The 227,760-nt window shown below is 60.9% G+C and carries 216 protein-coding genes, 1 tRNA gene, 1 pseudogene and 1 riboswitch (2 of these 219 running past the window's edge); of the genes and pseudogenes, 95 read left to right on the forward strand and 123 right to left on the reverse strand.

Features of this window, described 5'->3' with window-relative positions:
• Window positions 1–926, reverse strand: the 5' portion of a protein-coding gene (locus tag CCGE531_RS14055; RefSeq protein ID WP_120664716.1) for a PLP-dependent aminotransferase family protein. The gene continues 502 nt to the left of window position 1, outside the view; 926 of the gene's 1,428 nt are visible here — the first part of the coding sequence; its start codon is at window positions 924–926; its stop codon lies off the left edge, out of view.
• Window positions 927–1,020: 94 nt separating this feature from the next.
• Between CCGE531_RS14055 and CCGE531_RS14060 the strand changes: the two genes are divergently transcribed.
• Window positions 1,021–1,704 carry a pyridoxamine 5'-phosphate oxidase family protein gene (locus CCGE531_RS14060; protein WP_120664717.1) on the forward strand — a complete coding sequence of 228 codons (684 nt, stop codon included), beginning with the start codon at window positions 1,021–1,023 and terminating at the stop codon, window positions 1,702–1,704.
• 81 nt (window positions 1,705–1,785) lie between these two features.
• A complete protein-coding gene (locus CCGE531_RS14065; protein WP_120664718.1) occupies window positions 1,786–2,448 on the forward strand; it encodes a GNAT family protein in 663 nt (220 codons plus the stop codon).
• A gap of 26 nt (window positions 2,449–2,474) precedes the next feature.
• Here CCGE531_RS14065 and aac(6') read toward each other — a convergent pair whose 3' ends face one another.
• On the reverse strand, window positions 2,475–2,915 hold the full coding sequence (gene aac(6'), locus CCGE531_RS14070; RefSeq protein WP_120666836.1) for an aminoglycoside 6'-N-acetyltransferase: 441 nt from the start codon (window positions 2,913–2,915) through the stop codon (window positions 2,475–2,477).
• Between the two features lie 133 nt (window positions 2,916–3,048).
• Between aac(6') and CCGE531_RS14075 the strand changes: the two genes are divergently transcribed.
• Window positions 3,049–4,044 carry a sterol desaturase family protein gene (locus CCGE531_RS14075; RefSeq protein ID WP_120664719.1) on the forward strand — a complete coding sequence of 332 codons (996 nt, stop codon included), beginning with the start codon at window positions 3,049–3,051 and terminating at the stop codon, window positions 4,042–4,044.
• A 217-nt stretch (window positions 4,045–4,261) separates the two neighbouring features.
• Window positions 4,262–7,585 carry a thiamine pyrophosphate-dependent enzyme gene (locus tag CCGE531_RS14080; RefSeq protein WP_120664720.1) on the forward strand — a complete coding sequence of 1,108 codons (3,324 nt, stop codon included), beginning with the start codon at window positions 4,262–4,264 and terminating at the stop codon, window positions 7,583–7,585.
• A gap of 230 nt (window positions 7,586–7,815) precedes the next feature.
• Here CCGE531_RS14080 and CCGE531_RS14085 read toward each other — a convergent pair whose 3' ends face one another.
• The 14 genes from CCGE531_RS14085 to CCGE531_RS14150 form a co-directional block, all read right to left on the reverse strand.
• The gene (locus CCGE531_RS14085; RefSeq protein WP_120664721.1) at window positions 7,816–8,661 is read right to left on the reverse strand and encodes an aspartyl/asparaginyl beta-hydroxylase domain-containing protein; all 846 of its coding nucleotides are present in this window, start codon (window positions 8,659–8,661) and stop codon (window positions 7,816–7,818) included.
• A 292-nt stretch (window positions 8,662–8,953) separates the two neighbouring features.
• Window positions 8,954–9,346 (reverse strand): fluoride efflux transporter CrcB, encoded by a 393-nt coding sequence (gene crcB, locus CCGE531_RS14090; protein ID WP_120666838.1) that lies wholly within the window; start codon window positions 9,344–9,346, stop codon window positions 8,954–8,956.
• Window positions 9,347–9,396: 50 nt separating this feature from the next.
• Window positions 9,397–10,740, reverse strand: a complete 1,344-nt coding sequence (locus CCGE531_RS14095; RefSeq protein ID WP_120664722.1) for a voltage-gated chloride channel family protein — start codon at window positions 10,738–10,740, stop codon at window positions 9,397–9,399.
• Between the two features lie 115 nt (window positions 10,741–10,855).
• A riboswitch (Fluoride riboswitch) is annotated at window positions 10,856–10,944 on the reverse strand.
• A gap of 64 nt (window positions 10,945–11,008) precedes the next feature.
• Complete coding sequence (locus tag CCGE531_RS14100) at window positions 11,009–11,836, reverse strand: methyltransferase domain-containing protein (protein WP_120664723.1); 828 nt, start codon at window positions 11,834–11,836, stop codon at window positions 11,009–11,011.
• 41 nt (window positions 11,837–11,877) lie between these two features.
• Window positions 11,878–12,921: a Gfo/Idh/MocA family oxidoreductase gene (locus tag CCGE531_RS14105; RefSeq protein WP_120664724.1), complete on the reverse strand. Its 1,044-nt coding sequence runs from the start codon at window positions 12,919–12,921 to the stop codon at window positions 11,878–11,880.
• Window positions 12,922–12,929: 8 nt separating this feature from the next.
• Window positions 12,930–13,715, reverse strand: coding sequence for a ThuA domain-containing protein (locus CCGE531_RS14110; RefSeq protein WP_120664725.1), 786 nt, complete (start codon window positions 13,713–13,715; stop codon window positions 12,930–12,932).
• Window positions 13,716–13,880: 165 nt separating this feature from the next.
• The gene (locus CCGE531_RS14115; RefSeq protein ID WP_120664726.1) at window positions 13,881–14,222 is read right to left on the reverse strand and encodes an SMR family transporter; all 342 of its coding nucleotides are present in this window, start codon (window positions 14,220–14,222) and stop codon (window positions 13,881–13,883) included.
• 19 nt (window positions 14,223–14,241) lie between these two features.
• Window positions 14,242–14,805, reverse strand: a complete 564-nt coding sequence (locus CCGE531_RS14120; RefSeq protein WP_120664727.1) for a TetR/AcrR family transcriptional regulator — start codon at window positions 14,803–14,805, stop codon at window positions 14,242–14,244.
• 95 nt (window positions 14,806–14,900) lie between these two features.
• Window positions 14,901–15,989, reverse strand: a complete 1,089-nt coding sequence (ugpC, locus tag CCGE531_RS14125) for a sn-glycerol-3-phosphate ABC transporter ATP-binding protein UgpC (RefSeq protein ID WP_120664728.1) — start codon at window positions 15,987–15,989, stop codon at window positions 14,901–14,903.
• A gap of 89 nt (window positions 15,990–16,078) precedes the next feature.
• Entirely contained in the window at window positions 16,079–16,954 is an 876-nt protein-coding gene (locus CCGE531_RS14130) for a carbohydrate ABC transporter permease (protein WP_120664729.1), read from the reverse strand.
• 1 nt (window position 16,955) lies between these two features.
• Window positions 16,956–17,861 carry a sugar ABC transporter permease gene (locus CCGE531_RS14135; protein WP_120664730.1) on the reverse strand — a complete coding sequence of 302 codons (906 nt, stop codon included), beginning with the start codon at window positions 17,859–17,861 and terminating at the stop codon, window positions 16,956–16,958.
• A 71-nt stretch (window positions 17,862–17,932) separates the two neighbouring features.
• The gene (locus CCGE531_RS14140) at window positions 17,933–19,201 is read right to left on the reverse strand and encodes an extracellular solute-binding protein (RefSeq protein WP_120664731.1); all 1,269 of its coding nucleotides are present in this window, start codon (window positions 19,199–19,201) and stop codon (window positions 17,933–17,935) included.
• A 233-nt stretch (window positions 19,202–19,434) separates the two neighbouring features.
• Complete coding sequence (locus tag CCGE531_RS14145; protein ID WP_120664732.1) at window positions 19,435–20,328, reverse strand: sugar phosphate isomerase/epimerase; 894 nt, start codon at window positions 20,326–20,328, stop codon at window positions 19,435–19,437.
• 4 nt (window positions 20,329–20,332) lie between these two features.
• Window positions 20,333–21,376 (reverse strand): Gfo/Idh/MocA family oxidoreductase, encoded by a 1,044-nt coding sequence (locus CCGE531_RS14150; protein WP_120664733.1) that lies wholly within the window; start codon window positions 21,374–21,376, stop codon window positions 20,333–20,335.
• Window positions 21,377–21,512: 136 nt separating this feature from the next.
• On the opposite strand from CCGE531_RS14150, the gene CCGE531_RS14155 reads away from it, so the two are divergent.
• From CCGE531_RS14155 to CCGE531_RS14165, 3 genes are all read left to right on the forward strand, one after another.
• Entirely contained in the window at window positions 21,513–22,556 is a 1,044-nt protein-coding gene (locus CCGE531_RS14155) for a substrate-binding domain-containing protein (RefSeq protein WP_120664734.1), read from the forward strand.
• 90 nt (window positions 22,557–22,646) lie between these two features.
• Window positions 22,647–23,036, forward strand: coding sequence for a group II truncated hemoglobin (locus CCGE531_RS14160; RefSeq protein ID WP_120664735.1), 390 nt, complete (start codon window positions 22,647–22,649; stop codon window positions 23,034–23,036).
• A gap of 7 nt (window positions 23,037–23,043) precedes the next feature.
• The gene (locus tag CCGE531_RS14165) at window positions 23,044–23,421 is read left to right on the forward strand and encodes a DUF423 domain-containing protein (protein WP_120664736.1); all 378 of its coding nucleotides are present in this window, start codon (window positions 23,044–23,046) and stop codon (window positions 23,419–23,421) included.
• A gap of 35 nt (window positions 23,422–23,456) precedes the next feature.
• Here the strand turns inward: CCGE531_RS14165 and CCGE531_RS14170 are convergent, their stop codons facing one another.
• The 5 genes from CCGE531_RS14170 to CCGE531_RS14190 form a co-directional block, all read right to left on the reverse strand.
• Window positions 23,457–23,771 carry an antibiotic biosynthesis monooxygenase gene (locus CCGE531_RS14170; protein ID WP_120664737.1) on the reverse strand — a complete coding sequence of 105 codons (315 nt, stop codon included), beginning with the start codon at window positions 23,769–23,771 and terminating at the stop codon, window positions 23,457–23,459.
• A gap of 18 nt (window positions 23,772–23,789) precedes the next feature.
• Window positions 23,790–24,068 carry a hypothetical protein gene (locus tag CCGE531_RS14175; RefSeq protein ID WP_120664738.1) on the reverse strand — a complete coding sequence of 93 codons (279 nt, stop codon included), beginning with the start codon at window positions 24,066–24,068 and terminating at the stop codon, window positions 23,790–23,792.
• Window positions 24,065–24,463 carry a DUF2325 domain-containing protein gene (locus CCGE531_RS14180; RefSeq protein ID WP_120664739.1) on the reverse strand — a complete coding sequence of 133 codons (399 nt, stop codon included), beginning with the start codon at window positions 24,461–24,463 and terminating at the stop codon, window positions 24,065–24,067. The genes CCGE531_RS14175 and CCGE531_RS14180 overlap by 4 nt, the downstream gene beginning before the upstream one ends.
• Before the next feature lie 135 nt (window positions 24,464–24,598).
• Complete coding sequence (locus tag CCGE531_RS14185; RefSeq protein ID WP_120664740.1) at window positions 24,599–25,855, reverse strand: TonB family protein; 1,257 nt, start codon at window positions 25,853–25,855, stop codon at window positions 24,599–24,601.
• 4 nt (window positions 25,856–25,859) lie between these two features.
• Window positions 25,860–26,318, reverse strand: coding sequence for a hypothetical protein (locus CCGE531_RS14190; protein ID WP_120666839.1), 459 nt, complete (start codon window positions 26,316–26,318; stop codon window positions 25,860–25,862).
• Between the two features lie 192 nt (window positions 26,319–26,510).
• Between CCGE531_RS14190 and CCGE531_RS14195 the strand changes: the two genes are divergently transcribed.
• The 7 genes from CCGE531_RS14195 to CCGE531_RS14225 all read left to right on the forward strand — a co-directional run bounded on the left by CCGE531_RS14195 (window position 26,511) and on the right by CCGE531_RS14225 (window position 31,538).
• A complete protein-coding gene (locus CCGE531_RS14195; protein WP_120664741.1) occupies window positions 26,511–26,684 on the forward strand; it encodes a hemin uptake protein HemP in 174 nt (57 codons plus the stop codon).
• A gap of 9 nt (window positions 26,685–26,693) precedes the next feature.
• Window positions 26,694–27,749 carry a ChuX/HutX family heme-like substrate-binding protein gene (locus CCGE531_RS14200; RefSeq protein WP_120664742.1) on the forward strand — a complete coding sequence of 352 codons (1,056 nt, stop codon included), beginning with the start codon at window positions 26,694–26,696 and terminating at the stop codon, window positions 27,747–27,749.
• A gap of 10 nt (window positions 27,750–27,759) precedes the next feature.
• Window positions 27,760–28,692 (forward strand): hemin ABC transporter substrate-binding protein, encoded by a 933-nt coding sequence (locus CCGE531_RS14205; protein ID WP_120664743.1) that lies wholly within the window; start codon window positions 27,760–27,762, stop codon window positions 28,690–28,692.
• Between the two features lie 37 nt (window positions 28,693–28,729).
• Window positions 28,730–29,803, forward strand: coding sequence for an iron ABC transporter permease (locus CCGE531_RS14210; RefSeq protein ID WP_205586499.1), 1,074 nt, complete (start codon window positions 28,730–28,732; stop codon window positions 29,801–29,803).
• A 7-nt stretch (window positions 29,804–29,810) separates the two neighbouring features.
• Window positions 29,811–30,602, forward strand: coding sequence for a heme ABC transporter ATP-binding protein (locus CCGE531_RS14215; RefSeq protein WP_120664745.1), 792 nt, complete (start codon window positions 29,811–29,813; stop codon window positions 30,600–30,602).
• Between the two features lie 171 nt (window positions 30,603–30,773).
• The gene (locus CCGE531_RS14220; RefSeq protein ID WP_120666841.1) at window positions 30,774–31,124 is read left to right on the forward strand and encodes a DUF883 family protein; all 351 of its coding nucleotides are present in this window, start codon (window positions 30,774–30,776) and stop codon (window positions 31,122–31,124) included.
• Between the two features lie 9 nt (window positions 31,125–31,133).
• Complete coding sequence (locus CCGE531_RS14225; RefSeq protein WP_120664746.1) at window positions 31,134–31,538, forward strand: hypothetical protein; 405 nt, start codon at window positions 31,134–31,136, stop codon at window positions 31,536–31,538.
• A gap of 137 nt (window positions 31,539–31,675) precedes the next feature.
• Here the strand turns inward: CCGE531_RS14225 and CCGE531_RS14230 are convergent, their stop codons facing one another.
• Together CCGE531_RS14230 and CCGE531_RS14235 are read right to left on the reverse strand one after the other, a co-directional pair.
• Window positions 31,676–32,227, reverse strand: coding sequence for an RNA polymerase sigma factor (locus CCGE531_RS14230; protein ID WP_120664747.1), 552 nt, complete (start codon window positions 32,225–32,227; stop codon window positions 31,676–31,678).
• A 12-nt stretch (window positions 32,228–32,239) separates the two neighbouring features.
• The gene (locus tag CCGE531_RS14235; RefSeq protein ID WP_120664748.1) at window positions 32,240–32,446 is read right to left on the reverse strand and encodes a NepR family anti-sigma factor; all 207 of its coding nucleotides are present in this window, start codon (window positions 32,444–32,446) and stop codon (window positions 32,240–32,242) included.
• Between the two features lie 259 nt (window positions 32,447–32,705).
• Here CCGE531_RS14235 and CCGE531_RS14240 point away from each other — a divergent pair, with 259 nt between their 5' ends.
• The 4 genes from CCGE531_RS14240 (at window position 32,706) to preA (ending at window position 37,906) form a co-directional block, all read left to right on the forward strand.
• Window positions 32,706–33,500, forward strand: a complete 795-nt coding sequence (locus CCGE531_RS14240) for a response regulator (protein WP_120664749.1) — start codon at window positions 32,706–32,708, stop codon at window positions 33,498–33,500.
• Window positions 33,501–33,647: 147 nt separating this feature from the next.
• Window positions 33,648–34,679, forward strand: a complete 1,032-nt coding sequence (locus tag CCGE531_RS14245; protein ID WP_120664750.1) for a sensor histidine kinase — start codon at window positions 33,648–33,650, stop codon at window positions 34,677–34,679.
• A gap of 541 nt (window positions 34,680–35,220) precedes the next feature.
• Complete coding sequence (locus CCGE531_RS14250; RefSeq protein WP_120664751.1) at window positions 35,221–36,579, forward strand: NAD(P)-dependent oxidoreductase; 1,359 nt, start codon at window positions 35,221–35,223, stop codon at window positions 36,577–36,579.
• 13 nt (window positions 36,580–36,592) lie between these two features.
• Window positions 36,593–37,906 (forward strand): NAD-dependent dihydropyrimidine dehydrogenase subunit PreA, encoded by a 1,314-nt coding sequence (gene preA / locus CCGE531_RS14255; RefSeq protein ID WP_120664752.1) that lies wholly within the window; start codon window positions 36,593–36,595, stop codon window positions 37,904–37,906.
• A gap of 94 nt (window positions 37,907–38,000) precedes the next feature.
• Here preA and CCGE531_RS14260 read toward each other — a convergent pair whose 3' ends face one another.
• Window positions 38,001–38,645, reverse strand: a complete 645-nt coding sequence (locus CCGE531_RS14260) for a TetR family transcriptional regulator C-terminal domain-containing protein (RefSeq protein ID WP_120664753.1) — start codon at window positions 38,643–38,645, stop codon at window positions 38,001–38,003.
• Between the two features lie 298 nt (window positions 38,646–38,943).
• Here CCGE531_RS14260 and CCGE531_RS14265 point away from each other — a divergent pair, with 298 nt between their 5' ends.
• Both CCGE531_RS14265 and hydA read left to right on the forward strand, forming a co-directional pair.
• On the forward strand, window positions 38,944–40,197 hold the full coding sequence (locus CCGE531_RS14265; RefSeq protein WP_120664754.1) for a Zn-dependent hydrolase: 1,254 nt from the start codon (window positions 38,944–38,946) through the stop codon (window positions 40,195–40,197).
• 48 nt (window positions 40,198–40,245) lie between these two features.
• A complete protein-coding gene (gene hydA, locus CCGE531_RS14270) occupies window positions 40,246–41,700 on the forward strand; it encodes a dihydropyrimidinase (RefSeq protein WP_120664755.1) in 1,455 nt (484 codons plus the stop codon).
• A 33-nt stretch (window positions 41,701–41,733) separates the two neighbouring features.
• Here hydA and CCGE531_RS14275 read toward each other — a convergent pair whose 3' ends face one another.
• A complete protein-coding gene (locus CCGE531_RS14275) occupies window positions 41,734–42,147 on the reverse strand; it encodes a cupin domain-containing protein (protein ID WP_120664756.1) in 414 nt (137 codons plus the stop codon).
• Between the two features lie 124 nt (window positions 42,148–42,271).
• Between CCGE531_RS14275 and CCGE531_RS14280 the strand changes: the two genes are divergently transcribed.
• The 7 genes from CCGE531_RS14280 to CCGE531_RS14310 all read left to right on the forward strand — a co-directional run bounded on the left by CCGE531_RS14280 (window position 42,272) and on the right by CCGE531_RS14310 (window position 51,762).
• Complete coding sequence (locus CCGE531_RS14280) at window positions 42,272–43,063, forward strand: ABC transporter ATP-binding protein (RefSeq protein WP_120664757.1); 792 nt, start codon at window positions 42,272–42,274, stop codon at window positions 43,061–43,063.
• A 294-nt stretch (window positions 43,064–43,357) separates the two neighbouring features.
• Window positions 43,358–43,693 carry a hypothetical protein gene (locus CCGE531_RS14285; RefSeq protein WP_120664758.1) on the forward strand — a complete coding sequence of 112 codons (336 nt, stop codon included), beginning with the start codon at window positions 43,358–43,360 and terminating at the stop codon, window positions 43,691–43,693.
• 2 nt (window positions 43,694–43,695) lie between these two features.
• The gene (locus CCGE531_RS14290; protein ID WP_120664759.1) at window positions 43,696–44,583 is read left to right on the forward strand and encodes an ABC transporter permease; all 888 of its coding nucleotides are present in this window, start codon (window positions 43,696–43,698) and stop codon (window positions 44,581–44,583) included.
• A complete protein-coding gene (locus tag CCGE531_RS14295) occupies window positions 44,580–45,713 on the forward strand; it encodes an ABC transporter permease (protein WP_120664760.1) in 1,134 nt (377 codons plus the stop codon). Before CCGE531_RS14290 ends, CCGE531_RS14295 begins: the two co-directional genes overlap by 4 nt.
• A gap of 56 nt (window positions 45,714–45,769) precedes the next feature.
• Window positions 45,770–46,738, forward strand: a complete 969-nt coding sequence (locus CCGE531_RS14300; protein ID WP_120664761.1) for an ABC transporter substrate-binding protein — start codon at window positions 45,770–45,772, stop codon at window positions 46,736–46,738.
• Between the two features lie 495 nt (window positions 46,739–47,233).
• Window positions 47,234–48,424 carry an efflux RND transporter periplasmic adaptor subunit gene (locus CCGE531_RS14305; RefSeq protein WP_120666843.1) on the forward strand — a complete coding sequence of 397 codons (1,191 nt, stop codon included), beginning with the start codon at window positions 47,234–47,236 and terminating at the stop codon, window positions 48,422–48,424.
• Window positions 48,425–48,438: 14 nt separating this feature from the next.
• Entirely contained in the window at window positions 48,439–51,762 is a 3,324-nt protein-coding gene (locus CCGE531_RS14310; RefSeq protein WP_120664762.1) for an efflux RND transporter permease subunit, read from the forward strand.
• A gap of 43 nt (window positions 51,763–51,805) precedes the next feature.
• Here the strand turns inward: CCGE531_RS14310 and ureG are convergent, their stop codons facing one another.
• The 16 genes and pseudogenes from ureG to urtA all read right to left on the reverse strand — a co-directional run bounded on the left by ureG (window position 51,806) and on the right by urtA (window position 65,507).
• Window positions 51,806–52,417 (reverse strand): urease accessory protein UreG, encoded by a 612-nt coding sequence (ureG, locus tag CCGE531_RS14315; RefSeq protein ID WP_120664763.1) that lies wholly within the window; start codon window positions 52,415–52,417, stop codon window positions 51,806–51,808.
• 209 nt (window positions 52,418–52,626) lie between these two features.
• Window positions 52,627–53,313, reverse strand: a complete 687-nt coding sequence (locus CCGE531_RS14320) for an urease accessory protein UreF (protein ID WP_120664764.1) — start codon at window positions 53,311–53,313, stop codon at window positions 52,627–52,629.
• 6 nt (window positions 53,314–53,319) lie between these two features.
• The gene (gene ureE, locus CCGE531_RS14325) at window positions 53,320–53,802 is read right to left on the reverse strand and encodes an urease accessory protein UreE (protein WP_120664765.1); all 483 of its coding nucleotides are present in this window, start codon (window positions 53,800–53,802) and stop codon (window positions 53,320–53,322) included.
• 78 nt (window positions 53,803–53,880) lie between these two features.
• The gene (locus CCGE531_RS14330; protein WP_120664766.1) at window positions 53,881–54,741 is read right to left on the reverse strand and encodes a GGDEF domain-containing protein; all 861 of its coding nucleotides are present in this window, start codon (window positions 54,739–54,741) and stop codon (window positions 53,881–53,883) included.
• 275 nt (window positions 54,742–55,016) lie between these two features.
• On the reverse strand, window positions 55,017–56,729 hold the full coding sequence (gene ureC, locus CCGE531_RS14335; RefSeq protein ID WP_120664767.1) for an urease subunit alpha: 1,713 nt from the start codon (window positions 56,727–56,729) through the stop codon (window positions 55,017–55,019).
• A gap of 3 nt (window positions 56,730–56,732) precedes the next feature.
• Window positions 56,733–57,356: a Urease operon accessory protein gene (locus tag CCGE531_RS14340; RefSeq protein ID WP_120664768.1), complete on the reverse strand. Its 624-nt coding sequence runs from the start codon at window positions 57,354–57,356 to the stop codon at window positions 56,733–56,735.
• 17 nt (window positions 57,357–57,373) lie between these two features.
• Complete coding sequence (locus tag CCGE531_RS14345) at window positions 57,374–57,805, reverse strand: lysozyme inhibitor LprI family protein (RefSeq protein ID WP_162943954.1); 432 nt, start codon at window positions 57,803–57,805, stop codon at window positions 57,374–57,376.
• A 23-nt stretch (window positions 57,806–57,828) separates the two neighbouring features.
• On the reverse strand, window positions 57,829–58,134 hold the full coding sequence (locus CCGE531_RS14350; RefSeq protein ID WP_120664770.1) for an urease subunit beta: 306 nt from the start codon (window positions 58,132–58,134) through the stop codon (window positions 57,829–57,831).
• Window positions 58,135–58,144: 10 nt separating this feature from the next.
• The gene (locus CCGE531_RS14355) at window positions 58,145–58,399 is read right to left on the reverse strand and encodes a DUF1272 domain-containing protein (RefSeq protein ID WP_120664771.1); all 255 of its coding nucleotides are present in this window, start codon (window positions 58,397–58,399) and stop codon (window positions 58,145–58,147) included.
• Window positions 58,400–58,406: 7 nt separating this feature from the next.
• Window positions 58,407–58,709 (reverse strand): urease subunit gamma, encoded by a 303-nt coding sequence (locus CCGE531_RS14360; protein ID WP_120664772.1) that lies wholly within the window; start codon window positions 58,707–58,709, stop codon window positions 58,407–58,409.
• A gap of 32 nt (window positions 58,710–58,741) precedes the next feature.
• Window positions 58,742–59,563: an urease accessory protein UreD gene (locus CCGE531_RS14365; protein WP_120664773.1), complete on the reverse strand. Its 822-nt coding sequence runs from the start codon at window positions 59,561–59,563 to the stop codon at window positions 58,742–58,744.
• A 158-nt stretch (window positions 59,564–59,721) separates the two neighbouring features.
• Window positions 59,722–60,417, reverse strand: a complete 696-nt coding sequence (gene urtE, locus CCGE531_RS14370) for an urea ABC transporter ATP-binding subunit UrtE (protein ID WP_120664774.1) — start codon at window positions 60,415–60,417, stop codon at window positions 59,722–59,724.
• Window positions 60,418–60,601: 184 nt separating this feature from the next.
• Window positions 60,602–61,357 (reverse strand): urea ABC transporter ATP-binding protein UrtD, encoded by a 756-nt coding sequence (urtD, locus tag CCGE531_RS14375; RefSeq protein WP_120664775.1) that lies wholly within the window; start codon window positions 61,355–61,357, stop codon window positions 60,602–60,604.
• A 76-nt stretch (window positions 61,358–61,433) separates the two neighbouring features.
• Window positions 61,434–62,522, reverse strand: a pseudogene (gene urtC / locus CCGE531_RS14380) (urea ABC transporter permease subunit UrtC); the annotation flags it as partial.
• Window positions 62,519–64,144, reverse strand: coding sequence for an urea ABC transporter permease subunit UrtB (gene urtB / locus CCGE531_RS14385; protein WP_120664777.1), 1,626 nt, complete (start codon window positions 64,142–64,144; stop codon window positions 62,519–62,521). The gene urtB and the pseudogene urtC, both read right to left, overlap by 4 nt.
• Window positions 64,145–64,217: 73 nt before the next feature.
• Window positions 64,218–65,507 (reverse strand): urea ABC transporter substrate-binding protein, encoded by a 1,290-nt coding sequence (gene urtA, locus CCGE531_RS14390; protein ID WP_120664778.1) that lies wholly within the window; start codon window positions 65,505–65,507, stop codon window positions 64,218–64,220.
• 230 nt (window positions 65,508–65,737) lie between these two features.
• On the opposite strand from urtA, the gene CCGE531_RS14395 reads away from it, so the two are divergent.
• Together CCGE531_RS14395 and CCGE531_RS14400 are read left to right on the forward strand one after the other, a co-directional pair.
• Window positions 65,738–69,127: an ATP-binding protein gene (locus tag CCGE531_RS14395; protein WP_120664779.1), complete on the forward strand. Its 3,390-nt coding sequence runs from the start codon at window positions 65,738–65,740 to the stop codon at window positions 69,125–69,127.
• The gene (locus tag CCGE531_RS14400) at window positions 69,120–70,043 is read left to right on the forward strand and encodes a response regulator (RefSeq protein WP_120664780.1); all 924 of its coding nucleotides are present in this window, start codon (window positions 69,120–69,122) and stop codon (window positions 70,041–70,043) included. Before CCGE531_RS14395 ends, CCGE531_RS14400 begins: the two co-directional genes overlap by 8 nt.
• 42 nt (window positions 70,044–70,085) lie before the next feature.
• Here the strand turns inward: CCGE531_RS14400 and CCGE531_RS14405 are convergent, their stop codons facing one another.
• The 13 genes from CCGE531_RS14405 to CCGE531_RS14460 all read right to left on the reverse strand — a co-directional run bounded on the left by CCGE531_RS14405 (window position 70,086) and on the right by CCGE531_RS14460 (window position 84,850).
• Complete coding sequence (locus CCGE531_RS14405; protein WP_120664781.1) at window positions 70,086–71,057, reverse strand: D-glycerate dehydrogenase; 972 nt, start codon at window positions 71,055–71,057, stop codon at window positions 70,086–70,088.
• Window positions 71,058–71,216: 159 nt separating this feature from the next.
• Window positions 71,217–72,338 (reverse strand): branched-chain amino acid ABC transporter substrate-binding protein, encoded by a 1,122-nt coding sequence (locus CCGE531_RS14410; protein WP_120664782.1) that lies wholly within the window; start codon window positions 72,336–72,338, stop codon window positions 71,217–71,219.
• Between the two features lie 188 nt (window positions 72,339–72,526).
• Window positions 72,527–72,880: a DUF6867 family protein gene (locus CCGE531_RS14415; RefSeq protein ID WP_120664783.1), complete on the reverse strand. Its 354-nt coding sequence runs from the start codon at window positions 72,878–72,880 to the stop codon at window positions 72,527–72,529.
• Between the two features lie 24 nt (window positions 72,881–72,904).
• The gene (locus CCGE531_RS14420; protein WP_120664784.1) at window positions 72,905–73,633 is read right to left on the reverse strand and encodes an ABC transporter ATP-binding protein; all 729 of its coding nucleotides are present in this window, start codon (window positions 73,631–73,633) and stop codon (window positions 72,905–72,907) included.
• The gene (locus CCGE531_RS14425; protein WP_120664785.1) at window positions 73,633–74,505 is read right to left on the reverse strand and encodes an ABC transporter ATP-binding protein; all 873 of its coding nucleotides are present in this window, start codon (window positions 74,503–74,505) and stop codon (window positions 73,633–73,635) included. Before CCGE531_RS14425 ends, CCGE531_RS14420 begins: the two co-directional genes overlap by 1 nt.
• Window positions 74,505–75,929, reverse strand: coding sequence for a high-affinity branched-chain amino acid ABC transporter permease LivM (livM, locus tag CCGE531_RS14430; RefSeq protein WP_120664786.1), 1,425 nt, complete (start codon window positions 75,927–75,929; stop codon window positions 74,505–74,507). The genes CCGE531_RS14425 and livM overlap by 1 nt, the downstream gene beginning before the upstream one ends.
• A 4-nt stretch (window positions 75,930–75,933) precedes the next feature.
• Window positions 75,934–76,836 (reverse strand): branched-chain amino acid ABC transporter permease, encoded by a 903-nt coding sequence (locus tag CCGE531_RS14435; protein ID WP_120664787.1) that lies wholly within the window; start codon window positions 76,834–76,836, stop codon window positions 75,934–75,936.
• A gap of 52 nt (window positions 76,837–76,888) precedes the next feature.
• Window positions 76,889–77,134, reverse strand: coding sequence for a hypothetical protein (locus CCGE531_RS34265; RefSeq protein ID WP_162943906.1), 246 nt, complete (start codon window positions 77,132–77,134; stop codon window positions 76,889–76,891).
• Window positions 77,135–77,145: 11 nt separating this feature from the next.
• Window positions 77,146–79,572 carry an FAD-dependent oxidoreductase gene (locus CCGE531_RS14440; protein ID WP_120664788.1) on the reverse strand — a complete coding sequence of 809 codons (2,427 nt, stop codon included), beginning with the start codon at window positions 79,570–79,572 and terminating at the stop codon, window positions 77,146–77,148.
• 219 nt (window positions 79,573–79,791) lie between these two features.
• The gene (locus tag CCGE531_RS14445; protein WP_120664789.1) at window positions 79,792–80,346 is read right to left on the reverse strand and encodes a sarcosine oxidase subunit gamma family protein; all 555 of its coding nucleotides are present in this window, start codon (window positions 80,344–80,346) and stop codon (window positions 79,792–79,794) included.
• A gap of 7 nt (window positions 80,347–80,353) precedes the next feature.
• A complete protein-coding gene (locus CCGE531_RS14450) occupies window positions 80,354–83,311 on the reverse strand; it encodes a sarcosine oxidase subunit alpha family protein (protein WP_120664790.1) in 2,958 nt (985 codons plus the stop codon).
• Window positions 83,308–83,586 (reverse strand): sarcosine oxidase subunit delta, encoded by a 279-nt coding sequence (locus CCGE531_RS14455; protein WP_120664791.1) that lies wholly within the window; start codon window positions 83,584–83,586, stop codon window positions 83,308–83,310. The genes CCGE531_RS14450 and CCGE531_RS14455 overlap by 4 nt, the downstream gene beginning before the upstream one ends.
• A gap of 13 nt (window positions 83,587–83,599) precedes the next feature.
• Window positions 83,600–84,850, reverse strand: coding sequence for a sarcosine oxidase subunit beta family protein (locus CCGE531_RS14460; protein WP_120664792.1), 1,251 nt, complete (start codon window positions 84,848–84,850; stop codon window positions 83,600–83,602).
• A 316-nt stretch (window positions 84,851–85,166) separates the two neighbouring features.
• Between CCGE531_RS14460 and cysQ the strand changes: the two genes are divergently transcribed.
• From cysQ to CCGE531_RS14475, 3 genes are all read left to right on the forward strand, one after another.
• A complete protein-coding gene (cysQ, locus tag CCGE531_RS14465; protein WP_120664793.1) occupies window positions 85,167–85,961 on the forward strand; it encodes a 3'(2'),5'-bisphosphate nucleotidase CysQ in 795 nt (264 codons plus the stop codon).
• A 302-nt stretch (window positions 85,962–86,263) separates the two neighbouring features.
• Window positions 86,264–86,539 (forward strand): DUF1153 domain-containing protein, encoded by a 276-nt coding sequence (locus CCGE531_RS14470; RefSeq protein WP_120664794.1) that lies wholly within the window; start codon window positions 86,264–86,266, stop codon window positions 86,537–86,539.
• A 232-nt stretch (window positions 86,540–86,771) separates the two neighbouring features.
• On the forward strand, window positions 86,772–87,053 hold the full coding sequence (locus CCGE531_RS14475; RefSeq protein ID WP_120664795.1) for a GNAT family N-acetyltransferase: 282 nt from the start codon (window positions 86,772–86,774) through the stop codon (window positions 87,051–87,053).
• A gap of 337 nt (window positions 87,054–87,390) precedes the next feature.
• Here CCGE531_RS14475 and CCGE531_RS14480 read toward each other — a convergent pair whose 3' ends face one another.
• On the reverse strand, window positions 87,391–87,747 hold the full coding sequence (locus tag CCGE531_RS14480; protein WP_120664796.1) for a flagellar export protein FliJ: 357 nt from the start codon (window positions 87,745–87,747) through the stop codon (window positions 87,391–87,393).
• A 441-nt stretch (window positions 87,748–88,188) separates the two neighbouring features.
• Here CCGE531_RS14480 and ctrA point away from each other — a divergent pair, with 441 nt between their 5' ends.
• Window positions 88,189–88,890 carry a cell cycle two-component system response regulator CtrA gene (gene ctrA, locus CCGE531_RS14485; protein ID WP_069611718.1) on the forward strand — a complete coding sequence of 234 codons (702 nt, stop codon included), beginning with the start codon at window positions 88,189–88,191 and terminating at the stop codon, window positions 88,888–88,890.
• Between the two features lie 137 nt (window positions 88,891–89,027).
• Here the strand turns inward: ctrA and CCGE531_RS14490 are convergent, their stop codons facing one another.
• Together CCGE531_RS14490 and CCGE531_RS14495 are read right to left on the reverse strand one after the other, a co-directional pair.
• Window positions 89,028–89,390, reverse strand: coding sequence for a response regulator (locus CCGE531_RS14490; protein ID WP_120664797.1), 363 nt, complete (start codon window positions 89,388–89,390; stop codon window positions 89,028–89,030).
• Window positions 89,391–89,594: 204 nt separating this feature from the next.
• A complete protein-coding gene (locus CCGE531_RS14495; RefSeq protein WP_120664798.1) occupies window positions 89,595–90,242 on the reverse strand; it encodes a histidine phosphotransferase family protein in 648 nt (215 codons plus the stop codon).
• A 303-nt stretch (window positions 90,243–90,545) separates the two neighbouring features.
• On the opposite strand from CCGE531_RS14495, the gene CCGE531_RS14500 reads away from it, so the two are divergent.
• A complete protein-coding gene (locus tag CCGE531_RS14500) occupies window positions 90,546–91,157 on the forward strand; it encodes an EipA family protein (protein ID WP_120664799.1) in 612 nt (203 codons plus the stop codon).
• A gap of 185 nt (window positions 91,158–91,342) precedes the next feature.
• Complete coding sequence (locus CCGE531_RS14505; RefSeq protein ID WP_120664800.1) at window positions 91,343–92,551, forward strand: hypothetical protein; 1,209 nt, start codon at window positions 91,343–91,345, stop codon at window positions 92,549–92,551.
• A 9-nt stretch (window positions 92,552–92,560) separates the two neighbouring features.
• Here the strand turns inward: CCGE531_RS14505 and CCGE531_RS14510 are convergent, their stop codons facing one another.
• A complete protein-coding gene (locus CCGE531_RS14510) occupies window positions 92,561–93,391 on the reverse strand; it encodes an RNA methyltransferase (protein ID WP_120666845.1) in 831 nt (276 codons plus the stop codon).
• Between the two features lie 10 nt (window positions 93,392–93,401).
• Complete coding sequence (locus tag CCGE531_RS14515) at window positions 93,402–93,779, reverse strand: hypothetical protein (protein ID WP_120664801.1); 378 nt, start codon at window positions 93,777–93,779, stop codon at window positions 93,402–93,404.
• Between the two features lie 49 nt (window positions 93,780–93,828).
• On the opposite strand from CCGE531_RS14515, the gene CCGE531_RS14520 reads away from it, so the two are divergent.
• On the forward strand, window positions 93,829–94,854 hold the full coding sequence (locus tag CCGE531_RS14520) for an RluA family pseudouridine synthase (RefSeq protein ID WP_120664802.1): 1,026 nt from the start codon (window positions 93,829–93,831) through the stop codon (window positions 94,852–94,854).
• 371 nt (window positions 94,855–95,225) lie between these two features.
• On the forward strand, window positions 95,226–96,134 hold the full coding sequence (rpoH, locus tag CCGE531_RS14525) for an RNA polymerase sigma factor RpoH (RefSeq protein ID WP_120664803.1): 909 nt from the start codon (window positions 95,226–95,228) through the stop codon (window positions 96,132–96,134).
• A gap of 87 nt (window positions 96,135–96,221) precedes the next feature.
• Here rpoH and CCGE531_RS14530 read toward each other — a convergent pair whose 3' ends face one another.
• The 3 genes from CCGE531_RS14530 to CCGE531_RS14540 all read right to left on the reverse strand — a co-directional run bounded on the left by CCGE531_RS14530 (window position 96,222) and on the right by CCGE531_RS14540 (window position 101,175).
• A complete protein-coding gene (locus CCGE531_RS14530) occupies window positions 96,222–98,612 on the reverse strand; it encodes a hypothetical protein (RefSeq protein WP_120664804.1) in 2,391 nt (796 codons plus the stop codon).
• 61 nt (window positions 98,613–98,673) lie between these two features.
• Window positions 98,674–99,969: an adenylosuccinate synthase gene (locus CCGE531_RS14535; protein WP_120664805.1), complete on the reverse strand. Its 1,296-nt coding sequence runs from the start codon at window positions 99,967–99,969 to the stop codon at window positions 98,674–98,676.
• A gap of 348 nt (window positions 99,970–100,317) precedes the next feature.
• Window positions 100,318–101,175, reverse strand: a complete 858-nt coding sequence (locus tag CCGE531_RS14540; RefSeq protein ID WP_120664806.1) for a GNAT family N-acetyltransferase — start codon at window positions 101,173–101,175, stop codon at window positions 100,318–100,320.
• A gap of 327 nt (window positions 101,176–101,502) precedes the next feature.
• Here CCGE531_RS14540 and CCGE531_RS14545 point away from each other — a divergent pair, with 327 nt between their 5' ends.
• The 3 genes from CCGE531_RS14545 to CCGE531_RS14555 all read left to right on the forward strand — a co-directional run bounded on the left by CCGE531_RS14545 (window position 101,503) and on the right by CCGE531_RS14555 (window position 104,680).
• Window positions 101,503–102,825, forward strand: a complete 1,323-nt coding sequence (locus CCGE531_RS14545; protein WP_120664807.1) for a UDP-glucose/GDP-mannose dehydrogenase family protein — start codon at window positions 101,503–101,505, stop codon at window positions 102,823–102,825.
• Window positions 102,826–102,896: 71 nt separating this feature from the next.
• On the forward strand, window positions 102,897–103,901 hold the full coding sequence (locus CCGE531_RS14550) for an NAD-dependent epimerase (RefSeq protein ID WP_120664808.1): 1,005 nt from the start codon (window positions 102,897–102,899) through the stop codon (window positions 103,899–103,901).
• Window positions 103,902–103,906: 5 nt separating this feature from the next.
• Window positions 103,907–104,680, forward strand: coding sequence for an alpha/beta hydrolase (locus tag CCGE531_RS14555; RefSeq protein ID WP_162943955.1), 774 nt, complete (start codon window positions 103,907–103,909; stop codon window positions 104,678–104,680).
• A gap of 19 nt (window positions 104,681–104,699) precedes the next feature.
• Here CCGE531_RS14555 and rutF read toward each other — a convergent pair whose 3' ends face one another.
• From rutF to CCGE531_RS14575, 4 genes are all read right to left on the reverse strand, one after another.
• Entirely contained in the window at window positions 104,700–105,239 is a 540-nt protein-coding gene (gene rutF, locus CCGE531_RS14560) for an NADH-dependent FMN reductase RutF (RefSeq protein ID WP_120664810.1), read from the reverse strand.
• 180 nt (window positions 105,240–105,419) lie between these two features.
• Window positions 105,420–106,148, reverse strand: a complete 729-nt coding sequence (locus tag CCGE531_RS14565) for a class I SAM-dependent methyltransferase (protein WP_120666847.1) — start codon at window positions 106,146–106,148, stop codon at window positions 105,420–105,422.
• Between the two features lie 69 nt (window positions 106,149–106,217).
• A complete protein-coding gene (locus tag CCGE531_RS14570) occupies window positions 106,218–106,607 on the reverse strand; it encodes a RidA family protein (protein WP_120664811.1) in 390 nt (129 codons plus the stop codon).
• 61 nt (window positions 106,608–106,668) lie between these two features.
• The gene (locus tag CCGE531_RS14575) at window positions 106,669–107,565 is read right to left on the reverse strand and encodes a DMT family transporter (RefSeq protein WP_120666849.1); all 897 of its coding nucleotides are present in this window, start codon (window positions 107,563–107,565) and stop codon (window positions 106,669–106,671) included.
• 349 nt (window positions 107,566–107,914) lie between these two features.
• Here CCGE531_RS14575 and CCGE531_RS14580 point away from each other — a divergent pair, with 349 nt between their 5' ends.
• Window positions 107,915–108,340 carry a hypothetical protein gene (locus CCGE531_RS14580; protein ID WP_120666850.1) on the forward strand — a complete coding sequence of 142 codons (426 nt, stop codon included), beginning with the start codon at window positions 107,915–107,917 and terminating at the stop codon, window positions 108,338–108,340.
• A 40-nt stretch (window positions 108,341–108,380) separates the two neighbouring features.
• Here the strand turns inward: CCGE531_RS14580 and CCGE531_RS14585 are convergent, their stop codons facing one another.
• Together CCGE531_RS14585 and CCGE531_RS14590 are read right to left on the reverse strand one after the other, a co-directional pair.
• Window positions 108,381–108,992, reverse strand: a complete 612-nt coding sequence (locus CCGE531_RS14585; RefSeq protein ID WP_120664812.1) for an alpha/beta hydrolase — start codon at window positions 108,990–108,992, stop codon at window positions 108,381–108,383.
• Window positions 108,993–109,007: 15 nt separating this feature from the next.
• A complete protein-coding gene (locus CCGE531_RS14590) occupies window positions 109,008–109,940 on the reverse strand; it encodes a VOC family protein (RefSeq protein WP_120664813.1) in 933 nt (310 codons plus the stop codon).
• Between the two features lie 222 nt (window positions 109,941–110,162).
• On the opposite strand from CCGE531_RS14590, the gene CCGE531_RS14595 reads away from it, so the two are divergent.
• Entirely contained in the window at window positions 110,163–110,417 is a 255-nt protein-coding gene (locus tag CCGE531_RS14595) for a type II toxin-antitoxin system Phd/YefM family antitoxin (RefSeq protein WP_120664814.1), read from the forward strand.
• Window positions 110,417–110,827 (forward strand): type II toxin-antitoxin system VapC family toxin, encoded by a 411-nt coding sequence (locus CCGE531_RS14600; RefSeq protein WP_120664815.1) that lies wholly within the window; start codon window positions 110,417–110,419, stop codon window positions 110,825–110,827. The genes CCGE531_RS14595 and CCGE531_RS14600 overlap by 1 nt, the downstream gene beginning before the upstream one ends.
• Before the next feature lie 100 nt (window positions 110,828–110,927).
• On the opposite strand, the gene ung is transcribed toward CCGE531_RS14600, so the two are convergent.
• The 4 genes from ung to CCGE531_RS14620 form a co-directional block, all read right to left on the reverse strand.
• Window positions 110,928–111,626, reverse strand: coding sequence for a uracil-DNA glycosylase (ung, locus tag CCGE531_RS14605; protein WP_120664816.1), 699 nt, complete (start codon window positions 111,624–111,626; stop codon window positions 110,928–110,930).
• A gap of 271 nt (window positions 111,627–111,897) precedes the next feature.
• On the reverse strand, window positions 111,898–113,586 hold the full coding sequence (locus CCGE531_RS14610) for an AIPR family protein (protein ID WP_120664817.1): 1,689 nt from the start codon (window positions 113,584–113,586) through the stop codon (window positions 111,898–111,900).
• A 324-nt stretch (window positions 113,587–113,910) separates the two neighbouring features.
• Entirely contained in the window at window positions 113,911–116,358 is a 2,448-nt protein-coding gene (locus CCGE531_RS14615) for an FAD-dependent oxidoreductase (protein WP_120664818.1), read from the reverse strand.
• A gap of 9 nt (window positions 116,359–116,367) precedes the next feature.
• Window positions 116,368–117,246, reverse strand: a complete 879-nt coding sequence (locus tag CCGE531_RS14620) for a choline/ethanolamine kinase family protein (protein WP_120664819.1) — start codon at window positions 117,244–117,246, stop codon at window positions 116,368–116,370.
• A gap of 312 nt (window positions 117,247–117,558) precedes the next feature.
• On the opposite strand from CCGE531_RS14620, the gene CCGE531_RS14625 reads away from it, so the two are divergent.
• Window positions 117,559–118,368, forward strand: coding sequence for a DeoR/GlpR family DNA-binding transcription regulator (locus CCGE531_RS14625; RefSeq protein ID WP_120664820.1), 810 nt, complete (start codon window positions 117,559–117,561; stop codon window positions 118,366–118,368).
• Window positions 118,369–118,428: 60 nt separating this feature from the next.
• Here CCGE531_RS14625 and CCGE531_RS14630 read toward each other — a convergent pair whose 3' ends face one another.
• Window positions 118,429–119,310 (reverse strand): LysR substrate-binding domain-containing protein, encoded by an 882-nt coding sequence (locus CCGE531_RS14630; RefSeq protein WP_120664821.1) that lies wholly within the window; start codon window positions 119,308–119,310, stop codon window positions 118,429–118,431.
• 116 nt (window positions 119,311–119,426) lie between these two features.
• Here CCGE531_RS14630 and CCGE531_RS14635 point away from each other — a divergent pair, with 116 nt between their 5' ends.
• On the forward strand, window positions 119,427–120,449 hold the full coding sequence (locus tag CCGE531_RS14635) for a YeiH family protein (protein WP_120664822.1): 1,023 nt from the start codon (window positions 119,427–119,429) through the stop codon (window positions 120,447–120,449).
• Here CCGE531_RS14635 and CCGE531_RS14640 read toward each other — a convergent pair.
• The 6 genes from CCGE531_RS14640 to CCGE531_RS14665 all read right to left on the reverse strand — a co-directional run bounded on the left by CCGE531_RS14640 (window position 120,412) and on the right by CCGE531_RS14665 (window position 131,097).
• Window positions 120,412–122,238: an EAL domain-containing protein gene (locus CCGE531_RS14640; protein ID WP_120664823.1), complete on the reverse strand. Its 1,827-nt coding sequence runs from the start codon at window positions 122,236–122,238 to the stop codon at window positions 120,412–120,414. The genes CCGE531_RS14635 and CCGE531_RS14640 overlap by 38 nt on opposite strands.
• A gap of 243 nt (window positions 122,239–122,481) precedes the next feature.
• The gene (locus CCGE531_RS14645; RefSeq protein WP_120666852.1) at window positions 122,482–124,266 is read right to left on the reverse strand and encodes an IlvD/Edd family dehydratase; all 1,785 of its coding nucleotides are present in this window, start codon (window positions 124,264–124,266) and stop codon (window positions 122,482–122,484) included.
• Window positions 124,267–124,273: 7 nt separating this feature from the next.
• Window positions 124,274–125,158, reverse strand: coding sequence for an NAD(P)-dependent oxidoreductase (locus tag CCGE531_RS14650; protein ID WP_120664824.1), 885 nt, complete (start codon window positions 125,156–125,158; stop codon window positions 124,274–124,276).
• A gap of 441 nt (window positions 125,159–125,599) precedes the next feature.
• Window positions 125,600–128,797 (reverse strand): efflux RND transporter permease subunit, encoded by a 3,198-nt coding sequence (locus tag CCGE531_RS14655; protein WP_120664825.1) that lies wholly within the window; start codon window positions 128,795–128,797, stop codon window positions 125,600–125,602.
• A 128-nt stretch (window positions 128,798–128,925) separates the two neighbouring features.
• The gene (locus CCGE531_RS14660) at window positions 128,926–130,113 is read right to left on the reverse strand and encodes an efflux RND transporter periplasmic adaptor subunit (protein WP_120664826.1); all 1,188 of its coding nucleotides are present in this window, start codon (window positions 130,111–130,113) and stop codon (window positions 128,926–128,928) included.
• Window positions 130,114–130,284: 171 nt separating this feature from the next.
• Window positions 130,285–131,097 carry an alpha/beta hydrolase gene (locus tag CCGE531_RS14665; protein WP_120664827.1) on the reverse strand — a complete coding sequence of 271 codons (813 nt, stop codon included), beginning with the start codon at window positions 131,095–131,097 and terminating at the stop codon, window positions 130,285–130,287.
• A gap of 233 nt (window positions 131,098–131,330) precedes the next feature.
• Between CCGE531_RS14665 and CCGE531_RS14670 the strand changes: the two genes are divergently transcribed.
• Entirely contained in the window at window positions 131,331–132,242 is a 912-nt protein-coding gene (locus tag CCGE531_RS14670; RefSeq protein WP_120664828.1) for a LysR family transcriptional regulator, read from the forward strand.
• Window positions 132,243–132,301: 59 nt separating this feature from the next.
• Here the strand turns inward: CCGE531_RS14670 and CCGE531_RS14675 are convergent, their stop codons facing one another.
• Window positions 132,302–132,760, reverse strand: coding sequence for a carboxymuconolactone decarboxylase family protein (locus CCGE531_RS14675; protein ID WP_120664829.1), 459 nt, complete (start codon window positions 132,758–132,760; stop codon window positions 132,302–132,304).
• 134 nt (window positions 132,761–132,894) lie between these two features.
• Between CCGE531_RS14675 and CCGE531_RS14680 the strand changes: the two genes are divergently transcribed.
• Entirely contained in the window at window positions 132,895–133,779 is an 885-nt protein-coding gene (locus CCGE531_RS14680; protein WP_120664830.1) for a sigma-70 family RNA polymerase sigma factor, read from the forward strand.
• 106 nt (window positions 133,780–133,885) lie between these two features.
• Here CCGE531_RS14680 and CCGE531_RS14685 read toward each other — a convergent pair whose 3' ends face one another.
• Window positions 133,886–134,647 (reverse strand): helix-turn-helix transcriptional regulator, encoded by a 762-nt coding sequence (locus CCGE531_RS14685; RefSeq protein WP_120664831.1) that lies wholly within the window; start codon window positions 134,645–134,647, stop codon window positions 133,886–133,888.
• Between the two features lie 138 nt (window positions 134,648–134,785).
• Between CCGE531_RS14685 and CCGE531_RS14690 the strand changes: the two genes are divergently transcribed.
• From CCGE531_RS14690 to CCGE531_RS14720, 7 genes are all read left to right on the forward strand, one after another.
• Window positions 134,786–135,733, forward strand: coding sequence for a DMT family transporter (locus CCGE531_RS14690; protein ID WP_120664832.1), 948 nt, complete (start codon window positions 134,786–134,788; stop codon window positions 135,731–135,733).
• A gap of 82 nt (window positions 135,734–135,815) precedes the next feature.
• Window positions 135,816–136,538 carry a GntR family transcriptional regulator gene (locus tag CCGE531_RS14695; RefSeq protein WP_120664833.1) on the forward strand — a complete coding sequence of 241 codons (723 nt, stop codon included), beginning with the start codon at window positions 135,816–135,818 and terminating at the stop codon, window positions 136,536–136,538.
• A 101-nt stretch (window positions 136,539–136,639) separates the two neighbouring features.
• On the forward strand, window positions 136,640–137,920 hold the full coding sequence (locus CCGE531_RS14700; RefSeq protein WP_120664834.1) for a cysteine desulfurase-like protein: 1,281 nt from the start codon (window positions 136,640–136,642) through the stop codon (window positions 137,918–137,920).
• A 173-nt stretch (window positions 137,921–138,093) separates the two neighbouring features.
• Window positions 138,094–138,876 (forward strand): aldolase/citrate lyase family protein, encoded by a 783-nt coding sequence (locus CCGE531_RS14705; RefSeq protein ID WP_120664835.1) that lies wholly within the window; start codon window positions 138,094–138,096, stop codon window positions 138,874–138,876.
• A 187-nt stretch (window positions 138,877–139,063) separates the two neighbouring features.
• On the forward strand, window positions 139,064–140,269 hold the full coding sequence (locus CCGE531_RS14710) for a pyridoxal phosphate-dependent aminotransferase (RefSeq protein WP_245458863.1): 1,206 nt from the start codon (window positions 139,064–139,066) through the stop codon (window positions 140,267–140,269).
• Window positions 140,270–140,349: 80 nt separating this feature from the next.
• Window positions 140,350–141,147, forward strand: coding sequence for an ABC transporter substrate-binding protein (locus CCGE531_RS14715; protein WP_120664836.1), 798 nt, complete (start codon window positions 140,350–140,352; stop codon window positions 141,145–141,147).
• A 92-nt stretch (window positions 141,148–141,239) separates the two neighbouring features.
• Entirely contained in the window at window positions 141,240–141,914 is a 675-nt protein-coding gene (locus CCGE531_RS14720; protein ID WP_120664837.1) for an amino acid ABC transporter permease, read from the forward strand.
• A gap of 9 nt (window positions 141,915–141,923) precedes the next feature.
• Here the strand turns inward: CCGE531_RS14720 and CCGE531_RS14725 are convergent, their stop codons facing one another.
• Together CCGE531_RS14725 and CCGE531_RS14730 are read right to left on the reverse strand one after the other, a co-directional pair.
• Complete coding sequence (locus CCGE531_RS14725) at window positions 141,924–142,439, reverse strand: MarR family transcriptional regulator (protein ID WP_120664838.1); 516 nt, start codon at window positions 142,437–142,439, stop codon at window positions 141,924–141,926.
• 97 nt (window positions 142,440–142,536) lie between these two features.
• Window positions 142,537–144,105 (reverse strand): NAD(P)/FAD-dependent oxidoreductase, encoded by a 1,569-nt coding sequence (locus CCGE531_RS14730; protein ID WP_120664839.1) that lies wholly within the window; start codon window positions 144,103–144,105, stop codon window positions 142,537–142,539.
• A gap of 397 nt (window positions 144,106–144,502) precedes the next feature.
• On the opposite strand from CCGE531_RS14730, the gene CCGE531_RS14735 reads away from it, so the two are divergent.
• The 3 genes from CCGE531_RS14735 to CCGE531_RS14745 all read left to right on the forward strand — a co-directional run bounded on the left by CCGE531_RS14735 (window position 144,503) and on the right by CCGE531_RS14745 (window position 147,479).
• Window positions 144,503–145,285, forward strand: coding sequence for a cyclase family protein (locus CCGE531_RS14735; RefSeq protein WP_120664840.1), 783 nt, complete (start codon window positions 144,503–144,505; stop codon window positions 145,283–145,285).
• A gap of 73 nt (window positions 145,286–145,358) precedes the next feature.
• Window positions 145,359–146,948, forward strand: coding sequence for an NAD(P)/FAD-dependent oxidoreductase (locus CCGE531_RS14740; protein ID WP_120664841.1), 1,590 nt, complete (start codon window positions 145,359–145,361; stop codon window positions 146,946–146,948).
• A gap of 24 nt (window positions 146,949–146,972) precedes the next feature.
• Window positions 146,973–147,479: a MarR family transcriptional regulator gene (locus CCGE531_RS14745; RefSeq protein ID WP_120664842.1), complete on the forward strand. Its 507-nt coding sequence runs from the start codon at window positions 146,973–146,975 to the stop codon at window positions 147,477–147,479.
• A 183-nt stretch (window positions 147,480–147,662) separates the two neighbouring features.
• Here the strand turns inward: CCGE531_RS14745 and CCGE531_RS14750 are convergent, their stop codons facing one another.
• Both CCGE531_RS14750 and CCGE531_RS14755 read right to left on the reverse strand, forming a co-directional pair.
• Window positions 147,663–149,222 (reverse strand): indolepyruvate oxidoreductase subunit beta family protein, encoded by a 1,560-nt coding sequence (locus CCGE531_RS14750; RefSeq protein WP_120664843.1) that lies wholly within the window; start codon window positions 149,220–149,222, stop codon window positions 147,663–147,665.
• Window positions 149,223–149,231: 9 nt separating this feature from the next.
• Window positions 149,232–151,385: an indolepyruvate ferredoxin oxidoreductase subunit alpha gene (locus CCGE531_RS14755; RefSeq protein ID WP_120664844.1), complete on the reverse strand. Its 2,154-nt coding sequence runs from the start codon at window positions 151,383–151,385 to the stop codon at window positions 149,232–149,234.
• A 378-nt stretch (window positions 151,386–151,763) separates the two neighbouring features.
• Between CCGE531_RS14755 and CCGE531_RS14760 the strand changes: the two genes are divergently transcribed.
• The 6 genes from CCGE531_RS14760 (at window position 151,764) to CCGE531_RS14785 (ending at window position 157,822) form a co-directional block, all read left to right on the forward strand.
• Window positions 151,764–153,299: an ABC transporter substrate-binding protein gene (locus CCGE531_RS14760; RefSeq protein ID WP_120664845.1), complete on the forward strand. Its 1,536-nt coding sequence runs from the start codon at window positions 151,764–151,766 to the stop codon at window positions 153,297–153,299.
• Window positions 153,300–153,560: 261 nt separating this feature from the next.
• Window positions 153,561–154,568, forward strand: coding sequence for an ABC transporter permease (locus CCGE531_RS14765; RefSeq protein ID WP_120664846.1), 1,008 nt, complete (start codon window positions 153,561–153,563; stop codon window positions 154,566–154,568).
• Window positions 154,561–155,454: an ABC transporter permease gene (locus tag CCGE531_RS14770; protein WP_120664847.1), complete on the forward strand. Its 894-nt coding sequence runs from the start codon at window positions 154,561–154,563 to the stop codon at window positions 155,452–155,454. The genes CCGE531_RS14765 and CCGE531_RS14770 overlap by 8 nt, the downstream gene beginning before the upstream one ends.
• Window positions 155,451–156,323, forward strand: coding sequence for an ABC transporter ATP-binding protein (locus CCGE531_RS14775; protein WP_120664848.1), 873 nt, complete (start codon window positions 155,451–155,453; stop codon window positions 156,321–156,323). Before CCGE531_RS14770 ends, CCGE531_RS14775 begins: the two co-directional genes overlap by 4 nt.
• Window positions 156,320–157,174 carry an ATP-binding cassette domain-containing protein gene (locus tag CCGE531_RS14780; protein WP_120664849.1) on the forward strand — a complete coding sequence of 285 codons (855 nt, stop codon included), beginning with the start codon at window positions 156,320–156,322 and terminating at the stop codon, window positions 157,172–157,174. Before CCGE531_RS14775 ends, CCGE531_RS14780 begins: the two co-directional genes overlap by 4 nt.
• An 84-nt stretch (window positions 157,175–157,258) precedes the next feature.
• Entirely contained in the window at window positions 157,259–157,822 is a 564-nt protein-coding gene (locus tag CCGE531_RS14785) for a VOC family protein (RefSeq protein ID WP_120664850.1), read from the forward strand.
• Between the two features lie 25 nt (window positions 157,823–157,847).
• Here CCGE531_RS14785 and CCGE531_RS14790 read toward each other — a convergent pair whose 3' ends face one another.
• A complete protein-coding gene (locus tag CCGE531_RS14790; RefSeq protein WP_120666856.1) occupies window positions 157,848–159,470 on the reverse strand; it encodes an AMP-binding protein in 1,623 nt (540 codons plus the stop codon).
• A 299-nt stretch (window positions 159,471–159,769) separates the two neighbouring features.
• On the opposite strand from CCGE531_RS14790, the gene CCGE531_RS14795 reads away from it, so the two are divergent.
• The 8 genes from CCGE531_RS14795 to CCGE531_RS14830 all read left to right on the forward strand — a co-directional run bounded on the left by CCGE531_RS14795 (window position 159,770) and on the right by CCGE531_RS14830 (window position 169,026).
• Window positions 159,770–162,088, forward strand: a complete 2,319-nt coding sequence (locus CCGE531_RS14795) for a bifunctional salicylyl-CoA 5-hydroxylase/oxidoreductase (protein ID WP_120664851.1) — start codon at window positions 159,770–159,772, stop codon at window positions 162,086–162,088.
• Window positions 162,089–162,095: 7 nt separating this feature from the next.
• A complete protein-coding gene (locus CCGE531_RS14800) occupies window positions 162,096–162,875 on the forward strand; it encodes an SDR family NAD(P)-dependent oxidoreductase (protein WP_120664852.1) in 780 nt (259 codons plus the stop codon).
• Between the two features lie 5 nt (window positions 162,876–162,880).
• A complete protein-coding gene (locus CCGE531_RS14805; protein WP_120664853.1) occupies window positions 162,881–163,732 on the forward strand; it encodes an enoyl-CoA hydratase family protein in 852 nt (283 codons plus the stop codon).
• Window positions 163,733–163,736: 4 nt separating this feature from the next.
• Entirely contained in the window at window positions 163,737–164,915 is a 1,179-nt protein-coding gene (locus tag CCGE531_RS14810; protein WP_120664854.1) for an acyl-CoA dehydrogenase family protein, read from the forward strand.
• A 115-nt stretch (window positions 164,916–165,030) separates the two neighbouring features.
• The gene (locus CCGE531_RS14815; RefSeq protein WP_120664855.1) at window positions 165,031–166,212 is read left to right on the forward strand and encodes an acyl-CoA dehydrogenase; all 1,182 of its coding nucleotides are present in this window, start codon (window positions 165,031–165,033) and stop codon (window positions 166,210–166,212) included.
• A gap of 8 nt (window positions 166,213–166,220) precedes the next feature.
• Window positions 166,221–166,652 carry a thioesterase family protein gene (locus CCGE531_RS14820; protein ID WP_120664856.1) on the forward strand — a complete coding sequence of 144 codons (432 nt, stop codon included), beginning with the start codon at window positions 166,221–166,223 and terminating at the stop codon, window positions 166,650–166,652.
• Window positions 166,630–167,025, forward strand: a complete 396-nt coding sequence (locus CCGE531_RS14825; protein WP_120664857.1) for a RidA family protein — start codon at window positions 166,630–166,632, stop codon at window positions 167,023–167,025. Before CCGE531_RS14820 ends, CCGE531_RS14825 begins: the two co-directional genes overlap by 23 nt.
• A 21-nt stretch (window positions 167,026–167,046) precedes the next feature.
• The gene (locus CCGE531_RS14830; RefSeq protein ID WP_120664858.1) at window positions 167,047–169,026 is read left to right on the forward strand and encodes a 3-hydroxyacyl-CoA dehydrogenase NAD-binding domain-containing protein; all 1,980 of its coding nucleotides are present in this window, start codon (window positions 167,047–167,049) and stop codon (window positions 169,024–169,026) included.
• Between the two features lie 83 nt (window positions 169,027–169,109).
• On the opposite strand, the gene CCGE531_RS14835 is transcribed toward CCGE531_RS14830, so the two are convergent.
• From CCGE531_RS14835 to CCGE531_RS14845, 3 genes are all read right to left on the reverse strand, one after another.
• Window positions 169,110–170,321, reverse strand: a complete 1,212-nt coding sequence (locus CCGE531_RS14835; RefSeq protein WP_120664859.1) for an adenylate/guanylate cyclase domain-containing protein — start codon at window positions 170,319–170,321, stop codon at window positions 169,110–169,112.
• 156 nt (window positions 170,322–170,477) lie between these two features.
• The gene (locus CCGE531_RS14840; RefSeq protein ID WP_120664860.1) at window positions 170,478–171,380 is read right to left on the reverse strand and encodes an SDR family oxidoreductase; all 903 of its coding nucleotides are present in this window, start codon (window positions 171,378–171,380) and stop codon (window positions 170,478–170,480) included.
• Window positions 171,381–171,468: 88 nt separating this feature from the next.
• Entirely contained in the window at window positions 171,469–172,209 is a 741-nt protein-coding gene (locus tag CCGE531_RS14845; protein ID WP_120666857.1) for an SDR family oxidoreductase, read from the reverse strand.
• 122 nt (window positions 172,210–172,331) lie between these two features.
• Between CCGE531_RS14845 and CCGE531_RS14850 the strand changes: the two genes are divergently transcribed.
• The 3 genes from CCGE531_RS14850 to CCGE531_RS14860 all read left to right on the forward strand — a co-directional run bounded on the left by CCGE531_RS14850 (window position 172,332) and on the right by CCGE531_RS14860 (window position 175,282).
• On the forward strand, window positions 172,332–173,231 hold the full coding sequence (locus CCGE531_RS14850) for a LysR family transcriptional regulator (RefSeq protein ID WP_120664861.1): 900 nt from the start codon (window positions 172,332–172,334) through the stop codon (window positions 173,229–173,231).
• A gap of 137 nt (window positions 173,232–173,368) precedes the next feature.
• Complete coding sequence (locus CCGE531_RS14855) at window positions 173,369–174,715, forward strand: LLM class flavin-dependent oxidoreductase (protein ID WP_120664862.1); 1,347 nt, start codon at window positions 173,369–173,371, stop codon at window positions 174,713–174,715.
• A gap of 24 nt (window positions 174,716–174,739) precedes the next feature.
• Window positions 174,740–175,282, forward strand: a complete 543-nt coding sequence (locus tag CCGE531_RS14860; RefSeq protein ID WP_120664863.1) for a hypothetical protein — start codon at window positions 174,740–174,742, stop codon at window positions 175,280–175,282.
• 278 nt (window positions 175,283–175,560) lie between these two features.
• On the opposite strand, the gene CCGE531_RS14865 is transcribed toward CCGE531_RS14860, so the two are convergent.
• On the reverse strand, window positions 175,561–175,989 hold the full coding sequence (locus tag CCGE531_RS14865) for an OsmC family protein (RefSeq protein WP_120664864.1): 429 nt from the start codon (window positions 175,987–175,989) through the stop codon (window positions 175,561–175,563).
• Between the two features lie 152 nt (window positions 175,990–176,141).
• On the opposite strand from CCGE531_RS14865, the gene CCGE531_RS14870 reads away from it, so the two are divergent.
• The 4 genes from CCGE531_RS14870 to CCGE531_RS14890 all read left to right on the forward strand — a co-directional run bounded on the left by CCGE531_RS14870 (window position 176,142) and on the right by CCGE531_RS14890 (window position 181,519).
• A complete protein-coding gene (locus CCGE531_RS14870) occupies window positions 176,142–177,407 on the forward strand; it encodes a glycerate kinase (protein ID WP_120664865.1) in 1,266 nt (421 codons plus the stop codon).
• Between the two features lie 98 nt (window positions 177,408–177,505).
• Complete coding sequence (locus CCGE531_RS34270; RefSeq protein WP_162943908.1) at window positions 177,506–177,871, forward strand: hypothetical protein; 366 nt, start codon at window positions 177,506–177,508, stop codon at window positions 177,869–177,871.
• A gap of 82 nt (window positions 177,872–177,953) precedes the next feature.
• Window positions 177,954–179,696, forward strand: coding sequence for a gamma-glutamyltransferase (ggt, locus tag CCGE531_RS14885; RefSeq protein ID WP_120664867.1), 1,743 nt, complete (start codon window positions 177,954–177,956; stop codon window positions 179,694–179,696).
• Window positions 179,697–180,064: 368 nt separating this feature from the next.
• Window positions 180,065–181,519 carry an MFS transporter gene (locus tag CCGE531_RS14890; RefSeq protein ID WP_120664868.1) on the forward strand — a complete coding sequence of 485 codons (1,455 nt, stop codon included), beginning with the start codon at window positions 180,065–180,067 and terminating at the stop codon, window positions 181,517–181,519.
• A 324-nt stretch (window positions 181,520–181,843) separates the two neighbouring features.
• Here CCGE531_RS14890 and CCGE531_RS14895 read toward each other — a convergent pair whose 3' ends face one another.
• A complete protein-coding gene (locus tag CCGE531_RS14895) occupies window positions 181,844–182,053 on the reverse strand; it encodes a cold-shock protein (protein WP_034503699.1) in 210 nt (69 codons plus the stop codon).
• Between the two features lie 812 nt (window positions 182,054–182,865).
• On the opposite strand from CCGE531_RS14895, the gene CCGE531_RS14905 reads away from it, so the two are divergent.
• Together CCGE531_RS14905 and CCGE531_RS14910 are read left to right on the forward strand one after the other, a co-directional pair.
• The gene (locus CCGE531_RS14905) at window positions 182,866–184,419 is read left to right on the forward strand and encodes a VOC family protein (RefSeq protein WP_120664870.1); all 1,554 of its coding nucleotides are present in this window, start codon (window positions 182,866–182,868) and stop codon (window positions 184,417–184,419) included.
• 283 nt (window positions 184,420–184,702) lie between these two features.
• Window positions 184,703–185,977 (forward strand): IS4 family transposase, encoded by a 1,275-nt coding sequence (locus CCGE531_RS14910; protein ID WP_245458850.1) that lies wholly within the window; start codon window positions 184,703–184,705, stop codon window positions 185,975–185,977.
• A 38-nt stretch (window positions 185,978–186,015) separates the two neighbouring features.
• On the opposite strand, the gene CCGE531_RS14915 is transcribed toward CCGE531_RS14910, so the two are convergent.
• Complete coding sequence (locus tag CCGE531_RS14915; protein ID WP_120664871.1) at window positions 186,016–187,293, reverse strand: L-fuconate dehydratase; 1,278 nt, start codon at window positions 187,291–187,293, stop codon at window positions 186,016–186,018.
• 42 nt (window positions 187,294–187,335) lie between these two features.
• Complete coding sequence (locus CCGE531_RS14920) at window positions 187,336–188,496, reverse strand: CaiB/BaiF CoA-transferase family protein (RefSeq protein WP_120664872.1); 1,161 nt, start codon at window positions 188,494–188,496, stop codon at window positions 187,336–187,338.
• Between the two features lie 232 nt (window positions 188,497–188,728).
• On the opposite strand from CCGE531_RS14920, the gene CCGE531_RS14925 reads away from it, so the two are divergent.
• Complete coding sequence (locus tag CCGE531_RS14925; protein WP_120664873.1) at window positions 188,729–189,142, forward strand: carboxymuconolactone decarboxylase family protein; 414 nt, start codon at window positions 188,729–188,731, stop codon at window positions 189,140–189,142.
• A 59-nt stretch (window positions 189,143–189,201) separates the two neighbouring features.
• On the opposite strand, the gene CCGE531_RS14930 is transcribed toward CCGE531_RS14925, so the two are convergent.
• Complete coding sequence (locus CCGE531_RS14930) at window positions 189,202–189,591, reverse strand: hypothetical protein (RefSeq protein WP_120664874.1); 390 nt, start codon at window positions 189,589–189,591, stop codon at window positions 189,202–189,204.
• Window positions 189,592–189,921: 330 nt separating this feature from the next.
• On the opposite strand from CCGE531_RS14930, the gene CCGE531_RS14935 reads away from it, so the two are divergent.
• The 4 genes from CCGE531_RS14935 (at window position 189,922) to CCGE531_RS14950 (ending at window position 193,590) form a co-directional block, all read left to right on the forward strand.
• Window positions 189,922–190,425 (forward strand): cupin domain-containing protein, encoded by a 504-nt coding sequence (locus tag CCGE531_RS14935; RefSeq protein ID WP_120664875.1) that lies wholly within the window; start codon window positions 189,922–189,924, stop codon window positions 190,423–190,425.
• A gap of 213 nt (window positions 190,426–190,638) precedes the next feature.
• Window positions 190,639–191,487 (forward strand): MetQ/NlpA family lipoprotein, encoded by an 849-nt coding sequence (locus CCGE531_RS14940; protein ID WP_120664876.1) that lies wholly within the window; start codon window positions 190,639–190,641, stop codon window positions 191,485–191,487.
• Between the two features lie 371 nt (window positions 191,488–191,858).
• Complete coding sequence (locus CCGE531_RS14945) at window positions 191,859–192,944, forward strand: methionine ABC transporter ATP-binding protein (protein WP_120664877.1); 1,086 nt, start codon at window positions 191,859–191,861, stop codon at window positions 192,942–192,944.
• Window positions 192,934–193,590, forward strand: a complete 657-nt coding sequence (locus CCGE531_RS14950) for a methionine ABC transporter permease (protein ID WP_120664878.1) — start codon at window positions 192,934–192,936, stop codon at window positions 193,588–193,590. The genes CCGE531_RS14945 and CCGE531_RS14950 overlap by 11 nt, the downstream gene beginning before the upstream one ends.
• Window positions 193,591–193,653: 63 nt before the next feature.
• Here the strand turns inward: CCGE531_RS14950 and CCGE531_RS14955 are convergent, their stop codons facing one another.
• Window positions 193,654–194,685, reverse strand: a complete 1,032-nt coding sequence (locus CCGE531_RS14955) for a hydroxyacid dehydrogenase (protein ID WP_120664879.1) — start codon at window positions 194,683–194,685, stop codon at window positions 193,654–193,656.
• A 51-nt stretch (window positions 194,686–194,736) separates the two neighbouring features.
• On the reverse strand, window positions 194,737–195,435 hold the full coding sequence (locus tag CCGE531_RS14960; RefSeq protein WP_120664880.1) for a DNA-3-methyladenine glycosylase I: 699 nt from the start codon (window positions 195,433–195,435) through the stop codon (window positions 194,737–194,739).
• Between the two features lie 258 nt (window positions 195,436–195,693).
• On the opposite strand from CCGE531_RS14960, the gene CCGE531_RS14965 reads away from it, so the two are divergent.
• On the forward strand, window positions 195,694–195,954 hold the full coding sequence (locus CCGE531_RS14965; protein WP_120664881.1) for a DUF982 domain-containing protein: 261 nt from the start codon (window positions 195,694–195,696) through the stop codon (window positions 195,952–195,954).
• Between the two features lie 2 nt (window positions 195,955–195,956).
• Here the strand turns inward: CCGE531_RS14965 and CCGE531_RS34785 are convergent, their stop codons facing one another.
• Window positions 195,957–196,631 (reverse strand): hypothetical protein, encoded by a 675-nt coding sequence (locus tag CCGE531_RS34785; protein ID WP_245458865.1) that lies wholly within the window; start codon window positions 196,629–196,631, stop codon window positions 195,957–195,959.
• Between the two features lie 117 nt (window positions 196,632–196,748).
• Here CCGE531_RS34785 and CCGE531_RS14975 point away from each other — a divergent pair, with 117 nt between their 5' ends.
• Both CCGE531_RS14975 and CCGE531_RS14980 read left to right on the forward strand, forming a co-directional pair.
• On the forward strand, window positions 196,749–197,003 hold the full coding sequence (locus CCGE531_RS14975; protein ID WP_120664883.1) for a DUF982 domain-containing protein: 255 nt from the start codon (window positions 196,749–196,751) through the stop codon (window positions 197,001–197,003).
• Window positions 197,004–197,124: 121 nt separating this feature from the next.
• Window positions 197,125–197,376: a DUF6074 family protein gene (locus CCGE531_RS14980; protein ID WP_120664884.1), complete on the forward strand. Its 252-nt coding sequence runs from the start codon at window positions 197,125–197,127 to the stop codon at window positions 197,374–197,376.
• 5 nt (window positions 197,377–197,381) lie between these two features.
• On the opposite strand, the gene CCGE531_RS14985 is transcribed toward CCGE531_RS14980, so the two are convergent.
• Complete coding sequence (locus tag CCGE531_RS14985) at window positions 197,382–197,819, reverse strand: hypothetical protein (protein ID WP_245458867.1); 438 nt, start codon at window positions 197,817–197,819, stop codon at window positions 197,382–197,384.
• 206 nt (window positions 197,820–198,025) lie between these two features.
• Here CCGE531_RS14985 and CCGE531_RS35195 point away from each other — a divergent pair, with 206 nt between their 5' ends.
• Together CCGE531_RS35195 and CCGE531_RS14995 are read left to right on the forward strand one after the other, a co-directional pair.
• The gene (locus CCGE531_RS35195; protein ID WP_120664886.1) at window positions 198,026–198,280 is read left to right on the forward strand and encodes a PilZ domain-containing protein; all 255 of its coding nucleotides are present in this window, start codon (window positions 198,026–198,028) and stop codon (window positions 198,278–198,280) included.
• A 466-nt stretch (window positions 198,281–198,746) separates the two neighbouring features.
• Window positions 198,747–198,950 carry a hypothetical protein gene (locus CCGE531_RS14995; protein ID WP_120664887.1) on the forward strand — a complete coding sequence of 68 codons (204 nt, stop codon included), beginning with the start codon at window positions 198,747–198,749 and terminating at the stop codon, window positions 198,948–198,950.
• A gap of 73 nt (window positions 198,951–199,023) precedes the next feature.
• Here CCGE531_RS14995 and CCGE531_RS15000 read toward each other — a convergent pair.
• The 8 genes from CCGE531_RS15000 to CCGE531_RS15035 all read right to left on the reverse strand — a co-directional run bounded on the left by CCGE531_RS15000 (window position 199,024) and on the right by CCGE531_RS15035 (window position 206,533).
• Window positions 199,024–199,100 (reverse strand) — tRNA-Met (locus CCGE531_RS15000).
• A 163-nt stretch (window positions 199,101–199,263) separates the two neighbouring features.
• The gene (gene mnmA, locus CCGE531_RS15005; protein ID WP_120664888.1) at window positions 199,264–200,463 is read right to left on the reverse strand and encodes a tRNA 2-thiouridine(34) synthase MnmA; all 1,200 of its coding nucleotides are present in this window, start codon (window positions 200,461–200,463) and stop codon (window positions 199,264–199,266) included.
• Window positions 200,464–200,735: 272 nt separating this feature from the next.
• Window positions 200,736–201,404 carry a CDP-alcohol phosphatidyltransferase family protein gene (locus tag CCGE531_RS15010; RefSeq protein WP_120664889.1) on the reverse strand — a complete coding sequence of 223 codons (669 nt, stop codon included), beginning with the start codon at window positions 201,402–201,404 and terminating at the stop codon, window positions 200,736–200,738.
• 6 nt (window positions 201,405–201,410) lie between these two features.
• Window positions 201,411–201,812: a hypothetical protein gene (locus CCGE531_RS15015; protein WP_120664890.1), complete on the reverse strand. Its 402-nt coding sequence runs from the start codon at window positions 201,810–201,812 to the stop codon at window positions 201,411–201,413.
• A complete protein-coding gene (locus tag CCGE531_RS15020) occupies window positions 201,809–202,759 on the reverse strand; it encodes a phosphatidate cytidylyltransferase (RefSeq protein ID WP_120664891.1) in 951 nt (316 codons plus the stop codon). The genes CCGE531_RS15015 and CCGE531_RS15020 overlap by 4 nt, the downstream gene beginning before the upstream one ends.
• A gap of 2 nt (window positions 202,760–202,761) precedes the next feature.
• Window positions 202,762–203,409, reverse strand: a complete 648-nt coding sequence (locus CCGE531_RS15025) for a lysophospholipid acyltransferase family protein (protein ID WP_120664892.1) — start codon at window positions 203,407–203,409, stop codon at window positions 202,762–202,764.
• Between the two features lie 205 nt (window positions 203,410–203,614).
• Complete coding sequence (gene serA / locus CCGE531_RS15030) at window positions 203,615–205,210, reverse strand: phosphoglycerate dehydrogenase (protein WP_120664893.1); 1,596 nt, start codon at window positions 205,208–205,210, stop codon at window positions 203,615–203,617.
• A gap of 144 nt (window positions 205,211–205,354) precedes the next feature.
• A complete protein-coding gene (locus CCGE531_RS15035; RefSeq protein WP_120664894.1) occupies window positions 205,355–206,533 on the reverse strand; it encodes a phosphoserine transaminase in 1,179 nt (392 codons plus the stop codon).
• A gap of 265 nt (window positions 206,534–206,798) precedes the next feature.
• Here CCGE531_RS15035 and CCGE531_RS15040 point away from each other — a divergent pair, with 265 nt between their 5' ends.
• Window positions 206,799–207,584, forward strand: a complete 786-nt coding sequence (locus CCGE531_RS15040) for a glycosyltransferase family 25 protein (RefSeq protein ID WP_245458870.1) — start codon at window positions 206,799–206,801, stop codon at window positions 207,582–207,584.
• Window positions 207,585–207,695: 111 nt separating this feature from the next.
• Here CCGE531_RS15040 and CCGE531_RS15045 read toward each other — a convergent pair whose 3' ends face one another.
• Both CCGE531_RS15045 and CCGE531_RS15050 read right to left on the reverse strand, forming a co-directional pair.
• On the reverse strand, window positions 207,696–208,526 hold the full coding sequence (locus CCGE531_RS15045) for an outer membrane beta-barrel protein (RefSeq protein WP_120664896.1): 831 nt from the start codon (window positions 208,524–208,526) through the stop codon (window positions 207,696–207,698).
• Between the two features lie 242 nt (window positions 208,527–208,768).
• On the reverse strand, window positions 208,769–209,617 hold the full coding sequence (locus CCGE531_RS15050; protein ID WP_120664897.1) for an outer membrane protein: 849 nt from the start codon (window positions 209,615–209,617) through the stop codon (window positions 208,769–208,771).
• A gap of 318 nt (window positions 209,618–209,935) precedes the next feature.
• Between CCGE531_RS15050 and CCGE531_RS15055 the strand changes: the two genes are divergently transcribed.
• The gene (locus CCGE531_RS15055; protein ID WP_120664898.1) at window positions 209,936–210,490 is read left to right on the forward strand and encodes an SH3 domain-containing protein; all 555 of its coding nucleotides are present in this window, start codon (window positions 209,936–209,938) and stop codon (window positions 210,488–210,490) included.
• Between the two features lie 83 nt (window positions 210,491–210,573).
• On the opposite strand, the gene glmM is transcribed toward CCGE531_RS15055, so the two are convergent.
• The 12 genes from glmM to ybgC all read right to left on the reverse strand — a co-directional run bounded on the left by glmM (window position 210,574) and on the right by ybgC (window position 223,029).
• Complete coding sequence (glmM, locus tag CCGE531_RS15060; protein WP_120664899.1) at window positions 210,574–211,926, reverse strand: phosphoglucosamine mutase; 1,353 nt, start codon at window positions 211,924–211,926, stop codon at window positions 210,574–210,576.
• A 295-nt stretch (window positions 211,927–212,221) separates the two neighbouring features.
• Window positions 212,222–212,446 carry a GDCCVxC domain-containing (seleno)protein gene (locus tag CCGE531_RS15065; RefSeq protein WP_120664900.1) on the reverse strand — a complete coding sequence of 75 codons (225 nt, stop codon included), beginning with the start codon at window positions 212,444–212,446 and terminating at the stop codon, window positions 212,222–212,224.
• A gap of 218 nt (window positions 212,447–212,664) precedes the next feature.
• On the reverse strand, window positions 212,665–214,608 hold the full coding sequence (gene ftsH / locus CCGE531_RS15070) for an ATP-dependent zinc metalloprotease FtsH (RefSeq protein ID WP_120664901.1): 1,944 nt from the start codon (window positions 214,606–214,608) through the stop codon (window positions 212,665–212,667).
• A 116-nt stretch (window positions 214,609–214,724) separates the two neighbouring features.
• Window positions 214,725–216,056, reverse strand: coding sequence for a tRNA lysidine(34) synthetase TilS (tilS, locus tag CCGE531_RS15075; protein ID WP_120664902.1), 1,332 nt, complete (start codon window positions 216,054–216,056; stop codon window positions 214,725–214,727).
• A 5-nt stretch (window positions 216,057–216,061) separates the two neighbouring features.
• Window positions 216,062–217,075, reverse strand: coding sequence for a tol-pal system protein YbgF (gene ybgF / locus CCGE531_RS15080; protein WP_120664903.1), 1,014 nt, complete (start codon window positions 217,073–217,075; stop codon window positions 216,062–216,064).
• 158 nt (window positions 217,076–217,233) lie between these two features.
• Complete coding sequence (pal, locus tag CCGE531_RS15085) at window positions 217,234–217,767, reverse strand: peptidoglycan-associated lipoprotein Pal (RefSeq protein ID WP_120664904.1); 534 nt, start codon at window positions 217,765–217,767, stop codon at window positions 217,234–217,236.
• 152 nt (window positions 217,768–217,919) lie between these two features.
• Window positions 217,920–219,230, reverse strand: coding sequence for a Tol-Pal system beta propeller repeat protein TolB (tolB, locus tag CCGE531_RS15090; protein WP_205586502.1), 1,311 nt, complete (start codon window positions 219,228–219,230; stop codon window positions 217,920–217,922).
• Window positions 219,231–219,244: 14 nt separating this feature from the next.
• Window positions 219,245–219,685 carry a hypothetical protein gene (locus tag CCGE531_RS15095; protein WP_120664906.1) on the reverse strand — a complete coding sequence of 147 codons (441 nt, stop codon included), beginning with the start codon at window positions 219,683–219,685 and terminating at the stop codon, window positions 219,245–219,247.
• Window positions 219,685–220,938 (reverse strand): hypothetical protein, encoded by a 1,254-nt coding sequence (locus tag CCGE531_RS15100; protein ID WP_120664907.1) that lies wholly within the window; start codon window positions 220,936–220,938, stop codon window positions 219,685–219,687. The genes CCGE531_RS15095 and CCGE531_RS15100 overlap by 1 nt, the downstream gene beginning before the upstream one ends.
• 9 nt (window positions 220,939–220,947) lie before the next feature.
• Window positions 220,948–221,406 (reverse strand): protein TolR, encoded by a 459-nt coding sequence (tolR, locus tag CCGE531_RS15105; protein WP_120664908.1) that lies wholly within the window; start codon window positions 221,404–221,406, stop codon window positions 220,948–220,950.
• Between the two features lie 27 nt (window positions 221,407–221,433).
• A complete protein-coding gene (gene tolQ, locus CCGE531_RS15110) occupies window positions 221,434–222,156 on the reverse strand; it encodes a protein TolQ (protein ID WP_120664909.1) in 723 nt (240 codons plus the stop codon).
• A gap of 417 nt (window positions 222,157–222,573) precedes the next feature.
• Complete coding sequence (gene ybgC, locus CCGE531_RS15115) at window positions 222,574–223,029, reverse strand: tol-pal system-associated acyl-CoA thioesterase (protein ID WP_120666861.1); 456 nt, start codon at window positions 223,027–223,029, stop codon at window positions 222,574–222,576.
• 136 nt (window positions 223,030–223,165) lie between these two features.
• On the opposite strand from ybgC, the gene CCGE531_RS15120 reads away from it, so the two are divergent.
• From CCGE531_RS15120 to CCGE531_RS15130, 3 genes are read left to right on the forward strand one after another with little or no spacing between them, the layout of a single operon-like run.
• Window positions 223,166–224,386 carry an NAD-dependent epimerase/dehydratase family protein gene (locus tag CCGE531_RS15120; RefSeq protein ID WP_120664910.1) on the forward strand — a complete coding sequence of 407 codons (1,221 nt, stop codon included), beginning with the start codon at window positions 223,166–223,168 and terminating at the stop codon, window positions 224,384–224,386.
• Entirely contained in the window at window positions 224,386–225,249 is an 864-nt protein-coding gene (locus CCGE531_RS15125) for a glycosyltransferase (protein ID WP_245459157.1), read from the forward strand. Before CCGE531_RS15120 ends, CCGE531_RS15125 begins: the two co-directional genes overlap by 1 nt.
• Window positions 225,246–226,196: an NAD(P)-dependent oxidoreductase gene (locus tag CCGE531_RS15130; protein WP_120664911.1), complete on the forward strand. Its 951-nt coding sequence runs from the start codon at window positions 225,246–225,248 to the stop codon at window positions 226,194–226,196. The genes CCGE531_RS15125 and CCGE531_RS15130 overlap by 4 nt, the downstream gene beginning before the upstream one ends.
• On the opposite strand, the gene CCGE531_RS15135 is transcribed toward CCGE531_RS15130, so the two are convergent.
• The 3 genes in view from CCGE531_RS15135 to CCGE531_RS15145 are tightly spaced (at most 9 nt apart) and all read right to left on the reverse strand, a layout consistent with a single transcriptional unit that may run on beyond the window.
• Complete coding sequence (locus tag CCGE531_RS15135; RefSeq protein WP_120664912.1) at window positions 226,141–226,704, reverse strand: DinB family protein; 564 nt, start codon at window positions 226,702–226,704, stop codon at window positions 226,141–226,143. The two genes, CCGE531_RS15130 and CCGE531_RS15135, sit on opposite strands and share 56 nt — an antisense overlap.
• A 9-nt stretch (window positions 226,705–226,713) precedes the next feature.
• Complete coding sequence (locus CCGE531_RS15140) at window positions 226,714–227,223, reverse strand: NUDIX hydrolase (RefSeq protein WP_205586445.1); 510 nt, start codon at window positions 227,221–227,223, stop codon at window positions 226,714–226,716.
• Between the two features lie 6 nt (window positions 227,224–227,229).
• Window positions 227,230–227,760, reverse strand: partial view of a metallophosphoesterase gene (locus tag CCGE531_RS15145; RefSeq protein ID WP_120664913.1) — the 3' portion only. It continues 372 nt past the right edge of the window; only the last 531 of its 903 coding nucleotides appear in the window; the start codon falls outside the window, past its right edge; its stop codon occupies window positions 227,230–227,232.

Genomic DNA, 227,760 nt, shown 5'->3' on the forward strand with positions numbered 1-227,760 from the left:
TAGGCAACCACCTCGCCGCGGTCGATGCCCTGCAAGGCGGCAATCGGGCGCGAGGCATACTGGAACTCGCTGTCGTAATCGTCTTCCAGCACGATCGCGCCATTGGCCCGGGCAAATTCGAGCAAGGCGAGACGGCGCGGCAGGCTCATGGTGACGCCGGTCGGATACTGGTGCGAAGGCGTGACATAGATCAGCCGCCGCGACAGCCCGGTACCACGCGCGATATCGATGCCCTCTGCATCGCAAGGCACCGGCACGAGGTTGGCTCCGGCCATCCGCAGGATCGCCTGCGCAGTGGCATAACCGGGATCCTCCATCCAGACCACATCACCGCCCGGATCTCCGGCACGGATCAGCACGCTCGCAAGCAGCCCGATCGCAGCGCCCGTCGACGGCACGATCAGGACCTGTTCGGGACGGGCGACCACGCCGCGCGTCGCGGCGATATGATCGAGGATGGCTTCGCGCAACTCGCGGACACCGCCATGATCGCGGTAGCCGAGATCATGCACCCGCAAAGAACGGCCACGGGCACCCAGACAACGCGCCCAGGCAGCATGAGGAAAGGCTGACACATCCGGCACGCCCGGTTCGAACAATCCTCCGGTTTTGAATTCAGTAACCCGCGGCTGGTTCGGTAGTGGCGCAGCGGCCTGCCCGGACAAGGGCGCCGACGGGAAGGCAGCGACGCGCGTTGCGGCACCGGTCGCCGATTGCAGATAGCCCTCCGCCTTCAGGCGATCATAGGCATTGACGACGGTCGAACGCGCGACGCCGAGCGAAAGGGCCATCGTCCGTGTCGACGGCACGCGCTGCCCCGCCGGCATCTGTCCGTGAAGGATGCGGTCGCGCATCAGGCGATAGACTTGCCCCTCCAGATCACCCGAAGTCCGGTCGAGTGCCGGCCACTGCGCCGCAGATATCATGAAACCTCAACTGGTCTGCTTAAAATCAAAAAACTGGCAGTTTATAGCCTACCTCTTTGCTGACAGAGATCAACGCTCAATCGACGAGGACGACATGGCCGATCTCTACCCGCCCGACACCAAGGACTATCCGACCACCGAGCGCACCCGCATCCGGCGCAGCCCGAAGCGCGGCAGCCACGCCCATGCCGATGTTCACGCCATTCTGGATGCCGCCCCACTCTGTCACGTCGGCTATGTCATCAACGGCGCGCCCTATGTCACGCCGACCCTGCATTGGCGGGAGGACGATTACGTCTATTGGCACGGCTCCGCCGCCAGCCGCTTCCTGCGCGCTGCCGAAGACATGCCGGCCTGCCTGACCTGCAGCATCATGGATGGTTATGTGCTTGCCCGCTCCGCCTTCAATCACTCCGTCAACTATCGTTCGGCCATGGTCTTCGGCACGGCCCGGCTGGTCGATGATCTCGACGAGAAGACCGATGCGCTGCGCCGTTTCGTCGAAGACCTGTTTCCCGGCCGCTGGGACAGTTTAAGACCGATGACCACGCAGGAAGTGAAGGCGACCTCGGTGATGCGAATGAAGATCGACGAGGCCTCCGCCAAGATCCGCAATGGGCCGCCGGGTGATATGGACGAGGCAGATCATCCCGTCTGGGCCGGCGTCCTGCCCATCGAAAGCAGTTTGCTGCCGCCACAGCCCGCCCCCGGCTTGCCCGACGGGATGGAGCTGCCGCAATCCCTTACAGACCTGATACAATCGGGCCGATTACGCTAGAACGCAATTCCGGACGGAAAACCGCTGCGCACTTTTCCTGGAATTGCTCTAAGCTGCATTTGATGACCAAAGGACTTTGACATGGATCTTGCAAACTGGAAGGGCGTGGCTCGCCCGGAACGGATTACCCTGGAAGGCCGCTACGCTCGAATCGAGCCGCTTGACGCGACCCGTCATGGCGAGGATCTCTTTGCCTCCGCCCGGGCACCCGGCGCGGAAGATCGCTTCCGCTATCTCTTCGAGGATGCGCCGGCCGATCATGCCGCCTTTTCTCCCTGGCTCGAGAAAGCCGCATCCAGCGCCGATCCGCTGTTCTTCGCGACCATCGACAAGCGCACGGGACGCGCCGAAGGCAGGCAGGCATTGATGCGCATCGATAATGCGCATGGCGTCATCGAGATCGGCAGCATCCTGTGGGGACCCGCGATCGCCCGCAGCCGCGTGACCACCGAAACGCTTTATTTGTTCGCATCCTATGTCTTCGATAGGCTCGGCTATCGCCGCTTCGAATGGAAGTGCAACAATCTCAATGAACCATCGAAGCAGGCGGCCGAACGCTTCGGTTTCGTCTTCGAAGGCATCTTCCGCCAGCATATGGTCGCCAAGGGCCAGAACCGCGATACCGCCTGGTTTGCCATGACCGACGCCGATTGGCCGCGACTGAAGGCCGGTTACGAACGCTGGCTCGCCCCGGAGAATTTCGACGCGGCCGGACAGCAGAAGACCAAGCTGACATTCGCTTGAGTACAATTGCTCCCCGCGGCTCCGGACTATAGCAGCTTGCGGAAATAGACCACGCGCCGGGTTTCGACGAAGCCGAGCGCCGCATGGAAAGCATGGCTCGCGAGATTGTCGATCAGCGCATCCGAGGCAAATTCCACGCAGCCGGCATTTCGCCCCCAGGCGGCGATAGCCTGGCAAAGCGCCTGCCCAATTCCTTCACGCCGATTTTCCGGGCGCACATAGATGCCTTCGAGGAACAGGACCGGAGATGTCTCGCAGCCGTTGACGTAATCGTGCCGCAATGTCGCTTCGGCAAAACCGACAATATGACCAGCAGCATCGATCGCCACGAAGGCAATACCGTTTTCATTGGAGCGAAACTGCGCAAGTTCCGCGCGGTGATGTTCAAGCGAATCGTCGGGCCAAAGCTCCGCGCGCAGGCCCACCCAACCCTCCAGATGCTCGTGTCCGGCCTTCTCTATCCGCATGTTTCGGCCTCCCTTCCAACTGCCCGTCGCCACCGACCGGAAAAATTTCGCTTTCGACTCCACAATCATCACGCTACATATCGCGCATATTCACGCGCACATTTTTCGCTGATCAGAATCTGAGGATGATGGAATGAGATTTCAAAGCAGTTCGCGTCTTTACGCTGCTGTTTCGTCCCTTTTGTGGCCCGCCATCTTCTGCGCGGGATTGACCGGCGCCTATCTCGCCTTCCAGTCGGACATGCATCTCCTCTGGTTCAACGTCGTCTATCTGTCGATGGTGGTGCTGATTGCCCTGTTCGAAAGGCTCATGCCCTATGAGCGGACCTGGCTGCAGCGCGATGGCGAAACCTTCAACGATGTTGCCCACACGCTGCTGACCAAGGGTGGCGTGCAGATCGCCGCCGCGATCGGAACCTCCTTCCCGATGGCGGTTGCGACCGTCGCGCAGCCGGCGTTGAGCTATCATTCACATTTCTGGCCGGATCAGTGGCCGATGATATTCCAGGTGGCGCTCGGTCTGGTCATCGCCGAATTCGGCCTCTATATGGCCCATCGTCTCGCGCATGAGCATCTGTCGCTATGGCGCTTCCATGCGCTGCATCACAGCGTCGAGCGCCTTTGGGTCATCAACACGGGCCGTTTCCACGTCATCGACACGCTGTTCAAGATCGCGCTCGGCCAGATCCCGCTTTACCTGCTGGGTGCGCCGTTACCGGTCTTCCTCTGGATCGGCGCGGTCACGGCCTTCATCGGTCTGCTCACCCATTGCAACGTCGACATGCGCACCGGCCCGCTCGACCTCATATTCTCGACTCCGCGCCTGCATCGCTGGCATCATTCCAAGGTGCTCGCCGAAGGCAATACGAATTATGGGGAAAACCTCGTGATCTGGGATCAGCTACTCGGCACCTTCCATAATCCGCCCCGCGCCTCCTCCACGGACATCGGCATCACCGGCAAGGTCGCCAGGGGCTTCCTCGCCCAGCTCGCACAACCCTTCTCCAGAAAGGGTCGGAAAGAGATCATCGGCAAGAAGCCGAAAGAGCTGATCCTCAAGGAAGAACAGGCCGCAAGGGCCACTGCCGCAAGGCCGCGCGACAACGCCTCGATCCGCAAATCAGGCTGACGCGCTTTCGACAAAACACCGGCTCGGCATCCGCGCGTTGTTTTGTCGTCCGCGCCTGTGGATAGAAACATCCCGAAAAACTCCAGCCCGGCAATCCACGTATTTCGATTTCAAACTGAAAAGATATTGTCATTTAACGTGTATTGAAAAAGGCGGCGCGGGGGTCTACCTAGGTCCCTTCAGTTGATTTAGGCGAAAGATTAGGAAAATCATTGAGATGGAAGGGAGGTTTACAACAGAATACCTCAAGCAACTTCATAGAATATTTTTCGTTTCCAGAGAAATAGACCGTCTTGAGCGAGAATTCATCAAGCAGGGCATAGCACATTTCCATGTGTCCGGCGCCGGACATGAGTCTACGGCGCTGCTCAACGAGTTTCTTCAGGACGACGACTGGCTGCATCTCCATTATCGCGACAAGGCATTGATGCTGGCGCGCGGCATGCCCATTCGTGAGTTCTTCTCCAGCCTGCTCGCCACAGCCAGCTCCCACTCCGCCGGTCGGCAGATGAGCGCGCATCTTTCCTCCCGCGCTCTCAACATCACCTCCATCGTCGGCCCCGTCGGCAACAATGCGCTGCACGCCGCCGGCGTTGCCGCGTCCTTGAAGCACAGGCCCGGCATGCCGATTGCCATCTGTTGCGTCGGCGACGGCACCACCCAGCAGGGCGAGTTCGTCGAAGCGGTCGCCGAGGCCGTGCGCGGCCAGTATCCCGTCGTCTTCGTCATCGAGGATAACAGTTTCTCGATTTCGACAAGGACGAGCAAGCAGACCTTCTTCGACCTTCCCGGCGGCCCGGCCCCCAGCTTCTACGGCGTCGAGATCATCCGCACCGATGGCGACGACCTGCGGGCGTCGCGCGAGGCCTTTCACAAGGCGGTCCGCCACAGCCGCAACAATCGCACGCCGAGCATCGTGCTCCTCAATGTCGAGCGGCTGTCCGACCACACCAACGCCGATGATCAGAAGACCTATCGCACCCTGCTCGAAATCGAGGCCGGCTCCTCGCGCGACCCGCTGCCGAACTTGCGGGCGATGCTGCAGAAGGCAGGCATCGACGCCGACGCGCTCCTGAAGATCGAGCAGGAGCTGACGGCCGAGGTCCAGGCGGAAGCCGCCCTCGCGCGCAAGGAAGATGCGCCTACCGTCGAGCCCGACGCGAAGGCCCCCTATCCCGCTTCCTTCGACGAAAAAACGGAATATCGCGGCAATGAAAAAGCATCGACGCTGACGATGCGCGAGGCGCTGAATGCCGTCCTCGACAAGCAGCTTGCCGCTAACGCCGATGTCGTTCTGTTCGGCCAGGATATCGAAGATCCGAAGGGCGATGTCTTCGGCGTCACCCGTGGCCTCAGCACGAAATATCCCGATCGCGTGCGCAACGCCGCTCTCAGCGAATCCACCATCGTCGGCACCGCCGTCGGTCGTGCGCTGGCCGGGCAGCGCCCCGTCGCCTTCCTGCAGTTCGCCGATTTCCTGCCGCTTGCCTACAACCAGATCGTCTCGGAAATGGGCAGCATGTTCTGGCGCACCGGCGGCGCGTGGGAAGCACCCGTGATCCTGATGGTGAGCTGCGGCGGCTATAAGCCGGGCCTCGGTCCATTCCATGCCCAGAGCTTCGAGGGGATGCTGGCGCATACGCCCGGCATCGACGTCGTCATGCCTTCCAGCGCCGGCGACGCCGCCGGGCTTCTCAACGCCGCCTTCGAGTCGCGACGCCCCACGGTCTTCCTCTATCCCAAGGCAGTCCTCAATAATTCCGACGGCCGCACCTCCGAGGATCTCGACAAGCATTTCGTCCATCCCGGACTGTCGCGCCATGTCGCCCGCGGCCGTGACATCACGCTCGTCAGCTATGGCAATACGGTTTCGCTCTGCGCCAATGCCGCAAGCGCTTTCGAGGCCCAGGGCTTTTCCGTCGAGGTGATCGATCTCCGCTCGATCTCGCCTTGGGACGAGAAGGAAGTGCTGGCGAGCGCAAGACGCACCCGCCGCCTGATCGTCGTCCATGAGGACAATCGCACCGTCGGCATGGGCGCGGAAATCATCGCCACCGTTACCGAAAAGACCGATGTGCCCGTTGTCGTGCGCAGGCTCGCGCGCTCGGACGCCCATATCCCGTTCAACTTCCGCAATCAGCTCGAGACCCTGCCCTCTTACCGCAAGCTGGTCGACCTGATGGCCGAAGTCCTCGAATGCGAGGTGACCTGGCACGAAGAGGACGACAGTGGTCCGACGGCGGCCATCAAGGCGATCGGCTCCGGCCCTGCCGACGAAAACGTCCTGGTGACGGATCTGTTCGTCAAGCCCGGCGACAAGATCGAGGTCGGCCAGCTCGTGGCCGTCGTCGAGGCGACGAAAGCCTCGGTCGAGATCTGCGCCAACATCGGCGGCGTCGTGCAGGAGGTCTTCGCCAAGGTCGGCGACCAGATCGCCACCGACAGTCCGCTTCTGACCGTCGACGCCAATCGCGATCTGAGCGAGCAGAATTTCGCGCTCGCCTCCGAAATCCAGAACAAATTCGTGCTGCGCCGCCTGAAGTCGCACGTCATTCCGGCGCTGCGTCGTCATTCCAGCAATTTCTCGGAAGTCGTCATCAACGGCATCGGTTTCGCGACAGGTGCCCGCCGTGTCACCAATGAAGAGATCATCCATAATTGGCCGAACCGCCGCGCTGACGAGATTCTCGCGCTGACCGGCATCAAGAGCCGCTTCTGGGTCGGCCCCGAGGAAGGCACGCTGAGCCTCGCCACGAAGGCAGCGCGCGATCTCCTGCGGCAGAACAAGATGTCGATCCACGATATCGATCTCGTGATTGCCGCCACCGGAACGCCCGACATCGCCACGCCGTCGCTGGCAAGCCGCGTTGCGGTTGCCGTCGCCGAAGATGGCGTGCGGCCTTCGCTTGCCGCCTATGATATGGGGGCCGCCTGCTCCGGCTATCTCTACGCGCTGCAGCAGGCCTATGATTTCATCGCGCAGCAGAGCGACGCCAAGGTGCTCATCATCACCTCGGAAGTCTTGTCGCCGCTGCTCGACATGAACGATTTCTCCACGGCGATCCTCTTCGGCGATGCCGCCACGGCCAGCCTCGTGACCAGCCGCGACATGGCGCGCAATCCGCTCTTTACCGCGAGCCGCCCGATCGTCAGCGGCCGGCCGGAGCCGGGCGACCTGCTCTACGTTCCGCTGCCTGATGATGGCGTCATCGCGATGAACGGCCGCTCGGTCTTCACCGAAGCCGTGCACTCGATGACCCGCTCGATCGAAAACGCCTGCGTCGATGCAGGCATCGAGCTTGCCAATCTCGATCTGCTGGTGCCGCACCAGGCGAACCAGCGCATCATTGACACCATTGCCAAGCGCAGCGGCCGCCCGGCATTGAGCGTCATCGAGACCTATGGCAACACCAGCTCGTCAAGCATTCCGCTTGCCATGCTGCATGTCGCCAGCGAGCGCTCCGAGCCCATGAACCTTGGCCTGGTTGCCTTCGGCGGCGGCATGACGGCGGGCGCGGCAATCGTGCGGACGGTGAAGTAGCCAAGGCGCCATTCCAGGCGGTCTTAATCGTCATTCAAATGCGGCGCGGCCGATTGGCCGCGCGCGTTGCATATGGCTTTCCCTACCTATGCGGTCAGCCGGCCGATGACGATAACGACGACACCGAAGAGACGGATAAGCCTGCTTAACGCCTGCCTCCGGTCAACCAAAATAAAACCCGGAATCCGTTAGGGTTCCGGGGTTTTCGTCAAATTCGCCAGCCGATGAGATCAGGCCTTCGGGCGATTTCTGAATGCCTCAGCCTCGGCGTAGAACTTCTTTTCCCATTCCTTGTGATTGTCGAGGCCTTCCTTGATGAAGGGCGTGAAGATCGCCAGGTTCATCAGGGCCCAGTTGACGATGCGGGCCGGGAATTTCAGCGGCTTGACGAAATCGACGAAGAGCACGACGCGGGTCTTGTCGGAATGGTTCCAGGCTTCATGCTCATAGGCGTCGTCGAAAATCAGCGCCTTGCCTTCCTGCCAATGGCAAACCTGCTTGTCGACACGGATGGCGAGCTTCTCGTTCGGCTCCGGCACGATGAGGCCGAGATGCAGGCGAAGCACGCCATTATAGGGGCCGCGATGCGCCGGAAGATGCTTGCCCGGTTCGAAGATCGAGAACATCGCCGTCGTCAGGCCCGGTATCTTCTGCACGGCCGCCCAGGTATTCGGGCACGCTTTGACGTTCTGCTCGGACTTCACGCCGAAACCGAGGAGGAAGAAGGTCTTCCAGCGGGTATCGGTCGAGATGGTCTTCACATCGGTGGAGATATCCTGGAAGGTCGGCAGCTCGCTCTGGCGCAGCAGCACCTTTTCAAGCTCGGCGCGGATCGCCGGATAATCCTTCTCGATCTCGGCCGCCCAGGGGAAGGTCGCGGTGTCATAGACCGGCGGATTGCCGAGCTTGGCATATTTCAGATTGAGGCTTTCGGCCCAGGCGACGATGCCCATGAAAAAGCGGGTCATGGCGCTCGCGCGATCCATCGGCGCGATGCCGGCCGTGCCGAAGGTCTGTTCCGGAGTAGGAGATTGGTTGGAAGTGGGAGCAGGTGCGCTCAAGGGACTCTCCGTCATGTCTGTCTTTTGGGGGCGGTCCGGGAGGAAGGTTGGCCCGGGGAATCTGCATCCGAATCCCGGAATGAGAACCGGCTCGACACTAATAATGCTCGCCGTTCTTCTCGGATTGACGCCCGACTCCTTTGTTATGCGGTGATCATGATAGGCGATTATATGAGTTGATCAGTCGAATTTCGCAAGAGAGTCCGTTCGCAACGAGTGGTGGTTTGCGTGGAATGAATCTCCGCGATTCTCGAGAGGGATTCACCTCAGAATCGGCAAAAATGCGGCGAAATCTGCCGATCTCCAATCACGAAACAGTTTGAGCCTGAATTATTAGCCGGACAATTGCAAGCCCCGCCATCAGAGCCCCGATCGACAGGAAAACAGACAAGGCGACATAGGCGGCGGACGGTATCCATTGGCCGCGCTCCCACAGCATGACGCTTTCCAGCGCAAAGGTCGAAAACGTCGTGAAGCCGCCCAGAACGCCTGTTGTCAGAAACAATCGCCCCTCCTGCGACACACCGCCGCGCAAGGCGAAATATTCCGTCAGCAACCCCATGACGAATGGCCCAACGACATTGATGATGAGTGTGCCGAACGGAAATTCGGCCCCGAGCAGGCGAGCAACGATCTCGTTGATACCGAGGCGGAACGCGCCACCCAATCCGGCACCGAGAAACACGACAAGATAGAGCACGACAACCTCCAGCCGTCCTTGCGTCAAACCTTTCCGACCTTATGGGCATTTTATCGCCGCGTCTTCAGGTCGCGCTCGCCAATATGGCGAAGCGGCGTATCGGCGGGGATATTACCGGAAGCAGCACTCTTGGCGATGCCGAGCCGCTGCGACAGATAGATGCTGGTATGGCCGCTACAGATATAGGCAAGGAAGCAGGCGACGGCGAGATAGACGGTATGCGTCGCGCCGAAGAGCTCGATGCCCATGATCATGCAGGCAAGCGGCGTATTGGTCGCGCCGGCAAAGACGGCGACGAAACCCAACCCAGCAAAGAGATCGGCCGGCGCGCCGAGAATGGCGGCAAGCGCGTTACCAAGAGCGGCACCAATGAAGAACAAAGGTGTCACCTCCCCGCCCTTGAAGCCGGCACTCAGTGTCACGATCGTGAAGACGGCCTTCCAGAACCAGCTCCAGTAATCGACATGGGCCGGATCGAAGAAACCGAGGATCGTCGCATCGCCAGGATTGGGCGACCAGACGCCAAGCCCGAGATATTGCCGCGTGCCGAGCAGATAGACGAGACCGATCAATATCGCACTGGCGATGACAGGCCTGAGCGGCGCATAGGCGCAGAAGCGCTTGAATGCCGCCGACGCCCGATGCGAGACCTCGCTGAATGAGCGCGCCATCAGGCCGAAGATCACGCCGGCAATACCGACCTTGGCAAGCAGCGGCGCATCGAGATGGAAGGTACCGGCCGGTGTGCCGGCGAGGTAGCCGATCCGGTACTGGATGTGTTCGATGCCCCAGGCATGGCAGGTCCAATCGGCCGCGATCGCTGCCGCCAGGCTCGGGATCAGCGCTTCATATTGCATGCGCCCGATCGTTAGAACTTCGAGAGCGAAGACGGCACCTGCGATCGGTGTGCCGAAGACCGCGCCGAAACCCGCGGCGATCCCCGCCATGAGGAGAATGCGGATCTCGGCATGGCTAAGCCGGAAAATTCTGGCGAATGCGCTGGCAACGCTGCCGCCGAGCTGCACCGCCGTTCCCTCGCGTCCCGCCGAACCGCCGACCAGATGCGTCAAGACCGTCGAAACCAGGATGAAGGGCGCCATGCGCAACGGCACGCCGCCGCCGGGCTCGTGAATCTGGTCGACGATCAGATTGTTGCCGCCTTCCGATCCTCGGCCGAAGTGCTGATAGACCAGCACCATCAGGAAACCGGCAACCGGCATGAGGAAGATCAGCCAGGGATGGTCGAACCGATCAGCCGTCGCCTTGTCCAAGCTCCAAAGAAACAGCGCGCAGAGTGAGCCGACGACAACCGCCATCGGTACGACCAGGACTATCCATTTGAACAGGCTGCGAAACTGCTGAAAGCGATGATGAAAATAGGCGGAGGCGGACATCAGTTTGCCCCTCCCGCAAAGCCGAGGGATGGTCCTGCGGGGACAGTGGATAAGAGACATGAGCGGGATAACGGCAGGAAAACAGGCACGACTCTACTCCTTCGCCTTTCAGGCGCGTTGAGTAGGAGTCATCAGCTTCCCTGGAAAAATCAGAGCAGCGGTTCGGCCACCATGGCCCGGCAGAAATCCATTACCGTTGGAATTTCCATACAGAAACAGCCCCACCGCTGTCAATGTACCGTGGCAGACCGCATCTGGCGCAATGGCCTCAAATGGCTTTGGCGATCATCTCGATCGGCGCGAGCAGGCCGCCCTCGACCGACAGGTTGACGTTGCTCATGCGCTCGCCAGCTCGCGGGCCCATCAGCGTACGGACACCCTGGTCTCGCGCCTCGCCCGCCGCAGCCTTGGCGCGCGCTTCATGTGCCAGCCGGATTGCAAGAGCACTGCGATCCTGCTCCAGCTCCACCTTGAAGCCGGCTTCGTCAAGCAGATGACGATAGACGTCGGGGCTGCAGACGAAACTTGTCTCCGGCTCCATCGCCCACGGCATCGGATAGGGCAGCGCTCCCTCCCGCATCTGCATGATCTCATAAAGCCCGAAACGGCCGCCCGGCTTGAGAATGCGTCTGATCTCGGAAAACAGCCTCGCCTTGTCCTCGATGTTCATTCCAACATGGATGAGCGTCGTCCGGTCGACGCTGCCGCTCTCGAAAGGAAGCGCCAAAGCGCTGCCCTGCCGGAAGGAAACCAGATCCCCAAGGCCGCAGCGGGCCGTCAGCGAATTGGCGACCTGAACGAATTCTTCGGTGAGATCGATGCCCGACACGATGCATCCATAGGCATCGGCAAAATGGCGGGCGGGCCCGCCGAGCCCCGATCCGATATCGGCAAGCCGCAGGCCGGCGGCAAGATCGAGATCCCTTGCGAAATCCACCGTCGCCGCATGCCGCCCCAGGTGGAATTCATCGACATCGGCCAGATCGCGAATGCGCAGGTTTTCAATGTCCTTGCCGTCAGCCGCAAGGGTTTGCAGGATCGCCGTTTCCAGCGATCCGTGCGTGTAGTGGCTGGCAACTTTTTCCTCGGTAGACATCTTTGCACTCCCAAGGCCTTGCCTGAAGGTTGCTTATGATATCAGACCTTCAGTTCGCGCCGCTCGACTTCGGTCACCATGGCAAGATCCAGAACGCGCTGCAAGTTGGCCGCGTGGCGGAAGCTAGGGTCCTGGCTGCTGCCGGTCATGACAGCTTCGGCGAAGCGTTGGTAGTTAGTCAAGACCGGCGGCACCTCGAGTACCCTCCACGTCGCCGTTTCGGTGTCATCGCCAAGGCAGCCGCGCAGTTCGGAACCGTTCGGGCTGTGGGACACTTCGAGGCCGCCACGTTCGCCGTAGATGCGCAGCTTCAGCTCGTTCAGATGTCCCGTCGCCCAGCGGCTCGCATGCACGACACCGAGAGCGCCATTGGCGAAATCGACCGACATCGAGAAACTGTCGTTCGCGTCCAGGGTATATTCGCCGATACGTTCCCCGGGCGCCTTTTCGAAGGTCTTCAGGCGCGCGAAGACGTGGTCGATATCCGTTGCGGCGCCATAGGCGGCGAAATCGAGGATATGAATGCCGATATCGCCGAGAACGCCGTTCGAACCGTGTCCGGTCGACAGGCGCCAAAGCCATTTGGATTCGCTGCGCCAGTCGCCCCAGGCCTTGGAGACGAGCCAGCTCTGCAGATAGGACGCCTCGACATGCTTGACGGTGCCGATCTCGCCCGAGATCACCATCTCGCGCGCCTTCTGCAGCTGCGCGACATTGCGATAGGTCAGGTTGACCATGTTGACGACCCCCGCCCTTTCGGCGGCTTCCGTCATTTCGAGTGCCTTTTCATAATTCTCCGCGAGCGGCTTCTCGCAGAGAACATGCTTGCCGGCGGCAAGCAGCGGCAGGGTCGTCGGATGGTGGGCCTTGTCCGGCGTCACATTGGTCACCGCATCGAACTCACCCCAGGCAAGCGCCTCGTCGAGCGACGAGAAGCGATTCTTGATATCGAACACATCGCAAAAGGCGGTGAGCCTTGTCGCATCCGTATCGACGGCGCCGACGACTTCGACGCCGGGAATGCGGGCGAAATGCTCCACATGGTTTTTCGCCATGCCGCCCGTGCCAACTACTATGAGACGCATGTGATACCTCAGCGATAACCGGCTTCGCCGGTCTGGTGCAATTTCGGGCCGCGCTCGACGATCGGCTCCAATGCCTTTTCGACCGGCACGTTCGGCGCGTCATGGATGCTGGCCTGGGTGCCGAGCGGATTGTGGGCCCATTTCACGGAATTGATCAGAACCTTCTGAACGGTGCCGTTGTGATAGGTCGGATAGGTTTCATGGCCCGGGCGGAAATAGAAGATGTTGCCGGCACCACGGCGCCAGGTCATGCCCGAACGGAAGACTTCGCCGCCCTGGAACCAGGAGATGAATACGGTTTCCAGCGGCTCCGGAACGGAGAACTGTTCGCCGTACATTTCCTCGTTCTCAAGCTCGAAATGCTCGCCAAGGCCGGCCGCGATCGGATGGCGCGGATTAATGACCCAGAGACGCTCCCGTTCACCGGCTTCGCGCCATTTCAGCGCGCAGGGCGTACCCATGAGGCGCTTGAAGACTTTCGAGAAATGGCCGGAATGCAGGACGATCAGGCCCATGCCTTCCCATACGCGCTTGGCGACACGCTCGACGACCTCGTCCTTGACGGCGCCATGATCCTTGTGGCCCCACCACAACAGGACGTCGGTATCCTTCAGACGGGCTTCGCTGAGACCATGCTCCGGCTCCTGCAAAGTTGCAGTGGTCGCTTCGATACCGGCATCCACATTCAGCGCCTTGGCGATGGTGTTGTGCATGCCCTCCGGATAGATCTCGGCGACGACCTTGTTTGTCTGCTCATGAATGTTCTCGCCCCAAACGACGGCACGAATAGTCATTACGGCACTCCTCTTATACCATTGAAATTGAATAGGCTTATGCAATCCAAAGCGCTTTGGGAAAACGCCGAACATCAGGCCTCCATCAGCCTACTCGGGGCAAGAGATAAAACGTCCCCGCGAATTTGACAAAGACAAAACCAACCATAGACAACACCTGTGTTTTCAGTGCGACACGGATTTTGAAAAGAGATTGACGACGAGCACGCCGGCAATGATCAACCCCAGGCCAATGATGGCGGCAAGGTCGAGTTTCTGGCGGAAAAGCACCAGTCCCACCACGGAGATCAGCACGATGCCGAGCGCGCTCCAGATGGCGTAGGCGATGCCTACCGGAATGACCCGCAACGTTATCGAAAGGCAATAGAAGGCTGCGACATAGCAGACCACCAGAACCACCGTCGGGCCGAGGCGGGTAAACTGCTGCGACAGCTGCAACGCCGTCGTGCCGATCACCTCCAGCACGATCGCAACCAGCAGCATTGCATAGACCGATGCGTTCGCCATTCCATTTTCTCCGATAAGATTAGAGCTGCGTCAGCTCGATCAAGCGGTCGACCAGCCTTAGCCGGGCGCTTTCGTCCATGTCGTGGCTGCCGAGCAGGTCGGCAAGCCAGATCCCATCGGTCGCCAGCCTGACGATTGCCGCGTCCACCGAGGAGTCCGTGCCGACATATTCCTCGCTGCGCTCGCGCACCCATGCGTACCACCGCTGCCGCAATTGCGGCTCGGTAAGCAGCACCATCGTCACCTGCGCCCAGTCCTTCGTACCCTCGGGCTGATCGCGCAGCGCCAGGCAGGCATGCAGGTAACCGCGGGTAAAGCGGCCATGCGGCAGCGGATCGGCGCGCATCGCTTCCTCGATTGCCGCGTCCAGCCGTTCCAGCAGGCTCTCGAACAACGCTTCCAGAAGCATGTTCTTGCTGGGAAAATGATGCAGCAAACCGCCCTTGCTGACGCCGGACGCGCCGGAAACGGCATCCAGCGTCACCGCCGTCATCCCCTTTTCGGAAGCAAGCCGCGCCGCCACGTCCAGCAATTGCTGGCGGACGAACAAAGGCTGCTTCTTCCTATGATGCGCAGTGGACATGGCGACATAACATACCAGTTGGACGGTTTCGTCAACGACCTAATTGATTGCCTCTGAGCTTATCGGTTGTGGCTGCTCTTCGTGTTGCTCCCTCCTCAGTTTACGGAATGATGGGCCGCATCCTTCTCGTCGAAGATGCTCACCTTTGCTGCATCGATGGTGAAGGCGATCGGCGAGCCGGTCGCGATGGTCGTCATGCCGGGATCGGTGCCGATGATCTTCGAACCGTCCTTAAGCCTGACGTGAACGAGGGAACGGTCGCCCAGACGCTCCACGGTCTCGACCTGCCCGCCGATATCGCCCTTTTCCGCCGCCGTGACGACCAGATGCTCCGGACGGATGCCGAGCGTCAGCCCGGAATTCGAGAGGCCGTTGAGCGCTATCGCCGTCTTGATGACCGATCCATCAGGCAGCGTTGCCGTCGCCAGCCCGCCCGCCTCGCCGACATCGGCTATGTTGATGAAGTTCATGCCCGGCGACCCGACGAACTGAGCGACGTAGCGCGTCGCGGGGCGCGTATAGATCTCGACGGGTGAGGCCACCTGCTCGATCTTCTTGTTGTTGAGCAGGACGATACGGTCGGCGAGCGTCATCGCCTCTACCTGGTCGTGGGTGACGAACACCATCGTCGCACCCAGCCGCTCATGCAGCTGCGCCAGTTCGACGCGCGTGCGCGTGCGCAGGCCGGCATCGAGATTGGAAAGCGGCTCGTCGAACAGGAAGACATCGGGCTCGCGCACGATGGCGCGCCCGATCGCGACACGCTGGCGCTGGCCGCCTGATAGTGCCGAGGGCTTGCGATCCAGAAGATGCGGCATTTCAAGGATCTTCGCAGCCTCTTCGATGCGCCTGTTGATCTCGGCCTTCGGCGTTTTGATGTTGCGCAGGCCGAAGGACATGTTGTCGCGAACGGTCATGTGAGGATAGAGCGCATAGGATTGGAAGACCATCGATACGCCGCGCTCGCCCGGCGGCAGCTGGTCGACGCGCCGCCCGGCGATCCAGATTTCGCCGCCGGTGATCGACTCCAGTCCCGCGATCATGCGCAGCAATGTCGACTTTCCGCAGCCCGAGCCGCCGAGGAAGACGACGAACTCGCCTCGCTCGATCGTCAGATCGATGTCGTTGAGAACCTGCACGGCACCGAAATGCTTGGTGAGGGACTTGATGTTGATTCCTGCCACTTTACGCCTCCCGCGGAAAATCGAATTCGTCGGACTTGCCATTCATCGCGCTCCGCCCGACGACAGTCGGAACGGGGCTTCCGCATTGGTTATTTGACGGCACCTACCGCGACGCCGCGCGTGAGGGTCCGCTGGAAAATAAGGAAGAAGATCACCGTCGGCATGACGCCGAGCAGCGAGGCCGCCGCAATCGCCGTCGGCTCCTGCGTATTGGCTCCCGACAGCACGCCCATGGCGACGGAAACCGTCTGGTTATTGTTGGAAACCAGGAACACCAACGGGATCAGGAACTCGTTCCAGGTCCAGATGAAGAAGAAGGTTGCGAGAACCGCAAGCGTCGGCCGCAGGACCGGCACAATCACCATCCAGAGGATCTGCCAGCGGCTCGCATTGTCGATCTGCGCCGCCTCGATGATCTCGCGCGGAAATGTCGACATTACCGAGGAGAGCAGATAGGTGCCGAAAGCGGTATGCAAGACGCCGATGATCAGGATCACCGAAAGCATCGAGTCGAACAGGCCCACCTGCTTGGCCATGTAGTAGAGCGGATAGACCAGCGCCTCTTGCGGCGCCATGATCGCAATCAGCAGCACCACGAGCAGCGCCTGCCCACCACGCACCCGGCCGATACCGATGGCATAGGCGTTGAGCAGGCTGAGCACGACGGCCAGAATGGCCGTGCATCCGCTGATGAGAATACTGTTGAAGAGCTTGCGCGGGAAATCGACGGTCGCCCAGAAGTTCTTGAGCGCCGTCAGATCAAAGCTCTGCGGAAAGGCGAGCGGACCGTTGGCGGCATAATCGGAAGGCGTCTTGATGGCATTGACTGCGGCCAGGAAGAACGGAAAGAGCGTACCTGCAAGGAAAACCAGCAGGATGGCCAGGACGACCCATCGGCCTATCCCTTTCTTGTGGCCATGGTGCACCGAAACAGCCTGGGCGGAAAGCGAAGACGTGGCCGTCATATCAATGACCTCCCTCGGTTTGCTTCGATTGCATGCGCAGGAAAACGACGCCGAGTATGATGGTCACGGCCGTCTGCAATGTCGCGATTGCCGCGGCGTAGCCGACGCGGTTCGTCGTGAAGAAGTGATAGTAGGACAGATAGGACGGAACCGTCGTCGCATTGTCCGGCCCGCCTGAGGTCAGGACGTAGATCGGCGCAAAGACCTTGAGCGCCGCGATCAGCGTCGTGAGCGCAACCACGAAGATTTCGGGCATGAGCATCGGGATCGTTATGGAACGGAAGCGCCCGAACCAGCTTGCATTGTCGAGCTCGGCAGCCTCATAGAGCGAGGGGTCCACGCGCGCCAGCCCGGACATGAAGACCACAAGGCAGTAGCCGACCTGTACCCAGACGATGACGGCTGAAACCGCCCAAAGCGCATAGCTTGCATCCCCCAGCCAGTTCTTGGCGAGGAAATCGAGCCCGATCGCTTTCAGCACCGCATTGATGATGCCGATCGGATTGAGGATCCATGCCCAGAGAACGCCGGCGGCGGTCAGCGGCAGGATCTGCGGCAGATAGAAGCCCGCGCGAAAGAAGCTCGACCATCTCTCGCTGAATTGCGCGCTGATATAGTCGAAAAGCACCGCCGCAAGCAGCAATCCCAGCAGAATGGGCACGATGGTCATCGAAATGATGAACAGCAACGTATGCTGGATCGAACCCCAAAAGAGGGTATCCTGAAGCAATCTTTGATAGTTTTCCAGGCCGACATAGCGCGGCGGAATGACGCCGCCCTTCCATGTCGTGAAGCTGATTGCGAAATTGGCGATCAGCGGAATGAGCACGATGAGAACAAAGCCCAGCATTCCGGGGATCATATAGAGATAATACCCCGCCTTGCCGGCGTTCTTCGACTTATCCATCGAAATCCTCCAGTCCGATACGGCGAGGCGACATTGGAGCCGTCTCGCCGTTGTGATTGTCGCCGATGGTGTTACTGCGCTGCCTGCACGTCGTCGTAGGCCTTCTTCAGGCGTACCACGAACTGGTCAGGCGTGGTCGAACCGTTCACCAGGCCTGTCGTCGCCTGGATCAGCAGCTCGTAGTAGCCCGGCACCGGCCAATCCGGATAGAAGCCGAGGCCGCCCTTGCCGGAAATCTGGTTGAAGAGCTCGACATTGCGCTTGCCGACCTCGTCGGTGATCACGGCCGGATCGGCGGCGATGGCGACGCCGCCGAGATTGGCGTCCAGATTCTGGTTCTCCTTGTTCAGCACCAGATCGATGAATTCGTAGGCGAGATCCTTGTTCTTGGCGCTCTTCGGCACCATGAACAGGTTGCCGGTCGAACCGGTGCTGTATTTCGACGTCGGGAAGACGAACTGGCTCCATTTGAAGTTCTTGATCGAGCCGGCGAAATTGCCATTGTTCCAGGTGCCGCTGACAAACATCGGAGACGTGCCGGACGAGAAGAGGTTATCGGCACCGCCCGTGCCCTTAAGGCCGGTCGAATCCTTGGAGATGTAGCCCTTGCTCACCCAGTCGACGATCTTCTGAGCAGCAAACAGGAAGGGCTTGGTGTCGAGCGGCGCCTTGAGGCCCTGATAGTTCTTGACCCAGGTGTCGTCGGCCTGCGTCAGGGCCAGCGTGTAAAGCAGGTGCTGCGCGTTGGAATCCACCGTGCCATAGGCAAGCGGCGTAATGCCCTTCTTCTTGAAGGTGTCGAGAGCGGCTTCGAATTCCTCCAGCGTGGTCGGCACTTTCACGCCGTTGGCCTTGAACATGTCTATATTGTAGAAGACCGAGACGAATTCGGCATAGGTCGGAATACCGATCATCTGGCCCGAACCATAAATGCCGTTGGCGTCGTATTTGCTGAGCTGAGTGTTGGTTTCGTTGAGGATCTTGTCCCAGCCGCGCGACTTGAATTGGTCGTCAAGCGGCGTCAACAGGCCCTGAGAAGCGACCAGGCCGGCCGTAGCATTGCCCTTGTTGTATTCGAGAAGGTCCGGAGCCTGATCCGAGTTGAGGATAAGGCTGCCTGCCTTCTGCAATTGTTCGAAGGTCTTCTGTTCGAAATTGATGGTGATATCCGGATGCTTGGCCTTGAGCGTTTCAAGAGCCTTGGTCCAGGCCTTGGCCTGAGGCGTGTCGGGCAACTCGAACCACCAGACGTTAAATGTCTTGCTCTGGGCTTGCGCCACACCGGCAGCCAACAGAAGCGACATGCCGGCTGTGATCGCCAGCTTCGAAAAAATATTCATATATGCTCCTCCACCATGCGAACCGTGACGGTATCTCCCCGACGACATGGCCCGCGCTGCCATCGGCGTTTTCTCTTCGCTGCACCAAGCGCTCGCCTGTCACATGGGACAGGAGGCGGACGCTCGGCGGTTCCTCCGTTAGGCACCCGTCCTGCCCGAAGCGTCTGCCGCTCCGGGCATCTCATTAACGCACAACTTGCCCCCTAAATCGATGCAGTTCTGCAAATCATGCGTTACTCGACGAATTCGCCTCCCCGGCTTCTCTTGAGATAGTTCAGGCCGTGAACCTGGCCAGTCATTTCGAGCGCGTCGCGATAGACCGGATCATGCCAGCCTTCGATGTCGATGGAACCGGACCAGCCGGCAAGGCGCAGCTCGGAGATGATGTCGGTCCAGTTGCTGTCGCCGAAGCCCGGCGTGCGCATGAAGACGAACTTCTCCTTGCCGAAAATGCCGTGTTCCTTGATGACGTCCCAGCGGATCGTTGCATCCTTGCCGTGAACGTGGAAGATCTTGCTCGCCCATTTGCGGATCTGCGGCAGCGGCTCGATCAGATAGACCATCTGATGGCACGGCTCCCATTCCAAGCCGACATTGTCGTCCGGGGTCTCGTTGAACATCAGCTCCCAGGCATCCGGGTTATGCGCGATGTTCCAGTCGCCGGTCGCCCAGTTGCCATCCATGGCGCAATTTTCGAAGGCGATCTTGATGCCCTTGTCGGCGGCACGCTTGGCAAGCTCGCTCCAGACCTGCTTGTAGCGCGGCAGGCTGTCGGTGAGCGGCTTGTCGCGGATACGGCCGGTGAAGCCGGCAACGCAGGTCGCGCCGAAATGATGGGCATTGTCGATGCAGTCCTTCCAGCCCTGCAGCGTCTGCAGGTCCATCTCGCGCTCTTCGAGCGGATTGCCGAACATGCCGACGGTCGAGATCGCGATGTCGCGGTCGCCGATGGCATCGCGGCAGCGCTTGCCGAGATCGGCAAGGTTCTGGCCGTTGGTGGTCTGCCAGAAAAACGGCTCGAAGCTTTCGAAGCCCAGATCGGCGATCTTGGCGATGCCCTTGGCGGCATCCTCGTTCGTCGCCTTGATCATCGTGCCGATGCGGATGGCCTTTGCCGGATTTGTCATGATGTCACTGTCCTTGTGATGAAATATCGACGCGCCGGCCCGTCTTGGCGCTCTCGATAGCGCCGAGAACCATGGCGAGGCTGCGAATGTTGTCACCGCTTGCGGTCTCGGGCGGCTTGCCGGTTTTGATCGCTTCGATGAAGGAGGCAATGACGCTGGCATGGCCGTGCGTCTCTTCCTCGTGCTTCGGTCCGGGAACCTCGATCGGGGTGAAGCCATGCAGCAGGCCCGGCTCGTCGCCGGCAACGCCTGCCTCGAAATTCTCCTCGCCGTCCCAGGTCAGCATGCCTTTGCTGCCGGTGAGCCGCCATTGGCTTTCCCAGCTCGTGCGCCGGCCCTCGGCGCACCAGGAGCCGCGATAGCTGAAAACGACGTCGTCGGAAAAATCGAACAGCGCATGCGCCGATGCGCCATGCTTGTACCAGGACCCAACAGGGTTCTTTTCGACGCAGTAGACCGAGAGCGGCACCTTGCCGGATACGAAACGGGCGGCATCAAAGGTGTGGATCGCCATGTCGAGCAGCAACACGTTGTCCATCTCCTCGCGGAAGCCGCCGAAATGCGGACCGAGGAAGAAATCGCAATGAACGCCCGTGAGCTCGCCGATCGCCCCCTCTTCCACCAAGCGTCGCATACGACGGATGCCGGAGATGAAACGGCGGTTCTGGATGATGGCATGGACCTTGCCGGCCTCGGCGGCCAGGTCGACAAGCGCGGCACCTTCGGCCAGCGACGTCGCCATCGGCTTTTCGCTCAAGACATGGCAGCCGGCCTTCAGTGCCGTCGAAACCACGCCGAAACGGGCGGCCGGGATGACGACGTCGAAGACCAGATCCGCCTTGGTCGCCGCGATGACTTCGGCGAGATCCGAACCGATGACGGCACGGTCGAGAGAAAATTCTTTTGCAAGGCTTTCAGCTGTGGCGCGATTGAGATCGACCAGACCGACGATCTGAATGGATTCGGCAAGCGCCGGCGTCGAGGCGATGGCCCTGAGCCAGCCTTTGGACATAGCTCCGCACCCGCACAAAATGGCATTAAATTTCACGATGTCCTCCAGCGGGCGGTGCGGAAACTCCTCATGACACGCGCTCCGTAAACGTTTACGATACTATGCGAAAAGATTTTCCTGTGTCAATAGAGGAGGACAATGGAAAATGGCGCATGGGGGAAAACCGCGGCCGATGAAGGGAATTCGTCAGCTTGCCGAGCATCTCGATATCTCGATCGGCACAGTATCACGCGCGTTGAACGGCAAGCCTGATGTCAACGAGGAGACCCGCAAGCGCGTTCTCGCCGCTGCCGAGCAGCTGGGTTACGTGGCCAATCAATCAGGACGCAGCCTGCGGCAAGGCACGACGAACGTCATCGGCCTGATGATCCAGTCCAGTCGGGAAACGGTTGAAAACAGCGACAATTTCTTTCTGACGGTGACCGGGGGGCTGCAGAGCGTATTCTCGCGCCACAAGCTCGATCTGATCATGCTGCCCTGCCCGCATGACGAAGATCCGTATGAATATCTGAAGCGCATGGTCGCAAGACGCGTCGTCGACGCCCTCATCATTTCGGAGACGCAGCGCGTCGACAAGCGCTTCGACCTGCTCGCCAAGGCGAAGATCCCGTTTGCAGCGCTCGGCCGCAGCCTTTCGGGCGCGCAGCATCCCTGGGCCGACCTCGATTTCGACGGCGTCGTCAATTGCGCCGTCGACCGGCTCGTGGCGCATGGGCATCGCCGCATCGCCATCAGCGCCCCCTCCAGCGACATCAATCTCGGCTTCGTCTTCGTGGAGGGCTATCGCCGGGCGCTGGAGCGGCACGGCATCGCCTATGATCCGGCCGTGGTCATTCGCGCCAAATCCAGCGAACAGGGCGGCTATCAGGTCGCCGACGAGCTGTTGCACCTCGAAGACAGGCCGACGGCCGTGATCCTGATCTACGAATTGATGGCGATCGGCTTCTATCGACGCGTGATGGAAGCCGGTATCATCCCGGGGCGTGACATTGCCGTCGTCAGCTTCCGCGAGGCGCCCCGCGCCAAGTTCCTGCAACCGGCGTTGACCTGTTTTCGGACGTCAGTGCACGACCTCGGCGTCGAGCTGGCGGAGATCCTGCTTTCCAGCATGCCCGCCTACAGCCAGGAATACCCCAGGAAGACGCGCCAGACTGTCTGGCCGCTCGAGCTCATTCCCGGGGAAAGCGATGCTTTCCAGCTGACGACGACAAAATAGGCAGCGCCGAAACGCCGCACCGGTCGCTTCGACGGTTGCGGCCGCGCCCGTCAATTGCCATGTAGGACATCGCAAACAGGGGCCTGGCGCTTGAGCGAAGAAATCATCACACTTTACGACGCGATCGGTGGCGACCGCACGGTGCGGGCACTGACTTCGCGCTTCTACGAATTGATGGATACGCTGCCCGAGGCAGCCAATTGCCGCGCCGTGCATCCGCCGAGCCTCGCAGGCTCGCAGGAGAAATTCTACGAATACCTGACCGGCTATCTCGGCGGTCCGCAGCTCTATATCGAGAAGCGTGGCCATCCCCGCCTGCGCAGCCGGCATTTTGTCGCCGCCATCGGCCCGAAAGAACGCGACGAATGGCTGCTGTGCTTCCGCCGCGCCATGGATGAAACCATCGAAAACGAAAAGCTGCGGGCCGTTATCTGGGAGCCGGTCGAGCGTCTGGCCTTCCACATGCAGAACAGGGAATGAGGAAAACATGAGCATTGGCGCCGTAATCCGTCCGGCCACCCTGTTTGTCGCCGGTCTCCTCGGCGGTGGCGGCGTCGCGCTTGCCGCAGCCGCCACTCATGGCGGCGACACGCATTTCCTCGGCGCCGCCTCGACCATGAGCCTCGCCCACGCCCCTGCCCTCCTGGCGCTCTATGCGGGATATGATCGCATCCGCACAGCGCCGGCCGCCGCTATTCTGCTGGGATTGGGAACACTGATCTTCGCCGGCGATCTCGTCATCAGGCATTTCGGCGGCGGCTCGCTCTTTCCGATGGCCGCTCCGACGGGCGGGATGGGCATGATCGCCGGCTGGGCGGCGGTAGCAATCGGCGCCTTTTTCAGAACCGGTGCGACCAAGGCCTGAGAGAAAGCTGCCTTACGGGGACAGGCGGCTCTGCCTCAAATCCCCGGAACGACAGCGAAGCCCTCGAATTGCGGCGGGCCCCAATAGAGGCGCTTGTTATCGCCAGCGCTACGATGCGCCGTGCGAAAATGTTCGGATTTCGTCCAGTTGATGAAATCTTCTTCGCTATGCCAGATGGTGTGCGAGGAAAACAGCGTATAGCCCTCTTCGATATCCGCCTTGCCGCGCAGGAGACGGAACTCAAGAAAACCGGGCACTTCCGATAGCCGGGAATCGCGCCCTCTCCACACCTCTTCGAATTCGCCCTCCAAACCGATGACGACCTTGAAGCGGTTCATGGCAATATACATGGCAACCTCGTTCGACGATCAGACCTTCTTGCGACGGGCGACAGTCTTATCCACGTCAGGTGCAAAGGCAACGACATTCGCGCCGTTACGGCTCGTCTCGTCCAGCGGCTGATCCGGCGCCTCTCCCGGCCGCCGCGCCTTCGAGGACGGGAAGGAGGCAATATTGGCGGCACGCTGCTGCTCTTCGGCGCGGCGCATCAGCAATTCATAGAGTTCGGGCACAAGCCCGTCGCCATTCCGTGCGGCCAGCTTGTGCAAGCCGATCAGCACAAACCGGTCAGGGCCATTATCGATCATCGGGAAGCATCTCGTTCGTTCATGGTATGCAGCGCCCGCTCGAGGCTGGACTTGCTGCCATTGCGCAAGGGAATGAACGCCTTGCCGAATTTCTTGCAGCCTGTCTTTACCCGCAGGCAGGCATCATGGCTGATGCAATCGATCGGGCAGAAGACACAGTCAACCGACGGCAGCACGGTATCGATGCGGGATACCGCCTCGCGCAGGCCGCCATCATGATGGATCAGCTCCGCGCCGAAGCTGCTGGCGATCTGGCGCAGATGCGCCACCTGGCAATCGCGACCGCCCACATAGAGGAAGCTGCGCCCATCAAGAGTGGATTTTCCGGAAGCCTGCGCCGTCGTCTGCGTCTCACGGCTCTCGCGGCCAGAATCCCTCTTCCCCTTACGCGCCATGCATCACCCGTTTGCTGGTTGCTCTTACGCGCTCGATTCCATTGAGCGCGAGGCGACCATATTAAACTTGATTTTTGCAGTAAAGTATAAAGTTGATAATTTTCATCATATTTTATTGCGCCACTGGCCCGAGGACTAGCGTCCCCCGACCTGAACCGCCTGCATGAACGGCCAGGTCGGCCTACCCCACTCCGAAGGCAGCGGCGGAAATGGCGCCGCATTCCGGATCTGCTCCATCACGGCTTGATCCAACGCGGAGTCTCCGGAGCTGCGTGTCAGGGAAAGGGACCGGAGCTCGCCACCGGAACCAATCAACAAGTTTACGACAAGCGTCAGGCCCTTCTCATATTTGGAGGACACGCGCTGTACGTAGCGCCGAATACGGGATTGTATTTTACCTTTATAATTCGCGACGGCGGCATCACCCGAGCCCGTATGTCGGGCGTTCGCTTGCGAATTGGTGTCCGCCTGCGCCGTCTCGGTACCCTCGGCGGACCCTCGCTTGGTATCCTCCCGGCCCTCCCCTCGTGACCCCGACTTTGCCTTGACGACCTTTGCGGCAGGCTTCTTGACTTCCTTCGGCTTCTCGACTGGCCTCGGCTTTTCCACGGGCGTTACTGCTGCCGCGGGCGGCTCGATTGGCTGGGCTTCGGCGACCTCGGCCTCCATGGGCTGCACCGGTTCGGCCGGCTGAATGACCGTCGTCTCGGCCGGTGCCTGCGTCGCCAATATCTGCGGCTGCTCCGGCACGACTGTCGTGGGTTGAGCCTGCTCGACAGGCGCGACGGGTTCGGCACTTTGCGCCTGCTGTGTCTCGGCTTCCTGTGGCTGAACGACATCCGGCCGCAGTGGCTGAGTCTCTTCCGGCGTTACCTCGGTCGGCTGAACCGTCTGCGGCTGCACGGCCTCGGCCATCACCTGTTCAGGTTCGGTCTGCGGCATCTCCTCGCCGGCAGCCATCTGATCCGTATCGGAATTGCCGATCATGATAACGCTGACCGTATCGCCCGCCTCCTCCTGCGCCTCTTCCGGCGCCGCGACGAAGGTCACCAGCAACACCGCAACGATCACGGCATGGAACAGGCAGGACCCCATGCCGGAGAAAAGAAGCGATGTCTTGCGCCCAGCAACGAGCTCACGCGGCCTTTCGGGCAGCGCGTCCATCGGCAGGTGTTCCGCCGTCTCGGCAGGCGCGGCTTCACCTGGGTGATCCGGAAAAGAACTGATCTCGGTAAATCGGCTGTAATGCGCGACCGCTTCGCCGGCCGGCGGTCGCGGCGCGCCGTCGAGGCCGGTCAGCTCGTGGCCCGGCAGCACGCTCGGATAGTTGTCATTCATGCCACCGCCTGAACGGCGGCGCTCCATGGAAACCTTCGCCGAGCGCATCGCCATGGCGTCAACCCTCGAACGGAACTGATGTCTGCGAACGAGTCGTCAGCGCCGCCTTACATTCGCCGGCTGCGGGGCCGTCGCATACCGGCGTATCATTGATGATGATGCGCGATACGGTCTCGCACTTCACGCCTGGCATGTCGAATTGCCGCACTCGCTTCTTGCCGAGCGGCAGGTCGCGGAAGTCGAGAACGGTGACACGGTCGACCGCGTTCTTGTCGTTGAAAAAGGCGAGTTCGAAGGAAATCTTGTTGATCGGCGTCGCCATGTCGTTTTCGGCGACGAAGGTCATCATGCACCCCTTCTGCGAAGGCGCCAGCGCGTTGAGCTCGACGTCGAGCTTGTGAGCAACTGCCGAGCTGGGTGCCGCTGCCGCATTCGCATCCTGGGCGAAGGCGGGAAGAGAGGATGCCGTGGCAAACAACCCCGAGATAGCCAGCGCCAGGATCGTTTTCGTCAGCATCGGCATGCCTCCTGAATAGGTTTTGACGCGTACCTTCCCGGCCGGCGGCCTTGGCGTGTAGCGTCGAATTTTTAAACTTGACTTTGTCAGTCTCCTATTGCGTCTTTATGAAACCATGACTATGAGAGTCAAGTTAAATTTGGCCGGACAAGGGTTCGGCCACCGATGAATTTTCAGGCAAAACTAAACAGGATGATTGCTGAGAAGACCCCAACGCCGCCGCTGGAATGCACGGCCGCACCGCAGATAAGAATTGTCGAGAGCGCGGATATTTTCCGTGGCCAGACGGAAATCATGATCAAGCACCAGGGCGTTATCTACCGCATGAAGATTACGCGCCAAGGCAAACTCATACTCAACAAATAGGCATGACAGATGACTGAGACGACCCGACCGACCCCCGCCGAAATCCGCGCCTTCCGCGCCGAAAACCCGAAGATGCGCGAGCGTGACATCGCTGCCCGCCTGGATATTTCCGAAGCTGCCCTGGTTGCGGCCGAAGTCGGCATTTCGGCCATCCGTATCGATGCAAATGTCGATCGCTTTCTGGAGCGGATTGCCTCGGTCGGCGAGATCATGGCGCTGTCACGCAATGAAAGCGCCGTGCACGAGAAGATCGGCGTCTATGAAAATATGAAGTTCGGCGTGCAGGCGGCCATCGTGCTGGGCGAGAATATCGACCTGCGCATCTTCCCGAAGCGCTGGGTGCATGGCTTTGCCGTCACCAAGACCGATGGCGATCAGAAAAAACTGAGCCTGCAGTTCTTCGACAAGGCCGGCGATGCCGTCCACAAGGTGCATCTGCGCCCCGACTCGAATATTGAAGCTTATCACGCCATGGTCGCGGAACTGCGCATCGAAGACCAGTCGCAGGAATTCGCCGAAGATCGCTCGGGCTATGACAATGGCGCGACGGATGGCGACGTCAGCCGTGACGAATTGCGCGACCATTGGAGCCGCATGACGGACACGCACGAATTTTTCGGCATGCTGAAGAAGCTGAAGATCGGCCGCCAGGATGCGATCCGCACCGTCGGCGACGATTATGCATGGAAGCTCGATGCCGGTGCGGTCGCCGAGATGATGCACGCCTGCGTGCGCGAGGGACTGCCGATCATGTGCTTCGTCGCCAATGAGGGCACGGTGCAGATCCACTCCGGCCCGATCCACAATGTGCAGACCATGGGTCCGTGGATCAATGTCATGGATCCGACCTTCCATCTGCATCTGCGGATGGATCACATCGCCGAGGCCTGGGCCGTGCGCAAGCCGACCAAGGACGGCCATGTCACCTCGCTCGAAGCCTATAATGCCAAGGGCGAAATGATCATCCAGTTCTTCGGCAAGCGGAAGGAAGGCTTCGACGAGCGCCCCGATTGGCGCGCCATCATCGAAAGCCTGACAAGAGCCGGCACCAGTGTCGCCGCATGAGGGATGGTTCATGACGATGTTTAGGAACTTCAAGCGCATCAGGCCATGGGAAGTCACCCTGACCATGGTGGTGATGGCGTTACCGCTCCTGCCGGTCAATCCGGTCGCCGGCTTCGGCAGCCTCGTGCGCCATGCGCATGCCGCCGAAACGTCCAAGCTGGATACCTCACGCCTCGTTTCCATCGGCGGCGATGTCACCGAGATCGTCTATGCGCTCGGTGAGGAAAAGCGGCTCATCGCCCGCGACTCCACGAGCCTCTATCCGAAGGAAGCAACCAAGCTTCCCGATGTCGGCTATATGCGCGCCTTGTCTCCGGAAGGCATCCTGGCCGTCAATCCGACCGCCATCATCGCCGTCGAGGGTTCCGGCCCGCCGGAAGCACTGGCCGTGCTGCGCAACGCCAGCCTGCCCTTCGAAACCGTGCCGCAGCACTATGACCGCGACGGCATTCTGAAGAAGATAGAGATCGTCGGCGCGCTGCTCGGCGTGCCGGAAAAGGCGAAGGCACTGGAAGTCAAGGTCGGAGCCGATCTCGATGCGGCGATCGCCGATTCCGCCAAGCGTCCGGAGGCCGAGCGCAAGCGGGTGCTCTTCGTGCTCAGCAACCAGAATGGCAAGATCCTCGCATCGGGCAGCAACACGGCTGCCGATGGCATCATCAAGCTCACAGGCGCCGTCAATGCGATCAGCGGCTTTTCCGGCTACAAGTCGGTGACCGATGAAGCGATCATCGAAGCCAAGCCCGACGTCATCCTCATCATGGATCGCGAAGGCCCGCTGTCGATATCGAACGAGGACCTTCTCAAGCAGCCGGCGATTTCGCTCACGCCGGCCGCCAGCCACAAGGCGATCGTGCGCATGGACGGCCTGCATCTGCTCGGCTTCGGACCGCGCACCGCGAGCGCCATTCGCGAGCTGAACGCCGCGATCTACGGAGGCTGACGTGGCATTCAACGATGCCATGGCGGGATTGAAGCAGATGTCGCAAAACACGGCACGCCGTCGCGAGGGAGATCGCACCGCGCTTGCGGTCCTCGTCATCGCCGGTCTCGTTCTGGTTTCGGCAGCCGCATTTCTCTTCTCCATCACGACAGGCGCCTCGAATGCTTCGGTCATCGACGTGATCGCTGGCATGCTGGGCGGCGGTACGGAAAGCGCACTCAGCAATCGCGACCGCATCGTCATTTTCGACATCCGCCTGCCGCGCGCCATTCTCGGCTTCCTGATCGGCGGCGGACTGGCGGTATCGGGGGCGGTCATGCAGGGCCTCTTCCGCAACCCCTTGGCCGATCCGGGTCTGATCGGCGTATCCGCCGGCTCCAGCCTCGGCGCCGTGTCCATGATCGTCCTTGGCGGTGGCGTGCTTGCTCCGGTCGCGCATTTTCTCGGCATCTTCGCCCTGCCCATTGCGGCTTTCATCGGTGGCCTGGTGACGACCATGCTGCTCTACAAGGTCGCAACCCGGCAGGGGCAGACATCCATCGCGACCATGCTGCTTGCGGGCATTGCGCTCGGTTCGCTCGCTCTCGCGGCAACCGGAATCCTCATCTACATGGCCGACGACCGGCAATTGCGCGACCTCACCTTCTGGAGCATGGGATCGCTGGCGGGCTCGACCTGGAGCAAGGTCAGCGGTGCCGGCCCCATCATCCTGCTTTCCCTGCTGCCGCTTCCCTTCATGGCGCGCGGCTTGAATGCGCTGACGCTCGGCGAGGCGGCAGCCTTCCACATGGGGATATCAGTCCAGCGGCTGAAGAATATCGCCGTGGTCAGCGTCGCGGCGGCGGTCGGCGCCTCCGTCGCCGTCAGCGGCGGCATCGGCTTCGTCGGCATCGTGGTGCCGCATATCCTGCGCATGGTCATCGGACCTGATCACCGCTTCCTCCTGCCGGCGTCCGCTCTGCTGGGCGGCGCATTGCTGATCGTTGCCGATGTGGTGGCACGCACCATGGTTTCCCCGGCTGAGTTGCCGATCGGCATCCTGACGGCCGGCGTCGGCGGCCCCTTCTTCCTGTGGATGCTGCTGCGACAGCGCTCGCGGCTCAGCCTGTGAGCCTGCGATGATCGATGTCTCCAATCTCAGCGTCCGGCTTTCCGGCAAGGCCGTCGTGCAGGATATGTCCTTCACGGCCGAGGCCGGAACGCTGACGGCGATCTGCGGCCCGAACGGCTCCGGCAAGACCACCACGATGAAAGCGATCTCCGGCGAACTGGCCTATCACGGCTCCGCGCAGATGAACGGCGCCGAAATCGGCAAGCTGGAAGCCTGGCGGCTTGCCGAAATGCGGGGTGTCCTGCCGCAGGCAAGCTCCATCTCCTTTCCCTTCACCGTCCGTGAAATCGTTCGCATGGGCCTAACCAGCGGGCGCAACCGTCACCCGGAGCAGGCCGACCGCACGGCTGCGGAGGCCCTTGCCGCCGTCGATCTTGGCGGCTTCGAAGGGCGCTTCTACCAGGAGCTTTCCGGCGGCGAACAGCAGCGCGTGCAGCTTGCCCGCGTGCTCTGCCAGATCCCGGAACCCGTCATCGACGGCAAGCCCTGCTGGTTGCTTCTCGACGAGCCGGTCTCCAGCCTCGATATCAGTCACCAGCTCACCATCATGACGCTTGCCCGGCAATTCTGCCGGCGTGGCGGCGGCGTCGTCGCAGTGATGCACGATCTCAACCTGACTGCGCTCTTCGCCGACCGGATGCTTCTGCTCAAGAACGGCCGGCTGCAGGCCGAGGGCTCGGTCAAAGACGTGCTGACCGACCGTCATCTTCAGGACGTCTTCGGCTGCAACCTGCGGGTTAACCGCATTCCCGCCGACGGCGTCCCCTTCGTTCTCGCGCACAGCGCGCTGATCGACTGACCCTGCTTCAATCGAGCATTCCGGAACTTTTTGTTGCATCCGCGCGTTGAAACCATGCGATCGAAAACAACGTTTCGAACGCTTGATCGTTTGGTCCGCCGAAGGATCTCCGATCATCGCGAACGAAAGGTGTCCTCCAAGGCACCCAAGCAAAGCGAAAGGGAGCTGAACATGGCTACATCCATTCTCCATTCGATGCGCGGCAAGCGCAACGGCGGCAGCCTGCGGGATGTCGAGGCAAGCATTGAAGAGCAGATCGAATCGCTGCGCGAGGAAGTTGCAGCCTTCGCTAAGCTGATCAGTGAGAGCGGCGCCAAGCAGAGCAGGAAATTGCGCACCAGCGCCGAGTCCGGTTTCGATGATTTGACGGTTCGTGGCGAGGAGCTGCTACGGGATCTCCAGCGCGGCTATGCAATAGGCTCGCGCGAAATGCGCAGAACCGTGCGTCAGCATCCCGTCGCCACCATTGGCGCGGCCGCTGCATTCGGCCTTGCCGTCGCCCTGCTTCTGTCTCGCCGCTAGGGTGGCGGGATGATCGCTCCGATCCTTGGCCTGCTTCTGTCGGGCACCTTCAACCGCACCGTTGCGCGGACCAAGCGCAACGGTATTTTCATCGCCATCGCGGTTCTCCTGTTGCTGACAGCCTATGCCTTCGCCTTGATCTCGGCCGCCATCTGGCTTGCGACGATCTACGGAGCGGCCGTCTCGGCGCTGCTGATCGCGGCAGGCGCATTGCTGCTCGGGCTGATCGTCCTTGTCATCATGGCCATCATCAACCAGCGGGAACAGCGCCGGGCCCGCGAGCGGCGGCTGGCAATGGAGTCGATGGCGGCGGCGGTCCTCGGCCTCGTGCGCAAGCAGCCGCTGTTGACCGCGGCCGTTGCAGCGGCTCTCGTATTTGGCAACCTCTTCGCCACGAGCGACGACGACGATTGATCCGCCGGCCTTCAAAGCCTGCCACGGTGTTCGAAGAGAAATCGGGTGTAATACGTCCGCTTCGTCAAGCGGAGGCGCAAATCCCCTTGTGAAATGATTTCAATGGAAGAAAACCCGGTCGAAAGACCGGGTTTCCATCAGAAGGCGAATGCCTTGGAGGTCAGCGGCGCGGACGTGGCATCCGGACCGAAATCCGCCTCGCCGGAAATACCCAGCAGCTCCTGCAGGCGCTGGCGGGCGCGGTTGACGCGGCTCTTGATGGTGCCAACGGCGCAGCCGCAAATCTCGGCGGCTTCCTCATAGGAAAATCCGGAAGCACCCACCAGGATGATGGCTTCGCGCTGATCCGGCGGCAACTGATCCAGCGCTTTCCGAAAATCCTGCAGGTCGACCGCCCCATATTGAGAGGGGTGGGTTGCCATGGATTCGGTAAACACGCCGTCAGTGTCCTGCACCTCACGGCCGCTCTTGCGCATCTGGCTGTAGAGCTCGTTTCGCAGAATGGTGAAGAGCCAGGCTTTCATATTCGTGCCCATCTCGAAATGATCCTGCTTGGCCCACGCCTTCATGATCGTGTCCTGGACAAGATCGTCGGCTCGATCGTGGCGGCCGGTCAGGGAGATAGCGAAGGCACGCAGGCTCGGAAGGGCCGCGAGGAGTTCACGCTTGAAGCTCGATTGCGTTTCCATCACGCCCACCTCCTATTCGGAGACCTTTGCGGAAGCCAGGCGTTCGGCCTGATCGAGCTTCTCAAGCAGATCGAGAAAGCGATCGGGAATGGCTTCGTCCTGCATGGTCGCATAGAACGAACGCAGCCGGTTGCCGATTTGATTGTTGGGGTCGAGGATATCTACCGCGCGCAGGTCTGATGTCTTCTTGTCTGCGTCCTCGTGATTTTGGATAGTCATTATCGCCCGCTCGCTTCTCAATTGTCTCGCGTTCATGGATAAGCGCACCTTTGCCTCCCTCAGGAGGCGGATTGACCTCATTCAAACCTGTTGCCTAACGAATCGTAAAGGATGAGGCTTGCCGATTGTAAGCATTGTAATGCGACTGCCTAAAAAAAGTTCCGACAAAGAGGAACTTTTTTACTCAACTGACGTTTATTAGTCATTGCAGCGTCTGCGCTGTATTTAATTAGAATTTGATAAAGGGCGGGAGCCGTTGATGACACTTTCCACACGCATTGCGCCGCATCTTCCGTATTTGCGGCGCTATTCACGTGCTTTGACCGGAACGCAGACGTCGGGGGACGCCTATGTTGCTGCGGTTTTGGAAGCCATCATCGCTGATATCTCCATCTTTCCCGACACGGACAGCGACCGTGTCGCTCTCTATAAACTGTTCACGAAGCTGTTCGGTTCCGTGACGCTTCAGATTCCTGAGCCAATGTCGCCCTTTGCCTGGGAACAGCGTGCCTCGGTGAACCTTTCCAAGGTGTCTCCGCTTGCCCGCCAGGCGTTCCTGCTTGCCTCCGTTGAAAGTTTCCGCCTCGGTGAGATCGCCGATATCCTTGACCTCTCGGAAAGCGAAGCCATGCATCTCCTCGACACGGCCTCCCAGGAAATCTCGCGCCAGGTGGCGACGGATATCATGATCATCGAGGACGAACCGCTGATCGCAATGGATATCGAGCAGATGGTGGAAAGCCTCGGGCATCGCGTCACCGGCATTGCCCGCACGCATGCCGAAGCCGTCGCTCTCTTTAATGCGACAAAGCCGAGCATGGTGCTTGCCGACATCCAGCTTGCGGACGGCAGTTCGGGTATCGACGCCGTCAACGACATTCTCAAGACCGCCAGCATACCGGTAATCTTCATCACCGCCTTCCCGGAGCGGCTGCTGACGGGCGAGCGGCCGGAGCCGACCTTCCTCGTAACCAAGCCGTTCAACCCCGACATGGTGAAGGCCCTGATCAGCCAGGCCCTTTTCTTTAACGAAACCACAAAGGTGGCTGCCTGATCGAAGTGCCCCCTCCGCGGCGGAACAAAGATAACGGCTGGGCGTTGGCGTTCAGAGCGGCCGGTTTACCGACTGTTATGCAGGGCGATTCTATAGGTCGGTTCAAGTTCTTGGGAATGAGAATGCCCTATCGGCGGGCTTCTCAAAATGCGAGTGAAAGGCAAGCCGGTGAATACGTCTGAACCGTTACCCGGCGCGCCTCTGAGTTTGGAAGGCAAAGCCGCTCTGATGGAGCGGGCGCTTGCAAGCGCCAACGTGTCGATCCTGTTTCAGGACGTGAATCTAGCGATCCGTTTTGCCGACAACCTGCCGGACCAGTTGCAGCCGTCCCTTGTCGTGGGAGGCAACGACTCGCATCTATTCGGTGAAAAGGATGGCGAGCATCTCTTGCGCCTGAAGCGAGGCGTGCTCGAAACCGGCAAGTCCGCGACCGCCGAGGTTGAGATCGCAAGCGGCGATGGCGTTCGCGTCTACGAGCTGAAGATGGAGCGCATCGGCGGACGGAAGCCGCAGGGCGTGCTCTCGGTCATCTCCGAAATCACCGAAAGCCGCCATCGCGAGAAGGTTCTGAAATCGCTGCTGCGCGAACTGTCGCATCGTTCCAAGAACCTGCTGGCGATCATTCAGGGCATTGCCACGCAGACCGCACGCCACACGCTTTCCGTCGACAATTTTCTCATCAAGTTCCGCGGTCGCCTGCAATCCCTCTCGAATTCGCAGGACCTCATCACGGATTCGAGCTGGCGCGGCGCTTACCTGTTCGAACTCGCGGAAAAGCAGTTCGCCCCCTACTGGCCGGATGCCGGCGTGCCGATGCCGATCTATGGCATCAATGCACATCTGACGCCCAATGCCGCCGTGCACCTGGGACTGGCGCTGCATGAATTGATCGTCAACTCCGCCTCGCATGGCGCGATTTCGACGGGTGCCACCAGCATCACGCTGAATTGCAAGGAGGCCGAACTCGACGGCAGGAAAGCAATCGAGGTAGCCTGGTCCGAGCACTTCTATACGCCCTCCGATCATGAATTCGAAGATAACAGCTTCAGCCGCACCGTACTCGAGCGCGTCGTGCCGACCTCGATGAACGGCCGCGCCGACTTCGCCGTCACGGACGGCAGCATCGGCTATCGCCTTACCATTCCCGAGACTGAATACGAGATCCTGAGACGCCGCTGAGGCGCAGATTACAGCGCCGCGCCTCTTTCAGGGCGCGCCAAAGACGCTGCGACACTTTGAAATTTGCAGTCGACAAAGGAAAACAGCCAGTGCGAGGGCGGCGCACTGGCTGCTTTGCACTCATCGGGAGGGGACCGTGAGTATAATCCTGAGATGTTATTAGGCGTGCATCAGGAGATGCGATCATCGTCAGGATACCCCCATAACGACGCTGCGGACCCTTGGTTCCATGCAGCCTCGAAAAAATTCACCTATTCTTCATATTCCCCGTAACGCCAAAGCGGCGAGGGTCGCGCTTCGGTCGATGTCCCGCCGTCGCGGGGAGATGGCCACTTCATCAGATTTTCTTTCCCCATCAGCCAAATAGAAGCCAACAAAAGCATAGGGTTGAGCGATCCAGATCGATCGGAGCCACATGCTTTCCCGCACGGCTCAGAGCGTATTTGGCGGACGGCGTGAGGGCAAAAATTTACCGTTTGATAAATTTTTTAACCTGAGTTACCGTTCCAGTACTAGCCGTTTACTATAAGAGGGAACTTCAATGGGACGACTGGAAACTGGGATTCATAAAGGCAGGCTCACGCCCGCCGAATATGATGCGAACTTTTCCGATCTTCACCCGCGCCTGAACAAGCATGAGGCGCTGGTCGCATCCGACCGCTGTTATTTCTGCTACGACGCGCCGTGCATGACGGCCTGTCCCACCTCCATCGACATTCCGATGTTCATCCGCCAAATCTCGACGGGCAACCCGATCGGTTCGGCCAAGACGATCTTCGACCAGAACATCCTGGGCGGCATGTGCGCCCGCGTCTGTCCCACCGAACAGCTCTGCGAGCAGGCTTGCGTGCGCAACACCGCCGAAGAGCGCCCGGTCGAAATCGGCCGGCTGCAGCGCTATGCGACCGACGCGGCGATGGCCGAGGACAAGCAGTTCTATTCGCGTGCCGAATCCACCGGCAAGAAGGTCGCCGTCATCGGCGCCGGCCCGGCCGGGCTCGCTTGTGCCCACCGGCTCGCCGTCAAGGGTCATGATGTCACCATCTTCGACGCCCGCGAAAAGGCCGGCGGCTTGAACGAATACGGTATCGCCACCTACAAGGCGGTCGACGACTTCGCCCAGAAGGAAGTGGATTACGTGCTCGCCATCGGCGGCATCGAGGTGAAGAACGGCCAGGCGCTCGGCCGCGATTTCAGCCTCTCGGACCTCTCCCAGCAATATGACGCGGTTTTCCTCGGCCTCGGCCTTGCCGGCGTCAACGCGCTGCGCGCCGAAGGCGAGGAGCTTGATGGCGTCGCCGATGCGGTCGCCTACATCGCCGAACTGCGTCAGGCCGGCGACAAGGCCGATATCGCCATCGGCCGCCGCGTCGTCGTCCTCGGCGGCGGCATGACCGCGATTGATGCGGCCGTGCAAGCAAAGCTGCTCGGCGCCGAAGAGGTGACGATCTGTTATCGTCGTGGCAAGGAACACATGAACGCCTCGGAATTCGAGCAGGATTTGGCCGCCTCCAAGGGTGTCATGATCCGCCACTGGCTCGCTCCGAAGCGGATCCTCGACAAGGACGGCAAGGTCGCCGGTATCGAGGTTGAGTACACAGAACTGCGCGACGGCAAGCTGACCGGCACCGGCGATGTCGGCGTCATTGCCGCCGATCAGATCTTCAAGGCGATCGGCCAGACGTTCGAGGTATCAGGCCTGGGTGCATTGCGCGTGGAATCCGGCCGCATCGCCATCGACGGCGAAGGCCGAACCTCGATCGAAGGCGTATGGGCCGGCGGCGACTGCGTGCTCGGCGGCGACGACCTGACGGTCTCGGCCGTAGCCCAAGGCCGCGATGCGGCCGAATCCATCAACCATGCGCTCGCTGCCGCCAAGTCGGCCGCTGCAGTCGCCTGAAAGGAGAATCGATATGGCTGATCTCCGTAATAATTTCGTCGGCATCAAATCCCCGAATCCGTTCTGGCTGGCCTCGGCGCCGCCGACCGACAAGGCCTACAACGTCGAGCGCGCTTTCAAGGCGGGCTGGGGTGGCGTCGTCTGGAAGACGCTCGGCGAAGAAGGCCCGCCGGTCGTCAACGTCAACGGGCCGCGCTATGGCGCGATCTGGGGCGCCGACCGCCGCCTGCTCGGCCTCAACAACATCGAGCTGATCACCGACCGCGACCTCCACACCAACCTGCGCGAAATGAAGCAGGTGAAGAAGAACTGGCCGGATCGCGCCCTGATCGCCTCGATCATGGTTCCCTGCGTCGAGGATGCCTGGAAAGCCATCCTGCCGCTGGTCGAGGAAACCGAGGCAGACGGCATCGAGCTGAACTTCGGCTGTCCGCACGGCATGTCCGAACGCGGCATGGGTGCCGCGGTCGGACAGGTGCCGGAATATATCGAAATGGTCGTGCGCTGGTGCAAACAATACACCCGCATGCCCGTCATCACCAAGCTGACCCCGAATATCACCGATGTCCGCAAACCGGCCCGTGCCGCCAAAGCCGGCGGCACCGACGCCGTATCGCTGATCAACACGATCAACTCGATCGTATCGGTCGATCTCGACAATTTCGCCCCGAATCCGACCGTCGGCGGCAAAGGCAGCCATGGTGGCTATTGCGGCCCGGCGGTGAAGCCGATCGCGCTCAACATGGTAGCGGAGATCGCCCGCGATCCCGAAACCTACGGCCTGCCGATCTCCGGTATCGGCGGCATCACCACCTGGCGCGATGCGGCCGAATTCCTGGCGCTTGGCGCCGGCAATGTGCAGGTCTGCACGGCGGCGATGACCTATGGCTTCAAGATCGTCGAAGAGATGATATCAGGCCTTTCCGACTGGATGGACGAGAAGGGGCACCGGAGCCTGGATGACATCATCGCCCGCGCCGTGCCGAATGTCTCCGACTGGCAGTATCTCAACCTCAACTACATCGCCAAGGCCAAGATCGACCAGGACGCCTGCATCAAATGCGGCCGCTGCTACATCGCCTGCGAGGATACCTCGCACCAGGCAATCACCAACATGGTCGATGGCGCCAGGCATTTCGAGGTGATGGACGAGGAATGCGTCGGCTGCAACCTCTGCGTCAGCGTCTGTCCGGTCGAAAACTGCATCACGATGGAGGAGCTGCCGGCCGGCAGCCTCGACAAGCGCACCGGCAAGATCGTCGACCCGAACTACGCCAACTGGACGACCCATCCGAACAATCCGATGGCCCAGCAGGCGGCGGAGTAACAAAGGTCGCTCTCTATGAATAAGCTTTCGCACCCATGCTCGATGACATGGATGCGAAAGCCGAACCGCTGAGAATGACAGTAAGAATTCCGAACTAAGGCTGGCGAATGCCAAGCCCATCGACGAAAAGCTGTTCCAGATAGCGTGCGGCGTCCTCGAAGCGCCCCTCGCCCGAATGATCCTCGCCGAGCACGGCGCGCACCTGCACGTCGAAATCCGCATAATGCTGCGTGGTCGACCAGATCGAGAAGATCAGGTGATAGGGGTCGCATTTGGCGATCTTGCCGTTCCGGGCCCAGGCGCGGATGACCTCCGCCTTCTCGTCGACAAGGGCTTTCAACGGCCCGCGCAGCTCGTCCTCCACATGCGGCGCGCCCTGCAGCATCTCATTGGCGAACAGCCGGCTTTCGCGTGGAAAATCGCGGGCCATTTCGAGCTTGCGGCGAATGTAGGAGCGGATCTCGCTTTCCGGATCACCATTGGCATCGAAGGCGCGCAACGGTTCCAGCCAGGTAAACAACACCCGGTCGATCAAAGCCCTATGCATGGCCTCCTTGGTGCGGAAATAGTAAAGCAGATTGGGCTTCGACATGCCGGCGACTTCGGCGATCTGATCGATGGTCGAGCCACGAAAGCCGCTGACGGAAAATACGTCCAGCGCGGCTTCCAGTATGATTTCCTCTTTCTCTTCCTGGATACGGGTGCGGCGCTGCGTCCTGGCGGCTCTGGGGATGGCCATATCTGCTCTGTTTCTCCTTGAAATCCAAGCCTTTCGGCCGCACCCTCATTCACCCTGTCGATGCGCCGGATTTAGGCAATCGCCTGAAATTTTATCGGAAATTTTCGTGCTTTTCGTCTTGAGCCGCGCCACGGAAGTTGTAATGTTTACCAATCGGTCAAATTATCCGTCAGATGTTTCTTAAAGGCAACTGGGGATTTTCCGGGCGAGAAAAACAAGACAACGCTCCGGATAGGCCAACGGGAACAATCGGGCATGCGCCTTGCATGCCCCGGGACAAACAGGTGAGGATTGCATCATGGTGGCAGCGCCAGGAGAAAACATGCGTATCAATGGCGATCGCCTTTGGGATACGCTGATGGACATGGCGAAGATCGGCCCCGGTATTGCCGGCGGCAACAATCGCCAAACCCTAACGGATGCCGACGCCGAGGGGCGCAGCCTTTTCAAGTCCTGGTGCGACAAGGCCGGCATGACGGTCGGTGTCGACAAGATGGGCACGATGTTCGCGACCCGTGCCGGCACCGATCCGAACGCGCTGCCGGTTTATGTCGGTTCGCATCTCGATACCCAGCCGACCGGCGGCAAATATGACGGTGTGCTCGGCGTGCTCGCCGCGCTTGAAGTCGTCCGCACGATGAACGACCTCGGCATCAGGACCAAGCACCCGATCGTGGTCACCAACTGGGCCAACGAAGAAGGCGCGCGCTTCGCGCCCGCCATGTTGGCTTCCGGCGTCTTCGCCGGCATGCATACGCTGGAATTCGCCTATGGCCGCAAGGATCCCGAAGGCAAGACCTACGGTGAGGAGCTGGAGCGCATCGGCTGGCTGGGCGACGAAGAGGTAGGCGCCCGCAAGATGCACGCCTATTTCGAATATCATATCGAGCAGGGCCCGATCCTCGAAGCCGAAGACAAGACCATCGGCGTCGTCACGCACTGTCAGGGTCTATGGTGGCTGGAATTCACGCTGACGGGCAAGGAAGCGCATACCGGCTCGACGCCGATGAACCTGCGCGTCAATGCCGGCCTTGCCATGTCGCGGATCGTCGAGATGGTGCAGAGCGTGGCGATGGAAAGCCAGCCGGGCGCCGTCGGCGGCGTCGGCCAGGTCTTCTTCTCGCCGAATTCGCGCAACGTCCTGCCCGGCAAGGTGGTCTTCACCGTCGACATTCGCACGCCCGACAAGGAAAAGCTCGACCGCATGCGCGCCAGGATCGAAGCGGAAGCAAAGGAGATCTGCGACGCCCTCGGCGTCGGCTGCTCGGTGGAAGCCATCGGCCATTTCGAGCCGGTAACCTTCGATCCGAAACTCGTCGCATCGGTGCGCAGCGCCGCCGAGAGGCTCGGCTACAGCCACATGAACCTCATTTCCGGCGCCGGCCACGATGCCTGCTGGGCCGCCAAAGTCGCCCCCGCCACGATGGTCATGTGCCCTTGCGTCGGCGGCCTCTCGCACAACGAGGCCGAAGAAATCTCCAAGGAATGGGCGACCGCCGGCGCGGACGTGCTGTTCCACGCAGTCGTCGAGACGGCGGAGATCGTGGCTTGACGGCCACGATTCCCAGCATCGGAACCTCACACATCTGGAGCACGCACCATGAGCACAGTCATCAAGGGTGGAACCATCGTCACAGCCGACCTGACCTATAAGGCGGATGTAAAGGTCGAAGGCGGCAAGATCGTCGAAATCGGGCAGAATCTCTCGGGCAGCGAAGTGCTGGATGCGTCCGGCTGTTATGTCATGCCGGGCGGCATCGATCCGCATACGCATCTCGAAATGCCGTTCATGGGCACCTATTCCTCCGACGATTTCGAGAGCGGCACGCGCGCCGCCCTTGCCGGCGGCACGACGATGGTGGTGGATTTCGCGCTGCCCTCGCCCGGCCAATCGCTTCTCGAAGCCCTCACCATGTGGGACAACAAGTCGACGCGGGCGAACTGCGACTATTCCTTCCACATGGCGATCACCTGGTGGGGCGAACAGGTCTTCAACGAGATGGAAGCAGTAGTCCGCGACAAGGGCATCAATACCTTCAAGCACTTCATGGCCTATAAGGGCGCTCTGATGGTGGATGACGACGAGATGTTCTCCTCCTTCCAGCGCTGCGCCGAGCTTGGAGCACTGCCGCTCGTTCATGCGGAGAACGGCGATGTCGTCGCGCAGATGCAGGCAAAGCTGCTTGCCGAAGGCAATAACGGCCCGGAAGCACACGCCTATTCCCGCCCCGCCGAAGTCGAGGGAGAGGCGACCAACCGTGCCATCATGATCGCCGACATGGCGGGCGCGCCCGTCTACATCGTGCATACTTCCTGCGAACAGGCGCACGAAGCCATCCGCCGTGCCCGTCAGAAGGGCATGCGCGTTTATGGCGAACCGCTGATCCAGCACCTGACGCTCGACGAAAGCGAATATGCCAATGCCGATTGGGACCATGCCGCCCGTCGCGTCATGTCGCCGCCCTTCCGCAACAAGCAGCATCAGGACAGCCTCTGGGCCGGCCTTGCCTCCGGCTCTCTGCAGGTGGTCGCGACCGACCATTGCGCGTTTACGACCGAGCAGAAGCGCTTCGGCCTCAACGACTTCACCAAGATCCCGAACGGCACCGGCGGGCTGGAAGATCGCATGCCGATGCTCTGGACCCATGGCGTCAATACCGGCCGGCTGACGATGAACGAATTCGTCGCCGTCACGTCAACCAACATTGCCAAAATCCTCAACGTCTATCCGAGGAAGGGCGCGATCCTCGTCGGCGCCGATGCCGATATCGTCGTCTGGGATCCGAAGCGCTCGAAGACCATCGCGGCCAAGACGCAGCAGTCGGCGATCGACTACAATGTCTTCGAGGGCAAGGAGGTGACGGGCCTGCCGCGCTATACGCTGACGCGGGGCGTCGTCGCCATCGAGGAAGGCACGGTCAAGACGAAGGAAGGCCACGGCGAGTTCGTCAGGCGCGAACCCTTCACCGCCGTCAACCGGGCGCTTTCGACCTGGAAAGAGGTCACCGCGCCGCGCCAGGTTCAGCGCAGCGGCATCCCCGCAAGCGGGGTATGACGCTTGGCTCCAGCGTTTCGGCTCATCGGCTGCTCAGCGCGGCACATACCGCTCCAGATCCGGCAGCAGGACCACGCTTTCCTGCTCGTTCGGATCGGTGCGGGCGATGACCGCTGTCGCCGGCCGGTCGCTGAGATTCGCTGGAAGATGCGGGACGCCGGGCGGAATGTAGAACATCTCGCCTTCGCGAACGATGACGTGTTCTGCCAACTCATCGCCGAACCAGCAATGCGTCTCGCCGGAAATCGCGTAGATCGCCGTCTCATGCGAGGCGTGAAGATGCGCCTTGGCGCGGCCGCCCGGCGGTATCGTCAGGAGATGCATGCAGATCCCCGTCGAGCCCACTGTCTCGGCGGCAATCCCTTCGAAATAGCTGAAGCCCTGTTTTCCGGCATAGGTACCGCCGGGCCGCACGATACGGCAGGTGGGCTTCGATGAAACATTCATGGCATTGCTCCCCTGGACCCCGCAGCCACGAGGCGACCTCGCCTCTCAAAGCTGCAGCAATGCCAAGCAGGATAACACGCAATCCGCCCCAACCATGCGGCGAAATCAGGACTGGTAGGTGTTAATGACGTCATCCGCTTCCTCCGTGGTCTCCGCGCGGAATCTCTGTCTCACCTACGATACGAATGACGGGCCGGTGCATGCGCTGAGCAATGTCGATCTCGATGTCCGCAAGGGTGATTTCATCTCCTTCATCGGCCCGTCGGGCTGCGGCAAGACCACCTTCCTGCGCGTCATCGCCGATCTCGAACGGAAGAGCTCAGGCGATATCAGCGTCAACGGCATGTCGCCGGAGGAAGCACGCAAGGCCCGCGCCTACGGCTATGTCTTCCAGGCCGCGGCCCTCTATCCCTGGCGCACGATCGAGAAGAACATCGCCCTGCCGCTCGAGATCATGGGCTATGACAGACAAGAACAGGCAGATCGCATCGCCCAGACGTTGGAGCTCGTCAATCTCAACGGCTTCGAGAAGAAATTCCCCTGGCAGCTTTCCGGCGGCATGCAGCAGCGCGCCTCGATCGCCCGCGCGCTTGCCTTCGATGCCGATCTTCTGCTGATGGACGAGCCCTTCGGTGCTCTCGACGAAATCGTCCGCGACCATCTCAACGAACAGCTGCTGAAGCTGTGGAAGCGGACGAACAAGACCATATGCTTCGTCACCCACTCGATCCCGGAAGCCGTCTATCTCTCCACCAAGATCGTGGTCATGTCGCCTCGTCCGGGCCGCGTGACCGACATTATCGAATCGACACTGCCGCTCGAACGCCCGCTCGGCATTCGCGAAACACCGGAATTCCTCGAGATCGCTCACCGCGTCCGCGAAGGACTGAGAGCGGGGCACAGCTATGAGGAATAGGATGATGGATAGCTCCGTCGCATGGCGGCCCCTCACCCTAGCTCTCTCCCCGCTAGCGGCAGGGCAATCGCGTATAAGGCACGTCAACACCGCAAGCTCCTTCTCCCCTCGGGGAGAAGGTGGCCCGAAGGGTCGGATGAGGGGGCTTGCCGCTTCGAATGCGGGGACTTTCATGCTCTTGGCATCCCCCCTCATCCGCCTGTCGGCACCTTCTCCCCGAGGGGAGAAGGGGTTGCGCCACACTGATTTGCCAGCAGGCCGGATGAGGGGCTTTGCCACAACGGGAGCCGCATCATGAACCCGCAATTCCTCCTCTGGCTTACCGGCGCCATGGCGATCTTCATCAGCGGTGCCACAGCCTCGCGCGCCTATGTCATCAACAACAACATTCTGGTGCTGATCCTGGCGCTCATCCTCTATTGCATCGGCAATCTGATGATGGTGCGGCTGATGCGCGAGGGTGGGCTTGGCCTGGCGATCTCCGCTTCCTCCATCGCCCAGCTCGTCGTCGTCAACGTCATAGCCTTCATTGTTTTCGGCGAGCGGCTGAGCCTGCAACAGCTTGCCGGCGTCGGCCTCGGCATCGTCGCCATGGTCCTGATGCTGTTTCCCGCGCAAGGGAGGGCATGACCATGGAAAGAGAACGGTTCTTCAAGCACAAGTTCCTGCCGGTCACGGCCATCGTCCTGGCAATCCTGGTCCTCTGGTACGTTTTCGCTGTTATCCTCAACTCGCCGTTCCAGCGCGATCTCGACCGGCGTGGCAACCTCAATCCGACGACGATGGAATTCATCGGCAAGACGCTGTCGCAACCGAAGCCGATCTTGCCCGCGCCACATCAGGTGGCGCAGAACGTCTTCGAAAATACCTTCCTTCGCGCGCCGACGAGCAGCCGCAGCCTCGTCTACAATGCCTGGGTGACCTTGTCTTCCACGGCGGTCGGCTTCGCCTTCGGTACGGTTCTCGGTATCCTGATCGCGGTCGGCATCGTGCATGTCGTCGCTCTGGACCGCAGCCTGATGCCGTGGATCATTGCCTCGCAGACCATACCGATCCTTGCGATCGCGCCAATGGTCGTTGTCGTGCTGGGTTCGATCGGCGTTACCGGTCTTATTCCCAAGGCGCTGGTCTCGACCTACCTCTCCTTCTTCCCCGTCGCCGTCGGCATGGTCAAGGGATTGCGATCGCCGGAAACCATGCATCTCGACCTGATGCGCACCTACAATGCCAGCGCCTTGCAGACCTTCTGGAAACTGCGCGTGCCCGCCTCGATCCCCTTCCTCTTCACCTCCATGAAAGTTGCAATCGCCGCGAGCCTCACCGGCACGATCGTTGGCGAACTGCCGACGGGCGCGGTCGCCGGCATCGGCGCCAAGCTCCTCGCAGGCTCCTACCAAAGCCTGACGATCGATATATGGGCGACGCTCGTCGCCGGTTCGATCCTGGCGGCCGCGCTGATTGCCGCCGTCAGCATCGCGGCGCGTATCGTCGATCGCGCCATGGGAGGTCGGGCGGCATGAGGCGTTTTCATTCATCGTGGCAGGGCACGCTCTCCCTTCTCCTCTGCCTTGCGGCCCTCCCGGTCCTGCCGCTGCTCGCCGCCGATGCCGCCACGCCCTTCAGTAGCGGCACCACCTTCGTCATTTTCATTCTCATTGCCGCCGCGGCCGCTATTTCCTTCATGAACCTGTCCGCGACCCTCTGCGCGGCGATCCTCTTCTTTGCCGCGCACGCCGCCGCCTGGCTGTTGCTGGCTGGAATATCGGGCAATGAAGGCAATGCGGCTGCATCGTTCTTTATCCTCCTCGCCGCGGCATGGCTGCTTGCCTGGCGCTGTGTTTCCATGCTGTCAGCCATCCGGGCGCACTCGACCGCCGACAGCTATACGCTACGCTTGCTGATCCCCGTGATCTTCGGCGTCTGGATCATCATCATCTGGGAAGCGGTGGCACGCGGGGCCGGTATTCCTTTCATTCTCCTGCCGCCGCCGAGCGCCATCGGTGCGCGGATCGCCAGCTCCATCTCGATCCTCTGGACGGATGTTCAGCAGACGATCTTCCGATCGGTTCTGATTGGCTACATCATCGGTTGCTCCAGCGGCTTCGTCGTCGCCATCCTCGCCGACCGCTTTGCCTTCCTGCGGCGCGGCCTGCTGCCGATCGGCAATCTGGTCTCCGCTCTGCCGATCATCGGCGTTGCGCCGATCATGGTCATGTGGTTCGGTTTCGATTGGCAATCGAAGGCCGCCGTCGTCGTCGTCATGACCTTCTTCCCGATGCTGGTGAACACGGTGGCGGGCCTAACTGCTGCCGGCAACATGGAGCGCGACCTGATGCGCACCTATGCGTCGAATTACTGGCAGACGCTGCTCAAGCTGCGCCTGCCGGCCGCCGCTCCCTTTATTTTCAATGCGCTGAAGATCAACTCGACCTTGGCCCTGATCGGTGCCATCGTGGCGGAGTTCTTCGGCACTCCCATGTCGGGCATGGGCTTCCGCATCTCGACCGAAAATGGTCGGTTGAACCTCGACATGGTCTGGGCCGAGATCGCGGTTGCCGCGGTTGCAGGCTCCGTTTTCTACGGTATCGTCGCCATTGTCGAGAGAATGGTGACGTTCTGGCATCCGTCTATCCGCGGTGGACAGGCGTAATCCGGGGTCTCCTCAAGGGATCAAGGCATAACTTCAGAGGGAAAAAGGGTAAGAACATGAAAAAACTGATGTTTGCACTAATGGCAAGCACGATGACGCTGGCTGCCGCACAGGCCGCGATGGCCGCCGACAAGGTGACCTTGCAGCTGAAATGGGTGGCCCAGGGTCAGTTCGGAGGCTATTTCGTCGCCAAGGACAAGGGCTTTTACAAGGAAGAGGGCCTTGACGTCGACATCAAGCCAGGCGGCCCGGATATCGCACCGGAACAGGTGATCGCCGGCGGCGGCGCCGACGTTATCGTCGACTGGATGGGTGGTGCGCTGGTTGCCCGCGAGAAGGGCGTGCCGCTTGTCAACATCGCCCAGCCCTTCGAGAAATCCGGCCTCGAACTGATCTGCCCCAAGGATGGCCCGGTCAAGACGGAGAAGGATTTCAAGGGACATACGCTCGGCGTTTGGTTCTACGGCAACGAATATCCCTTCTTCGCCTGGATGCATAAGATCGGCCTGAAGACCGATGGCGGCAAGGACGGCGTCACAGTGCTCAAGCAGAGCTTCGACGTGCAGCCGCTCGTCCAGAAGCAGGCCGACTGCATCTCGGTCATGACCTACAATGAATACTGGCAGGCAATCGATGCCGGTTTCAAGCAGGAAGACCTGACCGTCTTTAATTACACCAAGCTCGGCGTCGACCTTTTGGAAGACGGCCTCTATGTCAACGAGACCAAGCTGAAGGATGCGAAGTTCAAGGCCGATATGGTCAAGTTCGTCCGCGCCTCGATGAAAGGCTGGAAATATGCCGTCGAGCATCCGGATGAAGCCGCCGGGATTGTGATGGATAATGGCGGCCAGGACGAAAACCACCAGAAGCGCATGATGGGCGAAGTCGCCAAGCTGATCGGCGGCGGCAAGCTCGACACGAAGCTTTACGACCGCACGGTCGAAGCCCTGCTCGACCAGAAGATCATCAACAAGAAGCCGGCCGGCGCCTTTACGCATGAGATCACGGACGCTGCCCTGAAATAAGCTCGAAGTACTCACAGAGGCTAAAACGCGCGGGGTTTCAGGCCTCGCGCGTTTTTTTCATTTTGTAACAGCGGCAACAAAAGGCTGGCTTTCCAGTAAAACTTGACGGAAAAGCCCTCGGCTATCAACTATTCGAATGCTGACATCACAATGCCGTGATTGCTTCGCAAGGTTGCGAAGGATAGAAATACCCGCGAAATCATTTTCTCGTGATCTTGCGAGAATTGAAAACCGCTCCCATTTACAGGGGCGATTTTAGGATGAGGGACCCGCAGGCATGACAGACGGATATTACAGCGCCGCGCGTCATATATGACGCGCAAAGGTCGCTGTAACACTTTAAATCTGCTGCATAATTTTATCCTTAAATCGATTCCGATTTAAGGAATTATGCAGTAATCCGCCGGAGAAGCCGGCTCGCATGCATTGATTCCCGTGTTCGCGACGGAAACCAGCGAAACCGATTTCACCAAACGCCGAACTGGAACTGGACGCATGGCCCCCACGCCGTTTAGACTTCTGAGCACGACTGCAATCCTGCTTTCCCTGCTGGCGGCACCCGCCGCGCTGGCCGAGCAATCCGCCGTCACGACGCCGAAGCAGAACCTGCCAGCGATCGTCATCACCACAGCCACGATGCGCCACCTGACCGACAAGGTCGTTGCGACCGGCACGGTGAAGGCCGTTGAGGAGGTTTACATCCAGCCGCAGGTGGATGGCCTCTCGATCCGCTCGCTCAATGCCGATGTCGGTGACAAGGTCGAGGCGAACAGCACGCTTGCCACGCTGAACGACGATGCGCTCATCCTGCAGAAGAGCCAGATGATGGCGACGCGGGCCAAGGGCGAGGCAAGCCTTGCGCAGCTGCGCGCGCAGCTGACCGAGGCGCGCGCCAATGCCGAAGAGGCGGAATTGCAGCGCGTCCGCGCCGTCGCCATGGGAGCCAAGGGCACGATGTCGACCTCCTCGGTCGAACAGGCGAATGCCGCCGCCGCCGCCAACAAGGCGCGCGTGGTTTCAGCGGAACAGGCGATCGCCGTTGCCGAAGCCGACCTCAAGGTCACCGACAGCCAGATCGCCGATACCGACCTGAAGCTTGCCCGCACCGGCATCAAGACCCCCGTCGCAGGCACTGTCGCCTCGCGCGACGCCCGCGTCGGCGCCATCGCCAACGGTAGCGGCGATCGGCTCTTCACCATCATCCGCGACAGCCGGCTCGAACTGGTGGTCGATGTGTCCGAAAGCGACATCACCAAGATCGTCATCGGCCAGAAGGCTTTCATCGCCCTCTCCGGCAGCCGCGAGAAGCTTGCCGGAACCGTCCGCCTCGTCGCCCCGATCGTGGATCCCGTCACCCGCCTCGGCGCGGTGCATATCTCGATCGACGATGGTGAGAAGGCGCGCGCCGGCATGTATGGCAGCGCCGAGATCATCATTCGCCAGGAGGATGGCATCGCCCTGCCTTTGACGGCGGTCAACAGCGAGGAAAACGGTTCCTCCGCCCGCAAGGTCGAGAACGGCGTGGTCAAGTTCGTGAATGTCGAGACCGGCATTCAGGATGGAGGCTATGTCGAGATCCTAAAGGGCCTGAAGGCCGGTGACGAGGTCGTTGCCAAGGCCGGTGCCTATGTTCGCGACGGCGATCACATCACGCCCGTGCGCGATGCGTCGCAAGCCTCCAACTGAGCGAGAACGGCAAGATGAACTTCTCCGCCTGGTCAATCCGAAATCCGGTCGCCCCGCTCCTCGGCTTCTTCCTGCTGGTGGTGGTGGGCGCGCACGCCTTCTTCAATCTGCCCATCACCCGGTTCCCGAATATCGACGTGCCTGTCGTCAACGTCACAGTGACGCAAAGCGGCGCTTCGCCGGCCGAACTCGAAATGCAGGTGACGAAGGAGATCGAAGACGCCGTCGCCAGCATCAACGGCATCGACGAGATCCAGTCGACCGTCACCGACGGTCAATCGCAGACCGTCGTCATCTTCCGCTTGGAAGTGCCGACGCAGCAGGCGGTTCAGGATACCAAGGACGCCATCGACCGCATCCGGGGCAACCTGCCGTCCACGATCGATGAGCCTATCGTTTCCAAGGTCGATGTCGAAGGAAGGGCGATCCAGAGCTTTGCCGTTTCCTCTCCGAACATGACGCTGGAAGAGCTCTCCTGGTTCGTGGATGACACGGCCAAGCGTGCCTTGCAGGGCCAGGCGGGCATCGGCCGCGTCGACCGCTACGGCGGCGCCGACCGTGAAGTGCGTATCGAGCTCGATCCAAACAAGCTGAATGCCTACGGCATAACAGCGCTTTCGGTGAGCCAGCAGCTTCGCAGCACCAATATCGACCTCGGCTCCGGCCGCGGCCAGGTTGCCGGTAGCGAGCAGGCAATCCGCGTGCTCGGCGACGCCCGCAATGTCGCCCAGCTCGCCGACACGACGATCGCGCTGACCAACGGCCGCTTCGTCAAACTCTCCGATCTCGGCGCGATCAAGGACACCTATCAGGAGCCGAAATCCTTCTCCCGCTTCAACAGCACGCCCGTCGTCACCTTCGGCGTATTCCGCGCGAAGGGCGCGAGCGAGGTGACGGTCGCCAAGACAGTGGCCGACACGCTCGACAGGGTGCGCGCAGAGAATCCGAACGTCTCGATCGAGATGATCGACGACTCCGTCTACTATACCTATGGCAACTACGAATCCGCGATGCACACGCTGATCGAGGGTGCCATACTGGCCGTCATCGTGGTGTTCCTGTTCCTGCGGAACTGGCGTGCGACGCTGATATCGGCGGTCGCGCTGCCACTGTCGGTAATCCCGACATTCTGGATCATGAGCCAGATCGGTTTCTCGCTGAACCTTATCAGCTTCCTGGCGCTGACGCTGGCGACCGGCATCCTCGTCGACGACGCCATCGTCGAGATCGAGAATATTGCCCGCCATATCAAGATGGGCAAGACGCCCTACCGCGCCTCCATCGATGCCGCCGATGAGATCGGCCTGGCCGTCATCGCGACGACCTTCACCATCATCGCGGTCTTCGTGCCGGTCTCCTTCATGCCGGGCATTCCGGGCCAGTACTTCATTCAGTTCGGCCTGACTGTTGCCTTCTCGGTGTTCTTCTCGCTGCTGGTGGCGCGTCTGATCACGCCGATGATGGCCGCCTATCTGATGCGTGCCGAAGATGCCATCGAGGACCATCACGACAATGACGGCCGTTTCATGCGCGGCTATAGCTGGCTGGTGCGGCTGACGACGAAGCGCTGGTACACGCGCTATCCGACGCTGCTTGCCGCCTTCGCCTTCTCGATCGCTTCGGTCTTCGCCCTCATTATGTTCGTCCCCGGCAGCTTCATCCCGCCAGAAGACTCCTCGCGCATCGTGCTGTCCGCGGAACTGCCGCCGAACGCCCGGCTCGATGATACCGAACAGGCAACCAATGAGATCTATCGCCGCGTCAAGGGCATCGACGGCGTTGAAAGCGTCTTCGAGCTCGGCGGAGCCTCGCCGAAGGGCGATCTGGAACTGCGCCGCGCTACCGTGACGCTGACGCTCGACAAGCTCGATCAGTCGCTGACGAAGAAACTGGTGAACGATGTCCTCGGCTCGCTGCCCGTCATCGGCCCCCATCTGCCGAAGGTCGCCGTGTATGGTCGCGTGCGCCCGCAATGGGACATCGAGAAGGAAGTCTTTGCGAAGCTGAGCTCCATCCCCGACGTCCGCATCACCAAGCTGAACGACCGTGGCGATCGCGACCTGACCTATAACTTCCTCTCGCGCAGCGAAAAGGATCTCAACCAGGCCGTCGGCATCCTGGAAGCTAAGCTGCGTACCGACCCGGTGCTCGCCAATGTCAGCGCCGACGGCGCCTTGCCGCGCCCCGAGCTGCAGATCTATCCGCGCAAGGACGAGGCAGCGCGTCTCGGCATCACGCCGCAGATGATTTCCGACACGATCCGCGTGGCGACCATCGGCGATATCGATGCTTCACTTGCGAAGATCTCGCTCGACGATCGCCAGATCCCGATCCGCGTGCAGGCCTCGCTCGGCATGCGCCGCGACCTGGCGGCAATCCGGGCGCTGCGCATCAAGACCGCGACAGGCACCACAGTGCCGCTGTCGAGCGTTGCCGACATCGACTACTCCGAGGGCCTGTCCTCCATCAAGCGCAACAATCGCTTCCGCGTCGTCGCGATCGGCGCCGACCTGCCTCAGGGCGTGGCGCTGGATACGGCATCCGAGCATTTCCTCGATATCGTCAACAGCGCCAAGATCCCGGCAACCGTACATCTGGCGGAAAGCGGCGATACCAAGGTTCAAAAGGAGATGGTGCAGAGCTTCGGCAATGCCATGTTGCTCGGCCTTATGCTCGTCCTGACCGTGCTGATCCTGCTGTTCAAGGATGTGATCCAGCCCTTCACCATTCTGCTGTCGCTACCGTTGGCGATCGGCGGCGTGGCGCTGGCCCTGATCATGACCGGCAACGCGCTTTCGATGCCCGTCATGATCGGCATTCTCATGCTGATGGGCATCGTGACGAAGAATGCGATCCTGCTGGTCGATTTCGCCATCGAGATGATGCATCAGGGCATGCCGCGCCTGGAGGCTGTTGTCGAAGCCGGCCGCAAGCGCGCCCGTCCGATCATCATGACCTCGATCGCCATGTCGGCCGGTATGTTGCCATCGGCTCTCGGGGTCGGCGAAGGCGGCTCCTTCCGCGCGCCGATGGCGATCGCGGTGATCGGCGGCATCATCGTTTCCACCGTGCTCAGCCTGGTGGTCGTGCCCTCGTTCTTCCTGATCATGGACGACCTGTCGCGCCTGCTCGGCTTCCTCTTCGGCAAGCTGGTCGGCAGGAAGGATTCGGATGATGAGGTGCTGACCAAGGAAGGCCTGGCGGCCGCCGTCAATGAAAACCGCCAGTCGCTCGCCACCCTGGAAGAGCGTCTGGAGGCTGTTGAAGACAGGAATGCCAGAGGCACAAAGTCTATCGGCACGAATGTGCTGAAACTACCGCCCTTCGCGGCCGAATAACGGTTTCGCTTGACCGAGCAAAACCGATGATGACGGGGGCGGCTTAAAGGCCGCCCTGTTCTTTTAGGAAACTGACGATCGTGCTGACGCCCTCGCCGCGCTTCATGTCGGAAAACACGAAGGGCCGAGCCTGCCGCATCCGGTTGGCATCCCGGTCCATCACCTCGAGATCCACTTCAACGAAGGGCGCCAGATCCTTCTTGTTGATGACGAGAAGGTCCGACTTGGTGATGCCGGGACCGCCCTTGCGCGGGATTTCCTCACCCTGGCACACCGAGATTACATAGATTGTGATATCGGCAAGATCGGGAGAGAAAGTCGCGGCCAGATTGTCTCCGCCGGATTCGATGAAGACCACGTCGAGATCGGGAAGCCGCTCGTTCAGGCCGGCAATGGCCTGCAGATTGATCGTCGCATCCTCGCGGATCGCGGTGTGCGGGCATCCACCCGTTTCGACGCCGACGATGCGATCCGAGGTCAGCGCCTGCATCCGCACCAGCGCCTCGGCATCCTCCGTCGTATAGATGTCGTTGGTAATGACGGCGACGGAATAGTCGTCGCGCATCGCCTTGCACAGCTTCTCGGTCAGCGCCGTCTTGCCGGATCCGACGGGGCCGCCGATGCCGACGCGCAAGGGTCCATGTCTCGATTTCATGCTCGCAACTCCGATAAAGCGCTAGAGCAGTTCAGCTTTTCACAGAATCGCCAAACCGCTCTATTTCTTTGTTTTCTCGCAATTCCGGACGGAAAACCGCTCAGCACTTTTCCTGGAATTGCTCCAGCATAGCGAAGCGTTCTGCCGCCGCACAGCGGCGAATGACGTAGGCGATGCTTCGATTGTGATATTTCCCGATGGTGCGCGCGTCACGAACGGAAAAGCCGCGTGCCCTGGGTTTCATGGCGCAAGCTCGCTATGTCAGCCTGCACACTCGCCGAGCCGAGATCATCGAGGCTGGATTGCACCGCTCGCCGTGCTATGGCGGCAAAAAGACCCTCCAGCCGCGCCAGAATGGCGACACCATCCTTCTGTCCGCTGACACCGAGCCGGATACCGGCCGACACCATCTGCGAGGCCAGCGCATGCAGGAAGGCGGCCGCCGCCTTTTCGACCGGGATGCCGTGGGCGCCCGCGATCACGCCGATCGCAACCGGATAGGCCATCCTTGCCGGAAGCATGGAGAAGATCTCATGCGGCCAGGCGGCAGCGGCCGAAAGAAAGGCATCGCCAAGCAGCATGGTCTCGTTGTGCCGCTCTTTCGAGCCGGCCAGTGCTTCGGCCAGTTCCGCGACTGCCGCAAGCCGCGGCATGTCCGCGCCCGCCCGATGCGCCTCGACCAGCAGGACCGCGTCATTCCACACCGAACCATTCCGGATGAGCGTAGAGATCCAATCTCCCAGCCCGGTGCTGTCGCCCACCAGACCGTCGTGTACTGCACGCTCGAGACCGCCGGAATAGGCGAAGGATCCCACCGGAAACGCCGGCGACAGCCAGGCCATCAGCCGCAGGAGCGCCTGCAGATCGCGATCTTCCGTAACCGTCGTGTCGGTCATCGATGCTCAATCGTGCGAGTGATCATGATGATGCTCGTGACCATGCGAATGGCTGCCATGGGAGTGATAGGCGCCGCGCGCCGGCTGGAACGGCTCGCTCACTTCGGTCACGGCAGCACCCAACCCTTCGAGCATGGAGCGGATCACGTGGTCGCGCAGGATCAGGATGCGCTCTTCCTCGATCTGCGCGGACAGATGCCTGTTGCCGAGATGCCAGGCAAGCTCGACCAGATGCCTGCGGTCGCGCGGGCGGATCTCGAAAAGCTTTTCGTCGGCCGCGACGATCTCGATCAGCTCGCCGTCCTCGCGCACCAGCAGATCGCCGCTGGCAAACAGCACCGGCTCCTTGAGATCGAGCATGACCATGTCGCCATTTTCGAGATGCAGCAGCTTGCGGCGCAGATGCCTGAGATCATGCGGCAGGACGACACGATCGATCGGATTGGAAGAAGGGGTGCCGGCCGGCAGATAGGAGGTGACGCGTTGCATGGCGGTTCCAAATTATGACTTTGTCAGACCATGCAAAATAGTCACCTGCTGTGCAAGCATCAATGACGCGCCTATGCGCTACATCCGCTGCACATAGCGCTGCAGTTCCCGGGGATCGGTCGTCGCTTCCTGTTCGTGCTCGGTTGCGCAGCGATGCCAGACCTGGGACAGCCGCTCGCGCTCGTGCATGACACGATTGCGGCCGAGCGTTTTGGCAAGATAAAGCGCCTTGTCCGCCGCGGCATAGACGGTCTCCGTCTTGCGATCCCTGGTGATGTCGGCAATCCCGGCGGACATGGTGATCTTCACCGAACCGCCGTCGACGGCGATCGAGTGTTCAGCGATCCGCTCCTTGATCTCCTCGATGCGAGCAATGCGCTCGGCGGTATCACCGCCATAAATGATGGCGCCGAATTCCTCGCCGCCGAGCCGGGCAATCACGTCATCTCCGGTAAAGACGCCGGAAAATATCTGCGACACCGCAACAATCACGGCATCGCCGGATGCATGTCCGAAGCGATCGTTGACTGCCTTGAACCGGTCAAGGTCGAAGATGACCAGCGAAGCGCCGTCCGCAGCCGTATCCAGCGCTTCGGTGAAAGCGCGGCGATTGAGCAGGCCGGACAGCATGTCGGTACGGCTCAGCCGCTCGAATTCGGCGCGAGAGACGGCGAGCCTGTGAATCGAAAACCCCGCCAGCACCGCCACCGCACCGGAAACGGTGCCGCCGATGATCCATGCCAGAAGAACGCCGAAGCGCATCGCCTCCATAATCGGCAACGGCAGAAGATCGAGCCATTGCAGCAGGAAAAGCATCGCCAGGATGATGGCAAGCGACATGATGACGGCGACAAAACTCATCTTAAGCGCGAAAATAAAAATCGCACGTCGCTGCTGAAAGTTACCGAGCTCGGCCTGCAGCGAAATCCATCGTTTCATGCGATTCACCTTCCTCAGCCTACCGTTTCGATCATGTGAGATAGGGGTGAAGGCGCTTCCAGGTCTTTAATGTAATGATTAAAATGCGTTGCATTTCCCAAGTTGTGAACAACCAAGCGCGCCCATCCGCAAAATCAGGGTTGCGGATGGAAATGCAGCGCGCCGGCACCGCCACACCACGTCTTGGTCAAAGCCGCATTCGACGCGTAACATCGGAAAACCCCGGGAAACCGGGGTTTTCGCAAATTCGCCGATGGTTGAGCCTGGAAATGGCCTCAGAACAGGAAATAGCGCTGCGCCATCGGCAGCACCGTCGCCGGTTCGCAGGTCAGCAGCTCGCCATCGGCGCGCACTTCGTAGGTTTCCGGATCGACCTCGATATGCGGCGTGAGGCTGTTATGGATCATCGAAGCCTTGGAGATGCCGCCGCGCGTGTTCCTGACCGGCAGCAGCGCCTTGGCGACACCGAGCTTGCCGGCAAGCCCGGCATCGAACGCAGCCTGGGAAACGAAGGTCACCGAAGAATTCGTCCGATTCTTGCCATAGGCACCGAACATCGGCCGGTAGTGCATCGGCTGCGGCGTCGGGATCGAGGCATTCGGATCGCCCATGGGCGCCGCGGCAATGGACCCGCCGAGCAGCACCATCTCCGGCTTCACGCCGAAGAAGGCCGGATTCCAGAGTACCATATCGGCACGCTTGCCGACCTCGATCGAGCCGACCTCATGGCTGACGCCGTGCGCGATCGCCGGGTTGATTGTATATTTGGCGATGTAGCGCTTCGCGCGGAAATTGTCGTTGTCGCCAACCTCCTGCGCCAGGCGGCCACGCTGGCGCTTCATCTTGTCGGCGGTCTGCCAGGTGCGGATCGCCACTTCGCCGACGCGGCCCATGGCCTGGCTGTCGGATGAAATGATCGAGAAGGCACCGATATCGTGGAGAATATCCTCCGCGGCGATCGTCTCCTTGCGGATTCGGCTTTCGGCGAAGGCGATATCTTCGGGAATCGACGGCGACAGGTGATGGCAGACCATCAGCATGTCCAGATGCTCGGCAATCGTATTAACCGTATAGGGCCGCGTCGGATTGGTCGAAGACGGAATGACGTTCGACTGGCCGCAGATCTTGATGATATCGGGCGCGTGGCCACCGCCTGCGCCCTCGGTGTGGAACGCATGGATCGTGCGGCCCTTGATCGCACCGATCGTATCTTCCACGAAGCCGCTTTCATTCAATGTATCCGTGTGGATCATCACCTGAACGTCGTATTCGTCGGCAACGCCGAGGCAGCAGTCGATCGCCGCCGGCGTCGTGCCCCAATCCTCATGCAGCTTCAGCGCGCAGGCGCCGCCAAGCACCATCTCTTCCAAGGCGGCGGGCAAGGACGCATTGCCCTTGGCCGACAGGCCGATATTCATGGGAAAAGCATCGAAGGATTCGATCATGCGCGCCAGATGCCAAGGGCCTGGCGTGCAGGTCGTTGCCAGCGTCCCATGCGCCGGCCCGGTACCGCCGCCAAGCATGGTGGTGATGCCCGACATCAGGGCTTCCTCGATCTGCTGCGGGCAGATGAAATGGATATGGCTGTCCATGCCGCCGGCGGTGACGATCTTGCCCTCGCCCGCAATCGCTTCCGTGCCCGGTCCGACGATGATGTTGACGCCTGGCTGCATATCCGGGTTGCCGGCCTTGCCGATCGCGACGATGCGGCCGTCCTTCAAGCCGATATCCGCTTTCACGATCCCCCAATGGTCGAGGATCAGCGCATTGGTGATGACGGTATCGACGGCGCCGTTCGCGCGCGTCACCTGGCTCTGTCCCATGCCGTCGCGAATGACCTTGCCGCCGCCGAACTTCACTTCCTCGCCATAGGTCGTGAAATCCTTCTCCACCTCGATGAACAATTCGGTATCGGCCAGCCGAACCTTGTCGCCGACGGTCGGTCCGAACATGTTGGCATAGGCGGCGCGGGAAATCTTGTAGGGCATGGATCAGTCTCCTTGGGAGGCAGAGATGAGGTTCGTGTCGGCAAGGCGCCGCAGGCGGCCGAGGGATATGTAAGCCTCTACCAGCCGTTTCTCGGCGGTAAAGGGATGCTCTTCCCAGCCCGTGTGACTAAAGCCGGTAATGGCGATATCGTCGCCGGGATGGCGTGCCATCGCCTCGGCAATCACGATCATGCCGCTGCTCGGCACCACGTAGGAGCCGGGATCGTAGTCCGCCAGCGCCGCGTCCACGCCTTCGTGAATGGATTGATCGATCACGACATGCCGTTTGCCTGTTGCCTGACAGAAGGCGGTGAACTGGTCGGTATAGTCGTCACAAAAGTCGTCGAGTTCCGGATGAGAGATCGCCAACGGCGCGCGCAACGCGGCGAATTTTCTTGGATCGCGCACGCTCCAGATTTCCGATGCGGAGGCAACGGCGGGGCTCTTGCGCCACTCGGCCGAGCCGAGCATGGCGCGTGCTGGCCGGCCTGTGTTGCAGACGGCGACGACACCGGTCCGGCTGCCGCCGGCCCCCATCGAGCGACAATCGTTGAAGCGGATCACGAGATCGGCGGCATCGATGATATCGGCGGCACCTGCCGCGATCTCACCATTGCCGACGATCATCACGCTGCGCCTGGAACTCACTGATCACCCTCCGGTCCATCGGCGAGGTCCTTCAATTCCTTCGTCCGTTTGTTGGACAAATCAGCTTTGCAACCGGAAACGAGCATGGGCTCCATGGAGCCACCCCGCGCCTGGAACCCCTGCCCCTCGCATTCGCCGTCGCGATAGTCCACCCAGGCGCGCTGCGCCTTGATAAGCGCCTTTTCAGCGCCTTTCATGTCGTTATCCAGATCCGAGTCGATGGCAACCATCGCAGCCCGCGTCTTCTTGTATTGCGCGTTCAACGCTTTGTCGGCCGTGTCGAAATCCAGCGAAGCACAAATGTTCAGGTCCGTCTGTGCCTCAGCCTTGGCGCAATCGATCTTCGGTTCATCCGGATTGTTCTGCGCAAAGGCGGGTCCGCAGATCAGGGCTGCGGCAAGAGCCGCGGCAGGCACAAGCAATTTCATCGACATTGAACTCCCCCAAGAATCTAAAGCTTGCCCATGACCTGTTGACGGAAACCGTAGACTTCCCGCTTGCCCGATAGCGGGATCAGCGTCACCGAGCGCGTCTGTCCCGGCTCGAAGCGCACGGCCGTTCCGGCGGGAATATCGAGCCGCATCCCTTTCGCCTTCTCGCGGTCGAAGGAAAGCCCGGCATTGGTTTCGGCAAAATGATAATGGCTTCCGACCTGCACCGGCCTGTCGCCGGTATTGGAAACCTCCAGCGTCACGGTCGGCGCTCCGGCATTGAGTTCGATATCGCCGCTCGCGGCGATGATTTCACCTGGGATCATGGTTCTCTCCTCATGCGGCCCGGACGGGCGCACATCCTTCAGCTTTCAGGATACGCTTGGTCGAAGCGGGATATTTGGCAAGCAGCGCCGCCGGGCGGATGGGACGCCGCGCGAAGTCGCCGCCGCAATTCGGGCAGACGCCGCCCAATACAGTATCGACGCAATCGGCGCAGAAGGTGCACTCGAAAGTGCAGATCATCGCCTCCTCGCTGTCCGGCGGCAAATTCCTGTCGCAGCATTCGCAACTGGGTCTCAGTTCCAGCATGGCAGCCTCACCGGATCGGCTCGTGGACAGTCACGAGCTTGGTCCCATCGGGAAACGTCGCTTCGACCTGAACATCATGGATCATCTCGGCAATGCCTTCCATGACCTGATCGCGGGTAATGACATGGGCGCCGGCTTCCATCAGCTCGGCAACCGCGCGGCCGTCCCGTGCGCCCTCGACGACGAAATCGCTGATCAGCGCGATGGCTTCGGGGTGATTGAGCTTGACGCCGCGCTCCAGCCGCCGCCGCGCCACCATCGCCGCCATGGAAATCAGCAGCTTGTCTTTTTCTCTCGGAGTGAGGTTCATCGCCTACCTATGTGATTGCTGTTGTCTCGAGACTATAAGTTCCAGACTTTCGGCACAGGCGCTCCGTTGCGCAAGGCGGAAATGATCGGGATGAGGATTTTTCTGAGCGCGAAACCATCGGCGGCGGCGAGCCGCACGACGAGCTTCTCGCCCCAGTGGCTGGCGCCCCCCATATGCGTTTCGAGGAGCGGCCGGATGCGGCCGAGATAGGTCTCGGCCAGCGGCCCGACATAAAGCAAGGTCGCAAAGGCAACCTGGCCGCTCAGGACAGCCGCCTTCGCCGTCAATGCGGCCACGTCGCCGTCCAGGCGCAGTTCCTCGACATGAACAAGCCGCTCGCGGCGACGGATGCGCCAGCGATCACGGAACAATCCCTGCGCCATAACCTCGCCCATGGCTTTCCGCCCGAGCAGGATCGCCTCGACGGCAAGGAATTCGGCTGTGTCGTCAAGCTGGACATTCAACGCACGCGAAAGCGAGGCGCGGTCGAAGAGGATGGTCTCCTGCGGCAGCCAATCGACCCGGGCGCCCGCACCAACTTTTATGGATGTCTGCACCTCGGCCGTGCCGGCCGAAGCCTTGTAGATCTTCTCGCAGGCCTGCGTCGTCACATCGATGCGCGTGCCCGGCCCGGCGACGACGCTCCAATCCATCCGGTCGCCGCCGGTCAGGCCGCCGGCCGTGTTGATGATGACGGCTTCCATGGAATGATCGAAGGTCTCCGGCAGCCTGATCTTGGCGGCCCCCTCCTGGAAGAGCTCGGCGAGGCGCGTGCGGCCGCCAAGCGACTTGGCCGCAAGATGGCCGCGACCACGCGCCCTCTGCGGTCTCGTGCCTGCCGCCGTCATTGTCATCTGCCTCTCCACACATCACACCATGCCCGGCCATTGAAACCCGGCAAGGAATAAACGCAAGCAATTTCTGTGCCTTATGCGATGCCGCGCAATATCGGCCTATCGTCAGCCGTGTCAGCCGCATTTTTCGTCAAAAGCCGAAAAGAAAGGCAATCGTCTCAGACGGTCAGATGGCGGCGAGCCTCCGGCGTATCCAGCGTCTCCGCCAGGCCCTCATGCACGATCTCGCCGCGATCCATGATGTAGACATAATCGGCGAGCTCGCGGCAGAAATCGAGATACTGCTCGACGAGCAGGATCGCCATGCCGGTGCTATCCCTGAGATAGCGGATCGCCCGGCCGATATCCTTGATGATCGACGGCTGGATGCCCTCGGTCGGTTCGTCCAGCACCAGGATCTTCGGCCGCGTCACCATCGCCCGCCCGATCGCCAATTGCTGCTGCTGGCCGCCCGAGAGATCGCCGCCACGGCGCGACAGCATGGATTTCAGCACCGGAAACAGGCTGTAGATGTCATCGGGAATGCTGCGGTCGCGGCGGGAAAGCGGCGCATAGCCGGTCTCGAGATTTTCCTTCACGCTTAAGAGCGGAAAGATCTCGCGTCCCTGCGGCACATAGCCGATCCCCTGCTTGGCGCGCGCGAACGGTGCCATGCCGTTCAGCGTCACACCATTGAAGGCAACCGTGCCGGCCGACAAGGCGTGCTGTCCGGTGACGGCGCGCAAGAGCGAGCTTTTGCCGACGCCGTTGCGCCCGAGGACACAGGTGATCTTGCCCATCTCGGCCTTGATCGAGATGCCACGCAGCGCCTGAGCGGCGCCATAATGCAGATTTGCGTTTTCTACTGTCAGCATGGCTTCATCTTCTTTCTTTTCCCTCAGGCCCCCTCACCCTAACCCTCTCCCCGAGGGGAGAGGGAATTGCCTTTGTATCCCCGCTCACTTCACTAGTTAGGCGAGCCGAAAGCGCCTCCTCTCCTTCTCCCCTCGGGGAGAAGGTGCCCGACAGGGCGGATGAGGGGGATGCCCGACATGTCGGCTACCGCCCCAGATAATTCTCGATCACCTTCGGATCGCTGCTGACGAAATCGATGGATCCTTCCGCCAGAACCGAGCCTTCCGCCAGGCACGTCACCTTGACACCGAGATCGCGGATGAAACCCATGTCGTGCTCGACCACCACGACCGAGCGCGTCTTGGCGATCTCCTTCAGAAGCACGGCCGTCTCAGCCGTTTCCGCATCCGTCATGCCCGCCACCGGCTCGTCGACCAGCAGGAGCTTCGGTTCCTGCGCGAGCAGCATGCCGATCTCCAGCCACTGCTTCTGGCCGTGTGAAAGATTGGCCGCCAGCTCGTCGCGCCGATGCGAGAGCCGCACCGTCTCGAGGATTTCCTCGATGCGATCGCGATCGGCAGGCGTCAGCCGGTAGAAGAGCGTCGCGAAGACGCCGCGATTGCGGTTGAGCGCCAGTTCGAGGTTGTCCCAGACGGTATGGCTTTCGAAGACGGCCGGCTTCTGGAATTTCCGTCCGATGCCGAGCTGGGCGATATCGGCCTCGTCCTTCTTGGTGAGATCAATCAGGCCGTTGAAGAACACCTCGCCCTCGTCAGGCCGCGTCTTGCCGGTGATGATATCCATCATCGTGGTCTTGCCGGCGCCGTTCGGGCCGATGATGGCGCGAAGCTCACCCGGCTCGATGACGATCGACAGCGAATTCAAAGCCTTGAAGCCGTCGAAAGATACCGAGACATTGTTGAGATAGAGCATGCTGTTGGGTTTGATGTCCGGGATCATGGTCCTACTCCGCAGCCTGCACGGACTGTTGGGCTTCATCCTTCGCTGCCTTCGGCGGCGGGTTTTCCGGCGTCCGTTTCCTGCCGAGATATTGCGCGATGGTGCCGACGATGCCCTTGGGCAGGAACAAGGTCACCGCAACGAACAAGCCACCGAGCGCAAACAGCCAGAACTCGGGAAACAGGCCAGTGAGGATGGTCTTCCCGCCATTGACGAGCACGGCACCGATGATGGGGCCGATCAGGGTCGCTCTGCCGCCGACCGCCGTCCATATGACGACTTCGATCGAATTGGCCGGTGCAAATTCACCGGGATTGATGATGCCGATCTGCGGCACGTAGAGCGCGCCGGCGATCCCCGCCATCATCGCCGATACGACAAAGACGAAGAGCTTCATATGCTCGACGCGATAACCGAGAAAGCGCGTGCGGCTTTCGGCATCGCGCACGCCGACCAGCACCTTGCCGAACTTCGAACGCACGATGGCCGAGGACAGCATCAGCGCCAGCGCCAGGAACACCGCCGTCACGGCGAAAAGCACGGCACGCGTGCCATCGGCCTGGATGTTGAAGCCGAGAATATCCTTGAAGTCAGTCAGGCCGTTGTTGCCGCCGAAACCCATATCGTTGCGGAAGAAGGCAAGCAGCAGCGCATAGGTCATCGCCTGCGTGATGATCGACAGGTAGACGCCGTTGACGCGAGAGCGGAAGGCGAACCAGCCGAAGACGAAGGCGAGCAGACCCGGAGCCACCAGCACCATGAGCATGGCGAACCAGAACTGATCGAAGCCATGCCAGAACCAAGGCAGCTCCTTCCAGTTCAGGAAGACCATGAAGTCGGGCAGGATGGGATTGCCGTAGGTGCCGCGCGAGCCGATCTGCCGCATCAGATACATGCCCATCGCATAGCCACCGAGCGCGAAGAAGGCGCCATGGCCGAGCGAGAGAATGCCGCAGTAACCCCAGACGAGATCGAGTGCCAAGGCGAGCAGCGCATAGGTCAGGTACTTGCCGAACAGCGACATCAGATAGGTGGGCACATGCAGCGGGCTCGTTTCCGGCAGGGCCAGATTGGCGAGCGGCACGAGCACCGCGACGGCAAGCAGGATCGCGATGGCGATGCTGATACGCCGGTCGAGCGAGCGGAGGATAAAGGCCGTGATCATGCTTCCACCGCCCTTCCCTTGAGGGCAAAGAGCCCGCGCGGACGTTTCTGAATAAAGAGGATGATGAGGACGAGAACGAGGATCTTGCCGAGGACGGCTCCCGCATAGGGTTCGAGGAACTTGTTGAGGATGCCGAGAGAGAAGGCGCCGACGAGCGTGCCCCACAGATTGCCGACGCCGCCGAACACCACCACCATGAAGCTATCGATGATGTAGCTCTGGCCGAGGTTGGGCGAGACATTGTCGATCTGCGAGAGCGCGACACCCGCCATGCCGGCGATGCCGGAGCCGAGTGCAAAGGTGAAGGCATCGACCCAGGATGTGCGGATCCCCATCGAGGAGGCCATGCGCCGGTTCTGCGTCACCGCCCGCATCTGCAGCCCGAACGCCGAGCGCTTCAGCAGCAACAAGAGGGCAACGAACACGCCAAGCGCGAAAACGATGATCCAGAGGCGGTTCCAGGTGATCGAGAGGTAGCCGAGGTCGAACGAACCCGACATCCAGGAGGGGTTGCCGACCTCCTGATTGGTCGGCCCGAAGATCGAACGAACCGCCTGCTGCAGGATCAGCGAGATGCCCCAGGTGGCGAGCAGCGTTTCCAGCGGCCTGCCATAGAGGAAGCGGATGACGCCACGCTCGATGACAAGACCGACGGCACCGGTGACGATGAAGGCGACGGGCAGTGCAATCGCCAACGACCAATCGAACAACTCGGGATAGGAGGTGCGGATGATGCTTTGAACGACGAAGGTCGAATAGGCGCCCAGCATCACCATCTCGCCATGCGCCATGTTGATGATGCCCATGACGCCGAAGGTGATGGCAAGACCGATGGCAGCCAACAGAAGCACGGAGCCAAGCGACAGGCCGTACCAGACATTCTGCACCGCATTCCAGAACTTCAACTGCTCCTGAATGCCGGCAATGGCGGCAGCGACATCCGGCTTGAGGCTATCATCTACCGATACAGAGGAAAGAAGCCCGATCGCATCCCGACCGCCTTCGTTCTTGATCGTCTCGATCGCCGCCTTCTTGTCTTCCGCCGGGCGGTCAGAGCCTAGCACCGCAACGGCCCTCGCCCTTTCGAGCACGCCGCGAATTGCTCCGTCCTTCTCGCTCTGCAGTGCCGTCTCGACGGCTTCCAGCGAATCCGCGCTGGGCGCCTTCAGGATGGATTGCGCAGCCTCAAGGCGCGTTGCGCGATCCGGGCTCATCAGCGTCAATCCGCCGAGAGCCGCGCGAACCGCGCGGCGCAGGTTGTTGTTGATCTTGATCTTGCCGAGATTGTCCTTGGCTTCCCGGCCGGCGGCCTGCCCGGTCAGCGGGTCCACCAGGTCCAGCATCTCGCCGGAGGACTTGGCGATGAACACCTGGTTGTCTGACTTGCGGACATAGAGATCGCCGTCGGAGAAGGCCTGCAACGCCGGCACGACCTTGGGATCGCCTGTTTTCGCCAGATTCTGAACGATCTCGCCGGCTTTTTGGAAATTGGCCTGGCCGAGCGAATTGATCAGGCCGTGCGCATCCTCCTGGGCACGCAGGCCCGTGGCCGTCAGCGCCAGCATCAGGCAGAAGCCGGCGGCGAGAGCCAGGGCCATGCGGTAAACGAATTTGTCGAACATTGGGCTTGTCCCCTCAAGCTGCCGCGGGCAGAAAAGCCTGCCCGCGGCGGTCTTGCGTCATATGGGCTGGAAATCAGGAACCCTTGCCGCCGCACTTGCCGGTGGAAACGTTGAAGTTGCCGCAGTTCATCGGCATGCGCCAATCCGAGATCAGATCCTTGCTGTCGGGCAGGTAGTCAGACCATTCCTTGCCGACCACCGCGGGGGTCTGCGACACGACGTCGAACTGGCCGTTCTCCTGCACTTCGCCGATCAGCACCGGCTTGGTGATGTAGTGGTTCGGCATCATGGTGGCGGTGCCGCCGGTGAGGTTCGGAACCGAGACGCCGACCAGCGCGTCGATGACCTTGTCCGGATCGGTCGTGCCGGCCTTCTCGACAGCCTTCACCCACATGTTGAAGCCGATATAGGCGGCTTCCATCGGGTCGTTGGTGACGCGCTTGTCGTTCTTGGTGTAGGCATGCCATTCCTTGATGAAGGCGGCGTTGGCCGGGGTGTCGACGGACTGGAAGTAGTTCCAGGCGGCCAGGTGTCCCACAAGCGGCTTGGTGTCGACGCCGGCCAGCTCCTCTTCGCCGACGGAGAAGGCGACGACCGGAATATCTTCCGCCTTGACGCCCTGGTTGCCGAGCTCCTTGTAGAAGGGAACATTGGCATCGCCATTGATCGTCGAGACGACAGCGGTCTTCTTGCCCGCCGCGCCGAAGGCCTTGATCTTGGAAACTTCCGTCTGCCAGTCGGAGAAGCCGAACGGCGTGTAGTTGATGACGATGTCTTCGTCTTTGACACCCTTGGACTTCAGATAGGCCTCGAGGATCTTGTTGGTCGTGCGCGGATAGACATAGTCCGTGCCCTCAAGCACCCAGCGCTGCACGCCTTCGTTCTTCATCAGATAGTCGACGGCCGGGATTGCCTGCTGGTTGGGAGCGGCGCCCGTATAGAAGACGTTGCGCTCGGACTCTTCGCCTTCGAACTGGACCGGATAGAACAGGATCGAATTCAGTTCCTTGAAAACAGGCAGCACTGACTTGCGTGAAACGGAGGTCCAGCAGCCGAAGACGGCGGAGACCTTGTCCTTCTGGATCAGCTCGCGGGCCTTTTCCGCAAAGAGCGGCCAGTTGGAGGCCGGGTCGACGACGACGGGCTCGAGCTTCTTGCCGAGAACGCCGCCCTTCTTGTTCTGCTCGTCGATGAGCATCAGCATGGCGTCCTTCAGCGTCGTTTCCGAGATCGCCATGGTGCCGGAAAGCGAATGCAGGACACCGACCTTGATGGTGTCGTCAGCTGCAAAAGCGCCGTGGAATGCGGTCGTGGACATGATGGCGCCAAGCAGCGCGCCGGAGACGAGAGTCTTGAATTTCATCCGTGGTTCCCCTCTTTTTGTCTGCCGCAACGGCCGGTAAACGAAGATGAACCGTTGCCTTCAGCGACTATCCGGTAGCGCCTGGGGAAACCACATACGTAATATGACGTAGGCGTCGGGGCGAAATGTGCAGCTTTGGACACCCGCATGCCCTTAAGCACCGTATCGATCCATGTTACGACATCTCTGGATCGCCGGAACTACCGGGGCGGGACCACTGAAGGGCAAGCATGGCTGCGCGGCAACGCATCATTCCAGTAAGACGTGAGTATAATCGCTGGGTCGCGAACCAGACCCTGGAAGACTATGCCCTGCGTTTTACCGCCAAGAGCGCGCGGCAATTCTCCTCGCAACGCATATCGCAAACGGCCATCGGCGCCATTTCCTTCCTGGCGCTGGAGGCGATCGGCGGCACGATCACGCTCTCCTACGGCACCACCAACGCCTTCTATGCCATCATCGTCGCCAGCATCGTCATGTTGGCGATCGGATTGCCGATCAGCCGCTATGCCATCCGCCACGGCGTCGACATCGACCTTTTGACGCGCGGCGCGAGCTTCGGCTATATCGGCTCGACCGTCACCTCGCTGATCTACGCCAGCTTCACCTTCATGCTCTTTGCGATCGAAGCATCGATCATGTCCGGGGCGCTGGAACTGACGCTCGGCATACCCGTTTGGATCGGCTATATCATCAGCGCCGTCATGGTGATCCCGCTCGTCACCCACGGCGTCAGCCTTATCAGCCGGTTCCAGCTGCTGACGCAGCCCTTCTGGATCGTTCTCAATATCCTGCCCTTTGTCTTCATCGCCTTTGCCGATTGGGGTAAATTCGATCTCTGGCGCGCCTTTGCCGGCATTCATCATGCAGCGAGCGCCCCGGGCAACGCCGCCCCCTTCGATCTGGTGGAATTCGGCGCCGCTTCCGCCGTCATCCTCGCCCTGATGTCACAGATCGGCGAGCAGGCCGACTTCCTGCGCTTCCTGCCGCCGGATGGTCACCGCAAATGGCGCCATCGCCTGGCTGTCTTCCTTGCCGGGCCGGGATGGGTGATTATCGGCGCGCCGAAGCTGCTGGCTGGTTCCTTCCTCGTCGTTCTGACGCTGACCTCGGGCGTGCCGGCCGATCGCGCCGCCGATCCCGCGCAGATGTATCTGACGGCCTTCGGCTATATGATCCCCTGGCACAATGCCGCGCTGCTGCTGATGGCCGCCTTCGTAATGATCTCGCAGCTCAAGATCAATGTCATGAACGCCTATGCCGGCTCGCTTGCGTGGTCGAACTTCTTTTCGCGGCTGACGCACAGCCATCCCGGCCGCGTGATCTGGCTCGTCTTCAATGTCGCCATCGCGCTGCTGCTGATGGAACTCGGCATCTACCGGCTGCTGGAAGAGACGCTCGGCATCTTCTCGATCATCGCCATGGCCTGGCTCTGCACCATCTCCGCCGATCTCTTCATCAACAAGCCGCTGGGGCTGGCCCCGCCCGGCATCGAATTCAAGCGCGCGCATCTCTACGACATCAATCCGGTCGGCCTCGGCGCCATGGCGCTTTCGGCAAGCATCGCCCTGATCGCGCATTTCGGCGCTTTCGGCTCGATCGCGGCGTCGCTTGCGCCCTATATCACCCTGATCGTCGCGCTCATCGCCTCGCCCGCCATCGCGTGGGCGACCGAGGGCAAATATTACCTCGCCCGCAAGCCGCGACAGAGCTGGAAGAACCTGACCACCATCACCTGCTCGGTCTGCGAACACCCGTTCGAGCCCGAGGACATGGCCTGGTGCCCGGCCTATGCCGCGCCGATCTGCTCGCTCTGCTGTTCGCTCGACAGCCGCTGCCACGACATGTGCAAGCCGAAAGCACGGCTCAATACGCAGGTCGCCACGGTCGCAAAGGCCCTGCTGCCGGAAAGCATCGTCGCGAAGCTTGCCACGCGCCTCGGTCGCTACGGCATTGCCGTCGCCGTGGCTCTGACCGCCGTGGGCGCGATCCTGGCAATGATCGCGCATCAGGTGGGCGCCGCATCTCCGGAGACGGCCTCCGTCGTCAACCGCACCATCCTCATCGTCTTCTTCGTCTTTGCCGTCATCGCCGGCGTCGTCTGCTGGTTCTATGTTCTCGCTCATGATAGCCGCGTGGTCGCCGAGGAGGAATCCTCGCGCCAGAACACGCTGCTGCTGAAGGAAATTGCCGCGCACAAGAAAACCGACGCCGCCCTGCAGGGCGCCAAGGAGGCGGCCGAGGCGGCGAACCGCGCCAAGAGCCGCTATGTCGTCGGCCTGAGCCACGAACTGCGCACGCCGCTCAATGCGGTGCTCGGCTATGCGCAGATACTGGAGCGCGACGAGACCATTCCCGCGCCCCGGCAATCCTCGCTCAAGGTCATCCGGCGCAGCGCCGAGCATCTTTCGGGTCTGATCGACGGGCTGCTGGATATTTCGAAGATCGAGGCCGGCCGCCTGCAGGTCTACTCCAACGAAATCAACATCCACGACTTCCTCGACCAGATCGTCGACATGTTCCGTCCCCAGGCGCAAGCCAAGGGGCTGACCTTCATCCATGAGCGCTCCGCCTCCCTGCCCGACTATGTCCGCACCGACGAAAAGCGGTTGCGCCAGATCCTCGTCAATCTCCTTTCCAACGCCATCAAGTTCACCGATACCGGGACCGTTCGCTTCGAGGTGGCTTACCGCAACCAGGTCGCCACCTTCACCGTTTCCGACACCGGCCGCGGCATCGCCGCCAAGGACATTACCCGTATCTATGAACCCTTCCAGCGCGGCGAGGCCGATAGCGTCAGGCCGATGCCCGGCCTTGGCCTTGGTCTCACCATCACGCAACTGCTCACGAACACGCTAGGCGGCGAGATTTCCGTTGCGAGCGAGAAAGATGTGGGCTCGACCTTCAAGGTGCGCCTGATGTTGTCGGCCGTGATCCGCCCGATGAAACCGCCGGCACAGGAGCAGCGCATTGCCGGCTACGAAGGGCCGCGTCGCACCATCGTCGTCGTCGACGACAATGAAGATCATCGCGAACTGATGCGCGAGATCCTGTCGCCGCTCGATTTCATCGTGCTGACCGCCGCCGGTGGTCCCGACTGCCTGACACTGATCGAAGGCATCAAGCCGGATCTGTTCCTGGTCGATATCTCCATGCCCGGCATGAACGGCTGGCAGCTCGTCTCGCGGCTCAGGGAGAACGGCCAGACGGCGCCGATCCTGATGCTGTCGGCCAATATCGGCGATGCCGCCGCGGCGACCGACAGCGACGATAGCCACAACGACGCCATCTCCAAGCCGATCGACATCCGCCAGCTTCGCGACAAGCTTGCGCTTCATCTCGGCCTGAAGTGGACCTACGCCGATGCCTCCGCACCGCTAGCACCGAAATCGCCGCCACCCTTGAAGAGCCCGGGGATTGAGCATGTGCGCGAATTGGCGCGGCTCGGCGAGATAGGCTATATCAGGGGCATAGAGGCAAAGCTTGCCGATCTTGCCAAGCTGGATGAAAATCAGCCCTTCACCGCCGCTATGCGCGCTCATGTTCAGGCCTTCGATCTCGGCGGCTTCCTGAATGCGCTGCACGCCTTCGACACTGAAAAGGTAGATCAGATTGGCTGAGACCACCCTTCCCCGCGACATAGTCTTGCTGGTGGACGATTCGCCCGAGGCGCTCGGCTTCCTGACGGATGCGCTCGAGCAATCCGGCTTCTCCGTGCTGATCGCCACCTCCGGATCGGCGGCGCTGAACATCGTCGAGCGCATCACGCCCGATCTTATCCTGCTCGATGCCGTCATGCCGGCGATGGATGGTTTTGAGACCTGCCGCCGGCTGAAGGCCAATGCGGGCATCGCGCAGATTCCCGTCGTCTTCATGACCGGGCTGACCGAAACCGAGCATGTGGTGCACGCGCTGGAATCCGGCGGCGTCGATTATCTGACGAAGCCGATCAATGTCGACGAGCTGCGCGCCCGCATCCGCGTCCACCTGCGCAATGCCCGCTCCGCCCAGAGCGCCCGGGTGGCGCTCGATGCCGCTGGCCGCCATCTCCTGGCGGTCAAGGGCAACGGCGCCATCCATTGGTCGACGCCGCAGGCAACCCGCCTCATCAACGCCGCGACCGGCAGCGACGACGGCCTCGATCTCGCGTCGAAACACATTGCCGCCTTCATGCTGGAACGGGAGCGGCTTGGGCTGGCGCGCGACAATCTTCTTTCGATCAGCAATGGCGGACAGGCGGCGTTGCAATTTACCTTCCTCGGCGCCATCGGCCCCGACGAATATCTTTTTCGCCTGACGGCCACCAATCAGCGCGCCGATGATGATATCCTGCGCCAGCATTTCTCTTTGACACAACGCGAATCCGAGGTGCTGCTATGGCTCGCCAAGGGCAAATCGAACCGCGACATCGGCGAAATCCTCGGGCTATCAGCCCGTACGGTGAACAAGCATCTGGAGCAGATCTACGTGAAGCTGGGTGTCGAGAACCGGGCATCCGCCGCCGTGAAAGCAGCGCATGCGCTGCATGAAGTGTAAGGGCAGTCAGGCCTTCTCCCTGCTTGCGGCGAGAAGACGGTATTAAATCACACGATCCGGTGGCTCGCGCCCGGCAAAGAAGGCGGTGATATTGTCCACCACCTTCATGCCCATCGCGGTGCGTGTCTCTTCCGTGGCGCTGCCGAGATGCGGCAGAAGCACGACATTGTCCATCGTCCGCAAGCGCTCGGGAACATGCGGCTCGGCCTCATAGACGTCGAGGCCGGCGCCGCGGATCCTCCCCTGCTCCAGTGCTGAAATCAACGCCGCCTCGTCGACGACATCTCCCCTTGCCGTATTGATCAGGAAGGCGCCGGGTTTCATGGCTGCGAAGCGGGCCGCATTCATCAGGTGGCGGTTTTCGGCGCCGCCTGGGCAATGCAGGGAGACGAAGTCCGAGACTTCGAGAACATCCTCCACCCTCTGCAATTGCACCGCGCCATAGCGCGCGGCTTCCATCGGATCGATGGCGGAGCGATTATGGAAGACGACTTCCATGCCGAAGCCGAAATGACAGCGTTGCGCAAACGCCCTGCCGATGCGGCCGAAGCCGATGATGCCGACTGTCTTGCCGGTGACTTTGGTGCCGACCAGATGCGTCGGCCGCCAGCCGGTCCATGCCCCGGCCCTGAGCTCGCGCTCACCTTCCCCGCCGCGCCGGGCAACGGAAAGCAGGAGCAGCATGGCGATATCGGCGGTGCAGTCCGTCAGGACACCAGGCGTGTTGGTGACGACCACGCCCTTTTCCTTGGCGACGGCGATATCGATGTGATTGAAGCCGACACCGAAATTGCCAAGAATCCTCGTCCGGATCGCCTGACCTTCGAAGAGCGCGGCCGGAAGCTTGTCGGATACGGTCGGGAGAACCGCATCATAGGCCAGCAGCGCCTCGCGCAACTGCGCCAAATCGAGCGCGACGTCATCCTTGTTCAGCGTGACATCGAAACGCTCCGAAAGCACCGCCTCGACCGCGGCCGGCCAGCGCCGGGTAACGAGAATACGGGGTTTGCTCATGCTGCCTTCCTCCTGCCGATACAAGGGCAGATTTAAAGCAGCTCCTGCGCGAAGGGAACGACGAACCGACTTTGCGGCCATGAAAACGGCAGAGAAAAGCCCGGCCAACAGGCCGGGCTCCTCAGATCATCAGCAATGCCTGAAAGGGCAATGCAAAGACTACTTAGAGATTTCGTCGTAGTTATACTTGCCGTCGGAACCCTTGGCCCACTTGTACATGACGTAGTCCGGACGGGTGATATCGCCCTTGGCGTTGAAGCCGAGATCGCCGATGGCGGTCTTGAACGGACCCTTTGCCTTCAGAGCGTCGGCCACAGCCATCGGATCGTTGGAACCGGCAGCCTTGGCGGCGGCAGCGATAACCTGCAGGGCCGAGTAGGAGTAGAGCGTGTAGCCTTCCGGCTCGTAGCCGGCAGCGCGGAACTTGGCGACGAGATCGGCGGAAGCCTTGTTCTTGCGCGGATCCGGCGCGAAGGTCATCAGCGTGCCGTTAACGGCGTCGCCGGCGATCGAGGCCAGCTCGTTCGAGACGATACCGTCACCGGACATGAAGTGAGCCTTCACGCCCTGGTCGGCCATCTGACGCATGATGAGACCGGCTTCGGTATGCAGACCGCCGTAATAGACGAAGTCGACGCCAGCCTGCTTCATCTTGGCGATGAGGGCGGAGTAGTCCTTGTCGCCAGGGGTGATGCCTTCGTAAAGAACTTCCTTTACGCCATCGGCGTTGAGGTTCTTCTTGGTTTCGTCGGCGAGGCCCTGACCATACGGGGTCTTGTCATGAACGACGGCAACCTTGGCGCCCTTGAAATTGTCGGCGATGTACTTGCCGGCAACCTCGCCCTGCTGGTCGTCGCGACCGCAAGTACGGAAGGTGTTCCACAAGCCGCGTTCAGTGAACTGCGGATTGGTCGAAGCCGGCGTGATCTGCAGGATGCCGTTTTCGGCATAGACTTCCGAAGCCGGGATGGAAACGCCCGAGTTGAAGTGACCGACAACGAACTTCACGCCGTCAGCAACGAACTTGTTGGCGACCGAAACGCCCTGCTTGGCATCGGAAACGTCGTCGCCGAGTTCGACCTTGACCTTTTCCCCGTTGATGCCGCCGGCCGCGTTGATATCGGCAGCAGCCTGCTCTGCACCCTTCTGGAGCTGCGCGCCAAACGCAGCATTCGGGCCCGTCAACGGACCGCCAACGCCAATAATGATGTCGGCCTTGGCAACGCCGCCGAACGCGATCATCGCCGACAAAGCCACCGCCGACAGAAGATACTTCTTCATATTGTTACTCCCAATTTTTGAGCGGGTTCCGTTCGATTTGCCCCTGCGCGATACCCACCAATCATCACGCCGGTAACGCATGTATTTCCGAACTCTGGAAGCATGACCCTGCCGTATGTCATTTGCTTTATTGAGGGGCAGGATGACGCCGATGCTGCATGCAGACTGTGCCTAGTTTAAGCACACTGTCAATTCTTCTTCTTCCAGGAAAAGGCCGAGGTCTTTTCATAGAGCCAGTAATAATTGTTCACCATCTGGTCGGTGCGCCGGTAGCGATATCCCGCCATCGAGAACACGAGCAGGAGAACGACGTCGATGATGTAGATCGTTGAATCGAATACCGGTCCGTTGAACAGCGCATGGTGCAGGAATTGCAATCCCAGGCCGATCAGGAAGCTGTAGATAACGACAAGCGGATAGGAATCCCAATTGGAGGCCACGGCACGACCGGCGCGCCATGCGGTCCAGAACCCAAGAATGACGATAACCACGCGTATGACCATGCGGCCGCCGCTATCGCTGTCGAAGAGAAGTCCCTGCATATCAAATTCTCCGCGGAACGAGACTCAATGATGCCCACCTTCGAGATAGGCGGCGCGCACTTCCGGATTGGCAAGCAACTCCTTGCCCGAACCGGTCATCGTCACCCGGCCGTTGACCATCACATAGGCACGATCGGAAAGCTTCAGCGCCGCAAAGGCATTCTGCTCGACGAGGAACACCGTCAGCCCCTGGGTCTTGTTCAGATCCTTGATGGCTTCAAAGATACCTTTGACGATCAGCGGCGCAAGACCGAGCGACGGCTCATCCAGCAGCAGCAGCTTGGGGCGCGCCATCAGTGCTCGGCCGATCGACAACATTTGCTGCTCGCCGCCCGAAAGCGTGCCGCCGCGCTGCGCCTGGCGCTCCTTGAGGCGCGGGAAGAGCGTGAAGATCTTCTCGACGTCCTCGTTGAAATGTTTGAGCTTGTCGAGGCTCGCGCCCATCTGCAGGTTTTCATGGACCGTCATGCGCGGAAAAATGCGCCGCCCTTCGGGCGACTGGGCGATGCGAAGCCTTGCGATCTCATGCGTCGGCATGCGCGTGATATCGCGGCCATCGAAGGTGACCGAACCGCTGCGTGCCTGCGGGCTGCCGCAGATCGTCATCATCAGCGTCGACTTGCCGGCGCCGTTGGCACCGATCAGGCTGACGATCTCGCCGCTGTTGACTTCGATATCGACGCCGGCAAGCGCGCGGATATTGCCGTAATAGGTCTCGACACCCGCGACTTTCAGAAGTGGTTGCCCCGTCATCAATTTTCGCCCTCTTGGAGGTGCTCGACTTCGGCAATCACCTCTTCCACTTCCTCATCCTCGACGCCCAGATAGGCCGCGATCACCCTTGGATCGTTCTTGACTTCATCCGGCGTACCGTCGGCGATCTTCTGCCCATATTCGAGCACGATGACGTGGTCGGAGATTTCCATGACCACCGACATGTCGTGTTCGATCAGCAGGATCGACGTGCCGATATCCTTGCGGATGCTGCGCAGAAACTCATTGAGAACCAGGGACTCGCGAGGATTGAGACCGGCCGCCGGCTCGTCCAGACAAAGTAGTTCGGGACCGGTGCACATGGCGCGGGCGATTTCCAACCGACGCTGGGCGCCATAGGGAAGATCGCCGGCCGGATCGTCGGCGCGATCGATGAGATCGGCCTTTTCGAGCCAGAAGCGTGCCAGCTCGATCGCATTCTTCGCCTCGGCCCGATAGGGACCGATGCCAAGCAGGCCAAGGATCGTATAGCCTGAGGCCCGCATCAGCTTGTTATGCTGCGCCACCAGCAGGTTTTCGAGCACAGTGAGGCCCGAAAACAGGCGAATATTCTGGAAGGTACGCGCCACCTTGGCTTCGCGCGTGATCCGGAAATCCGGAAGCCGCTCCAGCAGATAGTCCTTACCGCTTTTCTGGTTGAGCGTTATCATGCCCATCGTCGGCTTGTAGAAACCGGTGATGCAGTTGAACACCGTGGTCTTGCCGGCGCCGTTCGGTCCGATCAACGCCGTGATGTCGCCACGCTTCGCCTCGAAGGAGAAGTCGTTGATCGCCATCAGGCCACCGAACCTCATGGACAGGTGATCGACCTTCAGCAGAACGTCGTTGGGGGTTGCGGTCACAGCGTTCATCAGCCGTGGCCCTCCTTGGTGAAGCTGCCGGAGACCGCTTTTCGCTCCTTGAGGAAGGCGGTCGGCTCACGCGTGCCGACAAAGCCGCGCGGCTTGAAGATCATCACGACCACCATGGCGAGGCCGAAGATCAGCATGCGGTAGAGTTCCGGAGTAAAGTCCGGCCCGAAACCGGGGATGATCGTCGTGTCGCCGAAGACAAGACCGGTCTTGAGGAAACTCATGTTGCGCAGCAATTCTGTGCCGCCGACCATGGCGATCGCGGCAATCGCGATGCCCTTGAGCGAGCCCATGCCGCCGAGAACGACCATGGCAAGGATCACGGCGGATTCGAGGAAGACGAAGGATTCCGGCGAGACGAAGCCCTGGCGTGCCGCGAAGAAGGAGCCCGCGAAGCCGCCGAACATGGCGCCAGTGGCAAAAGCGGTCAACTTGGTCGTCACCGTATTGATGCCGAGCGAACGGCAGGCGATTTCGTCCTCGCGTAGCGCTTCCCACGCGCGTCCGATCGGCATGCGGCGCAGCCGGATCGTCACATAGGCGGTCAGCATGCACAGCGCCAGAATAACGTAGAACAGGAAGATCTTGTACCAGGCCGACGAGAACGGCAGGCCGAAGCTGCGGACGAAGTTGTGCGGGTCCTTCAGATCGAAAGTGTAGATCCCGAAGAGCGATGCCTTGGTGATGTTGGAAATCCCGAAGCTGCCCTTCGTCACATCAGTCCAGTTCGTCAGGACGATGCGGATGATCTCACCGAAAGCCAGCGTCACGATCGCCAGATAGTCACCGCGCAGGCGCAGAACCGGGAAGCCGAGGATCATGCCCCAAAGACCGGCAAAGATACCGGAGAGCGGCAGCAGGATCCAGAACGACAAGCCGAAATGCATCGACAACAGCGCGTAGGAATAGGCGCCGACCGCGTAGAAGGCGACATAGCCGAGGTCCAGCAGGCCGGCGAGGCCGACGACGATGTTCAGGCCCCAGGCGAGCATTACGTAGATAAGGATCTGGATACCGAAGTTGTCGACATAGGTCAGCGATCCCTGCGGACCGAAAAGCGCCAGTGCCAGCATCGGATAGATGAGCAGGAAAACCAGCGCCATCTTGTTGAAATTCCTGCCGACGAAGCCCTGCTCGACCACAACAGGCGCGGCCTTGGCCCTTTCAGCCTTCCTTGTTTCCAAAAAGGGCTGCACGAACACCGTCATGACGAAGCGTCCGACCGCCGCGATGGCGACGATGGTGGCCAGCAAGCCCCAGCGCTGGACGATGATCAGCTTGTTGTCGATGTTCTGATCGGTCTTCAGGCCGATATAGAGGACGAACATGCCAAAGGCTATGAGCGCGGTCCAGAAGGCGTCCGTAATCCCTTTCTGGACAAGGCCGGGCGCGGTCTTGCCTGCCACGAAGTTTGAATTTGCCATGACGTTATACCTTTTCGACTTCCGGCCGTCCGAGAATACCCGTCGGCTTGAAGATCAGCACGTAGGCCAGGATGCCATATGTTGCGACATCCTTGTACGCGATGGCGAAATTGCCCGACCAGAACGACTCGATAAGGCCGATCATCAGGCCACCAAGGACTGCGCCCGGCAACGAACCGATGCCGCCGAGGACCGCCGCGGTGAAGGCCTTGACGCCCGGCACGAAACCGTCCGTGAAGTTGGCGACGCCATAATACATCAGATACATCGTGCCGGCGACGGCAGCCAATGCCGCGCCCATGATGAAGGTTACGGAGATGGTGCGGTCGACATTGATACCGAGCAATGCCGCCATCTTGCGATCCTGCTCGGTGGCGCGCTGAGCGCGGCCGAGCGCCGTCTTGTTGACCAGATACCAGAAGGCCGCGAGCAGGACGACGGTGATGACGAAAACCATAATCTGCTTCAGCGACAGCGATACGGCCCCGAAATTATAGACATCGCCCACCAGCGTCGGAATCGGCTTGTTGCGCGGACCTTGAGCGACCTGGATGAAGTTCGACAGCACGATCGACATGCCGATGGCGGTAATCAACGGCGCAAGGCGGAACGAACCGCGCAGCGGTCGGTAGGCGACACGCTCGATCACCCAGTTCCAAAGGCTCGTCATCAGCATGGCAACGATGAGCATCACCAGAAGCAAGACCGCGACCGGCAAGCCGGCGAAGAACGACACGAGAACCAGATAGGTGATAAGAGCGGCAAAGCCGCCAAGCATGAAGACATCGCCATGGGCAAAATTGATCATGCCAACGATGCCGTAAACCATTGTATAGCCAATGGCGATCAGGCCATAGATCGACCCGAGAGTCAGCCCGTTTAGGAGCTGCTGGATAAAATAATCCATATGTCATTTCCCCTGGATGCGGCGTCAGTCCACCACATCTCTTATTACTTTTTTAGGTTCCTTCGCGAAGGCCCGTAGCCACGATTCCATACTGCTTTCGAAGGAAATGTGAAGCCAAAAAGGCGAGAAATTGACAAATTCTTTTCAAATCGCTGTGCGCTGACGCGAATCCGACCAAAAATGACACAAAAGCGGCAGCTTCTGGCTCAAAAATAGCCAAAGCGATCGAGTTAGGAATGTCCGCTGAAAAGCTTTTATCAGCGGCAGACCCGAGATTGGGCCTGCCGTCCTTTACCATGATAACGACTGCTAGGCGCGCATGCGGGCGCCGTCGGCATCGAACAGCGGTTCAGCCTGCAACTTTGCCGGCAGAAGCTCGCCGAGCAATTCGATCGACCACCCCTGGGTCTCGTCGGCGATTTCCTTCGGCACATAGCCGACGGCAACCGAAAGGCCGGAGGCATGGGCATAGCCGCCCGACGTTACCCAGCCGCAGACGGCGCCATTGTGATAGATCGGCTCGTCGCCGATGACGTCGGCATCCCTGGCGGTAAGGATGAAGGTGCGCAGCCGCAACGTGCCCCCCTCCGCCTTCTCCTTGGCGGCGGCGATTTTGCCGATGAAATCCGCTTCCTTGGACAGAGCCACGAACCGGTTGAGGCCAGCTTCAAAGGGTCCGTAGAGCGGCCGATACTCGCGCGCCCAGCTGCCGTAGGATTTGTCGAGACGCAGCGCGTTCAGCGCCCTCAGACCGAAGAGCCGGATATCGAACTCGGCGCCTTCCTGCATCAGGAGATCGAAGATGTAGCGCTGATATTCCGGCTTCATCCAAATCTCATAGCCGAGATCGCCCGTGTAGGAGACCCGGCCGACGATCGCCGGCGCCATGCCGAGATCCACGCGGCGGATCGACATGAAGGGAAATTCTGCGGTGGAGAGATCCTGATGGGTCAGCTTCTGCATGAGCTTGCGGGCATTCGGGCCGGCGATTGAAAGGCCGAGCAGCGAAAGACCGAGGGCTTCGAGCCTGACCGAGCCGTCCTTCGGCAGCAGGCTTTCGAACCAGCGCATATGATAGGCTTCGGCAATACCCGAGCCGATGAGAAGGAAATCCCCTTCCCCCAGCTTTGCCAGCGTGAAATCGCCGATGAGCTTGCCGTCATGCTTCAGCATCGGCGCCAGCGTCATCCGGCCAACGGCCGGAATGCGGCAGGTCAGCAGCTTGTCGAGGAAGGCTTCCGCCCCCGTGCCCTTGACCGAATATTTGGCAAAGCCCGAGGTCTCCATCAGGCCGACGCTCTCGCGCACGGCCTTGGCTTCGGCGGCGACGACATCGAAATCGTTGGAACGGCGCCAGGAGAATTGATCCTCTTCGCCCTTTGGAGCGAACCACAGCGCCTGCTCGAGGCCGTAATAGGCTCCGAAAACACCGCCGGCAGCCTTCAGCTTGTCGTAGATCGGCGTCGTCAATAGAGGACGCGCGGCGGGCAACTCCTCGTTCGGGTAGCGGATGGAGAAGCGGCGGGCATAGTTCTCGCGCACCTTGGCATTGGTATAGGCGAGCGTCGCATAGTCGCCGTAGCGCGAAACGTCCATGGCGAAGACGTCGAAGCCCGGATCGCCGTAGATCATCCAGTTGGCAAGCGCCAATCCGACGCCGCCACCCTGGCTGAAGCCGGCCATGACAGCACAGGCCGACCAATAATTCCTCAGTCCCCGCACCGGACCGACGAGCGGATTGCCGTCCGGCGAGAAGGTGAAGGGTCCGTTGATGATCTTCTTGATGCCGGCATTGTTGAAGGCCGGGAAGTGGCGGAAGCCGACTTCCAGCTCCGGCGTGATGCGCTCGATATCCTCGGCCAGCAGCTCATGGCCGAAATCCCACGGCGTCGTCAGCGGCGACCAGGGACGACACGCCTTCTCATAGGTGCCCATCAGCATGCCCTGTCTCTCCTGGCGCAGATAGATCTCACCATCGAAGTCGACGCAGTGCATCAGCTCCTTGCCCGTCGTCTTGTTGAAGTCGATGACCTCGGGCATGTCCTCGGTGATCAGATACATGTGTTCCATCGCAAGCACCGGAAGCTCCAATCCCACCATGCGGCCGACTTCGCGCGCCCAGAGGCCGGCGGCGTTGACGACATGCTCGGCAATGATCTCGCCCTGGTTGGTGATGACGCGCCAGGAACCGTCCTCGCGCTGCACCAGCTCTTCCACCTTCGTGTGCAGATAGATTTCGCCGCCGTTCTTCTTGGCCGAACGGGCATAGGCATGCGTGGTGCCATAGGGGTCGAGATGGCCTTCGACAGGGTCGTATAGCGCACCGACGAACTGATCGGGATCGAGGAGCGGCATCATCTCATGCGCTTCCTTCGGTGTCAGCAGCGTCGCCTCCAGGCCGTTGTAGCGGCCCTTGGCGAGAATGGATTTCAGCCAGTCGAAGCGCTGCGGCGTGGCGGCCAGCATCAGGCCGGAGGTCAAATGCAGGCCGATGTCCTGGCCTGAATATTCCTCGATCTCCTTGTAGAGCTCGACCGTATATTTTTGCAGCTTGGCAACGTTCGGGTCGCCGTTGATCGTGTGCATGCCACCGGCGGCATGCCAGGTCGATCCGGAGGTCAGCTCGGAGCGCTCGAGCAGCACCACATCCGTCCAGCCGAATTTGGTGAGATGGTAGAGCACCGAACATCCGACGACACCGCCACCGATGACGACGACCTTGGCATGGCTTTTCATCTGGGAATCCCCTGTTTTCGGCACGAAGCCGCCGGGTGTCCTCCCGCGCGACCGGCCGCATTTGAGAGGAAACCTAGAGACTATCCGGTAGGTCAAATAGCCCGAACTGCGAAGCCGATATGTCTGTTTGCGCCATCGCAATTGTTCGGATCGCGCCATCGGCTATCGGCCAGGCAAGCCGGCCGGCAAAGCACTCGACGTCCGTCGTCATGGGGCTTTTCAGTCGGCAAAAGCAGCCGTCAGTGCGAACTCCCGCCCCATCTCCATGATCTCTTCGAACACGCTGCCGGCATAGGAGCGCGGCACGATGATTTCGAAACGGTCGAGACCAGTACGCGCGATATTGGCGCTGACATGGCAGCACAGCATGCTCGACGCCTGGCCCTCGGCGAAGACCTGCGGATGCAGATCGACGGCCACGCATTTGGCGAGAATACGACGCACGCTGGGGCCGGAAATGCTAAGAAGCACGCGACCATCGCTCTGCTCGAAGAAGGACAGCCGCGCCGGATCGAGCGTGAAGAGATCCCGCGCCACACTATCGGCGCCAAGCGTCTCCGATACGACAAGCCATTCCCTCGGTCCGACGTCACGGACGGATACGTCCTTGATCGCCTTCAGGCTCGCCAGAACGCTATCCCGATCCCCCGCCCTGCCGAGCACGGAGAAGATGGCGGGGCGGCGCACGACGGCGAGGTGATTCGGGTTGGCGGCAGCCTCGAAGCCGGAAATATGATCTTCCAGCACATGCCTGTTCTGAAACGCGACGCTCATCGATCCCTCACCCCAAAAGCTTCTTGTTATCAGGATCGACAAAGACCGGACTGCAGACTTCCGCCGGCACTTCCTCGCCGCGCAATCCGTCCCAGACGACCACATGCTCGCCGATGCGCTCCCGGCCCGATTTCAGAAAGGCCAGCGCGATGGAATGGCCAAGGACGGGCGAGAAACAGGCCGAGGAGACGTGACCTTGATCGTTCACGGTCGATGGCCTTGCGCCTTCCTTCAAAAGATGCGCGCCGGCATGGATTTCCTTCGTCGTATCGAGAGGCTTCAGGCCCACGAGCTGCCCACGATCGGCGGCCGTCAGGCCAAAGCGGGTGGAGAGCCTCTTGCCGATGAAATCCGGCTTCTGCGCCGACAACATCCGGCCAAGCCCGACATCATCGGGAGTCGTGCGGCCATCCAGCTCGCTATGGGTCACATGACCCTTCTCGATACGCAGCACGTTGAGGGCCTCGACGCCATAGGCGCAGATGCCGTGTACTTTGCCGGCGTCCATGATCGCGTCGGCGACCGCCTCGCCGTAGCCGGCAGGCACCGCAAGTTCGTAGGCGAGTTCGCCCGAGAAGGAGATACGGAACAAACGCGCCCTCAAGCCACCCTTCAGCATGACTTCGGCGGCGGCGAGAAACGGGAAGAACGCGTCGGAAATATCGTCCTCGACGATCTGCTCCAGCACCAGCCGCGCCTTCGGGCCGGCAATCGCCATCTGTGCCCATTGATCCGAAGAGGAGACGAAACGAACGTCGAGCTGCGGCCAAAGCGTTTGCGCTGAGAATTCCATATGCGTCATCACCTCGCCGGCCATGGCCGTCGTGGTGGTCATGAAGAAATGATCCGGTGTCAGCTTGCTCGTCGTGCCGTCGTCGAAGACCATGCCGTCTTCGCGCAGCATCAAGCCGTAGCGCGCCTTGCCGATCGGCAGCTTCAGGAAGGCGTTGGAATAGAGCCGGTTGAGAAACTCCGCCGCATCCTTGCCGAAAATCTCGATCTTACCGAGCGTCGACACATCGCAAAGCCCGACATTGTTGCGGACGTTCAGCACTTCGCGATCGACGCTGTCACGCCAGCCCTTCTCGCCCGGCCGGGCAAACCATGACGAGCGATACCAGAGACCGGCCTCGACGAAGGTCGCGCCGTTTTTCTTTGCCCAGCCATGCAGCGGCGATTCCCTCACCGGCTGCGCATGCTTGTCGCGTGCCGTGCCTGCCAGCGCGCCAAAGGAGACGGGCGTGTAGAACGGCCTGAATGTCGTCGTGCCGACGGCGGCGGGACTGACGCCGCGCATGCCGGCGATGATGCCGGCGGCATTCACATTGCCGAGCTTGCCCTGGTCCGTCGCCATGCCGCTGGTCGTATAGCGCTTGGCATGCTCCACATGACCGAAGCCCTCGCGCAGCGCGAGGCCGAGATCCTTGGCATGGACATCGTTCTGGAAATCGACGAATGCCTTGTCCTTCGCGCCCGGCACATACCAGATCGCCGCGAAGGACGGATCATACTCACCCTCCACTTCGGGCAGGTCAGCCGCATGAACTGTGCGGCCCAGGCTTTCGACGATCTTCCGCGCCTTGTCCGCGCCATCGGCGAGGCAGCCGGAAACGCTCTCGATACCGGCAGCCGAGCCGGCAATCTCCAGCTCGCCGCCGACGATCGGCGCCATGAACGCCTGCTTCTCGTCCGACCAGACCGGCTTGGCGCCGCGCTGGCAGGCAAGATGGATGATCGGCGACCAGCCGCCCGACATGGCAAGCGCATCGCAGGCAATCAACTCATCCAGGCCGCCGCGATCGGCGATGACGCCGCTGATGCGATACTTGCCCTTGGTTGCGTGCACTGTCGCTCCATGCACGACGCGCACGCCCTGAGGGGCAGCGTCGGCCGATGCGGCGCGCGTATCGAGGATCGCCGAAATCTCGACGCCAGCAGCGGCCAGGTCGGCAGCCGTGCGGTAGCCGGAACCGCCATTGGTGAAAACCGCAACCTTCTGCCCCGCAACCACGCCATAGCGGTTGAGGTAGCTGCGCATGGCGCCAGCGATCATCACGCCCGGACGATCGTTGCCGCCGAACACCAGCGGCCGCTCTTCGGCGCCAGAGGCAAGAATGGCGCGCTTGGCGGCGATGCGCCAGAGACGCTCTACCGGCAGGTCGGGCGATGGCATCGCCACATGCTTCTGCACCTTCTCGACCGCGCCGAAAACATTGCCATCATACCAGCCGAAGACGGTCGTGCGCGGCATCAAGGTCACGTTGTCGAAGCTCTGCAGCTCCTCCAGCACAGCCTGGACGAAGACATCGGCGGAAGCGCCGCCGATCGCCAGCTTTTCGGAAAGCAGCGAGCCGCCGAACCGGAAGCCCTCATCGGCGAGAACGACACGCAAGCCATCACGAGCAGCGGTCAGAGCAGCCATCAGACCCGCAGGCCCGGAACCGATGACCAGCAGGTCGCAATGCGCCCAGGCCTTCTCATAACGGTCCGGATCGGCCTGCATGACCGCCTTGCCGAGGCCGGCGGCGCGCCGGATCACCGGCTCGTAGACCTTCTCCCAAAAGGCCGCGGGCCACATGAATGTCTTGTAGTAAAAGCCGGCTCCAAGGAAAGGCGACAACAGGCTGTTGATCGAGCCCAAATCATATTTCAGCGATGGCCAGCGGTTCTGGCTGACCGCTTCCATGCCTTGATAGAGCTCGGCAACGGTGGCGCGCGTATTCGGCTCGGTGCGGCCATCCTTGCCTGTCGTGACGAGCGCGTTGGGCTCAGCAGACCCCGCCGTCAGGATGCCGCGCGGCCGATGGTATTTGAAGCTGCGTCCGACGAGCAGCTGGTCATTGGCAAGAAGAGCGGCGGCGAGTGTGTCGCCCTCCAGGCCCTTCATTTCCTTGCCGTCGAATTTGAAGGACAGCGGCCGGCTGCGATTGACGAGGCCGCCGGCCGACAGACGATAGGCCGTCATCGCACTGCCTCCTTCGCCTTGTCCTCGGCATCAACAACGGAAAAGACCTCATGGGTGACATTGCTGCGATCGACGACCAGCCAGCGGCGACATCCGGCGCCATGATGCCAATACTCCTCAATCCGGCCGCGCTCATTGTCGCGGATGAAGACATAGCGGTTCCAGTCCTCATCCGGTGCGGTTGGCGCCGGACGGACAACGGAAGCAGCACCACGAATGGAGAATTCTTCCTTGGGTCGCACGCCGCAATGCGGGCAGTTGATCAAGCTTGCCATTGGTTTCGTGCCCTCAATGCAGGTTCGGCTGCGGACCTTTGCCGCTCTCGTCGATCGCGAAGCCGCGCTCGAAGCGGTCAAGGCGCAAAAGGCGGCTGACATCGTGGCTTTCGCCCTTGGCGATCAGATGCGCAAAGCAGAAGCCCGAGGCGGGCGTCGCTTTGAAGCCGCCATAGTTCCAGCCGCAGTTCAGATAAAGATTTTCGATGGGGGTGCGGTCGATGATCGGCGAGCCGTCCATGCTCATGTCCATGACGCCGCCCCAGGCGCGCAGCACCCGCACACGTGACAAGCCGGGGATAAGCGCCACGCCCTCCTCCATCGTATGCTCGACGGTGGCGAGATTGCCGCGCTGCGCATAGGAGCTGTAGTAGTCGATGTCGGCGCCGAAGACCAAGCCGCCCTTGTCCGACTGCGAGATATAGAAGTGTCCCGCGCCGTAGGTGATGACATTGTCGATGACGGGCTTCAACCCCTCTGAAACGAAGGCCTGCAGGACGTGCGTTTCGATCGGCAGCTCCAGATCGGCCATGTTGCCCAGGATCGAGGTATGGCCGGCGGTCGCAAGCGCCAGCTTGTTGCAGCCGATGAAGCCGCGATTGGTCTCGACGCCGGTCACAATACCGTTCTCGCGGCGGATGCCGATCACCTCGCATTGCTGGATGAGATCGACGCCACGGCTGTCGGCGCCGCGCGCATAGCCCCAGGCGACCGCATCGTGCCGCGCCGTGCCGCCGCGCCGCTGCAGCAGGCCGCCAAGGATCGGAAAGCGCGCATGGTCGAAATTCAGGTAAGGCATCATCCGCCGAACCTGCTCGCGATTGAGCAGTTCGGCATCGACGCCATGCATGCGCATGGCATTGCCGCGCCGGGCATAGGCATCGCGCTGGCCGTCGGAATGGAACAGATTGACGATGCCGCGCTGGGAAACCATCGCGTTATAATTAAAGTCCTGCTCCAACCCTTCCCAGAGCTTCATCGAGAATTCGTAGAAAGGCTCGTTGCCGGGCAACAGATAGTTGGAACGGATGATCGTCGTGTTGCGGCCGACATTGCCGGAGCCGATATAGCTCTTTTCCAGCACGGCGACATTGGTAATGCCGAATTCCTTGGCAAGGTAATAGGCCGTCGCCAGCCCATGGCCGCCGCCACCGACGATGATCACGTCATAATGTGGTTTCGGCTCCGGCGTCCGCCACACCGGTTGCCAATGACGATTGCCCGAAAACGCCTGTTTTAAAAGCTGATAAGCCGAATAACGCATGCATTCATCCCGATCACGACCCGGCCGCACATTCGCACATGCAATAAAAACGACAAGTCCCGAAAGGACGAAAAAGCTTCGCAAACAGAACAAGATCTTTTCCGATTGCGCAGGAGCGGCCAGGGCCTGCCTTCGGGCGAACACGCCGAAGACAGGCCAAAAACCCCGGCGGCAACGATGCTCTGTTGCTAAACCTCCGGTCTGACGTTAAGGCGAAAGAAATCGGGCATCGGAAGTCTATACTCTGCAAACGCGACTCCTTATCTTAATGTCCAGAGACTTGAGGCGCACACGGCGCGGAAAGACGAACAGGCAGATGCTTGCAACATTCGAAAAGGCGGCGCTCGAGGCGGGACAGGCCATATTGGATGTCTATCGCGCCGGCTACGCCGTTGCCCTAAAGCAGGACATGAGCCCCGTCACCCTCGCTGACGAGCGGGCCGAACATATCATTCTCAGGCATCTCGAACGCGATTTCCCGCATATCCCGGCCATTGCCGAGGAACAGGTCTCCGCCGGCAATATCCCGGACGTTCGCGGCCACGCCTTCTTTCTCGTCGATCCGCTCGACGGCACCCGCGAATTCATCGAGCATCGCGACGAATTCACCGTCAACATCGCCTATATCGAGAACGGCATTCCCGTGACCGGCATCGTCTACGCACCGGCACTCGGCATAGCTTTTACCGGCGAACCCGGCAGGGCGCGCAAGCTGATCGTCGACGAGCACTTTGCCGTCTCCGACCGCTTGACCATCGCCGTACGCGAGCGCCCTGCCAAGCTGACCGCGCTCGCAAGCCGCTGCAACAGCAACGCCACAACCGAGGATTTTCTCACCGACAATGCGGTTTCCGCCTGCACGTCGATCGGCTCTTCCTTGAAATTCTGCCTCCTCGCCGAAGGGAAAGCCGATGTCTATCCCCGCTTCGGCCGCACCATGGAATGGGATACGGCCGCGGGAGATGCAGTCCTGCGCGCCGCCGGTGGCACGACCGTAACAGTCGAAGGCAGCCTTCTGACCTATGGCAAGACCGATCAGAGCGAGGATTGCGACTTCGCCAACCCGCATTTCATCTGCTGGGGCGGACAGAAGCACGGCGTCTCCGCATAAGTCTATTTTTGCAAGTAAAAAACAATTCTTGCGCCTGCTCCTGAACCTCAGAACAGCCGGCCGGACATCGCGATTACGGTCTAAAAACGTAAGTTTTCACTGACGAAAAATCATAGGATGAAAGCGAATTACCCTTAAATAACAGGGGCTTTCTGGCATTTTTCTCAGGTGGAACACACGCAAATCAGCGGCTCGTCACATTCATTAAAATTATTAGCAAAGTCTTACCACGCGCTTAGGCAATTTTTAAATGTGGCAAGATAGAGTGACACACGTGGTCTTGAGTGTGTGTAGAGAGTCCAATGACCGAAATGATACGTCCCCGAGTGAAGTATGTCATCGGCCCCGATGGCAGCCCGCTGACGATAGCAGACCTTCCGCCGCCGAATACGCGCCGCTGGGTCATTCGTCGTAAGGCAGAGGTTGTCGCCGCCGTGCGTGGTGGTTTGCTCAGCTTGGAAGAAGCCTGCGAACGTTATACGTTGACTGTCGAAGAGTTCCTCTCCTGGCAGGCGTCCATCAATACCCATGGTCTCGCCGGCCTCCGGACGACCCGTATACAGCAGTATCGCCACTGACGGCGACAGCACCCTTATTTTGATTTTGTGTTCAGGCCTCTTTTCCTACGAAGAGGCCCGAATTATTTGATGCGAACGACGTCGAAGCGAACGGGTTATTGATTGCCGGGCAAGCGACAGGCCGCTTGAAAATATTCGACGGCAGACTGAACTCTCCTAGATCATTCGGGAGTTGGCAGCGCGACGGGCGCATGCAATCCTCGTCATCTGCAACGCGCTAAGGGAGAAAATCATGGATATCCGCAACGAAAACAATGCCTCCGGCGGCCGGTATGTCGCGATCGTCGAAGGTCACGAGGCGGAAATGACGTTTTCCCGCACCTCCCCCAAGCTGATCATCATCGATCATACCGGCGTGCCGGATGCCCTGCGCGGCAAGGGTGTCGGCCAGGCTCTGGCTCTTCACGCCGTCGAGGAAGCACGCCGCGGTGGTTGGAAGATCATCCCGCTCTGCCCCTTCTTCAAAGCGCAGGCACAACGCCATGATGGCTGGCGCGACGTCGTCAATCCCTAAAGCACGTCGCGCAAAAGTGTGCAGCGGCTTTGCGATAACGATATGCAAAAAAATCGATAGCTTAAAGCGCACGGAGCGAATCTGAAAGATTGCGACGTGCTTTAAGCGCTGCGGCAATAAGAACCATGCGCATGCTTGGCAATTATTCGAGCAGAGATTAATCCGTCCAGATAGACGGTTTAATTTTCAAAATGCAAAAGCTGCGCATGGCCGGCCCTGTCACGGCCAGTCATGCGCAGCTTTCATGCGCCCTCCGTCAAATCTCCCGCATTGCGAAGATTGCCCTCATATCGGGACGAAGCTAACCGATCCCGAAAGGGCGACGGACTTTGCGTTGTCAGGCGCGTGCCCGCGCCGGACCCAAACCATCACGCTCCTCGAGCGCGGCAGCCTTGGCATATTCCGCCTGCATTTCCTCAAGCGAACTTTCCAGCGTCTCTTCCTGAACCTGCAGCTCACGGATCGACACCTGCAGGTTGTCCGCGCGCTGGCGGGCCGCCTTGGCAAAAGTCGGGTAAGCAAAGTGGTTCGGGTCGGCGATGCCGGACTTCTTCTCTTCCAGCACGATCTGGCTTTCCAGTTCCTTCGTCATGCGGTCAAATTCCGCCATCATCATCTGCAGTTGCTGCAGTTGACGGCGTTTTTCATTCACCTGAAACTCTTTCAGGCGAACAAGGCTCTCACGTGACTTCATACGCATTACTCCCGTGATGCGAGACCCCGGCTCTCGATATTCCCGCCCGCCGAGCCGCTTTGAGACGACTTGGTTAAAAAAAATTACAGCGATCTTAATAAAAGCCTACCGCTGGTAACCTTTCGTTTACGGGCATCGTTAATGATAGGCGCAATGATTTAAGGCTCAGTAAATGTTTCGGTCGGAATTCGACGTGTTCGCATTGATGAGTCGGATGAATCACTTGGCGTGAGTTCTTAATGCAATACTTTAGGAGCAGATTTTACTGATTGTCGTTGGAAAACAGTGCAATGGAAAAATTATTTAATAAATTCGATACGACTTGCCAGAGTGAATCAGAATTTGTTAACCATTGCATGGCAGCTTCCAAATCAACCAGTGATTTGATCGGTATCGCGTAAGGGGGCTGACGACCTTTCGGCGGCGGTAAAGGGGATAATTATGCGGGTTCTACTCATTGAAGACGACAGCGCGACAGCGCAGAGCATCGAACTGATGCTCAAATCCGAAAGTTTCAACGTCTATACCACCGATCTCGGTGAAGAAGGCGTCGATCTCGGAAAGCTTTACGACTACGACATCATTCTTCTCGATCTTAACCTTCCCGATATGTCCGGCTACGAAGTGCTGCGCACGCTGCGCCTTTCGAAGGTCAAGACGCCGATCCTCATCCTCTCCGGCATGGCCGGCATCGAGGACAAGGTTCGCGGCCTCGGCTTCGGCGCTGACGACTATATGACCAAGCCTTTCCACAAGGACGAATTGGTCGCCCGCATCCACGCGATCGTCCGCCGTTCCAAGGGCCATGCACAGTCGGTGATCATGACCGGCGAGCTTATCGTCAACCTCGACGCCAAGACCGTCGAAGTCGGCGGCCAGCGCGTGCACCTGACCGGCAAGGAATACCAGATGCTGGAGCTGCTCTCGCTGCGCAAAGGCACGACGCTCACCAAGGAAATGTTCCTCAACCATCTCTATGGCGGTATGGACGAGCCGGAACTGAAGATCATCGACGTCTTCATCTGCAAGCTCCGCAAGAAGCTGGCCAATGCCGCCGGCGGCGCCAACTACATCGAAACCGTCTGGGGCCGCGGCTACGTGCTGCGCGAGCCCGACAGCAGCGATTTCGCCGAAAGCGCCTGAACCGCCCCCTCATATCCGCCGAAACATGGAAAATCCCGCCTCTTCAGGCGGGATTTTTATTGGCGCCTCAAAATGGCGCGCAAAAGAATAGCCGCCTCGAAGGACGGCTATCGCTTTTCAGATATATCTCGATGAAATCAGGCAGCGGCCGCGCGATTGCCGAATATAGCCGTCAGGATCTTGCGATCGAAAGGCTTCAGCAGAAAATCCGTGGCGCCGGCGCGTTTTCCGGCCATCAGCTTGCGAAGATCGGCCTCGACAACGCAATAATAGATCTTCACGTCCTTGCCGTTGGGCATGGCGCGGATACTAACGATGAGATCGAGCGCCCCTTCCATGCCGGCATCGACGAGCAGATAATCTGGCATTTCGGCCTGGCAGCGCATCAGCGCCTCGCGGGCGTCTCCGGCTTCGCTCACGAGAAAATCCAGCTCGGACAGGATTCGTTTGCCGACCTTTCTGACGACATCAGAACTGTCCGTTATCATGAACCGCTGCATCTATGAGCTCCCTGACATCAGCCGCCATTGTCCAAACGACGGCTTCAAATTGAAACGATAGGAGCAGCAAGCTAAGGATTCGTTACCGGTACATTGTCAATTGCGCGGACAACCGTGAGATTGCACGGAAATTTCAATGCACGAAATAATAAACCCGCGGCCGATGCTCGACCGCGGGCGAAGAACGCGGGTGGACCGGTAGGTTTATCGCGCCGCCATGGACGCGACGAAAGTCAATTCCTCCGGCGTCGCATTGTAGGAAAGCTCCATACCGCTCTCATCGGCGAGAAGGACCGTGTAGTAAGGCTGGATCGAATGTGCATCGACGGCCTCCTCCAGGGTACCGGAGCAGATCTCGGCAAATTTCGGCGGCACGCGCATCAGCCGCCCCTTGACGGTGATCGTGAACTTGGCGTCGAGTTCCGGATTTTCGAGCGTCACATCGAGATTGCCGCCGCGCGGGATGGCGCCATAGGCAACCAGGAAGAGGTTGAGCAGCAGCTTGACGCGGTTCTTGGCAATGATGGCACGCGGGCCGATCCAGCTGACTTCGGTCTTTTTCTCGGCGGCGGCGAAATCCTTGGCCGCCCGTTCTGCTTCGCCTGTGTCGATCGATGCGCCGACCGAGCCGGAAGCACCGAAGGCAAGGCGTGCGAATTTAAGGCGGACAGAGGCGTTGAGCGCGCTCGTGCGGATCAGGTCCATCGCGTCGGCGTCAGCACCACCCTCGTCGAGCAACTCCAGGCCATTGTTGATCGCCCCGACCGGCGAGATCACGTCATGGCAGACGCGGCTGCACAGCAGCGCGGCCAGATCCGGTCCGGTCAAGGTGAGGTTCGGGTTCTTCGACATTCATTGTCTCCTGAATGCTGGCAAGGCAAAATGCAGTCGAGTCCACGTTGCCACGGTAAGGTTGCCCGAGGGTTGTCGCAGCCAGTGTACCGCGCGCCATAATGACACCATATTTGGTAAACCGATTGTTAAGACCATCGACGCAAAATGCATTCATCACCATCAGACTTTTTCGCACGCGAATCGACCTGCGATAGATGGGCGGAATGGTCTGGAGATGGGGCGTGCCATGCGTGGCGCATTCAGGCGAATGCGTTGCCTATTCGCCCCTGTTGCACCGACCATGATGAACGGATGACTTTGATGCGCTATGAATTTCTGAAGAGAATGCCAAGCCCCGGCACCAGGACGCTCGGCCTCGGCCTGATCCTGGCCATTGTCGCATTCGTGAGCTTCGCCTTGCCGGTCCGTCAGGCCTCCGCCGCGCCCACCAATCAGTATTCGGCGCAGGAAATCGTCGACGCCGGCCACTCCTTCTTCGGCTCCGCCAGCGGCGGCCTCGCCAAGGTGGTCGAGCGCGCCTTTCAGCAATATGGTTTGCCGAACGGCTACATCCTCGGCCAGGAAGGCTCCGGCGCATTCCTCGCCGGCTTGACCTACGGCGAAGGCCAGCTCAACACCAAGAATGCCGGCGAGCATCCGCTCTACTGGCAGGGCCCGTCGCTCGGCTTCGACTATGGCGGCCAGGGCGCCCGCGTCATGATGCTGGTCTACGATCTACCGAGCATCAACAGCGTCTATACCCGCTTCGGCGGCGTCAGCGGCCAGGCCTTCGTGGTTGCCGGCTTCGGCATGACCGTGTTGAAGAACAACAACATCGTTCTCGTGCCGATCCGCACTGGCCTTGGCGCCCGCCTCGGCGTCAACCTCGGCTATCTGAAGGTCACGCCCGGCCCGACCTGGAATCCTTTCTGATCCTGCGCCTTATATCGTCTCCCAGGCAGCCCAGCCTTGGCCCGCCAGGATCGCGGGCCTTTTCTTTCCGTAAATTCGGCCTCGCGCCGATAAACCATATCCGCGTTAAACGCTTGCCCGCATGGCTAACCCATGATTAATCATTTTATCGAGATCGAACATAACTCCAGGATACTGGCCGCGTCGTGATTCAATTTGCTCTGTTGTTCGGATTGGGCTTTCTGACAGCCGCTCTTCTGGTCTTTCTCATCGCGCCGGCAATCCATCGTCGCATCGTCTGGTTCACCGAAAAGCGCCTGAAGGCGACCATGCCGCTGAGCCCGCAGGAAGTGCGCGCGCAGAAGGATATGGCGCGCGCCCTCTTTGCGGCCGAAAACGCCAGAACCGAGCACGCCCTGACGCAGGAGCGCGACAAGACCGTTGCCCTGCAGATCCATAACGGCAAGCTTCAGCAGGAAGCGAGCCGCCTCTCCGCCGGAAGCGCGGAGCTGCAGACGCGCATCGACGATCTGGAGGTGGAGGCAGGAGAACTGCGCTCGCGCCTGCGGCATGAAGAGAGCTATATCAGCCAGCTCAAATCGGGCATCCATACCGCCGAGCAGGCCAGTGCGGAAAAGGAAGCCGATATCGACGGATTGCGCAAGCGGATGACGAAGATGGCCGGCGACACGGACAATCTCAGGATCGACCTCGCAACCCGCGAAACCGAAATCGAAAGCCTGAAGCTGCGCATCAATACATTGCGGGACGAGCGTGATACGCTGCGCCAGGATCTGAGTGCGGCAAACCTGCGTGCCGCGGATGCCGGACAGTCGCTGCGGCAGGAAAGCGACAAGACCAAACGGCTCGAGGAGCGCCTCAATCGCGAGATCGCCGGCAGCGCCGACAAGGAAACCGCGATCGAGCGGCAGGCTCAGGATGTCCTTCGCCTGAGGGAGCGGCTCGAGACCGCCATCAAGGAATCCAAGGAGGCCGGCAAGGCGCTGCGTGCGGCCGGCGTCACACCGCCGAAAAAGCCGGCAAGAACGCCGAAGCTTTCGGCCGCCTCGATGGTCGCGGCAGCCGATGACCAGGCGAAGGCTGCAGAACCGCCGCAAGTGGCGGAACCGGAACGGACAGTGGAAGACGAGATCGCCGAAATGACGGAAGAGGTCCGCAACCGGGCGGCGGCCCTTTCGGACCGCCTGCTGAAGACCCGCTCACCCGCGCATGACGACGTCATGCGCGAGGAGATTGCGAAGATCGCTGCCAATATGGTGGCGCTGACGGCGCTCAAGGAGGGCGATAGCTCTCCGATCTTCGGTCTTCTGCCGAAAGATAGGGAAGCCGCAGCGCCGGGTGCACGCCTCAGCCTTGCCGATCGCGTCGCGGCCATGCTGCCGAAGCATCCCTGACTGCCTCTCTCAGATACGCCCGTTCTTCGCAGCCATCTCGAAGAGCGCGATGCCGCTGGCTGTCGCGACATTGAGGCTGTCCAGCCCCGGCGCCTGCGGGATGCGCACGCTGCCGAAGGCGGAAAGGATGCTTTCGGGCAGGCCGTCCCCTTCCGTGCCGACGACAAGCGCCATGCGCTCCGACGCCGCGACATCGCGAATATCGACGGTGCCACCTGGCGACAGGCTCCAGATCGCAAAGCGGCGCTCGGCGAGCGCCGTAAGCAACTCGACGCCGCTCGATTGCCGACGATAAGGTATGGTCAGGATGGAGCCGACCGAAACCCGCAGCGCCTTGCGATAGAGCGGATCGCAACAGCTCTCGTCGAGCAGCACCGCATCCGCGCCGAAGGCCGCCGCATTGCGGAACATCGAACCCATATTGTCGTGATTGGAAATACCGCAGCCGACGAGCACCAGTGCCCGCTTCGGGAGGCGGTCGAGAAGGCCGTTCATCCCCTCTTTCGCCGTCCTGCGCCCCAGTGCTAGAACACCGCGATGCAGATGAAAGCCGACAATGCCGTCGAGCACCTCGGCGGCCGCGACATAGATCGGGACGCCTGGTGGGAAGGTGTCGATGATGTCGTTCAAGCCGGCAACGCGATTTTTGAGCAGCAGCACTTTCTCCGCGACGAAATCACCGCCCGCCTCATGCGCGCCGGCGAGAAGCCGCAGCACCACGGTCCCTTCCGCGATGAAACGGTTCTCTCGACCTGTGAGATCGCGTTCGCGGATATTGCGGAATTCGGCGATGCGCGGATCGTCTGGATGCGTGATCTCGATGGGCCGCTCGCTCGTCATCATCAGGCCGTCAGTTGGACAGCGATATGGTCGCCACGATGCGGCCGATACCGTAGTCGAAGACGATGGCCTGGCGCTGGCCGCCGGCAAGCGTGCCGTAGAACAGGACTTGATTGCCCGACAGCGCCGTGGATTGAACGGTAAAACCCGCCGGCAGCAATGCCGTCACGGCAACCGGGGCATCGGACGGGATGCCGGAAGCCGCCTGTCCTACCGGCTTGGCCGATGGCTTCATCGTCTTGTAGACAACGGCGCCGAAGACAGCCATAAGGCTCACCACCATAACGGCCGCGGAGACGATCTGCAGGCGGATCATCTTGCGTCGGACTTTCTCCAGGGCCGGATCGAGGGGCTTTTCCTCTTGATCGTCTGGCTCGAGATTCGTCATCGATGCGTCCTTACTGATTGAGAGCGCCTTGTGCGCCGGAGAAATACACTTGAGCGACCCCTTTAAAGAAGCCGCGGGCAATAGAAAAGTCCTTACCGCCGATGAAAGTGCCGAAGGACGGCTCGATGCGTGGCTGACGGCCGAGATCGGCGACGAATTCTCCCGCAGCCGCGTGCAGGCGCTGATCAAGCAGGGCTCGGTTCTGCTCAACAATACCCCTGTGACTGACGCCAAGCGCAAGGTGCGCGCCGGCGACGTCTATGAGATCACCCTGCCCGAGCCGGAGGATCCGACGCCGCAGGGCGAGGATATCCCGCTCGACGTCCTCTATGAGGACGATGATGTGATCGTCATCTCCAAGCCCGCCGGGCTGGTCGTCCATCCCGCCGCCGGCAATTGGACGGGCACGCTGGTCAATGCGCTGATCCATCATTGCGGCAACAGTCTTTCCGGCATCGGCGGCGTCCGCCGCCCGGGCATCGTCCATCGGCTGGACAAGGATACGACGGGTGTGATGGTCGTCGCCAAGAACGATGTCGCCCACCGGCATCTGTCGCTGCAATTTGCCGATCATGGCAGGACGACCTCGCTGGAACGTGCCTATCAGGCAATCGTCTGGGGGCGCCCCCGCCAGCTTGTCGGCACCATCGATGCACCCCTCGGCCGGTCGAGCAGCGACCGCACGCGCCGCGCCGTCAAGCGCCCGGATTCGCAGGAAGCCGATGAGGCCATCACGCATTACGAGGTGCTGGAGCGCTTTCACGAGACGCCGGACTCGACTGCGCTTGCCTCGCTGATCGATTGCCATCTGGAAACCGGCCGCACCCACCAGATCCGCGTGCACATGGCGCATATCGGCAACCCGCTGCTCGGCGACGCCGTCTATGGCGGTGGTTTCAAGACCAAGGCCAATCTTCTGCCGGAGGCCGCAAAGCAGGTCGTCAACCGCTTCCCCCGCCAGGCGCTGCACGCCTATATGCTGCAATTCGAGCATCCGCGTACCGGCGAAGTCATGCACTTCGAAGCGCCCCTGCCCGACGACATGGAAGAGCTGGCGGCGGCGCTGAGGGGATAAGCGACGAGGCTTCTCGGCTTCACCGCTGGACGCCCGCGACCTGCCGCCCTATAATATGAGATATGGAGGACCGAAGTCCGAGCGCTTGTGCCTGTCGAAAACGCGACCGCGTTTTCGGGGTCGATATGGCTAAATCGTCTGGCGCTGGACTATTCGGGAGGATAATCCCAAGGGCGATGTCACGGCGAGACCAGTGGTCACGCTGCGATAACACTTGCGTGACCAGATCCTTGAATCACCGTTTTGCCGTACTTATCTTTACATTGGTTCAGTGCGGGGTCCTCGGACCCGTACGCCTTGGTCCGCTTCGCAGAAGGCGCGCAAATACGCCCCCAGAAGGAACCAGATCTTGAATAGGAGGGTGCACAATCATGGCCCGTAATACCTTGCCATCCATCGCCGCCGGTGAAGCCGGCCTCAATCGCTATCTCGACGAAATCCGCAAGTTCCCCATGCTGGAACCGCAGGAAGAGTACATGCTCGCCAAGCGCTATGCGGAACATGCCGACCGTCAGGCCGCGCACAGGCTCGTCACCAGCCATCTGCGCCTCGTGGCGAAGATCGCCATGGGCTATCGCGGCTATGGCCTGCCGATCGGCGAAGTCGTGTCGGAAGGCAATGTCGGCCTGATGCAGGCCGTGAAGAAGTTTGACCCGGAACGCGGCTTCCGCCTAGCAACCTACGCCATGTGGTGGATCAAGGCGTCGATCCAGGAATATATCCTGCGCTCATGGTCGCTGGTGAAGATGGGCACCACCGCCAATCAGAAGCGCCTGTTCTTCAACCTGCGCCGCTTGAAGGGCCGTATCCAGGCCATCGACGACGGCGATCTGAAGCCGGAACATGTCACCGAGATCGCCACCAAGCTGAAGGTCTCGGAAGAGGAAGTCGTTTCGATGAACCGCCGCCTTTCCGGCGACGCTTCGCTGAACGCGCCGATCAAGGCTGCCGAAGGCGATTCCGGCCAGTGGCAGGATTGGCTGGTGGATGATCACGACAGCCAGGAAGACGTGCTGATCGAACAGGACGAGCTCGACACGCGCCGCCGCATGCTGGCGCGCGCCATGGGCGTGCTGAACGATCGCGAGCGCCGCATCTTCGAGGCACGCCGCCTCGCCGATGAGCCGGTGACATTGGAAGATCTCTCGACGGAATTCGACATCAGCCGCGAACGCGTCCGCCAGATCGAGGTTCGCGCCTTCGAAAAGGTTCAGGAAGCCGTGCAGAAGGATGCGCTGGAACGCGCCAAGGCGCTGCGCGTCGTCGAAGCGACAGCCTGAAACCTATCTCGGAAGGCTTCCAACGGGTAGAAATGAAAAGGCGGGCCGCAAGCCCGCCTTTTGCATATCCATCTATGTCAGAAAGCCTTACTGACCGCTCGACGCGACACCGCCAAGTGCCTGCCATTCCGAAATTGCCTTGTTGAACGCATCGGTGCCGGTCGGACCCTTTTCCATCGTCAGCAGGGCGCGTCGGCCATTGCGATAGACGACCGGGATGTCGATCCAATTGCGGCTTTTCAAGAGATCGAGGTTGGTCTTGCGTGCATCCGGGAAATCGTTGAGCGCGACCATGTAGACATCGTCTGTCACCTTGGCCGGCACCGCGATCAACGCATCGCCGCGATCCTGTTCGGTCGCCTTCAGCGCAACGCGCTGTACATTATCGATCGCCCCGCCTTCGAATGTCGGGGGGACCTGGAATGCCAGCTCGATCAGATGGCTCGCCGGAAGCGAGGAATCCGAATTCCGCGAAACGGTGATCGTGGCGGTCAGGCCGCGATCCGGAACGCTGATAAGCCCCTGTACCGAAGGCTCCGGCCGGCCATCGGCCCCCTTGCCTTCCTGAACGGACCAGGTGACGGTGCCCTGGAAGGCAGACGGCGAGGTTTGGCCAAGGCGCTCCTCATAGAGGAAAACCTTCTGCCCGTCGGTAGCTGCCGCCGTCTGCTGCGTCACGGGCGGCGGCTGATTGGCGGGTGCCTGCTGTTGCTGGCTGGCCGCGGGTGCCTGTTGGTCCGTGGAAGCGGATGGGCTTGGCGCGGCAGCCGCGGGCGCCTGGGTCTGCGCGGCAGCGGCATTGTTCGCGGGCGGCGTCGCCGTCGCGGACGGTGCGGCGGAAGCAACATTCTGCTCAGCTACGGACTTGCCCTCGACGACACCCGGCTGACCGTTCGGAGCCGGCCCCTCATCCTTTTCGGCACCGTTGGTCAGAAGACGCTGCGTGAACTTCGTATTGACCGTATTCGGGTCGCTGGTTACAGCGGCGACATTCGTATTGCCGGCGCCCGACGGCTGCTGGGTCGCCGCATTTTTCTGCTGCGGTGCAGCCGCCTGCTGCTGGGCAGGGGCGGAAGCGTTACCGTTCTTCGCGGCATCTTTGCCCGCCGTATCCGTAGCCGGTGGTGTCGCCCCGTTCTTCGTTGCAGAGCTAACGAGCTTCGTTACCATGTTGTTGAGCGCATCACGGTTCAGCCAGGCTGCGTAGCCACCTCCCCCTACGACCGCAAGTCCCACAAGCGTGACGATGATGCCGGTGATATTGAAACGACGGCGCTTCGGCTCCATGCGGAAGCTGCGGCCCTGCAGTTTTGCCGCCATGGCCTGATCGAGATCAGGCGGAACTGAGGAGCCACCGCCCCGCTCGTCTTCCGCGCGCTTGTCGAAGCCGGCAAGCTCCTTGAGCTCGCGCCAGCCATCGTTGGCGGCATCCGCATCCGGTGCCGTCTTGCTGGGGGGATGCACATCCGCAAAGAGATCGACGTCGTCAAAGGCGTTTTCCGGCATCTGCCGAGCCGGCTGCTGGACCGGCGTGCCAGCCGCAGGCGAAGGCTGCAATTCCTCGAAGACATCGGCATCCCAGGCAAAGCCCTTGTTGATGGCGGGCGCCTTCGCGGTCTCGGGTGCCTCGACGGGATGGCCGAACGGCGTCTCCGCGAAAGCCGCGGCCGGCATGACCGGCTCGGGCTCGGAATGACGAGTCGGCGCATCCACCTCGGCCCAGATCTGCTCGACCTGGCTTATGACGTCGTCAACCGGCGTGGATCGCGCGCCTTGTGCGGGCGCCGCGTGGACAGGCTCTACGGCAACCGCCGGCGCCTCTTCCACATGATGTTGCGGCTCGTCCTGATAAACCGGCTCGAGGGTCGGTTCCTCGTCTATCTCGGCATGGTGCTCGACGCCGGCATGTGCATGTTCGGCAGCCGGAACATGGGGCTCCTCTTCGCGGTGCGGCTCGCCCCATTCCTCGACAGGCTGATGCTCATGCGCATGGTCCTGCTCGCCATGCGAAGCAGGCTCCTCGTGAGCGGGCTCCTCATGGACGGGTTCTTCATGGGCCGGCTGAGCAACCTCGCCCTCCTCATGGGCATGAACCGCGGCCGGAGCGGCCACAGGCTCTTCCACATCCGCTTCGGCATGGACTTCTTCAGCCTGATGTTGCTCGTGAACAGGCTCGGGAGCGACATCCTCGTGCACCACGGGCTCGTGCGCCGCAGGCTCGTGCACCACGGGCGCTTCCGCAACCGGTTCCTCGGCTCCAGGAAGGGCCTCGGCATGCTCGGCCTCGACCTCGACGATTGCGACCTCGAGCTTGTCGAGCTGACGGCGCAGCATTTCCTCGGGGGGGCGCGGTTTCATGCTCTCGAGCTGCCGTTGCACGGCACCACGAGCTCGATCGTAAACCTTGACCCGCATTTCGGGAGTATTTTCGGCCAGGCCGTCAACGGCCCGTCGAATAACTGCTACAAAATCCGCCATCAGTACTTTCTCATGATGCCCGGCGGGCAGCCGGGCCAGGATTCGTCATAGATACGCGACTTTAGCCTTCAAAGGGGTCAGTCACAAGTATGGTGTCCTCACGCTCGGGACTGGTCGAAAGCAGCGCCACCGGCGCGCCGATCAGCTCTTCCACCTGGCGGACATATTTGATCGCCTGCGCCGGCAGATCGGCCCATTTGCGCGCGCCGACGGTCGATTCCTTCCAGCCTTCGAGCGTGATGTAGACCGGCTCGACGCGGGCCTGTGCCGCCTGGCTTGCCGGCAGGTAGTCGATTTCCTTGCCGTCGAGCGTGTAGCCGACGCAGATCTTCAGCTCGTCGAGGCCGTCGAGCACGTCGAGCTTGGTAAGCGCAATACCGGTGATGCCCGAGGTCTTCACCGTCTGGCGCACCAGCACGGCGTCGAACCAGCCGCAGCGGCGCGGACGGCCGGTATTGACGCCCACTTCGCGGCCGACGGTCGACAGGTGCTTGCCGATCTCGTCATGCAGTTCGCAGGGGAACGGTCCCTCGCCGACGCGGGTCGTATAGGCCTTGGTAATGCCGAGCACATAGCCAAGGGCCGTCGGACCGAGTCCCGAACCGGCCGCTGCCTGTCCGGCCACCGTGTTGGACGAGGTCACGAACGGATATGTGCCGTGGTCGTTATCCAGCAGCGCGCCCTGCGCGCCTTCGAAAAGAATGCGGGCGCCGGCCTTGCGCTGCTCGTCGAGCAACCGCCAGACCTGATCGATATAGGGAAGAATATGCTCCGCGACGGAGCTGAGCTCTTCGTGCAGGGCATCGAAGGAGATCTCGTTGACGCCCATGCCGCGGCGCAGCGCATTGTGATGGGTCAGAAGCCGGTCGATCTTGGCCGGCAGCGTTTCCGGTTCGGCGAGATCGATGACGCGGATGGCGCGGCGACCGACCTTGTCTTCATAGGCGGGACCGATGCCGCGGCGCGTCGTGCCGATCTTCGTACCGCTGTTGGAGGCGGCATCCTCGCGCATCGCGTCCAGATCGCGATGCAGCGACAGGATCAGCGGCGCGTTCTCGGCAATGCGCAATACATCGGGGGTTACCGCGATGCCCTGGGCGCGCAGTTTTTCCACTTCGGCGACGAAATGGTGGGGATCGACGACGACGCCATTGCCGATGACGCTGAGCTTGCCGCGCACGAGCCCGGAAGGCAGCAGCGCCAGCTTGTAGCTGACGCCATCGACGACGAGCGTATGACCAGCATTATGGCCGCCCTGAAAGCGTACAATCACATCGGCGCGTTCCGAAAGCCAATCGACAATCTTGCCCTTGCCTTCGTCGCCCCACTGCGAGCCGATCACTACAACGTTCGTCATTTATCCATTCCCGCTTCCTGCGCGCGGAGGCGCGCCTTGCTCAAACCCGCGCATCTATAAAGCTTTGTTTTTCGGAAAGCGACCCTGTTGTCTCAGGAGATTCGGCTTTTTGCATGACGAATCAGCGCCTCCAACAGGATTTTTCCGATCGGCTGGCCGGATAAGCTTGAGGATCACTCTTACCCGGCCAAGCATGATCCACCATCACATGCCGGGCGTATGTGCGACGGCGCGGAAATAGTCCTGCTCGAACGAGGCCATCGCACCGACGGGCTTTCCATCCAGATCAAGCAGCAAAGCCGGCATCCGCCGGTTGCGATTGAAAGGGTCCGCAGCCGAACGAGCTGGCTATCCGAGCTCTAGCGTGGTCACCCCAAAAACGCGATCGAGCGGTATTTCCGGCATCTTGCCGCGATACATGCGAGCCGTTTCGAAGACCGGCGACAGATCGCAATCTTCCGCAAGCTTGATGGCGTGAGCATTGTCCACCGGCACATCCAGATAGACCGGTGCGCCCTTGGTCTTCGCAAGCAGCCTGCTCAGCAGGGCAAGCGCCACGTCCGGCTTGTTGGCAAACAGCGGACCGATCTTGTAGCCCTCGAAACAGCGCCGGATCGTGCCGTAGCCGCGAACCCTGCTACCGCCGCCCACGATAAAGGACGTGCGCCTCTCCGGAACACCGCACCAGGCACGAATGAAGGAATAGCGCAGCCCGGGGAAAATTTCGGCGTCATAGTGCACCAACCCGTCGAGCTTGCCGTCGGTTACGGGCACCACCTGCCTTGCCTGCTGCTCCCCTATATCGGGCACCTTGGGGATGCCGCCATAGCGCAGGGTCCGATAAGCGGTCTCAAAACCGTGCCGGCGATAGTTTTCCTGTTGCGCAACGACCCCATCCAGTCCGACGGTGCGATTGCCGGCAAGCGCCATGCCCTTGTTCCAGAGCTGCTTGCCGTATCCCCTGCCGCGAAGCTCCGGATGGAGAATGTAAAGGCCAAGAAACGCGAAAGTCTCGCCATATCGAACGACGGAGATGCAGCCGACCGGCACCTCTCCGATCGCGCCGACCAGAAAGCCGGATGGATCTGCTTCCCAGAAGGCTGGAGCATCATCAATACCGGGGTTCCATCCCTCTTGCCGAGCCCATTCCAGGGCAAGCTCCAGCTCGCCAGCCCGCATTGTACGCACGGCAAAAGTCGACTTCATGCAATAGTCCCGAACCGCCCATTACACAGCCGCTCCCCACGGAACGATTGCGCCCAATTCATCATGCGGCAACATGGTGCCGATCACAAGCAATAGCCAACGATAAGTTTAAAGTATAAAGGCTTCGTTTCGCTGGGAACGCAGACTATAGCCCCAGAAGAACCGCATGAATTATGGGTTCCTATGTGACACTTCCGTCGTAATTGTCACGGTAGAGGCATCGCATATAGGCGTCCCCCGCGAACCTGTGTATAAGCGCAGGCGATCGCCAATGCCGGCTCTGCGTTTCGACACCGAAGCCGGCGCAAGCTAGAGGATTGAAGTTTCATGCGCATCACGATGATCGGCTCGGGTTATGTGGGGCTGGTGTCCGGTGTCTGCTTTGCCGACTTCGGCCATGACGTCATCTGCGTCGACAAGGACGCAAGCAAGATCGAGGCGCTGCGACGCGGTGAAATACCGATCTTCGAACCGGGCCTGGAGCAGCTCGTTGCAGACAATGTCCGCGCCGGTCGCCTCTCCTTCACCACGGACGTCGAAACCAGCGTCGCCGACAGCGACGTCGTCTTCATCGCGGTGGGCACGCCGTCACGGCGCGGCGACGGCCATGCCGATCTTTCCTATGTCCATGCAGCCGCCCGCGAGATTGCCGAGCATGTCAAAGGCTTCACGGTCATCGTCACCAAATCGACCGTGCCTGTTGGTACCGGCGACGAGGTCGAACGCATCGTGCGCGAAACCAATCCGCAAGCCGACGTCGCCATCGTCTCCAATCCGGAATTCCTGCGCGAGGGTGCGGCTATCGAGGATTTCAAGCGGCCGGACCGCATCGTCATCGGCCTCAATGACGAGCGCGCCCGCGGTGTGATGACCGAGGTCTACCGGCCGCTCTATCTCAACCAGGCGCCGCTGCTCTTTACCTCCCGCCGCACGTCGGAACTGATCAAATACGCCGCCAATGCCTTCCTCGCCATGAAGATCACCTTCATCAACGAGATGGCCGATCTCTGCGAGAAGGTGGGCGCCAACGTCCAGGAAGTCTCGCGCGGCATCGGGTTTGACGGCCGCATCGGTTCGAAATTCCTGCATGCCGGTCCAGGTTATGGCGGCTCCTGCTTCCCAAAGGATACGCTGGCGCTCGCCAAGACGGCGCAGGATTACGACAGCCCCGTGCGCCTGATCGAAACGACCGTTTCGATCAACGATAACCGCAAGCGCGCCATGGGCCGCAAGGTGATCGCGGCCATGGGCGGCGATATCAGGGGCAAGGCGATCGCAGTCCTCGGCCTGACCTTCAAGCCGAATACCGACGACATGCGCGATAGCCCTTCGATCTCGATCATCCAGACGCTGCAGGATGCCGGCGCCACGGTGACGGGCTACGATCCGGAAGGCATGGACAATGCCCGCCTGGTGATCGACAACATCGCCTATGCGGACGATGCCTACAGCGCCGCGCGCGACGCCGACGCGCTCGTCATCGTCACCGAGTGGAACCAATTCCGCGCGCTGGATTTCGCCCGGCTGAAATCCGTCATGAAGGCGCCGGTCCTCGTCGACCTTAGAAACATCTATCGCCATGACGAGGTCACAAAGCACGGCTTTGCCTATACAAGCGTCGGCAGACCCTCGAGCGACGCCACACTTTAGAGCGTTTACGCATTCCGAACGGAAAACCGCTACGCACTTTTCCTGGAAATGCTTTAAGCAAAGGCCGATCAATGCGCTATCTCATCACCGGCACCGCCGGCTTCATCGGATTCCACCTCGCCAAGCGCCTGCTCGACGAGGGTCATTTCGTGGTCGGCTTCGACGGCATGACGCCCTATTACGACGTCAGGCTCAAGGAGAAGCGGACCGCCATCCTCGCCCGCTCCAACGGCTTCAAGGCCGTGACGGGCATGCTTGAGGACAAGGCAGCGCTGGATCGCGCGGCAGAACTCGCCGAGCCTGACGTGATCGTCCACCTCGCCGCACAGGCCGGCGTGCGTTACAGCCTCGAAAATCCACGCTCCTACGTTGATTCCAACCTCGTTGGCTCATTCAACATCCTGGAGCTGGCAAGAGACCTGCAGCCGAAGCACCTGCTGCTCGCCTCCACCTCCTCCGTCTACGGTGCCAACGAAAAGATCCCCTTTGCCGAAAGCGACAAGGCCGACGAGCAGATGACGATCTACGCCGCGACCAAGAAGAGCATGGAGCTGATGGCGCATAGCTACGCCCATCTCTTCCACGTACCTACCACCGCTTTCCGCTTCTTCACGGTCTATGGCCCCTGGGGTCGCCCTGACATGGCGCTGTTCAAATTCGTCGACGCCATCCGCAATGACAGGCCGATCGAAATCTACGGCGAAGGCAAGATGAGCCGCGATTTCACCTACATCGACGATCTCGTCGAAGGCATCGTGCGCCTGATCGGCGTCGTGCCTTCGGAAGAAAACCGGGTCGTATCGGAGACGGTCATCGACACCTTGTCGAAGAACGCCCCTTTCCGCGTCGTCAATATCGGCGGCGGCCAGCCGGTGGGGTTGATGAGTTTTGTCGAGACGATCGAAACGATGCTCGGCAAGCAAGCGATCCGCAAGATGCTGCCCATGCAGCCCGGCGACGTTCACAACACCTATGCCGTGCCGGACCTGCTGGTGGCGCTGACAGGCTTCAAGCCGCAGATCGAAGTCGACGAGGGCGTGCGCCGCTTCGTTGAGTGGTATCAGGAAAACTATTGAGCGAAATGGCAGGCATCGTCGAAACGGAACATTGGATCGAGAGCGACGCCGGGCGCCTCTACGCCAAATCGTGGACACCGGATGCCGAAACCTCACTGCAACCGATAATCCTGTTTCACGACTCCCTCGGATGCATCGCGCTTTGGAGGGATTTCCCGAAACAGCTCGCCCATTCCCTCGGCCGTCAGGTGATCGCTTATGATCGGCTGGGCTACGGTCGGTCCGATGCCCGCACGGACCTTCTGCAGCAGGACTTCGTGGCCCTGGAGGCCGAGCAGGCCGTGCCGCTGCTGTGCGAACAATTCTCCATTCGGGAATTCATCGCCTGCGGACACAGTGTGGGCGGCGGCATGGCCGTGGAGACGGGAGCGCGCTTTGGCGAACGCTGCCAGGCCGTGATCACCATTGCCGTCCAGGCTTTCGTGGAGGAGAGAACCCTGCAAGGTATCAGGGTCGCACAGCAGGAATTTAGATCGGCGGAGACCTTCGCCCGGCTTGAGAGATATCACGGCAGCAAGACTGATTGGGTGCTGCACGCATGGATCGACACCTGGCTTGCTCCCGAGCGCGCCGGGTGGACCCTCGATCCGGCACTTGAAAAGCTTCATTGCCCGGTGCTCGCCATCCATGGAGAGCGTGACGAATATGGCTCCGAGGCCCATCCGCACCGGATCGCTGCCGGGCGTGGAACGGTCTATATCTTGCCGGACACCGGACATTCGCCGCATCGCGAGCGCCCTGGCCTGGTCATGAAAGCGATCGAAGACTTTCTGGCGTAAAATGACGGGAAAAGCCGGCTTACTCGGCCTGACCTGCGGAATGATAGGCCCGGTCGAAATAGACGAGCCCCTGCCCGCCGTCGCGCTGGCGAATGGCATCGACCTCGCAGAACAGGATGTCATGCGTGCCGCCATCGGCTCGACGCACAATCCGGCAATCGAACGACACGAGAGCATCTTCCAGCACCGGCGCACCGGTGGACAATGCCGACCAGGAGGCAGCCGCGAAACGCTCGGCAACCGGGGTCTTGCCCCCGAAGAGACGCGACAGATCTCCATGCGCTTCCGACAAGACATTGACGCAGAGCACGCCGTTTTGCGTCACGGCGGGATGAACGGAAGCGCCGCGATTGAGGCAGACGAGCAAGGTTGGAGGGCTGTCGGTGACGCTGCAGACCGCGGTCGCCGCAAAGCCGGCAAGCCCGGCGGGGCCATTGGTCGTGACGATGTTCACGGCTGCCGCCATGCGCGCCATGGCGTTGCGAAATTCGGTTCGCACCGCATCGGGATCGGCGACGGGCACCGCCCTCTCGATTGCCACGGAGGTTTTCATGTTCATTCCCACAGTCCCCTAACTCGCGCCGGACAGCCCACACTATCTGGAGGATCGATGCGCCTCAAGAAACGACATTTTACGGAAGCGGCCCGCAGTGAGCAATAAATTCCCTATAAAATCTATCAATAATGGGAAAAATCATTCGCTCCGGAGTAAAGCTTCGGGAGCATGCCGACTCCGACCTCAAATCCGAGTCGAAATCAGGAGAAACATCGGACGCTCCCGCTCGATTGCCCAATCGGGATGGGCGGCGAGATCGTCATCGCTCGGCGACCATTCCTCGACATGCGCAATGGAAAAGCCCGACTTGATCAGCAGGTTCAACGTCGTGCCCATCGTCCGGTGCTGCTTGACGACGCCTTCGGCGAGCCAGTTCGTCACCCGCGGCCCTTCGGTCTGATAGGCGCTGAGCGGCCAGATCTTGCGACCGCCGGCATCGACCTGCCATTCCGGCTGCCGTGGCGCCATGTAGATCGGATGTTCGATCGAAAAGATCAGCCGGCCGCCGGGCCTCAGCGCCTGACGAATGGTCACCAGGAGCCCTGCAAAGCCTTCGATATAGTGGAAGGCCAGCGAACTATAGACGAGATCGAAACAGGCCGTAGGAAGCTGAAGCTTTTCGAGATCGGCCCGATCATAGTGAACGCGTGCATCAGCCGTCTCGGCACGAGCCCGCTCCAGCATCTTCTCCGAGACATCCAGTCCCAAAACACCGGCAGCGCCCTGCTCCACGGCCCAGCGGCAGAACCAGCCGAAGCCGCAACCGAGATCGACGACGTCGAGGCCCTTCATGTCAGGCATCAAGGCACGGATCGCAGGCCATTCGGCCGCGCCCGCCAGCCCGTCGACCGAGCGCTGCAGGCGGTTATAGCCTTCGAAGAAGCCAGGATCGTCATAGATATTCTGGGTCATGTTCATCTCTTGCAGATCGACGATGTCGATCCGGCAGCACTGATTTAGAAGCCCGATTCATTGCTCAGGTCACATCACCTTCGCCGCCGTGACCTCGACCTCCACCAGAAACTCGGCGCGCGTAAACCCGCCGACGATCAGCAAGGTCGAGACCGGCTTGGGATCCAGGATATAGCGGTCACGCACGGCCATATAGGCGGGAAAATCCTCTCGCGTAGTGACGAAGCTGGCGATACGGATGACATCGGCAAAGCTCATGCCGGCCTCATCCAGGATGGCATTGATCGCCTTGAAGCACATCTCGGCCTGGGCCGTAACGTCAGCCGGAATGCGGTCATCGAGGCCGATGCCGAGCTGGCCGGATGTGACCAACAGGCCGGCGCCCGGCGGCACCAGCAGGCCGTGATTGTAATTGCCGAAAGGGCGGCGGACGGATGGGGGATTGAATACCTTTTTCATCGAAACCGACTCCTCGTGATCGGGACGATTTCAACATTTTGAGGCTCAGTCGACAACCCGTTCAATGCGCTTGTACTGAAGTAACCACTCGATTTCGGCGCACTTCCAACAGGATATGTCCGAAAAGTGCCGCAAGCACGATCGGCCCGCCGATCAACGTCGCCGTCGACGGACGCTCGGCAAAGACCATCCAGACCCACAGCGGCGTCAGGGGCACTTCGAGCGCCGTCAGCAAGGCGGCGTCGGAGGCCGGAACCAGCCGCGAGCCGAATGTGTAGAGACTGAGGCCCATCGCATTCTGGATAATGCCGAAGGCGATGATCAAACCGAGATCCTGTCCGGACAGGGAAAGCGGCGAGGCAAACCAGAAGGTGATGAAAGAGCAGAGCCAGGCGGACAGCGCCATGGCCGGCAGCATCGGCACGTTGCGATGCTGGCGCATGACGACGGCAAGGCAGGCGACGGTCAGCGTCATGATGGCCGCGAGCCCCTTGCCGAGCCAGCTGCCGCCATCGCTTGCATGGCCGGAAAGCATGACGAGCACGCCGATGAAGGCAATGCCGCTGGCAATCAGCGTCCTCAGGTTCGGGCGCTCGCGGATGAAGAGGAAAGCGACGCCCGCGGTGACGAAGGGCACGGTCGCATAGATGACCATCGCATCGGCGACCGACGTATAATAGATCGAGCCGATGCCGCTGATCATGGATGCGGTGGAAAAGATCGTCGCCGCCAGCGACGGGCCGCGCATGGAGCGCAGGACACGAAAGGCGTTGCGGCGTTCGATGTAGAAGAACAGCGCGAACACCCCGAAACCAGAGACTATCCCGCGGCAGAACAGGATCGTCATGAGGTCGGCATGGATTGCGCGCACGAAAAGGCCTGATGTCGACCAGGCGAGCGCCGAGAGCGCGACATAAGCCACGCCCAACCTGTATTGCTGCTGTTCCGCCGGCGTCACGATCAAATCCCCTGCCCTATCGTGGGAGATCATTAGCGGGCAGCCATAACGCCCACAAGCAAAGCTTGCGTCGTTGCGCGTCGCAGCTGCCGGAAGATGACAAGGGTTGCAGGAAGGCCACGCCACACCCTCCGCCCCCGCGATCGAAAAAGATCGCCCAACCGTGGCTGTTGGCAAGATCATATTGATCTTGCACATCTTTACGATCGCTTTAAAGCGCGTCGCGATCTTTCAGATTCGCTTCCTGAGCCTTAAACTTTTGATTTTCGCATGTCGTTATCGCAAAACCGCTGCACACTTTTGCGCGACATGCTCTACGGTTCTGGCGACCTCGTCGAAGGAGAATCAATTGCGCCTGCTGTCAGCCACTTTGTTTGCATGCGGCTGCGTCAGCCTCGTCGACGGCCCCCTGTGGCCGCCGGCGCAAACCTATGTCGACAAGACGGTGCAATGCAGCCAGAGCAGCAATCCGGCCCGTTGCGAGCATACCCGCGACAGCTGGAAGGCGGATTACGAGGAAGCCATTGCCGGCGGCTATCGCGCGCAGAAACACGTCGCGCTGTGCCTCAGCACCGGCTGTGACGAGGCGATCCAACCCGACAAGATGCTCGGCTGTGCCTGGCGCATGGTGATTGCCGAGGCAAAGAACGCCTCAACGGACAACATGGATGCCGCAAACCTCAGCCGCTTCTGCGGAACGGACTATATCGACGAGAAGGGAAAGCTCGCTGCCGCCTCGCAAGCGAAGGCGATGCTGCGCCTGATCGGCAAATAGCAGGCCACGCGGCAGGGGTTTTCTGCAGCGTGGCTCGGCCTTATGCGTAAGGCACAAGGAATTTACTGATCGCCTCAATCTCGTTGGGGCGAATATCGTGGCCGCCCGCATGCCATTCGAGCGTAACCTCAGCATCCTGCCGTGCAAAATAGTCGGCGAGCGCCTGGGTCACCGGCGCGTGCGAGATCGGATCCCGCTCGCCCGCCGTGATCAGCACGCGCCTCCCCGCCAGCCTTGAATTGTCCTTTGGCTGGAAGGGGATGAGCGGATGCATCAGCACGGCCGCATCGAAAAGATCCCCATGCTCGATCAAAACGTTGGCGAGGATGTTCGCACCGTTGGAAAAACCGAGGCCGAGGACCTGCGATGCGCCGTATTCCGCCGCCAGTTCCGAGACATAGGCCGCCATCTTTTCCGTCGCCCGGGCAAGGTCCGCCATGTCATAGACGCCCTCGCCCGTCCGGCGGAAGAAACGCGCAGCACCATATTCCGAGACATCGCCGCGCGGCGATACGATGGTGGCGTCCGGCAGCAGCCGGGCAGCGAAATCGAAGAACTGGTTCTCATCGCCGCCGGTGCCATGGAAGGTGAAGAAAATAGGCTTTCCGGCTGCACCGGCCTTCAGCCGGTGCAGGTAATTCGTATTCGTCATGATATCTCTCCTGAATCAGCCTTCCAGCGGTTCAAGATGCTGCTCGATCAGGCCGCGCAGATGCGCGTGCTGCTCGGGCAGTTTCAGCGCTTCGCCGAGATGGGCCGTATCCTCGTCGCGGTTGAAGCCGGGTTCGTTGGTGGCGACTTCGAACAGCACGCCGCCCGGCGTGCGGAAATAGATCGCCCAGAAGTAATCGCGGTCGATGACCGGGGTCACCTGATAGCCCGTATCCATCAGCGCCTTGCGCACCTCGAGCTGCTTTGCGCGGTTCTCGACTGCAAAGGCGACATGGTGGACGGAGCCGGCGCCTGGAAGCGCGCGGTTGATGTTCGGCATGGTTTCGAGATCGACATAATCGGCACCGTTGCCGCCGGGCATGGCGAGCCGCTTGACGCCCTCATGCGTATCGACCACCTCGTAGCCCATATACTTCAAGAGCTCGGCCGTGGCGCCCTCGTCCCTGAGCCGCATGCCGACGGAATGGAAGCCCCTGATGGCATGCTCGGCATCGACGCCGTTGTGCGTCCAGGGCAGACGGCTATCGTCCTTGACCTCGACGAGAGCGAAGCCATCGCCATCGGGGCCTGAGAAATGCAGGCGCTTCTGGCCGAAGGATTCATCGGCCTTCAGGCCCTCGACGCCATGCTGGCCGAGCCGCTCGGTCCAGTAGCCGAGAGCGCCTTCCGGAACGGAGTAGACCGTATTGCCGACTTCGCCGGTGCCCGGACGGCCGCGCGCCATTTTCGGAAACGGGAAGTAGGTCATGATCGTGCCGGGGGTGCCGATCTCGTCACCATAGTAAAGGTGATAGACATCGGGAGCGTCGAAATTCACCGTCTTCTTGACGCGGCGCAGGCCGAGCGTGTCGGTGAAGAACTTGTTGTTGGTCCGCGCGTCTTCCGCCATCGAGGTAACGTGGTGAAGACCTTTGATCTGGTTAAGCATCTCTAACCCCTTTTTTCGCCTGCACCGGCAGGCGTTTCTCATGGGCAGAAGATGGTCTTGTGGGCGGTGTTTCGATAGCCCTCAAGTGCCAAACGGATTGTCTTCAATGAGTGAACGATAAATTCGGATCGTTCACCTGGAAGCCATATCGCTCTCATCTGGTTGATTCCTAACAGGAGCGGCGCTAGATTAAGCTAGACAGTCTAGCCAGCGAGAGTTTCGATGAATTGGCCATTGCAGGATGCGAAGAACCAGTTTTCAAAAGTCGTGCAGAAAGCGCGCAGTGAGGGACCGCAAATCGTCACCTTGCGCGGCGAACGTGCGGCTGTCGTCCTGTCTGCCGAAGACTATGATGCTCTCCTGGCCGGCAAACCGAGCCTTGCCGATGACTTGCTATCCGGACCGGCATGGGATGACGAAATGGCTGATGCCGTATCGAAGCGCAGCAAAACGCCAAGCCGGGATGTCCTTTTCTGATGTATCTGGTCGATACCAACGTCATCTCGGAAGTTCGGCGCGGTAATTCCCAGGCGGTTGCCTGGCTGCGCTCAATCGATCCCTCCACCGTTTATCTGAGTGTCATCACACTTGGAGAAATCATGCGCGGGATTGCGCTGAAGCGAAAATCGGACCCACGCGCCGCAGCGCATCTGGAAGAATGGCTGCGCAAGATCCGGCACGATCATGGCAATCGCATCCTTGCCATTACCGATCAGATTGCGGTCGAATGGGGACGTATCGCCGCACAGCGTCCGCGCGGTGATGCCGATGGATTAATCGCGGCAACGGCGATCGTTCATGACCTCATCGTCGTCACTCGCAACGTCGGCGATTTCGACGACACCGGCGCTTCAATCATCAACCCCTGGGACCAGGCGCCTTACTAAGGCATGTCGCGCAAAAGTGTGAAGCGGTTTTGCGATAACGACATGCGCCAGATCAAGAGTTTAAAGCGCAACAAGCGAATCTGAAAGATCGCCTCGCGCTTTAAGCATCCGGATTGCTCGGGAGCGCCCAGTCGATCGGATCCCTGCCGTGTTCGGTCAGATAGGCATTGGCCTTGGAAAAATGCCCGCAGCCGAGGAAGCCGTTATGGGCCGACAGCGGCGACGGATGCGCCGCCTTCAGCACCAGATGGCGCTCGGTATCGACGAAGGCGGCCTTCTTCTGCGCATAGGAGCCCCAGAGCATGAAGACGACGCCATCGCACTCGTCGTTGACCCTGCGGATGACGGCGTCGGTGAAGCGCTCCCAGCCCTTGCCCTGATGCGATGCGGCTTGAGATTCCTCGACCGTCAGCACGCTGTTGAGCAGCAAGACGCCTTGCTCCGCCCAGCTTTCCAGAAAGCCGTGCCGCGCCGGCGGAATGCCGAGATCGGTTTCCAGTTCCTTGTAGATATTGACCAGCGACGGCGGGATGCGCACGCCGGGACGCACGCTGAAGCAGAGCCCATGCGCCTGCCCGAAACCATGATAGGGGTCCTGCCCGAGAATGACGACCTGCACCTCGTCGAGCGGCGTCAGGTCCAGCGCCCGGAAATATTCGCCGCCGCGCGGGAAAATCACCTTGCCGCGTTGCTTTTCCTCGACGAGAAAGGCCTTGAGCTGCTGCATGTAGGGGCTTTCGAACTCCGGAGACAACGCCTCTTTCCAGCTCTCCTCCAGCTTGATGCTCGCTTCCGCCATCGTCTCGGGCCTCCGTCTGTTGTCAGCCTGTCGATTGAGGATGAAAGCGCCGGCATGTCAAGAAAATGGCTGGGGCGACGATGGGGAGATCACAGTTTTTGACGGGATGGGGACCGGATTGCGATGTCATGCGACAAATACCACGAACAGCAACTTTCGATCCAAGGCTGCCATTTTACAACCGTATTTTCGCAAAGACTAACCGTTAGCTTTGCAGGAAGCGCTCAACAGCCAACCATTCGTATCCGCGAATGCATCAAGGATCGAACACCTACAGCTTGATCGATTTGCACACATTCACTAAATCCGGAAGAGATTTCGGCGCGACCCTAGTTACGCGAATTTTGATCTTGCCTTCCATCTTTTGGAGGAACTTCGACGACCGCAACGCGCTTTTGAACGATCCGTACTCATCTCTATCGTAAGTATCGAGCGCGGCATCATAATACAATTCTACGGCCTTTTTGACATACTTACGGACCGCATTATTGAACTCTGAAGCTTGCATCTTCTGAAGTGTGACATGCGGCGATTTCCAAGCAGGCGCCTTCTCGAAGAGCTTGTACACGGAGAAAATGTTCCAATACGCGCTCGTGACACCCAGTAGACCCGAGTTCTCGTCTTCGCCTAGTTCTTTCAATGTCAGTTGACGTTCTTCATCGGCGATCTTACCGACTAACCAGCTTAGGTAAACTTCCGAAGCCGGAATACCTTTATAGAACAGCTTCTGATAGGGCTGATCGAAGAGTTCTCCTTTGTTTGCGATGGCCTGAATAAGGAATTCATTCTGAGTAGATGCCAGGAACTGCGTAACCTTATCGAGTTCGATCGTCTTGAGATCCTTCCTGCGGCGCGACCCCACCTGCTTCGGCGCATAATCGATGCCAACGGCCTTAAACTCCGCACGGAGAGTTTGCTGTAGATCGTCAGCCGCGCGGACCGACCATATCCGAACCGCGTTCTGCGAGTTATTGTAACGTACAATATCAGTTCGAATCGAGGCTTTCGCCGCGATTACTCGAGTCAATACCTTCGCCTCTTTTGAGGCTTTTGCCTGCACCAAGCTCGAAGTCGTTTGGCAGCCGTTTACGATGCTGAATCGCGTCAGCTTGAGTGATGTCGACACGTCCGTCGTCGCCAAGGGCTCGGCCGTATCTGCGACTATAGTTATGCCGTTGTTGAGCGCCCAGAACGAACCCGGTGTCTCTTTGGCGGTCTTAATGATTTGCTCGTTGATGCCGCCCTTGCGAGCGCCGAGAAACAAACGGATGTTGCCCGCAAATAGATCATCTCTGTGTTCCGTGTATAGTCTTTGAAGCTCGCCCGCGCTTACTGAGCCGAACCAGGCACGGCCATATGCACCGTGGTCTTCGATATGCCCGCCACTGAAGTTCAATGTACCTTCGGGTATACCACGCTCCGTCGAAACGAGCGTTTTATAGCGGGCGATAATCTCCTCTTGTGGAGCGAAAAAGAAAGAAACGTCCTTGTTTTTGGGGTCTTCTTGGTGGGCGTTCACTGAATCCTCGATCTCGGGAGACCGCAATGCCAAGGTAATGAAGCCAGCCGCGACTTGATAATCTGGGTATGTCTCACGCAGATTCGTGAGGGTTTCCGCTAAGTCGGGCCGTGTCTTAAGCAACTTGCCGGGATCATTGACGAACGGAAGTGCAGCAGTGATCGCGTCCCACTTATTCTTGGGAGCCTTCTTATCAAAGCGCTCCGGACAGTGAGCCTGGATGACAACAATCTCCTGATTGTTTTCATCGGCGAACGCGATATCAATGCCTTGATCATTGCCGCCATCGCTGGCCGCGGATTCAAGCGCCTCGTCTTCGTCTTGGTAGAAAAAGTTGATAGCGAACCATGCAGCGAAAGCGCGATTACGGGTGACTCCGCCGCGTTCCGCCAACTCATCGATCGACGCGAGAATGTCTTTCAGATCTTTGTTCTGTTCCATGATTCCCTACCGGCTCTCTGGAACTTAGGTAACCGAAGTCCCAGAGAGCCACAAGCCAGAGATGCATTTGCAACGGAGGAAACACGCACATCCACAACATACTCCCTCAGGATGCAATTATTGAGAGCTTGTTCCGCTGTAACCGCAATTTGGCAGCCAAGCATCGGGTGCCGCAAAATCTGGCCGCACAGCCGGCGTTGGTCGCAGGTTACAATCTGCTAATGACGCATCCAGACCAATCTCTTAGCCTGAGAGCAAGGCTAGTAGCATTTGCAGCACCATTCCACTTAAACATGCCAAAAAGCCGGTTCTTCCCGCCCGCAATCACCCCTTGATCCGCGCCATCTGCGGATCATAAAGCGGCCTCAGCGACACCCGGCACGCCACGCGGCTCTGCGCGACATCGAGCTCATAGCGGCCGGAAAGCACGAAATCCTCGGTGACACCGCCGGGATCGCGGACATAGCCGTAGCCGATGGCCTTGCCGATCGTGTAGCCGTAGCCGCCGCTCGACAGCCAGCCGACGCGCTGACCATCGCGATAGATCGTTTCGCGGCCGAGAAGCACGATTTCGGGATCGTCTGGCACGAAGCAGGCAAGCATCTTCTTCACGCCCGAAGCGAGCTGCCGCTCGATCGCCTCGCGGCCACGGAATGCGATGTCCTTCTTCGTCTTCACCGCCCAGCCAAGCCCAGCTTCGATGGGCGTATGATCCGGCCCGATATCGGAGCCCCAGGCGCGATAGCCCTTCTCCAGCCGGCAGCTCTCGATGGCGCGATAGCCGGCATTGATGAGGCCGTGTTCGCGCCCGGCCGCCATCAACCCATCATAGACGGTGGCGGCATATTCGACCGGCACATGCAGCTCATAACCGAGTTCGCCGACATAGGTGATGCGCAGCGCCCTGACGGGGCAACCGGCAATGCCAACGGTCTTCACCTTGCCGAAGGGGAACGCAGCATTCGAAACATCGGCCGAGGTCACGGCCTGCAGGATCGCACGCGACTTCGGTCCCATCAGCGACAGCACCGAATAGGCGGAGGTGACATCCACCAACTCCGCATGCAAGTCAGCCGGAATATTGCGCGCGATCCAGTCGAAATCATGCGTGGCGAAACCGGTGCCCGTGGTGATGTAGAATTCGTTCTCCGCGATGCGGGCGACGGTGACATCGCATTCGATGCCGCCCCGGTCGTTCAGCATCTGAGTATAGGTCAAGGCACCCACAGGCTTGGCGACATCATTGGCGGCAATCCACGACACTGCCGCCTCGGCATCCCTGCCTTTCAGCACGAATTTGGCGAAGGAGGTCTGGTCGAAGATAACGGCCGCCTCGCGTACAGCCTTATGCTCTCGGCCGACGGCATCGAACCAGTTCTGACGGCCGTAGGTATAGATATCCTTCGGCTCCTCGCCTGCAAAGAGATCGGCAAACCAGTTCGGCCGTTCCCAGCCGAGCTTTTCGCCGAAGCAGGCCCCCTGCGCCTTCAGGCGATCGTAAAGCGGCGACTTGCGGCAGGGCCGGCCGCTGGAATGCTCCTCGAAGGGCCAGGCCATGGTGTAGTGCTTGCCATAGGCCTCCAGCGTGCGGGTGCGAACCCAGTCGGTATCGAAATGCGGACGGCCGAAACGCCTGATATCGACAGGCCACAGGTCGTAGGGCGGCTCGCCCTTGGCGACCCATTCGGCCAACGCCATGCCGGCCCCGCCGGCGGAGGCTATGCCGAAGGCATTGAAGCCGGCGCCGACGAAGAAGTTCCTCACCTCCGGCGCTTCGCCGAGAATGAAGTTGCCATCGGGCGTAAAACTCTCCGGACCGCACAGCAGCTGCTTGACGCCGGCCGTCTGCAACGCCGGCACACGCATCAGCGCCTGTTCCATGATCTGCTCGAAATGATCGAAATTACTGTCGAGCAGCGTGTAGTGGAAATCCTTCGGGATACCGTCGAGCGCCCAGGGGATGGGATTGGGTTCATAGCCGCCCATGACCAGCCCGCCGACCTCCTCCTTGTAGTAGGTGAGCCTATCCGGGTCGCGCAGCGTCGGCAGGTTGGAGGGCACGCCGAAGGATTCGGTGATGAGATATTGATGCTCGACCGAGACGAGCGGCACATTGACGCCGAAACGGGCAGCAAACGTCCGCGTCCATTGTCCGGCGCAGACCACGACGCGCTCGCATTCGATGCGCCCCCTCTCGGTGATGACGGCGCGGATCCGGCCCTTGTCGATCTCCAGATCGAGAACCTCGGTATCCTCGAAGATCGAGACACCGCTCATGCGCGCACCCTTCGCCAGCGCCTGGGTAATATCGGAAGGATTGGCCTGCCCATCCGTCGGCAGGAAGGCGGCGCCGACGAGGTCGTCGACATCCATCAGCGGCCAGAGATCGCGCGCCTCCTGCGGCGTCAGCAGATGCATCTGCAGGCCGAAGGATTGCGCCGTCGTCGCCTGCCGCTTGACCTCCGTCCAGCGCTCCTCGTTGCAGGCAAGGCGCAAGCCCCCATTCATCTTCCAGCCGGTGGCAAGCCCCGTCTCCGCTTCGAGCTTCTTGTAGAGATCGACCGAATAGCCGAGCATCTGCGTGATATTGGCGCTGGTGCGCAGCTGGCCGACGAGACCGGCGGCATGGAACGTCGTGCCCGAGGTCAGCTTCTTGCGCTCCAGCAGCACCGTATCGGTGAAGCCGAGTTTGCCGAGATGGTAGGCCGTCGAGCAGCCGATGATGCCGCCGCCGATGACGACGGTCTTTGCTGTGGTCGGCAGTTCCTTCATCGCGTCACCTCAAGAATTGCGAAAGCTCTGCCAGGCGCTTTCGAAGCGCCGCAGATTTTCAGCTGTATAGGAAGAATAATCGAAATCGATGTCGGAATGGATTTCCGAAACCATACTCCACATCGTCTCGCGCAGGAGTGAGGCGCATTTCATCGCCTGATAGCGGCGGCGCAGATCGTCGCTGGCACCAGCCTCGAAATAGGCTTCCAGCATCGCCTCTTCCTGTGCTTCGGAAAATTCATTGTTGGAGGCGAGGCCGCCGAGGTCGAAGAGCGGCGTGTTGAAGCCGGCATAATCCCAATCGATCAGCCAAAGCCGCGTGCCATCGTCGAGGAAGTTCGCGGCAAGCAGATCATTGTGGCCGAAGGCGATCTCGAAGGGACCGGCCTCGCGTTCAAGCCGCTCGGCGATCTCCAGGAAGGAAGGCAGCATCGGCCCGTGCCGGCTACCGCCGGCCTTGAGAACGGCCGCATAATCCCTGACCACATGGAAGACCCAGAAGATCGCCGCCGGCCCGCGAAAAAGCCTGCCGACATCGCGATGGCAAGACCGGACAAGCGCCACGACGCGGGCCATCATTGCGGGCTCACCTATATCATCGGCCGACAGCGGCTTTGCGTCGATATAGTCAAGCACCAGTATGCCGGACTCGTGATGGATGACGGCGGGCGAGAGGCCCGCGGCATGGGCGGCCCTGCTCGCCGCCACCTCGTTGGCGCGGCTGATATGATGGACGGGAATATCCTCACCCAGCCGCACGACGAAGCGTCGCCCCGCATTGCCGACCAGATAGTTGCGATTGGTGATGCCCCCGACCAGCGGGGCGATCTCGATCGGCCCGCGCCAGATGCCGAGAGAATGGATCCTGTCTTCCGGCGTCGCAGTCATTCCCCCTCCGGCACCACTGCTGAGCATCCTTCGGACGAGAAAGGTTCCTTACAAAAGCGAAGCTGTCAAGGGCGCCCCACAAAATGAAACGAATATTTGGCTTTTTGTTGGATTAGAAAGGAAGCTCGAACTGGATGAGCTATGGATATCGCAAAGAGAGCGCTTCACCGTGGGTGAGATTTGTCTTAAAAACTCAGGCGCGAGGCAACCGGATCAAGCCCGTGCGCGTTGACGCCTCTGGCGGCGACGGGAGTGGTTATTTCGGAACTCATGCACATTTCGGGATCAATACCCTCAATAGGATCAGGAACCATGTCGGGCATATCCCAGCCACCGCTTCACTCTAATCATCGCGAACGCGAGATTCTGGAGGAACTGCGCCTGGCCGGCGGCGCGAGCCGCATCCAGTTCCTGGCCGAACGGCTCGGCGTTTCCGAAGAAACCATTCGCCGCAACATCCGCAGCCTCGAGGCCAACGGGCTCGTGACCAAGGTACATGGCGGGGTCCACATCAAGGACTCGATGATCGAGCCGCCGCTGCATCTGCGCATGAACGAGAATGCGGAAGCCAAGCGGATGATCGCCGCCTCCGTCGCATCCATGATCGAGGATGGAGACGCACTCTTCCTCGATGTCGGCTCAACCACGGCCTTCATCGCCGTCGCGTTGCAGAAGCACCAGAACCTCTTCGTCGTCACCAATGCCGTCGCAGTCGCTCACGCGCTCGCAACCCGCAACGGCAACCGGGTCTTCTTCGCCGGCGGCGAGCTGCGCGGGCACGACGGCGGCGCCTTCGGCATGGAGGCCGCCAATTTCCTGCGCCGCTTCAACATACGTCATGCCATCCTGTCGGTCGGCGCCATCAACGCCACTTCCGGCTTCATGCTGCACGACCTCGAAGAAGCGGAATATTCCCGGGAAGCGGCCGGCCGCGCCGAAAACTGCATCATCGTCGCCGACAGCGCCAAATTCGGACGCAGCGCACCCATCGTCCTCAGCGAACCGGCCATGTTCGACAAACTGGTCACCGACGACACACCGCCATCAGACATTCGCGCCATGCTGGAGCGCAACAATATCGAACTCGTTGTCGCCAACCGGCAGCGGGTGGAGCGGCGATAGATTGAAGGCTGGCGCTATCAGCTACTGCCGGTATCCGCTTCGGGAATGTGTTGAATCTACTTAATCCTTACACATCGCCTCCAGCGTCTGGGCCGCCTTGCTGGCATGGCGCTCTTTGTGGCGCAGCAGCCGGAAGCTGCGGGCCGGCAGATCGAATGCCGCCTGCACCAGCAGTCCTTGCCCGAGATAGGCTCTCGCCGCAGCACTGGAAATAGCCGCAGCACTTTCCCCGGCACAGACGGCGGATAGCACCGCTTCATTCGACGGCAAGACGAGCGCCACGTCGAGATCGCGCGGCGACGCCCCAAACCCAACGACCGCGCTCTCGAATTCCGAACGCGTGCCCGAGCCCTCCTCCCGCATCACCCAGGAGGTGCCGTTAGCGAGATCGGCGACGGTCAGCTGCCGTCCATCCGCCCAGGGATGATGCGGCGGCACGACGATGACGAGCGCATCCTGCGCGACGATCTTCATCGAGAGAGCCGGCGCGTCCACTTCACCCTCGATGAAGCCTAGTTCGGCAGCACCATCGATGACGGCTTCCGTGACGGTTCGCGTGTTGCCGATCGTCAGATCCAGCTCGATGCCGGGATAATCGCGATGAAACCGCATCAGCAGCGGCGGCAACCAGTAGCTGGCGATGGTCTGGCTCGCATAGAGGCTGAGCCGGCCGCGCTGCAACCCACCAAGTTCGGACAGCATGAGTTCCGCCGCGCGCACGCGCGCAAGCGTCGCCTTGGCTTCACCTAGGAAGGACCTCCCGGTCTCCGTCAGCTCGATCCGCCGCCCGACCCGGTGAAACAGCTCCACCCTGTAATAGGCCTCAAGGTTCTTGATCGCCGAACTGACCGCCGAAGGCGTCAGGTGGATGGCTTCCGCGGCATTGGTCAGATGTTCTCGCTCGGCGACGGCGACGAAAATTGCGAGTTGCTCGAAGGTCATGGGAAATCATTCTAATTTATCGAATGAAACATAGGATAATATTCGATGGATGTCGACATCGACAGGTGAGACTTTCCCGCCGTCACCCAAGCATGACAAACGAACGACGGCACGATATGTCTCTTGCTCAACGCGCAAACACCATCCTTCCCGGCCTTGCACTCACCTGTGCCGTGGCCCTATTCGCCTATGCCGGCGAGCATGTCGAAGTCGGCCTGTTCGGGGGCCGATGGATCGAAAGCCTGGTGCTCGCCATCGCGCTCGGCATCGCCGTCTGCACTCTCAAGCCGCTGAAGCCCGCCATGAAGCCGGGCATCGATTTCAGCGCCAAGATCCTGCTGGAAATCGCCATCGTGCTTCTCGGCGCCTCCATCAGCCTCTCCGCCATTCGCGGCGCCGGCGTCTGGCTGATCGCCGGCATCGCCATCGTCGTCATTTTGTCGATCGCCGCCACTTACGTCATCGGACGGGCGCTTGGCTTGCCGCCGAAGCTGGCAACGCTGATCGCCTGCGGCAACTCGATATGCGGCAACTCGGCCATCGTGGCCGTTGCTCCCGTGATCGAGGCGGATTCGCAGGAGATCGCCGCAGCACTCGCCTTTACCGCCGTCCTTGGCATTGCGGCCGTGTTTCTGCTGCCGCTTCTTTATTTCCACCTCGGCATGAGCGTGCCGCAATACGGAACCCTGGCCGGACTGACCGTCTACGCGGTGCCGCAGGTGCTGGCCGCGACCGCGCCCGTCGGCCTGCTCGCTGTCCAGACCGGCACGCTGGTCAAGCTCGTCCGCGTCCTGATGCTGGGTCCCGTGATCTTTCTGCTCGGCATCGCCACCAAGGCCGAAGCGGCCGGCGCCGGCGAACAGGGCAGCAGCCATCAATCGCTTGTGCCCTGGTTCATCTGCGGCTTTCTTGGGCTGATGGCGCTGCGCTCCTTCGGCCTCATTCCGGATGCGCTGATTGCCCCGATGGAGGTGGTGTCGGGCATCCTGACCGTCATCGCCATGGCGGCACTCGGCCTGTCCGTGAATATCCGCTCCGTCGCGCATGCGGGCGGCCGGGTCATTGCTGCCGCGACGCTGTCGCTGCTGATGCTCGCCGTCATTAGCTACGGTTTGATCGTCGCCTTGCAGATCCAGTAGCACGCGCGCCCGCCGTCGGTCGGCTCTTGTCCATGACGACAGCCGCTTTCAGCAATGCGGCAATCTCGTTTCCCGAAGCCGGATAGCCGATGGCATAGCCTTGAAGTTCGTCGCAACCGACTTCGGCCAGGATGCGCGCATGTTCTTCGGTCTCGACCCCTTCGGCAACGACCTCGACATTCAAGGCCCGCGCGATGTCGACGATGGAGCCGACAAGCCGGCGCTGTTCGTCGGACACCGTTACCGCCGTCACCAGTTGCCGATCGATCTTCAACCGCTTCGGCTTCAGTGTAACCAAGCCGATCAACGACGCATGGCCGGAGCCGAAATCATCGATCTCGATATCGATCCCCATCTCCTTGATGCCGGCGATATTGGCGAGCACCCGGTCGTCGGGAGCATCGAGAAAGATGGTTTCGACCAGTTCGAAGGCGATGGCGTTGCGGGGTATCCTGAGCGCCTTCAACCCTTCGATCAGATCCGGATCGGCGAGCCGGCGTCCGGAAATATTGACGGCAATGCGCGGCGGCGAGAGACCCTGCGACACCCAGTCCGACCGGTCGGTAAGCGCGCGCTTCAGGACGGCCGCATCGATTTCGGCGGTGAGCCCGTATTCATCGGCCACCTTCAGGAAGGCGATCGGGCTCAACAATCCCCTTTCCGGATGCCGCCAACGCGCGAGCGCCTCCAATCCGACAATGCGGCGACTGCGGGCATCCACCTGAATCTGATAGAAGGGCTCGATCTGACACAGCACCGGCGCCAAACGCAATTCGTCGGCCAGCTGACGCTCCGCATGCAGGTCGGATTGCAGCTTCGGCGTGAAGAACTCTACCCGGTTGCGGCCGAGCTTCTTGGCCTGGAAAAGCGCGACATCGGATTCCGCCAGCAGATTGCCGGCGCTGCCGGCCTCGCTCATGGCCACGCCGATCGAGGCACCGATCTTCAGCATCTCATTGCCGAAACGCACCTCGCGTCGCAATCGCCAGAAAATATCATTCGCGATCGCTTCCAGCCTCTCGGCGTTGCCGACATTCACCAGAGCAGCCACGAATTCATCGCCGCCGATACGCGCGACGATGTCGTTGGCGGTTATGGCTCCGGATACGCGCGCGGCAGCACTCTGCAATGTCGCGTCGCCGGCCGCATGACCCCATTTGTCGTTGATCTCCTTGAACCCGACGAGATCGATGTGGAGCACGGCCAACGTCTCGACGGACGCGTCGTTGCGCAATTCGGCCAACCGCCGATCGAAATAGCGCCGGTTCGGAAGGCCGGTGAGATAATCGTGATCGGCGGCATGCTCGATTCGCGCGCGGCTCTGCTCCAGCGCAACGGCGCGGGCTTCGGCAATGGCCTTTTGGCTGGTCAGCTCGCGATTGAGCAATACGTCGGCGGTTACATCCCATTCGGCGCCGATGAAGGAAGGCGCGCCATCGGCATCTTCATAGTAATGAGCGCGCGAGCGCAGATGACGCACCTCACCGCTGGGCAGAATGATCCGGAACTGCGAGTTGTAGAAGCCCTTCCCCTCGAGCGCGACCTGGAAGTCGTTGTTCGCCCTTTCATGATCCTCGGGATGCAACGCCTTAAACCAGACATTGGAGGAAACCCGGCGATTGTGGCGCCCGGTCGCGTAGAGCTTGTGCATCTGCTGGTCCCAGAGCAGCTCCTGTTCGTTGACGTTATGCTGCCAGACGCCGATTTGAGACGCCTCCAGCGCCAGCTCCAGCCTTCTCAAAAGGTCCTGGAACTCTTCCTCGCTTCGCCCTGATGTCGTCTCGGCCAAAGAGCTCCACCCCGTTCGGAAACTGAAGGGACCGCATAACTGCTGCCAAGTATATATGCACTACTCCCTTTCACGAACTTTAATGGTAGCGCATTGTTGTTCAGCCAGCAGTTTTTCGATATCTCGACCAGAGTATGATGCCGAAAAGTGTAAGCAGTTTTCGGATGATATCATGCCCTGCCCGTTTGATGCTGGCGCGGATTGAGATTTTAGATCGAATAGACCTAAAATCTCAATCCGGCCTTAGTGATTATGCCTCGGCGGTATTGCGGCGATATTGCGGAAATCGGCCGCGCCATCGAGGACGGCGCCATCGGAAAGCTGGGTGACCGAACGGCGATAGATCCGCTGCCATGGCGTCGCATCCGGCGGAACGGCCGGAATGCCATCTCCCTTGCGGCGCTCGATTTCCGTCTCGTCCACCAGCATGTCGCAGCGGCCGTGATTGAAATCGATGCGGATGATGTCGCCGGTCCTGAGCCAGGCAAGGCCGCCGCCGGCGGCACTTTCCGGCGATGCATTGAGAATGGAAGGGCTGTCGGCCGTACCCGACTGGCGGCCGTCGCCGATCGTCGGCAAGCTGCGGATACCCCGCTTCAGAAGCGCATCCGGCGGCTGCATGTTGACGACCTCGGCCGAACCCGGCCAGCCGATCGGCCCTGCGCCGCGAATGACGAGGATCGTGTTCTCATCGATACCGAGATCGGCATCGTTGATGCGCTTGTGATAATCCTCCGATCCGTCAAAGACGACAGCCCGGCCCTCGAACACGCCTTCATGCTCCGGCTCCCGCAGATAACGGCTGCGGAACTCCTCCGATACGACGCTCATCTTCATGATGGCGAAATCGAACAGATTGCCCTTGAGGACGAGGAAGCCGGCACGCTCCTTCAGCGGCTCGGCGAAGGGGCGGATGACCTCGCGATCGGTCGCCTCCCGGCCCTTCAAATTCTCCGCCATCGTGCTGCCTGTCACGGTCGGACAGCTCCCATCCAGCTTGCCGGCCTGCAGCAGCTCCCACATAATAGCCGGAACGCCGCCGGCGCGATGGAAACGCTCGCCGAGATAGGCGCCTGCCGGCTGCACATTGGCGAGCAGCGGAATATCGAAGCCATGCACCTGCCAGTCGTCGGGATAAAGTTCGACGCCGGCATGCTTCGCCATTGCCGCCAGATGCGGCTGCGCATTCGTCGAGCCGCCGATGGCGGAGTTGACGCGGATGGCGTTGAGAAAAGCCTCGCGCGTCAGCACGTCCGAAGGCTTGATATCGGCGAGAACCAGCTCGACGGCACGCCGTCCGGTGCGGTAGGCCATCTGGCCGCGCTCGCGATAGGCGCCGGGAATGGCGGCGCAGTCGGTCAGCGACATGCCGAGCGCCTCGGCCATGGCATTCATGGTCGAAGCCGTTCCCATGGTGTTGCAATGGCCGATCGAGGGCGCCGAGGCGAGCGACGCCTCCATGAATTCTTCTTCGTCGATCTCGCCCGCCGCCAGCTTGCGGCGCGACCGCCAGATCACGGTGCCGGAGCCGGCAAGCTCGCCCTCATGCCAGCCATCGAGCATCGGACCGCCCGAGAGAACGATGGCGGGAATATTGACGGTCGAGGCAGCCATCAGCGCCGATGGCGTGGTCTTGTCGCAGCCGGTCGTCAGCACGACGCCATCGAGCGGATAACCATAGAGCACTTCCACCAGACCGAGATAGGCGAGATTGCGGTCGAGTGCCGCCGTCGGACGCTTGCAGTTCTCGAAGATCGGATGGGTCGGAAATTCGATCGGAATGCCGCCGGCATCGCGGATGCCGTCGCGCACGCGCTTGGCAAGGTCGAGGTGATGACGATTGCAGGGCGTGAGATCGCTGCCGCTCTGGGCAATGCCGATGATCGGCTTGCCGGACCGCAGCTCCTCCGGCGTGATGCCGTAGTTCATGAAGCGCTCGAGATAGAGAGCCGTCATATCGATATGATCCGGATTATCGAACCAGTCCTGCGAACGCAGACGACGCTTGGATGCACCCTTATCGCTCATCTCTTCTTCAAGCCTTTCCTCGGGCATTCTTGTCTTCCAGATGCTGCAGCAAACCGCTGTGATCCTGCTCGCCGCCGCCATGCTCGACGAATTCGGCAAATTCGGCTCTCACAGCTTCGGTCAAAGGGAGATAGAGGGCGAGACTCTCCGCCGCCGCTAGGACCGCATCGAGATCCTTCAGCTGATTACGGGCGGTTCCGCCCGGTTCGAAGTTGCGCTCGATCATGCGCTGACCATGCAGCTCCAGGATGCGGCTTTCGGCGAAACCGCCGCGAATGGCGGCACGGAATGCCTCGCGCGAACCGCCGCCCGCCTCGACGAGCAGCATCGCCTCCGCGACGGCTCCGATGGTGACGGCAACGATCTGCTGATTGCCGAGCTTTGCAAGCTGGCCCGTTCCGCTGGGGCCGACGCGGGTCACGCGTCCAAGAGGCGCCATGATATCGCGAACGCTGTCTATCACCTCGACATCGCCGCCGGCCATGATCGCAAGCGTTCCAGCCTCGGCGCCCACGACACCGCCGGAGACCGGAGCATCGATATGACGAATGCCGCGCTCGGCGAGCTTGCCCGCATGTTCGCGGGCGACCGCGGGCGATATGGAACTATTGTCGATCACGATCGCGCCGACTTCCAGCGCTTCGGCTACACCGCCGCCGAACAGGACCTCGCCGACGGCGCCGCCGTTGGTCAGCATGGTGAAAAGAACGGATGCTCCTCGCGCCGCCTCGACCGCCGTATCCACGACGGTCGCGCCATCGGCAGCCAGAGGCTCCGCCTTGCTGCGGTCGCGATTCCAGACGGTCACCGCGAAACCGGTAGCGAGCAGCCGCCGCGCCATCGGGGCACCCATCAATCCCGTACCGAGAAAAGCGATCTTTCTGCCGTGCATAAAATATCCTCCGAATTGAAACGCATCGGACACCGAAACCGGAAGCGGAGCGCCTTCGTCGTGCCGACGGATTCGGCGACGATCTTCCGCCCGCTGCCGACCTCAATGCCCCGGATCCGCGAGGCGTCTCCCCACGCCCGACGTACGTCAATCAACTCATCCAAGAGCTTGATAAACCTCTGGAGACAGCATGCAAAGGAAATTGGCTATCGTGCGGCAAATTCTTCGAAAGAATGGTAAATTAGCTAAGACGAAAATATTGGCTCATGAAAAAGGCGGGACCTTTCGGTCCCGCCCGTGACATGTCGAGCACTGGAGTGCCGCTAAAGCGCCGCGCGTCATATATGACGCGCAAAGGTCGCTGTAGCACTTTTAATCTGCTGCATAATTTTATCCTTAAATCGATCCCGATTTAAGGAATTATGCAGTAGGCGCGGCCTCCTATTCGGCGGCGATCGGGAGTACCTCCGCCGAATGGTCGTTGTCGTTGTGAGGGTGCTGCTTCAGCGGACGATTGCCCGTCACGCTGCGGATCAGCACGTAGAAGACCGGCGTCATGAAGATGCCGAAGAAGGTGACGCCGATCATGCCGGCAAACACCGCGACACCCATGGCGGCGCGCATCTCGGCACCGGCGCCGGTCGAGGTGACCAGCGGCACGACACCCATGATGAAGGCCATGGAGGTCATCAGGATCGGGCGCAGGCGCAAGCGGCTGGCCTCGATCGCGGCCTGGACCGGCTTGCGGCCGTCGAACTCCAGCTCGCGGGCGAATTCCACGATCAGGATCGCGTTCTTCGCCGAGAGCCCCACCAGCACCATCAAGCCGATCTGCGTGAAGATGTTGTTATCGCCGCCCGTCAGCCAGACGCCCGTCAAGGCGGCCAGCACACCCATCGGCACGATCATGACGATCGCAAGCGGCAGGCTCACGCTTTCATACTGAGCTGCCAGCACGAGATAGACGAGCAGCAGGGCCAGCGGGAAGATGACGATGCCCGAACTGCCGGCCAGGATCTGCTGATAGGTCAGTTCCGTCCATTCGAAGCCGATGCCCGGAGGCAGCGTCTCGTTGGCGATCCTCTCGACGGCAGCCTGTGCCTGGCCGGAGGAGAAGCCCTGCGCCGGACCGCCGTTGATATCGGCGGCGAGGAAGCCGTTGTAGCGCGTCGTCCGTTCCGGCCCGGTGCTGGCGTCGACCTTCAGCAATGCCGACAGCGGGATCATCTGGCCCGACGCCGAGCGAACCTTCAACTGGCCGATATCGCTTGCATGCGAACGGAACTGGGCGTCCGCCTGCACACGCACGCTGTAGGTACGGCCGAAAGCGTTGAAGTCGTTGACGTAGAGCGAACCCAGATAGATCTGCAGCGTATCGAAGACGTCAGTCACCGAGACACCCAGCTGTTCGGCCTTGGCGCGATCGAGATCGGCAAACAGCTGCGGCACGTTGATCTGGTAGCTCGAGAAGATGCCCGTTAGCTCCGGCGTCTGGTAGGCCTTGGCGAGGAACGCCTTGTTGGCCCCGTCGAGCGCCTGGTAGCCGAGACCGGCACGGTCCTCGATCTGCAGCTTGAAGCCGCCGGTCGTGCCGAGGCCCTGGACGGGCGGCGGCGGGAACATGGCGATGAAGGCATCCTGGATCGCGCCGAACTTGTGGTTCAGCTGCATGGCGATCGCTCCACCCGACAGATTGGGCGTCGTGCGCTCTTCGAATGCCTTCAAAGTCACGAAGACGATGCCGGCGTTGGAGGAGTTGGTGAAGCCGTTGATCGACAGGCCCGGGAAGGCGATCGCATGTTCGACGCCGGGCTGTTCCAGCGCGATCTTGCTCATCCGCTGGATGACGTCATCCGTGCGGTCGAGGGTGGCGCCATCAGGCAGCTGGGCAAAGCCGATCAGATACTGCTTGTCCTGCTGCGGCACGAAGCCGCCGGGGACGGCCTGAAACAGGTAGTAGGTCGCGCCGATCAAGGCGAGATAGACGACCATGACCAGGCTCTTCACCGACAGGATGCCGCCGACGCCCTTACCATAAGCAGAAGAGCCGCGATGGAAGACCTTGTTGAAGCCGCGGAAGAACCAGCCGAACGCCACGTCCATCACGCGCGTCAGCATATCCTTCGGCGCATGGTGATCCTTCAAGAGCATCGCCGCCAGGGCCGGAGACAAGGTCAGCGAGTTGAAGGCGGAGATGACGGTCGAGATAGCGATCGTCAGCGCGAACTGACGATAGAACTGGCCCGACAGGCCGGAAATGAAGGCCAGCGGCACGAAGACGGCGACCAGCACCAGCGCGATCGCGATGATCGGACCGGAGACTTCCTTCATGGCGCGATAGGTCGCGTCGCGCGGGCTGAGGCCATTCTCGATGTTTCGTTCAACGTTCTCGACGACCACGATGGCATCATCAACGACGATACCGATCGCCAGCACCAGGCCGAAGAGGCTGAGTGCGTTGATCGAGAACCCGCAGACATACATCACGGCGAAGGTACCGATGATCGAGACCGGAACGGCGATCAGCGGGATGATCGAGGCGCGCCATGTCTGCAGGAACAGGATGACGACGACGACGACGAGCGCGATCGCTTCCAGCAGCGTATGCACGACCTTGTCGATCGATGCGCGCACGAACTGCGTGGTGTCGTAGACGATTTCGTATTTCACGCCGTCGGGCATCGCGGTCTGCAGCTCGTTCATCGTCTTGACGACGTTGTCCGAGATGGTGATCGCGTTGGAGCCCGGCGACTGGAAGACCGGAATAGCGACTGCCGGCTTGCTGTCGAGCAGCGAACGCAGCGAATAATCGGCCGCGCCGAGCTCGATGCGGGCGACATCGCGCAGGCGCGTGATCTCGCCGTTGCTGCCGCTCTTGACGATGATATTGCCGAATTCCTCCGGCGTCGTCAGACGGCCCTGGGCGTTGACGTTCAGCTGAACGTCGATGCCGGGAACGCTCGGCGACTGGCCAATGATGCCGGCGGCTGCCTGGATGTTCTGCGCGCGAATGGCATTGGCTATGTCGCTTGCGGCAAGACCGCGCTCGGCCGCCTTCTGCGGGTCGACCCAGACACGCATCGAGTAGTCGCCCGATCCGAACACGCGAACCTGGCCGACACCGTCGAGGCGGGCGAGCCGGTCCTTGATATTCAGCGTGGCGTAGTTGCGCAGATAGGTAATATCGTAGCGATTGTCCGGCGAGATGAGGTTGACCACCATCATCAGGTCGGGCGAGCTCTTGACGGTGGTAATGCCGAGATCGCGCACGTTCTGCGGCAGGCGGGGCTCTGCCTGCGAGACGCGGTTCTGCACGAGCTGCTGCGCCTTGTCCGGGTCGGTGCCGAGCTTGAAGGTGACGGTCAGCGTGAGCAGGCCGTCCGATGTCGCCTGGCTGCTCATGTAGAGCATGCCTTCGACGCCGTTGATCTGCTCCTCGATCGGCGTTGCCACCGTTTCGGCGATGACCTTGGGGTTGGCGCCCGGATATTGCGCGGTGACGACGATCGACGGTGGCACGACTTCCGGATATTCGGAAATCGGCAGCAGCCGGAGACCGATCAGGCCGGCGACCACGATGAGGATCGATAGCACGCCGGCGAACACCGGACGGTCGACGAAAAATCTTGAGATGTTCATGGCAGAACCCTCTCCACGAGTGAATCAAGGGACACGAGGTCCAGGCCCGAGGCCCACAGGGGCGCCACGAGCATTGCAAAATCGAGACTTGGAATGGCGGCCGGAAGCTAAGCCTTCCGGCCGAATAATTATTTGGCGGCGACCTTCTCTTCCAGCTTCGGATCGACCACGGCGCCCGGGCGAACCCGCTGCAGGCCGTTGACGATGATCCGGTCACCGGCATTCAGGCCAGATGTGACGATGCGCATGCCGTCGGAGCTGTCGCCAAGGCTGATCGGACGATATTCGACCTTGTTGTCCGCGCTGACTACGAAGACGAACTTCTTGTCCTGGTCGGTGCCGATCGCACGCTCGCTGATGAGCAGCTTGTTCTCGGCCTTCGGCTGGCCCATGCGGACCCGCACGAACTGACCGGGGATGAGACGACCGCCCGGATTGTCGAACACGGCGCGAACGCTGACGGTGCCGCTCGCCGCATCGACTTCATTGTCGATCAACTGCAACTTGCCCTTGATCGGCGTGCCGTTATCGCTTGCCGTCCCGATCTGGACCGGAATCTGCTCCACCGGCGGAGCCACACCATTGCTGGTGGGCAGCTCGGACAGCGCCTGGGTGACCGTCTGCTCGTTCGCATTGAAGCTTGCATAGATCGGATCGACCGAAACAAGCGTCGTCAGTGCCGGCGAAGACGAACCGGCAGCGACGAGATTGCCGACTGTGACGGCGATCTTGCCGACGCGGCCGGCGATCGGAGCGCGGACCTGCGTATAGTCGAGGTTCAACTGCGCCGTCTGCAAGGCTGCTTGCGCCGCCTTCAGGTTGGCTTCGGCCTCGGCATAGTTGCTTGTGCGCGTGTCCATGTCGCTCTGCGAAATGGTCTTGTTGTCGAAGAGCTTCTGCCCGCGGCCAACTTCGACCTGGGTCAGATTGAGCCTTGCCTTTGCTGCTCCGACCTGGGCCTGGGCCTGGGCGACGGCCGCCTCATAGGGTGCGGGATCGATCGTGACAAGCAGGTCGCCCTGCTTGACCAAGGCGCCTTCACGGAAATGCACGGACTGGATTGCACCGGCCACACGCGGCCGGATTTCCACTCGGTCGATGGCTTCGAGCCGGCCGGAAAATTCCTGCCAGGAGGTCACGTCGCGCGGCTCGACAGCCGCAACGGTGACGGGGATCGCCGGCGGTGCCGCCTTGCTGGCCGTCTCCGTTGCCTGAGCGCCGCGCGGCAGCTCCAGATAAAAAGCCGCGCCTGCAACAGCCGCAGCAACACCCATGCCGGCGCCCCACAGGGCCCAGCTCTTACCGTTGGACTTCATGTTGGTCTCTCCTTTGGCCCCGTCTTGGGACACGGGACCGAAAATTCCTATTGTCTCAATAAAATCGGGGGCCGAAGCGTCGCGCATCCGCGTGACCACCGCTCCGGTCTCATGCCTTCGACGCCTCATCCAATTCGCGCTTGTCTCTCGCGGACAGGATACGCTGGTCGATCAAGCCTGCACGTCTTCGACAAAACCCTTGAAACAGCAACAGATGTCCTGCTGCCACGAAGGCCTGTCTTTCGACTGCCCGCCGTAGAGAGTGGGCCAGCCTGTCCCGGCGGGAAGGACTTGCTGGCGAACACGGACGCCGGCTGCTTTCAGCCGGCTGCCGTATTCCATGCTCTCGTCGCGGAGCGGGTCGTCCTCGGCCGTGAGCACCAATGCCGGCGCGAGGCCCGAAAGCCGCGAACAGTATCGAGGCGCTGCATAAGGGTGGCAGACACCGCCCAGGAAGCCCAGGTATCGGTTCCAGCCGTCCGTCCAGCGCTCGCGCATGCCGCTTTCCTCCGCCTGGAGGAAAGATTTCGATCCCATGAAAGGATCAAGCAAAGGCGAAATCAGCACCTGTCCGTCCAACGAACCGGGCATCTGATCGCGCGCCTTTAAAGCGACACCCGCTGCAACATTGCCACCCGATTCCTCTCCGGCGACAAACAGCAGCGATTTTTTCGCTCCACCCAGCGCAAGCATGTTCCGCTTGTTGCTGAGATAAGCGAGAATCCCGTAGGCGCATTCGAGCACCTTCGGAAAAGCATTCTGATTGCCGCTGGTATAATCCGCGGCAACCACGATGGCACCAGCCTCGGCGAGGCTTATCGCCACTGGTCTGTCGGTCGCATGATCGGTGTCGAGGAAAGCGCCGCCGTGCAGATAAAGCACAAGAGGTGCCGCCTTCTTCAAACCTTCGCCGTTGTAGATCCGGGCTTCCACGGGCCCCGTAGGCACGTTTTCCAGCACAACATCTTTCCACGGCGCACTCATCGACCCAAATCCTTGTCTGCTCGAGCGAATATGATTCAATTCAGAAGCGGTCTATCACGCTTTGCAATCACATTCTCGAATGCGGTCTTTGGCGCCCCCATGCCGCATTGCAACAATCACGATAAAAACATATTGTTATTCCGCTTCGAGAATAAGTAGCCTATATTCGATCAGACTATTCACGATTACAAACAATCGACTTCTTTTCTTTACGGTCCAGGGACATCATCGAAATGGATCAGTTATCAGCAATGCGGGCATTCGCGCGCGTGGTGGAAACGGGTAATTTCACCCGCGCCGCGGCCGCCCTTTCCATGCCGAAGGCGACGGTGACGACGCTCATCCAGTCGCTTGAGGCGCATCTGCATGCCAAGCTTCTTAACCGCACGACTCGGCGCGTCATGGTGACGACGGACGGTGCGCTCTATTACGAACGCGCGGTTCAGATCCTTTCGGAAATAGAAGAGCTGGACGGCAGCATCAGCAATTCGCAGAGCCTGCCGAGCGGGCGCCTGCGCGTCGAAATGGCCGGCGCCTTCGCCGAGAAGATCGTCATGCCGGCGTTGTGCGATTTCCATCAACGCTATCCCGATATCCATATCGACCTCGGCGTCGGCGACCGTCTGGTGGATTATCTGGCCGAGAATGTCGATTGCGCGCTCCGCGCCGGCATGCCGAGCGACCAATCTCTGATTGCCCGCCGTGTCGGTGAAATACACCTCGTCACCTGCGCGGCTCCGCTTTACATCGAGAAGCATGGCTTCCCGGAACGGCCGGAGGATCTGGAAACCAGCCATTATGCGGTCAGCTATTTTCGCGCGCAAACCGGCCGTACGATTCCATTCCTGTTCGAACACGGCAACGAGGCACTGGAAATCAGCCCGCGCTACATCCTCTCGGTGAATGACAGCCGCAGCTATCTCCAGGCGGCATTGATGGGGCTCGGCATCGCGCAAGTTCCCAGCTTCATGGCTCGGGACGCGCTTGCAAGCGGCGAGCTCGTTCCCATTCTTTCCGGCTGGACCCGGCCGTCATTGCCCCTGCACATCGTCTATCCGCCCAACCGGCACCTCAGCAACAAGGTGCGTGTCTTCGTAGACTGGATGGCGAAATTGCTGGTGACCTCGCGAGTGGGCGAGGCTTGAAAATGCAGACCACCTTCTTCCCTATGCTGTGAGAAGAAGGTGGCGCTCATTGCGGACGATCAGTTCCAGGATGCGCCTGCCTGCTGGCGGACCGTCGCGTTCAGGCGATTCCAGACATTGTCGATCGCGATCGAGACTATCAGGGCCGACAGTGCCTTTTCGTCGAAATGTTTTGCTGCCTCGCTCCAGATCTCGTCGCTGACGGCATCCGCCCGGTCGGCAAGCCGCGTGGCCGCTTCTCCAAGCGCCAGAGCCGCGCGCTCGGCATCCGAGAAATAGGGCATTTCGCGCCAGGCGGAGACGCCGACGATCCGCTCCATCGTCTCGCCGGCCTTCTGGAGCTTGCGAAAGCCCATATCCGTGCAGACGCTGCAGCCGTTGATCTGGCTGACGCGCAGATGCACGAGGTCCATGATATTTTCCGAAAGACCCTGATCCTTGATCGAATTGCTGACGGCCAGAAGCGCCTGAAGCGTTTCGGGCAGAACGAGGGCTGGGTTCTTCATACGAGCTTGCATATCTATTTCCTCTGATTGTGAGAGCATTGTTGCGGCTCAAGTCCTGACGATGCATTTTCCTGCCGATCCGCTGTCACACCGGCCGGATTTCACTCGTCATGGGTCTGACGAAACGCGATGAGGGAATGTGACCGATGGACGAAAAAAAGTGGCAGGTTGAAAAATTCGAGGCGAACCGGCCGCATCTGCGCGCGGTTGCCTACCGCATGCTCGGCTCGCGGACAGAGGCCGAAGATGCAGTACAGGAAGCATGGCTGCGCCTGGTCCGGAGCGACACCTCGGACATCGAAAATCTGAGCGGATGGCTGACGACGGTCGCGGCGCGCATCTGCCTCGACTTGCTGCGTGCCCGTAAATCCCGCCGCGAGGAGCCGCTGACAGTCCATATCCCCGAACCGATGGTCATGCATGAAGCCGGAGCCGGCACCGACCCGGAACAGGATGCATTGCTGGCCGATTCCGTCGGTCTTGCCCTCCTTGTCGTGCTGGAAAAACTAAACCCGGCCGAACGGCTCGCCTTTGTTCTGCACGATATGTTCGACGTATCTTTCGACGAGATCGCCCCCATCGTCGGCCGCACCACCGTCGCGACACGTCAGCTTGCAAGCCGCGCCCGCCGCCGCGTGCAAGACACGCCGTCAGCGACCGAGGCCGATCTCACCCGCCAGCGCCACGTCGTCGATGCCTTCTTCACCGCCTCGCGTCATGGCGACATGCAGGCGCTCCTTGCCGTCCTCGATCCCGAGGCGGTCTTCCGTCCGGATGCGGTTGCGGCACGCATGGGCTCCGTCAGCGAAATCCGCGGGCGCGCCGACGTCGCCAAGACCTTCCACGGCCGCGCGCAGGCAGCCCGGCTCGCCGTCATCAACGGCGCGGTCGGCGCCATCGTGGTGATCGGCGGGCAGTTGCGCATTGCCCTTCACTTCACCGTCGGCCAAGACGGCATGGTCGCGACCATCAGCGCGATGGCCGATCCGGAAGAGCTGCGCAAGCTGGAGATCGTCTTGATCGAACCGTAGAGCATTTCCGCTTTTCTTCGAACCGCGAAAACGCTCTATCTTCTTGCTTCATTGCGCATTCCGGACGGAAAACCGCTGCGCACTTTTCCTGGAAATGCCCTGAGACCTATCGCATCTGCGTCGGGCTGGTGCCCGTCAGCCTGCGGAACATGGCGATGAAGGCGGAAGCGTTGCTGTAGCCCAATTGCGCTGCGATCCGGTGCACCGGCTCGCCGGCCTCGATCAGCGACAGCGCGGCAACGAGTTTCAGCCGCTGGCGCCATTCGTTAAAGGAAAGGCCAAGATCGTCCTGGCATCGGCGCGACAAAGTACGCTCGGTCGTTCCCATCCTGCGCGCCCATTCCGAGAGGGAGTGCCGGTCGCCGGGATCGGCCTGCAGCGCACTCAGCACCGGCCCGAGCAGCGGATCGTCGGAGAGCGGCAGATAGCTTTCGCAGCGTGGCGCCAGGCGAATCTGGTCGACCAGAACCTGAGCCAACCGCAGATCCTCGGCTGTTTCGGGCATGGTGACATCGCGAGCCGCGAAATCCGCTAGGATCGCCTTCAGCAGCGGACTGATGCTGAGCGTCGAAGGCTTGTCCGGTAGATCGTGGCAGAGCGCGCGTTCGACATAGACGGTCACATAGCGCAGGTCATGCTGGTTATAGGCGCCATGCATCGTATCCGGCGGCAGCCAGATCGCATAATGCGGCGGCGAGAGATAGCGCACGCCCTGAATGTCGAACTCGCAGACACCGATGAGGGCATAGTTGAGCTCGCCCCAAGGCTGGCTCTTTTTGGGAAAAACCGTACCTGCCCTATAATTCTCGGTTCGGAAGGAAACCGGATTCGGCGGATCACCCTCGATGCGTGGAGACCTGACGGACATGTCCTCATTTCGCTACCGTTGTCTTAATCTCGCTATATACCAGAATTCGGACAGACGATAGAAAAGCTTCGGGATGGCGAACCATGTCCGCCCTCCTTCATTTCGCCCCAAGCCCGGGGATGACGGGAGACCAGTTACATGAGCACCCAGCCGAACGCTTCCGCATCCATCGTCAGCGCGGCCGGACTTGCGCCGCTACTGACGGTGCTGATCTGGTCCGGCAATACCGTCGTCACCAAGGCGTCCGCCGGTGTGATCTCGCCGGGCTCCATCTCCTTCTATCGTTGGTTGCTTGCCTTCCTCGTGCTCCTGCCCTTCGTCGGCCGTGCCGTATGGCGCAACCGCGCCCTGCTCCGGCAGCATTGGCTGAAGCTCGCCACTCTCGGCGCGCTTGGCATGGTGATCTACCAGAGCCTCGCCTATGAGGCGGCGAAGACGACCTCTGCCGTCAATATGGGCGTGATGATCGCTTTGATGCCGCTGCTGTCGACGATTTTCGCAAGCCTGCTTGCCGGCGAAAAATTGAGCATCGCCAGCCTGGCGGGCGGCGTGATTTCCCTGATCGGGCTCATCTATCTGACGTCTCAAGGCGACCCGATGCGGCTCGCGAATGGCGGCTTCCATATCGGCGACGGCCTGATGATCATCGCCGTCCTCTCGAATGCGCTTTACGGGGTGATGCTGAGACGGTGGGCGATGCCGATTCCGATGTGGCAGCAGCTTTTCTGGCAGATCGGTTTCTCGACCCTGCTGCTGATCCCGATCTTCCTGATGGGCGAGATTTCGCCGGTCACCACGGCCAATCTGCCGCTGATCCTCTATGCCGCGATCCCGACCTCCCTCGTCGCGCCGCTCTGCTGGATGATCGGCATTCAGAAGCTCGGCGCGAGCCGCACCTCGCTGCTGATCAATCTCCTGCCCATTATCGTCGCGGCTCTGGCCTGGGCGCTCCTTGGAGAACAGCTGCATGCCTATCATGCGATCGGCGGCGCGCTTGCCCTCATCGGCGTCGGCCTCGGCCTGCGAAGGGCCCCGGCGAAGAACGATCCGACAGATGAGGCGGGCTGGAAGCCTGAGGAGGCCTGAGCACCGCTCTGCGAAACCCTTTCCTTTCGCCCGCCCTTCGTTCTACCATGAACGGGTCCTGAGCAGCGAAAAGGAAGCGAGCGTGCGCATAGCCCTGGAACCGGTGTCCTCCAGAACGACGATCCAGGAGAGCGTCTATCAGCAGCTCAAGAACGCGCTCATGGCCGGCAATTTCGATCCCGGCCAGACCCTGACCATCGCCTCGCTCGCCGAAACCTTCGGAACCAGCAACATGCCGGTGCGCGAGGCCCTGCGCCGGCTGGCAGCCGAAAATGCGCTTGAGGTCGCAGCCAACGGCTCGGCCCGCATTCCGATCGTCACCCTCGCCCGGCTGGACGATCTCTGCCGGGCCCGCATCGCCGTGGAAGGCCTGGCCGCCGAACTCGGCATGCCGAACCTCACCCCAACAGACATTGAAACGCTCGAACGCATTGCCGGCGAACAGCATGTGATCGGCCTCGGCGCCAATGTCTACGACCTGATGGCCAAGAACCAGCAGTTCCATTTCACCATCTACCGCGCCTCCGGCTCCGAGGTGCTGCTGCAGCTTATCGAAACTTTGTGGCTGCGCTTCGGCCCCTACATGCGCATGCTCTCGGCCTCGGTCGAGCCCTTGATGCGCAGCGGCGAGCTCGATCCCGCCGGCGAGCATGTTGCCATCGTCAACGCTTTGAAGGCGGGGGACTTCGCCGCAGCCCGCGACGGTGTCGTCGCCGATATCAGCCGCACTCATGAAATCCTCAGGGATTATTGCCCGGCGACGCAGGACGAGCCGCGCAAGGGCTCCGGCTCGGCGCGTCGCTGAGCCTTCCAAAGGAGATCTAGAAATTGGTTGAACCTTAAAGTACTTTGTGATCAAATGATCAAAATCGAGGTTTCAAACCCAACATCCAGAGCGAGATTCCCATGAGCTCCGCCCCTTCCGCATCGCAATTCGCCGGTCACAACAGCTTCCCTGTCGACGAGGTCCGCGCCATGTTTCCGGCCATCCGGAAGGCCGGTGATTTCGTCTTTCTCGACAATGCGGGCGGCGCGCAGGTGCCGCAGACGGTGGTGGATGCGGTTGCCAATCACCTCATCGATTTCAACGTGCAGCGCATGGCGAAATACCAGCACAGCCAGGGCGTCGACCGCAATCTGGAAGAGGCGCGCGAAAGCGTCGCCATGCTGGTGAATGCTTACAGACCGGAAGAAATCTCCTTCGGCCAGAACGCCACCTCCTTCATCCGCCTCGTGAGCCTCGGCATTGCCAAGCTGCTTGGCGAGCGCAACGAGATCGTCGTCACCGACATGGATCACGACGCCAACATCGCCACCTGGATGGCGCTGGAAGGAGACGGCGCCAAGATCGTGTGGTGGCGCATGCGTGAGGACGGCACGCTGCATACGGAAGATCTGAAGCCGCTGCTCAACGACAAGACCCGCCTTGTCGCCTGCACCGTCACGGCGCATTCCATCGGCACGATCGTCGACGTTGCCGCCGTCTGTAAACTCGCGCAGCCGGCCGGTGCCGAAACCTTCCTCGATTGCGTCCATTACGGCCCGCATGGCCTGATCGACGTTCAGGCTTGGGGTTGCGACTATCTCGTCTGCTCCGGCTACAAGAATTTCTCGCCGCATATGGGCTTCCTCTGGGGCCGCTACGACGCGCTGGTCAAGCTGCCGACCTTCAAGGAAGACTTCATTCCCGATGTGCCGCCCTACAAGATCGAAGTCGGCACCTTCACCTATGAGAACGTCGCCGGCATGAATGCCGCGGTCAAATATCTCGAAGGGCTTGGCCGCCGGTTCCTGCCTGCCGGCGACCATAGCCGCCGCGAGGCGCTCGCAGCCGCCATGGGTGCGATCCGCCAATACGAGCTGATGCTTTCGCGCGAAATGATTGCCGTGCTGAAGCGCCACGGCGCCACCATCTACGGCATCTCCGACGAGGCTCGCCTGGAGCAGCGCGTGCCCACCATCTGCTTCAACATGCCCGGCATCACGCCGCAGGAATTCGCCGACGAAATGGGCAAAGAACGCATCGGCCTGCGCGACGGCCACATGTTCGCACCGCGCTTGATGAAGCGCCTCGGCCTGTCCATGGAAACAGGTGCCATCCGCGTGTCGCTGGTGCATTATAACAAGGTCGAAGAGATCGCGCGGTTCGATGCGGTCCTGACCGAGATCATGGCGCGGCGCAGTTAAGCCGCTCCTGTGAGCGGTGGCGGCGCCCGAACAACTCCGCCACCGCAATGCCTCCGTGCCGGCGCCTGATCGGCACGGAAGCTGCCCCGAAATTCAGGGCAGATTGCCGCTTCGCAGTTGTATCTTTTCGGTCTATCCCTCGTTGAGAGGACCGCTGAAATAGGAGGGTGACGATGAGCGATTTCCGCCGGAACTGTATCGAGCAGAAGCTGCTCGTCGGTACGTTCGCGGCCATTCCGCATCCGGTCGCCATCGAAGTCACGGCAGCCTCCGGCGTCGATTTTCTCTGCATCGACTGGGAGCATTCGCAGATCAGCCGCGAGCGTATCGAGGATCTGATCCGCGCCGCCGATGTCCATCGCGTTCCCGCCATGGTCCGCGTGCCCGGACATGCGGCGGAAGATATCGCGACTGTTCTGGACGCAGGTGCGGCGGGCGTTCTCGTGCCTCGCGTTTCAACGGCGGAGCAGGCGCGCGCCGCAATCAAGGCCACCCGCTATCCCCCGCTCGGCGCACGCGGCGTCGGCCCGGGCCGCGCCGCCGCCTATGGCTACCGGATTCCGGATTACCTCGCCAAGGCCAACGCGGAACTCGTACTTGCCATCCAGGTCGAAACGGCCGACGGGCTTGCCAATATCGCCGAGATCGCTGCCGTCGATGGCGTCGACCTCATCTTCATCGGCCCCGGTGATCTCTCCGTCTCGATCGATGCCATGGGACCGGCGGGCAAGGACAGGCTCGACGCGGCAATCAGAACCATCGCGGAAACGGCTTTGTCCGCCGGCCGCGCGGTCGGCATCTTCCGCCCATCCCCCGATGATGTCGGCGCATGGTGCGAAGCCGGCATAAATTTCTTTCTGCTGGCAAGCGACACGATGTTTCTCGGCGCCAGTCTGGCGGCCGGCATCGACGCTGCAAGAAAGGCAAAGCACACCGCGAAGAAGGAAGAAAACTGATTTTTATCAGAGCGTTATCGCATGAGTTGGCAAATGAAATCGCGCAAAGAGGAAGACTTTTTAAGCTTAAAATTTGTCCTTGAAATGCACTGGTTTTTGGATAACCATTCGAAATTGAGGGGTGGCACGAGCGAAAGCTTCCATAGCCGTTTGAGCCCTCCAATATCGAATTCCCAGGGGAAATTCCTTGTCTCTACCGCAGCATAACCTGCCGAACGCGATGTCAGGCCGCGATGCCCTCGAAGGCATTCGCGCCCAGATCCGCGACATGCGCACCGACAACATCGCAGTCCTTGCCAAGCGCGCCCGCGAACTGGGCGGCGTCATTCCGCTCTGGTTCGGCGAAGGCGATATCGTAACGCCGGAGTTCATCCGCGATGCTGCGAAGAAGACGCTTGACGATGGCGCGACCTTCTACGTGCCGAACATGCGCGGATTGGCGACGCTCAACGAAGCGCTGTCGGACTATCAGACGCACTGGCATCAGCGCCCTATCCCGATCGAGCGCACGACGGTCGCGCCCGGCGGCATGCAGGCGCTCTACATGGCGCTCGAACTGCTCGTCGATGTCGGCACCAATGTCGTCTATGTCGCGCCGCAATGGCCGAACATTCACAACGCCATCCATCTGATCGGCGGCGAGCCGCGCGCCGTGTCGCTCGATTTCGATACCGACTGGCGCCTCGATCTCGACAAGCTCTTCGCACGCTGCGATGCCCGCACCCGCGCCATCTTCCTGTCGACACCATCCAATCCAACGGGCTGGACAGCCTCGCGCGAGGAGATGCAGGCGCTGCTGGATTTCAGCCGCCGCACCGGCATCTGGATCATCTCCGACGAGGTCTATGCCCGCCTCTATTTCGATGGCGACATCGCCCCTTCGATCCTGCAGGTGGCCGAGGATGGCGATCGCGTGATCGCGATCAACAGCTTCTCCAAGGCATGGGCAATGACCGGCTGGCGCGTCGGCTGGCTGACGCACCCGTCCGCCGTTGCCGACCAGCTCGGCGCCATGACGCAGTATATCAACAGCGGTACCTCGGCCATGGTTCAGGCCGGAGCTGCCGCCGCCCTGCGCGAAGGCGAGCCGCTGGTTTCAGAAATCCGCGGCCGCATCAAGGCCGGCCTCGACCTCGCCTATGAGAAACTGCCGAAGATACCGGGCATGATCCTGCCGGAGAAACCGCGCGGTGGCATGTATGCCTTCTTCGCGCTGCAGGGCGAACCCGATGCGACGGCATTGTGCGAGCGCATCCTCGAAACGGCCCGCGTCGGCCTGGCGCCGGGATACCACTTCGGCGAAGCGTCCCGCGCGTTCCTGCGCATGTGCACCTTCCGCGAAACTGAACAGATGCGCATCGCGCTCGATCGCATGGTCAACGCGATGACATGAGACGGCCGCCGGTCGGGCGGACGGCAATACCGCGGGTGAGAGGAAAAGCCCGCAGCCATAACCAGAGGGAGACCAAGAAAATGCCCATTACTCGTCGTAGTCTATTGGTCCTAGCGACCGCCGTCGGCCTGGCCGGCGGAAGCCATTTTGCCTATGCCGCCGATGTGTTGAATGTCGGTTCCTATCCGAACAACCCGCCTTTCGAATACAAGACCGCCAATGGCGGCTTCGAAGGCTTCGAGGTCGATGTCGTCAACGAAGCGGCCAAGCGCGCCGGCATGACCACGAACATCGCCGACTACGGCTTCCAGGCGTTGTTTGCAGCAACCAGCTCCAAGCGCATCGACGTGGCGATCTCATCCATCACCATCACGCCGGAGCGCCTGAAGTCGCAGTCCTTCACACAGCCCTTCTACGACTCCGACATGGGCGTTGCCACCAAGGACGGCAACCCGATCAAGACGCTCGCCGATCTCAAGGGCAAGACCGTCGGCGTGCTGTCGGGCTCTACCGGTGAAAAATGGGTCAATGACAACAAGGCCGCGCAAGGCTTTGCCGACGCCAAGGGCTACAATTCGCAGCAGGACATGTTCCTCGATCTCGGCGCCGGCCGCATCGATGCCGTCGTCAGCGATATTCCGGGCATGCAGTATCTCTTCGTCAAGACCAAGGGCTTCGCCATCAAGGATCGCATCAAGACCGGCGAACAATACGGCCTGATGATGACCAAGGATTCGCCGCTGCTCGGTAAGATCAACGACGCCGTCACCGCGATGAAGAAGGACGGCACGCTGGAAAAGATCCACGAGAAGTGGTTCGGCGGCAAGGCGCCGGCCGGCTCCTCCACCATCACCGAATTGCCCATCCCCAAGGCGTGATCAAAAGATCATTATTGAAATGAACTACGCCGGTCGCAACGACCGGCGTAGATGTAAGAAATCATATCTTCGTTTTGCGCGCGGGAGTGCCAATGTCTTTCGTCGATACCTTCTTCAATTCCGACGTCATGATCTCGGCTTTCCCCCAGCTGCTGCGCGGGCTTTGGATGACGATCGCGCTCGGCGTGGTCAGTATCCTGATCGGCGTCACCGGCGGCCTCGTCGTCAGCCTGATCCGCCTCTATGCTCCCAAGCCGCTGCAGCTATTGATGGTCGCCTATATCGACATCATGCGCGCCATGCCGATGCTGGTTGTGCTGATCCTGATCTATTACGCGCTGCCTTTCATCGGCATCAGCTTTTCCGCCTGGTGGTCGGCGATCCTCGGATTTTCCATCGTGCTGGCTGCCTATTCGGCGGAAGTCTTCCGCTCAGGGATCGAAAGCGTGCCGCGCGGCCAGTTCGAGGCCGCCGCCGCCCTCGGCATTCCCTTCCTGATCACGCTTTACAAGGTCGTGCTGCCGCAGGCGGTCCGCATCGTCATCCCACCGACGACGAGCAACTGCGTGTCGATGTTCAAGGATACGTCGCTCGCCTCGACCGTGGCCCTGCCGGAACTGCTGAAAGAGGGGCAGAACGCCCAGGGCCTCTATGCCAACCCCTCGCCGCTGATCATGGCCGCGGTGATCTATGTCATCCTGCTCTGGCCGATGGTGCGCCTCGTCAGCGTGCTCGAGAAGAGGTTCAAGAACGAGCAAGCCAGATAAGCGCGGCCGTCAATCGAAGTCGGCGCCTGACAAATGATTGCTGACCGATGATTTCACCGCGCCGATATCGCGCCACAGCTCGCTGACGATAGCAGGGTCCACATCAGCCATCATGTCGCGCAGCCAGCCTTCATGGGCCGCAGCCATGGCGCTGAACGACGTCTCGCCCTTCTCCGTCAGCTTCGCGACCGTCACCCGCCGGTCGCCATCGGGTGTCACGCGCAGCACGAGGCCATCCGCTTCCAGCCGTTCGACAAGCCCGGTGACATTGCCGTTGGTGACCATGGTTCGCTTCGACAGCTCCCCGAGCCGGAGACCCTCGCGTTCGCGATAGAGCTGCGCCATCAGATCGAATTGTGGCAGGGTCGCACCGAACTCATTGCGCAGCCGACGACGAATTTCCTGCGAGATCAGCTTCGTGGTCGAGAGCATGCGCAGCCAGAGCCGCAACTCCAGCTTTTTGCCTTCCTGCGCGCCCTGAACGATGATCTCCAGGTCAACGGTTGCACTTTCCGGTTCTGCCATCACGTCAGCTCAATTCAATGCTCTGCATTCACGATGTGAACGATCTAGGGAGCAACATTTGAAATGTCAAAGGTTTGCGCGTCAAGCCAAATGGTGCTCACTTGGCCAGCATTTTCCCCAACATGAAACCGGAACCCGCCCCCGTTCCCGCTCCCGGCCATGTCGAAGCCCCGCACATGAACAGTGAAGCGACCGGTGTCCTGTAGCGCGAATAGCCGGCGACGGGGCGAAAGAGGAAATTCTGGTCGAGATGATGGCTACCGGAAAGGTTGTCGCCGCCGACAAGATTCGGGTTCTCGCGTTCGAGATCGATGGGTGAAAACACCGATTGCCCCAATATTTTGCCACGCAAGCCGGGGGCATAGCGTTCGACGATATCGAGAACGCGCTCGGCATAGGCATCCTTGATCTCATCCCAGCCTGTGCCGGTGATTTCTCCCGCTGCATCGCCGTGGAATTCCGCCGGCAGGACGCGCACCTGTATCCAGAGCACATGCTGTCCGGCCGGCGCGCGGGACGGGTCGATCGCCGTTGGCTGCCCGATCACCAAGGCGGGCTCGGCCGGCAGGAGACCGCCCATGGCCTCGGCATAGACACGCGACATCATTTCGAGATCCGGCGCGATATGCACATAGGCGAAATTCTGGAGCGCCTTGCCCGCCGTCCAATCCGGAAGGCCCGACAGCGCCAGATGGATCATCATCGTGCCAGGTCCGGCGCGGAAGCGCTTGACCTTGCCGTCGAACTCCCGACGCGACGGGTCCTGATCCAGCAGCTTGCCGAACAGGATCTGCGGATGGACATTGGCGATGACGGCGCGCTTTGCTTCGTAACGGCGGCCATCGGCCAGCACGACACCCGTCGCCTTGCCCCCTGACGTGACGATCTTGTCGACATGCGTTCCCAGCATCAGCTCGCCGCCCTTGCTTTTCAGCACGGTGGCCATCGCCTTGATGATGGTATCGGCTCCGCCCTTGCCGATGACCATGCCGAAGGCCTGATTGGCCATGGATTCGAGATAGGGAAACAGCGCGCCGCCGGCGACATCGGGCGCAAAGTCAAGATGCAGCCCCCAGGCCGCCATCATGGTCTTGAGTTTGGTATTCTGGAAACGGGCATCGAGAAAATCGCGCGGCGAGGCAAAGAGCATGCGCGCCGTCTCGTAGACCCAGCCCGTCCCCTTTTCACGCCACGCCTTCCACACCACCTTGGCTGCGGCCATCGAGGGCATTGGCGAACCAAGTAGACCGAAAACATGCGGGGCATCCGCGCCGAATTGCGAGAGCATGTTGCGCCAGGCGGCGGCATCCTGCGGCGAGATATCGGCGATGGCGCCTGCTGTCTTCTCGAGATCGGTGCTGACACCGAGATAGGTGCCGTCGCGGAAGACGCTGGCAAAGCAATCCGCAGCCGGCATGAAGCCCAGACCTTCGGCCGACAGCTCGTTCTTGTACTGCGCAAAGAAGGCCGAGCCGGCGAACATGGAGAGGTTCATGGCACAGAGATCGTGCCTGAATCCGGGCAGCGTCACCTCGCGCGTCTTGACCGCGCCGCCGGGCTCCGCATTGCTCTCGATGACGGCGACTTTCCAGCCCTTGGAGGCCAAATGCACCGCCGCCGCCAGGCCATTATGCCCGGCCCCCACTATGATCGCATCATAGCTCATCGCTTGCCCCTCTTTGAATTGTAATTATTATTGTCACATGCATACATCCTGAGCTTTAAGCTTCAAGTATCTATGGGCGCGAATCGCGTGATGCCGACACAATCACAGGTGGATCATCCATAAATCACCCCTGAGATTAGCGTTCTATTTCAGTATATTACCGATCCGGCCCAGTCTCGAATTGAAGCCCAATTTTGACCTCCGGAAGCAAGCCGGAATGCTTGCAATATCATATATTGTGACATAGGCTCCCTTCATTCCGCCGCCGCGCGGACCCGGTGCCGGGAGGAAAGGCACCCCGCGCCCGGCGATACCGACTTCAAGCCTGATCCCGAACAAAAGACCTGCAAAACGGCTCTGCGCATGGGATCATGCGGCAACAAGGGGAACTAGAAAAATGACCGCTTCCACACTCGTCAGTCTCGCCTCGGCCCTGCTTTCGGGCTCAGTCAAGGTCGTCGATCTCACCGCGCCGCTCGGACCAGATACCCCAGTGCTTTACCTGCCGCCGCAGTTTGGCAAGAACACCCCCAAGGTCAAGGTCCACACGATCTCAGAATACAACCAGGATGGCCCCTTCTGGGCCTGGAACTGGCTGGAACTCGGCGAGCATACCGGCACGCATTTCGATGCGCCCTGTCACTGGGTCACCGGCAAGGACCATCCGAACAACACGACCGACACCATCCCGCCGCAGAATTTCGTGGCGCCGGTCAATGTCATCGACCGCTCCAAGGAAGCAGCTGCCGATCCCGACTATCTGCTGACGGTCGATAGCATCAAGGAATGGGAAGCTGACAACGGCGCGATCGAAGCCGGCAGCTGGATGCTGCTGCGCACCGACTGGTACAAGCGTAACAATTCGACCGAGGCCTTCCTGAATGCCGATGAAAACGGCCCCCACTCTCCCGGCCCGACGGCCGAGGCGATCGAATATCTGCTGAGCAAGGGCATCATCGGCTGGGGTTCGGAAACGATCGGCACCGATGCCGGATCGGCCGGCGGCATGAACCCGCCCTTCCCGGCGCATAACCTCATGCACAAGGCCAACCGTTATGGCCTTGCCAGCCTTTCCAATCTCGACCAGCTTCCGGCCAAGGGCGCCGTGCTGATCGCCGCTCCGCTGAAATTCGTCAAGGGCACCGGCTCGCCGGTTCGTGCACTGGCATTGATTGCATGATAGGCTGGAAGGATCCGAGCCCGGGGGCGGGCTCCGGTCCTTCCGTTCATCTTGCCTATGAGGGGCAGCGGCAATGGGCGATCATGATTACATCATCGTCGGCAGCGGCATCAATGCGCTCGTCGCAGCCGCAATGCTCGGCAAAAAGGGACACAAGGTGCTCGTCTTCGAGCGCAATGACCGCATCGGCGGTTGCCTGCGCACCGAGGAGATCACCCAGCCCGGCTTCATCCACGACGTCATGGCAACGACCATGGTGCTGCTCCTCACCTCGCCGGCCTATGGCGCCATCGGCAAGGATCTCGAGGCGCGGGGCCTGGAATTTGCCCATGCCGACCTTCCCACAGGCGTGCTGAGGCCTGACGGTTCGCATGTCGTCTTTTCCAAGAACAGGCAGCGAAATATAGCCACCTTCGACGAGTTGTCGCTCGGCGACGGGCAGACTTTCTCCCGCGAGATGGCAGCCCTTGCTGCCGATGCGCCATTCCTGTTTTCCCTGCTCGGCGGCGCGCTGTGGTCGGGCTCGACCCTGAAGGCCGTTGCCGGGCAAGGCTGGAACCGCGGCCTGCGCAAACTCGCCGCCTGGTTCGGCGAAGCCTTGACGCCGGCACGCGGCTACCTCGAAACCACCTATCGGTCGGAAGACATTCATGCGCTCTGGGCACCCTGGGTGCTTCATTGCGGCCTCGGGCCGGAAAGTGCCTATTCCGCCGAGATGCTGAAGGTCATCGGCTTTGCGCTGGAGCTGGGCGGCGCGCCGATCGTCAAGGGCGGCGCCGGGAAACTGCTGGCCGCCTTCGAACGGCTGATTGCCGATAATGGCGGCGAAATCCGTATAAGTGCCGATGTCGAGGCCATCATCCCAGGCCCCAATCGCCGCGCCGGCGGCGTGCGCCTCGCAAATGGCGAGATATTAAGGGCAAAGGCCGGAGTGATCTGCTCCGTGACCCCAAAACAGCTCTACGACCGGCTGATGGCGGATTGGCCGGATCCATTGCCGACCGAGATAAAATCCAGCGTTGCCAGCTACCGCTACGGCAAGGGTAACATGCAAATCCACTACGCGCTTTCCGAGCCGCCGCGCTGGAAGGCCGATGCCGAACTCGGCAAGGTGGCGCTGCTGCATCTGACCTCCGGCCTCGACGGCGTCTCGCGCGCCGCCAACGAATGCGAGCGCGGGCTATTGCCTGAGGAGCCCACCATCTGCGTCGGGCAGCCGGTCGCACTCGATCCCAGCCGCGCGCCGGAAGGCAAATCGATCCTCTGGCTGCAGCTTCCCGAAGCGCCGCGCCGCATCAAGGGCGATGCCGCCGGCGAGATCGCGACGCCGGAAGATGGCCGTTGGACGGAAGAGGTGCGCGAGCGCTATGCCGACCGCGTCGAGGCGCTGCTATCAAGCCATATCGAGAACTTCGCGGGCATAAAGCTCGCACGCCGCGCCTACTCTCCGGGTGATCTGGAAGCGATGAACATGAACCTTGTCGGCGGCGACCCTTATGGCGGCTATTGCGGCCTCGACCAGCTTTTCATCTGGCGTCCCTTCAAGTCATCTGTTAACCACCGCACCCACATAACGGGCCTCTACCACATCGGCGCCTCGGCGCATCCCGGTGCAGGCCTTGGTGGGGGCTCCGGCTTCCTGCTGGCATCATCGCTGAAGTAATACGTTTCCTAGGGAGGATCGTCGATGGAGGAACGGTTTTCAGGCACCGTTTTGAGGCGCAAGCGGGATGAGAACACAAAGCGCCCGACCATGGGCGAAATCGGCCTCAATCACTTCGCACCCTATCTCATGAACCGGCTGATGGCGCGCTGGAACGCCAACCTTTCGGAAGAACTGCGCGAATACGACATGACGACCGCGAAGATGCGCGCGCTCGCCGTTCTCAGCGTATCCTCCAGTGTCACGATCAACGAGCTCTCCGTCTTCGCCGTGACCGAGCAATCGACGATGAGCCGCACCTTGGACTCTCTCGAGCAGCAGGGCTACATCCGCCGTCAGCCGCGTGCCGAAGACATGCGCATCCGTGATGTCTCGATCACCGAAGAAGGCCGCGCCGCCTTCGAGAAAGTGTGGCCGACCATGTACGACCTGTTCCTCCAGATGTTCGACGGCGTTGACGAAGCCGAATACCGCACCTTCATCTCGACCCTGCACAAGGTGCTGCACAATATCAGGAAGCATGAGATCTGAAGAGACCGGGGGCGCCTGTGGCCGCCCCGTCCTTCGAGGCATCTTTCCGCTGCGCTTCAAGATGCACCTCAGGATGAGGCGGAGAGGTTTTCGCAATTAGCACAGAGGGTTAGCCCTCATGGTGAGGTGTGGAGGACCGAAGGACCGGAGCCTCGAACCACGAGGGCGGGTGGCCACCCCACCTCACAACGTCTCCACGGTCTTCAACGCGCCGTCGAGCGCCACGCCCCGTTCGTCCAGCAGCGCCGCCTGCCGCAGTCGCCGCATCCAGGCCGCGCCATCTTCACGGTCTCGCAGCAGCGGCAACGCCGACATGACGCGATCGAATTTGGAAAGGCCGCGCGCATGCGTATCGGAATAGCCCTTGACGAGGCGGCGGTTGCCGACCACCTCGACGGCGAGATCATAATTTACGGCCAGAAGATTGGATGCCGTCGCAAGCCAGGCTTCGCGATGCTCCATTTCGCGTAAATGCCGCAGGGTGCCGCGACGGATACGACGTAGCGCCGAAACCATGTAGAGGCCGAGGAACCAGAACAGCGTGCCGGTCTGAACCCGCCGGCCCTTGTTGACGAAGCGGTCGAGCCGGGCAAACAGGCGCGGCCGGCTTTCAATCCAGAGACCCATCGCCTTCGGCATCGTACCGCAGACCTCATCCATGCGCGGATGCATATATTCGGTCATATAGACGATCTGATCGTCCTTGGCGCCGACCTCCTTGCGAACGCGCTCGAAGCGGGAGCCACGCACCTTCAGATCGGCAACGCGAATAACGTCGTCGTAAGCCATGGCCACCGCGACATATTTCGCCGCCTGCACGGTGAAGGCGAGATCCTTGCTCGCGCCGCCGGCCTTGCGGTCGAGCGCGTGAAGTGCCGTGACACGGCTCAGATATTCATCGGCATAGGCCGGATCCTGATAGTCGGCCAGCTTCTTGACGCCGGCAAAGAGTAGCGGCCACGCGGCTTCCGGAAATTCGGACCGGATACGATTGACCAACCGGTCCAGCGCCGGATGGCCGGCGGTTTCCGGCAGGGCATCGAAATGCTTCGGCGGCGTTGCGGAAACCGTATCGCGCGGCTTCTCCTTGACCCTGTCGAAGGCGGCGTTGAATGCTTTCAGGCTGGGCTCGATGCCCTTGCCGCCGGCGCGGATCATCGCCTCGAAAGCCTGCTTGCCGAAGGGAAGCGCGCCGGAGCCGGCCAGCGCACCGAACATGGAAGCTGATATCACGCTGCCATTCCTGACGGCCATCGTTTCCATGTCGAAAGCGATGGTGCGTTTGGCGGCGAAATCCGTGGCATCGACCACCACTTCGGCATTGCCGATGCCGTCGCCCGGCTTCTCCTTCTCGGCAACCGCAAAGGAGCGGTGTGTCGAGGCGATCAGCAGCGTCTTGTCCGGCGTGACTAGGCCGCGCAGCACGGAACGGCCAGCCTCCATCAGCTCGGCCGCCATGACGACATCGACATCGCCAGGTGTCGGCATCAGCGAAAAGATCGGTGCGTGGCCGTCGCGGGCCGGCAGCATCTCGATATAGTAGATCGTCGCGCCCGTGCGCTGCGCCACGCCGGGCACCGACGTCGTCTGCGCCATCCATCCCTCAGCCTCGGCAAGGCCGACGATCCAGTCGGCCAGCACGCCGCCGCCCTGCCCGCCCATGGCGAGGATGGCAAGCGACAGCGGCTTGTCCGTCGAAAGACGGCTTGCACTGAGATCACTCATGCTCACATGCTCGTTCATATCGCCCTCTCAATCCGAAAAGACGACGCGGCCGGCGCGACGGCGCGCCTGTAGCCAGCCGATGATGCCGGAGCGCATGCGGGCGACGAAGCGATCCCAGCCGGTCGGGTTATGAATGATGTCGGCACGATAGAAGGAGGGACAGAGCACGGCCGCCTCCGAGACCTCGCCGCAATTGCCGCAGCCGACGCAATTATTGTCGATCGCTGCCACCGGATCATCCTTCAGCGGATCGTCGGTATGCTTGATCGATAGCGACGGACAGCCCGAAAGCCGGATGCAGGCGTGATCGCCGGTGCAGACATCCTCGTCGACGCCGAAGCGCTCCTTGACCATGCGCTTGCCGTCCTTGACCGCCTTGGCGAATTGCGGCTTCACGCGGCGCTGCTTGTTGAGCATGCATTCCGAGGAGGCGACGATGATCTTCGGCCCCGGCTCCTTCGAGGTCAGAGCCTCGCGCAGCGTGTCGCGCATCTTTGCGACATCGTAAGTCCGGTCGATCTGGCGTACCCAAGTCGCGCCGATGCCCTTGACCGCATTGACGATGGAATTGTTGGTCTTACGGCGCGGATTGAGCGCGCGCGAGGACGGTATGTCCTGCCCGCCTGTCGCGGCCGAATAATAGTTGTCGACGACGAGGATGACGCCATCCTGCTTGTTGAAGACGGCATTGCCGACGGAGGTCGCAAGGCCGTTATGCCAGAAGCCGCCATCGCCCATGACCGAGATCACGCGCTTGTCGGCCGCGACATTGAAGGCCGAGGCAGCCGCCGGCCCGAGCCCATAGCCCATGGTCGTGCTGCCGAGGTTGAACGGCGGCAGGATCGAGAAGAGATGGCAGCCGATATCGCCTGATATGTGATGCTGGCCGAGCTCGTCCTCTACCATCTTCATCGCCGCGAAGATCGGCCGCTCGGGACAGCCGATGCAGAAACCAGGCGGACGCGGCGGCACGACTTCCGCCAAGGCCTTGATCTTCGGATCGTTGAGGATCGGGGTCGGGTCCGGCAGCGGCGGCTGGTTGCCGAGCAGCATGCGCTGATGGACCTCCAGGAAGTTCTTGATGCCCTTCATCAACACCGGCGCGGTATATTCACCACCCATGGGAAGGACATCCTTGCCCGCGACCTTGGTCTGGATATCGCGGCGACGCAGGATAGTATTCAGGGATTGCTCGATATATTCGGGCGCCCCCTCTTCCACCATCAGCACCGCCTTCTTGTTGGCGCAGAATTCGGCGATTTGGTCATCAACAAGCGGATAGGCGACATTCAGAACATAAAGCGGCACGGCGGAATTGCCGTAGACATCGGCAAGCCCGAGCTGCTGCAGCGCGCGCAACACGCCATTATACATGCCGCCGAGCAGGATGATGCCGACATCGCCTTCCGAGGGGCCGAAATACTCGTTGAGCTGGCGCTTCCTAATGAAATCGACGGCGGCGGGCCAGCGCTTCTCCAGCTTCTCCTTCTCGTGCATGAAGGATGCCGGCGGCAGCACGATGCGGTTGACGTCGCGAACCGGATTTTCAAGCGCCTGCTTCAGCGTATAGGCCGGCCGCTTGTTATCCTTGGCGACGAACTGGCCGTGCACATGGCAGCTGCGGATACCGACCTGCAGCATGACCGGCGTGTTCGAGACTTCCGAAAGCTCGAACCCCTCCTCGACCGCCTGTACGATCGACGGCAGGTTCGGGCGCGGATTGAGCAGCCACATCTGCGACTTCATCGCATAGGCATGGCTGCGCTCCTGCATGATCGAGGAGCCCTCGCCGTAATCCTCGCCGATGATGATGAGCGCGCCGCCCGTGACGCCGCCCGAAGACAGGTTTGAAAGCGCGTCCGAGGCGACATTCGTGCCCGCCGTCGATTTCCAGGTGACGGCACCGCGCACCGGATACATGACGGAGGCGGAGAGCATGGCGGCCGCCGCCGCTTCCGAGGCCGAGGTCTCGAAGTGGACGCCCAGATCCTGCATCACGTCCTTGGCGTCGGCCAGCACGTCCATGAGATGGGAGATCGGCGATCCCTGGTAGCCGCCAACATAGGAGACACCGGACTGCAGAAGTGCCTTGGTGATCGCGAGGATACCCTCGCCGCGGAAGATGTCACCTTCCCCGAGCTTCAGATCCTCGACCTCGCGCGCAAACGATCGCTCGGCCATGACGTTACCCCTTTGCCCTTGTGGGCTTGTTTTAAATCATTTGCAAAATCATATTTTGAACTTCCTTGAACTGTCAACGAACAATTATGCGATTTCGCGGTTCAAATTTGCGAAATTGGCCGTACAACCATATCGCGCGACCGTGGCGCGTCGTTGGCTGCGGCATAAGTTCGCCAACCATATGTATGCATATGCATAAATTTTATGCGGACCTGCGAAGCCTGTCGAGGAGCGGAGGAAGGGATTTCGCGAGACGGTTAGAGAAAGCGCTTGCCGCCCCAAAATATGTATTTTAAGATTAAAACATTCCGACAATAAATCGCCAGCGGCAGTTGGGCGTCACGCTTTTCTGCCGCTTAACAGGGGAACGGAGTGACCATGACGACACTTACTCGGCGCGAGGCCCTGAGCCTCGGCGCAGCCGCATTCATGACTGGAATTTTCGCAGGCAGGACACAGGTGGAGGCGGCTGAAGCCGGCACGCTGACCATCGCCTTCAACGTCAACCTGCCATCCTTCGATCCGACGACCGGCCCGTCCGCCGTCAATCCGACGATCCAGGCGATCTATCGCTCGATCTTCGATCAGTTCATCGGCCAGGGACCGGACCTGAAGTTCCAGCCGGGCCTTTTGACCGCCTGGGGCTGGAACGACGACAAGACCAAGGTGTGGATGGATGTCCGGGAAGGCGTCACCTGGCATGACGGCTCCAAATTCACCCCGGACGATGTCGTCTGGTCGCTGGAGCGCGCCGCCAAGCAGGACACCGGCAACCCAATCCAGTTCATCTGGTCGACAGCCAACAATTACAAGGCGGAGGGCAACCGCATCACCGGCGATGTCGTCCGCTTCGAGCCGACCTTCTTCAAATGGATGGCCTTCCTCACCGGCTATGTCCTGCCGAAGGACTATTACACCAAGGTGGGCGCGCAAGGCTTTGAAAAGAAGCCGATCGGCACCGGGCCCTATATGGTCGATGCCTATGAGGGCAATTCCTATCTGCGCCTGAAGGCGAACCCCCATTATTTCGGCGGCAAGCCTGCCTTCGACACCGTCATCTTCAAGTTCGTGCCGGATACGACGAGCCGCGTCGCCGAAATCGAATCCGGCTCGTCCGACGTGACGCTGGAAATCCCCTATGAGGATTTCGACCGGCTGAAGAAGAAGTCCGGCCTTTCAGGCGTCGCAACCCCGATCTCCGACATCGGCATGATCTTCATCAGCAATGTCGATCCGATGCTCGACAAGAATGTTCGGCTTGCCGCCAACATGGCAATCGACAAGGAAGCGATCATCAAACGGCTGCTGCGCGGCTACGGCAAGCCGCTTTCGACGCTGGAAGCGCCGGAATACGACGCCTACGATCCTTCCATCAAAATCCCCTATGATCCTGAGCAGGCCAAGAAGCTGCTGGCCGCCAGCGGCTATTCGCCGGAAAAACCGGTCAAGTTCGGCATCAAGACCACCCGAGGCTTCAAGCCGAAGGATTACGAGATGATCCAGGCGATCGTCGGCATGTGGCGCAAGGTAGGCATCGAGGCCGAAATCGAAGTCTACGAAATCGCCAAGCACTACGAGCTGCGCGCCGCCCACAAGCTCGGCCCGGCCGCCTTCTACAACTGGGGCAACGCCATCGGCGACCCGACGACCTCCACAGGCTTTGCCATGTTCGGCCCCTCGCCGCACTCGGCCTGGAAGACCAAGGATGTCGACGACATGTTGGGGCCGCTCTGGGTGGAAAAGGACGAGGCAAAGCGCATTGCCGGCTGGAAGGCGGCGATCAAGTACATCGCCGAACAGGGCTATGTGATCCCGTTGCTGCAATATGCCCAGCCGATCGTCTACAAATCGAGCCTGAAGGTCACGCCGAACGTCTCCGGCGCCCTGCAGCCGACGCTGGTGTCGAAGGGTTGATGAGTCGAGCTTTGAGCGTGTAGCCTCGCCCCTCACCCTAGCCCTCTCCCCGTCCTGAGCTTGTCGAAGGGGCTGGGAGAGGGAACGACCTTTGTACCCTCGCCTGAAAAGGCGGTCGGAAGGAAGGCTGTGGGTGCCTCTATCCCCTTCTCCCCGTCAAAACGGGGAGAAGGTGCTCGCCCTTCGACAAAAACTCAGGAGGCCGGATGAGGGGCCTGCACGCTTCATTTGCACCAGCCGTGCGATCGGAATTCATAACGAATGATAGCAGTCTCCATTCTCAACCGGCTGATCATGGCCGCGATCACGCTCTTCGGCGTGGCGGTGATCGTCTTTGTCCTGCTGCGCGTCGTGCCGGGCGACCCCATCGCCATGATGACCTCGCCGGGCGCAAGCCCCGCCGATATCGCAGCACTCCGCGCCCATTACGGCCTCGATGCAAACCTCACGACCCAGTTCGGCATCTGGCTGAAATCAGTGCTGGTGGGTGACTTCGGGACATCGATCTCCCTGAAGCGTGATGTGCTGTCCCTGCTGGGAGAGCGCCTCCCGGCAACGCTGGAACTCGCCTTCGCAGCCCTCGTGCTGGCGGTTCTTCTCGGCGGCGCGGTCGCGATCGTCGGCACGCTTGCCCGCCGTACCCTGTTCGAGCCGGTGATCGACAGTCTCAACGGCCTCTTCCTTGCCGTCCCGGATTTCGTCTGGGCGCTGGCGCTCGTGCTGGTCCTCGGCGTGCTGTTTCCGCTTTTCCCACTCTCTGGCCGCATCGACCCGAGCATAGACGCGCAATTCTCAACCCCCTTCTATCTCCTCGAAAGCCTGGTGACGCTTCGCTTCGGGATCTTTGCCGACATCTGCGCGCATATGATCATGCCGGTCCTGGCGCTCGGCCTGCCGCTGGCCGCCATCATCACCCGCGTGCTGAAAGCCGCACTCTCCGAGACCATGGTGCAGGACTATATCCTACTTGCCAAGCTGAAGGGCATGTCCGACCTGCGGCTGGTGCTGCAGGAGGCGCTGCGCAACGCCGTCGGCCCGACGATCGCTCTCACAGGCGTGCAATTCACCTTCCTGATCGGCGGCACCGTCATCGTCGAGCGCATCTTCGCCTATCCCGGCATCGGCAACATGGCGATCGATGCGGTCATCAACCGCGACCTGCCGCTGATCCAAGGGCTCGTGCTCGTCTTCGGCGCCCTCTTCATCCTCGTCAATCTGGCTGTGGACTTGCTGGTCGCGGCCTTCAATCCGAGGCTCGCCCATGGCTGACGTCATCTCGCCCGCCATGCCGCGACCACCATCGAGAATGGCGAGACGCGTACGCGCGCTGCTCTCCGAGCCGAAGGTCATCTTCGGTGGCGGCTTTATCCTCCTCCTCATCATCCTGGCGATCTTCGCGCCCTATATCGCGCCGAAAGATCCACTGGAGCAGGATCTCATGTCCGGTACTTTGCCGCCGGCGTGGATCGACGGCTCCGATCCGGGCTTCCTTCTGGGCACGGACGATCTTGGCCGCGACGTGCTCTCGCGCGCCATTTTCGGCACGCGCATCGCTCTGACAGTCGCCTTTGTCGCAGCCGGGCTTGCGGCATTGATCGGCACACTGCTCGGCCTTCTCGCCGGCTGGTATGGCGGCTGGATCGACAGGGTGATCTCCCGCCTCGTCGATATCTGGATGGCCTTCCCGCCGGTGTTGCTGTCGATCCTGCTCGTCGCCGTCTTCGGCTCCGGCGTGCACTCGGTCATCGCGGCCATCGTCATCATCGACTGGACGCGCTTCTGCCGCGTCGTGCGATCGGAAACGCAGGCGCAGGCGCGGATGGACTATGTCATCGCGGCCCATACAATCGGCTTTTCGCGAGCGAAAATCCTTTTCAGTGAGATCCTGCCCAATGTGACACCCGTGCTGATCGCCCTTGTCAGCCTGGAAATGGGCATCGCCGTCATTGTCGAAGCCATCCTGTCCTTCGTCGGCCTGTCGGTCGCCTCCGACACGCCGACCTGGGGCGGCATGATCGCCGAGGGGCGGCAGATGATCTACCAAGGCTGGTGGGTGCTGGTCGTGCCGCTGATCGCGCTCTTCGCGACGGTGCTTGCCTTCAATCAACTCGGCGACGGCCTGCGCCGCGCCCTCGATCCGGTTATGCGCCGATGACATCTCCGCTTCTCTCCATTGCCGGCCTCAGCGCCGTTTCCGACCGCGACGGCGGCGCACCGATCCTTCGCGGCGTTCGCCTGACGCTAGAGCGCGGCGAAGTACGCGGGCTTGTCGGCGAAAGCGGCGCCGGAAAATCGACCATTGCCAAAGCCCTGCTCGGCATCCTGCCGCGCAGCGTCCGCATCACCGCCGGCTCCATCCTTTTCGAAAGCCGCAATCTCCTCACCCTTTCCGCCAGGGAATTGCGCGGCATCATGGGCAGCGATATCTCGCTGATCCCGCAGGACCCGCAGACGGCGCTCAACCCAGGACGACGTATCGAGGCACAGCTAACCGACGGCCTCCGATTGAAACGAGGCATGTCGTCCCGTGATGCAAGACTGCGCGCGCTAAAACTGCTGGAGGAAGTGCATATCCGCGATCCCGAGCGCGTGCTGCGCGCCTATCCGCATGAATTGTCAGGCGGCATGCGCCAGCGCATATTGATCGCCGCCGCCTTCGCCCTGGAGCCGAAGCTGGTCGTGGCCGACGAACCGACCACGGCGCTCGATGTCACCGTGCAGAAGCAGATCCTGCGGCTGATCCGCGGCCTGCAGGAGGCCCACGGCACCGCCGTCATCTTCGTCACCCACGATCTCGGCGTTGTGGCCCAGATCTGCGACAGCGTTACGTTGCTCTATGCCGGCAAGGTCATCGAAGAGGGACGCACCAGTGATGTGCTTGGACACCCGCAGCACATCTACACGAAATCGCTTGTTGCCGCCGGCCCGCGCTACGATCGGCCAGATGCCGGGCTGATGCCGGTGCCGCAAGCCGTGTTCGAGCAACTACGCCGCGAAATCGGCATCCCTGAGGGCGGCCGATGAGCGTTTCCGATCATCTCCTGTCCGCTAGGGGAATCGAAGTCACCTATGGCGCCAAGCCGCATCTCTTCGGCCCGCCAGGCCATGGCATCAAAGTGCTGCACGGCGTCGATATCGACATCCGCCGTGGCGAGACTGTGGGAATCGTCGGCGAAAGCGGCTCGGGCAAGACAACGCTCGGCCGCGCCCTGCTGCGGCTGGTCGATGTCAACGCGGGCACCATCCATTTCGACGGTAGGGACATCACCCGTCTGCCCGATGCCGACATGCGCCCGTTGCGCCGCCGCATGCAGATGATTTTCCAGGATCCGATGGCCTCGCTCAATCCGCGCCACACGATCCGCCGCATCCTTGTCGAACCTTTGCTGCTGCATCGACTAGCCTCCGACCGGAAAGAAGCAGAACGCCACGTCGCAAAAATCCTCGAGCGGGTGACGCTGCCGCAGGCCTGCCTCGATCGCAATCCGAATGAGCTTTCCGGCGGCCAGCGCCAGCGTATCGGCATCGCCCGCGCCGCGCTGCTCAAGCCGGACTTCGTGCTTGCCGACGAGATCGTCTCCGGCCTCGATGTGTCGACGCAGGCACAGGTGCTCAATCTGCTGAAAGAGCTTTCGCGCGACCTCGGCCTTTCCATGGCCTTCATAAGCCACGACCTCTCCGTCATCCGCGCCATCTGTAACCGCGTCTATGTCCTGCGCCACGGCCGCGTCGAGGAAGATGGCGATTGCGAACGCGTCTTCACCGCACCCGCCTCCGCCTATACGCGCATGCTGCTCGACGCCATTCCCCTGCCGGAAATCGACCCGAACTGGCTCGGCCGCGAAAGCCTGATGGAAGAAGCGTCAGAAGCTTGAATAGTCGCTGGAAGGGGGCGCAAAGCCGTCACTTAAACCGCAGCAAGAACGCAATAGCATCGGCATACCCAAAGGGGGATCACCATGAAATACCCTGTGTCAGCAGAGAAAAATGCCGGCGGCCTGCCCGGACTTCGTGGCCACGATCATACGGGACTCACGGTGCCGGATATGAAGCAGGCGGTCGATTTCTTTCAGAAGGTGCTCGGCTGTGAGGTCATAATGTCGTTCGGCCCCTTTGCCGATGACGAGGGCACGTTCATGACGGATTTGCTCGGTGTCCACCCCAAGGCTCAGGTAAAGCAAATAACGCAAATACGCTGCGGTTTCGGATCGAACATAGAGCTCTTCGAATACTCGGCTCCGGACCAGCGAGATCTGAAACAGAAGAACAGCGATATCGGCGCATTTCATATCTCGCTCTACGTCGATGATATCGACGCGGCAAAGGCCTATCTGGACAGCAACAACATCGAGACACGGCTCGGACCATTCCCGGTCCAGGATGGCCCCGCCGCCGGCCAATCGATCCTGTATTTTCAGGCGCCATGGGGTCTGCAGTTCGAAGCGATCAGCTATCCCAAGGGCATGGCTTATGAAAAAGATGCCGAAACCGTGTTGTGGGATCCGAAGAATCCGGGCAGGTGATCGGCGCCAGGAAAGCGCCGCCTAATCAAGCCGCCGGCGTCTTCAGGCGAAACCGCTGTATCTTGCCAGATTCCGTCTTCGGCAGAGCTTCGACGAAGATAATGGAGCGCGGATATTTGTAAGGCGCGATCACGGCCTTCACATGATCCTGCAGCTTCCTGACCTGCAGATCCGATGCGACGATGCCTGCCGCCAGCACCACATGGGCCTGAACGATGTGGCCGCGATCCTCGTCCGGCTTGCCGATGACGGCGCATTCGAGTACGTCGGCATGCGACAGAAGCGCTGCCTCCACTTCCGGCCCAGCAATATTGTAACCGGCGGATAAAATGATGTCGTCGGAACGGGCGGCGAAGTGGAAATAGCCGCCTTCGTCCTGAATGAAGCTGTCGCCCGTCAGGTTCCAGCCATCGCGCACATAGTCGGCCTGCCGGTGGTCGGCGAGATAGCGGCAGCCGATCGGCCCGCGAACGACGAGCTTGCCGATTGTCCCTCGCGCAACCTCGTTCATCTCGTCATCGACGACGCGGGCTTCATAGCCCGTCAGCGGCTTGCCGGTGCAGTTCGGCCGCGCGTCGGAAAGATGATTGGAGATGAAGATGTGCAGCAACTCGGTCGAGCCGATGCCGTCGAGGATCGGCTTGCCGGTCTTGCGCGTCCACTCCTCGAAGATCGGCCCCGGCAGCGTCTCGCCGGCGGAGACGGCAATGCGAAGCGAGGAAAGATCCGCTCCCGCCTCCATCGCCGCCAGCATGGCGCGATAGGCCGTCGGCGCGGTGAAGCTGATGGTCGCGCCATAGTCCTGGATGATCTCGACCATGTTCTTCGGCGAAGCGTTTTCGAGCAGCGCCGTCGATGCCCCGAAGCGCAAGGGGAAGACGACCAGACCGCCGAGCCCGAAGGTGAAGGCTATCGGCGGCGAACCGATGAAGACGTCGTCCGGCGTCACCTGCAGGACTTCCCTGGCGTAGGTGTCGGCTATGATCAGGATATCCCGATGAAAATGCATGGTGGCCTTGGGCACACCCGTCGATCCCGATGTGAAACCGAGCAGCGCCACATCGTCCCGTCCGGTTTTGACCGGTTCGAAGCGAACGGGCTTGTTGAGCGCAATGCGGTCGAGTTCCGCATCGTGATTGGCGGTGCCGTCGAAGCCCACCACCTGCTTGAGGAAGCGGCTGTCCTTGGCCGCAGTGACGAGCTCTTCCAGCAGCCTTGTATCGCAGAGCGCAAACGAGATTTCCGCCTTGTCGATGATCTTCGACAGCTCGCCCGCCCGCAACATCGGCATGGTGTTGACCGCAACGGCGCCGACCTTTGTCACCGCCAGCCAGCAGGCGATCATGGCGGGATTGTTTCCGGAGCGGATGAGAACACGATTGCCGGGCTTGAGGCCGAAATTCTCGATGAGCGCATGGGCGATGCGATTGGTCCAGTCCGCCAGCTCCTTGTAGGTGCGGCGGCGGCCGTTACCGATCAGGGCCACATTGTCGCCAAAACCCTTCTCGACCATGCGGTCGCTGAGTTCGAAACCGGCATTCAACCATTCCGGATAGTCGAAACCCTCCATCCGCAGCTCGGGCCATTCCTCGAAAGGCGGCAGATTGTCTCGCGTGAATGTATCGGTATGGCCGGTCGGTCCCAGCATTGCCTCGCTCCCGCATTCTTCTCGATCGAAGCCACCATCGCCGCTTTCCCCTGCGGCACATGTAGCGTTGCCAAAAAGGATCGCACCGAAGCCCGCAATGTTCAAGCAAGAAATTTTAAGCCTAAACTATTTTTGAATATTCATTGATTTAAAAAGACAATTTTCAGTTTCCACGGTATTGTGCCCATCTGTTATCCGCAGTTTCCGGCAGGAAAAGCCTTGACGAATGGCGGCGACAAGATATTTTAAACTTAAATGATTTTGGAGACCGGCTGCGGCTGGACGAGGAGGGAAAAGCGATGCGCATCGTCTGTATCGGCGGCGGCCCCGCAGGGCTCTACTTCGCTCTTCTGATGAAGAAGCTCCATCCCGAGCATTCCATCCGCGTCGTCGAGCGGAATCGCCCCTATGATACCTTCGGCTGGGGTGTCGTCTTCTCCGACGCAACAATGGTTTCGATGCGCGAATGGGACCCGGAAAGTGCCTCCGAAATCGAGGACGCCTTCAACCATTGGGACGATATCGAGGTCCTGTTCAAGGGCACGCGCCAGCGCACATCGGGCCACGGCTTCGTCGGCATCGGCCGCAAGAAGCTCTTGAATATCCTGCAGAAGCGCTGCGAAGCGCTCGACGTGGAGCTGATTTTCGAAACCGACGTCAATTCCGATCTCGATTATCCGGACGCTGATCTGATCATCGGTTCGGACGGCCTCAATTCGAAGATCCGCAATCATTACCCGGAAGTCTTCCAGCCGGACATGATTGTCAGGCCGAACCGCTATATCTGGCTCGGCACTAACAAGCAGTACGACGCCTTCACCTTCGATTTCCGCCGCACCGATCACGGCTGGTTCCAGGCGCATATCTACAAGTTCGACGACAGGACCTCGACCTTCATCGTCGAGACGACGGAAGAAGCCTATCTCGCCCACGGCCTCGACAAGATGGACCAGGACGGCGCCATCGCCTTCTGCGAAAACCTGTTTTCCGAAGTGCTCGAAGGCGCGTCGCTGATGACCAATGCCCGCCATATCCGCGGCTCGGCCTGGCTCAACTTCAACCGCCTGATCTGCGGCAAGTGGAGCCATTTCAACGGCAATTCCCATGTGGTGCTGATGGGCGATGCCGCCCACACCGCCCATTTCGCCATCGGCTCCGGCACCAAGCTTGCGATCGACGACGCCATTGAGCTGACCCGCCTGTTCCAGATCCACGGGCATGGGAAGGACACGATACCGGCAGTCCTTGAGACCTACGAGGAAATCCGCCGCGTCGATGTCGCCCGCATCCAGAATGCCGCTCGCAATGCGATGGAATGGTTCGAAGTCGTCGGCCACCGCTATGCGGACACGCTCGAGCCGCCGCAATTCATGTATTCGATGCTCACGCGTTCGCAGCGCATCAGCCATGAGAATCTGCGGCTGCGCGACAAGACCTGGCTCGAAGGCTATGAGCGCTGGTTCGCCGAAAAATCCGGCCTCGCCGTCGGCAACGACCGTTGCCTGCCGCCTATGTTCACGCCCTATCGTCTGCGCGATGTCCAGCTCATCAACCGCATCGTCATGTCGCCGATGGCGATGTATTCGGCTGAAGATGGCGTGATGAATGACTTCCACATCGTCCATCTCGGCTCGCGCGCGCTTGGCGGCGCCGGGCTGATCTTCGCTGAGATGACCTGCGTCACCCCGGATGCCCGCATCACGCCCGGCTGCCTCGGCCTCTGGAACGAGGCGCAGGTCGCGCAGTGGAAGCGCCTCGTCGATTTCGTTCACATGAACAGCGCCGCCAAGGTCGGCATCCAGCTCGGCCATGCCGGCCGCAAGGGCGCGACGAAGCTCGCCTGGGAAGGCATCGACCAACCGCTTCCCGAAGGCGAGTGGCCGCTGATCTCCGCATCATCAGTCCCCTATCTCAAGAATAGCCAGGTGCCGAGGGCCATGGATCGCGCCGATATGGACCGCGTCAAGGCCGACTTCATCCGCTCGACGGAACTGGCGGTCGAGACCGGCGCCGACTGGCTGGAGCTGCACTGCGCCCATGGCTATCTGCTGTCGAGCTTCCTGTCGCCGCTGACCAATCAGCGCAACGACGAATATGGCGGCAGCCATGAAAACCGCGCCCGCTATCCCCTCGAAATCTTCCATGCGATGCGGGCCATCTGGCCGGCGAACAAGCCGATCTCAGTCCGCCTTTCCTGCCATGACTGGACCGATGGCGGCAACACGCCGGAAGACGCGGCGATCTTCGCCCGCCTGTTCAAGGAAGCGGGCGCCGACCTGATCGACTGCTCCTCCGGCCAGGTGTCGAAGCAGGAACAGCCGGTTTACGGCCGCCTGTTCCAGACGCCCTTCTCGGACAAGATCCGCAACGAGATCGGCATCCCGACGATCGCCGTCGGTGCGATCTCCGAGGCCGACCACGCCAATTCGATCATTGCGGCAGGCCGCGCCGATCTCTGCGCCATCGCCCGTCCGCATCTGGCGGACCCCGCCTGGTCGCTGCATGAAGCCGCCAAGATCGGCCTGACTTCCATTCCCTGGCCGAAGCAATATCTTTCCGGCAAGACTCAGTACGAAACCAACCTCGCCCGCGCGGCCACATCAGCGCCGGCGAAATGAGGATGAGATGACGACTTCGGGCAAACTCGCCGGCCGCCACGCCCTCGTCACCGGGGCCGGCAGCGGCATTGGCGCCGCGATCGCCAAGGCGCTCGCCGCCGAAGGCGCGCGTGTCAGTCTTGCCGGTCGTCGCAGGGAGCCGTTGGAAGCGGTCGCCGCCGAGATCGGCGCGCATGGATTCGTGGTCGATGACTTCGATGTCACGAGCCCCGAGGCCGTGGCACAGGGCCTCGCCAAAGCACGCGAAAAGTTTGGCCCGGTCGATATCCTCGTCAACAATGCCGGCGAAGCGCCAAGCGCGCCCTTCGAGAAGACGAGCCTTGAGGCCTGGAACCACGTCCTGTCGGTCGACCTCACGGGCGTTTTCGCGGTGACGCAGGCAGCCCTGCCCGACCTGAAGGCACATGGCGCCGGCGCTCGCATTATCAACATCGCCTCGACGGCCGGCCTGAAGGGATACGCTTACGTCTCGGCTTACGTTGCCGCCAAGCATGGCGTCGTCGGCCTGACCCGCTCGCTGGCGCTGGAATTGGCGAAGACCGGCATCACGGTCAACGCCGTCTGCCCCGGCTTTACCGATACGCCGATCATCCAGCGGTCGATCGAGACGATCGTCGCCAAGACCGGGCGCACAGCCGAACAGGCACTTGCCGAACTCACGAAATCCAATCCGCAGAGACGCCTCGTCAAGCCGGAAGAGGTTGCCGACACCGTGCTGTGGCTGGCCTCGCCGGCCGCTGCATCGATCAATGGACAGGCAATTGCGGTTGCCGGTGGGGAGGTTTGAGCGCCATGAGCGATCGGGATATGACGATGAAGGGACATCTAAAGCCTTTCAAGGATTTGAAGCCTGAGCACTTCCTCTGGGACGTCAGCGAAGACGGCCGCGTCGCCACCATCCGCCTGAACCGCCCGGAACGTAAGAATCCGCTGACATTCGACAGCTATGCCGAACTGCGCGATCTTTTCCGCGATCTCGTCTATGCCTCCGATATCCGCGCCATCGTGCTGACCGGCGCCGGTGGCAACTTCTCCTCCGGCGGCGATGTCTTCGAGATCATCGAGCCGCTGACCCGCATGGCGATGCCCGAACTTCTGGCCTTCACCCGCATGACCGGCGATCTCGTCAAGGCGATGCGCAAATGCCCGCAACCGATTATCTCGGCGGTCGACGGCATCTGCGCCGGCGCCGGCGCCATCCTTGCCATGGCCTCCGATTTGAGGCTTGCGACGCCGGAAGCCAAGACGGCTTTCCTCTTTACCCGTGTCGGCCTTGCCGGCGCTGATATGGGCGCGTGCGGCATCCTGCCTCGCATCATCGGCCAGGGCCGCGCCGCCGAGCTTCTGTTTACCGGCCGCTCGATGACGGCAGCGGAAGGACAGGCCTGGGGCTTCTATAACGGCCTGCACGCGAGTGCCGATCTGGAGCAGGAAGCAATCAAGCTAGCCCGCTCGCTCGCCGACGGCCCCTGGTTTGCCCATGGCATGACCAAGACCATGCTGAACCAAGAATGGGCGATGGGCATCGACGAGATGATCGAATCCGAAGCGCAGGCCCAGGCCGTCTGCATGGCAACGCAGGACTTCCGCCGCGCCTTCGAAGCCTTCGCGGCCAAGCGCCGGCCGGAATTCCAGGGGGATTGAGCTGATGTCCACGGCAAGCAGCCTCGCCGGCCCGACACGAGATCATCTGGATTGGCCCTTCTTCGAGGAGCGCCATCATCGTTTCGCCGCCAAGGTCGATGCCTTCGCAAAGTCCGGCGTCATAACTTCCATCGATCATGCCGATGTCGATGGCGCATGCCGAAAGCTGGTCAAGGCGCTGGGCGAAGCTGGGCTTCTGGCTGCCGCGACCGGTTCCTCCGATAGCGAACCACTGATCGATTCCCGCATGGTCTGCCTCGCCCGCGAAACGCTGGCCTGGCATGACGGCCTTGCCGATTTCGCCTTTGCCATGCAGGGCCTCGGCACCGGCGCCATCGGCCTGTCCGGCTCGCTCGAATTGCGTGTCGCCGTGTTGCCCAAAGTGCGCTCGGGCGATTGGCTGGCCGCCTTCGCGCTCTCGGAAAAGGATGCCGGCTCCGATGTGGCAGCCATGAGCTGCGCTGCCCGCCTCGACGGCGATCACTATGTCCTCGATGGCGAGAAGACCTGGATTTCCAATGGCGGCATTGCCGACGTCTATACCGTCTTCGCGCGCACCGGCGAAGCGCCGGGAACCCGCGGCATCTCGGCCTTCGTCGTCTTTGCCGACGATCCCGGTTTCTCGATTGCCGAACGCATCGAGGTGATCGCGCCGCACCCGCTGGCGACGATCCGTTTCGACAATTGCCGCATTCCCGCTTCGCGTCGCCTCGGCGCGCCGGGCGAAGGCTTCAAGATCGCCATGCGCACGCTCGATATCTTCCGCGCCTCGGTGGCGGCCGCCGGCCTCGGCTTTGCCCGCCGCGCGCTGGATGAATCGCTTGCCCATGCGCGTGCACGCCCGATGTTCGGCGCTGCCCTTGCCGACCTTCAGTTGACGCAGGCCGCCCTCGGCGATATGGCGACCGGCATCGACGCGGCGGCATTGCTCACCTACCGGGCAGCCTGGCGTCGCGACGTGCAGCGCTTGCCGACGACGCGCGAGGCGGCCATGGCCAAGATGACGGCGACGGAAACCGCGCAGAGCGTCATCGACCGCGCAGTCCAGCTCTTCGGCGGGCGCGGCGTGAAGTCGGGCGAGATAACGGAAAAACTCTATCGGGAGATCCGCGCGCTTCGTATCTATGAAGGTGCGACCGAAGTTCAGAAACTCATCGTCGCGCGCGAACTTCTGAAGACCTAGAGCAATTCCAGGAAAAGTGCGGAGCGGTTTTCCGTCCGGAATTGCGTGAACAAAGAAATTGAGCGGTTAAGTGCTAACTGGAAACACTGAACCGCTCTAATGGGAGATTGAGAGCATGAGCCGCGAGATTTTCGACTGGGCCGACCCGTTCAGGCTTACGGAGCAGCTGAGCGACGACGAACGCATGGTGCTGGATACCGCGCATTCCTACGCGCAGGAAAAGCTCGCACCCCGCGTTCTCGAAGCTTTCCGCCACGAAAAGACCGATCCGGCGATCTTCCGCGAAATGGGCGAGCTCGGCCTGCTCGGCCCGACGATTTCCCCGGAATATGGCGGCGCCGGCCTCAGCTACGTCGCCTACGGCCTGATCGCACGCGAAGTCGAACGCGTCGATAGCGGCTATCGTTCGATGATGAGCGTGCAATCCTCACTGGTCATGGTGCCGATCGATACCTTCGGCTCGGAAGCACAGAAGCAGAAGTACCTGCCGAAGCTCGCCACTGGCGAATGGATCGGCTGCTTTGGCCTCACCGAACCGAACCACGGCTCCGATCCGGGCTCGATGGTCACCCGCGCAAAGAAGGTCGATGGCGGCTACAGCCTGACCGGCGCCAAGACCTGGATTTCGAATGCGCCGATCGCCGATGTCTTCGTGGTCTGGGCAAAGACCGAGGACGGCCTCATCCGCGGCTTCGTCCTTGAAAAGGGCTGGAAGGGGCTTTCCGCGCCCGCCATCCACGGCAAGGTGGGCCTGCGCGCCTCCATCACCGGCGAAGTCGTGATGGACAATGTCTTCGTGCCCGAAGAAAACCTGATGCCGAACGTATCCGGCCTCAAGGGTCCGTTCACCTGCCTCAATTCGGCGCGCTTCGGTATTGCCTGGGGTGCGCTCGGTGCCGCCGAGGATTGCTATGCGAGGGCACGCCAATATGTGCTCGACCGCAAGCAGTTCGGTCGTCCCCTTGCCGCCAACCAGCTGATCCAGAAGAAGCTTGCGGACATGGTGACCGAGATCACGCTCGGCCTGCAGGGCTGCCTGCGCCTCGGCCGCATGAAGGAAGAAGGCCATCCGCCGGTGGAACTGACCTCCATCCTCAAGCGCAACAGCTGCGGCAAGGCGCTGGATATCGCCCGCGCCGCCCGCGACATGCTGGGCGGCAACGGCATCTCGGACGAATTCGGCATCGCGCGCCATCTCGTCAACCTCGAAGTGGTCAACACCTATGAGGGCACGCACGATATCCATGCCCTGATCCTCGGCCGCGCCATCACCGGCATCGCCGCCTTTTCGAACTGAGGCCCGCCTTGGCATTCAAGACCACCAGACCCCTGCGCTTCGGAGATTGCGACCCCTCTGGAATCGCCTATTTCCCCTCCTACCTGAATATCCTCGTCGGGGTGCTGGAAGACTATTTCGCCTCGATCGGCTTTTCCTGGCGAAAACTGGTCGACGACCGCCGCCTGGGTGTCCCCACGGTGCGGCTCGACCTGACCTTCGTGAAGCCGGGCCTTCAGGGCGACGACCTCGAATTCGTGCTGGTGGTGCGCGGCATCGGCCGTTCCTCGCTCGATCTGGAACATCAGATCTCGGCGAACGGCCATGTGCTGTGGACAGCCAGGCATCGCGTCGTCGCCACCTCGCTCGATACGCATAAATCCATGGCATGGCCGGATGATATCCGCACCGCGCTGACCTCTCATCTGGAGACGACCGATGCACACCATCCTGCAACCTGAAGGCTGGGCCAAGCCGATCGGCTATGCCAATGGCATGGCGGCGACCGGCCGCATGGTGTTCGTCGGCGGCCAGGTCGGCTGGAATGCCGCCTGCCAATTCGAAAGCGACGATTTCGTCGAGCAGGTGCGCCAGACATTGAAGAATGTCGTTGCCATCCTCGCCGAAGGTGGCGCCGAACCGAAGCACATCACCTCGATGACCTGGTATTTCACCGACAAACAGGAATATCTCGGCAATCTCAAGGGCCTCGGCCAGGCCTATCGCGAGATCATCGGCCGGCACTTCCCGGCCATGGCCGCCGTGCAGGTCGTCGCCCTCGTCGAGGATCGCGCCAAGATCGAGATCCAGGCGACCGCCGTCATCCCGGAATAATATCGGAAGGCTGATAAGATCATGTCGGCATTGCGCTTTTCGGACACCATCTCGGCGGCATTGGCCGAAGGGATCCTCGTCGTCACCATAGATAATGCGCCCGTCAACGCGCTCTCGGCCGATGTCAGGGTCGGCTTGATGGCCGCGCTCAATCACGCCGAGAAAGATGCCGATGTTGCCAGCGTGGTGCTGACCGGCGCTGGCAACAGCTTCATCGGCGGCGCCGACATCAGGGAATTCGGCAAGCCACCGGTCGAGCCGCTGCTGCCCGATATCATTGCCCGCATTGAAGCCTTTCCGAAACCTGTTGTCGCGGCGATCAATGGCGTCGCCCTTGGCGGCGGCCTGGAGGTCGCGCTCGCCTGCCATCGCCGACTTGCCGCACCGGTTGCGAAGCTCGGCCTGCCGGAAGTCAAGCTCGGCATCGTGCCGGGCGCCGGCGGCACGCAACGCCTGCCGCGCCTGATCGGCATCGCCGCCGCCATCGATATGATCGCCGGTGGCCGCATCGTATCCGCCGCCGAAGCACTCAAGCTCGGCGTCGTCGATGACATATCCAGCGGCGAACTGATCGCCGAGGCCGGAACCGCCGTCACCCCCCCCATGCGCCGCACGGGATTGCTGGCGATTCCTTCGGAAGCCTCCGAAACAATCGACAAAGCGGCGGCGGACGCATTACGCAAGGCCCGCGGCCAGCGTGCGCCCGCCGAAGCCGTCCGCCTCGTGCGCCTGGCGGCAACCGCTCCCCTTTCGGAAGCGCTTGCCGAGGAACGCCGCACCTTCGTCGAACTCCGCGACAGCGATGAGGCTGCCGCCTTGCGCCATGTCTTCTTCGCCGAACGCGCCGCCGGCAAAATCGAGGGACTGGAGGCAGTCACGCCGCGCCGGATCGAAACCGTCGGCATCGTCGGCACCGGGCTCATGGGATCCGGCATTGCCGTCTCGGCGCTCAACGGCGGTTACCGCGTCATCGGCATCGAGCAGAACGCCGAAGCTGCTGACAGGGGGCGCGGACGCATCACCGGTCTGCTCGATAAGGCAGTGCAATCAGGTCGTCTCGACGCGGCAGGCCGGGAAGATCGCCTTGGCCGTTTGACCGTCACTGCCGACATGCAGCAACTGGCACAGGCCGATATCGTCATCGAAGCCGTCTTCGACGATCTCACCGTCAAGACCGAGCTGTTCCAACGCCTCGATACGATCGTCCGGGACGACGCGATTCTCGCAACCAATACGAGCTATCTCGACCCTGACGTTATCGCCGCCGCAACACAGCGGCCCGAACGGATCGTCGGGCTGCATTTCTTTTCGCCGGCCAACATCATGCGGCTGCTGGAAGTGGTGAACTGCAAGAAGACGGCGCCTGACGTGCTGGCGACAGCCCTTGCCCTCGCAAAGCGGCTGGGCAAGCTGCCGATCATATCCGGCGTCACCGAAGGCTTCATCGGCAACAGCATCTTTTCCGCCTATCGCCGCGAAGCCGAATACATGGTCGAAGATGGCGCGTTACCGCAGGAGATCGATGCCGCATTGGAGGCCTATGGCTTTCCCATGGGACCGTTTGCCGTCTTCGACATGGCGGGGCTGGAAATCGCCTGGGCGCGCCGCAAGCGGCAGGCCGCAACCCGCGACCCGGCTGAGCGCTACGTCGTCATAGCCGACCGGCTCTGCGAAGCCGGCCGCTTCGGCCAGAAGACCGGACGTGGCTGGTATGCCTATCCCGACGGCAAACGGACAGATGATCCCGAGGTAACGGCCATGATCGAAGCCGCACGCGCCGAAAAAGGCATCGCGCCGAAACTCTTCACAGCGGACGAGATCGTCGCCCGGCTGCTGAAAGCCATGGCAGACGAAGGTGAGCGACTGCTCTCGGAAGGCATCGCTGCGCGCACCAGCGATATCGACCTCGTCATGATCAACGGCTACGGTTTCCCCGCCAGCAAGGGCGGGCCGATGTTTGCCTCCGGTCGCAGCTGGAGCAATTCCAGGAAAAGTGCATAGCGGTTTTCCGTCCGGAATTGCGTAAATACAAAAGGATAGAGCGTTTTCGCGATTCGAAGAAAAGCGGAAAGGCTCTAGGCAGGCTACGCCGCCGAAGACAGCAGCGTGAACAGCTCCTGGGGTCGTTTGACGCCGCGCAGCGCATAGCGGCCGACGGAAACGAGGTCGTTGCTCTGCTGGCCCGACAGCGCCTCGACGAAATTCGACGACATCAGGATGTTGCGATCGGCCGACCGGCACATCGAGGCGATACGGCTGACCTCGTTGACGGCCGGACCGATGACGGTGAAATCAAGCCTATCCATGCTGCCGATATTGCCATAGAAGACGTCGCCGATGTGCAGGCCGAGATAGACCTCCGTCACAGGCCTGCCCTCGATCTGCCGTTGCGAGTTGAGGTCGCGCAGACGCTGGCGCAGCAGCGATTCCGCCATCAGCGCGGCGGCGCAAGCATCGGCCGAATTTCTAGCTTTGAAGATCGCCAGCGTCCCGTCGCCGATCAGCTTCAGCACATTGCCGCCCGCCTCATGGATCGAGGAGATGACCGCATCGGCATAGGCATTCAGCATCGGAATGATTTCGTCCGGCTCGGCGGTATCCGAAATGCGCGTATAGTTGGCGAGATCGGAAAACCAGAGCGCCGCCGAAATCCGCTCGGTCTTGCCTCGCGTGATCTTGCCCTCAAGCACATGCCGGGCCGCATCTTCGCCGAGATAGACCTCGGCAATGGTACGGGCGATACGGCTCATGCCGGTGCACTTGATCGCCAGCGCCAGGGCCGGCGTCAGCTTGCGCAGCACGCGCAAATCCTCCTCCGGGAACCCCACTTCGGCTGCTGTGGCGAAGTTGGAATAGAAGCAATCCATCTCCCCGATCGTGCCGCCCTCTTCGAAGCGGTGCACCATCGCGATATAGTCGGTGTGACCATCGGCCAGCAGCGTATCGAGCCCGTAGAAATCCGTCGGTTCGCCAAAGCCGATCCGTCGGCGTACTTCGTCGTCGCCGGTCGTCAGCATGTGATAGAAGGCGGAACGCTGCCAGTTTTCGGAGGCGATCCCCTGATGCGACGGGCCGTATTCGAACTCACGTTCGATCACCTGATTGCCGTCCCAGCGGAAGGCGCGGCCCTCATAGACCGGATGCAGCGTATCCATCAGCGCCATGGCCCGATCAAGGTTCAGGCCATGCTGACGGCACTGCTCGCAGAAGCCCGAGAGGATATCGACTTCCGTCATCCCCTTGAGGCCGGCCTGCATGAGCCAGCTGGCAATTTCGCCAATGTCCTTCGCGTCCATGGATATCTCCCGACCTTCTGAAGGATTCGCTTTAGTACGAAACGTGTACGCTTGGAATGCCGTACTGCACAAAATAGTTTCGACGAACGTAAGTCATCGCCGCTCCTGTGGCATAGAAGCGGCGATTTGACACGCAGGAAGGGTGACGGCGAAGCCTCAACCTTGGATATGAGGCTTCAGCAAATCCTCCAGCCCGATGCGCCGGAAAAGTTCCGCACGAACCCGGTCGGCAACGCCATTGACGATTTCCGCGCCATCCTCGGAAGGGTCTATATGGGTACGGAAGGGGCGCGTGCCAAACGGCATGTCGACGACTTCGACGATCGCGGTCGCGACCGATGCGGCATCGGCATCCGCCGGTTCCAGCGAGGCAAGTCCCTTCAATGCCTGATCGGGAACGCCGGCATAGGGGCCGTTGTCATATTCGGCGGCACGAGCCTTGTCGGCTGGCGAACCGGAATGGGCGAAGTGATTGGTGCCCTTCGTAAATGCGCCGGGCACGATGATGGCGGTCTCTATCCCCCAGCGTGTCAGCTCCGAAGCGTAGGAAACGGCGAGCGAGTCCATGGCTGCCTTGGCTGCGAAATATGGCGAGAGATACGGCGGCGTGCCGCCGCGCGTGCTGGACGAGGAGACCCAGACGACCAATCCCTTCCCTTCCTTGCGCATATGGGGCAGCACGGCGCGATTGACGCGCTGGGTGCTGAGCACGTTGATATCGTACAACTCGGCGAACTGCTCAGGCGTAAAGGCTTCGGCCGGACCGAAGGACATGTGGCCGGCATTGTGGATAACGGTATCAATGCGGCCCTGATCGGCGATCACAGCGGCAATGCCGGCTTCTACGGAAGCATCCGATGCGACATCGAGCTCGACAGTCCGGAGATCGACGCCATTCTCCTTGGCAAATGCCGCCGCTGCTGCAACCTGCGTCGCATTGCGCCCCTTGGTTTCGCGGATGCCGGCATAGACCGTGTGGCCTGCCTTGGCGAGAGCGCGTGCCGTCAGAGCGCCGAAGCCGCTTGATGCACCAGTGATTACGATGACTTGCTTGCTCATGATCCTGTTCCTTTGCGAAATCGGCTGTTGTTGACGATTGATTGAGGGTGGAGGTCGGCGGCAGGCATCGCGCTGCCGCCTGATTGGCTCAGATCATGCCGCCATTGGCGCGCAGCGTCTGGCCATTGATCCAGCCGCCATCCGGGCCGACGAGAAAGGAAACGGCGGCGGCAATGTCCCGCGGTGTGCCGAGGCGCTCCAGCGGGTTCATCTTGGCCATGCGGTCGATGAGCTCGTCGCTCTTGCCATTGAGGAAGAGGTCAGTGGCCGTCGGACCGGGGGCGACCGCATTGACCGTGATCGACCGGCCGCGCAGCTCCTTCGACATGATGCCGGTCATAAGCTCGACCGCTGCCTTGGTGGCGGCATAGACGCCATAGGTTTCGAGCTTGAGACCGACGATGCTGGTCGAGAAGTTGACGATCCGGCCGCCGTCACGCAGGCGCTTGCCGGCTTCGCGCAGCGTATTGAACGTGCCCTTGAGGTTGATGGCGATATGGCGGTCGAAATGCGCGTCGTCGGCATCGGCAATCCTGGCGAGCTGCATGATGCCGGCATTGTTGACGAGGACATCGACACCGCCGAAGGCTGCCTCAGCCGCATCGAACATGCGACGCACGGCTTCGACATCGGAGACATCGGCTTTCGCGGTCAGGGCCTTGCCACCCTTTTCCTCGATCTTGCGGGCCAGTTCTTCGGCGGCAGCTTCGCTGCCGGAGTAGTTGATGACGACGGTGAAACCATCCTCGGCCAGGCGTTCGGCAATGGCGGCGCCGATACCGCGGGAGGCGCCGGTGACGATCACTACCTTATTGGAATTGCTGCTCATTTTCCTCATCCTTCGTTGTTTTGCGCTGTAGCGCGTTTCGATGAGGAGAAGATGCCGCTTTTCATGAAGCGGATAATCAGCCATTAATCGGCATCACTATCCGAAGTAAGCGAACAAACAATATGGACAGATTCGATGCCATGCGCGTGTTTTGCCGGGTCGTGGAACGGCGGAGCTTCACGCTGGCGGCAGAAGACACCGGCCTGCCCCGCTCGACGGTGACGGATGCGATCAAGCAGCTCGAAGCTCGGCTCGGCGTGCGCCTGCTGCAGCGCACGACGCGGCATGTCAGCCCGACACTCGATGGCGAAGCCTATTACCAGCGCTGCCTGCGCATCCTTTCCGATATCGAGGATGCCGAAGGCGCCTTTGCCGGTGCGAAGCCGAAGGGTGTGCTGCGCGTCGACGTGCACGGCACGCTCGCCCGGCATTTCGTGCTGCCGAACCTGCTTTCTTTCCTCGAAACCTATCCCGATATCGAACTGCAGATGACCGAAGGCGACCGGTTCGTCGATCTGATCCGCGAGGGGATCGACTGCGTGCTGCGCGTCGGCACGCTGCAGGATAGTGACATGATCGGACGCAGTGTTGCGATGCTGGAAGAGGTAACGCTTGCGGCACCCGCCTATGTCAAGCGTTTCGGCATGCCGGTGCATCCGGACAAGCTCGACGGCCATCGCATGATCGGCTTCCGCTCCTCCGCAACGGGCGGCCTGCTGCCGCTGGAGTTCGAAGTGGGCGGCACGGTGCGCGAGGTCACCCTGCCCGCCACCATCTCCGTCAATGCAGCCGAGAGCTATTTCGCCGCCGCCAAGCTCGGCCTCGGCTTGATCCAGGTTCCGCGCTACCACGCCGAGGACGCCCTGGAAGCCGGTCAACTGCTACATATTCTGAAGGACTTTCCGCCGACCCGGACACCGGTTTCGATGCTCTATCCGCGCAGCCGCCAGCTCTCCCCTCGCGTCCGCGTGTTCATAGACTGGTTGGTCAAGGTCTTTGCCGGACAAAACAGCGCCGGATGAATATTCCGCGAAAGCGATCAAATAAATGAAATCGGCTCTTTGAATGCGCGACCGGCACGCCTACGTCGTAGTGCGTGATCCCGCTGGCGATGCCGTTTCGACCTCATGACAGCCTGGCGATTTTCGAGAGAGAGCCGATGACCGAACAGAAGCAATTGAAGCTCGGGGCCTTCATGCGCCCCGTCAGCCTGCATACCGGTGCCTGGCGTTATCCCGGCGCCTATCCGGACGCCAACTTCAATTTCCAGCATATCAAGAGCTTCGCGCAGGAGCTGGAAAAGGCGAAATTCGACGCCTTCTTCATGGCCGATCATCTGGCCGTTCTCAACATGCCGATCGAGGCACTGAAGCGCAGCCAGACCGTGACCTCTTTTGAACCCTTCACCCTGCTTTCAGCGCTCGCGGCCGTCACCGACAGGATCGGCCTCGTCGCCACCGCCTCGACGACCTTCGACCTGCCCTATCATATCGCTCGCCGCTTCGCCTCGCTCGATCACATCAGCGGCGGCCGCGCCGGCTGGAACATCGTCACCACGTCCAATCCCGATGCCGCCCTGAATTTCGGCCTCGAAGAGCATATGGAACATGGTGAGCGCTACCATCGCGCCCGCGAATTCTACGACGTCGTCACCGGCCTCTGGGACAGCTTCGCCGACGACGCCTTCATCCACGACGCCGAAAGCGGCATCTTCTTCGATCCCGACCGGATGCATGTCCTTGGGCACAAGGGTGAGGAACTCAGTGTTCGCGGTCCCCTCAACATCGCCCGACCGCCGCAGGGCTGGCCGGTCATCGTGCAAGCCGGGCAATCCGATATCGGCCGCCAGCTCGCCGCCGAGACGGCTGAGGCGGTCTTTGCCGCTCCGCGCAACCTCGCGGATGGCAAGTCGATCTTCGCCGATATCAAGGGACGAATGAAACAGATCGGCCGCAACCCGGATCACCTGAAGATCCTGCCGGCCGCTTTCATCGTCGTCGGCGATACCGTCGAAGAGGCGAAGGCCAAGCGCGCCAAACTTGATAGCCTCGTCCATTACGACAGCGCTATCGCGTCGCTCTCGATCGCGCTCGGTCACGATGCGTCAAGCTTCGATCCGGATGGGCCATTGCCGGAAACACCGGAAACCAATGCCAGCAAAAGCGGCCGCGAACGCGTCATCGCGCTTGCCGAGGCGGAAAAGCTGACGGTGCGCCAGCTTGCCCAGCGTCTCGGCGGCTATGCCGGCCTCGCCTTCGTCGGCACGCCGCAGACGATCGCCGACGAGATGGAACAGTGGCTGCATGAAGAAGGCTCTGACGGTTTCAACGTCGTCTTCCCCTTCCTGCCGCAGGGCCTGCTTGACGTGACGACCCGCGTTGTTCCGGAGCTCCAGCGCCGCGGCATCTTCCGCCGCGATTATGAAGGCACGACATTGCGCGAGCATCTCGGACTGCCGCGCCCGGAGAACCGCTTCTTCAAGAAAACGGCGGCGGCAGCGCAGTAAGAGAGCCCAGTAAAAGAGAATGACATGAGCCATATCACGCCGATCGACTACGAGACCGCTTCCGATGCCGTGCGCGCCGAGCATGATCGCGAAGTACAGCTGCGCGGCCGCATGACGAACATGAAGCGGACATTGCTGCACTCGCCGGTGGCGCATCGCATCTATGCGGAATGGTTCCCCTTGCGCGAAGAGCTGCGTCCGGCATTGGACGATCGCGCCGTCTGGCTGCTTTGCCACGCCATCGCGCTCGAATGCCGTTCGATCATCCCCGTCGGCTTCTTCCGGCGCGCGCTGATCAATGCCGGCCTGACGCCGGAAACGATCGTTCCGAGCGAAGACGAGGCCCTGCTGATCGACTTCGGCAAGGCGATCGTCAGGGATTCCAACGCCATTCCCGAAGAGATTTGGGCGCGGCTGAAGGCTCGCTACGACGAGCCGACGCTTGCCAACCTCATCGCCTTCGCAGGGATCATGATCGCGACCGCGATCTACAACAATGCCGTGAAGGTGGATATCGATCCGGAGCTTGGGCCTTATCTTCAAGGGTTTGAGTTTCCGGCGAGGTGAGGAGCCTCAGCAGATACGGGGCCATCTCGCCCTTGGCGGGCGAGAAAGCAATTTCATTGGTTTAGGAATTGCGGCACAGAGCGTTCTACATTCCCGAAGCCTTGCGCAATTTCTAAGCCATTGAAATTGCAAGAGAGGGGGACTGTGTCTTGCTCATTCTACGTCTGGCAAGCAGGTGCGTCCCTGCCTACCCCCGCCCTTGCAAAATCTAGCACTTAGCCTCACGGCTAAATGCTGATTTTGCTTTCCCGCCCGCAAGGGGCGGGATAGAGCCAAACTCACCCCGAAATCACCGTCGAAAACTGCGGATTGCCGCGGATCGTGTTGCTGACCGTGCAGATCTCGTCTTCGGCGGCATGCGCGATCGCGTTGCGGATCTCGTCGCCGAAATCGCCCTTGATGGTGAAGGCGATATTGAACTTCTCGACGCGGGAAAGGCCCTCGGTCGCCTTTTCGCCTGTCACGACGGCGGTGACTTCGGTGAGCTTGTCGAGCACACCGAGGCTGCTGGCCGCCATGCGGGCACTCAGAACCAGGCAGGCGGATAGCGACGAATAGAGCAGGTCGAGCGGGTTGAAACCGGGCTGCGACGGCGAGGTAACGATGTCGATCTCGCCGCCGGTCACCGAGGTCACATGCGGAAGCCCCGTGCGGCCGACCGTGGCGGTGGCGCCGGTCTGCCTCGTCTTCACTTTCAGTTCGGCCATTTCGAAAATCCTTGAAGTAAAAGCGTCAGAACTCTTTTCCTCAACATAGGGATTCATGGTGCCGGGCACAATTGCGGTTCCCGCCCCTTGCGTCTTCGAGCCAGTTAAGCCACCAAATAGTTACAAGCTCATCGCAAGACAGGCAGTTCGACATGACCGTTACCGATCCCCGCGCCTTCCTGACCTCGCTGTTCGATGCCGCCGTTCGCGCCGCCGATCCGCTCACCGGCATCCGCGCGCATCTGCCGAAGAAGCCCAAGGGCCGGACGATCGTCATCGGCGCCGGCAAGGGCTCCGCCCAGATGGCCGCCGCACTGGAACAATGCTGGGATGGCCCGCTGGAAGGTCTGGTGGTGACGCGATACGGTTTCTCCGCTCCCTGCCGCCAGATCGAGATCATCGAGGCGGCCCACCCCGTGCCCGATGAAGCGGGCCTCGCCGCTTCCCGCCGACTTCTGAAACTCGTCGAAGGCCTGACAGCGGACGATCTGGTGATTGCGCTGATATCAGGCGGCGGCTCGGCGCTGCTGCCTTCTCCAGCCGGTTCGCTGAGCCTTGCCGACGAAATCGCCGTCAACAAGGCGCTGCTTGCCTCCGGCGCGCCGATCTCGGCGATGAACGTCATTCGCAAGCATCTGTCGACCATCAAGGGCGGCCGGCTCGCCGCCGCTGCCCATCCGGCCAAGGTCGTCTCCCTCGTCGTCTCGGACATTCCCGGCGACGATCCGTCACTGGTCGCGTCCGGCCCAACCGTGCCCGGTGCCGGCACGCGCGCGGAAGCGCTCGACCTTATCCGCCTCTACCGCATCGAACTGCCGCCGGCCGTTCTCGCCCATATCGAAAAGGCCGAAGCCGATGCGCCGCGTCCGGACGACCCGCGCTTTGCCGGCAATGACGTCCATATCATCGCATCCGCCGGCGTCTCCCTGGAGGCGGCTGCCGAGGTAGCGCGCGCGGCCGGTATCGAACCGGCCATACTTTCCGACGCCATCGAGGGCGAGGCCCGCGAAGCAGCGCATGTCCATGCCGCCATCGCGCGCGAGGTGCTTCATCGCAACCGCCCCTTCGCCAAGCCGGTCGTGCTGCTATCCGGCGGCGAGACGACGGTGACGCTGAAAGGCAAGGGTAAGGGCGGGCGAAACTCCGAATTCCTTCTGTCCCTGGCGATCGACATCGACGGCCATGCCGGCATTCACGCCATGGCCGCCGATACGGACGGCATCGACGGCAGCGAGGACAATGCCGGCGCCTTTGCCGACGCAAGCACTGTGGCGCGGCTGCGCGAGACCGGAATGGTGCCCGCCGAGATGCTTGCGAACAACGATGCCTGGACTGCTTTCAACGCGATCGGCGATCTCTTCGTACCCGGCCCGACCGGAACGAACGTCAATGACTTCCGCGCTATCCTGATCGCGTAACTGTTGAGAGCAGACACAGATCAGACGATGGCGGTGCAATCGTCGCAACGCCAGTAGACGGCCGCCATAGATGACCATCGGAAGAAGTGCCTGCTGCAATGGGCGCATTCGATTTCAATGACGTGCATCTTTTCGGCAATGACGAGCGCCTTTGTTTTGATCTTGCGCTCGCTCTTCCACTGCTCAAGTTTCGTGACGGGCATCATTATCCTCCACGCAATACTTCGGCCCCGATAGATTACCTATCTAAAGTAGACGTACCTAATAAAGGAAATATTGCAAGCGCGAAGCAAGTTTCTACGCGGAAGGAAGAACGAAATTATCCGTTGTTGTGCAAATACAACATAGTTTGGATCGCTTCGGGCGTCAGGAACAAACAGGTGGAGCATGATGCCGTCCGAAAACCGCTGACACTTTTCGGCACCATGCTCCAAGGCCATGCTGACTTCATTAAAAAAATGTGACAGCGGATATCGCCATTTCCGCGTCAGGCTCCATTTCATTTGCGGGCCATTTTCCACGGACACGACAGCGAAAGGCATTATTATGCGCCAATTCCGTCAACGGGCGATATCCTCGGTGACCCTTGTCACATTCGCCCTCTTTTCCGTTACCGCCAGAGCCGCCGCGCCGCCTCCGGTCGAGGCTGAACACGGCATGGTGGTCACGGCGCAGCATCTGGCCACCGATATCGGCGTGCAGGTACTGAAAAATGGCGGCAATGCCGTCGATGCCGCCGTTGCCGTCGGTTATACGCTCGCGGTGGTTTACCCGACCGCCGGCAATATCGGCGGCGGCGGCTTCATGACCATCCGCATGCGCGACGGCAAGACGGACTTCCTCGATTTCCGCGAGCGTGCCCCTGTGGCAGCCACCAAGGGCATGTATCTCGACGACAAGGGCAATATCGTCAAAGGAGCCAGTACCGATGGCTATCTCGCTGTCGGCGTTCCAGGCTCGGTCATGGGCTTCGAGACCGCCCGCGAGAAATACGGCACGAAATCCCGCCAGGATCTGATGGCGCCGGCCATTCGTTACGCCAGGGAAGGCTTCACGCTGAACCAGGCCGATGCCGCCGAGCTCAACGAGAGCAAGGATCGGCTCGCGCGAGATCCGGCCACCGCCGCGGTCTTCACCAAGTCGGACGGCAAGCCTTTCGCGACGGGCGACAAGCTCGCGCAGCCGGATCTCGCCAACGCACTATCAGGCATTTCGGACCAAGGGCCTGATGGCTTCTACAAGGGACCGGTCGCCAACGCCATCGTCAAGGCAAGCCAGGACAAGGGCGGCATTCTCGCCAGCCAGGATTTCGAGCAGTACAAGGTCCGTGAACTCGAGCCCGTGAAGTGCGACTATCGCGGCTACGAGATCATCTCATCACCGCCGCCCTCCTCCGGCGGCGTCATTATCTGCGAAATCCTCAACGTGCTGGAAGGCTATCCGCTCTCCTATACCGGCTACGGCTCGGCCGACACCGTGCACGTCATGGTCGAGGCCATGCGCCACGCCTATGTCGACCGCAACTCGACCCTCGGCGATCCCGACTTTGTCGACAATCCCGTCACCAGGCTGCTGGACAAGGATTACGCCAAAAAGATCCGCGGCAGCATCGACCCGTACAAGGCCGGCGTTTCCAAGGATCTGATGCCCAAGGGCATCGGCGAAAGCCATGAGACCACGCATTATTCGATCATCGACAATGACGGCAATGCCGTTGCCGTCACCTACACGCTGAACGGCTCCTTCGGCGCCGGCGTCGTCGCACCCGGCACGGGCATCCTTTTGAACAACGAGATGGACGACTTCACCTCCAAGCCCGGCGTGCCCAATCTTTACGGATTGGTGCAGGGCGAAGCCAACGCCATCCAGCCGAAGAAGACGCCGCTGTCATCCATGAGCCCGACGATCATCGCCAAGGACGGCAAGCCTTTCATGGTGATCGGCAGCCCCGGCGGCTCGCGCATCATCACCATCACGCTCGAAGCGATCATCAACGTCATCGATTTCGGCATGAATATTCAGGAAGCCATCGATGCGCCGCGCATCCACCATCAATGGCTGCCGGACAAGGTCTATATGGAGCCGCGTGCGCTCTCGCCGGATACGATCAAGCTCCTGAGCGGCATGGGCTACACGGTTCAGGTCGACAACGACTGGCCGATCTGGGGCCAGGCGGCCGGCATCCTCGTGGGCGGCAAGAGCCTCGGCGACATCGCCAAGGGCGGAGGCGCCCGCTACAACGGCGCCATGGACAGCCGCGCCGGCTCGGGACTTGCCGAAGGCTATTGATTGCCGCGCCGCTCAAGAACCATGAAGACTCAACGCCGGTTCCGCTATCGCGGGGCCGGCATTTTTACGTGCAACCTTCGATAGGAAGGCACCTTGAGAGAACACACTATCTTACGTAGAAAAACGAATTGTGAGCAAAGCAGCCGCTGAGAACGCCTTGTTTGTTCATCTGGCATTCATCCCCTGTTGCATCCCCGCCCGCATGCGTCATTTTTTCCATTCCGATCAATAAGATTTGCGATTTCTGATATGGTAATCGCGCTGGAGCGGGAGTATACAAGCCGCCGTTCAAATAGGCCTTCGCGCCGTGACCAGACTTGCGGTTCTGTCTTCGGACCCCACCGCACCATCGAGAGCGATCCCCGACAATGTCGGATCAGATATTCCAGGCCGCCCACACCCGGCGGGCCGCACCGAATTTTCGTGTAGTAGCGCTTATCGTGGCAAGCGCGATGTTCATGGAACAGCTTGACGCGACCGTGCTCGCGACTGCCCTTCCGACCATGGCGAGAGACTTCGGCGTCAGCGCGCCGGCCATGAGTATTTCGCTGACATCCTATCTGCTCAGCCTCGCAATCTTCATTCCGGCCAGCGGCGCTATCGCGGATCGCTTCGGATCGCGCACCGTCTTCCGATCCGCAATCGCGGTTTTTGTTCTGGGCTCACTTCTGTGCGCGCAAGCGCCCAACCTGTTTTTCCTCGTGATCGCGCGACTGCTGCAGGGCCTCGGCGGCGCGATGATGCTGCCTGTCGGGCGTCTCGTGCTGATGCGCAGCGTCGCCCGCAAGGATATGGTCAACGCCATGTCCTGGTTGCTGATCCCGGCGCTCGTCGGCCCCATCCTCGGCCCGCCGGTCGGCGGCATGTTCGTCACCTATCTCGACTGGCGCTGGATTTTCTACATCAACGTCCCGATCGGCATCGTCGGCTTCATCCTGGTGACCATGTTCATCGAGGAGGTGAAAGGCCCGCGCACCGGTCGTTTCGACCTCTCGGGCTTCATCCTGTCGGGCATCTCGCTCGGCTCACTGCTCTTCGGCTTCGAAATGTCGAGCCGCGAGGGCGAAGGCTATCTGGCCGTATTCCTGATCTCCATCGGCCTGCTGTTCGGCATCGCCTATCTGCGCCATGCCCGCAAGCACCCCTCGCCGATCATGGACTTTTCGCTGATGAAGGTACCGACCTTCCGCACCTCGGTCATCGCCGGTTCGCTGACGCGCATCAGCCAGGGCGCCCATCCCTTCCTGATCCCCTTGATGCTGCAGCTCGGCTTCGGCCTTTCGGCTGCAGCGGCCGGCCAGATCGCCATTGCGACCGCGCTTGGCTCCATGGTCATGAAGCCGCTGCAGGTGCGCATTCTGCGGACGCTCGGCTTCCGCACCGCCCTCATCATCTTCGGGCTGATTGGCACGCTCGGCTACGGGATGTGCGCCATCTTCCAGCCGGATTGGCCGCTGCCCGTCATCTTCGTGATCTTGTTTTTCTGCGGCTTCTTCATGTCGTTCCAGTTCACGGCCTACAACACGATTGCCTATGACGAGATCGAACGTGACCGCATGAGCATCGCGACCAGCTTCTACTCGACCTTCCAGCAGCTGATGCTCTCGCTCGGCATCTGCGTCGCCGCCCTCGCCCTGCATGGCTCGACGCAACTGCGCGGACACGCAAAGGCCGAAATGAGCGACTTCTCCGCCGCCTTCATCGTCGTCACGGTCATCGCGCTGCTCGCGGTGATCTGGAACGCCAGCTTCTCGCGCACGGCCGGCTCCGAGATCAGCGGCCATCGCCGCAAATCGCCGGAAGACCGCCTCGGCGAACATTGAGTTGGCGACAGCACCGCGGGTCTTTTGAGACGAGCCAAGGACGCTGTAACTCTTTGAAATGCTGTATAATTTTCCCTGGAATCGATTCCGATTTCAGGAATTATGCAGTAGTGCTTCGACCGCGATCAGTGGCTTTGTGCGTCTTTCTGGAGCATTTCCAGGAAAAGTGCGCAGCGGTTTTCCGTCCGGAATGCGTACTAACAAAAGCGCTCCGGAATAGAGACGAGCGAAAAACGAAAAAGGCCGAGCTAACCCGACCTCTTCCTCAATTGTCTCAACGATCTATGCCAGTTCATCCGTGGTCAAAGACCGGAAACGGATGGCTTACATGGCTTCAAGCTGATCAGCCGACATCTTGCCCGAACGCTTGTCCTTGACAAGCTCGTAGGAAATCTTCTGGCCGTCACGGAGTGTGCTCATTCCAGCGCGCTCAACGGCTGAAATATGCACGAAAACATCCGTCGCGCCATCATCGGGCTGAATGAAACCAAAACCCTTGGCAGCATTGAACCACTTTACAGTACCTGTGCTCATAACGATGACCTTTCAATCACTCACATAAAGACGTCAACCCAGGAAATACCCGGATGATATTGGACCGATTTTGAGAGGGAAGTTCGTCATTGTCGCGCAGAGTGCGCCGAGGCAAATCGTCATTCACAAATATCGATAATGCACTTGTATCCGATACGAATATTCTTCACAAGCAGAAACATCTAAAATATCAAAAACTTGGACTGTCGATCAAAAGCCGACATAGATGATGTCGATTGATAATGCCGCTTATGAGTAGATATTGAAAGGTCCTGTCCTTTGGGCTCCGCCCGCCTGTTTCGCGAAGGATTGCGGAATTGTATCGCTAATGCCGGACATCTTCTGCTACAGCATGATATCATCCGTGTTGTAGGCGCAGTCGATCAACTTGGGCTATTTGCGACCAACATCAACATGATACAACCCCCAAGGAGGCTGATATGACGCCACCGAATAAAGACAGCCTATTCGGCTCCAAGAGACAGGCGCCGACAGACAAAGCGAACCAGCTCGATTCCGCGGTCAAGGAAATTCTCGCCAGCGAGCATGCGATCCGCGAGCGAAAAACGGCCCGTCTGCGCGAGCTTCGGCTTGAGAAGGAAGCCCTGCAATCACCGCCGGAGCCAAAGACAAAGTCCAAACGAAAGGCTCCCAAAAAATCGGGAACGGCTGAAACCGAATCTGACGAATGAGGTAACGCGACAAAAACGTTGCGCCTTTTGTGAACACTGCCTCCACGGACCGTGCATTGAATTGAACAGTGGGCCCGGCCTAAATAGCGACCAGAAAGAAATAACAGTCTGGAGCATCCCATGGTCGTCGGCATCCATCACATCACGCTGATCACCCGCAAGGTACAGGCGAATGTCGATTTCTACGTCGGCTTCCTCGGCCTGCGCCTTGTCAAGCGCACCGGCGGTTTCGAGGATGCCACGCAGCTTCATCTCATCTATGGCGACGCTAAAGGTTCGCCCGGCTCGCTGATCACCTTTCTCGTCTGGGAAGATGGCGCTCCAGGCCGTGCCGGCGTCGGCCAGGTCGGCGAGATTTCACTCGCGATCGATCCGGCAAGCATCGGCTTCTGGCTGACACGCGCCTTGAGCGCCGGCCTGAAGCCGGAAGGCCCTTCCGAGGAGTTCGGTGAGCCGGTCCTGCGATTGAAGGATCCGGACGGGGTCATCGTCAAGCTTGTGGGAACCACAATTCTGCGGGCTACGGCTCCGTGGACGAGCGATACCATTCCGCAAGAGCATGCAATCCGGCGTATTCGTGGCGCGACGCTTTTCAGTGAAACGCCCGAGGAGACGCAGGCCATCCTTGTCGATCACTTCGACTATCGGCCACAGGCAACCAGCGGAGCGATCAGTCGGCTGGTATCGGCGCCGGGCGATATCCTCGACATCCGGGATGCGCGCGGCTTCTGGGCAAGCGCTCCGGGCACGGGCACGGTCGATCATGTCGCCTTTCGCGCCAGCGACGATGCGGAATTGCAATCGGTCCACACCGCGCTGCAGGCAATCAACTCCGGGCCGACGACGATGCATGACCGCAAGTATTTCCGCTCGCTCTACGTCCGCGAGCCCGGCCGAATCCTGTTCGAACTCGCAACAGACGCGCCGGGCATGCTGGTCGATGAGGACGAGGCAACGCTTGGCACGCGCCTCTTCGCTCCCGGCGACAGTCCGAAGCTTTTGGCCGAGCTGAACGTGATCCTGCCGCAGTTCTCCATGCCCGGCGAACCGCGCGTCATCTATCGCGATCTGCCCTTCATCCATCGCTTCTTCACGCCAGAGCGGCCGAACGGCAATGTCTTCATCCTGCTGCACGGCTCCGGCGCCAACGAAACGACGATGCTGCCGCTCGGCCACAAGATCGACGCCGATGCGACCTTGCTCAGCGTGCGTGGCCGTGCGCTCGAGGAAGGTGCGCCCCGCTGGTTTCGCCGGACAGGCCCGATGTCCCTCGATCAGGCCGATATCGCCAGCGAGGCCGAAGCCTTTGCCGCCTTCATCGATGGCGCGATCCATGCCTACGGGATCGATCCGAACCGTATCGTTTATATCGGCTATTCGAACGGCGCCAACCTGCTGAACGCCATGCTGTCGCTGCATCCGCATCTCATCCGCCGCGCCGTGCTGCTGCGCTCCATGGCCGCGCTGGAAAATCCGCCGGCAGCGGATATGTCGGACACCGAAATACTCGTTATCGCAGGCGAGAAAGATCTGTATGGCCCATACGCCGAGCCCCTCGCCGCACGTCTGCGTGATGGCGGCGCAGCGGTTGAGCTGGCGACCGTCCCCGCCGGCCACGAGTTTGACGATGCCGACGTGCCGGTCATTCAGGCTTGGTTGAAGCAAGACGTGTAGGACTGACACGCGGCGTGCCCCCTTCTCCCCTCGGGGAGAAGGTGCCGACAGGCGGATGAGGGGGTGCCAGCCAAGAGCACGAAAATCCCCGCGTTCAAATCGGTCAGCCCCCTCATCCGACCCTTCGGGCCACCTTCTCCCCTCGGGGCTATGGCATTCACACATTTGGAATTGCGTATGGAATGATGTTCTGATTCTGTTGCTGCCGGCAGGAGAATTGAGCGATGGATGATTTGAGCTTGGGACGGTTTGGCGACCGTCGGCTGGAAAAAGGGGGGCGTTCTTGCTGGAGCGCCTGGTTTCGACGGCAGGCCAGGGAATGCGGGTGCGCAAGCTCGGCGGCAATCGGGCCGGAGAGATCCGCTTGAGCCGGTTCTTGCGCAATGGAGCGGTCGATCCGCAGGCGATGATCGATGAGGCGGCCTTGCGCACGGCTAGCCGCTGCGCGGATCGGCATATCCTGGCCATTCAGGATACGACGGTGGTCCGCTCCGACGGCGGTGGCGGTCTTTATCTGCATGCGATGATCGGGGTCGACGCCGACGATGGCGCGATCGTCGGGGCAATCCACGGGCAGTTTCTAAGCCGCGACCAGGGCGAGCGCGGCACGCAGCGCGCGCGTCCGATCGAGGAGAAGGAGAGCTATCGCTGGCTGGAGGGCGCCGATCGTGCGGCGAAGGTTTGCGCCGCTGCACGCCACATCACCATCATTGCCGACCGTGAAAGCGATATCTACGAGGCCTTCGCCCGCCGACCCGTCAATGTCGACCTCGTCATCCGGGTTGCGAGGGACCGCAGCCTCGGCAAGGACCAGCCGTCGCTGCTTTGTCTGGCGGATGCCTTGCCGGTTGCGGTCAACCTAGCCTTTAGCCTGCCGGCCAAGCCGGGCCGCAAGGAGCGCGACACGCAACTGGCGATCCGCTTCAGCGCGGTGACATTGCTGCCCCCGAAGAACGGCATCTACAGGAAGACCCCGGATGGCGTACGTCTTTATCTGGTGGATGTGCGCGAGACCGCCGCACCACCGGGCGAGACGCCGATCCATTGGCGGCTGCTGACAAGCTATGCCGTGTCGGATGCCGACGAGGCGGCGGCGGTCATCGCCCTTTATCGCCGTCGCTGGGCGATCGAGCAATTGTTCCGCACCCTGAAGACGCAGGGCTTTGATATCGAAGGCCTGCGCATCGAGGACGAGGGCGCGCTGAGCAATTTGGTGATGGCTGCCTTCGTCGCGGCCGTGATCGTGCAGCAACTGGTCCATGCCCGCGACGGCGCTCCGCCCGGCGCCACCTTGCGCCCCATCGAAGACGCCTTCGAGCCAAGCGACCAGCCGCTGCTGGAAGCCTTCTGCGCCAAGCTGGAGGGCAAGACCGCCAAACAGAAGAACCCCCATCCCAGAGGGTCGCTGGCCTATGCCGCCTGGGTCTGCGCCCGCCTCGGCGGATGGACCGGCTACTACGGAAAGCCAGGACCGATCGTCATGCTCGACGGATGGCAACAGTTCCAGGCCGCCAAGCGCGGCGTAGCACTCCTCCTCTCCGCCGCCGACAATGTGTGAATCCAATAGCCCCGAGGGGAGAAGGAACTTGCGGCAGATCACCCCTTGAACGTATATTCCGCGATCGATTCCGGCTTCATCTCGATCGAGAAGCCCGGAAGGCTCGGTGGCATGTAGGCGGCGTCGCGGATGATGCAGGGGTCGATGAAGTGCTCGTGCAGGTGGTCGACGTATTCGATGACGCGGCCGTCCTTGGTGCCTGACACGGCGATGTAATCGATCATCGACAGGTGCTGTACATATTCGCAGAGGCCGACGCCGCCGGCATGCGGCCAGACCGGGAGCCCGTACTTGGCGGCGATCAGCAGTACCGCCAGAACTTCGTTCAGACCACCCATGCGGCAGGAATCGATCTGGACGATATCGATCGCGCCCTCGGCGATGAACTGCTTGAACATGATGCGGTTCTGGCACATTTCGCCGGTCGCAACTTTTACGGGACCGATGGCTTCGCGGATCTTGCGATGTCCGGCAACGTCATCCGGGCTGGTCGGTTCTTCGATGAAGAAGGGCTTGGCGAAGGCAAGCTTGCGCACCCAGTCGATCGCCTGATTGACTTCCCATACCTGATTGGCATCGATCATCAGATAGCGGTCGGGACCGATCACTTCGCGGGCGATGGTGAGGCGGCGAATATCGTCCTCGAGGTCGCGGCCGACCTTCATTTTCACATGGTTGAAGCCGGCGTCAATGGCCTCCTGGCACAGGCGACGCAACTTGGCATCGTCATAGCCGAGCCAGCCGGCCGAGGTCGTGTAGCAGGCATAGCCCTCGCGCTCGAGCGTGGCGATGCGGTCGGCCTTGCCGGCTTCCGCCTTCTTGAGGATGGCAACAGCTTCGTCGCGGGTCAGCACGTCAGTCAGGTAGCGATAGTCGACGATATCGGCGATCTGCTCCGCATCCATCTCCGAAACCAGGCGCCAGACCGGCTTGCCGGCCTCCTTGGCAAGCAGATCCCAGACGGCATTGACGACCGCGCCGGTCGCCAGGTGCATCGCGCCCTTCTCCGGGCCGATCCAGCGTAGCTGGCTGTCGCTGGTCAGATGCCGCCAGTATTTGCCGGGGTTTTCCAGCACTGTTGCGAGCTCCGTGCCGACGACCAGATGCCGCATCGCCTCGATCGCCATGCAGCAGATGTCGTTGCCGCGGCCGATGGTGAAGGTCAGGCCATGGCCGGCAAGTCCCGGCTTGTCGGTATCGAGAATGACATAGGCAGCCGAATAATCCGGATCCGGATTCATCGCATCCGAACCGTCAAGGCTCTGCGATGTCGGGAAGCGCAAATCGAAAACGCGAAGATTGGTGATGCGCGTCATTGGAAAACTCCTTCTAAATCCATCGGCGACCTCTCGATCCCTTTAACCAAGGTCGAACTCCTCCCGGAGTGCCGTATTATGCTCGCCAACGTGCGGGGCCGCACGCTCGAATTTCGGCCGCTGCCCGTCGATGCGGATGGGCGAGCGGGTGGTATGCAGGATGACGCCATCATCGCGCCCGACCGTCTGCACCATGTCGAGAACGCGGAAGCCCTCGCTGCCCAGAAGCTCCGGCCAGTTCAGCACCCTCGCGCACCAGATGTCGGCGGGTTCGAGGATCGCAAGCCAATCGTCAACGTTGCGGGTGGCGATGCGAGCCGCGATCAACGTCTTGATGTCATCGCGCGCGGTGAACCAACTTTTCGGATCATCGCGATAGGGCGCCAGTTCTTCCATGCCGAGCAGATCGGCAAGCTTGGAAATGGGCGTCATGGCGATGGCGAGATAGCCGTCGGCGGCGGGATAGACGCCATAGGGGGCTGACAGATAGGCATGGGCGCTGCGAACATGGGAGCGCTCAGGCAGTTGGTTGCCGCTATTCATGTGAACACTCAGCACCTCGACCTGCAGATCGACCAAGGCCTCGAGCAGGCTGGTCTCCACCAGTCCCCCTTCGCCCGTCACCCCGCGCCGCACCAGAGCCGCAAGAATACCCTGAGCCGCCGCCGCACCCGCCAGCATATCGCCGATCGCAAGGCCGAAGGGCACCGGCCCCTGCCCCTCATCGCCGTTCAGCCACATCACGCCGGAGCGCGATTGCGCCAGAAGATCCTGCCCCGGCCGCGAGACCCACGGCCCCTCTTCGCCGTAACCGCTGATCGAGCAATAGACGAGGCGCGGATTGAGCTTGGCTGCAGCTTCATAATCCAGCCCCAGCCGTTCGATCACGCCGGGGCGAAAATTCTGCACGAGAACATCGGCCTTGGAGATGAGCTTGCGCAGCGCGCTCATGTCGCGCTCGTTCTTCAAGTCGATCGCGAGACTCTCCTTAGAGCGGTTGATCGCATGGAAGATCGTCGAATCGCCGCTTTCATGGTCGCTGAGATAGAGCCCGCGCGAGAGATCGCCCCCGCCTGGCCGCTCGATCTTGATGACCCTCGCGCCGAGATCCATCAGCCGCAGGGTGCAATAGGGACCTGACAGGAACTGGCTCATGTCGACGACAACAAGCCCGGCCAGCGGCAAGTCCTTCTTCAACGCCATCGATATTCCTGCCCCCTGACATTGCTCCGGCTGAAGATGCCTCCGCCTCGAGGAACATCCTCGCCACCGGTTTCTGCGTCGGCCTCAATCTTCTTATGTGAATAGTATTTTCACATATGGATGATTTTTGCAAATGAAAAGAGGAGAGGATATTCGTCAGCCAACGAGCCTGCCCAGCCGGAAAATGCGCTATGCTTCGCCGAGATTCATGATTGTTGAAAGGAGTTTCAGGATGGCGACGGTAAAATTGCTCGATGATGCGGAAGCAAACGCAATCCCTGCGGTCAAGGCGGTGTTCGACGATATTCGCGCGGTCCGAAAGTCCGATTTCGTCAACAACTTCTGGCGCGGCCTGGCAAATGATCCCGCGCTGCTGAAGCGGACCTGGGAAGGCCTGAAAACAGTCATGATGGCGGAAGGCGCGCTCGATCCGCTGGTACGCGAAATGATCTATATCGCCGTATCGACAGCCAACGGCTGCACCTATTGCGTCCATTCCCATACGGCAGCCGCCAGGGCGAAGGGGATGACCGACGCCCAGCACGGCGAGCTGCTGGCGGTCATCGGACTGGCCGGACAGACCAACCATCTGGTCACGGCGATGCAGATCCCCGTAGATCCGGAGTTCGATGTAACAGGCCGATAAAACGCAGAAGGCCCGCCGGCACATGCCGGCGGGCCTTCCACAAACGGTCTTCGCTATTTTTAGCGATCCGAGGTTTCCGATGCCTGACTATCTGCCGCAAAGGCAGCGACGCTGACGCCGTTGTTCACCGCGAGCAGCCTTTTGCGGACCAGAACGCCCATGACGCGGGCGGCCGTCGAAAAGGTCATCGTGTCAAGCGGACCTTCGCCCTCCCAGGGCTTGGTCAACCGCTCGGTCACGGCCGAGACGATATTGTTGGGCACGATGTCTGTGCATTCGCGCATGGTTTCGAAAACGACGCTGATGGGATGAATGCGTCCCTCGAACGTCACAATCGGCTCGGTGACTTCGCTGTCCCACTCCTCGAAGGCGTAGAGTGCCTCACGGAAGAGCTGCTGCAGCGTGATGGGGGCATGACCCTCATGAAGGGGCGGCAAGGCATTCGACATGTCTGTCTCCTTTCAATTGGAAGTCCGGCGCATGTATGAAAGACGATGGTCTCCTTGGAGACCCAAGCGCTGCTTCTGCTGTCTGGCGCACCTGAAAATGAGGGACTTCGGCGCGGCAAACCATCTTGTGACCGGCGCAACGCGGGAACCACACGAAATGTTCCCACCGGTCATGTAACTTGATCAAGTCTATAGATTAATCACGACTTGAAAAGCCTCATTGATAACTTTCTGCAATTCCCTTTATTTTTGAATGGCTTCGCGTAGAGTGGAACGACAGCGCTCCTGTGGACGGCATGCGAATCTCCCTCCAAAACCGAAAGGACGACCATGTGCGGCGATCATGAGCATGGGCATCAGGACGGGAACGATCACGACCATCAGCCGGTCGATTGGCGTGAACATGGCGTCAAAATCATTCCCGGCAATGCCCTCGATCCGAATACGGCGCAGACCCCGGGCATGAACCGCGCGACCGCGATCAACCACGCACGCGCCGGCGCGGAAAAAATCTGGGCGGGAACCGTGACGATCCACGCCAACGCCAAGACCGGCGCCCACCATCACGGCGATCTCGAAAGCATCATTTACGTCGTCAAAGGTAAGGCGCGGATGCGCTGGGGCGACAACCTGGAATTCGTCGCCGAAGCCGGCCCGGGTGATTTCATCTTCGTGCCGCCCTATGTGCCGCACCAGGAGATCAATGCCAACCGCGATGAAACGCTGGAATGCGTTCTGGTCCGCTCCGGTCAGGACCCGGTCGTCGTCAATCTCGACATAGAACCCATCGAGAAGCCGGAAGAAGTCCTCTGGAAGGATCCGATTCACCGGTGATGCGCTCAATTTTTAGGCAAGTGCCCATTTTGCCGCATTAATAATCTACTACATTTATAGAAAATTAGTCTGCTCTTTCGCATCGCACTGAAAAGAGTTTTTCAGAACTGCACCGCACAACGCATGATCCTGCTTCGCGGCGCCAATACGCGTCTGAGATGATTAGTCCGTCAACGAGAAAAACGATCTCGATCATCTGGAACAGGATTTCCCATGACTGAAAAGCTTCCGAGAGGTTTCGACGCGCTGCACCTTTCCCGCCGCGCCGGCCTTGCCGCCATCCTTGCATCCGCTGTCACCGTGTTCGGCCTGACGGCAACCGCCCCGCAGGCTTTCGCGGCGGACAAGACGATCAAGGTCGGCATCATGAGCGGCGAGGATGAAGACGTTTGGCGCGCGGTGACCGCCGAGGCTGCCAAGAAGGGCCTGAAGGTCGAGCCTGTCGTCTTCAACGACTACACCCAGCCGAACGAGGCCCTGGAGCGTGGCGAAATCGACGCCAATGCCTTCCAGCACCAGCCTTACCTGGACAACCAGGTGAAGCAGCACGGCTACCATATCGTCAATGCCGGCTTCACCGGCATCTGGCCGATCGGCCTTTACACCAAGAAGTACAAGACCGTGGCCGAGCTTCCGAAGGGCGCCGTCATCGGCGTGCCGAACGACCCGTCCAACGAAGGCCGCGCGCTTCTCGTTCTGCAGCATGAGGGCGTGATCAAGCTCAAGGATGGCACCGGCATCCTGGCAACCGTGGCAGACATCGCCGAAAATCCGAAGAACGTCGAAATCAAGGAACTGGACGCCGGCATCGTCGGCCGCTCGATCGACGACCTCGACGCAGCCGTCGTCAACACCGACTGGGCGCTGAAGAGCGGCCTGGCTGCGAAGGACCGCATCGCGCAGGAGCAGACCAACGACAACCCGTACCGCAACTTCATCGCCGTGAAGAAGGGCAGCGAGAACGAAGTCTGGGTGAAGACCCTGGTCGCTTCCTATCAGAACGACACCGTCAAGGCCGAATTCGACAAGGTCTACAAGGGCACCGGCCAGAGCGCCTATTGATATCAGGACGGCGCGGGGGCAGCGCCGAGCGGCAAGGCGGCCGGGGCATCTTGCCCGGGCCGCCTTCGGCGTTTTCCCGATTTTGGGATGCGATGAAGTTTATAGTTGGTTATGGAGTTCGCGGAGGGTACATACCCCCCTCTGTCACTGTCGTGACATCTCCCCCACAAGGGGGGAGATCGGAAACTCATGGCAAGCCATCGCCAGAAGCGAACATCGCATCTGCTGACACCTGGCTGATTTATTTCACAGAGTGCGCGGCTTACTCCCAACGATCTCCCCCCTTGTGGAGGAGATGTCACGACAGTGACAGAGGGGGGTATAATGGCCTCAACGAACTTGAAGGCCGCTTTTACACAAAGAGACACATAATGAATTCCTTCACCCCAGCCACTGCCATAGACGGACAGTCGCCGCCCGAACGATCCCCCGGCGATGACATCGTCCGCCTGGTCGATGTTCGCCGCCGGTTCGGCACGACGCCGGCGCTGGACGGCATATCGCTGACCGCCCGGCGCGGCGAAATCGTCGGCATCATCGGTCGCAGCGGCGCCGGCAAATCGACGCTGATCCGCTGCCTGAACGGGCTGGAGCGCGCCGACAGCGGCGAGATCCACATCGAGGGCCGCGATATCGCCCGCCTTTCGGAAAAAGAACTGCAGCCGCTGCGCCGCCGCATCGGCATGGTCTTTCAGCACTTCAACCTGCTTTCCTCCAGGACGGTCGAGGAGAATATTGCGCTGCCGCTGAAGATCGAAGGCATCGGCAAAGCCGAACGATTGCAGCGCGCCCGCGAACTGCTCGAACTCGTTGGCCTTGCCGACAAGGCCAAGGCCTATCCCTCCGCCCTTTCCGGCGGCCAGAAGCAGCGCGTCGGCATTGCCCGCGCTCTTGCCGCCCGGCCCGCCATCCTCCTGTCGGACGAAGCGACATCGGCGCTCGACCCGGAAACCACCCGGTCCATCCTGGCACTCCTGAAGGACATCAACCGCAAGCTCGGCCTGACGATCCTGCTCATTACCCATGAGATGGAGGTGATCCGCTCGATCGCCGACCGCGTCGCGGTTATCGACGCCGGCCGCATCGTCGAAGAAGGTTCGGTCTGGGCGGTCTTCGCCAATCCACAAACGGAGATCGCAGCAAGCCTGCTCAGCAGTATCCGCCCGCAGCTTCCGGAGCATATCGCTGCCCGTCTCTCCCCGGCATCGGGCACCGAGGCCATTCTCAGCGTCGATCTTGCCGGCCCTGCCGCGCAAGGTGCGCTCTTTGCCGAGCTTTCGGCCGCCCTTCCCCATTCATTCCGGCTGGTCCACGGCGGCATCGACCATATCCAGAATCAGCCCGTCGCCCGCTTCTTCGTCGCGGTGCCGACGCGCGATGCGACCTTGCCGGCCCAGGTCAGCGATTTTCTGAAAGCCCGTTCCGCCCGGGTGGAGGTTCTAGGCTATGACAACTGATGTAATCCTCGGCCTGCTTTGGCGCTCCTTCTGGCAAACGATCTGGATGACGGGCGCATCCGGCCTGCTCTCCCTCATCATCGGCCTGCCGCTCGGCCTCGCCCTCGTCGTCACCAGCCGCGGCGGCATCGCCGAGCAGGGTGCGATCAACCGCGTTCTGGGTATCCTGGTCGACGGCTTCCGCGCCGTGCCTTTCATCATCCTGCTCATCGCCCTGATTCCGCTGACGCGCCTGATCGTCGGCACGGCGCTTGGCACGACGGCCGCGATCGTGCCGCTGACCATCGCCGCCATCCCCTATTACGCACGTGTTGCCGAGGTTTCTCTGCGTGATGTCGATCGCGGCTTGATCGACGCTGTGCGCGCCATGGGCGGCAATCGCTGGACCATTGTCCGCGAGGTACTGATACCGGAAGCCATGCCCGGCATCGTCGCCGGCTTCACCGTAACCATGGTGACGCTGATCGGCGCCTCCGCCATGGCCGGCACGATCGGCGGCGGCGGCCTCGGCGACCTGGCCATCCGCTATGGCTATCAGCGCTACGAAACGAACGTCATGATCGCCGTCGTCATCGTCCTCATCATTCTGGTTTGGGGTATGCAATGGCTCGGCGATCGCCTGGCCAACCGGCTCGATCGCCGCTAGTCTTGCCGATACCAATCCATTCCTGGCGCAGCGTCTCTCTGCGCCAGGAATGAAAACGAGTGATCAGTTCCGCGTCACCGGCTTCGAGCGCATGCGCGATACCGTTTCCCGCTCCGCGCGCTTGCTGCGCATCGGCGGCAGGCCGCGATCCATCAGATCCATATCTTCCAGCACCATGTCGCCCATTTTCTTGAAGGCGCTGTCGAGCGCACCAGCACGGTGGGCCGAGCGGAGGAAACCCTTGAGCTTGCGCACCGGGTGATCGAAGCCGAGCGGCTCCTCCGGATAGACATCGCTTGCCGCCACGATATGACCGGACGCGACTGCCGCCATCAGCGCATCGAAATCGACGACATCGGCCCGGCTAAGCAGTATGAAGGCCGCTCCCTTGCGCATCTTCGCGAAAGCTTCGGCCCCGAGAAAGCCTTTGTTTTCGCTGGTGACCGACGCGACCACGAAAATGAAATCGCTGCCCGCCAGCACTTCGTCCAGCCGCGCAGGCTGAACGCCGTGTTCTCGGAGAATCGAGGGCGGCATCCAGGGATCGAATACCCTGATATTGGCACGGAAACCGGAGAGCACCCGGTTTAGCGCCTTGCCGAGGTCTCCGAAGCCGACAATGCCGATATCGCCGCCCGAAAGCAGCCGGGCGCTGGCATTGCCGTCGCCGCCCCAGAGTTCCCTGCCCTCGCGGAAATCCAGATCGGCGTCGACGATGCCGCGCGCCAGGCTCAGGGCGAATCCAAGGCCGATCTCGGCGACCGGTTCGGCGAAAACCTGCCCGGTGGTGACCACGTGGATGCCGCGTTCGAAAAGCACCTCATAGGGCATGTTGTTGATGAGGTTGCTCTCGACATTCAGGATGCAGCGCAGTTGCGGCATTCGGTCGAGCGTTTCCCTCGAAAGCGGCGGCTGGCCGATGATGTAGCGCGCTTCGCCGAGCACCTCGTCGCCCAATCCGGCGATATCGTCCGGATCCGCCTCGACGAGGCGATATTTCGAGTGAAGGAGCGACAGTGCGTCCCTAGTGAAGATTAGCTCGAGCGAGCGCGGCTCCGGCGCGCTGATGGCCAAGGGCGTGCTGTCGGTGGTCATTCTATTCCTCCCAGTCTCTGGACGCGATCCAATAGCATTCGACGGATCAGATCAATCAGGCTCGTCCTCTTCGTCAGGCATTCCGACCGAGAAAGCACAGATACGCGAGAGATGGGTGAGCGGCAGGCCTGTCTCCGCGCGCCAGGCATTGAACTGATCCTGGATCAGCCGCAGATCCTTCTTCGTCGGCTTGCTTTCGGAGATCGGCACGCCGGAAAGCCGCAGGCAGACGAGAACGTCATGGCTCATGACGAAACTGTCGCGGCCGATCGCCCGCAGAAGATATTGGCCGGTCATGCCGCCGAGCCGGTTCGCCTGCTTGCCGAGGACGGCAAGCAGGCCGATCTGATCCTCCAGCGGCCAATCGGCAAGGAAGCGGGCGGCGCTGCCATGTTCATCAGCAAGCCGGCGGACGAACTGCGCATTTGTTCGTACCGACATGATTTTGGCGCCATTGCGGATGACCCGCGTATCGGAGGTCAGGTCATGCCAATAATCATCCGGCGCGAGATTGAGAAAGGCAGGATCGAAACCGGAAAAAGCAGCTTCAAAACCCGGCCACTTGGCATTGATGACGTTGCGCACGAAGCCCGCATAGAAGATGTAGCGCGTCATCTCCGACAGGATGCGGTCATCAGGCAGGGCGCGCAGGACATCATGGTTCGGCGCCTTCGGCATCAATGCCTTCAGCCCCTCGGCACCACCCTTGCGCTTCTCGGCCCGTTCCTTGATCTCCGCAAAGCTCGTCATCGCTTTCTCCCGTCGGCTAGGCTGTCGCCCAAGTCTTTTATGATCTTCCGCCGCCGCGCAAGTAATCTCCACGCAATGATCGCCTGTGAAACACGGCATCCAAAGATATGACTCGAAAGTTGATCGCGCCGGCGTATGAATTGAATTTCGCGATGATTGAAACAGTTCCAGGCTGCTCCAGATATCGTCTCGAAATTAACTTGAGATTTCGCGCAGCGCAGCGTTAATTTCGGCGGTATCGGATCGGAGCCTCGTACCATGAATAATAAAGACTGGAATTATCCCATCATGGTCATCTGCAAGCGCACCGGAAAAATTTATACGGTCGCCAACACGAAGGAAGCGTTGGAGATGTTGCTGAATGCCTGGCCGGTGGCGGAGGGCAAGGCATTCATGATGGCTCTGCAAATCTGTGCCGACGTCGAGAGAGGTCAGGGACAACCGCTGGAGGCCCGTAGCAGCTTTGTCATAGCGGCGGCGGAGGCCGGGGTTCCCCTCGAAATTCCGGTGATTCAATAGAACTACCGCACTCGTTCGCGCGCGACACGGCTGCCTGCCTCTCCATGTGATAGATCCATCAACTGATCGGTGAAACCTGACGCTGGCCTTCCCCTGCCCGGCTGTTCGCCTGCGGCATGCCGCGGCGCTCCCCGCATAATGGCGGCGATCGATTTTTCATAAATTGCGAAACTTTTTGCTGCGACGGGAGTTTCGATCACAATGTCGGAGCACCATTGAAAATGACCATGATTTTTAATAGTGGCGAGGGCCGCTGGCCTGAGCCCGTTTATCTGCGTATCGGTTATGGCATGCCGGAAGCAATTCGAAGTCCAGAAGAAGCCCACAGCCACCTCCTTTTCCGTTGGCCTGCCATCAGAGGCGAGAAATACAATTCGGCCCGGAGCCTTTGCCTGGCCGCCAACGACGATCCCCTTCTCTGCGAGAGGGCCAGGAAAATGTTTGTCGAAGCCTGCATCGAAGCCGACGTACTGGATTAGGCCTATCTCGAACCCGTCGCTGGCTCCGGGAAGCAAGGCGTTCAAGCTAGCCCGAGCTTTTCGGCGGCGTCCATTCTGATCCGTTAGGCGGAGTGCCAATAGACCGGCCCCCAACCGTGCGACGCAGCGGTGGAGGCAGATCTGCAAGTGTCGCGGCAGCAGCCAGCCGATGCGTAAAGCCCTGCGGATGGCCGGCATTTATGCCGCTCCCGGTGGACAAACGAAACCAGCTCGATGACGCCAGCCAAAAGCCGTTCGATCCGGAATGCTTTTTGCAACGTTACCGAAGCATGAACGTTTCGGAGGTAATGCGTATTGAAACGAAACACTTTACGACCATTTCCAGTTGTCACGCTGGTGATTGGGGAGAACGGCGGACAACGCCGCGTCAATTCAGTACATCAGGTTGCGGAACTGCTGTTGGAGCATTGGCCGGTCGAGAATGGCGAGGAATATGTCGCCGCGGTACGCATCTGCCTAGAAGCGATGCTTGGCGCTGTCCCGCCCGAGGCCGCGAGGGAGGCCTTGATCAAGGCCGCCCGGGAAGCAGGCATATCCGTATTGCAATGAAATCGCCCCGCCCTTCCCGCCGCATGCGGGATCTCTCTGAGATAATTCACTTTTTATGAAGGACTGCCGGCGATCTTGCCAACAGAGGCAGGCGATTCGCGCTGCCAATGATGGAGAAAATATGTCGCTTCTACCATTCCCGGCCGACAGGCGTACCAGTGATGTCAGGCGGTGTGCCAAAGCCCTGCAGCAGCTTCACGGAGAGGCGGCAAACCGCTTCTGGCGTTCGGAAATGGCGAGCTTTGCCGCCATCCTGCGGGAACAGGGAATGGAAGACGCCGAGATCTCCCGGCAAGCCGGCCTCTATATGCACGCAGTCCAGATGGAGCTGCAGCTCGCCTTTGCCGAGGAAGAGCTGAACGCCTCGGCCTGACCCCGCTATTTCGGCAGCCTGCAGAATGCGATCGATTTGTCGCCGCTGGTCGGCGACTTGATCTGCACGGTCCATTCGCCGCCAGGGAAATGAAATCCCTTTGAGGAAACCACGCCGGCAATCTGCATGCATGCCTTTCTGGCGTCGGCGCTCGGCAGATCTATCGTCGCCACGACCGCGTATTTCCGGCTGGAAACCTGACACGGCGCAGTAAACAAGCCGGTATTGTCGATCATTTTGCAGACCCGGAACGCATTGTTCGCGGCATCATCGGCAGCCATTGCAGAATTGGCGACCACCAATGCAGTGGTCACCGCCAAAAACAGTCTCATTGAAAACCCCGATCCCCTATGGCGGTACGGTGCCAGAGCATGTTTCTTCTTGCAATACATGTTGCACGGATTTGCGGTGACTGTTTGGAAATACAACGCGAATGACGACAACTTGTTCGCCGGAGAATTGGACTATCCGGCTTTGTCGGAGATATTCGGCCGCAATCGAGCTGGAAGGCCGGCCTCCCTGGAGCTTCCCCGCCCGTCGCTTCATCGGCCCCGGCATGTGAAAAGCGCGCAATTCACAGCGCCCCCTTAACGTCTTCGATATTAGAACATGGCATATTAGTAAAAGCGGAAATCAGGGAGCCTACGCGATGACGGCACTCTCACCCGAAGGCCGAGTATCCACCCGAAAGCGTACGCTTCTCGGCGCAAAGATCATCTTCAACGACGGACGTTCGGTTTTTGATTGCATCGTGAAAAACCTTTCCGATACCGGTGCCATGATCCAAATCGAAAACCCGCTCGCGGCACCAAACGCCTTCAATCTGCAATTTCCGGACGACAGGCTGCTGCCCTGCGAGGTGCGTTGGCGAAAAATCAACAGCATAGGCGTTGAGTTCGTGTGAGACTGCCTCTCTCCACAAGCGCGTCGCGCCGGAACCCTTTCAAAGAGGTGTGCCATGCTGGGTGCTTTCACTGATGCAGCGAAAGCAGGCCAACCACGATCATGCAGATCAGCAGGCCGGCGGACAGAAAGAACATAATAAGAAGCTTATAGCTCGACATCAGGGACTCCCTTCGAAGTTGCTCTTGGTGTCGTCATGGAAGGCAGCGCACCCCATTCTGAGTTCGCGCGGCTCAAGGTGCCCGGTTCCATATGAGGATCGAGCGAAGCTCGTCACCTATCTTTACGCAGGCATGCGGCTTTTGGTTCCGACAATCATTCAAAAGCGCGGCAAAGAATTTTTCGATGCCGCCGCATCGGCGCGTTTTGCTTCACAGCCAGCAAGCACACCACCGGAACAAATGCCGCGCGCGGAGCATTCCCGAAAATAGGACGCTCTGTTCGATTTATTTGCAAAGGAGATGACTATGAACCAGGACACGATCGACCGACTCGGCTCGATTAACCAACAGCTTCACGCGCGAGCTCTTGCGTTATCCCAGTCCCCGGAAGGTCATGACCACGCGCTCATGATGTCGGCACTGGGCGCGATGATAGAGGCTGTGCGATCTTTAGACGAAAACATCGCCCGTCTCGATGGCCCGAAAGGGATTGGCTCGGCAGGTTCTTGAGTCAAGACGCAACTGAAAATCGCAGAAAGCATCCCTCAGGAAATCAATCAGCCTTTGATTTTTCTTGGATTTTTGGTAGCGGAGGAGGGATTTGAACCCCCGACACAAGGATTATGATTCCTCTGCTCTGACCTACTGAGCTACTCCGCCACGCCACGTTTGATGCTGAACATCACACGCAAAGGTCAAACGAACCGCCGCTCGAAAAGCGCTGGCCCGTCGGTTGAGCGGCTTATAAGGTGCGGTTCGGCTTGGTGTCAAGCGGATGATTTGGAAAAATCAGTGCTTTCTCATTGCCGAAGCCGACCGGCCGTTAAGCAGCGACCGGGCATGCCAGCAAAGCCTTCAAGGAAGCCTCCGCCATCGGCTCGCGTTCCGAACGTTCGATGAAGCCGCCGCCATAGACGCGGGCGTCGTCACCCGGCGCCGAATAGAGCGCGCAGGCCTGGCCCGGAGCGACGCCGGCCTCGCCGACCGTGAGGTCGACATAGATGCCGCTGGCGTCGGCATGCAGCACGGCAGGGGACGGCGCGCGGGTGGAGCGAACCTTGGCGAAACAGGAAAAGCCGTCGCCGGAAGCCGCCAGCACCAACGGCTCGTCGCCCAGCCAGTTAACATCGCGCAGATAGACGCGATGCGTTTCCAGCGCCTCCTTCGGGCCGACGATGACGCGGCGCGAGCGGGCGTCGAGATAGACGACATAAAGCGGCTCACCGGTCGCGACACCGATGCCACGGCGCTGGCCGATCGTATAATGCAGGATGCCCTCGTGTTGACCGAGCACGCGGCCGTCGAGATGGACGATCTCGCCGGCGAGCGCCGCGTTCGGCTTCAGCTTGGCGATCACGTCGGAATATTTGCCCTGCGGCACGAAACAGATGTCCTGGCTGTCGGCCTTCTTGGCGACGACCAGGCCCATTTCCTCGGCAAGCGCCCGCGTCTCCGACTTCGGCATGCCGCCGAGCGGAAAGCGCAGGTAATCGATCTGTTCCTGCGTGGTGGCGAAGAGGAAATAGCTCTGGTCGCGATCGGCATCGGCCGGGCGATAGAGCGCGCGACGATGCGGGCGCTCCGCGGATGGATTGAGGCGCGAGCGGATATAATGGCCGGTCGCCAGCGCATCGGCGCCAAGTTCCTTGGCGGTCAGCAGAAGATCGGCGAACTTGACGGTCTGGTTGCAGGCAACGCAGGGGATCGGCGTTTCGCCGGCGACGTAGCTCTCGGCGAAAGGATTGATGACCGTTTCGCGGAAGCGCTTTTCATAATCGAGCACATAATGCGGGATGCCGAGCGTTTCGCAGACGCGGCGCGCATCATCGATATCCTGGCCGGCGCAACAGGAGCCGGCGCGATGCACGGCAGCGCCATGGTCATAGAGCTGCAGCGTGATGCCGAGCACATCATAGCCCTGCCGCTTCAGAATGCCGGCGACGACGGAGCTGTCGACACCGCCAGACATGGCGACGACGACGCGGGTATCTTCCGGCCTCTTGTCAAAATCCAGTGTATTCACGGTCGTTGCCGCCAGTCTTGAACGATCTTCGATGCTGCCGAGCGGATGACTTTTCTTCGAAACGTCGTCACGCTCTCATTATTTGATTTCGCATGATCTGATCCAAAAACCGCTGCACACTTTTTGGGATCATGCTTCTTAACCGCCGGATGCCATGCAAAAGCGGCGAATTTTCATGCGGGGCAATGGGCCACGCTCTTCGCAGCCCGCCTATTTCTGCAGGGATATAGAAAGGATCGCTATCCGGCGCAAGGGGTCGGCGAAAGTGCGAATCACCCCTTTGCCTTCAAATGCCAGATCAGATTGCGGCTGCGTCGCAATACCGTGACCGCCGATCCGATGGCGACGACCCAGAGGGCAATGGTCAAAACCCATACACCGCCACTCCAAAAAGCTTCGACAATGGAGAGGAGCGCGGCAGCCGTGGCGACCGCCATGCGATGCTGCTTGGCCATCGGTCCGCCGAAATCGCTCGGATTGCCCGTGGCCCGGCCAAGCTCGCGGACATAGGCGGTCAGCACCGCAAGGGCGGCGGCGGCCCAGCCGAGCCCTGGCGCGGCGATGCCATAGCCGATGCCGGCAAAGATGAGGATGTCGGCGATACGATCCGGGAATTCGTTCCAGAAGGGTCCATCGGCCTCGCCCTTTCCGCCCTCGACCGCCACCATGCCGTCAAGCAGGTTGCAGAGCAGGCGCAGCTGGCAGAACAAGGCGGCCAGGATCAACAATGTCACATGCATCCCGGCACTGCCGGCCGTACCGGAGAGCCAGAATGAGGCTCCCGCCAACGCCGCCATCAGCATACTTGCCTGCGATATCTGGTTCGGCGTCACCGAAAGCGCCGTCATACGCCGCGCCAGCGTCTGAGCCCATCGCGTGTTGCGGCTGGCCAGCGGCCGCCTGTCACCGGTTCCCTTGCCTGCCTGGCCCTCACCTGTCATGGCCCCTCACCTCTCATGGTTTCGCAGCCTTCCGCCTGATATCGAGTAATTGTAGATCGCCGCATAGCTGGAAGAGACCAGCAGCGGCACGGCAATGGTCTTCAGGATCTCCGGCGTGCCGCTCAGCGCATGGATGACGACCAGGATTGTAGCCGAGCCCAGGCATGCGATCAGCGGCGGCGCCCAAAGGCGCGCAAAGCCGCTGAACCGCCTCGACAAAGCCTCGACCACGGATTTCAGGAACAGCGTCAGGCAGCCCGAAAGTACGCCTTGCACAAAGCCTGATATCAAAGGACGCGGCATCGGGTGCATGCGGTTGGCGAAAACGGCCCAGCTGCCCATGGCAAGGAAAGCGAAAAGTACGTGCACGATGCTGCTGCCGGCAAGCGCTCTCAGCTTTCCGCTCATGACAGCGACCACCAGTAGCGCACGAGATGGAAGAAGATCGGCGCGGAGAAGACGACCGAATCAAGCCGGTCGATCAGCCCGCCATGCCCCTCGATGAGATGGCCCCAATCCTTGACGCCGCGATCCCGCTTGATCGCCGACATGACGAGCCCGCCGAAGAAGCCCATGATCGTGATGACGAAGGCGAGCAAGCCAGCCTGCAGCGGCGTGAACGGCGTTACCCACCAGAGCGCCGCCCCGATCAAAGAGGCGCTGATGACGCCGCCGACGAAGCCCTCCACCGTTTTCGATGGAGACAGCCGCGGCGCGATCTTGGTTTTCCCGAAAAGCTTGCCCCAGACATATTGCAGTACGTCGCTGAGCTGCACGACGATCACCAGGAAGGCGATCAGCAGCACGTTGCGGCCCTCATAGCCGGGAATATGCAGGGTCAGCAGCGCCGGCACATGCGAGGCGCAGAAGACGCAGATCATCAGCGCCCATTGCACCTCCGCAATCCGCACCAGGAACCGCTCGGTGTCGCCGCGCAATACCGCGATGATCGGCATGAAGAGGAAGGCGTAGACGGGGATGAAGATCGAATAGATGCCGTATTGCTCGGCCCAGAGCAGGTAATATTGCACCGGCAAGGCCACGAAGAAGGCCGCGGCGACCGCCCAGTGATCCGCCCGCTTCGTGTTGATCAGCGTCACGAACTCGCGCAGCGCCGCAAAGGAGCAGAAGGCGAAGAGCAGGATGACGCCGGCGCGGCCGGCCACGAAGGCGATGCCGATCAGCACCACCATCACCCACCAGGCCCTGATGCGCGCATTCAGGTTTTCGATCGCGGCATTCGATCCGTCGGGCGACAGGCGCTGTTGCAGCACATAGCCGATAATGGAGGCGACGATCAGGACGCCGAAAATGCCGAGGACAAGATGGATCAGATCGGCGCTTGCCGCACTCATGCTCAGTCTCCCGCCCGCTTGGGCGCCAGCGCCAGCAGCGCCGCTTCAGCTCTCGCCAGGAACTCCGCCTTCTCCTCGGCCTCGCCGATATGCAGCGCCTCGCCGAAAGTGACCGTGCAAATCAGCGGAATGGGCACGAACTCGCCCTTGGGCATGACGCGATTGAGGTTGTCGATCCAGACAGGGATGAGATCGATATCCGGACGCGCCTGGGCAAGATGGAAAAGCCCACTCTTGAAGGTCTGCAGCGGCTGCTCGGTCAGATTGCGGGTACCCTCCGGAAACAGGATCAACGAGGAGCCAGCATCGAGCGCCTGCGTCATCTGCGTGACCGGATCCTCCTTGCGCGCTTCTCGATCCCGCTCGATCAGCACGGCGTTGAAGACGTCGCGGCCGATGAAGCTGTTCAGCGGCGATTTCAGCCAATAATCGGCACCCGCCACCGGCCGAACGCGCCGACGAAGCCGCGGCGGCAGGACGGCCCAGACCAGGATGAAATCGCCATGGCTGGAATGATTGGCGAAATAGACGCAGCGGCGGGTTTGCATGCCGCTCTCGGGCCAGATCGCCCGGACGGCGGTGATGGCGCGCGCAAACAATACGATCGCCACGGAAACGGGCTTGGCCAGCCACTCGATCGGCGTGCCCATCCCCTCCCCGAAAATGTTCCTCCGCAATGCCTCCATGACAAAAGAAATAGGCGCGTTTCATTGGCCTCGATAGTCCACCGGCCGACCTTATCCACAACCCTCGCAACCATGAAGAAAGCCCGGCGCAACTCGCGTCGCGCCGGGCTTCCGGATTGGCTCTTGGGAGGAGCGATGTGTGGCCGCCGCCCTTTGAAGGCGGGCAGGCTCAGTCGACGGCAAACACCAGCGGCTTGGCCTGGCGGATCGCCTGATGCGCCGTCAGCTTGGCAAGCACGTCATCGCTGAGCGGGCCATCGACATAGAGCAATGCGATGGCATCGCCGCCCTGCTTGTCGCGTCCGAGCTGGAAGTTGGCGATGTTGACGCCGGCGGAGCCGAGCGTCGTGCCGATGAAGCCGATCATGCCGGGAACGTCGGTGTTGGCGATATAGATCATGTGATTGCCGACATCGGCATCGAGGTTGATGCCCTTGATCTGGATGAAGCGCGGCTTGCCGTCCGAGAAGACGGTGCCTGCAACGGAGCGCGTCATGCTGTCGGTGGTGACAGTCAGCTTGATGTAGCCGTCATAGACGCCGGTCTTGTCGCGCTTGACTTCGGCGAGCACGATGCCCTTTTCCTTGATCATGATCGGCGCCGAAACCATGTTGACGTCGGCAACCTGATTGCGGATCAGGCCGGCGAGCAACGCGCTCGTCAGCGCCTTCGTGTTCATGTTGGCGGTTACGCCATCATAAAGGATCTCGATCTCCTTGATCGGATCTTCCGTGACCTGGCCGACAAAGGCGCCGAGAACATCGGCAAGCTTGATGAACGGCTTCAGGATCGGCGCTTCCTCGGCGGTGATCGAGGGCATGTTGATGGCATTCGAGACGGCACCTTTGACGAGGTAGTCAGCCATCTGCTCGGCCACCTGCAGGGCGACGTTTTCCTGCGCTTCCGTGGTGGAAGCGCCGAGATGCGGCGTGCAGACGACATTCGGCAGGCCGAAGAGCGGGCTTTCCTTGGCGGGCTCGACTTCGAAGACGTCGAAAGCGGCACCGGCGACATGGCCTGATTTGATGGCGGCGGCAAGGGCTGCCTCATCGACCAGTCCGCCACGGGCGCAGTTGATGATGCGCACGCCTTCCTTCATCTTGGCGATGGCGCCGGCGTCGATGATATTGCGGGTCTTGTCGGTCAGCGGCACGTGCAGTGTGATGAAGTCGGCGCGGGCGAAGAGTTCGTCGAGCTCGACCTTGGTCACGCCCATTTCCTCGGCGCGCTCCTTGGAGAGGAACGGGTCATAGGCAACGACGTGCATCTTCAGGCCGATGGCGCGGGTAATGACGATGGAGCCGATGTTGCCGGCACCGATGATGCCGAGCGTCTTGCCGGTGATTTCGACACCCATGAACTTCGACTTTTCCCACTTGCCGGCCTGGGTCGAGGCATCGGCGGACGGGAGTTGGCGGGCGACGGCAAACATCAGCGCGATGGCGTGTTCGGCCGTCGTGATCGAATTGCCGAACGGCGTGTTCATGACGATGATGCCGCGGCGCGAGGCAGCGGGAATATCGACGTTGTCGACGCCGATACCGGCGCGGCCAACGACCTTGAGGTTCTTGGCCGCTTCTATGATCTTTTCCGTTACCTTGGTGGCGGAGCGGATCGCGAGACCATCATAGTTGCCGATGATTTCGAACAGCTTGTCCTTGTCCTTGCCAAGCTGCGGCTGGAAATCGACTTCGACGCCACGATCACGGAAGATCTGGACGGCGGTTTCCGACAATTCGTCGGATACGAGAACGCGAGGTGCCATTGAGGCCTCCTGAAAAAAGGTCAGCTAAGACGAGCAATTCCGGGAAACGTGCGAAGCGGCTTTCCGTATGGAACTGCGTGAACACAATGAGAATTTCGGATGCTGGGCTCCGCCCTATCGGCGGAGCCATGAACGCTCAAGGTCTCAGGCGGCAGCCTGGGAAAGCGTCGCCTTCTGCGTTTCGAAAGCCCAGGCAAGCCAGGGCATCAGCTTCTGCATGTCGGAAGCTTCGATCGTCGCACCCGCCCAGATGCGCAGGCCGGACGGCGCGTCGCGATAATGGCCGACGTCAAAAGCAACCGCTTCCTTTTCGAGGAGCGCGACCAGGCCCTTGGCGAAATTCGCCTGGCCATCGGCATCGAGAGCGACGATATCCTTGTCGACGATCTTCAGGCAGACGGAGGTATTGGATTCCGTCTCGGCCTTGACGGCGAGATTGGCGATCCAGTCGTTGGCGGCAACGAAGTCATGGATGACCTTGGCATTGGCATCGGCGCGGCCGACCAGCGCCTTCAGGCCGCCGAGGTCCTTGGCCCAGAGCAGCGCATCGATATAGTCCTCGACGCAGAGCATCGAAGGCGTATTGATCGTCTCGCCGGTAAAGATGCCTTCGATCAGCTTGCCGCCGCTGGTCATGCGGAAGATCTTCGGCAGCGGCCAGGCCGGTTGATAGGTCGTCAGGCGCTCGACGGCGCGCGGCGACAGGATGATGACGCCATGTGCGCCCTCGCCGCCCAGGACCTTCTGCCAGGAGAAGGTGACGACATCGAGCTTGGCGAAATCGAGGTTCTGCGCGAAAGCGGCCGAGGTGGCGTCGCAGATCGTCAGTCCCTTGCGGTCGGCCGGGATGAAATCGGCGTTCGGAACACGTACGCCGGAGGTCGTGCCGTTCCAGGTGAAGACCACGTCGCGGTCGAAATCGACGGTGGAAAGATCGGGCAGCTCACCGTAACCGGCTTCGAGCTTGCGGACGTCCTTGAGCTTCAACTGCTTTACGACGTCGGTAACCCAGCCGGCGCCGAAGCTTTCCCAGGCGAGCATGTCGACACCGCGTTCGCCGAGCAGCGACCACAGCGCCATTTCGACGGCGCCGGTATCGGAAGCCGGCACGATGCCGATGCGGTAATCCGCCGGCACTTCCAGAATTTCGCGAGTGAGATCGATGGCCTGCTTCAGCTTTGCTTTACCGACCTTCGCGCGGTGCGAACGACCAAGGGCCGCGTCGGAAAGAGCGTCAAGCGTCCAACCTGGACGCTTCGAGCATGGACCAGAAGAAAAATGAGTATTATTCGGACGGATGTCCGGCTTGGCGAGCTTAGTCATGATGCTATCCTCTCAGATAGAAAGCTCCTCGTTGGGGAGGAGTGTCCCGCCGCCGGGTATATTGGAAGCCGCCCCGGAGTGCAATAGCAAAAATTGCGGATGGCGCCCGATAACAAAGTCGTGCGAAAAGTTTGATGGTGCGTAAGTTACGCACAATGCGATTCAGCCAAATTTGGCCACATAAAAACTGGTTTTTGTGCCGAAGCACAATCATATAAGGTTTGGCGCCCCTTGGTTGCGCCGCTAGAAATAATAAGTGTGCCCAATGTCACTAACTGCGCTCGCCGAAAGCTCCTTCATGCCTGCACAGACCGTGCCGGTCTATCTGATCAATATAGACCGAGCGACGGAAAGGCTGGCGGAGATCCGACGGCAGAGCGATGAATTCGGCTTCCGATTCGAACGCATCGATGGCGTCGACGGCGCCCTCATCCCGCGCGACCGATGGACCGACGTGGACCACGACCGTTTCCGGCGCCGGCACGGCCGGACCATCCTGCCTGGTGAATACGGCTGCTATCGCAGCCATCTGCTGGCACTACGCCAGTTCCTTGCGGGTGATGACGCAATGGCCATCATCATCGAGGATGATGTCGCCCTGGATGCCGATTTCCTGGCGCGCGCCATAGCCGCCAAGGACGCCGCACCCACCGCCGACCTGATCAAGCTTGTCAACCACCGCTGGAACGGCTTTCGTGCCATGATGCGCAGCAGGAAGGGAGATATTGTCGGCCGTTGCCTTTTCGGCCCGCAGGGTTCGACCGCCTGCTATCTCGTCACGCGCCGCGGCGCGGAGAGAATCGTCAAATCACTGGCGGTCATGTCGCTGCCTTGGGATGTGGCGGTGGAGCGTGGCTGGGACATGCATATATCGATCTTCAGCACACGCGCCAATATCGCCGGCTTTAGCCGGCTGCAGAGAACCACCATGATCGGCTGGCGCCGCGATTACCGCGCCGCCAAGTCTTCTGCCTGGCGGCGCATACCCGCGCACATCTTCCGAACCTGGGATTTCTTTCGGCGTATCGGCTATGTGCTGATAACGCCATAGAGCAATTCCAGGAAAAATGCGCAGCGGTTTTCAGTCCGGAATTGCGAGGAAACAAAGAAATAGAGCGGTTCGGAGATTCGGTGAAAAGCTGAACCGCTCTGGGCATCGAGCCTACCAGGTCGTGATCCTGAGACCGATCCGGATTTCGTGGCGTGAGAGCGCGCCGTCGCGGCCCATCGTGCCGCCTGCGCCCGCGGCCGAATCGGCGGCGGAATAGCCGAACATGTCTCCGCCGGCGACGTGGGAGAAGCGATAGCCAAGATCGACCTTGATGTTCGGCGCAACTTCATAGGCGACGCCTGCCATCAAGGCATAGGTCATGCGCCAGTCGCTGTCGCCCGGATAGCGCGCGCTGATCGAAGCCGCGCCACCGCAGCCGGAAGCGCCGTCCACGCAGGAGCCGATAGCATTGACGCTGCTCCACGAGACACGCGTCGCGCCCAGCCCCGCACCGACATAGGGCGTAAAGCCGGCAAGCGTTCCGAGATCGACATAGCCGTTGACCATAAGACTGCCGGCGTGGAAGGAAGAATGCGCTTTCGTGAAGCAACCGGTGCCGGCCGCTCCACCGGAGCAGGGCGAATTGCTGGAGATTCGACCGTCGAAATCGCCGCTGAAGAAATCACCAGTGACGTCGGCGCGAAATAGGTCGTTGAATTGATAGCCGACACCCAGGCCGCCGGAAAAGTCACCGCCGAAGCGGCTGGAATCGAAACGGCTCGAACTGTAATCGCCACCGGCTGGATTATAGGCGCGGAATCTCGTGTCGTTGCGGCTGGCATTGACGGCATAACCGACATCACCGCGGACATACCATCCCTTCGCATCCTTGACGCTGACCTCGGCCATCTTGATTTCCGGCGGCGTATCGCCCGCAAGAGCAACGCCCGCCGATACGCCTGCCATCGCTGCGGCCAGCGCCAAAGCGTCAAAACGGATCATTACCCCTCGCCTTCTATCCTCGGGCGAATGCCCGCGCGTCGAATCGGTCGATCTTTGCTTCCCTGCGAGCCGGTCAGAGAAGAGACCCTGCGGGAAAACCGCCATTCTCATTTCATTAACCATAGGGAATTCATGGTTAATGAAGCTTTAAGGCGCGGGAGAATTGCTTAACGGGGGGGAGGAAAGGCAAAAGCCGCCCGGAGGAAACCGGACGGCTTTTCAATGGCTTGCGTGAGATGTGCTTATTTGTAGACCGGCTGGACCGGAATATCGGCCGGCGGCATGTAGCTTGCCGTCTGGCAGCCGCCGAAGGTGTAGCGGGCACCGATGCGAGCTTCATGCAGGTTCAGCCCCTTGTCGTAGCCGGGGCCGCCATTTTCAGCGAAGCCGAACATGTCGCCGCCCTGGATATGGCGATAGCGATAGCCGACGTCGGCCTTGAGATTGCAGCTCAGATCGATGGAGGTACCGGCCATCAGCGCGTAGGTGAAGCGCCAGCTGCCGCGGCCGTTATGCGTAACCGACCCGTCGCAGGAGTCCGGATTGGCATCGGAGCAGGACGTGTTCTTCAGATTGCTCCACTTGACGTAGGTACCACCGAGACCACCGCCGACATAAGGCGTGAAGATGCCGTAGGTGCCGAGATCGACATAAGCGTTGGCAAGCAAGCTGAAGGCCGTCAAGGATGCCAGGTCGCGGGACGTTGCCGGGACGGACGTGAAGTCCGGACCGCAGCCGCCGCAATTGCCCTTCGTCGAACCCTTGAAGTCGGACTTGAAGAGATAGTCGAACGTCAGGTCCGTGCGCAGGTAGTTGTTGATCTGATAGCCGACACCGCCACCGAGCGTGAGGTTGTCGCCGAGCGTTGCCCTATCGAAATCGACCAGGCTGGAATTGGAGCCCTGGAAATAATTGGCGCCGCGCAGCTTCGTGAAGGCATAACCGACATCGCCGCGCAGGTACCAGCCGCTGGATTGGGCGACAGACACTTCCGGCGCAGGCTGGACCGGTTCCGGTGTATAGAGATCGGCGGAAAAGGCCGACGTGCCGACAAGCAAAGTGGCAAGTGCTCCTATTAGGGATTTCATCATGGCTTTGGCTCCAAATTTCTTGCCTTGGCACAGCAGATGCTTGCCAATCGAAAAGACATGACAGGGATAATGATGAAGAGGAGTTAAAACCTGATTAACTACGAATATTTACCCTGTTTATTCGAAGACTATACTTTACTTAATATATTAGAAATTGGTCATTTTATAATAAAGAGAACGAGATGCACTCATTTCCCTCCTTCCCTTCTTCGAGAGGACAGGCGCCACGAGTGCCGTGGAGCCTCGAATTTCTAAACGAATTGGCAAGAAACGCGCCATTACAGTGCTATGCCGGGAAGCCAACTCAGGAGAGCGTCGTTGACTCATCATCGAAAAATATGGGCCGGCCTCAGCCTTGCCTTTGTCTTCCTGAGCCCTGCTGCTCTGGCCGGCGCGCTGCCGATAAAGCCCGTCGCCGCCACGGCATGGAACAAGGGGCGGGAAACCGGATTGCCGATCCCCCGTTATGTCTCGCTGAAGGCTCAGAAGGCACGCATGCGCGTGGGTCCATCGACCATCTACGCAACCAAATGGATCTATACGAAGCCCGGCCTGCCCTTGGAAATCATCGACGAATATGGCCACTGGCGGCAAGTCCGCGACGATACTGGGGTTGCCGGCTGGATGCACAGTGCCCTGCTCTCCGGCGCTCGCACAGCCGTTATCGCCCCATGGCTGACCAAGAATGCCATGCTGCGCACCGATCCGAATCCCGCTGGAAAGGCCGTCGCCGAGCTGCAGCCGCGCGTACTTGTTTCGCTGCAATCCTGTAGCGGAACTTGGTGCCGTGTTTCGGTAAAGGACCATCCGGCAAGAGGCTATGTCAGGCAGGACAAGCTCTGGGGCACCTATCCCGGCGAAATGTTCCAGTAAGCCGACCCGTCGCTCCGGGAACCCGAAAACGATATGGCCGCCTCGAAGAGACGGCCATGAATCCGACAGTCTGACGGTGGGGCTCAGGCCGCCGAGCGGACGCTCGAAATCACGTCGATCAATCCGCCGACGATACGCTCGATCTGGCCGCGATCATCGCCTTCAGCCATAACCCGGATCAGGGGCTCGGTGCCGGAAGGGCGAATGACCAGGCGGCCGTTGCGGGCAAGCTCGCTTTCCGCATCGGCGATCGCCTGGCGCACCTGAATATCCTCCAGCGGCTTGCCGCCGGAAATCCGGACATTGCGCAGGAGCTGCGGCACCGGCTCGAAACGGCGACAGACTTCGCTGACCGGCTTGCCGGTGCGTTTCACCGAGGCAAGGATCTGCAGCGCGGCCACGAGACCATCGCCCGTCGTGCCGTAATCGGACAGCACGATATGACCCGATTGCTCGCCGCCGACATTGTAATTGTGCTGACGCATATGCTCGACGACATAGCGGTCGCCGACGGCGGTGCGGGCAAGCGACATGCCCTGCTCTTCCAGGAAACGCTCGAGGCCGAGATTGGACATGACGGTCGCCACGATGCCGTTGCCGCGCAGCGTCTGGCTCTCGGCCCAGCTCTCCGCGATGACAGCCATCAGCTGATCGCCATCGATGATCGTGCCGGTCTCGTCGACGATGATGACGCGGTCGGCGTCGCCATCCAGCGCGATGCCGATATCGGCGCGCACTTCATCCACCTTCTTCTGCAGGGCGACAGGGCTGGTGGAACCGCAATTGAGGTTGATATTCGTACCGTTCGGCTCGTTGCCGATGGTCACGACGTCGGCGCCGAGTTCCCAAAGAGCGGCCGGGGCAACCTTGTAGGCGGCACCATTGGCGCAGTCGATGGCGATGCGCAGGCCTTGCAGCGTGACATCACGCGGCAGGGTGCGCTTGGCATGCTCGATATAGCGGTCATGCACGCCGTCGATGCGCTTGGCACGGCCGATATCCTCAGCCTTGGCGAGATGCTCCGCAATGTCCTTGTCGAGCAGATCCTCGATCTTCATTTCAAGATCGTCGGACAGCTTGTAGCCATCCGGCCCGAAAAGCTTGATGCCGTTGTCTTCGTAAGGGTTGTGGGAAGCGGAAATCATGACGCCGATGTCGGCACGCAGCGAACGCGTCAGCATGGCGACGGCCGGCGTCGGAATAGGGCCGAGAACGAAGGCATCGACGCCGGCCGCAGTAAAGCCCGCCACCATTGCATTTTCCAGCATGTAGCCGGAAAGACGTGTGTCCTTGCCGATGACGACGCGGTGACGGTGACTACCGCGATGGAAGATCGTGCCGGCGGCGATACCCACGCGCATGGCAAGATCCGGCGTCATCGGATAGATGTTGGATTGACCGCGAATTCCGTCAGTTCCGAAATAGCGACGTTTCATATGCACTCCTGTCGTTGCTGCATCTTCGCGAGACATGCAGCGGCATCGAAAACACTGCTCTGAATCCAGAGACGCTTCGAGCATCGATGCCTGTGGCTCATGCCACAGATTGTAAAACTCGGCACTTAAATTACCGAGACCGCCTATTACAACGCGTTACCATTAATAAGCATTAAAAAACCGCATTAGGTGGAAGCGGACAATATTCCAATTCACAACATAAGCTGCCCATATTACTTCCCCGGGCTACGACGATTGTGCATCGCCGGGCTGCCCTTGCCGTGCCATCAGCCGATCAACAGCAGCGGCCCTGCCCGCCTTGAGCCTGGATCGGCGGGCAAGGAACGGTTCCGAACGAGCAGAACACACAACAATCGCCGGCCTTCGGCTGAAGGACGGCACCGCAGCCCTTGCAGTCATAGAAATGCTGGCAGGCGTCGGTTGGCATCGTTTCCGTCGCCTTGAAACCGCAGATCGGGCAGGTAATCGTGGAACTGAGGATCACGGATGCTTTACGCATGGAGATATCCGATCATCAGTAGGGCCATGCCGGTGACAAGACCGGCGAATGCCGATTTACGAATTGCGGCCCACTCTCCGTTCAATTTCGATGTTCGGGCCATCATCGGTACCAACCCTCGGCCTCTGTTCGTCACCCGCAGTCATCAAGAAAAAGGCCAGTTCCCTAATCAAAGGAGAACTGGCCTCTTCGTCTACATGATCAATCCGCTCCCTGCGTCAGCGCGGCTGCGGTTCGAAGCCGCCTTCGGGCTCGTCGCCCTTGGCTCCGAGCGAACCATCCTTCTTGGCGCCGGTCTTCGGCACGGCCGAACCACGGCTCGGAGGCGTGTCGTCGCCGAGATCGCGCGCCGGCTTTTCGCCGCGAAGGAGAGCTTTGATCTCTTCGCCAGTCAGCGTCTCGTATTCGAGCAAGCCTTCGGCGATCGCCACGAAGCCATCGTGATGCTCCGTAAGAATATCCCTGGCCTGCTTATACGCCTGGTCGATCAGACGGCGGACTTCAGTGTCGATCGTCTGCGCCGTCGCCTCGGACACGTTCTTCGACTGCGAGACGGAGTGGCCGAGGAACACCTCCTGCTGGTTCTCGCCGTAGGCGACCTGACCAAGCTGGTCGGAAAAGCCCCATTGCGTGACCATGGCGCGGGCAAGCTTGGTGGCCTGCTCGATATCCGAGGATGCGCCTGATGTGATGTTTTCCTTGCCGAAAGTCAGCTCTTCGGCAACGCGGCCGCCCATCATGATGCAGAGGCGCGACACCATCCACGTATAGCTCATGGAGTAACGGTCACCTTCCGGCAACTGCATGACCATGCCGAGCGCGCGGCCACGCGGAATGATCGTCGCCTTGTGCAACGGATCGGCAACGGCAACCTTGAGCGCCGTGATCGCATGACCGGCCTCGTGATAGGCGGTGAGCTTCTTTTCCGCTTCGGTCATTGCCGAAGAGCGGCGCTCGGCGCCCATCATGATCTTGTCCTTGGCGTCCTCGAATTCCTGCATGGTGACCAGGCGCTTGTTGCGGCGGGCGGCCATCAGGGCTGCTTCGTTGACGAGGTTCATCAGATCGGCACCGGAGAAGCCCGGTGTACCGCGTGCCAGAACCTTGAGATCGACGTTCGGTGCCAGCGGAACGTTGCGGGCATGCACCTTGAGGATGCGCTCGCGACCGACGATGTCCGGGTTCGGCACCACGACCTGGCGGTCGAAGCGGCCTGGACGCAGGAGCGCCGGGTCGAGAACGTCAGGACGGTTGGTGGCGGCAATGAGGATGATGCCCTCATTGGCCTCGAAGCCGTCCATCTCGACCAGCAACTGGTTGAGCGTCTGTTCGCGCTCGTCGTTACCGCCGCCGAGACCGGCGCCACGATGGCGGCCGACGGCGTCGATTTCGTCGATGAAGATGATGCAGGGCGCATTCTTCTTGGCCTGCTCGAACATGTCGCGCACACGGCTTGCGCCGACGCCGACGAACATTTCGACGAAGTCGGAACCGGAGATGGTGAAGAACGGCACATTGGCTTCGCCGGCAATGGCGCGCGCCAGAAGCGTCTTACCCGTACCGGGAGGTCCCACAAGCAGAACGCCGCGCGGAATACGGCCGCCGAGACGCTGGAACTTCTGCGGATCGCGCAAGAACTCGACGATTTCCTCCAGATCCTGCTTGGCCTCATCGACACCGGCGACGTCATCGAAGGTGACGCGGCCATGCGCTTCCGTCAGAAGCTTCGCCTTTGACTTGCCGAAGCCCATGGCGCCGCGCGAGCCGCCTTGCATCTGCCGCATGAAGAACAGCCAGACGCCGAGGATCAGGAGCATCGGCAGCAGCGTGCCGAGATAGCTCAGGAAGCTCGATGAACCGTCCGATTCCGGGCGGGCGGCGACGGTGACGTTCTTGGACTGCAGGCGTTCAAGCAGGCTGCCATCAATGACCGGAGCGTAGGTCTGGAAGGCCGTACTGTTTTCGACATAGCTGCCGATGATACGGTTGCCCGTAACGGTCACGTCACGGACGCGGCCGGAATCAACTTCCCGAAGGAACTGCGAATACGGAATTTCCCTGGAGCCTGTTTGTGCCGGCGCGTTCTGAAACATACTGAACAGGGCAATCAGCAGCAAAGCTATGATTGCCCACAGAGCGAAATTACGAAAATTAGGGTTCATCGAACTCCCCAGCACTGAAACTTCCGCCGCTTAAGCGACGGCATTACTTGATCCCTAACATAGGGTTGCGCCAAGCCGTTGCCAAGGCAAACCGCATCGCCGCATGTTTTTTCCGTCTATAGGACCGAAAGCGGCGGCCGCATATAGGCTTGGCGGCCAAAAGCGACTGAAAGCCGATCTGCAAATGTGAGGTCGAATCGTGTCAAAAAGCGGTCGAAAGGCGCAAGACGAGGCTCAACGGCAACAGATCCCGCCTTTGTCCCCGCTTCGGTCGCAATCAGCGGCATCGCTGCCCGGGCGCGCCGCACGGCCCCTTTCGGCAGATTCGATGGAAAAATCGTCGCATTCTCCGCTCCGGAGGCACTCACGCTAACCGGCGTCGGGCCGCAATTCCTTATCTCGAAGCGACCATCCCAATTGGCCTTTTTGCCTGATGGAACCGACAACGGTGCGATATTGCGACTTTCTCGCATGAGGTAAAGCCCATCGCGACGCAGGTCGAAGACCACGCCGCCGGCCGTGCGCCGGCCGGGATCAGTACCGTTCACAAATTCGAGAATACGCTCCATTTGCGCGCGCCCCGGCGCGTAGGTCCTGCCGCCGAAAACGGCGGCAAGGTAGGACAAGACATAGGCGACGACCGCTTTATCCGCCGAAAGGCCGGATCGGTCGACGGCACAAAGCGCATTCGCATGGATGGTGACGTGGTCGTCCAGCCATGCTGCCGCCTTTTCGGATAGCGCGGCGCGGCCGGCACCCTCATCTCCCGATAGCGATTCTACGGGATCCGCCTCAAGTTCCATGCGCGTACGCACGCGCTCGTATCTCATATCCTCGTTGCTGGGGTCATCGAGCCAGGATATGCCATGCATCTCGAGATAGGCTCTGATATCCACCCGCCGGCAGGCCAGAAACGGCCGGACAATCCAGATACGCCGGTCAAACAGCATCGCGTCGGCGATGCCGGTACCAATACCGCCCACGTCCTCCAGCAGGCGTTTGCGGCGCATGACCATGGTCTCGCGCTGATCATCCATAGTGTGCGCGGTGACGATGAGATTGGCCGAAATCTCCGCGGCGAGATCGGCGAGCAACTCATACCGTGCCTCGCGCGCCGCAGCCATGATGCCGGTCCTGGGCTTTTCACCCTCCCAGCGACGGGTAAAATGGGAAATGCCGCGCGAAGCGCAGAGTGCTGCGACCTCGCGCGCTTCGTCTGCCGCGGCGGCGCGCAAGCCATGGTCGATGGTCGCGGCGCTGAGGGTGATATCTCTAAAGGAATAGGATTTCAGCCGCTCGGCAAGGGCAATCAGAAGCCCGGTGGAATCGCTGCCGCCGGAAACGGCAATCAGAATATGAGCAGGTGTCGATAGGGACTGGAGGAATTCTGTCGCGGCGGCTTCTGGCATGAGGGCTGTGGCGCCAGCGGTCACAGCATCAGTGGACATGGCGCTCAGCAGGCAAGCCGCTTCTCTTCGCTGGCGACCTTGCCGGTTACGGCTTTCGAGGCCTTCGGGTAACGCTTGGTCACTTCGCGAAGCGTGGCGCAGGCCGTGTCCTTGTTATCAAGGGCAGCGAGCGACATGCCGAGCTTCAGGAGCATTTCCGGTGCCTTCTCGGAGCCGCTATATTTCTGATGCGCATTGAGGAAGGTCTTGGCGGCGTCGTTGTACTTGCCCTGGGAATAGAGCGCTTCGCCGAGCCAGAAATTCGCGTCCGCCGACCGTCCGCTGTTGGGATAACTGTCGATATACTGGCGGAACTCCTGTTCGGCGACACTATAATCGCCGGACAGGACGTGGCCGTAGGCAGCCTTGTATTGGTCGCCTTCATTGCCAAGGGAAGCAGTTTGCGTTCCCGAGCCGGCGCTCGGCGGCGCGCCCGAGCCATTGTTGCCCCCCGACATGGAGGAGCCTACCTGTTTGCCGCCCGGGTCGAACTGGATCGAACCAAGCTGGCTCGGCGGCTTGCCCGCGCCGCTTCCCTGTTGGGAAGCAGCAGCATTGTTCTGCGAATCGCCGATGACGCCAGCAATATCATCCTGCTGCGGGCTGCCGGAGCCCTGCGCCGGAACATCGGCCTCGCTCTTCTTCATCGCGCCGCCCGCCGCCGGCGTGCTGCCGCCGCGCTTTTCGAGCTGCTGGAAGCGGAATTCGTTGTCTTCCTGCGCCTTGCGGATCTGCTCCTGCATCTGCAGCAGCTGATAGCTCATTTCCTCGACGCGACCGTTCAGCTGGCGCATCTGGTCTTCGAGCCGCTGCAGGCGAACTTCGGCATCGCTGTTTTGAACATTGACGACCGGTGCCTGGCCGTATTGCGCTTGTCTCTGCGCATTGTTGGAAACCGACTGCGCGGAAGCATCGCGGCCTCCGAGGTGGATTCCAAACAGCGACAAGGCAGAAGCATCGCGCTCGCTACCTGCAAAGGCAGCGAGACAAAGCATGCTCGCCACGACAAGTTTTCTCATATGGATCGTCCTGTCTCATTGATTCTTCGGGCCGGAGGCTCGAACAGGAGATTTTTACAATTGCTCTCAAAAAGCAACGGAGTTCGGCCAAAGTGTGGTCAAAAAAGTAAAGGCGACCACGGGGGCCGCCTTTTGCATTTCCATTGGTCTTGCGACTATCAGGAGCCGGCGCCGTTGAGCACGGTGACGGCGCGGCGGTTCTGCGACCAGCAGGAGATATCGTCGCAGGTCGCGACCGGACGTTCCTTGCCGTAGGAGATCGTCTTCATGCGCTTGGCCGGAACGCCGCGCGAAGCGAGATAATCACGGGTAGCGGCCGCACGACGGGCACCGAGCGCCAGGTTGTATTCGCGCGTGCCGCGCTCGTCGGCATGGCCTTCAACGGTGATCGCATAGTTCGGATAGCGAGCGAGCCACTGAGCCTGACGGTCGAGCGTCTGGCCGGCGTCGGAACGGATCGAGGTGCTGTCGGTATCGAAGAAGATGCGGTCGCCGACGTTGACCGTGAAGTCCTGCGGCGAACCCGGAGTAGCATTGCCGGCACCGTTCAGGCCGAGACCGTTGGCATCGTTCGGCAGACCCTTCTTGGAGGCGCAGCCGGCCAGAGAAAGGCCAACGAAAAGCGCGATCATGATCGGGTTGCGTGCGAGGTTCTGCATGTGGCCAACGGCCGGGGTTGCGATGCGGCTCATGGCCGGTCTCTCCTTAAGTCTCTATCAGGGTTGCCAGACTGTAACCGGGTTCGGTTAATGCGATTCCAACAAATATGGTTAATGATGTCCTAAAATCGTCCCGAATGGGTCCACTCACAGGACTTTGCGGCGATAACGTGGCAAGCCCTTCACTACTCGAGAAGCGGCGACCATGCCGGGTCGGAAGCGAAGCCCGGGGTCGGGATCTTCTGTTCGTTATAGCCGGTCAGATCGATGGAATAGAGCTGCGGGCCGCCGGAGCCGGCCGGCTGGCGGAAGAACATGATGACGCGGCCGTTCGGTGCCCAGGTCGGGCCTTCATTGTGGAAGCCCGTGGTCAGCAGGCGTTCCCCGGAACCATCCGTCTTCATGACGCCGATCGAGAAGCTTCCGCCGGACTGCTTGGTGAAGGCGATGAGATCGCCGCGCGGCGACCAGACCGGCGTGGAGTACGAACCGTCACCGAAGGAAATGCGGCGCTGGTTGGAACCATCGGCACCCATCACATAGATCTGCGGCTTTCCGCCGCGGTCGCTTTCGAAGGCGACCTGCGAGCCGTCGGGCGAATAGGACGGCGACGTATCGATCGCGGCCGTCGAGGTCAGACGCGTCGTGGTGCGCGAACGCAGGTCCATCGTATAGATGTTGGCATTGCCTTCCTGCTGCAGGCTCATGATCACGCGCTGGCCATCCGGCGAGAAGCGCGGCGAGAAGGTCATGCCGGGGAAGTTGCCGACCAGCTCGCGCTGGCCCGTCTGCAGCTGCAGCAGATAGACGCGCGGCTGCTGGTTGGCGAAGGACATGTAGGTCACTTCCTGCCGGTTGGGCGAGAAGCGCGGCGTCAGCACCAGATCGCTGCCGTCGGTCAGCATCCGCACATTGGCGCCGTCCTGGTCCATGATGCCGAGCTGCGTCTTGCGGGCCGTCTTCGGGCCGCTTTCGGCAACGAAAACGACGCGGGTATCGAAATAACCCTTCTCACCGGTGATCTTCTGGTAGATCGCATCGGCAATGATATGGGCGACACGGCGCCAGTTGTCCGGCTGGGCAAAGAACTGCTGGCCGATCATCTGGCTGTTGCCAAAGGTATCCCAAAGGCGGAACTCGGCGCGAAGGCGGCCGCCTTCCTGCGTGACGCGGCCGGTCATCAGCGCCTGCGCGTTGATCGACGTCCAGTCCTGGAAGCGCGGGGTCGAATCCGGATTGGTGATCTTCTCGATGAAGGCCTGCTTGTTGATCGGAGCGAACAGACCCGAACGCTGCAGGTCGGCCGCGATCACGCCGGAGATCTGCTGGCCAAGGCTATCATTCGACAGAAGGTCGGTGATAGCGATCGGCATGGGCTGGACATTGCCCTTGTTGATGTTGAGCTCGACCACGGCATAGGCCGGGGTGGATGCCACAGCCATCAGGCCTGCTAGCACCAGCAGGAGACGGACGAAGGATTTTCTGATCATATGTATCAAGCCTTTCAGCACTAATTCGCTGGATCACTGGCATCGAAGTTAATCGTCACTTCTTTCCAGTCGTCATATTGATCTATTGGCAGGTTATTGAACGGAGCAGCCCGAAGCACGGCTCGCATCGCGGCAGCAGTCATGGCTTGCTGCGTTGCCTTGGGGCCGCCGGTCACGGTAACCTTCGGCTCACCGACAATCTCTCCGCTTCGGCTGAGCCTGAGATGCAGCCGGACGTGGACATGCTTCGCTCCCGCCATGCCAGGAGCGATATTCCAGTTCTTCGCGACGTCCTCGCGGATGCTGTTCGTAGCCAAATTTTCATGCGGTTGCACGGCGGCGGGGGCAGTGGCATTCGACGCGTGCGTCAACTTGGGAGCCGTCAACATCATCCCCAAGGCCATAAGCAGGCTGAGGCCAATGTGCGGACAGTGATTCGTCGTAGACTGCAATCCCAGCATCACAGCCCCAAGTCCCTCGGATCGAAGTTGAGCACCAGCTCGTTCCAACCATCCGCGCCGTCATATTTATCCGGCGGCAACAGCCCTCCGCCGTTCACTTCCTTCTGCAAATCGGTTCGGCTCTTTAACACCGCACGCTCGGCCGCACCCCTTAGGGCTTCCTGTGTCGTGGCCGGCCCGCCGCTGACGGCAACTTCCGGTGCGCCAACAATCTGACCTGATTTGTCAAGACGAACATGAACTTTGATCCTGACATCGCTCGCCCCTTCCATGCCGGGGAGAACGTTCCAGTTCTTGGCAATTAGATCGCGCAGACCGTCCTTTTGGCTCTGGCTAAGCTTACCTCCGCCCAGCGATCTCATGCCGCCGCGCGAAGCGACCTGCGCATCGGCACCGGCGGAAGCCTGCTGGGACGAGCGCTTCGCACCGCCCTTCGACGATGTGTTGTTCAGCATCGCCGAGATGTCATCGGCGTTGAAATCGCTGGCGGGCGACTTGGCTCCCTTGGGCGTCTCGCGCTTCTTGTCAGCATCCTTCTTGCCGTCATCGGCCGAGGTGGTCTTGCTCGTGCTCTGCGTCGTCGTCTTGTCCGTCGGCTTTGCTTCGGCGACCTTCACGTCCGGCTTCGGCGCCGGCTTGACCTCCGGCTTCTGCTCGGCAGTCTTCGGCGGCGTCGGCTGCGGCTTCACATCGGGCACAGGAACATTGTTCGGCACCGGAATTTCGGCCTGCTGGGTCGGCTGTTCAGTCGGCGGCGGGGTCGGCGTCGCATCGGCCTTCGGGGTCGGCGGCGTAGGATCAGGCTTCGCCGTTGGCGTCACCTCCGGCTTCTGCTGCGGAATGGCAGCCACTTCCTTCGGTGCGGCCTCCGTTTCCTTCTGCTCGATCGTCTTGACGTCGTTCGGCCGCGGATCGTCCTGCGGAACGGGCGCATCCACCTTCTTCGGCGCTAACGCCGCGGTATCGCTCTCCGGCCTTTGGGTCGGCACGACCGGGTTCTTGATATCGACTTTGTTCTCGCCGACATTCTGGGCGTTGGCGACCTGATCCTGTTTCGTGGTCTGCTTGCGCGAGACGTGATCCGTCACCGGCGCCTTCTTCTCGCCCTGCTGGAGCTGGTCCGCCGTCACGATATCGACATCCATCGCCGTGCTTTCCGGCGTCTCCAGCGGCGCCGGCGCACTCAGTGTCACCATGGCGCCGATCAGCACCAGGATATGAATGACAGCTGATGTAGCAATACTGCGCTTCATGTCGGTTCGTCAGTGATCCGTTATCTGCTGCGTGACCAGGCCGATATTCTTGTAACCGGCTTCCTGAATGCGTGACATAACGTCGGCGATGACGCCGTAAGGCGCTTTCGCATCGCCCTTTACGAAGATGCGTTCGCTATAGCCGGTGGTGGCGATCGCCTTCAGCTTGTCCGCGATTTCGGTGGCTTGAATCTGCGATTCCCCGATGAATACCTGACCATCGGCCTTGATCGAAATCGTGATGGGCTGGGTCTGGGCGTTCAGCGCGCCGGCCTGCGTTTGCGGCAGGTCGATCGGCACGCCCGATGTCATCATCGGTGCCGCCACCATGAAGATGATCAGCAGCACGAGCATGACGTCGACCAGCGGCGTCACGTTGATCTCGGAGATCGGGCCGCCCCGGCCGCCGCCACGACGACCGCCCCGGCGGCCACCGCCGCCACTCTTGCCTCCAACAGACATTGCCATGTGTATTACTCCGGTCCTGTCCGCTACTTACTGGGCCGCCTGGCGAGGCTGCAGCTTCTCATCGATCTGGCGCGAAAGGATGGCGGAGAATTCGTCCGCGAAACCTTCCATGCGAGCCGAAAGCTTGCCGGCATCGCCAGAGAACTTGTTGTAGGCGATAACCGCGGGAATAGCGGCGACCAGACCGATGGCGGTTGCGAGCAGCGCTTCGGCGATACCCGGAGCGACAACCGCGAGGTTGGTCGACTTGGAGCCCGCGATCGCCTGGAACGAGGTCATGATACCGACGACGGTGCCGAACAGACCGATGAACGGACCGGCCGAACCGATGGTGGCGAGCGAGCCCAGGCGCGCGATCAGATGTTCCGATTCACGCGCCAGCGTCACGTCCATGGCGCGGTCGATGCGCATCTGCAGGCCGATCGGCGAGCGGGCGCCGCGCTCGAAGGACTTCTTCCATTCGCGCATGGCGGCGACGAAGATGGCGCCGAGGCCGGTATTGTTGCGCTCCGAAAGCGTGCGGTACAGCTCTTCGAGCGACTGGCCCGACCAGAAGACCTGCTCGAAATGATCGAACTGTCTGCGCGCTCGCGCATAGCTCAGATATTTGTCGATGACGATCGCCCAGGTCCATACGGACGCTGCCAGCAAGCCGATCATGACGAGCTTGACGACCAAGCCGGCCTGCATGAAGAGCGACCAGAGCGTGATGTCCGGTGTGGTGGCCGCCGCCAATGCTACTTGTTCCATTGATCCAAAATCCCCGAATCCAAACGCCCGGCGCTAGACCGGGCGGCTAAAAGTGATCTCACAAGAATTGTTTGGCAGCCGCCGCTGAACGCCCTGGTCAAGCCTTCCAAGCTTACAACTGCCTTCTTGCCGTCAAATTTGGTCAAAGGAAGGCGTGCACCGCACAAACTCCGACATAACCAGTAAGACACTATTATGGTTAAAAGAATGTTAGCGTCGAAACATGAAGAATTTAACGGCGGCGATGGCTATTCTAGCTCCCGGGAAGAACTGACCGGACGAAACCGGCGGCAAACGCAGACAAATCTTGCGCGGCTAATTCCTTCACATAAAACTCAAGTTATTGCAAGCAGCCTGTTTTCAATCGTAATATCTTTGCTCGCGGCCACCTGGGCCGTGAACACGCCAAATCCTTGGCTAGCCGGCGCTTTCCGATGCCGCCAGCATTTGCGCCGCGAGCTTTTCCGGCAAGCGGCGCGGCCGTCCCCTCGCGTTGATCACGGCGATGATGACCTTGGCGGCGATCAGCAATGTATCACCGCGCCGTATCTCCTGGGACAGCACCATCTTGGCGCCGCCGGCCTTTTCCGTGACCGTGCGGATCGTCAGCACGTCGTCCATGCGCGCCGGCCCCCTGAAATCGATCTCCATGCGGTGGACGACGAAAACCAGCCCTTCTTCATCGGCATTCAGGAGCTCGCGCTGTTCCACGCCGAGACAGCGCAGATAGTCCGTGCGCCCGCGCTCGAGGAAATGCAGGTAGCGCGCGTGATAGACGAGGCCGGAAAAATCCGTATCTTCGTAATAGACTCGCTGCATCAGCCGGTGGCTTCCGGCTTCCAGTTCCCCAGCTATCAGAAAGGGGCTGTTCATCGTTGCCGCATCTCCTTGTATGTCCGGCACCTCTTTGGCCGAAGTTCCGCCATCAAGCAAGCTTTGAACAATTGTCATAGACTCCGACTATCCGGAATGGTGCCGGACAGCGGATCGGCGCAGAAGGAAGCACTTCATGAAAATTGCGGTAATGGGTGGTGACGGATTCATCGGTTGGCCAACCTCGCTCCATCTCTCCGACGCCGGTCATGAGGTCCACATCCTCGACAATCTCTCTCGCCGATGGATCGATACGGAGCTCGGCGTCCAGTCGCTGACGCCGATGGATTCGATCCAGGAACGCACCCGCATCTGGCACGCCGAAACCGGCCGCCGCATCCATTTCAACCTCATCGATCTCGCCAAGGACTACGAGCTTCTGAAGAAGTGGCTGGCCGAGCACCGCCCCGACGCGATCGTACATTTCGCCGAGCAGCGCGCCGCCCCCTATTCGATGAAGAGCGACCGCCACAAGAACTACACGGTCAACAACAACGTCAACGCCACCCACAATCTCCTGAACGCGCTCGTCGAACTCAATCTCGACGCGCATCTCGTGCATCTCGGCACGATGGGCGTCTATGGTTATTCCACGATTGGGGCCGCCATCCCCGAAGGCTATCTGCCCGTTGGCATCGATACCACCGACGGCCGCACCGTCAGCCAGGAGATCCTTTACCCCGCCAATCCCGGCTCGATCTACCATATGACGAAATGCCTGGATCAGCTGCTGTTCCAGTTCTATGCCAAGAACGACGGGCTCAGGATCACCGACCTGCATCAGGGCATCGTCTGGGGCACGCATACCGAGCAGACCCGCCGGCATGAGCAGCTGATCAACCGTTTCGATTACGACGGCGATTATGGCACGGTGCTGAACCGCTTCCTCATCCAGGCGGCGATCGGCTATCCCTTGACGGTGCACGGCACCGGAGGCCAGACCCGCGCCTTCATCCATATTCAGGATTCCGTGCGCTGCATCGAGCTGGCGCTGAAGAACCCGCCGGCCCGCGGCACTCGCGTGGAAATCTTCAACCAGATGACGGAAACACATCGCGTCCGCGATCTCGCCGAAATGATCGCCAAGACGAGCGGCGCGGAAGTCGTCCGTCTGCCCAATCCGCGCAAGGAAGCGCCCGAGAACGACCTGATCGTCAAGAACGACAAGTTCCTCGATCTCGGGCTGGCGCCGATTACGCTCGAAGCCGGTCTTCTCAGCGAAATCGTCGACGTCGCCAGGAAATATGCCTATCGCGTCGATCGATCGCGCGTTCCGGCCATTTCCGCCTGGACCAAGGATCTCGCCGCGACGGTCAACCATGACCCTGAGGGGAAGAGGTTGAAGTCCGTGTCATGATGCCGGGAAGCGAAATGCTGCAGGGGTTGCGGCCTCACAGCCGCCCCCGTGCCGGGCAGGCATTCGTGACGCTCGTCACGAATGCCGATTACGCCATGGGTGCGGTGGCTTTGGCGCGCTCCATCGTTCGCAGCGGTACGAAGGCCGATATCGTCGTGCTCCACACGGCGGGGGTCAATGAAGACGACCTTGCCCCGCTGTCCGCACTCGACTGCCGGCTGGTCGAAGTCGAACACCTGCCTTTGTCGGACGGTTTCAACGAGCGGCATGCCCGCGGCAATGTTCACGCCGCGGCTCCCTTCACCAAGGGCCGCAAGCCCTCCTTCCACACGCCGCTCGATAATTTCTGCAAGCTGCGGCTCTGGCAGCTGATCGAATACGACACTTGTGTCTTCATCGATGCGGATGCGCTGGTGCTGAGGAATGTCGATCGGCTCTTCGACTATCCGGAATTTTCCGCTGCGCCGAACGTCTATGAAAGCCTCGCCGATTTCCATCGGCTGAATTCGGGCGTCTTCGTCGCCAAGCCTTCGCTTGCGACCTTCCGGCATATGCTGGAGAGCCTCGACCGTCCCGACGTCCTCTGGCGCCGCACGGACCAGACCTTTCTCGAGACCTTCTTCCGGGATTGGCACGGACTGCCTGTATTCATGAACATGCTGCAATATGTCTGGTTCAGCATGCCCGCGCTCTGGGATTGGAACAGCATCTCGATCCTGCATTATCAGTATGAGAAGCCCTGGGAGGAAAACCATCCCAAGGCTGAACAGCTCAGACCGCTGATCGACCTGTGGTACAGCTTCCATACCGGCCGAAACATGCCGGATATCGCCACGCTGGCAAATCCGAAAGCTGCGGCATGAAAGCCTTGATTTCAGGCGGAACGGGCCTCGTTGGCCGATACATCGCCGAGGAGCTGCTGTCGGCCGGATACAAGGTTGCAATCTGCGGGCGCAATCCGCCGCCGGCCAATTTCTTTCCGCAGCCAGTCTCCTTCGTCCCCTTGGGCCTTGATCCCACAGAAAATCAAAGCTGCGCGTTCGACGACGCCTATTTCTTCGTCCATGCGGCCTTCAGCCATGTCGCCGGCAAATATCGCGGCGGCGAAGGGGAAGATCCGCAAAGCTTTCGTCGCCTCAATCTCGACGGCTCGGTCAAGCTGTTCGAAACCGCCAGAAAGGCCGGCATTCGCCGCTGCATCTTTCTCTCCTCCCGCGCCGTCTATGGCGATGGCATTGCCGGAGAGGAACTGACCGAAGCGACCAAGCCGATGCCGAACACGCTCTACGGCGAGGTGAAGCGCGACGCCGAACACGCACTTTTCTCCTTGTCCGCACCCGGCTTTGCGACCGCAAGCCTGAGGGCGACGGGCGTCTATGGCGGCCTGCGGCCCAATAAATGGGACGATCTGTTCGACGATTATCTGAACGGCAAGCCGGTTCCCTCGCGGGCAGGAACCGAAGTTCATGGCCGCGACCTTGGCCGCGCCATCCGGCTCTTGCTGGAGACAGAAGCGGGCCGGATTGATGCCGAGGCCTTCAATCTTTCGGATATTTTGACCGACACGCGCGAAATCCTGGGGCATCTTCAAGGCGCAACGGGCTGTCCCCACGCGCTGCCGGCGCCTGCAGCGTATGGGGCCAACGCCATGAATACGTCGAAGATCCGCGCGCTCGGATGGAAAGGCGGAGGAAAGGCGTTGCTGCAGCAGACGATCGAAACGCTGGCGAAGACGGTGCCGCCGCAGGTTGACCTCAGCGCATCAGTTTCGTTTCGTCCCAACCAAGTGCGGCCAATTCCTCGCCCCTGAACCGCGCATCGTCGGCGACGATGAATTCATCGAGCTGCGGCGGCGCGACGCTGGTTCCGGCAAGCATGGCATGGACCTGCCCACGATGATGCGTCTGATGCTGGGACAGATGGTTCAGCACATCATCCGCCCTCTCCCGCTGGGTGCGGCCGCCGCGTTGGATATCGATGATTCGCATCGCGGTCTCCGGTGTCAGCGCCTCGCAAAAAACCACCAACCGGCGATCGACATCCGCCTGCTGCCTAGTCAATTCGTCCAGGCGATCATACGGCTCCTCGATGTCGAAAGCCTTCAGGCCCAGCGTGCCGCCTTCGAGCGCATCGACATAGAACCAATCGACGGTCAGGATGTGATTGAGGGTCGCCTTGATCGATGGAAAGAAACTGACCCGCTCGGCTTCGAATTCGCCCGGCTGCAATGCCGCGCAGGCACGATGCAGGCGGACATTCGCCAAGGAATTGTTATAGGCAAGCTTGCGAAAGCTGCGAACCGGATCGAAGGCGGCCATCAAATCCCCCTAAGCCTTGTCGAGATCACCGTCCCGCCAGACGAGATGGCGGGAGGTCAGCGGCAGGTTTTCGATTTCCTCGGCGATGAAATAGGGCGGGATGTCGAGTGCCACCAGCGCCTCTCGCGTCGCCCGCACCCATTTGAATTCCAGATCGTTGTCGCCATCCTGAATGCGATGCACGATGTCCTTAGGATCGAAGGGAAATTCCACGGGAATATCCATCAGGTAGTAGAGGCCGAGCTCATGCCAGTCCAGCTGCTCATAATGGAAGAAATTCTCGACCGACCACAGCAGGCGCCGGACCGTAACGTCAACGCCGATCTCCTCCATCATCTCCCGCCGCAACGTCTCTTCCGAGGTCTCGCCGATCTCGGCGCGGCCGCCGGGAAAAGTCCAGAAGTGCTCGTGTACGGCACGATGCACCAGGACATATCCGTCCCGAAATCCAAGCCCCGCAACGCGCATCTGGAAGCGCGCACGGCCAGAATTTAATCTGATGTGTTTGCGTTTCGGCATGATCCCTTACCCCACATCGATTACGACGATTTCAGGCGGAACGCCGAGGCGGACCGGCGCGATGGAGCAGCCGAGGCCGCCGGAAACGATGATATGGCGCTCCTCCTCGACGATATGGCCATAGACATACCGGTCACCATAGCGCGAGGGCGAATAGGGCGACCAGCCGAAAATCCTCACCTGCCCGCCATGCGTATGTCCCGAAAGGGTGAGCGAAACGCGCTGGGGAACGTTGGGAAAAATATCTGGCTCGTGCGCAAGAAGGATCACGGGCGCATCGTCGCCGACCTGCGCCAGCGTGCCGCCGAGATCGTCAAGTCCCCTGGTAAAGGGGCGCTTCCAACGCATGCTCCGGCGCAAAGCCAGCTGATCCTCGACGCCGGCGAGCCAGAAGGCTTGTCCGTCCTTCTCCAGGCGCGCCGCGCGGTTGGAATAGACTTCTATGCCGGCAGCTTCCAATGCCCGGTGGCTGAACGTTGGTCCGTGGCCGGTTCTTTGCGCGGTCGAATCATGCCACCAATCATGATTGCCGACGAT

The sequence above is a fragment of the Rhizobium sp. CCGE531 genome (assembly GCF_003627795.1).
In the GTDB taxonomy this organism is placed as follows: Bacteria; Pseudomonadota; Alphaproteobacteria; order Rhizobiales; family Rhizobiaceae; genus Rhizobium.

Bases quoted from the DNA above. Each gene is read 5' to 3' on its own strand.
- CCGE531_RS14060 (WP_120664717.1), top strand. From the start codon at position 1,021: ATGGCCGATCTCTACCCGCCCGACACCAAGGACTATCCGACCACCGAG.
- CCGE531_RS14065 (WP_120664718.1), top strand. From the start codon at position 1,786: ATGGATCTTGCAAACTGGAAGGGCGTGGCTCGCCCGGAACGGATTACC.
- CCGE531_RS14075 (WP_120664719.1), top strand. From the start codon at position 3,049: ATGAGATTTCAAAGCAGTTCGCGTCTTTACGCTGCTGTTTCGTCCCTT.
- CCGE531_RS14080 (WP_120664720.1), top strand. From the start codon at position 4,262: ATGGAAGGGAGGTTTACAACAGAATACCTCAAGCAACTTCATAGAATA.
- CCGE531_RS14085 (WP_120664721.1), bottom strand. From the start codon at position 8,661: ATGACGGAGAGTCCCTTGAGCGCACCTGCTCCCACTTCCAACCAATCT.
- CCGE531_RS14095 (WP_120664722.1), bottom strand. From the start codon at position 10,740: ATGTCCGCCTCCGCCTATTTTCATCATCGCTTTCAGCAGTTTCGCAGC.
- CCGE531_RS14100 (WP_120664723.1), bottom strand. From the start codon at position 11,836: ATGTCTACCGAGGAAAAAGTTGCCAGCCACTACACGCACGGATCGCTG.
- CCGE531_RS14105 (WP_120664724.1), bottom strand. From the start codon at position 12,921: ATGCGTCTCATAGTAGTTGGCACGGGCGGCATGGCGAAAAACCATGTG.
- CCGE531_RS14110 (WP_120664725.1), bottom strand. From the start codon at position 13,715: ATGACTATTCGTGCCGTCGTTTGGGGCGAGAACATTCATGAGCAGACA.
- CCGE531_RS14115 (WP_120664726.1), bottom strand. From the start codon at position 14,222: ATGGCGAACGCATCGGTCTATGCAATGCTGCTGGTTGCGATCGTGCTG.
- CCGE531_RS14120 (WP_120664727.1), bottom strand. From the start codon at position 14,805: ATGTCCACTGCGCATCATAGGAAGAAGCAGCCTTTGTTCGTCCGCCAG.
- CCGE531_RS14130 (WP_120664729.1), bottom strand. From the start codon at position 16,954: ATGACGGCCACGTCTTCGCTTTCCGCCCAGGCTGTTTCGGTGCACCAT.
- CCGE531_RS14135 (WP_120664730.1), bottom strand. From the start codon at position 17,861: ATGGATAAGTCGAAGAACGCCGGCAAGGCGGGGTATTATCTCTATATG.
- CCGE531_RS14140 (WP_120664731.1), bottom strand. From the start codon at position 19,201: ATGAATATTTTTTCGAAGCTGGCGATCACAGCCGGCATGTCGCTTCTG.
- CCGE531_RS14145 (WP_120664732.1), bottom strand. From the start codon at position 20,328: ATGACAAATCCGGCAAAGGCCATCCGCATCGGCACGATGATCAAGGCG.
- CCGE531_RS14155 (WP_120664734.1), top strand. From the start codon at position 21,513: ATGAAGGGAATTCGTCAGCTTGCCGAGCATCTCGATATCTCGATCGGC.
- CCGE531_RS14165 (WP_120664736.1), top strand. From the start codon at position 23,044: ATGAGCATTGGCGCCGTAATCCGTCCGGCCACCCTGTTTGTCGCCGGT.
- CCGE531_RS14170 (WP_120664737.1), bottom strand. From the start codon at position 23,771: ATGTATATTGCCATGAACCGCTTCAAGGTCGTCATCGGTTTGGAGGGC.
- CCGE531_RS14175 (WP_120664738.1), bottom strand. From the start codon at position 24,068: ATGATCGATAATGGCCCTGACCGGTTTGTGCTGATCGGCTTGCACAAG.
- CCGE531_RS14180 (WP_120664739.1), bottom strand. From the start codon at position 24,463: ATGGCGCGTAAGGGGAAGAGGGATTCTGGCCGCGAGAGCCGTGAGACG.
- CCGE531_RS14185 (WP_120664740.1), bottom strand. From the start codon at position 25,855: ATGGCGATGCGCTCGGCGAAGGTTTCCATGGAGCGCCGCCGTTCAGGC.
- CCGE531_RS14190 (WP_120666839.1), bottom strand. From the start codon at position 26,318: ATGCTGACGAAAACGATCCTGGCGCTGGCTATCTCGGGGTTGTTTGCC.
- CCGE531_RS14195 (WP_120664741.1), top strand. From the start codon at position 26,511: ATGATTGCTGAGAAGACCCCAACGCCGCCGCTGGAATGCACGGCCGCA.
- CCGE531_RS14200 (WP_120664742.1), top strand. From the start codon at position 26,694: ATGACTGAGACGACCCGACCGACCCCCGCCGAAATCCGCGCCTTCCGC.
- CCGE531_RS14205 (WP_120664743.1), top strand. From the start codon at position 27,760: ATGACGATGTTTAGGAACTTCAAGCGCATCAGGCCATGGGAAGTCACC.
- CCGE531_RS14210 (WP_205586499.1), top strand. From the start codon at position 28,730: ATGTCGCAAAACACGGCACGCCGTCGCGAGGGAGATCGCACCGCGCTT.
- CCGE531_RS14215 (WP_120664745.1), top strand. From the start codon at position 29,811: ATGATCGATGTCTCCAATCTCAGCGTCCGGCTTTCCGGCAAGGCCGTC.
- CCGE531_RS14220 (WP_120666841.1), top strand. From the start codon at position 30,774: ATGGCTACATCCATTCTCCATTCGATGCGCGGCAAGCGCAACGGCGGC.
- CCGE531_RS14225 (WP_120664746.1), top strand. From the start codon at position 31,134: ATGATCGCTCCGATCCTTGGCCTGCTTCTGTCGGGCACCTTCAACCGC.
- CCGE531_RS14230 (WP_120664747.1), bottom strand. From the start codon at position 32,227: ATGGAAACGCAATCGAGCTTCAAGCGTGAACTCCTCGCGGCCCTTCCG.
- CCGE531_RS14235 (WP_120664748.1), bottom strand. From the start codon at position 32,446: ATGACTATCCAAAATCACGAGGACGCAGACAAGAAGACATCAGACCTG.
- CCGE531_RS14240 (WP_120664749.1), top strand. From the start codon at position 32,706: ATGACACTTTCCACACGCATTGCGCCGCATCTTCCGTATTTGCGGCGC.
- CCGE531_RS14245 (WP_120664750.1), top strand. From the start codon at position 33,648: ATGCGAGTGAAAGGCAAGCCGGTGAATACGTCTGAACCGTTACCCGGC.
- CCGE531_RS14250 (WP_120664751.1), top strand. From the start codon at position 35,221: ATGGGACGACTGGAAACTGGGATTCATAAAGGCAGGCTCACGCCCGCC.
- preA (WP_120664752.1), top strand. From the start codon at position 36,593: ATGGCTGATCTCCGTAATAATTTCGTCGGCATCAAATCCCCGAATCCG.
- CCGE531_RS14260 (WP_120664753.1), bottom strand. From the start codon at position 38,645: ATGGCCATCCCCAGAGCCGCCAGGACGCAGCGCCGCACCCGTATCCAG.
- CCGE531_RS14265 (WP_120664754.1), top strand. From the start codon at position 38,944: ATGGTGGCAGCGCCAGGAGAAAACATGCGTATCAATGGCGATCGCCTT.
- hydA (WP_120664755.1), top strand. From the start codon at position 40,246: ATGAGCACAGTCATCAAGGGTGGAACCATCGTCACAGCCGACCTGACC.
- CCGE531_RS14275 (WP_120664756.1), bottom strand. From the start codon at position 42,147: ATGAATGTTTCATCGAAGCCCACCTGCCGTATCGTGCGGCCCGGCGGT.
- CCGE531_RS14280 (WP_120664757.1), top strand. From the start codon at position 42,272: ATGACGTCATCCGCTTCCTCCGTGGTCTCCGCGCGGAATCTCTGTCTC.
- CCGE531_RS14285 (WP_120664758.1), top strand. From the start codon at position 43,358: ATGAACCCGCAATTCCTCCTCTGGCTTACCGGCGCCATGGCGATCTTC.
- CCGE531_RS14290 (WP_120664759.1), top strand. From the start codon at position 43,696: ATGGAAAGAGAACGGTTCTTCAAGCACAAGTTCCTGCCGGTCACGGCC.
- CCGE531_RS14295 (WP_120664760.1), top strand. From the start codon at position 44,580: ATGAGGCGTTTTCATTCATCGTGGCAGGGCACGCTCTCCCTTCTCCTC.
- CCGE531_RS14300 (WP_120664761.1), top strand. From the start codon at position 45,770: ATGAAAAAACTGATGTTTGCACTAATGGCAAGCACGATGACGCTGGCT.
- CCGE531_RS14305 (WP_120666843.1), top strand. From the start codon at position 47,234: ATGGCCCCCACGCCGTTTAGACTTCTGAGCACGACTGCAATCCTGCTT.
- CCGE531_RS14310 (WP_120664762.1), top strand. From the start codon at position 48,439: ATGAACTTCTCCGCCTGGTCAATCCGAAATCCGGTCGCCCCGCTCCTC.
- ureG (WP_120664763.1), bottom strand. From the start codon at position 52,417: ATGAAATCGAGACATGGACCCTTGCGCGTCGGCATCGGCGGCCCCGTC.
- CCGE531_RS14320 (WP_120664764.1), bottom strand. From the start codon at position 53,313: ATGACCGACACGACGGTTACGGAAGATCGCGATCTGCAGGCGCTCCTG.
- ureE (WP_120664765.1), bottom strand. From the start codon at position 53,802: ATGCAACGCGTCACCTCCTATCTGCCGGCCGGCACCCCTTCTTCCAAT.
- CCGE531_RS14330 (WP_120664766.1), bottom strand. From the start codon at position 54,741: ATGAAACGATGGATTTCGCTGCAGGCCGAGCTCGGTAACTTTCAGCAG.
- ureC (WP_120664767.1), bottom strand. From the start codon at position 56,729: ATGCCCTACAAGATTTCCCGCGCCGCCTATGCCAACATGTTCGGACCG.
- CCGE531_RS14340 (WP_120664768.1), bottom strand. From the start codon at position 57,356: ATGATCGTCGGCAATGGTGAGATCGCGGCAGGTGCCGCCGATATCATC.
- CCGE531_RS14345 (WP_162943954.1), bottom strand. From the start codon at position 57,805: ATGAAATTGCTTGTGCCTGCCGCGGCTCTTGCCGCAGCCCTGATCTGC.
- CCGE531_RS14350 (WP_120664770.1), bottom strand. From the start codon at position 58,134: ATGATCCCAGGTGAAATCATCGCCGCGAGCGGCGATATCGAACTCAAT.
- CCGE531_RS14355 (WP_120664771.1), bottom strand. From the start codon at position 58,399: ATGCTGGAACTGAGACCCAGTTGCGAATGCTGCGACAGGAATTTGCCG.
- CCGE531_RS14360 (WP_120664772.1), bottom strand. From the start codon at position 58,709: ATGAACCTCACTCCGAGAGAAAAAGACAAGCTGCTGATTTCCATGGCG.
- CCGE531_RS14365 (WP_120664773.1), bottom strand. From the start codon at position 59,563: ATGACAATGACGGCGGCAGGCACGAGACCGCAGAGGGCGCGTGGTCGC.
- urtE (WP_120664774.1), bottom strand. From the start codon at position 60,417: ATGCTGACAGTAGAAAACGCAAATCTGCATTATGGCGCCGCTCAGGCG.
- urtD (WP_120664775.1), bottom strand. From the start codon at position 61,357: ATGATCCCGGACATCAAACCCAACAGCATGCTCTATCTCAACAATGTC.
- urtB (WP_120664777.1), bottom strand. From the start codon at position 64,144: ATGTTCGACAAATTCGTTTACCGCATGGCCCTGGCTCTCGCCGCCGGC.
- urtA (WP_120664778.1), bottom strand. From the start codon at position 65,507: ATGAAATTCAAGACTCTCGTCTCCGGCGCGCTGCTTGGCGCCATCATG.
- CCGE531_RS14395 (WP_120664779.1), top strand. From the start codon at position 65,738: ATGGCTGCGCGGCAACGCATCATTCCAGTAAGACGTGAGTATAATCGC.
- CCGE531_RS14405 (WP_120664781.1), bottom strand. From the start codon at position 71,057: ATGAGCAAACCCCGTATTCTCGTTACCCGGCGCTGGCCGGCCGCGGTC.
- CCGE531_RS14410 (WP_120664782.1), bottom strand. From the start codon at position 72,338: ATGAAGAAGTATCTTCTGTCGGCGGTGGCTTTGTCGGCGATGATCGCG.
- CCGE531_RS14415 (WP_120664783.1), bottom strand. From the start codon at position 72,880: ATGCAGGGACTTCTCTTCGACAGCGATAGCGGCGGCCGCATGGTCATA.
- CCGE531_RS14420 (WP_120664784.1), bottom strand. From the start codon at position 73,633: ATGACGGGGCAACCACTTCTGAAAGTCGCGGGTGTCGAGACCTATTAC.
- CCGE531_RS14425 (WP_120664785.1), bottom strand. From the start codon at position 74,505: ATGAACGCTGTGACCGCAACCCCCAACGACGTTCTGCTGAAGGTCGAT.
- livM (WP_120664786.1), bottom strand. From the start codon at position 75,929: ATGGCAAATTCAAACTTCGTGGCAGGCAAGACCGCGCCCGGCCTTGTC.
- CCGE531_RS14435 (WP_120664787.1), bottom strand. From the start codon at position 76,836: ATGGATTATTTTATCCAGCAGCTCCTAAACGGGCTGACTCTCGGGTCG.
- CCGE531_RS34265 (WP_162943906.1), bottom strand. From the start codon at position 77,134: ATGGTAAAGGACGGCAGGCCCAATCTCGGGTCTGCCGCTGATAAAAGC.
- CCGE531_RS14440 (WP_120664788.1), bottom strand. From the start codon at position 79,572: ATGAAAAGCCATGCCAAGGTCGTCGTCATCGGTGGCGGTGTCGTCGGA.
- CCGE531_RS14445 (WP_120664789.1), bottom strand. From the start codon at position 80,346: ATGAGCGTCGCGTTTCAGAACAGGCATGTGCTGGAAGATCATATTTCC.
- CCGE531_RS14450 (WP_120664790.1), bottom strand. From the start codon at position 83,311: ATGACGGCCTATCGTCTGTCGGCCGGCGGCCTCGTCAATCGCAGCCGG.
- CCGE531_RS14455 (WP_120664791.1), bottom strand. From the start codon at position 83,586: ATGGCAAGCTTGATCAACTGCCCGCATTGCGGCGTGCGACCCAAGGAA.
- CCGE531_RS14460 (WP_120664792.1), bottom strand. From the start codon at position 84,850: ATGCGTTATTCGGCTTATCAGCTTTTAAAACAGGCGTTTTCGGGCAAT.
- cysQ (WP_120664793.1), top strand. From the start codon at position 85,167: ATGCTTGCAACATTCGAAAAGGCGGCGCTCGAGGCGGGACAGGCCATA.
- CCGE531_RS14470 (WP_120664794.1), top strand. From the start codon at position 86,264: ATGACCGAAATGATACGTCCCCGAGTGAAGTATGTCATCGGCCCCGAT.
- CCGE531_RS14475 (WP_120664795.1), top strand. From the start codon at position 86,772: ATGGATATCCGCAACGAAAACAATGCCTCCGGCGGCCGGTATGTCGCG.
- CCGE531_RS14480 (WP_120664796.1), bottom strand. From the start codon at position 87,747: ATGAAGTCACGTGAGAGCCTTGTTCGCCTGAAAGAGTTTCAGGTGAAT.
- ctrA (WP_069611718.1), top strand. From the start codon at position 88,189: ATGCGGGTTCTACTCATTGAAGACGACAGCGCGACAGCGCAGAGCATC.
- CCGE531_RS14490 (WP_120664797.1), bottom strand. From the start codon at position 89,390: ATGCAGCGGTTCATGATAACGGACAGTTCTGATGTCGTCAGAAAGGTC.
- CCGE531_RS14495 (WP_120664798.1), bottom strand. From the start codon at position 90,242: ATGTCGAAGAACCCGAACCTCACCTTGACCGGACCGGATCTGGCCGCG.
- CCGE531_RS14500 (WP_120664799.1), top strand. From the start codon at position 90,546: ATGCGCTATGAATTTCTGAAGAGAATGCCAAGCCCCGGCACCAGGACG.
- CCGE531_RS14510 (WP_120666845.1), bottom strand. From the start codon at position 93,391: ATGACGAGCGAGCGGCCCATCGAGATCACGCATCCAGACGATCCGCGC.
- CCGE531_RS14515 (WP_120664801.1), bottom strand. From the start codon at position 93,779: ATGACGAATCTCGAGCCAGACGATCAAGAGGAAAAGCCCCTCGATCCG.
- rpoH (WP_120664803.1), top strand. From the start codon at position 95,226: ATGGCCCGTAATACCTTGCCATCCATCGCCGCCGGTGAAGCCGGCCTC.
- CCGE531_RS14530 (WP_120664804.1), bottom strand. From the start codon at position 98,612: ATGGCGGATTTTGTAGCAGTTATTCGACGGGCCGTTGACGGCCTGGCC.
- CCGE531_RS14535 (WP_120664805.1), bottom strand. From the start codon at position 99,969: ATGACGAACGTTGTAGTGATCGGCTCGCAGTGGGGCGACGAAGGCAAG.
- CCGE531_RS14540 (WP_120664806.1), bottom strand. From the start codon at position 101,175: ATGAAGTCGACTTTTGCCGTGCGTACAATGCGGGCTGGCGAGCTGGAG.
- CCGE531_RS14545 (WP_120664807.1), top strand. From the start codon at position 101,503: ATGCGCATCACGATGATCGGCTCGGGTTATGTGGGGCTGGTGTCCGGT.
- CCGE531_RS14550 (WP_120664808.1), top strand. From the start codon at position 102,897: ATGCGCTATCTCATCACCGGCACCGCCGGCTTCATCGGATTCCACCTC.
- CCGE531_RS14555 (WP_162943955.1), top strand. From the start codon at position 103,907: ATGGCAGGCATCGTCGAAACGGAACATTGGATCGAGAGCGACGCCGGG.
- rutF (WP_120664810.1), bottom strand. From the start codon at position 105,239: ATGAACATGAAAACCTCCGTGGCAATCGAGAGGGCGGTGCCCGTCGCC.
- CCGE531_RS14565 (WP_120666847.1), bottom strand. From the start codon at position 106,148: ATGACCCAGAATATCTATGACGATCCTGGCTTCTTCGAAGGCTATAAC.
- CCGE531_RS14570 (WP_120664811.1), bottom strand. From the start codon at position 106,607: ATGAAAAAGGTATTCAATCCCCCATCCGTCCGCCGCCCTTTCGGCAAT.
- CCGE531_RS14585 (WP_120664812.1), bottom strand. From the start codon at position 108,992: ATGACGAATACGAATTACCTGCACCGGCTGAAGGCCGGTGCAGCCGGA.
- CCGE531_RS14590 (WP_120664813.1), bottom strand. From the start codon at position 109,940: ATGCTTAACCAGATCAAAGGTCTTCACCACGTTACCTCGATGGCGGAA.
- CCGE531_RS14595 (WP_120664814.1), top strand. From the start codon at position 110,163: ATGAATTGGCCATTGCAGGATGCGAAGAACCAGTTTTCAAAAGTCGTG.
- CCGE531_RS14600 (WP_120664815.1), top strand. From the start codon at position 110,417: ATGTATCTGGTCGATACCAACGTCATCTCGGAAGTTCGGCGCGGTAAT.
- ung (WP_120664816.1), bottom strand. From the start codon at position 111,626: ATGGCGGAAGCGAGCATCAAGCTGGAGGAGAGCTGGAAAGAGGCGTTG.
- CCGE531_RS14610 (WP_120664817.1), bottom strand. From the start codon at position 113,586: ATGGAACAGAACAAAGATCTGAAAGACATTCTCGCGTCGATCGATGAG.
- CCGE531_RS14615 (WP_120664818.1), bottom strand. From the start codon at position 116,358: ATGAAGGAACTGCCGACCACAGCAAAGACCGTCGTCATCGGCGGCGGC.
- CCGE531_RS14620 (WP_120664819.1), bottom strand. From the start codon at position 117,246: ATGACTGCGACGCCGGAAGACAGGATCCATTCTCTCGGCATCTGGCGC.
- CCGE531_RS14625 (WP_120664820.1), top strand. From the start codon at position 117,559: ATGTCGGGCATATCCCAGCCACCGCTTCACTCTAATCATCGCGAACGC.
- CCGE531_RS14630 (WP_120664821.1), bottom strand. From the start codon at position 119,310: ATGACCTTCGAGCAACTCGCAATTTTCGTCGCCGTCGCCGAGCGAGAA.
- CCGE531_RS14635 (WP_120664822.1), top strand. From the start codon at position 119,427: ATGTCTCTTGCTCAACGCGCAAACACCATCCTTCCCGGCCTTGCACTC.
- CCGE531_RS14645 (WP_120666852.1), bottom strand. From the start codon at position 124,266: ATGAGCGATAAGGGTGCATCCAAGCGTCGTCTGCGTTCGCAGGACTGG.
- CCGE531_RS14650 (WP_120664824.1), bottom strand. From the start codon at position 125,158: ATGCACGGCAGAAAGATCGCTTTTCTCGGTACGGGATTGATGGGTGCC.
- CCGE531_RS14655 (WP_120664825.1), bottom strand. From the start codon at position 128,797: ATGAACATCTCAAGATTTTTCGTCGACCGTCCGGTGTTCGCCGGCGTG.
- CCGE531_RS14660 (WP_120664826.1), bottom strand. From the start codon at position 130,113: ATGAAGTCCAACGGTAAGAGCTGGGCCCTGTGGGGCGCCGGCATGGGT.
- CCGE531_RS14665 (WP_120664827.1), bottom strand. From the start codon at position 131,097: ATGAGTGCGCCGTGGAAAGATGTTGTGCTGGAAAACGTGCCTACGGGG.
- CCGE531_RS14670 (WP_120664828.1), top strand. From the start codon at position 131,331: ATGGATCAGTTATCAGCAATGCGGGCATTCGCGCGCGTGGTGGAAACG.
- CCGE531_RS14675 (WP_120664829.1), bottom strand. From the start codon at position 132,760: ATGCAAGCTCGTATGAAGAACCCAGCCCTCGTTCTGCCCGAAACGCTT.
- CCGE531_RS14680 (WP_120664830.1), top strand. From the start codon at position 132,895: ATGGACGAAAAAAAGTGGCAGGTTGAAAAATTCGAGGCGAACCGGCCG.
- CCGE531_RS14685 (WP_120664831.1), bottom strand. From the start codon at position 134,647: ATGTCCGTCAGGTCTCCACGCATCGAGGGTGATCCGCCGAATCCGGTT.
- CCGE531_RS14690 (WP_120664832.1), top strand. From the start codon at position 134,786: ATGAGCACCCAGCCGAACGCTTCCGCATCCATCGTCAGCGCGGCCGGA.
- CCGE531_RS14700 (WP_120664834.1), top strand. From the start codon at position 136,640: ATGAGCTCCGCCCCTTCCGCATCGCAATTCGCCGGTCACAACAGCTTC.
- CCGE531_RS14705 (WP_120664835.1), top strand. From the start codon at position 138,094: ATGAGCGATTTCCGCCGGAACTGTATCGAGCAGAAGCTGCTCGTCGGT.
- CCGE531_RS14715 (WP_120664836.1), top strand. From the start codon at position 140,350: ATGCCCATTACTCGTCGTAGTCTATTGGTCCTAGCGACCGCCGTCGGC.
- CCGE531_RS14720 (WP_120664837.1), top strand. From the start codon at position 141,240: ATGTCTTTCGTCGATACCTTCTTCAATTCCGACGTCATGATCTCGGCT.
- CCGE531_RS14725 (WP_120664838.1), bottom strand. From the start codon at position 142,439: ATGGCAGAACCGGAAAGTGCAACCGTTGACCTGGAGATCATCGTTCAG.
- CCGE531_RS14730 (WP_120664839.1), bottom strand. From the start codon at position 144,105: ATGAGCTATGATGCGATCATAGTGGGGGCCGGGCATAATGGCCTGGCG.
- CCGE531_RS14735 (WP_120664840.1), top strand. From the start codon at position 144,503: ATGACCGCTTCCACACTCGTCAGTCTCGCCTCGGCCCTGCTTTCGGGC.
- CCGE531_RS14740 (WP_120664841.1), top strand. From the start codon at position 145,359: ATGGGCGATCATGATTACATCATCGTCGGCAGCGGCATCAATGCGCTC.
- CCGE531_RS14745 (WP_120664842.1), top strand. From the start codon at position 146,973: ATGGAGGAACGGTTTTCAGGCACCGTTTTGAGGCGCAAGCGGGATGAG.
- CCGE531_RS14750 (WP_120664843.1), bottom strand. From the start codon at position 149,222: ATGAACGAGCATGTGAGCATGAGTGATCTCAGTGCAAGCCGTCTTTCG.
- CCGE531_RS14755 (WP_120664844.1), bottom strand. From the start codon at position 151,385: ATGGCCGAGCGATCGTTTGCGCGCGAGGTCGAGGATCTGAAGCTCGGG.
- CCGE531_RS14760 (WP_120664845.1), top strand. From the start codon at position 151,764: ATGACGACACTTACTCGGCGCGAGGCCCTGAGCCTCGGCGCAGCCGCA.
- CCGE531_RS14765 (WP_120664846.1), top strand. From the start codon at position 153,561: ATGATAGCAGTCTCCATTCTCAACCGGCTGATCATGGCCGCGATCACG.
- CCGE531_RS14770 (WP_120664847.1), top strand. From the start codon at position 154,561: ATGGCTGACGTCATCTCGCCCGCCATGCCGCGACCACCATCGAGAATG.
- CCGE531_RS14775 (WP_120664848.1), top strand. From the start codon at position 155,451: ATGACATCTCCGCTTCTCTCCATTGCCGGCCTCAGCGCCGTTTCCGAC.
- CCGE531_RS14780 (WP_120664849.1), top strand. From the start codon at position 156,320: ATGAGCGTTTCCGATCATCTCCTGTCCGCTAGGGGAATCGAAGTCACC.
- CCGE531_RS14785 (WP_120664850.1), top strand. From the start codon at position 157,259: ATGAAATACCCTGTGTCAGCAGAGAAAAATGCCGGCGGCCTGCCCGGA.
- CCGE531_RS14790 (WP_120666856.1), bottom strand. From the start codon at position 159,470: ATGCTGGGACCGACCGGCCATACCGATACATTCACGCGAGACAATCTG.
- CCGE531_RS14795 (WP_120664851.1), top strand. From the start codon at position 159,770: ATGCGCATCGTCTGTATCGGCGGCGGCCCCGCAGGGCTCTACTTCGCT.
- CCGE531_RS14800 (WP_120664852.1), top strand. From the start codon at position 162,096: ATGACGACTTCGGGCAAACTCGCCGGCCGCCACGCCCTCGTCACCGGG.
- CCGE531_RS14805 (WP_120664853.1), top strand. From the start codon at position 162,881: ATGAGCGATCGGGATATGACGATGAAGGGACATCTAAAGCCTTTCAAG.
- CCGE531_RS14810 (WP_120664854.1), top strand. From the start codon at position 163,737: ATGTCCACGGCAAGCAGCCTCGCCGGCCCGACACGAGATCATCTGGAT.
- CCGE531_RS14815 (WP_120664855.1), top strand. From the start codon at position 165,031: ATGAGCCGCGAGATTTTCGACTGGGCCGACCCGTTCAGGCTTACGGAG.
- CCGE531_RS14825 (WP_120664857.1), top strand. From the start codon at position 166,630: ATGCACACCATCCTGCAACCTGAAGGCTGGGCCAAGCCGATCGGCTAT.
- CCGE531_RS14830 (WP_120664858.1), top strand. From the start codon at position 167,047: ATGTCGGCATTGCGCTTTTCGGACACCATCTCGGCGGCATTGGCCGAA.
- CCGE531_RS14835 (WP_120664859.1), bottom strand. From the start codon at position 170,321: ATGGACGCGAAGGACATTGGCGAAATTGCCAGCTGGCTCATGCAGGCC.
- CCGE531_RS14840 (WP_120664860.1), bottom strand. From the start codon at position 171,380: ATGAGCAAGCAAGTCATCGTAATCACTGGTGCATCAAGCGGCTTCGGC.
- CCGE531_RS14845 (WP_120666857.1), bottom strand. From the start codon at position 172,209: ATGAGCAGCAATTCCAATAAGGTAGTGATCGTCACCGGCGCCTCCCGC.
- CCGE531_RS14850 (WP_120664861.1), top strand. From the start codon at position 172,332: ATGGACAGATTCGATGCCATGCGCGTGTTTTGCCGGGTCGTGGAACGG.
- CCGE531_RS14855 (WP_120664862.1), top strand. From the start codon at position 173,369: ATGACCGAACAGAAGCAATTGAAGCTCGGGGCCTTCATGCGCCCCGTC.
- CCGE531_RS14860 (WP_120664863.1), top strand. From the start codon at position 174,740: ATGAGCCATATCACGCCGATCGACTACGAGACCGCTTCCGATGCCGTG.
- CCGE531_RS14865 (WP_120664864.1), bottom strand. From the start codon at position 175,989: ATGGCCGAACTGAAAGTGAAGACGAGGCAGACCGGCGCCACCGCCACG.
- CCGE531_RS14870 (WP_120664865.1), top strand. From the start codon at position 176,142: ATGACCGTTACCGATCCCCGCGCCTTCCTGACCTCGCTGTTCGATGCC.
- CCGE531_RS34270 (WP_162943908.1), top strand. From the start codon at position 177,506: ATGGGCGCATTCGATTTCAATGACGTGCATCTTTTCGGCAATGACGAG.
- ggt (WP_120664867.1), top strand. From the start codon at position 177,954: ATGCGCCAATTCCGTCAACGGGCGATATCCTCGGTGACCCTTGTCACA.
- CCGE531_RS14890 (WP_120664868.1), top strand. From the start codon at position 180,065: ATGTCGGATCAGATATTCCAGGCCGCCCACACCCGGCGGGCCGCACCG.
- CCGE531_RS14895 (WP_034503699.1), bottom strand. From the start codon at position 182,053: ATGAGCACAGGTACTGTAAAGTGGTTCAATGCTGCCAAGGGTTTTGGT.
- CCGE531_RS14905 (WP_120664870.1), top strand. From the start codon at position 182,866: ATGGTCGTCGGCATCCATCACATCACGCTGATCACCCGCAAGGTACAG.
- CCGE531_RS14915 (WP_120664871.1), bottom strand. From the start codon at position 187,293: ATGACGCGCATCACCAATCTTCGCGTTTTCGATTTGCGCTTCCCGACA.
- CCGE531_RS14920 (WP_120664872.1), bottom strand. From the start codon at position 188,496: ATGGCGTTGAAGAAGGACTTGCCGCTGGCCGGGCTTGTTGTCGTCGAC.
- CCGE531_RS14925 (WP_120664873.1), top strand. From the start codon at position 188,729: ATGGCGACGGTAAAATTGCTCGATGATGCGGAAGCAAACGCAATCCCT.
- CCGE531_RS14930 (WP_120664874.1), bottom strand. From the start codon at position 189,591: ATGTCGAATGCCTTGCCGCCCCTTCATGAGGGTCATGCCCCCATCACG.
- CCGE531_RS14935 (WP_120664875.1), top strand. From the start codon at position 189,922: ATGTGCGGCGATCATGAGCATGGGCATCAGGACGGGAACGATCACGAC.
- CCGE531_RS14940 (WP_120664876.1), top strand. From the start codon at position 190,639: ATGACTGAAAAGCTTCCGAGAGGTTTCGACGCGCTGCACCTTTCCCGC.
- CCGE531_RS14945 (WP_120664877.1), top strand. From the start codon at position 191,859: ATGAATTCCTTCACCCCAGCCACTGCCATAGACGGACAGTCGCCGCCC.
- CCGE531_RS14950 (WP_120664878.1), top strand. From the start codon at position 192,934: ATGACAACTGATGTAATCCTCGGCCTGCTTTGGCGCTCCTTCTGGCAA.
- CCGE531_RS14955 (WP_120664879.1), bottom strand. From the start codon at position 194,685: ATGACCACCGACAGCACGCCCTTGGCCATCAGCGCGCCGGAGCCGCGC.
- CCGE531_RS14960 (WP_120664880.1), bottom strand. From the start codon at position 195,435: ATGACGAGCTTTGCGGAGATCAAGGAACGGGCCGAGAAGCGCAAGGGT.
- CCGE531_RS14965 (WP_120664881.1), top strand. From the start codon at position 195,694: ATGAATAATAAAGACTGGAATTATCCCATCATGGTCATCTGCAAGCGC.
- CCGE531_RS34785 (WP_245458865.1), bottom strand. From the start codon at position 196,631: ATGCCGGCCATCCGCAGGGCTTTACGCATCGGCTGGCTGCTGCCGCGA.
- CCGE531_RS14980 (WP_120664884.1), top strand. From the start codon at position 197,125: ATGTCGCTTCTACCATTCCCGGCCGACAGGCGTACCAGTGATGTCAGG.
- CCGE531_RS35195 (WP_120664886.1), top strand. From the start codon at position 198,026: ATGACGGCACTCTCACCCGAAGGCCGAGTATCCACCCGAAAGCGTACG.
- CCGE531_RS14995 (WP_120664887.1), top strand. From the start codon at position 198,747: ATGAACCAGGACACGATCGACCGACTCGGCTCGATTAACCAACAGCTT.
- CCGE531_RS15010 (WP_120664889.1), bottom strand. From the start codon at position 201,404: ATGACAGGTGAGGGCCAGGCAGGCAAGGGAACCGGTGACAGGCGGCCG.
- CCGE531_RS15015 (WP_120664890.1), bottom strand. From the start codon at position 201,812: ATGAGCGGAAAGCTGAGAGCGCTTGCCGGCAGCAGCATCGTGCACGTA.
- CCGE531_RS15020 (WP_120664891.1), bottom strand. From the start codon at position 202,759: ATGAGTGCGGCAAGCGCCGATCTGATCCATCTTGTCCTCGGCATTTTC.
- CCGE531_RS15025 (WP_120664892.1), bottom strand. From the start codon at position 203,409: ATGGGCACGCCGATCGAGTGGCTGGCCAAGCCCGTTTCCGTGGCGATC.
- serA (WP_120664893.1), bottom strand. From the start codon at position 205,210: ATGGCACCTCGCGTTCTCGTATCCGACGAATTGTCGGAAACCGCCGTC.
- CCGE531_RS15035 (WP_120664894.1), bottom strand. From the start codon at position 206,533: ATGACTAAGCTCGCCAAGCCGGACATCCGTCCGAATAATACTCATTTT.
- CCGE531_RS15040 (WP_245458870.1), top strand. From the start codon at position 206,799: ATGTCACTAACTGCGCTCGCCGAAAGCTCCTTCATGCCTGCACAGACC.
- CCGE531_RS15045 (WP_120664896.1), bottom strand. From the start codon at position 208,526: ATGATCCGTTTTGACGCTTTGGCGCTGGCCGCAGCGATGGCAGGCGTA.
- CCGE531_RS15050 (WP_120664897.1), bottom strand. From the start codon at position 209,617: ATGATGAAATCCCTAATAGGAGCACTTGCCACTTTGCTTGTCGGCACG.
- glmM (WP_120664899.1), bottom strand. From the start codon at position 211,926: ATGAAACGTCGCTATTTCGGAACTGACGGAATTCGCGGTCAATCCAAC.
- CCGE531_RS15065 (WP_120664900.1), bottom strand. From the start codon at position 212,446: ATGCGTAAAGCATCCGTGATCCTCAGTTCCACGATTACCTGCCCGATC.
- ftsH (WP_120664901.1), bottom strand. From the start codon at position 214,608: ATGAACCCTAATTTTCGTAATTTCGCTCTGTGGGCAATCATAGCTTTG.
- tilS (WP_120664902.1), bottom strand. From the start codon at position 216,056: ATGTCCACTGATGCTGTGACCGCTGGCGCCACAGCCCTCATGCCAGAA.
- ybgF (WP_120664903.1), bottom strand. From the start codon at position 217,075: ATGAGAAAACTTGTCGTGGCGAGCATGCTTTGTCTCGCTGCCTTTGCA.
- pal (WP_120664904.1), bottom strand. From the start codon at position 217,767: ATGAGCCGCATCGCAACCCCGGCCGTTGGCCACATGCAGAACCTCGCA.
- CCGE531_RS15095 (WP_120664906.1), bottom strand. From the start codon at position 219,685: ATGCTGGGATTGCAGTCTACGACGAATCACTGTCCGCACATTGGCCTC.
- CCGE531_RS15100 (WP_120664907.1), bottom strand. From the start codon at position 220,938: ATGAAGCGCAGTATTGCTACATCAGCTGTCATTCATATCCTGGTGCTG.
- tolR (WP_120664908.1), bottom strand. From the start codon at position 221,406: ATGGCAATGTCTGTTGGAGGCAAGAGTGGCGGCGGTGGCCGCCGGGGC.
- tolQ (WP_120664909.1), bottom strand. From the start codon at position 222,156: ATGGAACAAGTAGCATTGGCGGCGGCCACCACACCGGACATCACGCTC.
- ybgC (WP_120666861.1), bottom strand. From the start codon at position 223,029: ATGAACAGCCCCTTTCTGATAGCTGGGGAACTGGAAGCCGGAAGCCAC.
- CCGE531_RS15120 (WP_120664910.1), top strand. From the start codon at position 223,166: ATGAAAATTGCGGTAATGGGTGGTGACGGATTCATCGGTTGGCCAACC.
- CCGE531_RS15125 (WP_245459157.1), top strand. From the start codon at position 224,386: ATGCCGGGAAGCGAAATGCTGCAGGGGTTGCGGCCTCACAGCCGCCCC.
- CCGE531_RS15130 (WP_120664911.1), top strand. From the start codon at position 225,246: ATGAAAGCCTTGATTTCAGGCGGAACGGGCCTCGTTGGCCGATACATC.
- CCGE531_RS15135 (WP_120664912.1), bottom strand. From the start codon at position 226,704: ATGGCCGCCTTCGATCCGGTTCGCAGCTTTCGCAAGCTTGCCTATAAC.
- CCGE531_RS15140 (WP_205586445.1), bottom strand. From the start codon at position 227,223: ATGCCGAAACGCAAACACATCAGATTAAATTCTGGCCGTGCGCGCTTC.